Below are 228,501 nucleotides of genomic sequence, written 5' to 3'. Positions count from 1 at the left end.
TGCGCATCGCGCGGGACCTGCACGACGTCCTCGGTCACCACCTCGCGGTCGTCGCGCTGCACGCGAACGTCGCGGGCGAGGCGGTGGGGAGGGACGACGACGCGGCACGGTCCGCGCTCGGCCAGGTCGGGGACGCGGCGTCGGCGGCGTTGCGCGAGCTGCGCACGACCGTCAAGGTCCTGCGCGGTCCGCTGCCCGACGCCGTCCCGCGCGGCTCCACGTCGCTCGCGGGGCTCGACGTGCTCGTCCGGCCCGCGCGCGCCACGGGCCTCGACGTGGAGCTCGACGTCGACGTCCCGGCCGGCGCGCTCGACGGCGCGATCGACGCCGCGGCGTTCCGGATCGTCCAGGAGTCCCTGACGAACGTCCTGCGGCACGCCGACGCGCGACGTGCGGCGGTGAGCGCGCACGTCGTCGACGGGCGCCTGCTCCTGCGCGTCGCCGACGACGGCGTCGGGCACCGCGTCCGCGGTGACGACCGGACCCGTGCCGCCGGGCCGACGGAGACGGGGAGGGTGCCCGCAGCGACCGACGTCGGTGCGGGTCAGGGCATCGCGGGGATGGTCGAGCGTGCCGCACTCCTGGGGGGCCGGCTCGAGGCGGGGCACGGCGCGCGGGGCGGGTTCGTGGTGAGCGCCGACCTCCCGGCGAGGCTGGCGCCGTGATCCGCGTCGTGATCGTCGACGACCAGGAGCTCGTGCGCGCAGGGCTGCGGGCGCTCGCCGTGCACGACGGCGACGTCGAGGTCGTCGCCGAGGCCGGCACGGGTCGCGAGGGCGTGGCGAGGGTCCGCGAGCACCGTCCCGACGTGGTGCTCATGGACATCCGCATGCCCGGGACGGACGGCCTCGAGGCGACGCGGGCGATCGTCGCCGACCCTGCGCTCGACGCGGTGCGGGTGCTCGTCCTCACGACGTTCGACGAGGACGAGCACGTCGTCGAGGCGATCCGGTCGGGCGCCGTCGGGTACCTGCTCAAGGACGTCTCGCCGGGGGACCTGCGGTCGGCGATCCGCGTCGTCGCCGACGGCGGCTCGCTCCTGTCCCCGGCGATCACGGCGTCGGTCATGCGCGCCGCGGTCGAGGGCACCCCGCGCGCTCTCGACGCCGGGCGCCTGGAGTCCCTCACGGCACGCGAGCGCGAGGTGCTGGAGCACGTCGGCCGAGGTCTGACCAACGACGAGATCGCCCGTGCCCTGTTCCTCAGTCCCGCGACCGCGCGGACCTACGTGAGCCGCCTCCTCACCAAGCTCGACGCGCGCGACCGCGCCGCGCTCGTCGTCCTCGCCTACGAGACGGGCCTCGTGCGCCCGGGGGACTGACGCCTCCCGCGACCGACGCCCCGGGCGCACGGTGGGGTCGGATCACGTCCAGCGGAAGAAGCGGGCCGCGACGAGCGAGCACACGACGACCGTCCCCCCGAGGGCGACGAGGTGCGACGCCTCCACCGGCTGTCCGGCCCACGCGTCGCCGAGCGCCTGGACCGACGCCCCGAACGGGAGCGCCTCCCCGACGCGGGCCACGGGCTCGGGCAGGTTGGACACCTCGCCGAACATGCCGCCCGTCGCGCCGAAGGCGAAGAACACGACGAGGCCGATCGCGAGCGCCGCGTTGGGCGTCGGCGAGACCGCGGCGACGAGCATCCCGACGGCGTACATCGCCGTCGCGCACAGCGCGAGGACGCCCAGCGCGGCCGTGGGTGAGGCCGGCATCGTGGCGTCGAACGCCGCCGTCGCGACGACGAGCGCCAGCGCGACGCCGAGCGCGGTCTGGGCGGCGCTCACCACGACCTGCGCGACGAGCACCATCGCGGGGGACGCCGGGGTCACGGACAGGCGCTTGAGGACCCCGGTGCGACGGTAGGAGGCGAGGAAGCTCGGCATGTTGATCACGCCGATGATCCCGACGACGATCGCGAGCACGACCGGCACGACGAAGACGTCGAACGCGGTGCGTCCGCCGGAGTCCGGGACGACGATCCGCGTCGCGTCGCTGATCCCGTACATGACGAGGATGAGGACGGGCATGCCGAAGGGCATGACGAGGCCGGCCGTGTCGCGGACGACCATCTTGGCCTCCGCCACGACGAGCGCGGCCCACGCGCGCGGGCCGGGCCGGGCCGTGGGACGCCCGCGCATCCCCGTGGTCGCGGTGGCCGTCGTGGTGCGGACGGTGGTCATCAGGCAGCCTCCTCGATCGCGACGGCGGTGGGGTCGGCGTCCAGCGGGCGACCGGTGAGCGCGAGGAACGCGTCGTCGAGCGTCGCGCGCTCGAGCCGCGTCTCCGTCGCGACGACGCCGGCGCGCACGAGCGCGGTGCTCACCTCCTGGAGCAGCTCGCCGCGCCCGGTCACGACGACCTGCTCGCCGCGCACCTCCACGCCGTCGACCCCGGGCACGGCGTCCAGGAGCCCGGATGGGAGCGGTGCGGTGACGCGGAAGCGCACACGCTGGTCCAGCCCGGCGCCCGCGACGAGACCGGCGGGCGTGTCGTGCGCGACGACGCGGCCGGCGTCGAGCAGGGTCACCCGGTCGCACAGGCGCTCGACCTCCTCCATGAGGTGGGAGACCAGGAGGACCGTGACCCCGTCGTCACGCAGTCGCTCGACGACGCCCCACACCTGGCGGCGTGCCTGCGGGTCCAGGCCCGTGGTCAGCTCGTCGAGGATCACGACGCGCGGGTCGCCGACGAGCGCGAGGACGATCGCGACCCGCTGCTGCTGGCCGCCCGAGAGCTTCTCGTAGCGCACGTCGCGCTGCTCGCCGAGGCCGAGGGTCTCGACCAGCCTGTCCGGGTCGCGCCCCGACCCGTAGAACGAGCGGTACAGGTGCGCGAGCTCGCGCACCGTGAGCGCCCCGTGCAGGTAGCCGGACTGGAGCTGGACGCCCAGCACCTGCCGCACCGCCGCGCGGTCGGTGAAGGGGTCGAGGCCGGCGACGCGCACCGAGCCGCCGTCGGGTCGGCGGACCCCGGCGACCATCTCGACGGTCGTGGTCTTTCCCGCTCCGTTGGGCCCCAGGATCCCGAGGACCTCGCCCTCCGCGGCGACGAGGCTCACGCGGTCGACCGCCACCGTCGTCCCGTGCTTGCGGCGGTAGCGTTTCGTCAGGTCTCGTGCGTCGACGGCGCTCATCGCTGCCCACGTCCTTCCCGTCGGTGGTCCGTCCGTTCTCCCGCGGCCGGTCCGCGAGCGGTTCCTCGACGCTACGGAGCGCGAGGGGCGTCGCGCGCGTGCCGGTCGTCACGGCCGTCGACCATGACTTCCGGCACGTGGCGGCACGCCGCTCGGTCCGTAGGGTGAGGGGATGCGACGCATCGACCCGGAGGTGTGGGCCGGCATCGCGATGCTCGTCGTGGTGCTCGGGATCGGCGCCCTCGTCCCCATCGCCGCACCCGGGGCGGTGCTGGTGCCCGTCGGCGCCTGGCTCGCGGTGTTCGCGGCGTTCGTGGTCGTCACCGGGTGGCTCGTGCTCGGCGCGGGGTTCGGCACGGTGCGCGCCTACCTGCTGCTCGCCACACAGGTCGTGCTCGTCGGCGCGCTCGTCCTCGGCGCACCGGGCGCCGGGTGGTTGCCGATCCTCCTCGTCGCCGTCGCGGCCGTGAGCGTGTACGTCGTCCCGATGCACGTGACGGCCGTCGTCGTGGTCGTGAACGTGGTGGTCGTGGCCGTCGCCGTCGGGGTGCGCGGGTCGTTCACCGACGCCGTGCTCAGCGGGATCATCTACCTGCTCATCCAGGTCGCCAGCGTCGGGTCGACGTTCGCGCTCCAGCGCGAGAGGCGGATGCGCGAGCAGCTCGCCGCCGCGCACGTCGAGCTGCGTGCGGCCGCCGTCCTGCGCGACGTGTCGACCCGGTCCGACGAGCGCCTGCGCATCGCGCGCGAGCTGCACGACGTGCTGGGCCACCAGCTCACGGTGCTCGCGCTCGAGCTCGAGACGGCGAGCCACCAGGAGGGCGAGCGTGCGCGGGAGCACGTGCTGCGCGCCAAGACGGTCGCGCGCGAGCTCCTGGGCGACGTGCGCGCCACCGTGGGCGAGCTGCGGCGTCGCGCACCGAGCCTGCAGGACGCGATCGAGTCGCTGGTCGAGCGCGTGCTCGCGCCGCGCGTGCGCGTGCTCGTGGCCGACGACGTCGTGGTCGACGAGGAGCAGACCGTCGTGCTCGTGCGTGCCGCGCAGGAGATCGTGACGAACACGATCCGTCACGCTGAGGCGACCGCGCTCACCATCGAGGTCGTCGACGACGACGGTCGGGTCCGTCTCGTCGCCCAGGACGACGGCCGCGGTGCCCGGCGCGTCGAGCCGGGGAACGGCCTGCGGGGGATCACCGAGCGCGTCGAGGCCCTCGGCGGGACCGTGCGCGTCGACGGCGCGTCGGGCTTCCGCGTCGAGGTCACGCTCGCCGGGGCCCGCGAGGGCGTGCTTCCGCGCGAGGCCGTGCGGTGATCCGCGTCCTGCTCGTCGACGACCAGACGCTCGTGCGCCAGGGCATCCGCAGCCTCCTGGAGATCGCTCCCGACGTGGAGGTCGTCGCGGAGGCCGAGGACGGCATGACGGCGCTCGCGGCGGTGCGCGAGCACGCCCCCGACGTCGTGCTGCTCGACCTGCGCATGCCGCGCCACGACGGGATCTGGGCGCTCGAGGCGATGCGCGAGAGCGGGATCGACACCCCGGCGCTCGTGCTCACGACGTTCGACGACGACGACCTCGTGCTGCGCGCCCTGCGCGCCGGCGCTCGCGGCTACCTCCTCAAGGACGTCACGCTCGAGCAGCTCACGGGAGCGGTCCGCACGCTCGCCGACGGCGGCACCCTCGTCCAGCCGTCGATCACCGACCAGCTCCTGCGCGCCGTGCGGTCGGGCGCCGCGGAACCGGAGGAGGACGACCGCGTGCCCGTCCAGGACCTCACCGAGCGCGAGCTCGAGGTCCTGCGGCTCGTGGCGGCCGGGTACTCCAACCGCGAGATCGCCCACGGCATGTTCCTCGCCGAGGGGACGGTGAAGAACCACGTGTCGACCGTGCTGCTCAAGCTCGGGACCCGGGACCGCACGCGCGCCGTGCTGCGAGCGCTCCACCTCGGCATCCTCGGCTGAGAACGTTCAGAGGAGGGTCTCGACGCCGATCCGGACGACGTCGCCCACGTCCACCTGCTCCGCGCGGCGCACGGCGGCCTTGACCGGCAGCACGTAGGTCTTGCGTCCCGCGTCCGGGAAGACGGACGTCGACCACCGGGAACTGCCGATCGTCACCTCGACCTTGACCGAACCGAAGCCGGCGGGCGGGAGGGGCAGCTCGGCGATCTCGTCGCTCACGTCCTCCGGCAGCGCTGCGAAGACCCAGCTGTCCGTGCGCGCCTCCCAGCGCCACAGCTCGGCCTCGAACTCGAAGCGGGTCCCGCCGCCGGCGCCTGTCCCAGCCATCTGTCGTCCCCCGGTCGTCGTCGCCACCGTTCCATCCTTCCGCGGGCCACCCACACGCGGCCCGGGCGCGGCGCACGAGGGAAGCGTGGTCTCGCGAGACAGAACCTGCGGTCGCGAGATAGAGCCCCCGGAGCCCTGTCTCGCGACCGCACGTTCTATCTCGCGGGCCGCAGGTGCCGGGTCGCGTCGCACCGGACGTCCACGACGGGCAAGCCCCGAGGGGTCGCGTCCGGGCGCGTCGCACGCCACCATGGACGGATGAGGGCCATCTGGAAGGGCGCCATCACGTTCGGACTCGTCAACGTCCCCGTCAAGGTGTACTCCGCGACGGAGGACCACGACGTGCCGCTGCACCAGGTGCACGACAAGGACGGCGGTCGGATCCGCTATCGGCGGGTGTGCGAGATCGACGGCGAGGTCGTGCCCTACGAGAACATCGCGAAGGCGTACACCGACGGCGAGCAGACCGTCGTGCTCACGGGCGACGACCTCGACGCCCTGCCCGCCGAGCGCAGCCGCGAGATCGAGGTCGTCGAGTTCGTCCCGAGCGACCAGATCGACCCGCTGCTGCTCGACCGCAGCTACTACCTCGAGCCCGACTCGAAGTCCAACAAGGCGTACGTGCTCATGCGGCGGACCCTCGAGGAGACCGACCGGACCGCGATCGTGAAGTTCGCGCTGCGCCAGCGCACGCGCCTCGCCGCGCTGCGCGTGCGCGACGACGTGCTCGTCATCCAGACGCTCCTGTGGGCCGACGAGGTGCGCGACGCCGCCTTCCCCTCGCTCGACGACGAGGCGAAGGTCACCGAGAAGGAGCTCGCGATGTCGTCGCAGCTCGTCGCGAGCTTCGAGGCCGACTTCGCCCCCGAGGAGTACGAGGACGACTACCAGGTCCAGCTCCGCCAGCTCATCGACGCGAAGCTCGAGAAGGGTGACGCGCTCGACGCCGCCGAGACGTTCGGGGAGCAGGCGGAGGAGGGAGAGGGTGCCGAGGTCATCGACCTCATGGAGGCGCTCCGCAAGTCCGTCGCGTCGTCGAAGAGCAGCAAGGGCTCGTCGGGCTCGTCCGGGTCGTCGTCCCGGTCGTCCGGTGGATCGGGCACGACGGCGAAGGGCGGCTCCTCCGGGAAGGGCACGTCCCGCTCGGCGTCGTCCTCGTCCACGTCCTCGTCGTCGAGGAAGAGCGCGTCGTCCGGGTCGAAGACGACGGCGAAGTCGGGCACGAAGAGCGCGTCGGGCACCAAGAGCGCGTCCGGGACGAAGAACTCGGGCTCGACGACCAAGAAGGCGTCCACCAGCACGCGCAAGAAGGCCTCCGCCTGATCAGGTCGTGCTGCTCCGCGCCACGCGGAGCGCTGCGGACCGTTCGGCGATGAGTTCGAGAGCCGGGCGTGGTCCTACCTCGTGACGGCCCGGGCGGGTCGTGCCCGACACGAGGAGGCACCATGCGAGCGATCGTCCCGAGCCTGTGGTTCGACATGAACCTCGAGGAAGCCGTGGAGTTCTACACGAGCACGTTTCCTGACGCGAAGGTGGGCGAGATGTTCCGGCAACCCGACGGGACGGTCGTGTCGGCGGACTTCGAGCTCGCCGGGCACCGGTTCAGCGCCATCAACGGCGGTCCGCAGTTCCGCTTCACCGAGGCGGTGTCGTTCGTCGTCGAGTGCGACTCCCAGGACGAGGTCGACCGGTACTGGGACGTGCTCACCGCGAACGGCGGGCAGGAGTCCCAGTGCGGGTGGCTCAAGGACAGGTTCGGGCTCTCCTGGCAGATCGTGCCCGTCGAGTTCCTGGAGATGCTGCAGGACCCGGACGGCGCGAAGGTCCAGCGCGTCGTCGACGTCATGATGACGCAGGCCAAGCTCGACCTCGGGCCGCTGCGCGCCGCGTACGCGGGCTGACCTCGCCGGGCGGTCGGTGAACACCGGTCTGGGTCGCGGAACCTGGACCGGTGCGAGGTATGTCCAGAGCGTCCGGTGTCTGGTTGAATGCGCGGGTCAGTCCCACGACGGCCCGCGCCGTCCTCTCGCGAAGGACCACGAACCGAGTGAAGAAGCTCATCGCCAGCACCGTCGGGACGGTGCTGGCCCTCGCGGGGCTGGGCGTCGCCACCGCGGCCCCCGCCTCCGCAGCCACGCAGGAGATCCAGATCTCCTGCTCCACCGTCTACGTCAGTTTTCAGGAGTACCCGGCCGGCACCACTGTGTCGATCGTGATCGACGGGACCACCGTCGAAGACGCGACCATCGAGGACGGGTGGTTCTCTTCCTGGTACGAGGTCGACTGGTCGACGCCGCACGAATGGAGCGTCGTCGTCGATGCGCCCGACGGCGCCGACGGGGACTTCTCGGACGGCGGCACGACGACGCCGTGCGACACCGACCCGTACCGGTACGCCGACGCCTCGGCGACATGCGGGGAGATCTCCGCGAACGTGTCGTCCTACCCCGAGGGATCGCGGGTCCTGGTCTCGGTCGACGGGGAGACCGTCGCGGACGACCCGGTCGACGGCAACTACTGGAACGTCTGGCCGCTCGACTGGACGGTCGCGCACACCTGGTCCGTCACGCTGGACGCTTCGGACGACGCGCTGGACCTCTCCTGGGAGGGGGTGACCGAGCCCTGCGACGTCGATCCGAACCTGCGGGTGGAGGTGAACGCGTACTGCGACCAGCTCTCGGTGAACGTGAGCGGCTACCCGGCCGGTACGGCGGTCGTGGTGACCGTCGCCGGTGAGACCGTGGGGAGGGGAGCGCCGACGAGTGGGGCTACTTCTGGGGTTCGTGGCCGCTCGACGACAGCACCACGCACGACTGGACGGTGACGCTCGACGCCGCCGACGACGCGTTCGACCGCGTCGAGTCCGGGACCTCTCTCGAGTGCTGGACGGAGCCCGGCACGGTGGTGCCCGAGACACCGGCGACGCTCACCGCGTGCGACGCGACGCCCGACGACGTGCTCCTGCCTGCGGACACGGAGGCGATCTCGTACACGCGCACGCCCGAGGGGATCGTGGCGACCGCCGCGCCCGACCATGTCTTCCCGTCCTGGGCAGAGCTCGAGCAGTGGAGACCCGTCCTCGACGGGGGCCCTGTGCGCGAGGACCAGGTCCGGCTGGACTGGTTCGTGGTCGTCCGTCCGGAGTGCGAACTGGAAGTCCTGACCGTCGAGCCGGTCTGCGACGACGGTGTGCCGTCCGTCGACATCTCCGTGACACCGCCCGCCGGGGCGACCGAGAGAAACTCGACCTTCTACATCGAGTGGCAGGGTCCTGGTGGAGGATACGACGTCGTCCACGGAGACCCCGGGTTCGGGCACCCGTGGACGACCCGCGAGCGGTGGCCCGGGTTCGTGCACCACGACGACGGCACGATCTCCCCGACCCACGACCCGGAATGGCGTCTCACGGACGTCGACCTCGTCCTCTACGCCAGCGTGGCGAGCAACGACAACAGGTACTCGCGCGTCTACCGCGCCCACGTCGAGGATGCGCCCACCGCAGACCCGTGCGCCGACGACCCGGGCCCGCACTTCAGCGTCGAAACCCGCGAGCGCTGGCTCGCCGGCAACCCGTACGTCGCGGTCCGGGTGCTCAACGAGGACGACACCGCTGCCGACATCACGGTGACGACGCCGTTCGGCGGCCGCACGTTCCAGGACGTCGCCCCTGGGGCGAGCGCTTACCAGTCGTTTGCCGTCCGGTTGTCAGAGTTCCAGGGCGTTCCGGTCGCGGTCAGCTTCGCCACCGAGGTGGATGGCCAGGTCGTGACGAGGGAGCGCGTCGTCACCGCGTGGGTCGGGGGCTGAGGGGTCGAAGACCACCGAGCTCCGGCGCGCTCCCACGGTGGGGCGCGCCGGGGGTGTCAGCGACGCATCGCGACGATCTGGGTGACGAGCGCGAGCAGGTCGTCCACGTCGTCGCCCCGGCGCGGCGCGCGGAAGGCGAGTCCGTCCGCGTCGCCGCCGCCCGACGTCGGGGGGCCCGGTGCTGACCCGCCCGGTACCGGGACGTCCGGTGCCGGGCTGCCCGGCGAGGGGTCGTCGTCGGGCGCGCCGGGGTCCAGGACGGCGCCGTCGAAGGCCGCGTGGGCGTAGAGCCCGTCGCTGATGAGCACGATCGCGCGCGCGACGACGGGGTCGCCGACCTCGTCGAGGACGGCGCGCGTCCAGGCGTCGTGGGCGCCGTCCAGCGCTTCGCGGGCGCGCGGGTAGGCGCCCTGCGCGAGCCGTGAGACGGCGAGGTACACGAGCTCGAACTCCCCGTCGACGACGGTCGACGTGCGCAGCAGGTAGTCGACCGGTCCGGCGGGTGCAGCGCGCATCACCGCGACGTCGGCGGCCGTGAGCTCGCGCAGGTGGTCGACCAGACCGTCGACGAGCGCGTCCTTCGACCCGAAGTGGTAGAGCAGGCCGCCCTTGGAGACCCCGGCGCGCTCGGCCACGGCCTCGAGCGTCGCGGCGCGCTCGCCGTGCTCGACGAGGAGTGCGGCGAACGCTCGCAGGACCTTGGGGCGGGCGGCGGGAGGCGGCGGCATGTCGTCGAGGGTAGTCGCGGCCGGACGCCGGCAGCGTTGCCGAGCGTGGGCGTCGCCGAGCGTGTGGCGTCGCCGAGCCTGTGGCGTCACGGAGCGCGTGGTGCGGAGCGTCACAGCGCGTACGGGATGACCGGCTCGGTCCGTTCGCGTTACTGTACCGTCTGGACGGTTCGGAAGTTCGGCGCCACCGCGTCGCCCCGGCCGTCCGCTGTCGTGGAAGGACCTCGTCGTGACGGCGACCCAGCTCAACCGCCCCGCGATCCGCCCGGACGCCCCCGCCGCCCCGCGCCCGGCGCGGCACGCCGGTGGCTCGCGCTCGCGGTGCTCATGCTCCCCGTGCTGCTCGTGTCGATCGACAACACGGTGCTCAGCTTCGCGCTGCCCCAGATCTCCGAGGCGCTGCGCCCCACGGGGACGCAGCTGCTGTGGATCATCGACATCTACCCGCTCGTGCTTGCCGGTCTGCTCGTGCCGATGGGCTCGTTCGCCGACCGCATCGGTCGACGTCGTCTCCTGCTCGCCGGTGCGGTGGGCTTCGCCGCGGTGTCCGTCGTCGCGGCCTATGCGCCGAGCGCGGAGGCGCTCGTCGCGACACGTGCCGGGCTCGGGTTCTTCGGCGCGATGCTCATGCCGTCGACGCTCTCGCTCCTGCGCAACGTCTTCACCGACCGTGAGGAGCGCCGCCTCGCCATCGCGATCTGGGCGGCGGGCTTCGCCGCGGGCTCGGCGCTGGGCCCGATCGTCGGCGGGTTCCTCCTCGAGCACTTCTGGTGGGGCTCGGTCTTCCTCCTGGCCGTCCCGGTGCTCGTCCTGCTGCTCGTCCTCGCGCCGCTCTTCGTGCCCGAGTCGCGCGACCCCGCGCCGGGCCGCGTGGACGTGTGGTCGATCCTCCTCGTCATGACGACGATGACCCCGGTCGTCTACGGGATCAAGACCCTCGCGAAGTCCGGGGTGAGCACGCTCGCCCTGGCGAGCGTCGCCGTCGGGCTCGTGGCCGGCGCGCTGTTCGTGCGACGCCAGCTGCGCCGCCCCGACCCGATGCTCGACGTCCGGCTCTTCACGCGGGCGGCCTTCAGCGGTGCGGTGCTGGTCAACCTGCTCTCCGTGTTCTCGCTCGTCGGGTTCCTGTTCTTCGTGTCGCAGGACGTGCAGCTCGTCCTCGGGCTGTCGCCCATGCAGGCGGGGATCGCGCTCCTGCCGGGGCTCGTGCTCATGGTCGTCGCCGGGCTCGGCGTGGTGAAGGTCGTGCGGCGCGTGCGCCCGGCCCGGGTCGTCGCCGTCGCGCTGCTGTTCTCCGCGGCGGGCTACGCGATCGTCGCGGCGGGGGCGGGGGAGAGCACGCTCGCGGTGCTCGTCGTCGCCTTCGTCGTGCTGTCCTTCGGCGTCGGCGCGGCCGAGACCGTGTCCAACGACCTCATCGTGTCCTCGGTGCCCGCCGAGAAGGCGGGCGCGGCGTCCGCGATCTCCGAGACGGCCTACGAGGTCGGGGCCGTGCTGGGCACGGCGGTGCTCGGCAGCATCCTCACCGCGTCGTACCACGCGAACGTCGTCGTCCCCGCGGGAGTGCCCGCGGCGGACGCCACCGCGGCGGCGGAGACGCTCGGAGGAGCGACCCAGGTCGCCGGGACGCTGCCCGCCGCGCAGGCGCAGGCGCTGCTCGACTCGGCGCACGCCGCGTTCGGCAGCGGCGTCGGCGTGACGTCGCTCATCGGGGTCGTGCTCATGCTCGTCGCGTCCGGCGTGGCGCTCGTCACGTTGCGCGGCGCGCGCGCCTGATCCGGCAGGACGCGTTGGCGAGGCGGCGCCGGATCCGGGAGGCTGGGCGGTGATGAGCACCCCGCACCGCACCCCGCCCCGCTGGGTCCGCTGGACCCTGGGCATCCTCGCCGCCCTCGTGCCGTGCGTCGTGTGGGGGGTCACGACGGCGACCGCCGAGCGCAGCCTCGGCCCCCACGAGGCGACGTACGAGGTCACGACCGACGGCCTCGTCGTCGTCGACCTCGGGCCGCTGGGGACGCTGCAGATCGAGTCGCCGCTGCCGCTCGGCCTCGGCGCCGACGTGACGGTCCAGGAGATCCCGGCGGACCTCACCGCCGTCGGGCAGGCCGACACGCTCGAAGGGCTGTCGCAGGACCTCGAGGACTACCTGCGGTTCTTCGGCGGGCCCCAGGAGACGATCGGCTCGGTCGCGCGTGCGCTCGTCGTGGACGCCCTGCGCCGCACCGGCTTCGCGATCCTCGTCGTGGCCGCGGGCGGCGCGGGACTGTACGCGCTGCTCGGCGCGGCGCGGCGTCGGGAGCTCACGGCGGTCACCGCGCCGCGCACGTTCGAGATCACGGCGAGCGTCGTGCTCGTGGGGCTCGTCGCGGCGTCCCTCTCGTCGAGCGACCCCGCGTCGTCGCGCCGAGAGGGTCAACCCGCCTCCGCCGTGTTCGCGGGCACGCCGCTCGAGGGCGCGCGCATCACCGGTCGCCTCGCCGGCGTGGTCGACACCTACGGCTCGCTCGTCCTCGACTTCTACCGCGAGAACGAGGACTTCTACGCCGAGGCGAACGACAACCTCGTCACCGCCTGGGACCGGCGCCAGTCCATCCAGCGGCTCAACGCCGCCGCGGCCGAGCGCAGCGCGCGGGCGGACGACGAGAGGGCCGCCTCGACGCTCGCGCCGGACGACGAGCCAACCGACGGAGAGCCGACCGACGGCGGGACCGGCGCGACGTCCGACCCGGACGGCGAGGAGGGTGCGTCGTCCGACGCCGGGTCGTCCGGGCCGGCCGACGACGCCGCGCCCGACGACGCCGCGCCCGACGACGCCCCGGCCGAGGACGCCACTGCCGACGACGCGCCGTCGGAGGGGACGACGACGTCGCCGGAGCCGGCGGCCGAGGAGGACCTCGTCACCCTCGTCGTCATCGCCGACCTGCACTGCAACGTCGGGATGGCGCCGCTGATCCGCACGGTCGTCGAGGGCTCGGGTGCGAGCGTCGTGCTCAACGCCGGGGACACGACGATGAACGGGACCGCGGTGGAGTCGTTCTGCGTCGACGCCTTCGCGGGCGCGATCCCGGACGGCGTGACGACGGTCGTCGCGGACGGCAACCACGACAGCGTCGAGACGTCCGCGCAGGAGCGCGGCCACGGTCAGGTCGTGCTCGACGGCGAGGTCGTCGAGGTCGAGGGCATCCGCATCCTCGGGGACCGCGACCCGCTCGAGACCCGGCTCGCCGCCGCGGCGCAGCCCGCGCGCGAGGAGACGCCCGAGGAGTACGCGGCACGGCTCGCGGAGACGGCGTGCGCCGAGCAGGAGGACGGCGACGGCATCGACCTGCTCATGATCCACACGCCGCGCATGGGCAACGACGCGATCGAGTCGGGCTGCGTGCCGAACCAGGTCTCCGGGCACATGCACACGCGGTCCGGGCCGGAGCGGATGGGCGGCGGGGTGCGGTACGTGAGCGGGAGCACCGCCGGTGCGGTGAAGGACCAGCTGCGCGTCGGGCCGCTCAAGGGCACCGCGGAGATGACGGTGCTCCGGTTCGACCCGCAGCAGCGCCGGATCCTCGACTGGCAGCTCGTGCAGGTCGGCACGGACGCGTCGGCGACGGTCTGGCCTCGCCTCGCGTGGCCCGCCCCCGCGGACCCGGCCACGACCGAGGAGGAGTGAGACCGGACGTGCGCGTCGCTGGCGTCGGGCCCGTGCGAGGCGCGGCAGGATGGGGCTCATGAGCAGGTCCACGCGCTGGGTCGTCGTCGGTGTCGTCCTCGCGCTCGTCGTGCTCCTGCTCGCCCCGTTCGTCTACAGCGAGCTCACCGAGGGCCGCACGCCGCCGCCGCTCGGCCTCCAGACGCCGGGGGAGACCTCGCCCGCCGTCGAGTCGCCCGCCCCGGGGCCGTTCGACGTCGACGGGCGCTGGGTAGTGGGCCCTGGCTCGGCGGCCGGGTTCCGTGCGGAGCGTCTCGGCGTCCCGCGGGACGAGGCGACGGTCGTGGGCAGCACGCAGGACGTGACGGGGTCGGTGGAGGTCCTGTCGGGCGAGGCGACGACGTCGCGCGTCGAGGTCGCGACCGCGACGATCACGACCGGGGACATGGTCGAGGACGCGCTCCTGCGGCGCGTGCTCGAGGTCGACGTCTACCCGACGTCGGTGTTCGCCCTCACGACGCCCCTCGACGTCGCCGCGGTGGAGGACGCGACCGGGCCCGTGCTCCTCGAGGCGAGCGGCACCCTGACCCTGCGGGACGTCACCGAGCCGGTGACGGTGGCTCTCGAGGTCCAGCGCTCGGGCGAGGGACTGCAGGTCGACGGCGCGATCGCCGTCCGGTTCTCCGACTACGGGATCGGTGCACCGCAGCTCGCGCCGGTCGAGGTGCGCGACGAGGGCACCGTCGAGGTCCGGCTCCTCCTGTCCCGCACGCCGGGCTGACCGCTGCCGGTCGCCGTGGCCTAGGGTGGTCGCGTGGACCGCCCCGACGACCTCACGCCCGTGGCCCAGGACTACCTCAAGGTCGTCTGGTCCGCGCAGGAGTGGTCGGACGAGCGCGTGACCACCAAGCTGCTCGCCGAGCGCATGGGCGTCGGGGCGTCGACCGTCTCGGAGACCGTGCGACGGCTCAGCGCCCAGGGGCTGCTCGAGCACGCGCCCTACGGGGCGATCGCGCTCACCGAGCGTGGCCGCCTGCTGGCCCTCGCGATGGTGCGTCGGCACCGGCTCCTCGAGACGTATCTCGTCTCCGAGCTCGGGTACGGGTGGGACGAGGTCCACGACGAGGCCGAGGTGCTCGAGCACGCCGTCTCGGACCTCCTGGTCGAGCGCATCGACGCCCGCCTCGGCCGGCCCACGCGAGACCCGCACGGCGACCCGATCCCCAGCGCCGACGGCGTGGTCGTGCGCCCGCCCGCCGTCCCGCTCGCGGAGCTGGTCGTGGGCGACGAGGGCGTCGTGGTGCGGATCTCCGACGCCGACCCGGACGTGCTGCGCTACCTCGCCGAGCTGGGCGTCGGGCTGGACACGCGCGTCGCCGTCACCGAGCGGCGCGAGTACGCGGGGACCCTGACGGTCGCCTGGTCGGGCGCCGGGAACGGGACGACGGCCCCGTCCCAGCTCGGTCTGCGCGCGGCCGAGCACGTGTGGGTCGTGCACGACGCAGCGGTCTCCGCCTAGACTGACGCCCACACCCTCCTTCTCGTCGCCGACGTCGCCGACCGAGGTCGAATCGATTCGACCGCACCGTGACCACCTCGACGACCCCAGGAGAACCATGACCGCACCGCGGACCGGGCCCGCGCTCCTCGCGCTCGCCCTCGGCGGCTTCACCATCGGCACCACCGAGTTCGCCACGATGGGCCTGCTCTCGGACATCGCGACCGACCTCGACGTGTCGATCCCCACGGCCGGGCACGCGATCACGGCCTACGCCGTCGGCGTCGTCGTCGGGGCACCCGTCCTCACGGTCCTGGCGGCCCGCATGCCCCGCAAGACCCTGCTCCTGGCGCTCATGGGCTTCTACGCGGTCGCCAACGTGCTCTCGGCGACGGCGGGGAGCATCGAGACGCTCGTCGCCGGACGGTTCCTCGCCGGGCTGCCGCACGGCGCGTTCTTCGGCGTGGGTGCGGCCGTCGGCGCGGCGGTCGTGGGTCCGGGCCGACGCGGCCACGCGGTGGCGATGATGATGACGGGACTCACGGTCGCGAACGTCGTCGGCGTGCCGCTGTCGACGTACGTCGGCCAGCAGCTCGGGTGGCGCGCCGCGTTCGTGCTGGTCGGGGCGCTGGGCCTGGCCACGCTCGTCGCCCTCTGGCGGCTCGTCCCCGCCGGCGCGGGTCACGAGGCGTCGAGCGCGCGCCGTGAGCTCGCGGCGTTGCGCAACGGGCCGTTGTGGATCGGCTTCGTCGCCGCGTCGATCGGGTTCGGCGGCATGTTCGCCGTCTACTCGTACGTCGAGCCGACGATCACCCGGGTGACGGGTCTCGCGACGGGCGCGGTCCCGATCGTCCTCGCGGTCTTCGGCGTCGGGATGACGGTCGGGACGCTGCTCGGCGGCCGCCTCGCCGACCGTTCGGTGATGCGCACGGTGTACCTCGGGTTCGTGTCGACGGCGGCGGCGCTCGTGCTCTTCGCGCTCACCGGCGAGCACCCCGTCCCCGCCGTCCTCGCGCTCTTCCTGCTGGGCATCACCTCCCAGGTGCTCGGGCTCTCGCTCCAGACGCGGCTCATGGACCTCTCGCCGTCCGCCCCGTCGCTCGGCGCGGCGCTGTGCCACTCGGCGCTCAACGTCGGCAACGCCAACGGCGCGTTCCTCGGCGGCCTCGTCATCGCGGCGGGCTGGGGCTACCTCGCCCCCGCGTGGACGGGCGTGGCGCTCACGCTCGCCGGTCTCGCGATCATCCTGCTCGTCGGGAGGCGCCCCGCCGGCGTCGTCGTCGCCACCCTGCCCGACGCCGTCCGCGCGCCCGAGGCCACCGCCTCGCCGAGGTAGTACCCGGTCGCCGAGGTAGTACCCGGGTACACCGAGGTAGTACCTGGGTGGCCGAGGTGGTACCCGGTCGGCCGGCCGTTCCGGCCGGACCGGACGGCGACGTCGTCGCACCGCTCACAGCCGCGTCCCAGCGAGTCGCGATAGGTTGTGCCCCACCGCGCCGTCGGCGCGACCACGACGGTCCGGCGCGAGCCGGCGACCCACGAGGAGAGTCCCCGTGAGCAAGAGCGCCCCTGTCGACGCGACGGACGAGTCCGGTCCCGACGAGCTCGACCAGCCGCTCCCCGGCGGACCGCGCCCGATGAGCGCGCGGACGCTGGGCTGGTTGCTCGTCGTCCTCGGCGCGATCGGCCTCCTCGCGTCGGCCGATCTGACCGTCGAGCGCTACCTGACGCTGGTCGACCCCGACCACGCCCTGTCGTGCACGCTCAGCGTGTTCGTCGACTGCGGTCCGGCGATGGGGTCGTGGCAGGGGTCGTTGCTCGGCTTCCCGAACCCGTTGCTCGGCATCGCGGGCTTCTCGGTCGTCGTCACGACGGGCGTCGTCGTCCTCACGGGGGCACGGCTCCCGCGCTGGTACTGGCTGTCGCTGCTCGGTGCCACGACGCTCGCCCTCGCGCTCGTCGTCTTCCTCGTCTGGACGAGCCTGTACGCGCTCGTGCGCCTGTGCCCGTGGTGCATGGTCGTCTGGGCCGTGGTCCTGCCGCTGTTCTGGTACCAGGTGGTCCACGCGGTGCAGGAGGGCTTCCTGCCCGCGAGCGACGGCGTGCGGCGGACCGTCGTGGGCAACCGGCACCTGTTCCTCGCGATCGGCTACGTCGCGCTGATCGCGTGGGTCTTCCTGGTCATGGGCCAGTACATCCTCACGAGCTTCTGAGCCGTCAGGCGCGCGGCCGGACGGCGGGCGGTCGTGCCCGACGCCGGACCGTGGGTCGTCAGCGCCAGGCCGGCTGGTCCGGGGCGCTGTCCTGCGGCCCGCCCTGGCTGCCGTACGCGGGGGCCGGCGCGGTCGACGCCTGGTGGGCGGACTGCGACGTCGCGCCAGGCTGGCCCGCCGGGATCGGCGAGACGACGACGGCGGTCCCGTACGCGCACACCTCGGAGAACGACTGGGCGATCTCGCCCGTGTCGAACCGCATCCCGACGACGGCGTTCGCGCCCCGCCGCTGCGCCTCCTGGACCATGCGGTGCATGACCTCCTGGCGCGACTCGTACACGAGCTGCGTGTACTCCTTGACCTCCCCGCCGCCGATGGCGCGGAACCCCGCGACGAAGTTGGCGCCGATGTTGGCGCTGCGCACGGTCATGCCCATCACCTCGCCGAGGACGGCGTCGATGCGGTACCCGGGGACCTCGTTGGTCGTCACCACGATCACGCGCACATCCTGCCACGGTGCAGCCGGCCGGGGGGCCGCCGTCGGGCCTGCGGACGGTCGGTAGAATCGGCCGCGTGACCACCCCTGACACCACCGAGATCACGCACGCCTCCGGCCAGCCCGCCTTCCGGTACACCCCGGCGCTCGCGGAGCAGATCGAGCTCAAGTGGCAGGAGCTGTGGGAGCAGCGCGGGACGTTCTTCGCCGCGAACCCGACGGGTGGGCTCACCGACGGCGAGGGGGACGGGCCCGACGGCGCGAGCCCGTACTTCATCATGGACATGTTCCCGTACCCGTCGGGCGCGGGCCTGCACGTCGGGCACCCGCTCGGGTACATCGCGACCGACGTCGTCGGGCGCTTCCGACGCATGTGCGGCGACAACGTGCTGCACGCGCTGGGCTACGACGCGTTCGGCCTGCCCGCGGAGCAGTACGCCGTGCAGACGGGTCAGCACCCCCGCACGACGACCGAGGCGAACATCGTCAACATGCGCCGCCAGCTGCGGCGCCTGGGCCTCGCGCACGACTCGCGCCGCTCGTTCGCGACGATCGACCCCGAGTACGTGCGCTGGACGCAGTGGATCTTCCTGCAGATCTTCGACTCCTGGTACGACCCCGAGGCGAAGCGTCCTGACGGAGGTCGTGGGCGCGCGCGTCGCATCGCCGAGCTGGAGGCGCAGTACGCCGACGGGTCGCGGCGCGTGCCCGGCGGGATCGACGGCGTCGAGGAGGGGGCGGACTGGTCGGCGCTGTCGGACGTGCAGCGCCGCGCGGTGATCGACCCGCAGCGCCTCGCGTACGTCGACGAGTCGCCCGTGAACTGGGCGCCGGGCCTCGGGACCGTCCTCGCGAACGAGGAGGTCACGGCCGACGGGCGTTCGGAGCGCGGCAACTTCCCGGTCTTCCAGCGCAGCCTGCGCCAGTGGAAGATGCGCATCACCGCGTACGCGGACCGCCTGGCCGACGACCTCGACCTCATCGACTGGCCCGAGAAGGTCACGGCGATGCAGCGCAACTGGATCGGCCGCAGCGAGGGCGCGCTGGTGCGCTTCACCGTGCTCGGCAGCGCGGACGGCGCCAACGACGCCGCGGCGGAGTCGGGCTCGCAGGTCGAGGTCTTCACGACCCGCCCGGACACCCTGTTCGGGGCGACGTTCATGGTCGTCTCGCCCGAGCACCCGCTGCTCGACGAGGTGCCCGCGCACTGGCCCGACGGGACGTCGTCGGCGTGGACGGGCGGGCACCGCTCGCCGGTCGAGGCCGTCGCCGCGTACCGGCGCGAGGCCGCCGCGAAGACCGCGGTCGAGCGTCAGGCCGACGCCGGGAAGAAGACCGGCGTGTTCACCGGTCACCTCGCGGTCAACCCGGTGAACGGTGCGACGATCCCCGTCTTCACCGCGGACTACGTCCTCATGGGCTACGGCACCGGGGCGATCATGGCGGTCCCCGGCGGCGACGAGCGGGACTTCGCGTTCGCGGAGGCGTTCGGGCTCCCGGTCGTGCACACGGTCCGGCCCGCCGGTGGGTTCCCCGAGGGCTTCACGGGCGCGTGGACGGGCGACGGCGAGATCGTCGCGTCGTCGAACGACGAGGTGTCGCTCGACGGGCTCGACGTGCCCACCGCCAAGCGGACGATCACCGGGTGGCTCGTCGCCAAGGGGCTCGGCGAGGGCACCACGACCTACCGCCTGCGCGACTGGCTGTTCAGCCGCCAGCGGTACTGGGGCGAGCCGTTCCCGATCGTGTGGGACGCCAACGACCAGCCGGTCGCGATCCCGGACGCGATGCTGCCCGTCGACCTGCCCGACGTGCCGGACTACGCGCCGCGCACGTTCGAGCCGGACGACGCGGACTCCTCGCCCGAGGCACCGCTCGGCCGCAACGACGACTGGGTGAACGTCACGCTCGACCTCGGGGACGGGCCGCAGCAGTACCGTCGCGACACCAACACGATGCCCAACTGGGCGGGTTCGTGCTGGTACTACCTGCGCTACCTCGACCCGTCGTGGTCGGGGTCGCGCGACGAGCCGTCGGGCGCGCCGGGCGGCGACGTGACGGTGGTCGACCCCGAGCTCGAGCGCTACTGGATGGGGCCCGAGCACAACGCGTCCGCGGGTCGTGCGGGCGGCGTCGACCTGTACGTCGGCGGCGTCGAGCACGCCGTGCTGCACCTGCTCTACGCGCGCTTCTGGCACAAGGTCCTCTACGACCTGGGGCACGTGTCGAGCGTCGAGCCGTTCCACCAGCTCTTCAACCAGGGCTACGTGCAGGCGTACGCGTTCACCGACGCGCGCGGCCAGTACGTCCCGGCGGGCGAGGTCGTCGAGGAGCCCGCGGCGGACGGCTCGGGCGAGGTCGTGTACCGCTGGAACGGCGAGGTCGTGCAGCGCGAGTACGGCAAGATGGGCAAGTCGCTCAAGAACGTCGTCACGCCCGACGACATGTACGCCGAGTACGGCGCCGACACGTTCCGCGTCTACGAGATGTCGATGGGTCCACTCGACCTGTCGCGCCCGTGGGAGACGCGCGCCGTCGTCGGGTCGCAGCGCTTCCTGCAGCGGTTGTGGCGCAACGTCGTGTCCGAGGAGACGGGCGAGGTGACGGTGACTGACGAACCTGCCGAGCCCGCCACTCTGCGCGCGGTGCACCGCGCGATCGCGGACGTGCGCGTCGAGATGGAGCACATGCGCCCCAACACGGCGATCGCGAAGCTCATCACGCTCAACAACCACCTCACGTCGCTCGACCGCGTGCCACGCAAGGCCGTCGAGCCGCTCGTGCTCATGACGGCGCCCGTCGCGCCGCACCTCGCGGAGGAGCTCTGGGAGCGCCTCGGCCACGACAGCTCGCTCGCGCACGCGCCGTTCCCGACGGCCGACCCTCAGTACCTCGTCGAGGACACCGTCACGTGCGTCGTGCAGGTCAAGGGCAAGGTCCGCGGCCGGCTCGAGGTCCCGCCGTCGATCTCCGACGAGGACCTGCAGGCCGCCGCGCTCGCCGAGCCGAACGTCGTGCGCGCGATCGACGGCGCCGAGGTCCGCAAGGTCATCGTCCGCGCCCCGAAGCTGGTCAACATCGTCGTCTGACGCTGAGTGCTGGGTATGTGTCGTCAGAAGGCGACCGGAACGACACATGCCCAGCACTCAGGGGTGCGGCGCGTCAGCGACGGCGGGTCCCGAAGATGGTCCGGGTGAGCTCGCGACCGAGCTGGGTTCCGGCGGACCGCAGGAAGGAGTCGAGCGGGCTCGTCGACCGCGAGCCGCCCGCGCGAGACCGTGTCGTCGTCCCTCCCGTGCGGGCCTTCTCGGCGTCGCGCTCGAGCTCCGCGCGCATCTTCTCGAGCTCCGCCTGCTCCTTCCGCGCGGTGCGCTCGGCCTCCTTGGCCGCCTGCTTCGCGGCCCTCTCCTGCGTCGCAGCCTCCGCCTCGGCGGCCTCCGCGGCGGCGCGCGCAGCCGCCTGCTCCTGGACGCGCACCTGCAGCAGCTCGAACGCGGACTCGGCGTCGACCGACGTCCCGTAGCGCGCCTGCGCCGGCGACGCGGCGACGATCGCCTCGAGCACGTCCGGCGGTGCCGGGTCCATCGACGACTGCGGCGCCCGGACGCGGGTCCATGCGACCGGCGTCGGCGCGCCGTCCTCGCTGAGCACCGTGACCACGGCCTCGCCGGTGCCGAGCGACTGCAGGAGGCGCTCGAGGTCGTACGGCGAGCGGGGGAAGGTCCGCGCGGCGGCGCGCAGGGCGGAGGCGTCGTCGGGCGTGAACGCGCGCAGCGCGTGCTGCACGCGGTTGCCGAGCTGTGCGAGCACGTCGGCGGGCACGTCCTTCGGGCTCTGCGTCACGAAGAACACGCCGACGCCCTTGGACCGGATCAGCCGGACGGTCTGCACGACCTGCTGGAGGAACTCCTTCGACGCACCCGTGAACAGCAGGTGGGCCTCGTCGAAGAAGAACACGAGCCGCGGCCTGTCGACGTCGCCGACCTCCGGCAGCTCCTGGAACAGGTCGGCGAGGAGCCACATGAGGAACGTCGAGAACAGCGTCGGCCGGTCCTGCACGGCGGGGAGCTCGAGCGCCGAGACCACGCCCCGACCGTCGGGTGCGGTGCGCAGCAGGTCCGACGTCGCGAACGCCGGCTCGCCGAAGAACACGTCGGCGCCCTGCGCCTGGAGCGCGACGATCTCCCGCAGGATCACCCCGGCGGTCGCGGCGGAGACGCCGCCGATGCCCTTGAGCTCGGCCTTGCCCTCGTCCGACGTGAGGTACGCGATGGTGGACTGCAGGTCCTTGAGGTCGAGCAGCGCGAGCCCTTGCTGGTCGGCCCAGTGGAACACGAGCCCGAGGCTGGACTCCTGGGTCTCGTTGAGCCCGAGGACCTTCGACAGCAGGAGCGGCCCGAAGTCCGTGACCGTCGTGCGGATCGGCACTCCCGTCCCCAGCCCGCCGAGCGTGTACAGCTCGACGGGGAACGCGGTGGGCGACCAGTCCTGCCCGATCGAGCGTGACCGCTCGACGATCTTCTCGTTCGACGCCCCGGGCTGCGTGAGGCCAGACAGGTCGCCCTTGACGTCAGCGAGGAACACCGGGACGCCCGCCGCGGAGAGCCCTTCGGCCATCCCCTGGAGGGTCTTCGTCTTGCCGGTGCCGGTCGCGCCCGCGACGAGCCCGTGCCGGTTGAGCATCCCGAGCGCGAACCCGACCTGGACGTCCGCGCGCGGCACCGGGTCGCCGCCGGGCTCGCCGTCGAGCAGCGCCCCGAGCGGCAGCGTGCCGCCCTCGTAGGCGTACCCCGCGGCCACCTCTGCGGCGTAGCCGCCGAGCGTGCTCGGGCCCGACGTCGCGGCCTCCTCGTTCCCGGTCGTCGCCGACGCACGTCCTTGCGTCCCGGTGCTCGTGGTCGGCGACGCCGGTGTCTGCGCGTCGCCGGTCGTCGGGACCCCGGGACCGGCCGTCCGGCCGGCAGCGGCCTCGGCCGCCTCCAGCGCGGCCTGGGCCGCGGCGGCGCGCGCCTCGGCGGCCTCGGCGGCAGCCTGTGCGGCGGCCGCGCGCAGGGCGGCGAGCTCCTGGTCGGTCCTGGCGGCGTCGTCGGGCATGCTCGGATCGTAGGTTCGGCAGCGGCGTGCCGCAGCCGGGCCGAGGATGCGTGGGCCCCGCCCGACGCCGTAGGGTGGCGCGGCCATGACCCACGACCACCACGTCCACGTCGTCACCGACTCGACGGCGTCCCTGCCGAGCGACGGCTCGCCGCGCCTGCACTCGGTGCCGCTGCACGTCGTGGTCGACGACGAGTCGTCCCTCGAAGGCGTGGACATCACCGCCGACGACGTCGCCGCCCACCTCGCCGCGGGACGCCGGGTCACGACGTCGCAGCCCTCGCCGCGCGCGTTCGCCGACGCCTACGCGGCGGCGGTCGACGCCGGCGCACGCGCGATCGTGTCCGTCCACCTGTCGGGCGAGCTGTCGGGGACCGTCCACGCCGCGGCGATCGCGGCAGCCGACGCACCGGTCCCCGTGCGGGTCGTCGACTCGCGCACGGTGGCGATGGGGCTCGGCTTCGCCGCGACGGCGGCGTCGGAGGTGGCGCTCGAGGGCGCAGACGTGGACACCGTCGCCCGCCGGGCCCTCGCGGTCGCGGACACGAGTCGCGCCGTCTTCCTCGTCGACTCGCTCGACCACCTGCGGCGCGGGGGCCGGCTGAGCGCGGCGTCGGCGGCGCTCGGCACGGTGCTCGGGGTCCGACCGCTGCTCGCCGTGCGGGACGGACGGATCGAGGTCGTCCAGAAGGTCCGGACGAAGGCGGCAGCCGTCGAACGTCTGACGACCGTCGCCGTGGAGTCGGCGGGCCGTCGGCACGCGCCGGTGCTCGCCGTGCACCACGTGGGCGACGACGACGGCGCGCGGCGCCTCGCGTCCGAGCTCACGGCGCGGACGGGCCTCGACGTCACGGTGACGCCGGTGAGCGCGGTCCTCGGCGCCCACGTGGGCCCGGGCGTCCTGGCGGTCGTCGTCGCGGACCTGGCGCGGTAGATCCCGGCCGGGCGTCCTGGCCGTGCACAGGCCCGACGACGCGCGGTCCCGTCCACAGCCGTGCCCCGACGAGCCGCGCGGTCCGGAGGAAGACTCCTAGCGTGCGGCCATGACGTCGCCTCGCCACGCTCCGCAGCCTCCCCCGTCCCGGTCGCCGGTCGCCCGGGCGCCGCGCCGCAGCGACGTGGTCGTGCGACAGCGGCTGCGTGCGGTGGCCGGCGGAGCCCGGCCGGCGCTCGCCTGGCACCCGGCCACCGAGGCCGTCGAGATGGTCCGGGGAGAGGAGCCGGAGCGACCCCGTGTCGCGACCGAGCCGGGGCCGAACGGGTGGCTCCCGGCTCGGCCTGATGCTCTGGCCGGGACCGGGACCGGGACCGGGGACGGGGCCGCGAGCCGGGCCGAGAGGCAGGACGACCCGCTGCCCGACCTCGCCAGGGAGGGCGATGACCGATCTGCGGCCGACGCGCTCGGGCTGCGGGCCCGGAGGCGGGCCGCGACGACCGTCGCGCACGCGTACGCCGCGGCGCACGGACACCCGACGACGCACTCGGGGTTCGCCGCGCTCGACACGTCCGACGAGGCCGTGGAGCCCGGCGCCCGACGGCTGCGCACCGGTGTCGCGGTACGTGTCGCCGTCGCCGGCTCCCTGCTCGTCCTCGTGCTCGGCGGGGTGACGGCAGCGCTCACCCTGCGACCCGAGCCGGTGGCGGCGCTCGCCCAGGTCGATGAGGGTCCGACGCCGGAGGTCGATGAGCACTCGGGCGAGGCGGGCACCGGGTCGACGACGGACGCCGCGGTCGGCGCGCACGGCAACATCGCGGGGGCCGCGCACGGCGGCACCACGGACGCGGGACCGGGTACGTCGTCGGCCGCGGACCCGTCGTCCGCGAGCGCGGCGGCCGTCGTCGTGCACGTCGTCGGTCAGGTCGCGGCACCCGGCCTCGTGAGCGTGCCTGTGGGCGCACGCGTCGCGGATGCGCTCACGGCGGCGGGCGGGGCGTCGCCGGACGCCGACCTCACCGCGCTCAACCTCGCACGGACCGTCGTCGACGGCGAGCAGATCGTCGTGCCGCGCCCGGGCGAGGCGGTCGCCGTCGCGCCGCCCGCCCCGGGGACGGCGGCCGGGACGACGGCGCCAGGGTCGGCCACCGGGACGGCGGCAGGACCCGTCGACCTCAACACCGCCGATGCGGCGACCCTCGACGGACTTCCGGGTATCGGTCCGGTGCTCGCGGAGCGCATCGTGGCATGGCGCGACGCCAACGGCCGCTTCACGTCGGTCGACGAGCTCGGGGAGGTCAGCGGGATCGGGCCCGCGACCCTCACCGACCTGCGCGACCTCGTCCGCGTGTGACGGACCTGCGGCTCGCCCCGGCGGCGCTCGCGGCGTGGACGGCGGCCGTGGTCGGCGTCGGAGGCGCGCCGGGTGCCGTCCTGGGCGCGGCGGTCCTCGGTGCGGCGGCCCTCGGTCTGACGTGCCTCGCCGTCGTCGGCCGCGCCGTCGTCACCCGGAGGACGACGTCGCCGTCGGACGGCACGCACTGTGTCGGCACCGCGACCGAGCGACGATCGACGAGACCGGGCGGGCGCACGTGCGGACCGGTGCGTCGCGCCGGGGTCGTGGGGCAGGTGGTGCTCGTCCTCGCCTGCGTGACGGCGGTGCTGCTCTCGTGCGGTGCCCAGCTGGTCGAGCGGGCCGGTTCGGGCCTCGCCGACCTCGCGCAGGACGGAGCCACGGCGCGCGTCACGGCGACCGTGCGCTCGGCGGTCGTCCCGCGGACGAACCCGTGGACGGGGGAGGAGGACCGCCGCGAGGTCCGGGTCGAGGCGGTCCGGCTCACGGCACGAGGCGTCACGACCCCCGCGTCGGGCCCTCTCGTGGTCGCGGGAGGCGGCAGCTCGTGGGACGACCTCGCCTACGGGGCCACGGTCGAGGCCGTCGGCACGCTGTCCGTCGACGGCGACCGCACGTTCCTCCGCGTCGACGAGGCCCCGCACGTGCTGGAACCGGCCTCGGCGCCGCTGCGTGCGGTGCACTCGATGCGGCAGGGCCTTCTCGACGCCACCGCCGGGCTCTCCCCGCAGGCACGCGGTCTGGTTCCCGGCGTCGCGGTCGGCGACACGTCGCGCCTCGACCCGGAGCTCGACGAGGCGATGCGCACGACGTCCCTCACGCACGTCACCGCGGTGTCGGGCGGCCACTTCGCGATCATCGTCGCGTGCGTCGCCGCGCTCTGCGTCGCGCTGCGTGTCTCGCGCACGGTGCGCGTCCTCGTGACGGGCGCCGCCATGGCCGGGTTCGTCGTGCTCGTCCACCCGGAGCCGAGCGTGCTGCGCGCGGCCGGCATGGGTGTCGTCGGCCTGACCGGCGTCCTGCTGGGTCGCCCGTCGCGGGCGGTCGCGGCGCTCGGGGCCGCCGTCGTGGTGCTGCTCGTGCTCGACCCGTGGCTCGCGCGGTCCTACGGCTTCGTGCTCTCGGTGGCGGCGACCGCCGGCCTCGCGCTCGGTACGACGCCCCTCGCTCGCACGATCGCGCCGTGGTGCGGGCGCACGGCGGCGCACGTCGTCGCCGTCCCGGTCGCGGCCCAGGTCGCGTGCGCCCCGATCCTCGTGCTGCTGGAGCCGTCGGTGAGCGTGTACTCCGTGCCGGCGAACCTCGTCGCCGCGCCGGCGCTCGGTCCGGCGACGGTGCTCGGTGTCGTCGCGACGCTCCTGGCACCGGTCTGGCCGGCGGCGGCGACCGCCGTCGCCGCCCTCGCGGGGATCTTCACCGGCTGGATCGCGGGCGTGGCGGAGGTCTTCGCCGGGCTCCCGGGGGCACGCCTGCCGTGGCCCGGCGGTGTCGGCGGGCTGCTGCTCCTCGCCGCCCTCACGGCGATCGGCCTCGCGGCGGTCCTGCGTTCCCGCGCCCTGCGACGGCTCGGTGAGCGGCGCGAGCTGCTCCGCGCCCGCCGCCGACCGTGGCGCAGCCGGCTGCGCGGACACCTGCGTGCCGTGCGCAGGGCTTCTCGCCCGGTCCTGATCACGGCGCTGGGAGGGATCGCCGCGGTGGTCCTCGTCGTCGTCCTCGTGGGGCGTCAGCTCGCGGTCGTCGACGACGGGGTCCCGGACGACTGGGTCGTCGTGGCCTGCGACGTCGGCCAGGGCGACGCGCTCGTGCTGCGCTCCGGACCGTCGTCGGCGGTGGTCGTCGACGTCGGCCCGGCCGGCGCCGCAGCCGACCGGTGCCTCGACGGCCTCAGGGTCGACCGCGTCGACCTGCTCGTCCTCAGTCACTTCCACGCGGACCACGTCGGTGGGCTCGACGCGGTCCTCCGAGGCCGGGTGGTCGAGCGTGCCCTCGTCACGGGGACGCGCGACCCCGTCGCCCAGGCGGACAGCGCTCTGGGAGCGCTCGAGGACGCGGGCGTGCCCGTCGAGGTCGCGCACCCGGGGGACACCGCTCGCGCGGGCGGGCAGGACGGGGTGCGGTGGGAGGTGCTCCAGGCCGGTGCGGGGACCGGCGGTGAAGGCGTGGGTGGCGAGACCTCGGTCGGCGCGTCGGACGGCGGGGCGAGCGGTGCCGAGGAGGCGGGCGTGGAGGCGGAGGGGGGTGCGAACGATGCGAGCGTCGTCCTCCTCGCCGAGGTGCACGGGGTGGAGGTCATCGCGCTGGGCGACCTGGAGGACGCGGGCCAGGAGTCGCTCGCGAGAGTGCTCGAGCACCGGGACGACGCCGCGGTCGACGTCGTGAAGATGGCCCACCACGGCTCGCGGACGCAGTCGGAGCGGCTCGCCGCGCGACTCTCCCCGGCGGTCGCGCTCGTCAGCTCGGGGGAGAACACCTACGGGCACCCGACCGACCGTGCGCTGGACCTCTACCGCGGCACCGGGGCAGCAGTCCTGCGCACCGACACGTGCGGCACGTTCGCCCTCGTCGTGCGCGACGGCGTGCTCGGTGCGGCGGGCTGCGGCTGAGCCGGTCTCGGTGCCGGTCGGGTGCCGGGTGGGTGGGTCGTGGCAGGCTTGGCGCATGCCCGCGCCGTCCCGGTCCTCCGCCCGCCCGTCCGCCGCGACCGTGGGGGACGACGTGCGGCTCGCGCCGGTCGTGCTGGTGCAGGGGCCGGAGTCGTTGCTCGCGGAGCGGGCCGTGGACGCGGTGCTCGACCTCGCGCGCGAGCGCGACCCCGAGGTGGAGAAGGTCGAGCTCGAGGCGGCGACGTACCAGCCGGGGATGCTCACGGTCGCGGCGAGCCCGTCGCTGTTCGGCGAGGCGAAGGTCGTCGTCGTGCGCGGGGCGGAGGGCGCGACCGACGCGCTGGTCACCGACGTCGTCGCGTACGTCCCGGTCGCCGACCCGGCGACGACGGTCGTCGTCGTGCACGGTGGTGGTGTGCGCGGCAAGCGCATGCTCGACGCGATCCGCGCGAGCGGCGCTCCCGTCGTCGTCGTCGAGGCGATCAAGAAGGACGCGGACAAGGCCGCGTTCGTCACCGCGGAGTTCCGTCGTGCTCGTCGTCGCATCGACGGCACGGGGGTCCGTGCCCTGGTCGAGGCGCTCGGCAACGACCTGCGCGAGCTCGCGGCGGCGTGCGCCCAGCTCGTCACCGACACCGACGGCACCGTCACGGAGCAGGTCGTCGACCGCTACTACGGCGGGCGCGTCGAGGCGACGGGCTTCCGCGTGGCCGACGCCGCCGTCGCCGGCAACGCGGGAGAGGCCGTCGCGCTGCTCCGGCACGCGCTCGCGACGGGCGCGGACCCGGTGCCGCTCGTGGCCGCGCTCGCGATGAAGCTCCGCGCGCTCGCGAAGGTCGGCGCGATGCGGGGCCGGGGCGGCGCGTCCGCGAAGGACCTGGGCATGGCGCCCTGGCAGGTCGACCGCGCGAAGCGCGAGCTCACCGGGTGGTCTCCGGAAGGGCTCGCGACGGCGATCAGCGCCGTCGCGCAGGCCGATGCCGAGGTCAAGGGCGCGGGACGGGACCCGGTGTTCGCGGTCGAGCGCGCGGTCCTGACGATCGCCGGGTCACGCGGGCGCTGAGCCGTCGACCGGGCATGCGCGAGGGGCGCCGACCCGGACGGGTCGGCGCCCCTCGCGGAGAGCCGGTGGTCGCCTCAGGGGCGACGCGTCGTTCAGAGCGCGTTGACCGACTTCGCGATGGCCGACTTGCGGTTCGCGGCCTGGTTCGCGTGGATGACGCCCTTCGAGACGGCCTTGTCGAGCTTGCGCGAGGCAGCCTGGAGCGCGGTGCTCGCCGCGTCCTTGTCGCCGGCGGCGACGGCCTCGCGCACGCGGCGCACGTACGTCTTGAGCTCGGACTTGACCGCCTTGTTGCGCAGGCGAGCCTTCTCGTTCGTGCGGATGCGCTTGATCTGGGACTTGATGTTGGCCACGTGTGAGCTTTCTGGTGTGTTCGCCGAAGCGAGCGGATAGGTCGTAGAGGGCGGCTCCAGCTCCGGGACTGGGGTGGGGAACCCGTGGAGAGGTGCTGGAGCGGTGCCCGCCGACCTGGGCGGACACGCGACCAACGAGACTACCAGTCCGGACCCCTCTCGATCCAGTCGGCCCGTGGCGTCGGGGTGGCCGGTCAGCGATGTGCCGCGACGCCCGCGACGACGCGGTCGAAGACGGCACGTCCGACGACCGCGCCCTCGCGGCGGACCGCACCCGGGTCGACGCGCAGCACGCGGTCGAGCCGCACCTCGCTGTCACGCCCCTTCGCGTCCCAGGGCCCGGAGCCGATGTCGAGCCAGTGCCGGCCCCACCGTGCCTCGTCGCGCGCGTCGCGCGAGTGGTCCTTGCTCGTGAGCATCACGCCGAGCAGCCACGGTCCGTCGGTTCCCACGAGCAGCACCGGGCGGTCCTTGCCCTGGGCGTGGTCCTCCTCGAACGGGACCCAGGTCCACACGATCTCGCCGGGGTCCGGCGCGCCGTCGAGCCGGGGCGCGTACCGCGCGCGGACGGCTCCCGCGTAGTCGCCGGGGTAGGCGCCGCCCGGACGGGACGACGGACCGGAGGCGCCCCGCGGCGTCGGGCCCGCCGAGCGCGGGGGTGCCGGACGAGGCCCGCGGGTCCTCGGGGGAGCGGACCGTCCCGTGGTGCCCGACCTCCCGGACGGACGCGAGATCCCGCGCACGACGGCGCGCGCCGCGTCGCCGAGCAGTCCCAGCCATCGGTTGCGTGCCACGCGCGGCACCCTACACGCGCGGACGGGCCGAACCGGGCGACCTCCCGCAACACCCGTCCGGGCGCCGTTACCCCGCCGACACGTGCGCGTGACGTGCCGGCATCCTGGCGCGCCTACCGTGCGGGCATGGCGGACCTGTTCGACGACTACCCGGTGTCGCGGGCCTGGGACGAGATGCTCGACCACGACGGCGCGCTGCGCCCTCGCTACGAGCGCGTGCACGCGACGATGACGCGGCTCACCGCCGGCGAGGTGGCGTCGCGCGCCGACTCGCTCGCCCGTGCGTACCTCGCCCAGGGCGTGACGTTCGACTTCGCGGGAGAGGAGCGGCCCTTCCCGCTCGACGTCGTGCCGCGGGTCGTCGAGCCGGACGAGTGGGACGTCGTGACGCGGGGCGTCGCGCAGCGCGTGCGGGCGCTCGAGGCGTTCCTCGCGGACGTCTACGGCCCGCAGCGCGCCGTGGCCGACGGCGTCGTGCCGCAGCGGCTCATCCTGTCGTCGTCGGAGTTCCACCGGCAGGCGTGGGGCATCGAGCCGCCGAACGGCGTGCGCGTGCACGTGGCGGGCGTCGACCTCATCAGGGACGAGGCCGGCGGGTTCCGCGTCCTCGAGGACAACGTGCGCGTGCCCAGCGGCGTGAGCTACGTCATCTCGAACCGGCGCGCGATGGTCCGGACGTTCCCCGAGCTGTTCTCGAGCCTGCGGGTGCGGCCCGTCGTCGACTACCCGCAGCGCCTCCTCACGGCGCTCCTCGCGGCGGCGCCCGACGGCGTCCCCGACCCGACGGTCGTCGTGCTCACGCCGGGCGTGTACAACTCGGCGTACTTCGAGCACTCGCTCCTCGCCCGACTGATGGGCGTCGAGCTCGTCGAGGGGCGCGACCTGTTCTGCGCCGGGGGCCGCGTGTACATGCGCACGACGGAGGGCCGGCGGCGCGTCGACGTCGTGTACCGGCGCGTGGACGACGAGTTCCTCGACCCCGTGCAGTTCCGCGCCGACTCGGTGCTCGGCGTGCCGGGACTGCTCGCGTGCGCCCGGCTCGGCACCGTCACGATCGCCAACGCGGTCGGCAACGGGGTCGCCGACGACAAGCTGGTCTACACGTACGTCCCGGACCTCGTGCGGTACTACCTCGGCGAGGAGCCCGTCCTGCCCAACGTCGACACGTGGCGGCTGCAGGAGCCCGCAGCCCTCGCCGAGGTGCTCGACCGGCTCGACGAGCTCGTGGTCAAGCCCGTCGACGGCTCGGGCGGGAAGGGCATCGTCGTGGGCCCGGCGGCGAGCCGCGCCGAGCTCGACGTGCTGCGGTCGCGCCTGCAGGCCGACCCGCGAGGATGGATCGCCCAGCCGGTGGTGCAGCTCTCGACGGTGCCCACCTTCGTCGACGGGGCCTTCCGTCCGCGGCACGTCGACCTGAGGCCGTTCGCCGTGCACGACGGCCGCGACGTGTGGGTCCTGCCGGGCGGCCTGACCCGTGTCGCGCTGCCCGAGGGGCAGCTCGTCGTCAACAGCTCGCAGGGCGGGGGCTCGAAGGACACGTGGGTGCTCGCGCGCGAGGAGCGCCGGCCGGAGGCTCCCGCCGGTCCGGCCGACCCCGCGGACGTGCGGACCGTGCGGACCGTGCCGGCCGGTCCCGCGGCCGACGGGGACGCCCCGACGGCGCCCGGCGTCCCGCTCGTGACCAACCCGGCGGACGACCCGGGCCGTGCCGGCCGGACCGCCCAGCAGCAACAGCAGCAGCAACAGCAACAGCAGCAACAGCAACAGCAACAGCAGCAACCGGTGCGACCGCACCGGGTGGAGCAGCAGTCGCGGGACGGCCTGCCGTCGTCCGCGCCCGAGGAGGTGGGCACGTGCTGAGCCGGATCGCGGAGTCCTTGTTCTGGATCGGGCGGTACGTCGAGCGCGCGGACGACACGGCTCGCCTGCTCGACGTCCATGTGCAGCTCCTCTCCGAGGACCCGTGGGCGGAGGAGGACCTCGCGTGCCGCGCGCTCCTCGCGGTGATGGACCACCCGGTGCCGGACGACGGCACGCTGGTCGACCGGGAGCACGTGCTGCGCCTCCTGGCGCACGACCAGATCGACCCGTCGTCGGTCGCGGGCTCGCTCGTCGCGGCGCGCGAGAACGCGCGCCGGGCGCGCGAGATCGTCTCGACCGAGCTCTGGGAGTGCCTCAACACGACGCGCAACCAGGTCTTCGGGGCGATCCGGACCGCGCCGCCGCACGAGTACTTCTCGTGGGCCCGCGAGCGCGCCGCGATCGTCGCCGGTCTCATGGACTCGGCGACGAGCCGCGACGCGACGTGGCACTTCATGATCCTGGGCCGGTCGATCGAGCGCGCCGACATGACGGCGCGGCTCGTGACGACGCAGGCCCGGCTCGGCCCGGCGGGCCCGGGCTGGACGACGCTCCTGCGTTCGTGCGGCGCGCACGAGTCCTACCTGCGGGCGAACCGCGGTCTGGCGTCGGACGAGCGCGCGGCGGGGTTCCTCCTCCTCGACCGGCTCTTCCCGCGCTCGATCGTGCACGCGCTCGAGACCGCGGAGAGCTGCCTGCGCGAGCTCGGTCCGCTGGAGGGCCGGCACGGCGTCGCCGACGAGGCGCGCCGGGAGCTCGGGATCGTGCGCACGAGCCTCGAGTACGCGCGCCTGTCGGACCTGCTCGCGTCACTGCCCGACGCCATGGAACGGGTGCAGCGCGCGTGCTCGCGGGCCTCCGACGCGGTGCGGGCGCGCTACTTCCCGTCCGGAGCGGTGACGACCTGGGTGGGTGAGGCCCTGTGAGCAGCGTCCTGCGGGTCGTGCACACGACCGCGTTCGAGTACGCCGAACCGATCACGGCGTCCTACAACGAGGCGCGCATGACGCCCGTGTCCGGCGGGCTCCAGGTGGTCGAGCAGGCGAGCGTCCGGGTGCACCCCACGACGTGGTCGCACGACTACACCGACTACTGGGGGACGACCGTCACGGTGTTCGAGGTGCTCGAGCCGCACGTGCGGCTCGTCCTGCGGGCCCACAGCACGGTCGAGGTGCGGGAGCAGGCGGCGCCCGCCGCGCCGCCGTCGTGGACGGACCTCGGCGACGAGCGCACCCTGGACGCGCACGCGGCGTTCCTCGCGGACACCCCGACGACCGCGGTGCCCGACGACGTCGCCGCCCTCGCGCTCGACGTCTCCGCGGGTCTCGAGCCGCACGCCGCCGCCGAGGCGGTGTGCCTCGCGGTGCGCGACCACCTCGACTACGTCCCCGGCGTCACGACGGCGCACACCCCGGCGCGCGAGGCGTGGGACGCGCGTCAGGGGGTCTGCCAGGACATGGCGCACCTGTGCGCGGGCGCGCTGCGCAGCGTCGGCATCCCCACGCGCTACGTCTCGGGCTACCTGCACCCGCGCCCGGACGCGGCCTTCGGCGAGCCCGTGGCGGGGGAGTCCCACGCGTGGGTCGAGTGGTGGGCGGGTGGCTGGTACGGGTTCGACCCGACGAACCGCCGACCCGTCGGGCACGACCACGTGGTCCTCGGGCGTGGGCGCGAGTACCGCGACGTCGCGCCGCTCACCGGGGTCTACGCGGGCGCCGGTGCGAGCGAGCTGGACGTCACCGTGGAGATCACGCGCCTGCGCTGAGCCGTGCGTCGCGAGCGGCGCTCACGGCGTGATGCGCTCGGCGAGCGCGGCGTCGAGCGCGGTCCGGTCGCCGTCGAGCGTCAGGCCGGCGGCGACCGCGGGGTCGGGCGGGACGCGCCGCCACAGGACGAGGGCGAGCTCCCGTGCGGGCGCCGCGAGGCGCACCTCGGCCGGCGTGCCGTCGGCGGCGCCGAGCACCCAGGTGCGAGGCGTGTCGGTGGCGGCCAGCGTCACGGGCCGCTCGAGCGGGGCCATGCGCCCCAGGCGGACCTGGCGCGGCTGCACGACGGTCACGACCTCGTCGACCGTGTCGGCCCACACGTCCGGCGCGACGTCGTCCACGACCCGGCCCGTCGCGGCGCGCAGGTCGTGAAGGTGGACGAGCGTCTCGTGGACCTGACGACGGTGCCAGAAACGTACGGTCGAGCCGGGGTCGTCGGTCTCGAGGAGCGTCCAGGCGCGGGCGTCGGGGTCGAGCGACGCGAGCGTCTCGCGCAGCTCGGCGGCCTGCTCGGCGTAGAACGGCGCGAGGTCGAACGGCCCCCTGCCGAGCGGCGTCTCCTGCCGGCGACGGGCCTGCGCCGCGGCCCAGTGGTGGATGCGCCCGACGTGCTCGACGAGGTTCCGCACGCGCCACCGTCCGCATGCCGGCACGGGCGCCCGCGGGTCGGCGCCAGGCACGTCCGTGAGGAACGCGTCCTGCAGCCGACCGAGGAGAGCGAGCCGGTCGTCCATGGAGGGAGTATGCACCGCGCCACGGACACGGCGACGGGCGCGGCCCGCGCCGTCAGGCCGCGAGCACCGCGTCCACCTCGCGCAGGAACGCGTCGAGGTCGTCGGGGTTGCGGGAGGTCACGAGCGTGTAGCCGCCCTCGTCGTCGCGCACGACCTCGCGGTCCACCCACGCCCCGCCCGCGTTGAGGACGTCGGTCTCGAGCGAGGGGTAGCTCGTCAGGGTTTTGCCCTCGACGGCCGCCGTCTCGACGAGGGCCCACGGGCCGTGGCAGATCGCCGCGACGGGCTTGCCGCCCGTGGTGAAGGTCCGCACGATCTCCATCGCGGCGTCGTCGAGGCGCAAGGAGTCGGCGTTGAGCGTCCCGCCGGGGACCAGCAGGAGGTCGTAGGAGGCGGCGTCGACGTCCCCGAAGGTGAGCTCCGGCGTCACGGCGCGGCCGGGGTCCTTGTCGCCCACGAGCGTCTGGACGTCGTCCGTGGAGACGGCGGCGACGTCCACGCGGACGCCCTCGCCGCGCAGGTGGTCGAGCGGGACGACGAGCTCGTCCTGCTCGACGCCGTAGTTGGTGACGATCGCCAGCACGCGGCGGCCGGTCAGGTCCGTTGCGGGCACGGTGGTCTCCTCTCGTGGGGGGTTCCCTCTCCACGCTAGGTCGGCACCCGCGGCTTCGCAGGACGAGGCGGCCCGTCCCGGGGGCCGGGGGGCGCGTGGGACAATGGACGTCCGTGTCGGCTCGCCGGACCACCGGCGTGACCGCCGACCGAGATTCGGGCCCACATCTGCCCGAGCCCACGCCATCGCCGACGTCACAGGAGCGCACCCGCGTTGTCCCCGATCCCCAGCGCCGAGCTGAGCACCCGGATCCAGCCGGCGGCCACGCCGCCCGAGCTGATCCGCAACTTCTGCATCATCGCGCACATCGACCACGGCAAGTCGACGCTCGCCGACCGCATGCTGCAGCTCACGGGCGTCGTCGAGCCGCGCGCCATGCGCGCGCAGTACCTCGACCGCATGGACATCGAGCGCGAGCGCGGCATCACGATCAAGTCGCAGGCGGTGCGCATGCCGTGGGGGCGGCCCGACCCGTCGGGAGCCGACCAGGCCTACGCGCTCAACATGATCGACACGCCGGGCCACGTCGACTTCACGTACGAGGTCTCGCGGTCGCTCGCGGCGTGCGAGGGCGCGGTGCTGCTCGTCGACGCGGCGCAGGGCATCGAGGCGCAGACGCTCGCGAACCTCTACCTCGCGATGGAGAACGAGCTCGAGATCATCCCGGTCCTCAACAAGATCGACCTCCCGGCGGCGCAGCCGGAGAAGTACGCGGAGGAGATCGCCGGGCTCGTCGGGGGCGACCCGGACGACGTGCTGCGGGTCTCCGGCAAGACCGGCGCGGGCGTGGAGGTCCTGCTCGACCGGATCGTCGAGCGCGTCCCGGCCCCGGTCGGCGACGCGGACGCCCCGGCACGCGCGATGATCTTCGACTCGGTGTACGACACCTACCGCGGCGTCGTGACGTACGTGCGCGTCATCGACGGCAACCTCAACCCGCGCGAGCGCATCGTCATGATGTCGACGCGCGCGACGCACGAGCTCCTGGAGATCGGCGTCATCTCGCCCGAGCCGATCATCACGAAGGGTCTCGGCGTCGGGGAGGTCGGCTACCTCATCACGGGCGTGAAGGACGTGCGCCAGTCGAAGGTCGGCGACACGGTGACGAACGCGGCGAAGCCGGCGAGCGAGGCCCTCGGCGGGTACTCGGACCCGAAGCCGATGGTCTTCTCCGGGCTCTACCCGGTCGACGGCTCCGACTACCCGACGCTGCGCGACGCCCTGGACAAGCTCAAGCTCAACGACGCCGCGCTGAACTACGAGCCCGAGACGTCCGTCGCGCTCGGCTTCGGCTTCCGCGTCGGGTTCCTCGGCCTGCTGCACCTGGAGATCGTGCGCGAGCGCCTCGAGCGCGAGTTCGACCTCGACCTCATCTCGACCGCGCCCAACGTCGTCTACGACGTCACGCTCGAGGACGGCACGGTCGTCAAGGTGACCAACCCGTCGGAGTTCCCGGGCGGCAAGATCAAGGAGGTCGTCGAGCCGGTCGTGCGCGCGACCATCCTCGCGCCGAGCGAGTTCGTCGGCACGGTCATGGGGCTGTGCAACGACCGTCGTGGGCAGATGCTCGGCATGGACTACCTGTCGGAGGACCGGGTCGAGCTGCGCTTCACGCTGCCGCTCGCCGAGATCGTCTTCGACTTCTTCGACCACCTCAAGTCCCGCACGCGCGGCTACGCGTCGCTCGACTACGAGCCCTCGGGCGACCAGGCCGCCGACCTCGTCAAGGTCGACATCCTGCTCCAGGGCGACCAGGTGGACGCGTTCAGCGCGATCGTGCACAAGGACAAGGCGTACGACTACGGCGTGATGATGACCGCCAAGCTCAAGGAGATCATCCCGCGCCAGCAGTTCGAGGTGCCGATCCAGGCGGCCGTCGGCGCCCGGGTCATCGCGCGCGAGACGGTGCGGGCCATGCGCAAGGACGTCCTCGCCAAGTGCTACGGCGGAGACATCAGCCGCAAGCGCAAGCTGCTCGAGAAGCAGAAGGAGGGCAAGAAGCGCATGAAGAACATCGGGTCCGTCGAGGTCCCGAAGGACGCCTTCATCGCCGCGCTCTCCTCGGACGGCGCGGGCGGCAAGGAGACGAAGGACAAGTCCAAGAAGTGAGCCCGGTGTGAGTCCGTCGTTGCCGGACGGCGAGCCCGTGCCCGACGACGGTGCCCTCCCCGCGTGGGTCGGTCGCCCCGGTCCCGGCGACCCGGCGCCCGCCGAGGACGTTGCGTCGGGGCGAGCGTTCGGCGTCTACCTGCACGTCCCGTTCTGCTCGGTGCGCTGCGGGTACTGCGACTTCAACACCTACACCGCGTCCGAGCTGGGCGGCGGCGCGAGCCAGTCGTCCTACGCGACGACGGCGCTGCGCGAGATCGACCTCGCGGCGCGCGTCCTGCGCGACGCGCGCCTTCCCGAGCGGCAGGTCTCGACGGTCTTCGTCGGCGGCGGGACCCCGACCCTGCTCCCGGCGGGCGACCTCGGTCGTCTCGTCGCGGGCGTGCGCGACGCGTGGGGGCTGGCGCCCGGTGCCGAGGTCACGACCGAGGCGAACCCGGACTCGGTCACGCCCGCGTCGCTCGCCGAGCTCGCCGCCGCGGGGTTCACGCGCGTGTCGTTCGGCATGCAGTCCGCCGTGCCGCACGTGCTCGCGACCCTCGAGCGCACGCACGACCCGCGGCGCATCCCCGACGTCGTGCGGTGGGCGACCGAGGCGGGGCTCAAGGTCTCGCTCGACCTCATCTACGGCACGCCGGGGGAGAGCGTCGACGACTGGCGGACGAGCCTGGCGACGGCGCTCGCGACCGGCGTGGACCACGTGTCGGCGTACGCGCTCGTCGTCGAACCCGGCACGAAGATGGCCGCCCAGGTCCGGCGCGGGGAGCTCACGCTCCCGAGCGAGGACGACCAGGCGACGAAGTACGAGCTCGCGGACGAGCTGCTCACGGCTGCCGGCCTCGGGTGGTACGAGGTGAGCAACTGGGCACGCACGGACGATGACCGCTGCCGGCACAACCTGGCCTACTGGCGCGGCGACGACTGGTGGGGGATCGGCCCCGGCGCGCACTCGTACATCGCGGCTGCCCCGTCCGGTACGACGACGCACCCGGCGGGCGCGCCGCCGCGGGACGGCCGGACCGGCGTGCGATGGTGGAACGTGAAGCACCCGCGTCGGTACGCGGCGCTGCTCGAGGCGGGGTCCAGCCCTGCGGCGGGGCGCGAGCTCCTGACGCGCGGCGAGGCGCACCTCGAGCGGGTCATGCTGCAGGTGCGGCTGCGCGAGGGACTGGACCTGTCGGTGCTCTCGACGGCGGGACGTCACGCCGTCGCCGGGCTCGTCGCGAACGGGCTCCTCGACGGTCGGGCCGCGGTCGCGGGCCGAGGGGTGCTCACCCTGCGGGGACGGTTGCTGGCGGACACGGTGGTGCGGGAGATCTCGGACGAGTGACGACGACCCAGGACGCGACGCGCACGTCTCCGCGTGCGCCCGCGTCCGGGTCCACGCCCGAGCCGCGCCGCGTCGTCGGGCACGTGCGGTCGCCGGTCGCTTCCCGCCGACCGGGACGCCCGACGGTCCGCTACCGCCGCATGGCCGGCCTGGACGGCCTGCGCGCGCTCGCGGTCGCCGCCGTCGTCGCGTTCCACCTGGCACCCGGCGCGGTGCCCGGCGGGTTCCTCGGCGTCGACGTCTTCCTGGTCCTCTCCGGCTTCCTCATCACGACCCTCCTCGTGCGCGACCAGCGCGACCGCCGTCGGATCGGGCTGCGCTCCTTCTGGGCTCGCCGCGCCCGCAGGCTGCTCCCCGCCCTCGTCCTCGTGGTGGTCGTCTGCACGGCGGCCGCCGCGGTCGTCGGGGGCGACGTGCTCGTCGGGATCGGCCCGCAGCTCGTGGGCGCGGCGACCTTCACGAGCAACTGGGTCGACGTCGCGAACGGGGCCACGTACTCGGGTGCGCTCCTGCCGCAGCTCTTCGGCAACCTGTGGTCGCTCGCGGTCGAGGAGCAGTTCTACCTCCTGTGGCCCGTGCTCGTGGTCGTGCTCTGCTCGGTCCGCCCGCTGCGCCGCGCGACGCCGTGGGTCGCGGGCGCGATGGCGCTCGCCTCGGCCGCGCTCATGGTGGTGCTGTACGAGCCGGGGACGGACCCGACGCGCGTCTACGTCGGCACCGACACCCACCTGTTCGCGCTCATGACGGGGGCGGCGCTGGCGTTCTGGCACGTGCGACCCGTCGACCGGAGCGCCTCGGCGGGCACCGACGGGGGCGCTCCGCCCGTCGTGGCCGGGACACGCACCTCCCTCCTCCCGGGCGGGCCGCGCGTACGCACCGACCGGGGGCGGCTCGGGGTCCTCCTCGGCGGGGTCGCCGGCCTGGCCGTCCTCGTGGTCGCGGTCGCGACGCTCCGCTGGGACGCGGAGCTCACCTACCGCGGCGGTCTGGTCGTGTGCGCGGTGGCGGCCGCCGCGCTGCTCAACGCGATCGTCTGCCTGCCAGGGCTGGGAGCGCTGCTCGACAAGGGTCCCCTCGGCTGGGTCGGACGACGGTCGTACGGGCTGTACCTGTGGCACTGGCCGGTGCTGGTCCTCGTCGGCGCGGTGGCCGGTCCCCGCCCGCCCGGCGACGTCGACCCCGTGGTGGTCGCAGTCACCCTCACGGTGACCGTGGTGGCGGCCGCAGCCTCGTACCGGTACGTGGAACGCCCCGTGCTCACCTCCGGCCTGCGCGGCGCGGCGCACCGCCTCGCCCGCACGGCGCGTCCCCGCGCGGGCGAGCAGGGCGCGCTCTCGAGCGCGGGCTGGGCGCTGGCCGCGGCCTGCACCGTCGTCCTCGGGCTGGCCGTCACGGGGGTCGTCGTGGCGCCCGCGACGTCGAGCGTCGAGCAGCAGATCGCCGCAGGGGAGCGGGCCGCGCGCGAGACCCGCGAGGCCGGCTCCGCCGCGTCGGCACCGCAGTCCCTCGCTCCCGTGGCCCCCGCGACCGGGGCCCCGGCAGCCGAGGACTCCGTGCCCGAGGACCCTGCCGGTCAGGACACCGCTGCTCCGGGGCCGCCGGACCCGAGCGTCCCCACGGAGGCAGGCGCTCCCGAGGACCAGGCGCCCCCCGTGCCGCCCGCGGGCGACCAGGTGTCCGTGGTCGGGGACTCCGTGACGCTCGCGAGCACCCCCGCGCTGTCCGCCGCGCTGCCGGGCGTCTACGTCGACGGCGCGGTCTCCCGGCAGATCCAGGACGCCCCGGCGATCCTGGCGGCGCTGCGGGACGCCGGCACCCTGCGTCCCTTCGTCGTCGTCGCGCTCGGGACCAACAGCACCGCGAGCGCCGCGACCCTCGATGCGGTCCTCGCCGCCGTGGGTCCGGAGCCCCGCGTCGTCCTCGTGACGGGCTACGCGGACCGGCCATGGGTGGCACCGACCAACGGCCAGATGGTCGCCGCGGCGAGCAGGCACCCCGGGGTCGTGGTCGCCGACTGGTCGGCGACGGCCACGGCCGACCCCTCCCTCCTCGGCCCGGACGGGGTGCACCCGACGCAGGCAGGGTCGGGTGCCTACGCCTCGGTCGTCCTCGACGGTCTGACGCGGGCCGCCGCCCTCGGGTGACCGTGACGGCGCGGGTGAACCGGGGCCCGGGTCGGCGTTTCGTCTAGCGCCCGCCGGTGTTTGCCGACATCGTGTACCCGACCGCGAAATGTGCGAATGGCACGAGTCCTCCACACCGGGGGACGTCGGTGCGCGCCGGCGGTCGTCGTACCGAACGAGGAGACGCGATGAGCGACACGAGCGCCGGCGGCCCGCCGCGCGACGAGAACGACCCGAGCGTGCCGCAGGAGCCGGGGGCACCCGACCTGCCCGGTGCGGCGCAGCCCGAGCCCGCAGCGCAGCCCGAGCCCGCAGCGCGGCCCGAGCCGGCTGCACCGCTGGACCCGTACACGACCGCCGGCGCGCCCCCGGCCGAGCCGACCTCGTCGGCTCCCGGCGAGCCGACACCGTCGGCGGCTCCTGCCGAGCCCCCGGTCTCGCCCTACGGCGGACCGGACCCTGCCCCGTCTCCCGGGAGCGAGCCGCCCGCCCAGCCCTACGGGTCGCCGCCCGCGGGGCAGCCCTCGTACGGGCAGGGGCCGCCGCCGGGACAGCCCTACGGCCAGCAGCCGGCACCCGGTCAGCCGTACGGCCAGCCCGGCTACCCGCCGCCGGGTCAGCCGTTCGGCCAGCCGGGCTACCCGCCGCCGGGTCAGCCGTTCGGCCAGCCGGGCTACCCGCCGCCGGGTCAGCCGTACGGCCAGCCCGGCTACCCGCCGCCGGGGACGCCCTACGGCCAGGTCGGCCAGCCGGTGCAGATCGGCGAGGCGTTCACGTACGGCTGGAACAAGTTCACGCAGAACGCGGGCGTGATCATCGGCGGCGTGCTCACGTACGTCGCCGCCCTGGCCGTGCTGAGCATCGTGTTCTACGCCCTGCTGATCGGTACCGCCGCGACCAGCATCGACCCCGTGACGAACGAGATCAGCACCTCGGGCGGCCTCGTCTTCGGGTTCGGCCTCTTCGCGTTCATCGCCGTCATGGCCGTGCTCGGGTTCCTCGTGCAGGGCGTGGTCGTCAACGTCTCGCTGCTGGTCACGCGCGGCAAGAAGCTCGAGTACGCCGACTTCTTCCGCCTGCCGAACGTCGGCAACGTCATCCTCACCGCGCTGCTCATGGGGCTGGCGATCGGCATCCTGAGCATCACGATCGTCGGGGGCATCGTCTTCGCGTTCTTCGCCCTCTTCACGATCTTCTACGTCATCGACAAGAACCTCGGGGTGTTCGACGCGTTCAAGGCGAGCTTCACGGTCGTGAGCAGGAACCTCGCGACCGTCCTGCTGCTGTTCCTCGCGGTCTACGCCGCGCAGATCGTCGGCTCGCTGCTCTGCTACGTCGGCCTGCTGGTCGCGCTGCCCGTCGCCCAGATCGCCACCGCGTACGTCTACCGACGCCTCAACCAGGAGCAGCCCGTCTGACGGTCCTGCGCACGACGAGAGGGAGGTGCCGCCCGGCGACTCCCTCTTCTCGTGCCGGCCGGTCTCTCGAGGCCGCTCGGCGCGCCGGCGAGCGGTGGCCGGCAGGAGCGGTCATCGTAGGAGCCAGGACGCCGTCCCGAGAAGGAGCGAGGTGGACCCATGACGCAGGATCCCGCCAACCCCGGCGACGAACCACGCCGCGACAGCCCCGAGGGGGCCGGAGGCGCCGACCAGGACGCGTCGCAGGCCTCGTCGCCGGCTGGGCCTCCGCCGGCAGAGCCCCCGCCGGCAGAGCCCGCGCCGGCAGAGCCCGCGCCGGCAGAGCCCGCGCCGGCGGAGCCGTCGCCGGAGGAAGGCCCGCCCTCGTACGGGACCTCGGGGGACACGGGAACGCCACCGGACGTCGGCTACCCGCCGCCCGTCGCGGGTGCGCAGGCCGGATACCCGCCACCAGGCGCCGGATACCCCCCGCCGACGTCCGGCCCGGGAGGCGGCTACCCGCCGGGCGCCACGCCCGGATACCCGCCGCCCGCGGCACCGGCGAGCGGGTACACGGGTCCCGCCTTCGCCGTGGGAGAGGCGATCTCGTACGCCTGGCGCAAGGTCACGTCGAACCTCGGTCCGTGGATCCTGGTCGCGCTGATCCTCATCGCCGTGAACGTCGCGTGGAACCTCATCACGGGCAGCTTCGACCGGTTCACGGACTCCTACGACTTCGGCGACACGAACTTCGCGGCAGTCAGCGGGATCACGGTCACGAGCGTCCTGCTCTCGGTCCTCGGCGCGATCATCAGCTATCTCATCACGGCGTTCCTCACGCGGGGTGCGCTCGACGAGTCGGCGGGGCGGCGGCCGGACGTCGCAGCCTTCTTCCGGATCGGGAACGTCGTCAACGTCGTCCTGGCCGCCTTCCTCGTCACGATCCTCACCACGATCGGCCTGTTCCTGTGCGTCCTGCCGGGCATCGCCGTCGTGATCTTCTCCGCGTTCGTCTACTACTTCACGCTCGACCAGGGCCAGGACGCGATCAGCGCGATCCGGTCGAGCTGGTCGGTCGTCGCGAAGAACTTCGGGTCGGTCTTCCTGCTCCTGCTCGCGCTGCTCGGCATCAACATCCTCGGCGCGATCCCGTGCGGGCTCGGTCTGTTCGTGACGATCCCGCTGAGCTACGTCGCCGTCGCGTTCGCCTACCGCCGCCTCGTCGGCCAGGTGCCCGCCTGACCGTCGTCCACCGAACCGGCCGGCGCCCTGCGGGGTGCCGGCCGGTCGAGTGCGGCGCCGTCACCGAGGGTCAGGGCGCCGTCACGAAGTCGATGAGCTCCTCGACCCGCCCGAGCAGCGACGGCTCGAGGTCCGCGTAGTTCCGGACCGTGCCGAGGATGCGCTGCCACGCGCGCGCGACGTCGGCCTGGGACGACGCCGGCCAGCCGAGCTCGCGCAGGATGCCGCGCTTCCACTCCGTGCCGCGCTCGATCACCGGCCACCGCTCGAGGCCGACCCGCCCCGGCTTCACGGCCTGCCAGACGTCGACGTACGGGTGGCCCAGCACGAGGACCGTCCCCCGCGGGACCGTGCGCAGGGCCGCGTCGGCGAGGCGCTGCTCCTTGCTGCCCGGCACGAGGTGGTCGACGAGCACCCCGACCCGCTGCTGCGGCGTCGGGCCGAAGTCCGCGAGCGCGTCGGCGAGGTTGTCGACGCCGTCGAGCAGCTCGACGACGACCCCCTCGACGCGCAGGTCGTCGCCCCAGACCTTCTCGACGAGCTCGGCGTCGTGCTTGCCCTCGACCCAGATGCGGCTGCCGCGCGCGACGCGGGCCCGCTGACCGGCGACCGCCCGCGACCCGGACGCGGTCCGTGCGGGTGCGGCGGGCGCCCGCGAGGTCACGGGCGCCGTCAGCTCGACGGGCGCGCCGTCGACCCAGAACCCCGGGCCGAGCGGGAACGTCCGCGTGCGGCCCGCACGGTCCTCGAGGACGACGACGTGCATGCCACCGGACTTCTCGACCCGCACGACCGCCCCCACCCAGCCCGTCTGCACCTCCTCGACGACGAGGCCGCGCTCGGCCGCCTGGGGGCGCGAGACGCGGCGCGCGCGGTGGTGGGGCGTCGCGGGGCCCCCGAGGACGTCGGATCCGTAGCGGTCTGCAGGCACGCAGCCACCCTAGGTTCGGGTGTCGCGCCGCGCGGCGCTGCGACACGCCCCGCACGTCTCGCCGCACCGTCCCTCCGGACGGGCGGACCGGCGTGCCGGGTGGTACGACGGTGCGGTGACCGAGACCCCGGAGCGCGACCGGCAGCGCTGGCGCGTCCTGGCCGTGTGCCTCTCCGTCGGGTTCGTCACGACGCTCGACGTGTCGATCGTCAACGTCGCCCTGCCCTCCATCGAGGAGTCGCTCGACGCCGGCCCGAGCCAGCTGCAGCTCATCGTCGCCGGGTACACGCTCGCGTTCGGCCTGGCGCTCGTGCCCGCGGGCAGGCTCGGGGACGCGGGCGGGCGCCGTCGCCTGTTCATCGCCGGGCTGGTCGGGTTCGCGGTGTTCAGCCTCGCGTCCGGGCTCGCCCCGACCGACGACCTGCTCGGCGTCGCGCGCCTGCTCCAGGGTGTGAGCGCCGGACTGCTGAACCCCCAGGTGGTGGGCCTGATCCAGCAGCTCTTCGCCGGTGCGGAGCGCGGGCGGGCGTTCGGCCTGTTCGGGGCCACCATCGGCGTCTCGACGGCGATCGGCCCGCTGCTGGGCGGCGTCATCCTCGCGGTCGCCGGCTCCGCCGACGGCTGGCGGTGGATCTTCCTCGTCAACATCCCCGTGATCGCCGTGCTGCTGCCCTTCGCGTGGCGGCTCGTCCCCGCGCCCGCACCCGCGCGGGGGCGCGGGCCGCGCCGGCTCGACCTCGTCGGGCTCGCCCTGCTCGCCGCGGTGACGGTCGCCGTCATGCTGCCGTTCGTCACGACGACGGGTCGTGACGACGACCCGTCGCGCTGGTGGTGGCTCGCCCTGGGTCTCGCGGTGGGGGTCGTGGCGGTGGCCTGGGAGCGTCGCTACCAGCGGCGGACCGGGGCCGCCGTGCTCGACCCGCAGGTCCTCGGGCTCTCGTCGTTCCGCAACGGTGCGCTGCTCGGCATGGCGTACTTCGCCGGCTTCACGGGGATCTTCCTCGTCGTCACGCTCTACCTGCAGGACGAGGTCGGCTACACGCCGCTCCAGTCGGGGCTCGTCGGGATGCCGTTCGCGGCGGCCTCCGGGGTCTCCGCCTGGCTGGCCGGTCGCGCCGTCGCGCGGCTCGGTCGCCGCCTGGTCGTCGCCGGTCTGGTGCTCGTGCTGGCGGGGATGGTGACCGCGGACGTGGTCGTCCGGACGCTCGGGGACGAGCCCGCCGTCGTCGGGTGGGCGCTCGCGGCGGCGCTGCTGGTCGCCGGGTCGGGCAGCGGCATGGTCATCGCGCCCAACCAGACGCTCGCCCTCGCCGAGGTGCCCGTCGCCAGCGGCGGGGTGGCCGGGAGCATGATCCAGGTGGGTCAGCGCATCGGGTCCGCGGTGGGCATCTCGGTGATCCTCTCGGTGTACTACGGGGGCCTCGCCGCCGGGGTCGACGGCGCGCGGGCGACGGGACGCGCGATGCTCGTGACCATCGGCCTCGTGGCCGTCGCGCTGGTCGTCGGTCTGGTCGACCTGCGTTCGCGCGGAGCGGAGGCAGCCTCGACCCGGGCACCGGCCGCGTAGAGTTGGCACTCGACGGGCGAGAGTGCCGATGCCCCGGGTGCGTGCAGCGCCGGGTGGCGGCACGCGGTACGCGGGTACGCAGGAGGTGGACGTGAGCGAGGAACGCCGGCTGGAGGTCTTGCGGGCGATCGTCGAGGACTACGTCCTCACGCGCGAGCCCGTGGGGTCGCGCGTGCTCACGGAGCGCCACGGCCTCGGCGTCTCGCCGGCCACGATCCGCAACGACATGGCCGCGCTCGAGGACGCCGGGTACATCGCGCAGCCCCACACGTCGGCGGGCCGCATCCCGACGGACAAGGGCTACCGGCTCTTCGTCGACCGGCTCTCGGGCGTGAAGCCGCTCTCCGCGCCGGAGAAGCGCGCGATCGAGACGTTCCTGTCCGAGGGCGTCGACCTCGACGACGTCATCGCGCGCGCCGGACGGCTGCTCGCGCAGCTCACCGGCCAGGTCGCCGTCGTGCAGTACCCGTCGTTGCGCCGCTCGGGGCTGCGCCACCTCGAGCTCGTCCCCGTCGGGCAGGAGCGCCTCCTCGTCGTCATCATCACCGACACGGGGCGCGTCGAGCAGCGCACGCTCGAGGTCGCCAGCGTCCCGGACGAGGGCACGCTCGCCGAGGCCCGCGCCCGGCTCAACGCCGCCGCCGCAGGCAAGCGGCTCGCGGACCTCACCCCGGGGCTCGCCGAGGTCGCGGAGACGTTCCACCCCGACGACGCCCCGCTCGTGCGGGCGGTCGGCGAGCTCGTCGCGCAGACGCTCGCGGAGGAGAGCGAGGAACGCCTCGTGCTCGCCGGGACGGCGAACCTCGCGCGTGCCGGCATGCGCTTCGAGCACGCGCTGCGCCCCGTCCTCGAGGCGCTCGAGGAGCAGGTCGTGCTCCTCGGACTCCTCACGGAGATGGCCGCCGAGTCCGGCGTCAACATCCGGATCGGTCACGAGAACCGGCTCGAAGGGCTCGTGGAGACGTCCGTCGTCACGACGGGCTACGGTAACGACGGGGACACGGTCGCCCTGGTCGGCTCCATCGGCCCCACGCGCATGGACTACCCCGGGACGATCGCCGCCGTCCGCGCGGTCGCCCGCTACCTGTCGCGGGCGCTCGGCACGTGACCGGCCGCGCAGCGACGACCACCGACGACCGATCGACGACCATCGACCCCGTCGGGCCCGATCCCCGGCGCCCGGCACCAGCAGAGAGTGACGTGTGAGCGACTACTACGAGATCCTCGGCGTGGCCCGCGACGCCAGCCCGGACCAGATCAAGAAGGCCTACCGCAAGCTCGCCCGCGAGCTGCACCCCGACGTCGCGGGGGAGGAGTCGGGCGACCGGTTCAAGGACGTCGCGCGCGCCTACGAGGTGCTGTCCAACCCGGAGAAGCGTCAGCAGTACGACCTCGGCGTGGACCCGACCGCCCCGGGCGGCGGGGCCGGCGGCCCGATGGGCGGCGGCTTCGGCTTCCAGGACATCTTCGAGACCTTCTTCGGTGGCGGCCAGGCGCAGCAGGGCCCGATCCCGCGGGCGCGCCGCGGCCAGGACGCCCTCGTGCGCCTCGACATCGACCTCGCGGAGGCGACGTTCGGCGCCAAGCGCGAGCTCCAGGTCGACACCGCGGTCGTGTGCGGCACGTGCGGCGGCTCGTGCTGCCGCCCCGGGACCTCGCCGCGCACGTGCGAGGTGTGCCACGGCCGCGGCACGGTCCAGCGCGTCGCGCGCTCGTTCCTCGGTCAGGTCATGACGAGCGCCCCGTGCGCCGCGTGCCAGGGCTTCGGCACCGTCATCCCGGAGCCGTGCGCGGAGTGCTCGGGCGAGGGCCGGGTCCGCAGCCGTCGCACGATCAGCATCAACGTGCCCGCGGGCGTCGACACCGGGACGCGCATCAAGCTCACGTCGCAGGGCGAGGTCGGCCCGGCCGGCGGTCCGGCCGGCGACCTGTACGTCGAGATCCGTGAGCGCAACCACGACACGTTCGTGCGCCGCGGCGACGACCTGCACTGCACGCTCCAGGTGCCCATGACGGCGGCCGCGCTCGGCACCGTCCTCGAGCTCGAGACCCTCGACGGCGCGCAGGAGATCGACCTGCGCCCCGGCACGCAGCCGGGCCAGATCGTCACGCTGAAGAACCTGGGAGTCGGGCACCTCCACGGCGCGGGTCGCGGCGACCTCAACGTGCACATCGAGGTCCAGGTCCCCACGGCGCTCGACGAGGAGCAGGAGCAGCTCCTGCGCTCGCTCGCGACGCTGCGGGGCGAGGAGCGTCCCGACCCGCGTCTGTCCGCCGCGCACCCGGGCGTGTTCTCGCGCCTGCGCGACAAGCTCTCCGGACGCTGAGGGATGCCCGTGAGCGAGCCGCGCCCGTGAGCGCCCCCGTCTTCCTGGCCGAGACCGGCATCGACCGCGTCGCCCCCGGCGACCGGTACGTCCTCGACGGGGCCGAGGGGCGCCACGCGGGGGTCGTGCAGCGCAAGGCGCGCGGCGAGCGGGTCGACGTCGTCGACGGCGACGGCGTGCGCCTGCGCTGCGTCGTCGAGGACGCCGACGCGGGCACGGTGACGCTGCTCGTCCAGGAGGTCGACCGCGAGCCGGCGCCGGACGTCGTCGTGACGCTCGTGCAGGCGCTCGCGAAGGGCGACCGCGACGAGATGGCCATCGAGGCGGCGACCGAGGTCGGCGTCGACGCCGTCGTCCCGTGGCAGGCGGAGCGCTCCGTCGTGGTGTGGCGCGGCGAGCGTGCGGCGAGGTCGCGGGCCCGCTGGCTCGCGACCGTGCGCACCGCGACGAAGCAGGCGCGGCGGGCGCGACTCCCGCTCGTCGCCGAGCCCGTCGACTCGCGCGGTCTCGCGGTGCGCGCGGCGGAGGCGCTCGCCGCGGGAGGCCTCGTGCTCGTCCTCCACGAGGAGGCGACGACGGCGCTCGCCGACGTCCCGCTGCCCGCGCCCGCGGCGGACGGCGCCCCGGCCCCGGAGGTGCTCGTCGTCGTCGGGCCGGAGGGCGGGATCTCCGAGCGCGAGCTCGAGACGCTGACCGCCGCGGGGGCGGTCGCCGCCCGGCTGGGGCCGCACGTCCTGCGGACGTCCACGGCGGGACCCGTGGCCATCGCGCTCCTCGCGCAGCGGCTCGGGCGCTGGGGCGTCGACCGCGCCTGACGACGGGCGGCCGACCGGGTGCCGGCCCGGGCGGGGACCGGGGTCGTGGACTAGCCTCGGCCGCATGACGAGCACCGAGACCGACTGCCTCTTCTGCCGGATCGTCGCGGGCGAGGTCCCTGCGGACGTCGTCGCGACGAGCGAGCGCTCGATCGCGTTCCGGGACATCGACCCGCAGGCGCCCGTGCACGTCCTCGTCGTCCCGCGCGACCACCACGGGGACATCGCGCAGCTCGCCGCGGCCGACCCGGAGCTGCTGAGCGACGTCGTCGCGCTCGCGGACGAGGTGGCGGGCGACCTCGCGGACGGGCAGTTCCGCCTGATCTTCAACTCCGGGCCTCGCGCCGGGCAGAGCGTGTTCCACGTGCACGGGCACGTCGTCGCCGGGGCCGAGCTGGGCTGGTCGCCCGCCTGACCGGCGCCCGACGAAAGGGCGTGTGCGCCCACCGCGTGCTCGGTACGATGGAGGCGTGCCCCAGGGCACGTGTCCCACCCGTCCCACCCGTAGCACGTGTCCCACCCGTACCACTGCCCGAACGAAGGAGCGAAGCGGCGCAAGCCGGCTCATGACATCCCTGCCACGAGACACCGCACCCGGCTCGCCGGACGGAGGACCCTCCGAGCACCGGGTCGAGCACCGCATCGTCATCCCGGGCCACGTCCCGATGGTCGCGCTCCTCGGCAGCGGCGACTCCGTGCTCCGCGCGGTCGAGGACGGTTTCCCCGCCGTGGACGTGCACGTGCGCGGCAACGAGATCGCCGTCACCGGCCAGGCAGGGGACGTCGCGCTCGCGTCCCGCCTGCTCGACGAGCTCGTCGAGGTCGTCGAGGCGGGCACCCAGCTCACCGCCGACGTCGTCCGGCGGTCGATCCGCATGCTCACCGCGGCGACGGCGTCGCGACCTGCCGAGGTGCTCACGTTCAACATCCTGTCCAGCCGCGGGCGCACGATCCGCCCGAAGACCGTCGGCCAGAAGCGGTACGTCGACGCGATCGACGCGAACACCATCACCTTCGGCATCGGTCCTGCGGGCACGGGCAAGACGTACCTCGCCATGGCCAAGGCCGTGCAGGCGCTGCAGTCGAAGCAGGTCAACCGGATCATCCTCACGCGACCCGCCGTCGAGGCGGGCGAGCGCCTGGGCTTCCTCCCCGGCTCGCTCACGGAGAAGATCGATCCGTACCTGCGACCGCTCTACGACGCGCTCCACGACATGATGGACCCGGACGCGATCCCCAAGCTCATCGACGCCGGCACGATCGAGGTCGCGCCGCTCGCGTTCATGCGGGGCAGGAGCCTGAACGACTCGTTCATCATCCTCGACGAGGCCCAGAACACGACCTCCGAGCAGATGAAGATGTTCCTCACGCGCCTCGGGTTCGGCTCGCGCATGGTCATCACGGGGGACGCGACGCAGGTCGACCTCCCGGGCGGCACGGCATCGGGCCTGCGGGTGATCGAGGACGTCCTCACCGGCGTGGACGACGTCGAGTTCTGCCGGCTGACGTCGTCCGACGTCGTGCGCCACCGGCTCGTGAGCGACATCATCGACGCTTACGCCCGCTGGGACGTCGCGACGGCGCCGGCACGGGACCGCGAGGCACCGCGGGGTGGCCGACGGGCGGACCACCAGCGGAACGACGGACGGGCAGGCGGACGATGAGCATCGAGGTCAACAACGAGACCGAGGCGCAGGTCGACGAGGCGGAGTTCGCCGCGCTCGCGCGGTACGTGCTCGACGCGATGCGCGTGCACCCGCAGAGCGAGCTGTCGATCCTCTTCGTCGACACCGACGTCATGACCGAGCTGCACGTGCGGTGGATGGACGAGCCGGGGCCCACGGACGTCCTGTCGTTCCCCATGGACGAGCTGCGGCCCGGTCGCGACGGCGAGGTCTCGGGCCCGGGGCAGCTCGGCGACGTCGTGCTGTGCCCCGAGGTCGCGGCCCAGCAGGCGCGCGCGGCCGGGCACTCGACCGCGGAGGAGATGCTCCTCCTCACCACGCACGGCATCCTCCACCTGCTCGGCTACGACCACGTGGAGCCCGAGGAGGAGAAGGAGATGTTCGCGCTGCAGCGCAAGCTCCTCCTGACGTTCCTCGCGGGCCGGTGAGCGGAGAACCCGTCGCGCTCCTCGCGACGCTGACCGTCGTCGCGGTCCTGCTCGCCGCCGCGCTGAGCGCGGCCGAGGCCGCGGTCCCACGGGTGACGCGCGCCGCGGTCGCGGACGGGGGCGAGCCCGGCGCCGCGTCCCCGCGAGCCCGTCGTGCGCTCGCGCTGCTCGCCGACCCGGCCGCGACGGCCCGGTCCGTCGGGTTCGCGCGCGTCGTCGTCGAGATGGTCGCCGTCACGTGCCTCACCCTCCTCGTCGCGGCGTGGCTCGAGCCGTGGTGGCAGGTCCTGCTCGTCGCGCTCGCGGCGAGCGTCGTCGTCGGCCTCGTCGTGGTGCGGGTGAGCCCGCGCTCGCTCGGGCGGCGTCACGCCGTGCGGGTGCTGGTCGCGCTGTCGGGGCTGCTGACGGCGGTCACGGCCGCGACCCGCTGGCTCACCCGGCTCGCGCCGGCCCCGGACGCGGGGGCGCACGAGCGTGAGCTACAGGACATGGTGGACCGTGTCAACGAGTCCGAGGTGATCGAGGACGAGGAGCGCGAGCTCATCCGGTCCGTCTTCGAGCTCGGCAGCACGCTCACGCGCGAGGTCATGGTGCCGCGCACGGACATGGTCACGACGTCCCGCGACACCCCCCTGCGCAAGGCGCTGTCGCTCTTCCTGCGCTCGGGCTTCTCGCGCGTCCCGGTCACGGGGACGTCGGCCGACGACCTCGTGGGCGTCGCCTACTTCAAGGACGTCGTGCGCGTCCTGGAGACCTCACCGGGCGACGCCTCGCGACCGGTCGGAGAGGTCGCGCGCCCCGCGATCTTCGTCCCCGAGTCCAAGCCTGCGGACGACCTCCTGCGCGAGATGCAGGCCTCGTCGTCGCACATGGCGATGGTCGTCGACGAGTACGGCGGCATCGCCGGTCTCGTGACGATCGAGGACGCGCTCGAGGAGATCGTCGGCGAGCTCACGGACGAGCACGACCGCCCCGAGCCCGAGGTCGAGGACCTCGGCGAGGGTCGGCTCCGTGTGCCGGCGCGTCTCGGCGTCGAGGAGCTCGGCGAGCTGTTCGACCTCGACCTCGACGACGACGACGTCGACACCGCGGGCGGTCTGCTCGCCAAGGCGCTCGGCAAGGTCCCGCTGCCCGGTTCCTCCGCCGACGTGCACGGCCTGCACCTCGAGGCGGACCGGGTGCAGGGCCGCCGCAAGCAGCTCGCGACGCTCGTCGCCTCCCGCTCCGACTCCCACGTCGCCTCCCGCTCCGACTCCCACGCTGGCTCCCGTGCCGCCTCTCTCGACCACGCACCCCCCACCGCGAAGGACACCCCATGAGCACCCCCCTGCCCGAGCACCGTTCCGGGTTCGCCTGCCTCGTGGGTCGCCCCAACGCCGGCAAGTCGACGCTGACGAACGCGCTCGTCGGCCAGAAGGTCGCCATCACCTCCGGTCGGCCGCAGACGACGCGGCACACGATCCGTGGGATCGTGCACCGCCCCGACGCCCAGCTCGTCCTCGTCGACACCCCGGGGCTGCACCGGCCGCGCACCCTGCTGGGCGAGCGGCTCAACGACCTGGTGCGCGGCACGCTCACCGAGGTCGACGTCATCGCGTTCTGCCTGCCCGCCGACCAGAAGATCGGCCCCGGCGACCGGTTCATCGCGAACGAGCTCGCCGAGGTGCGGCGCGGTCGCCACCGCACGCCGGTGGTCGCCGTCGTGACGAAGGCCGACCTGGTGGACCGGGGGACGCTCGCCGCGCACCTGCTCGCGGTCGACCGCCTCGGTGAGCAGGCGGGCGGCTGGGTCGACATCGTCCCGGTCTCCGCGCAGGACGGGTACCAGGTCGACGTCCTCACGGACGTGCTCGTCACCCACCTGCCCGAGGGCCCCGAGCTCTACCCGGGGGGCGAGCTCACCGACGAGCCCGAGGCCGTCATGGTCGCCGAGCTCGTGCGCGAGGCGGCGCTCGAGGGCGTGCGCGACGAGCTCCCGCACTCGCTCGCCGTCCAGGTCGAGGAGATCGTGCCCCGCGAGGGTTCGGGCGACGAGGCGTCGGGCAAGCCGCCGCTGCTCGACGTGCGCGTCAACCTCTTCGTCGAGCGCGACAGCCAGAAGGCGATCGTCATCGGCCGCGGCGGCTCGCGCCTGCGCGACGTCGGCACCCGTGCGCGTCACGGCATCGAGGCGCTGCTGGGCACGCGCGTCTACCTCGACCTGCACGTCAAGGTCGCGAAGGACTGGCAGCGCGACCCCAAGCAGCTGCACCGGCTGGGCTTCTGACGGCGTGCCGTCCACGCAGGGGCGGGGGACTGCCCCCGCTCGACCGAGGGGCCGGCACCAGGGATCCGGGCGTACGCCGCGGCGTACGATCCTTCGGTGATCTTCCGGACCGCGGCGACGACAGCCGCCCTCGCGATCGTGCTCGCGGTCCTCGGCGCGGTCACCGGGCCGCAGTGGGACCCGGTGCCGGTGTCCGAGCACCTCGAGCCGGAGACGTCGGACACGACGATCGGCGGCCAGCCCCCGGGCGGCGCCGACGCGGTCGGCACGTACGACGTGCGTGAGACCGACGTGACGGTGCGCCTCGACGGCACCTCGGTCGGTGGCGTCCTGCGCGAGCCCGTCGACGCGCCGGGGGACCGGTCGGGCGTCGTGTTCGTCCACGGCGCGGGCACCGGTCTCGCCACCGAGGCGTTCGTCGACGTCGCCACCGACCTCGCGAGCGCCGGTGTGGTGACGCTCGTGCCGGACAAGCGTCTCGACACCTACACGACGCGCCACCGTGACTACGAGGCCATGGCGCGCGACTACGCGCACTCCGTCGACCTCCTGCGTGCGCGGCCCGGCGTGGACCCCGACGCCGTCGGGCTGTACGGCGAGTCCGAGGGCACGTGGATCGTGCCCGTCATGGCCGCGGACGACCCCGGTGTCGCCTTCTCGGTGCTCGTCTCGGCCCCCGTCGTCCCGCCGCGGCAGCAGGCCGCGTTCGCGGTCGACAGCTACCTGCGCAACACCGACGTCCCGCACGGCGTCTTCCGGGCCATCCCCCGCGCCGTCGGCATGGCGATCCCCGGCGGTGGGTTCGAGTACGCGGACTTCGACGTCGAGCCCTTCCTCGAACGTCTGACGCAGCCCGTGCTCGTCGTCTACGGGACCGCCGACCCGTCGATGCCCGTCGAGCAGGGTGCGCAGCAGATCCTCGACGCGACCGCGGACCAGCCCGGGGCCGGCACGACGGTCCGCTTCTACGACGGCGCGAACCACGGGATCAAGGTCGGCGACGTCCTGGTGCCCGACTTCCCGCGTGACGTCGCCGCCTGGGCCGAGTCCCTGCCGGGCAGCGCCGACGCGCCGCCCCAGGTCGCCGGTGCCCGGCCGAACCAGCAGTACCTCGCCGGGCCCGTCCCCACGCCGCGCTGGTTCGGCAACGGCGACCTGTTCGTCGCGCTCGTCCTCGTGGCCGTCGGCCTGATCGTCGTCGGGCCCGTGATCCGGCTCGTCACGAGCCTCGTCTCCCGGCTCCGGCGGGTCGTCGGGCGCCGCCCGCGTCCGTCGGGGCTCGCCCCGGGCTTCCGCGGTCCGCTGACCGGGCTCGGTGTCGGCGCGCTCGCGACGATCGTCGGGCTCGTCGTCTACCTCGTGGCGGTCGCACGGCTCGCGCTCGACTACGAGAAGGACGCGTGGGTCGTGCAGGGCGGCTGGGTCGTGGTGCGGCTCGCGGGGCTCGCCACCCTCGTGGCGGCCGCCCTGCTGATCAACCGGTGGGCCGAGGTGCGTTCCGCGCGCGAGGGCTTCGCCGGCAGCCTGCCCGCCGAGGGGCCGCGCGAGCGCGGCGCCGCGGTGCGCGTCGCGGAGGGCGTCACGACGCACCTGATGCTGTGGAGCGTGCTCACCGGGGCGACGATCCTCCTCGTCGTCCTCGCGTACTGGGGCGTGTACCAGCTCGGGATCTGAGCGGGCGTCCGAGCAAACATCTGAGCAAGCATCTGGGCGGGCGTCCGAGCGGCACCTGAGCGGCGGCGTCGGGCCGGCGAGCCTACCGTGGACGGGTGAGGCCTCGTCGGCGTGGCCACGACGGAGCGGGGCACGTCCGAGGGCGGGCGGGCAGTCCGCCGGACGTCGCTGCGGCCGACGAGCACGCGCCGCTGCGGTTCGAGCTCGTCGCGGACGACGACGACCCTGCGGACGACGATCTCCCCGAGCCGCGCGCGCCCGCCGTCGTCCCGGCGCCGGGTGGGGGCTCCCCGGGCCCGCGGCGGCGCTGGTACGCGCACCCCGTCCCGTGGGTCGCGGCGGTGACCGCCCTCGCGCTCGGCGGGTCGTTCCTGGCGACGCGCGTCATCGAGGCGGCGCAGCGCGTCGAGGTCGCGGCGCTCGACGGCGGCCTGCGGCCCATCGAGGCACCCCTGGAGGTGAGCTGGTCGGTGCCGCTCGACCCCGGAGGGGCGGTGATCGCCGGGCCGGGCGTCGTCGTCACGCACGGTGACGGGCTGACGGCGTACGCGGTGGACGACGGCACGCCCGTGTGGCGCTCCGAGGCGGTGGGGGAGCTCGCGACGTGCGTCCCCCGTGCGGACCGGTCCCCGACCGAGGTCGTCGTGTGCCTGACGCCCCGGGACGGCCCGGGGGTCCTGCTCACCGTCGTCCAGGCCGCGTCGGGCCGGACCCTCGGCGAGCGCGTCGTGGAGGTGGTGGGGCAAGCGGTCGTGCCCGTGGGCGACGCCGACGTCGTCCGCGCGCGGTGGGACGAGGGCGACGTCGTCCTCGTGCGGGAGGAGGCCGCCACGGGCGTCGTGCGGTGGGAGCGGCGCGTCGAGCGCGAACGGTCGGGCAGCATGCAGCTCGCGGTGCGCTCGGCGGGGAGCGGGATCGTGCTGGACGTCGACCGCGGGGTCGTGACGCTCATGGCCCCGGGCGTCGTCGCGACCTTCACCGAGGACGGGACGGTGCTGAAGGAGGGCGACGTCTGGACCGTCGTGCGCCTGCCCGACGGGCGGTACGTCGGCAACGAGTACGGGAGCGGCACGACGACCGTGTTCACCGCGGCCGGCGAACCCCGCGTCGAGGTCCGGGGGAGAGCGGTCGAGGCCCCGCTCAGCGACGGGTCCGTCCCGGGTGTCCTCCTCATGAACACGTTCCGTGGGGTCGCCGGCGTCGACGCCGTCACCGGCGCCCCGCTCTGGACGCTCGCGACCACCGGCTCCCGTCCCGTCGTGCGCGTCGACGGCCTGGTCGTGCTGCGGACGGAGACGACCCTGCACGGGGTGGACGTGGCGTCGGGTGCGCTGCGGTGGGAGTCGTCCCTCACGGACGGGGCGACGTGGCCGGCGCTCACCGACGGTCGCTCGCTGCTCGTGGCCGAGGGGGAGGGCGGGCGACGCCAGCACCTGGTCTCGATCGCGCTCGCGGACGGTACCGTCGAGTGGCGGTGGCCGATCCCGGAACGCACGTACCACGCCTTCACGTCCGAGGGACGGCTCTTCCTGCTCGGCACCGACCGACTGTCGGCGGTGTCCTGACCGGCGCCGCGTGGCAGGTTGAGCGTGGCGTGAGGAAACGGTAGAAACGGTCGGGGCCCTTCCGGGCCCCGGCGGGGTGCGACCTGCACCGCGCGACAGCGTAGGGAGCCACGATGACCAACGAGAGCCCAGCGGTCGGCGAGCCGCAGACCGACGAGCCGGGGCCCGTGACCGGGGAGACGCCGGGGACGTCCCGCGACGAGGCGGCGACCGCCGAGCCCCGTGCTGGGGACGTCGGTGCGGGCGAGCAGGCCGCCGAGGCGTCGGGGACCGGGGGGCTCTCGCCCTTCGCCGGCATCCCGGTGAGCGACTTCGTGCGCGACGGCGTGGCCGCGGTCCTGCTGCTCGTGTCCTTCGCGCTGCCGTGGGACGTCTCCCACCGCGCCTCGGACAAGGTCGAGGTCGTCCTGCTGACGATCCTGTCCCTGCTGTCGCTCGCCCTGCCCTACCTCGCTCGCACGGGCGTGCTCCCGGCGAGCTGGACGGTCCACACGACCCGTCAGGTGCGGCTGCTCGCGAACGCGCCGTACGTGCTGCTGGTCGCGGTCTACCTCGTCGTGGACGTCGTGGGCGGGGGTGACCTGTCCGACGGGTGGGGCGGCGTCGGGTCGGCCGCCGCGCTCGGTCTCGCGGGAGCGCTGCTCGCGGCGCAGCCGCGCCAGAGCGAGCTCGGTCCGGAGGACCTCGACCGCGCCGTGACCGACCAGTGGCTGCGCGTCCTGCTCGTCCTGTCCGCGGTCCTGGGTGTCTCGGCCGTGCTGACCGTGATCCTCACGATCGTCGGCGCGACGGGGATCGGCGCCATCGGCGTGCTGGTCGTCCTGCTCAACGCGGTGTTCGTCGTCGCCCTCGCCGGGCTCCCGGCCCTCGGTACCTGGCGTCGCTCCGAGGCCGCCCGCCTCACGCTCGTCGGCCTCGGCGTCATCCTCGCGTCGGCGTTCGTCCTCGGCTCGGGCGACAACGGCATCCTCACGATCGAGGGCACGCACCTCGGCCGCTTCGGCCTCGTCCTGGTGCCGGCGCTCGCGGCGGTGGCGTCGTCCCCGGCGGTGCGCCGCGCCATGGCTCCGGTCCCCGAAGCCCGGGCCTGGGTGGGCGTCGCGCTCCGCGGGCTCGACCTCGTGGTGGTCGTCGGCGCATACCTCGCCGTCCGCGGCGTCCTCGAGCTGGCCGACGGCAGGCGCGGCGTGCCCGTCGTCCTCGGGGTCGTCATCGGGCTGCTCGTCGCGGGCGTCGCGCTCGTCGCGCGCCGCTCGCTGGCCCGCGACGCGGCGACGGGCCGTCCGCTCGCGCTCGGCGGCGCGGGCGTCGTGGCGCTGCTCGGCATCGTGCTGCTCGTCGTCACGGCGAACCGCGTGGCGAACGGCGGCGGTGTCGAGCACCTGCTCCTCGCGTTCGGCCTCCCGCTCCTCGTCGTGTACGCGCTGACGGTCCCCCAGGAGGTCCGGGCCTACTTCGCCGAGCACCGGCCCGACCCGGCCGCGGCCGGTTCCGCCGCGACCGCCGCCTACGTGTGGCAGCCCGCTGCGCCCAGGCCGCCGCGCCCGGCGAAGGCAGCTCCCGCGCCCGTCGCCGGGCCTCCGGCGACCGCGGGCCACCAGGGACAGACCGCGTGGTCGGGCGCGGCGGACGGGACCGAGGTCCTGCCGGTCCAGACGGTGCAGCCCGAGCGCAGCGGGTACGCCGCACGCCCGGGCCTCACGCCGGTGGACTCCCAGACGACCGCGGTGATGCCGGCGGTCACCGACGGCTCGCGCGACGTCCCGGGCCAGACGGCGCAGCAGGGCTACGCGACGTCTCAGCAGGGCGGTGACCCGCAGCACCAGGCTGCGCCCGGGCAGACGGCGCAGCAGGGCTACGGCCAGCAGGCCCAGCCGGGCTACGCCCAGCAGCAGGGGTACGGCCAGCAGACGCCGCAGGGCTACGCCCAGCAGGGCTACGGCCAGCAGGGCCAGCAGGCGTTCGCGCCCCAACCGGGCTTCACGCCCCAGCAGGCGCTCGACCCGTCGACCCCGCTCGAGGTGCTCGCCCAGATCGTGCAGGACGCCCCCCATCTGCGTCCGCAGGTCGCGGCGAACCCGTCGACCTACCCCGCCCTGCTCGAGTGGCTCGGCAACCTCGGCGACCCCGCGGTGGACGCCGCGCTCCGCTCGCGCCGGGGCTGACCGCTCCGGCCTGCCCCCGCGACGCGTGCGGGTGGCCGGGACCGGACGTCCCGGCCGCCCGCACGCGCTCGGGGTACAGTGACAGCGTGCACCTGATGCGGCGGCTCCTCCTTCGTTGCCGCGGCGAGGCCCTCTAGCCGGTCCCTCGTCGCGGTGGTTGGTGTGCCGGCTGACACCGATCAGGACGACCCGAAGGACCCATGATGAACGCCTCAGCCCACACCTCCAGCACCTCCACCGACGCCGGCGCCGGCGCGCAGGCCAACCCGCAGCAGCCGTCGGGCATGCCGATCCACAAGTACCTGCCGTTCCACCGCCAGTTCGACGTCACGGTCCCGGACCGGACGTGGCCCGACCGGCGGATCACGCAGGCGCCCCGCTGGTGCGCCGTCGACCTGCGGGACGGCAACCAGGCCCTCATCGAGCCGATGAACCCCGAGCGCAAGCTGCGCATGTTCGAGCTGCTCGTCGAGATGGGCTACAAGGAGATCGAGGTCGGCTTCCCCTCGGCCTCGCAGACCGACTTCGACTTCGTGCGGATGCTCATCGAGGAGGACCGCATCCCGGACGACGTCGTCATCCAGGTGCTCACCCAGTCCCGCGAGCACCTCATCGCGCGGACCTACGACGCGATCAGGGGTGCGAAGCAGGCGATCGTGCACCTGTACAACTCGACCTCGGTCCTGCAGCGCGAGGTGGTGTTCCGCTCCGACCCCGACGGCATCGTGGGCATCGCCGTGGACGGCGCGAAGCTGTGCAGGAAGTTCGAGGAGACCGTCCCGGGGACGACCGTCTACTACGAGTACTCGCCCGAGTCCTACACGGGCACCGAGCTCGAGTTCGCCGCCCGCATCTGCAACGAGGTGCTCGAGGTCTTCGAGCCCACGCCCGACCGCAAGGTCATCATCAACCTCCCGGCGACGGTCGAGATGGCGACGCCGAACGTCTACGCCGACTCCATCGAGTGGATGAACCGGCACCTGAACCACCGCGAGAACGTCGTGCTGTCGCTGCACCCGCACAACGACCGCGGCACGGCGGTGGCCGCCGCCGAGCTGGGCTACCAGGCCGGCGCCGACCGCATCGAGGGCTGCCTGTTCGGCAACGGCGAGCGCACGGGCAACGTCTGCCTGGTCACGCTCGGGATGAACCTGTTCAGCCAGGGCATCGACCCGCAGATCGACTTCTCCGACATCGACCACGTGCGCCGCACCGTCGAGCACTGCAACCAGCTCGGCGTCCCCGAGCGTCACCCGTACGCGGGCGACCTCGTCTTCACGGCGTTCTCCGGCTCGCACCAGGACGCGATCAAGAAGGGCTTCGACGCCATGGCGGTCCACGCCGAGGCGGAGGGCACGACCGTCGACGACCTCGTGTGGGCGGTGCCGTACCTGCCGATCGACCCGAAGGACGTCGGTCGCTCGTACGAGGCCGTGATCCGGGTGAACTCGCAGTCGGGCAAGGGCGGCATCGCGTACCTGCTGAAGACCGAGCGCCACCTCGACCTGCCCCGCCGGCTGCAGATCGAGTTCTCGAAGTCGGTCCAGACGCACACCGACGAGCACGGCTCGGAGGTCACGGGCGAGGACATCTGGCGGATCTTCTCCGACGAGTACCTGCCCGTCGAGCCGGGCTCCGGGCTGGAGCCGTGGGGACGCCTCAAGCTGCGTGCGACGCGTGCGTCCTCGAGCGAGACCGGCCCGGACACGCTGAGCGTCGACGTCGTCGACCGGGGCGAGGAGCTGACGCTCGAGGGCACCGGCAACGGGCCGGTGGCCGCGTTCGTCGACGCGGTCGCGCAGGTCGGCGTCGACGTGCGCGTCCTGGACTACGCGGAGCACGCGCTGTCCGAGGGCGGCGACGCGACGGCGGCGGCCTACGTCGAGTGCCAGGTGGGCGACGACGTCCTGTGGGGCGTCGGCATCGACCCCTCGATCACGACCGCGTCGCTCAAGGCGATCGTGTCGGCGGTCAACCGCGCGGAGCGCACCGCGGGCTGAGCGTCCGGACGGTCCAGGACCTCGGGGCCGCGGTGCTCACACCCCGGTGGGTGCCGCGGCCCGGTCGTGCGCCGTCACGCGTTCGAGCAGGACCTGCAGCTGCGCGAGGTCCTCGTCGTCGAGGCGTTCCAGGGGCGACTCGGCGCTCAGCCGGTCGAGCATCGCCCGGCGGACCTCCTGCCCCCGTGGCGTGAGCGCGACGAGCTTGGAGCGACGGTCGGTCGGGTGCGGGCGCCGCTCGGCGTAGCCGAGCGACACGAGCCGGGAGACGACGAACGTCACGTTGGACGGCTCGCACTCGAGGAGCACGGCGAGCTGGCTGGGCGGGAGCGGGTCGACCAGGTCACGGACGGCGCACGCCTGCGTGCACGTGAGCCCGTAGGGCTCGTACATCCCCCTGATCGCCCGCTCCGACTGTTCCGCTACCGCATCGAGCAGGATGCGTACATCCCTCGTGCGGTCGTCGCGGTCATGGGAACGGACCATGACGGCATGGTAGTCCCACGACCTGCGAGCGCGTGTGGGTGAAAGGTGGTCAGTTCGTGCAGTGGCAGCGCTAGACTGCGAGACCTGACGTGCCGACCGGCACGACGCCCGCCCGGAGGAGCCGCATGAGCACCGCTGCGTCGATCGACGACCTGCTGGGTCCGGCCTCGGCGCGATTCTTCGGGTCCGGGTACCGCGCGGTGCGTCACGAGGTCCGCGACCTCGTGCACGAGAGCGGCCAGACGGGCTCGTCCCAGGTGCACGGTTCCGCCTCTCTCAGCTACCCGCCGTCCTGGTCCAGGAAGGGTGGGCGCGCGCTCGTCCCGCACGTCTCCTCGATCGACGCGTTCGTCCTCGCCGCCCAGCTCGCCGAGGTCCTGCTCGCCCTGTCGCTCGGTCTCCGCGACGAGGAGCGCACGCGCGCGTGGGTCCGCTCGGTGGACCTGCGGTCGGGCACGCAGCCGCAGGAGGACCTGGAGGCCATCCCGCTGAGCGCTCGGGTCGTCGCCACGTCGACCGGTCCCCACGGGCCGGCCTCGACGGTCGAGGCGAGGGTGGGCACGCTCACGACCGTCCTGGTCGTGGCGCACCCGCCCGGCGTCCGCGGCCGCCCGGTGCACGGACCGGTGGTCCTCGACGACCTCCTCGGGCCGGCGCGGGAGAGGTACCACGCGGGCGGGTACACCGCGTCGTCGCAGGAGATCGTCGACGTCGAGCTGGACGACGCGCGCGGCGTCCGGGCCGCCGTCGTCCCGTCGGCTGACCGCACCGCACGGCCCTGGCGCGACCTCGGCGGGTCGTACCGGCCGAGCGTGACGTTCATCGACGCGATCGTCGGTCTCGCCCAGGTCTCCGAGGTGCTGCTGTACGCGCTCGACGCGGTCGACCGCGCCCGCTCCCACACGATGTGGATGCGCAGGGTCCGGCTCGAGACTCCGGTCCCCGACGTGCCGCGCGAGCCGTTCCGCACGCGTGCCGACCTCCGGACCGCGCGTCTCGTCCCCCTGCACGGTGCCACGTGGCGTGCGGTGGAGATGTCGGCCACCTACCACGCCTACTCCGCCCGCTACGCGCTCGCCCACGAGCTGCCGTCGGACGGCGACCGGACCGTCGTGCGCCCACCCGTCGCGCCGGGCGAGGCCGCCTGATGCGCATCGCGGTCTCGGGGACCTACTCCGCCGGGAAGACCACGACGTCGCTCGCCCTGAGCCACCTCACGGGACTGCCGCGCACGCACGCTCGCTCGATGCGCGAGATCCTGCCCGAGGTCCTGCCGGGGCGCCGGCTGGAGGAGTGCACCGCGGTCGAGCTGCTCGAGCTGGGGATCGTCCGCTACACGGAGCGCGCGGTGCACGAGAGCCACGCCGGGGACGCCTTCCTGTCGGACGGGTCGTCCCTGCACGAGTGGGTGTACGGGGCGGTCCGCGCGGAGACGGGCATCGTCCCGAGCGACCACCGGCAGGACGACGCACGGACCGCGGAGCGGGAGTTCCTCGCCTCCGCGATGGCCGCGTTCGGGGGAGTCGTCCGACGGCACGCGCTGCGGTCGTACGACCTCTTCGTCCACCTGCCGGTCGAGTTCCCGCTCGTCGCGGACGGGCACCGGCCGGTGTCGGAGCGGTTCCGCGAACGGTCCGACACCATGCTGCGCACGACGCTCGGCACGCTCGGCATCCCGTGCATCGTCGTCGGGGGGACCCTCGAGCACCGGCTCGAGCGGATCGTCGACGAGCTCGGCCTGCCCCGCACCACCTCGGTCGCCGCCGCGGCGGCGAGAGCGTACGCGGACATCGCCACGATGGACGTGCGCGTGGAGACGGCTCGCCTCTGAGCCGTCGGGTCGTGGGCGGTCGCGCAGGGGGAGGCCGCCCACGACCCCTGGTCCGCTGCTGCTGGTGGCGTCACGGCGGTGCACGACGTGCGGCGCGTGCGTCGTCCTCGTCCCCGACGTGGGCGGCGTGCGGGAGAATGGGCGCGTGGTCCTCTACCGAGACGACGCGATCGTCCTGCGCACCCAGAAGCTGGGCGAGGCGGACCGCATCGTCACCCTGCTGACGCGCGAGCACGGGAAGGTGCGCGCGGTCGGCAAGGGGGTGCGGCGCACGTCGTCGCGGTTCGGTGCACGCCTCGAGCCGTTCATGGTCGTCGACGTCCAGCTCCACGCCGGGCGGTCGCTCGACACCGTGACCCAGGCGGAGACGGTGGGACCGTACGCGCGCCGCATCTGCGAGGACTACGCCCTCTACACCGCCGGGACGGTCATGCTCGAGACCGCGGAGCGGCTCGTCGCGGACGAGCGGGAGCCGGCGGTGCAGCAGTACTGGCTGCTCGCCGGGGCCCTGCGCGCGCTCTCGGAGCGTGCCCACGCGCCGAACCTCGTGCTCGACTCCTACCTGCTGCGGGCGCTCGCGGTCGCCGGCTGGGCGCCGTCGTTCACGGACTGCGCCCGGTGCGGGGAGCCCGGGCCGCACCACGCGTTCGCCGTCGCCCAGGGCGGGGCGGTGTGCGGGCGGTGCCGCCCCCCGGGTTCGACGTCGCCCGCCCCCGAGACCTTCGCCCTCCTCGCCGCGCTGCTCGCGGGGGAGTGGGAGACCGCCGACGCCTCCACGGCGCGGCACCGCAAGGAGGCGAGCGGCCTCGTCGCCGCCTACGGCCAATATCACCTGGAGAGAACGTTGCGATCACTGCGCATGGTGGAGCGGGACGCCTGATGGCGCGCCGCACGCGTCCCGTCGTCCCGCCGTTCGCCCACCCCTCGGGCGCACGCCCCCCGGCGATCCCGCAGCAGTTCGTGCCGAACCACGTCGCCGTCGTCATGGACGGCAACGGCCGGTGGGCGAACGCGCGCGGTCTGCCGCGCACCGCGGGCCACGAGGCAGGAGAGGCGGCGCTGCTCGACGTCGTCGCGGGCGCCGTCGAGATCGGCGTGAAGCACGTCTCCGCGTACGCGTTCTCCACCGAGAACTGGAAGCGCTCGCCCGACGAGGTGCGCTTCCTCATGGGCTTCAACCGCGACGTCATCCGACGCCGTCGCGACGAGATGGACTCGTGGGGCGTGCGCGTGCGCTGGGCGGGGCGCCGACCACGGTTGTGGGGCTCGGTCATCAAGGAGCTCGAGGTCGCGGAGGAGCAGACGCGGGACAACGACGTCTGCACGCTCACGATGTGCGTCAACTACGGCGGGCGCGCCGAGATCGCGGACGCCGCCGCGGCGATCGCCCGCGAGGCGGCGGCCGGGCGGCTCGACCCGTCGAAGGTCACGGAGCGCACCGTGCAGAAGTACCTCGACGAGCCCGACCTGCCCGACGTGGACCTGTTCCTGCGCAGCTCCGGCGAGCAGCGCACGTCGAACTTCATGCTGTGGCAGGCCGCGTACGCGGAGCTCGTGTTCCTCCCGGAGCCGTGGCCGGACGTCGACCGGCGCCACCTGTGGCGGGCGGTCGAGGAGTACGCGCGACGCGACCGCCGGTACGGGGGAGCGGTCGACGCGGTCGGCACGGCCTGACGGCACGCTCGGCTCAGGCGGTGTCCGCCCGGGCGGCGAGCTCCTCCAGCCGGTCCGCCAGCTCCGCCGGACGGCTCAGGGCGACGAGGTGACCACCGGGCATCTCCTCGACGTCGAGCCCGAGCCGGCCCCGGGCCACCTCGCGCTGGAACGTGAGCGGGAAGAGGCGGTCGTCGCGCCCCTGCAGGACGACGGTCGGCACGTCGGGCCAGGAGGATGCCGGCCACGGCTCCGCGAACGACCGTGACGAGGGTGCGCGGTCCTCGCCGGCCAGGACGCGGGCGGTGACGTCGGCGGGGACGTCGTGGAAGAAGTCCTCGACCTCGTCGAAGGGGCCGAGCCCGGCCACGGCGCGTGCCGCCTCGTACCCGGTCGCCGCCCACCAGTCGCCCGCCGTCTCCCCGGGGTCCGGGATCATCGGGTTGAGCAGGACGAGCAGGCCGACGGGGACGCGGTGCGCGACGAGTCCTCCGACGTAGGCGCCCATCGACTGCGCGACGACGACGAGCGCGTCGCCGGACCGTGCGTCGCTCGGCGGCGCTTCGCCGTGAGGAGAGGCGTGGAGCGCCGCGAGCGCCACGTCCGTGAGAGCTTCCCAGCCGTAGTCCTCGTCGTGCTGGGGGAGGTCGACGGGGACGGCTCGGTGGCCGCGCGCGCCGAGCTCGGGAACCAGCCGCTGCCAGTACCCCGGGTGGCCGCCGGCGCCGGGCAGGAGGAGGAAGGTGGTCATGGGGGGAGGACCGCCGGCCGGTCCGGGACTCATCGGGCTCAGCGGTTCATCCGGCTCAGCGGTTCATCCGGCTCAGCGCTGCGGGCTCGTCGCGTCTCCGACCGCGGCGTGCGGCACGTGGGCGGTCGACCGGGCCGCGCGCCGTCGGACCGTGACGACGACCACGGCGACCGCGCCCGCCACGAGGAGGAGCAGCGCGGCGGCACCCCAGGGCGACCCCGCGGCGAGCGCGACGGCGGCGGACCACGCGGCCCAGCCGACGGTCGCGTAGATCGTCGCGTGCAGGGCGCAGCCCAGCAGCATGGCGGGGAGGTAGCGGCCGAACGGCATGCGGACGACGCCGGCTGCCGCGTTGACCACCGTCTTGGTCCCCGTCGCGAGGAACGACGCCGGGACGGCGACGAGTCCCCAGCGGCGCAGGACCTCGACGCCGCGCGCGGTCGAGCTCCCCGACAGCCAGGCATGGACCCGCGCGACCCAGGGACGCACGGGCCGCGTCCGGTCGAGCGTCCAGACGGTGACGAGCCGCGCGACCCAGTACGTCGCCTGCGTGCGCACGAGGACGACGGCGAAGAAGAAGGCGAACAGCGCGGCGAACGGTGCTCCGTCCAGCGCCTCCGGCACGGCTCAGCCCTGCTCGGACCCGCGGGCCGCGCAGCTCTCGCACGTGCCGAAGAGCTCGATCGTGTGCTGGATCTCGCTGAAGCCGTGCGTCGCGCCGACCTGCGTCGCCCAGGCCTCGACGGTGGGGCCGTCGATCTCGACCGTCCGGCCGCAGCCGCGGCACACGAGGTGGTGGTGGTGCTCGCGCCGCTCGCACCGGCGGTAGAGGTTCTCGCCCTCCTCGGTGCGCAGGACGTCGACCTCGCCGCCGCCGGCGAGGCTCTGCAGCGTGCGGTAGACGGTCGCGAGCCCGACGGAGTCGCCGCGCGAGCGCAGGATCTCGTGGAGCTGCTGGGCGCTGCGGAAGTCCTCGACGTCCTCGAGCGCGTCGGACACCGCGGCCCGCTGGCGGGTCATGCGCTGCACGTGTCACCTCCGGTAGCGGGATGGTCGTCGCCGGCTGAGCCGCGACCGCCGGCGGGGACGAGGCGGGCCTCGGGGAGGTCGACGTCGTCCGGGATGTCGGGGTGCGGGTCGCGGGCGACGCGCGGCCGACGGTGCGCCCACAGGGGGCGCAGCAGGGCCACGACGAGGTAGGTCGCGATCGCCAGGACGACGATGGTCGCACCCGGCGACAGGAAGTTCCAGTACGTGATCGACAGCCCGACGACGCACACGACGACGCCGACGACGCACGCGACGAGCATCGTCCGGCGGAAGGACCGCGTGACGAGCTGGGCGACCGCGACGGGCACGATCATGAGCGCGCTGACGAGCAGCAGCCCGACGACGCGCATCGACACCGTGACCGTGAGGGCGGCGACGACGGCGACCGCGATGTTGAGCGCGCGCACGGGCAGGCCGGAGGCGCGCGCGAACTCCTCGTCGTGGCTCACGGAGAACAGCGCGGCGCGCAGCCCGAGCCCGACGAGCAGGATCACGGCGCTCAGGACGACCGTGAGGACGAGGTCGGACGACGTCACGGTGGAGATCGAGCCGAACAGGTACTGCATGAGGCTGCCCGCGGAGCCCCCCGCCAGGCCGATGAGGAGCACCCCGCCGGCGATGCCGCCGTAGAAGAGCAGGGCGAGCGCGAGGTCGCCGCTCGTGCGGCCGCGCTCTCGCACGAGCTCGATGGCGACGGACCCGATCACCGCGGCCACCACGGCCCCGGGGATCGCGAGGGCGTCGTTCGGGACGAGACCCATCGCGGACCCGACGAGCCAGCCGAGCGCGACGCCCGTGAGCGCGACGTGACCGATGCCGTCGCCGAGGAGCGAGAGCTTGCGCTGCACGAGGTACGTGCCGACGACGGGCGCGCTGAGGCCCACGAGGAGGGCAGCGACGAGGGCGCGCTGCATCAGCGGGTCGGTGAGCATCGCGGCGAGCTCGGAGGTGATCGACCCGGTCATGACGCCGTCCTCGGTGCGTGACCCGCGGCCGGGTCGGGGTACAGGGTGTCGACGAGCCCGGTCGTCGGACCGGCGGGTGCGCCGTCGGGCGCCGGCTCGTGGGGGTGCTGGTGCTGGTGCGTCGCGCCCGCGTGCAGGGAGGCAGGGCGGGGCGGGGCACCGTCGTGCACCACGCGCCCGTGCCGCAGGACGACCGCTCGGCGGACGAGCGGCGCCAGCGCGCCGAGCTCGTGCAGGACGACGAGCACTGTGAGGCCGTCGCCGACGAGCCGCGTCATCGTCGCGGCGAACGACTCCTGGCTGGACTTGTCGACGCCGGCGACCGGCTCGTCGAGGACCAGCAGGTCGGGTCGGCGGACGAGGGCGCGCGCGATGAGGACGCGCTGCTGCTGGCCGCCCGAGAGCTCGGCCGTCGAGTCCGCGGCACGGTCGGCGAGCCCCACCTGGTCGAGCGCGGCGACCGCGCGGGTGCGCCAGTCGCGCGGCAGCCACAGGCGCCCGCCGCCCAGGAGGCCGGAGGCGACGACCTCTGCCGCGGTCGACGGCATGCCCGACGGCGCGGCGACGCGCTGCGGGACGTAGCCGAGCCGCCGCCACGGGACGCGTGGGCCGAGCGGCGCACCGAACAGCTCGACGGTTCCCGCCGAGAGCGGGACGATGCCGACGAGGGACCGCACGAGCGTCGACTTCCCGGAGCCGTTGGCACCGAGGAGCGCGACGACGTCGCCCTGCGGGATCGCGAGGTCGATGCCGCGCAGGATCTCGCTGCCGCCGAGGCTCACGTGCACGCCGCGCGCGGCGACGAGCGGGGCGGGGGACGTCACGAGCAGACCAGCCCGGACGTCAGCGCCTCGAGGTTGGACTCCATGACCCCACGGTAGTCCGTGGCGTCGTCGCTCAGACCCTCGAGGGGGTCGAGCACCGCGGTCCCCACGCCGAGGTCGTCGGCGAGGGTCTCGGTCACCTTCGGGCTGGTGAGAGTTTCGAAGAAGAGGGTGGTCACGCCGTTGTCGCGCACGACCTCACCCACCTCGCGCAGCCGAGCGGGCGACGGCTCGGCCTCGGGGTCGATGCCCGAGATGCCGACCTGCACGAGGTCGTACCGCTCCGCGAGGTACCCGAACGCCTCGTGGGACGTGACGAGCGTCGCGCCGGCGCACGCGGCGAGGGCGTCGGCGTACTCGGCGTCGAGCGCGTCGAGGTCGGCGGTCAGCGCTGCGGCGTTGGCCTCGTACTCGTCGGCGTGCTCCGGGTCGATCGCCGACAGCTCGGTCGCGACCTGGTCGCCGACGGCCGCGAGGCGCGTCGGGTCGAGCCAGAAGTGCGGGTCGAGGGAGCCGTGGCCGTGCCCGTCGTCGGCGGCCTCGTCGGGGTCGTCGTCCGAATGCTCGGCGTGCTCCTCGGCGCTCTCGCCCGCGTGGGAGTCCGCCGACCCGGGGTGCTCCTCGAGGTGCGCCGCCTGCGTCGCGTCGACGACGTGCTCCGGGTCGCGCTGCTCGACGCCCTCGTCGACCGCGGCCTGGAAGCCCGACTGGTAGACGACGAGGTCCGCGTCGCCGATCGCGCGCACCTGCGCGGGCGCGAGCTCGAGGTCGTGCGGCTCGGCGGCCGGCGGCGTGAGGTTGGCGACCGACACGAGGTCCCCGCCGACCTGCTCGGCGACGTACTGGAGCGGGTAGAACGACGCGAGGACCTGGACGCGCCCGTCCTGCGACGCGCCGTCGACCCCGCCCGCGCCCGACGAGCAGGCGGCGACGAGCGCCGTGGCGGCGAGGGCTGCGGTGGCGGTGAGCGCGCGGCGGCGCAGGCGGGGGGAGGGGCGCATGCCTCCAGTGTCCTCCTTAGTGAAAATGGATGTCAAAACCGTTCACGGTGAGCCGGGTCACCCGGGGTACGCTGGTCGGTCGGCGCCCCGACGGGCGCCCGCCCACCCGTCCAGCCCCCACGAGCCACGTGCGGGGCCGATCCTCAGGAGTGATGACCGTGGCCGCTGCGCCCTCACCGACCGCCCGCCTCGACGCCGTCGTGTCCCTCGCCAAGCGGCGCGGGTTCGTCTTCCCGTCCGGTGAGATCTACGGAGGTACGCGCTCCGCGTGGGACTACGGGCCGCTCGGCACCGAGCTCAAGGAGAACATCAAGAAGCAGTGGTGGCGCTCCACGGTCACGAGCCGTGACGACGTCGTGGGGCTCGACTCGTCCGTCATCCTCCCGCGCCAGGTGTGGGTCGCCTCCGGTCACGTCGGCGTCTTCACCGACCCCCTGACCGAGTGCCTCTCGTGCCACAAGCGGTTCCGCGAGGACCAGATGATCGAGGAGTTCGAGGAGAAGAAGGGCCGCGCGCCCGAGGGGGGCCTCGCCGAGATCGCGTGCCCCAACTGCGGCACCCGCGGGCAGTGGACCGAGCCGCGCGACTTCAACATGATGCTCAAGACGTACCTCGGCCCGGTCGAGGACGAGTCCGGGCTGCACTACCTGCGCCCCGAGACGGCGCAGGGCATCTTCGTGAACTTCGCCAACGTCATGGGCGCCAGCCGCAAGAAGCCTCCGTTCGGCATCGGCCAGATCGGCAAGTCGTTCCGCAACGAGATCACGCCCGGCAACTTCATCTTCCGCACGCGCGAGTTCGAGCAGATGGAGATGGAGTTCTTCGTCGAGCCCGGGACGGACGCCGAGTGGCACCAGTACTGGATCGACGCGCGCACCGACTGGTACGTGGACCTCGGCATCTCGCGCGACAACCTGCGCCTGTACGAGCACCCGCAGGAGAAGCTGTCGCACTACTCGACGCGCACGGTCGACATCGAGTACCGCTTCGGCTTCTCCGGCTCGGAGTGGGGCGAGCTCGAGGGCATCGCGAACCGCACGGACTTCGACCTGAAGACCCACGCGGAGCACTCCGGGAAGGACCTGTCGTACTTCGACCAGACGAAGAACGAGCGCTGGGTCCCGTACGTCATCGAGCCCGCCGCGGGCCTGACGCGCTCGCTCATGGCGTTCCTCGTCGAGGCCTACACGGAGGACGAGGCGCCCAACGCGAAGGGCGGCGTCGACAAGCGCACCGTGCTCCGCCTGGACCACCGCCTGGCCCCGGTCAAGGCTGCCGTGCTCCCGCTGAGCCGCAACGAGCAGCTCTCGCCCAAGGCGAAGGACCTCGCGACGGAGCTGCGGAAGTACTGGAACGTCGACTTCGACGACGCCGGCGCGATCGGCCGTCGCTACCGCCGTCAGGACGAGATCGGCACGCCGTTCTGCATCACGGTCGACTTCGACACGCTCGACGACCAGGCCGTCACCATCCGCCACCGCGACTCGATGGCGCAGGAGCGCGTCGCGCTCGACAAGGTGACCGAGTACCTGGGCGGGCACCTGCTCGGCGCCTGACCCGGCGACAGCGACGACGGACGACGCACGACGACGGGGCGGGACCGCGAAGGTCCCGCCCCGTCGTCGTGCGCCTGGGCGGCGCACCCGCCCCCTGCCGTCGAGCTAGATCTTCTTCGCCGCGCCCTTGCCCCTGTTCAGCACCGCGAGCACCAGGCTCACGACGAGGATCGCGACACCGATCCAGAGCAGCACCTTCGCGGCCTCGATGGCGACGCCCAGGATGAGCAGCACGGCGCCGACGATGACGAGGATCAGCCAGAGAGGCATGGAGTTCCTTTCGTCCTGTTGTCGGCCGAAATGCCGACCTGGGAACCCTCCCACACCTCCGAAGTCCTCGCGCGGCGAGGGAGGCGACCGGAGCCGGTCCGAGCCCGGCCGCGCGCACCCGGGGGCACGCGGTCGCGGACGGGTGGGACAATGGAGCGCGTGAGTGCTCCGACCCTCGACACGACGAACACGGCCCGCGTGGCCGCACCCGTGCTGCCGCCGCTGCAGATCGGCCCGATCCGGGTGGACACGCCCGTCGTGCTCGCGCCCATGGCCGGCGTGACGAACAAGGCCTTCCGCACGCTCTGCCGCGAGGCGGGCGCGAGCGTCGGCGAGGACCCCGGCCTGTACGTGGCGGAGATGGTCACGAGCCGCGCCCTCGTGGAACGCAACACCGAGGCGCTGCGCATCGTGACCTTCGGCGCGGACGAGTCGCCGCGCTCGGCCCAGGTGTACGGCGTCGACCCGGCGACGGTGCGCGAGGCCGTGCGCATCATCGTCGCGGAGGACCGGGCCGACCACGTCGACCTCAACTTCGGCTGCCCCGTCCCCAAGGTGACGCGCAGGGGCGGCGGCGCCGCGCTGCCGTGGAAGCGCGACCTGTTCGCCGCGATCGTCCGCGGGGCCGTGGAGGCCGCGCGGCCGTACGGCGTGCCCGTGACCGTGAAGATGCGCAAGGGCATCGACGACGACCACCTGACCTACCTCGAGGCGGGGCGCATCGCGGAGGGCCTCGGCGTCGCGGCGGTCGCGCTGCACGCGCGCACGGCCGCCCAGCACTACTCGGGCACCGCGGACTGGTCCGCGATCGCGCGCCTGAAGGAGACCGTGACGCGCGTCCCCGTGCTCGGCAACGGCGACATCTGGTCCGCCGAGGACGCGCTGCGCATGGTGGAGGAGACGGGCTGCGACGGCGTCGTCGTCGGGCGCGGCTGCCAGGGTCGCCCCTGGCTCTTCGCCGACCTCGCCGCCGCGTTCGCCGGCCGTCCCGAGCGCGTGCGTCCCGGTCTGCGCGACGTCGCGGAGACGGTCTTCCGGCACGGCGAGCTGATGATCGACTACTTCGACGGTGACGAGGGCAAGGGCATGCGCGATCTGCGCAAGCACATGGCCTGGTACCTCAAGGGCTACGCGGTCGGCGGGGACTCGCGGCGCGCGCTCGCGATGGTCTCGACGCTCGACGAGCTGCGCACCCTGCTCGACGCGCTCGACCTCGACGCGCCGTACCCGGGTGAGGCGGCCGAGGGGCAGCGAGGACGCGCGGGGTCGCCCAAGACGCCGCACCTGCCGTACGGGTGGCTCGACTCGCGCGAGCTCGACGCGGAGCACTCCGAGCGGCTGCGCGAGGCCGAGCTGAGCGTCTCCGGCGGCTGACCTCCCGTGACCCCCGCGAGGGGGCGTCCCCGGGCTTCCCCGGGCACGACGACGGCCGGGCACCTCGCGGGAGGTGCCCGGCCGTCGTGGGTCGCGTCAGAGCGCGCGCAGCCAGACCGTCGTGTCGGACGGCACGCGCACCTGCGGGTCGGCCGAGCGGTCGGTGCGGACCGGGCCGGACGCGACGAGCACCTCGACGCCGCGCGGCAGGACCACGGGGTCGCTCCCGAGGTTGGTCAGCACGACGACGTCGCGGTTGCGCAGCGCGATGACGTCGTCGGAGCCGGCGTGCTCCTCGACCCACGCGAGCGTGCCCGTGCCGAGACGCTCGGCGCGACGGGTCGCGAGCGCGGCGCGGTACGTCTCGTACGTCGAGCCGGCGACGCCGCGCTGGACGTCGGCGGCGTAGCGCGCGTAGGACTCGGGCTGGGGGAGCCAGGTCCTGCCGGTCGGTCCGAACCCGTGCCCGGGGGCCTCGGCGTGCCACGGCAGCGGGACGCGGCAGCCGTCGCGGCCGGCCTCGGCGCCCTGCGTGCGGAAGAACGCGGGGTCCTCGCGGACGTCGTCGGGGAGCGCGGTGTGCTCGGGCAGGCCGAGCTCCTCGCCCTGGTAGAGGTACGACGACCCCGGCAGGCCGAGCATGAGCAGGGATGCCGCGCGGGCGCGGCGCAGGCCGAGCTCCTCGTCCGGCTGCGCCTCGTGGGCGAAGATCCCGTTCGGGCGCAGGCCCGGGTCGGCGAGGCCGAGGCGCGACGCGTGGCGCACGACGTCGTGGTTCGACAGGACCCACGTCGTGGGGGCGCCGACCTCGTCGTTCGCGCGCAGGGAGGCGGCGATCACGGTGCGCAGCGGGGCGGCGGACCACGGGGTCGTGAGGAACGAGAAGTTGAACGCCTGGTGCATCTCGTCGGGGCGCACGTACCGCGCGAGGCGGGACAGCGGCTCCACCCAGGCCTCGGCGACGAGAGCGCGGTCGCCGTCGTACTCGGCGAGGACCCGGTGCCAGGCGCGGTAGATCTCGTGCACGCCGTCCTGGTCGAACATCGGGCCGGAGTTGCCGGCTCCGGTCGAGCCGTCCTCCGGGGCGCCCGGGTCCACGACCTCGTCGGACGCGCCACCGCCCTCGGTGCCCTCGACCATCGAGACGGAGCCGTCCCAGTCGGGCAGGCCCGGGGCCTTGACCATGCCGTGCGCGACGTCGATGCGGAAGCCGTCCACGCCCTTGTCGAGCCAGAAGCGCAGGACGTCCTCGAACTCCGAGCGGACCTCGGGGTTCTCCCAGTCGAGGTCCGGCTGGGAGGAGTCGAAGAGGTGCAGGTACCACTGGCCCGGCACCTCGTCGGCGGCACCGGTCACGGGGCGAGCGCCCGCGCCCGCCGTCACGCGGGTCCACGCCGGGCCGCCGAAGATCGACTGCCAGTTGTTCGGCGGGAGCTCGCCGTGCTCGCCCTCGCCCTCGCGGAAGACGTACCGGCCGCGCTCGGCCGAGCCCTCGGGCGACGCGAGCGCCGCCTGGAACCACGCGTGCTGGTCGGACGTGTGGTTGGGCACGAGGTCGACGATCACGCGGATGCCGCGTGCGTGCGCCTGGGCGAGGAGCTCGTCGAAGTCGGCGAGGGTGCCGAACAGCGGGTCGACGTCGCGGTAGTCCGCGACGTCGTACCCGGCGTCCTTCTGGGGCGAGCGGTAGAACGGGCTCAGCCACACGGCGTCGACGCCCAGCTCGGCGAGGTGGTCGAGCTTCGACGTGATGCCCGGCAGGTCGCCGATCCCGTCGCCGTCGCCGTCGGCGAAGGAGCGCGGGTAGACCTGGTAGATCACCGCGTCGCGCCACCACTCGGGTGCCTCGCCGGCGCCCGCGTGCACGAGCGCGCCCGCGGCGAGCGGCTGCAGGGTGGCGGTGGTGGGCGGCGTCGTCGAATCGATACGAGTCATCGAGCTGTGGATCCTCACGTGAGTGGTCGTGCGTCGGGGTCGTGGTGCGTCGAGGGGGCGTGGAGGCGTGGTCGCGCCGACCCGCCATCGAGTGTAAGCGCTTGCGGTCCGGGCGCGCCGAGGTGCGACGGCGCGAGGCCGGGTCAGGCGGTCGGGTCCCCCGAGGGAGGTGCGCTGTCGGGGGCCGTGCGCGACGGTGCGGCGCCCGTGGAGTCGCGCACGATGAGCTCGGGCTGGAACAGCAGCTCCGAGCGGGGCGCCCGCTCGCCGGCGATCTCGGTGAGCAGCGCGCTGATCGCCGCGTGGGCCATGGCCGCGACGGGCTGGCGCACGGTCGTGAGCGGCGGGTCGGTGAACGCGATGAGCGGCGAGTCGTCGTACCCGACGACCGACACGTCGTCGGGCACGCGCAGGCCTCGTGACCGTGCCGCCCGGATCGCGCCGAGCGCCATGAGGTCGGAGCCGCACACGATCGCGGTGTGCCCGGCGTCGATGAGCTCGCCCGCGGCGGCCTGCCCGCCCTCGACCGTGTAGAGCGTCACCACGACGTGGGCCGGGACGTCGGACGGGTCGGCGACGAGCTCGTGCCGGACCAGGGCGTCCGTGAAGGCCGCGAGCTTGCGCTGCGCCGGGACGAAGCGGTCGGGCCCGATGGCGAGGCCGATGCTCCGGTGCCCGAGGGAGACGAGGTGGCGCACCGACAGGTCGACGCTCGAGACGTCGTCGGGCGAGACGAACGGTGCGTCGATGCCCTCCGCGTAGCCGTTGACGAGGACGATCGGGATGCCGCGGCTGCGCAGGCGCTCGTACCGCTCGTGGCTCGCCTGGGTGTCGGCGTGCAGCCCGGAGACGAAGACGATGCCGTCGACCGCGTGGTCCATGAGCATGTCGACGTAGTCGTCCTCCGTCGTGCCGCCCGGCGACTGGGTGCACAGCAGCGGCGTGTAGCCGTGCTCCGCGAGCAGCGACTCGATCGTCTGGGCGAACGCGGGGAAGACGGGGTTCGTCAGCTCGGGGACGACGAGACCGACGAGACCTGCCGAGCGGGTGCGCAGGGTCGACGGACGTTCGTAGCCCAGCACGTCGAGCGCGGCGAGCACGGACTGGCGCGTCTCGCTCGCGACACCGGCCTTCCCGTTGAGCACGCGCGAGACCGTCGCCGTGGAGACGCCGGCCTGGGCGGCGAGATCGCTGAGACGGGTGCGCACGTGGGGAAGCGTAGGGGACACCGGACCTCCTCGTCCTGGTCGTCCGGCCGGTGAGTCGCGAGCCGGTGGTTCGAGGCACGCGCAGATCGCCTGCCGGAGGAGGCGGGCGGGCGCCGTCCGGCGCCCTGAAAAGCGTTGCATGAAAGTTACCGCAACAACTTGCACAGGCGCCACCCGCCGATCTACGGTCTGTCGCATCAGGGTCCGGCACCGGCGCCAGCCGGGCGGGCCACCACCACACACGCTTGGAGTGCCCCTGATGCGACGGAGCATCCTTCTCGCCGCCGCGCTGACCACGACGCTCGCCCTCGCGGCCTGCTCGTCCGGCGAGAGCGGCGACGAGACCACCACGGAGCCCGAGGAGACCGCCTCCTCCACCGGCTCGCTCACCGTCTGGGTCGACGAGACCCGGCAGGACGCCGTCACCGCCGCCGCGACCTCCTTCGAGGAGGAGACCGGGACGAGCGTCGAGGTCGTCCTGAAGAACTTCGAGGACATCCGTGCGGACTTCCTCGCGCAGGTGCCGACGGGCGAGGGCCCGGACATCACGGTGGGTGCGCACGACTGGCTGGGCGAGCTCACGACGAACGGCGTCGTCGCCCCGCTCGAGCTCGGGGACAAGGCGTCGGAGTTCGAGACGGTCTCGCTCCAGGCCTTCACCCAGGACGGCCAGGTCTACGGCCTGCCCTACGCGATCGAGAACATCGCCCTCATCCGCAACACGCAGCTCGCGCCCGAGGCCCCCGCCACGTGGGACGACGCCGTCGCGGCGGGCCAGGCGGCCGGGACGACGTTCCCGATTCTCGTGCAGTCGGACAACGACAAGGGCGACCCCTACACGCACTACCCGTTCCAGACGTCGTTCGGCGCCCCGGTCTTCACGCAGAACGAGGACGGCAGCTACTCGTCCGAGCTCGCGATGGGCGGCCCCGAGGGCCAGGCCTACGCCACGTGGCTCGGTGAGCAGGGCGCCGCGGGCGTGCTCAGCCAGGACACGACCTACGACATCGCCGTCGAGGCGTTCAAGAACGGCGAGTCGCCGTTCATCGTCGGCGGGCCGTGGATGATCGAGTCCTTCGAGGGCATGGACCTGTCGATCGACCCGATCCCCGCCGCGGGCGACCAGGCCGCGCAGCCGTTCGTGGGCGTGCAGGGCTTCTACCTCAGCGCCGAGAGCGAGAACGCGATCGTGGCGAACGACTTCCTCGTGAACTTCCTCTCGACCGAGGAGGCGCAGCTCGCGCTGTACCAGGCGGGCAACCGTCCGCCGGCGCTCACCGCAGCGGCCGACTCCGCCGCGTCCTCCGACCCGATCGTCGCGGGCTTCCGTGCCGTCGGCGCCGAGGCCGTGCCGATGCCGTCCATCCCCGAGATGGCTTCCGTGTGGAGCTTCTGGGGCGTGACCGAGGCCGCGATCGTCAGCGGTGCGGACCCCGTCGCGACGTGGGACAAGATGATCGCCGACATCGAGGGCGCCATCGGTTCCTGACCGGACCCCGACCGGTACCGGCCGCCGTCGGGCCGTGGGAGACCACCTCCTGCGGCCCGGCGGCTGCCTGCCGGTCCGCCGCCCACCCCGGGGCGGCCCACGACCTGTGACGCGGTGCCGCCGCCGCGTCGGACCACCTCGGAGGCACCACGATGTCCGCCCCTCAGACCACGACCGACGAGCCCGTCGGCACCCCACCGGTCGACCCGCCGGCCCGCCGGCGTCCGACGCTCCGGCCGCGCGACGGCTCGCACGCGCGGGACTACGGGCCGGGCTTCTTCGTCAAGCTCGCGCTCATGGCCGTCGTCGACGCGCTCGGGGTCTACGTGGTGTGGTCGGCCTGGCAGGCCGGCTCGTACGGCGTCCTCGCCGCGAGCCTGGCGCTGCTCGTCGCCGCGAACTGGGTGTACTTCTCGCGGCGGGCCCTGCCGCTGAAGTACATCCTCCCGGGGCTCGCGTTCCTCCTGGTCTTCCAGATCTTCGTCGTGGCCTACACGGGCTACGTCGCGTTCACCAACTACGGCACCGGGCACAACGGGACGAAGGAGCAGGCGGTCTCCGCGCTCCTCGTGCAGAACGAGCGGCGCGTCGAGGGCTCGCCCTCCGTCCCGCTCACCGTGGTCGCCGACGGCGACGAGCTCGGCTTCGCGGTCCTCACCGAGGACGGCGACGTGGAGGTCGGCAGCGCCGACCAGCCGCTCGCCGTCGCTGACGGCGCGACCGTCGACGCCGACCGCGTGACCGAGGTCCCGGGCTGGACGGTGCTCCCTCGCGACCAGGTGCTGCAGCGCCAGGGCGAGGTCACCGAGCTGCGCGTCCCGGTCTCCGAGGACCCCGAGGACGGGTCGATCCGCACGACCGACGCCCGCACCGGCTACGTCTACACCTCGTCCCTCGAGTGGGACGAGGCGGCCGACACGATGACGGACACGACGACCGGGACCGTCTACACCCCGAACGACGAGGGGCAGTTCGAGGCCGCGGACGGCTCGACGCTCGCCGTCGGGTGGCGCGTCCCCGTCGGCCTCGACAACTTCGCCACGGCGTTCACCGACAGCCGGTACGCGGAGCCGTTCGTCAAGATCCTCGCGTGGACCTTCGTCTTCGCCATCGGCTCCGTCGCGACGACCTTCCTGCTCGGCCTGTTCCTCGCGATCACGTTCAACGACACGCGCATGCGCGGCCGCAAGCTCTACCGGACGCTCATGATCCTGCCGTACGCGATCCCGGGCTTCCTCGCCGCGCTCCTGTGGTCCGGCCTGCTCAACACCCGGTTCGGCTACATCAACACGGTGCTGCTCGGCGGGGCGGAGATCCCGTGGCTCACCGACCCGTGGCTCGCGAAGCTCGCGGTCCTCGGCGTCAACCTCTGGCTCGGCTTCCCCTACATGTTCCTCATCTGCACGGGCGCGCTCCAGTCGCTGCCGTCGGACGTCATGGAGGCCGCCAAGATCGACGGCGCCGGACGCTGGCGCACCTGGAAGTCGATCACCCTGCCGCTCCTCCTCATCGCGACGGCGCCGCTGCTCATCTCGTCGTTCGCCTTCAACTTCAACAACTTCACGCTCATCTACATGCTCACGGGCGGCGGTCCACGGTTCGCCGACGCGTCCGTCCCGCTCGGGCACACGGACATCCTCATCTCGATGGTCTACTCGATCTCGGGCGTCGACGGCTCCGCCGCGAAGGACTTCGGTCTCGCGAGCGCCCTGTCGATCGTCATCTTCCTGATCGTCGGGACCATCTCCGCCCTGGCGTTCCGGACCACGCGCAAGTTCGAGGAGCTCAGCTGACATGGCGACCACCCACGCCGCGCCCGTCGTCGACGGCGCCACCCAGCCCGCCCCGGAGCGCCGCATGAAGCCCGGTCGCTGGTTCACCGAGCTCGGCTGGCGCCACGTCGTCGGCGTCGTCGCGGTCGTCTACGCCGCGTTCCCGCTCGTGTACGTGCTCTCCGCGTCGCTCTCGGAGAACGGCACGCTGACCGGCTCGAACTCCCTGTTCTCCGACGTCAGCACGGCGAACTACGCCCAGCTCGGCACCACGATGTTCTGGACGTGGATGACGAACACGCTCGTCATCGCCGTCGTGACCTCGGTCGGCACCGTGCTCATGGGGGCCGCGGCCGCCTACGCCTTCTCGCGCTTCCGGTTCTCCGGGCGGCGCGTGGGGCTGACCTCGTTGCTCATCATCCAGATGTTCCCGCAGATGCTGGCGTTCGTGGCGATCTTCCTGCTGCTGCTCGGTCTCGGCGACGTGGTGCCGGCGCTCGGCCTCAACAGCAAGATCGCGCTCGTCGCGGTCTACCTCGGCGGCGCGCTCGGCGTGAACACGTTCCTCATGTACGGGTTCTTCAACACGGTCCCGCGCGAGCTCGACGAGGCGGCGAAGATCGACGGCGCCACGCACACGCAGATCTACTGGACGATCATCCTGCGCCTCGTCGCCCCGATCCTCGCGGTCGTCGCGCTGCTCTCCTTCATCAGCACGTTCGGCGAGTTCATCATCGCGCGCATCGTCCTGTCGTCGGAGAGCAACTGGACGCTCGCCGTCGGCCTCTACGGGTGGGTGTCCTCGCTCCGTGAGGCCAACTGGGGGCTGTTCACGGCCGGCGCCGTGATCTCGGCGCTGCCCGTGCTGGCGTTGTTCCTGTACCTGCAGAAGTACATCGTCGGCGGCCTGACCGCCGGCTCCGTGAAGGGCTGAGCCGCGTGGAGCCGTCCTCGTCCCGCAGCGTCGGCCCGGCGACCGCGCCGACCTCGGCACCGACCGCCCATCACGACGGCTCCGCGCTGTACGTCCCCGAGGGCACCCCGTCGCTCGGCGACACGGTCCCGGTCCGCGTGCGCGTACCGCGCGCGGCGGGCGTCCGGGACGTGTGGCTGCGCTCGGTCCGTGACGGCGAGCCGCGGCTGTCGCCTGCCCGCCTCGACCGCTCGGACGAGCACGAGGACTGGTACGTCGCCGACGTGCTCGTGCACAACCCGGAGACGGGGTACCGGTTCTTCCTCGACGCCCCCGGCGCCGACGGGAGCAGCGGCTACCGCTGGCTCAACGGGCGCGGCACGTGGGAGCGCGACGTGCCCGACGCCGCGGACTTCCGCCTCACGGTCCACGACCCGGCGCCGTCGTGGATGGCCGACGGCGTCGTGTACCAGGTCTTCCCCGACCGGTTCGCGCGGTCCTCGTCGGCGGCCGGCCAGGACCTCCCGGGCTGGGCCGTGCCCGCCGCGTGGGGCGACGAGCCCCACGGCTCGGGGCCCGACGTCGGGACGCAGTACTACGGGGGCGACCTCGCGGGGATCGAGGAGCGCCTCGACCACCTCGTCCGGCTCGGCGTCTCCACGCTCTACACGACGCCCGTGTTCCCGGGACGCTCGAACCACCGCTACGACGCGAGCACGTTCGACCACGTCGACCCGCTCCTCGGGGGCGACGAGGCCTACGTGTCGCTGGTCCGGGCCGCGCACGCGCGAGGGCTGCGCGTCATGGGCGACCTCACGACGAACCACACCGGCGTCGGTCACGAGTGGTTCTCGCGCGCGCTCGCCGACCCCGGGGCGCCCGAGCGGGACTTCTACTACTGGACCGAGGGCGACCCGGGCTACGTCGGCTGGCTCGAGCACGCGTCGCTGCCGAAGCTCTCCTACGGTTCGGCCGAGCTCGCGGCGCGCATGATCGACGGGCCGGGCTCCGTCGTCGGGCGCTACCTGCGCGAGCCGTTCGGCATCGACGGGTGGCGCATCGACGTCGCGAACATGACCGGTCGCTACGGCGCCGAGGACCGCACGCTCGACGTCGCGCGGACGCTGCGGGCCACGATGGCCGCGGTCAACCCCGACGCCGCGCTCGTCGCCGAGCACTTCCACGACGCCACGGGCGACCTCGCGGGCGACGGCTGGCACGCGAACATGAACTACTCGGCGTTCACGCGGCCGGTGTGGACGTGGCTGTCGCCGGCCGGGTCGTCGGTGCCGTACCTCGGCCTGCCGGTGCGCACGCCGCGGCGCGGCGGCCGGTCGGTCGTCGAGACGATGCGGGACTTCGACGCCGTGCACCCGTGGCGCGTGACCGCGTCGCAGTGGAACATGCTCGGCTCGCACGACACGCCGCGCCTGCGCTCGATCGTCGGCTCGCGCGAGCTCGTCGAGGTCGCGGCGACGCTCCTGCTCACCTACCCGGGCACGCCCGTGGTGTTCGCGGGCGACGAGGTCGGCCTCACGGGCCTCAACGGCGAGCACGCGCGCGCGACCATGCCGTGGGACGAGCCCGACCGCTGGGACGCCGCGACGTTCGAGCTCTACCGCTCCCTGATCGGGGTGCGCCGCGCGTCGCCCGCGCTGCGGTCCGGCGGGCTGCGGTGGGTCCACGTCGACGACGACGCGCTCGTCTACCTGCGCGAGACCCCGGACGAGCGCGTCCTGGTCGCCGTCGCGCGCGACGCGTGGCCGGGGGTGCGGCTGCACCCCGCGGTCGTGGGGACGGCGAGCGCGGCCGAACGGCTGCACGGCGGTCTCGACCTGCCCGCGCACGACGGCGCGTGGCGGCTCGCGGGCGACGGTCCGGCCGTGGGGGTCTGGCGGCTGCACTGAGGGTCTCCGGGACGTCGTCGCGCACCGTCCGGACGCGACGGCCTCACGCGAACAGGTGCGCGACCCGGTCCACGGCGTCGTCGTACTGCGCGCGGTCGAACGCGAAGGGCCCGAGCCGGCCGTAGTCCCAGCGCGGCTGGTGCGGCTGGGAGAAGCCGGACCACGTGACCGTGTGCTCCTCGACGGCGATCGTCGCCTCGAGCGGCCAGCAGCCTGCCTCGTGGCAGTCGCACGCCAGGATCCACGCGTGCCCCGGGGCGGGGACGCGCCCCCGCCCGTACCAGAGCTGCGCCGCCGGCCCGTACCGGAAGTGCTCGGGGACGAGCCCGCCGTACGCGCCGGCGGGGGAGTAGCCGGCGGCCGACTCGACGTCGCGTGCCATCTCGACGAGCGAGCGACCGTCGACGTAGGGCACGACCTCGACCACGCCGTCGACGGTGACGACCCGGAGCTCGAGCGCGTGCGCTGCACCCATACGGCCGAGGCTACCGCCCGCGCGCCGCCCAGTCCCTGTCGAGACCGGAGCGTCCGCCCCCGGCCTGCCCGGACCCGGGGCGGAAGGTCCCTTCTCGGCGCCATGACCTCCGTGGCAGGATCGCGGCGTGCCCGTCGAGCGAATCGCGATCCTCTCCGATGTCCACGGCAACCTGTCCGCGCTCGAGGCGGTGCTCGCCGACGCCGCGTCGCGCGGCGTGACGCGCATCGTCAACCTCGGCGACGACGTCGGCAAGGGCCCGCGCGGGAGCGCGGTGGAGGACCGGTGCCACGAGGTGTGCGAGGTCAACGTCCGCGGGAACTGGGACGACTTCCTGCCGCGCTGGGCCGACGAGTCGGCGCCCGAGATGGTGTGGTGGCGCGACGAGCTGCGCCCCGACCAGCGCGAGCGCCTCGCCGCCCGCCCCCTGTGCCACGACCTGCTGCTCAGCGGGCGGCGCGTGCGCCTGTTCCACGCGTCCGCGAGGAGCCTGTACACCAGGGTGCACTTCCACCACACGCCCGAGGAGTTCGCGAGCATGTTCGCCGCGACCGACCTCACCGGGCCGGGGCCGGAGCCCACGGTCGTCGGGTACGGCGACGTGCACGACGCCTACCTCGAGATCGACCGTGGCCGGACGCTCTTCAACACCGGCAGCGTCGGCAACCCGCTCGACGAGCCGACGCCGGTCTACGCGATCCTCGAGGGCGTCGTCGACTCGCCCGACCCCGCCCCGTTCGCGCTCCAGCACGTCCGCGTCCCCTACGACGTCGAAGCCGAGATCGCGGTCGCGTACGAGCTGGGGATGCCGCAGGCCGACCAGTGGGCTCGCGAGCTGCGTACCGCGGTCTACCGGGGGCTGCACGAGCAGTCGGACTGACCGGCCGCGCCCGGGCGGTCCGGCCGGTCGACACGCAGGGATCGCTACGCTGAGCCGGTGCAGACCTTCGAGCAGGGCGCGTTCGACCCCACGGTCGTCGGGTCCTTCCCCCGCCCGGCCTCCGGCGAGGAGGGGACGGCGTCGTACACGGACGCCGACACGGAGCGCTGGTCCGTCGAGTCGCCGAAGTCCCGGGCCCGCACCCCGTTCGAGCGGGACCGCGCGCGCATCGTCCACTCCTCGGCCCTGCGGCGTCTCGGCGCGAAGACGCAGGTGCTCGGCCCGGGCAGCGACGACTTCGTGCGCACCCGGCTCACCCACACGCTCGAGGTCGCGCAGGTGGGCCGCGAGATCGGCAAGGCGCTCGGCTGCGACCCCGACATCGTCGACACCGCGTGCCTCGCGCACGACCTCGGGCACCCGCCGTTCGGGCACAACGGCGAGCGGGCGCTCGCGGACCTGGCGGTCGACATCGGCGGGTTCGAGGGCAACGCCCAGACGCTGCGTCTCCTCACGCGCCTCGAGCCGAAGGCGGTCACCGACGACGGCCGGCCCGTCGGCCTCAACCTCACGCGCGCGAGCCTCGACGCGAGCGTCAAGTACCCGTGGGGAGCCGGCGAGGGGCCACCCCGGGCCGACGGGCGCGCGACCCACAAGTTCGGCGTGTACGAGGACGACCGCCCCGTGTTCGACTGGCTGCGCGCCGGTGCGCCGAGCCAGGTGAAGTGCCTCGAGGCGCAGGTCATGGACCTCGCCGACGACGTCTCCTACTCCGTGCACGACGTCGAGGACGCCGTCGTCGGGGGCCGCATCGAGCTCGCGGTGCTCGAGGACGCCGAGGAGCGCGACCGTGTCGTGCGCGCGGTGCACGCCTGGTACGGCACCGCGCAGGACGCGGCCGAGCTCGAGGCCGCGATCGGTCGCCTGCAGAAGACGGGGCACCTCGTCACCGGGTTCGACGGCTCGCGGCGTGCCCTCGCCGCGCTCAAGGACGCGACGAGCCAGCTCATCGGCCGGTTCACGGGCGCCGCCCAGGAGGCCACGCGCGCCGTCTTCGGCGACGGACCCCTGACGCGCTACGCGGCGCGACTCGTCGTGCCCGACGAGACCGTCGCCGAGATCCTCGTGCTCAAGGGGATCGCCGTCGCCTACGTCATGGCGCCCCGCGAGCAGGAGCCGCTCTACCAGCGGCAGCGCGAGGTGATCGCGGACCTCGTCGAGGTGCTCGCCGACCGGGCGCCGGTAGCGCTCGAGCCGTCGTTCGCCGCCGACTGGGCGGAGGCGGCCGACGACGCCGCGCGCCTGCGCGTCGTCGTCGACCAGGTCGCGTCGCTCACCGACGTGTCGGCGATGCAGCTGCACGCGCGGCTCGTGCGTCCGCACGGCTGACGCGCCCGACGCACCGCCTCAGTCGTCGCCGCGCTGGGTGATCCACGCGTCGCTCGCACGCTGCACGTCCTCCGCGGTCACCGACTCCGCGACGGTGACGAAGTACCAGCGGTGTCCGAACGGGTCCCGCACCGCGGCCTGCCGGAACCCCTCGAACCAGTCCGCCGGCTCGGCGAGGCTCGACGCCCCCGCCGCGACGGCGCGGGCGTGCGCCGCGTCGGTGTCCTCGACCGGCACGGAGAAGGACGCGTGCGTCGGCGCGCCCGGCTCCGGCGCGGCCGAGTCGGGCGGGAACTCCTCCGCGACCGTGAAGGTCGAGACGCCCGCCGCCGACCGGAGCCGCAGGTCCGAGTGGATCACCGCGTCGCCGGCCGTGACCACGTCGACCACCTCGGCGCCGAGCGCCGCCTCGTAGAACGCGATGGCCTCCCGCGCGCCGCTCACCGTCACGTTCGGGTGCAGTGCCGACATCTCCATGGTGTCCTCCTCCGACAGTCGCCCCGTGCGGGGCGCGTCCGTGCTCTCGCGTGCTCGTCCCGTGCTTGTCCCGAGCTCGTCCCGGGACCACCATGCTCCTGTCGGTCCGTCGTGCCAGTCTTGGAGGAATGCGACAGGTGTTCGAACGCGAGCCTCCCGTCGGGGCACGTCCTCCGACGACGTCCCTGCGCGGGATCGTCGACCCCGCTGCCGCACGCCGCGGCTTCGAGCTCGTGCGGATCGACCCGGCGCCCGACGTCGCCGACCTCGTCGAGCGGCACTGGGTCGTGCGCTGGGACCTGCCACCGGGGGAGTCGTTCACGCAGGTCGTCGTGCCGCACCCCGTCGCCAACGTCGTCGCGGAGGAGTCCGGCTACGCCGCGCACGGGATCCCGCCAGGCCTGTTCGAGCGCACCCTCGTGGGGAGCGGTGCGGTCGTGGGGACGAAGCTTCGACCGGGCGCCTTCCGTGTCCTGCTCGGGTCCGCCGACGCCGTGCGACCCGGCGCGCTCGTCCCCGCCGCGTCGTTCCTGGGCCCGACGGCGGACGCGGCCTCCCGCTCGGCCGTCACCCTGGCCGTCCGTGGTCGTCCCGAGGACGCGGTGGCCGAGGTCGAGCCGCTCGTGCGCGCTCGCGCGCGCGCCGTCCGCTCCGCCCGGACCGCGCGGGACCTCGAGCGGGTCCGGACCGTGATGGCCACGCTCGTGGCCGGCCGCCTCGGGCCGGGAGCCGGCGTGCACGACCTCGCGGACGTCGTCGGGACCACGCCGCGCACGCTGCAGCGCCTGTTCGCCCGGTATGTCGGCGTGAGCCCCAAGTGGGTGCTGCAGCGGCACCGCGTCCACGTCGCCGCCGACCTGCTCGCCGCCGACCCCGGGCAGGACCTCGCGACCCTTGCGACCGCCGTCGGCTACTACGACCAGGCGCACCTCGGGACCGACTTCGCCCGCGTGACCGGGACCACCCCGGCGGCGTACGCGCGCCGGTGCGCCGCGTCGCGGGCGGCGCTCGCGGAGGCCGTCGGCGCGGGACCCGGCACCGGCGCCGGAGCGGCCTCCACGGCCGCCCCGGACGCATAGACTCGGGTCGTGGCAGGCCTGATCCGACGCGAGGACGTGGACGCCGTCCGCGACCGCGCACGGATCGACGAGATCGTCTCCGCGCACGTCACGCTCAAGTCCGCCGGCGTCGGCTCGCTCAAGGGACTGTGCCCGTTCCACGACGAGCGCTCGCCGTCGTTCCACGTGCGGCCCGGGGTCGGGCGCTGGCACTGCTTCGGCTGCGGCGAGGGCGGCGACGTCATCTCGTTCGTGCAGAAGATCGACGGGCTGACGTTCACCGAGGCGGTGGAGTACCTCGCCGACCGCGTCGGGATCCAGCTCCGGTACGAGGAGAGCGGGCACGGCGGGGGAGCACTCCGCCCGCGCGAGGAGCCCGGCAGGCGCCAGCGCCTGCTCGAGGCCCACCGCGTCGCGGCGCAGTACTTCACGGAGCAGCTCGTCGGCCCGGGGGCGGGCGCCGCGCGCGCGTTCCTCGCCGAGCGCAGCTTCGACCGGTCCGACGCCGAGCACTTCGGGGTCGGCTACGCACCGACCGGCTGGGACAGCCTGCAGCGGCATCTCCAGGGTCGTGGGTTCACCCAGGCCGAGCTGGTCGCGTCGGGTCTCATGAGCCAGGGTCAGCGCGGGATCTACGACCGCTTCCGCGGCCGGCTCGTGTGGCCGATCCGCGACGTCACCGGCGAGATCGTCGGGTTCGGCGCGCGCCGCCTGTACGACGAGGACCAGGGCCCCAAGTACCTCAACACCCCCGAGACGTCGCTCTACAAGAAGTCGAACGTGCTGTACGGCATCGACCTGGCGAAGCGCGAGATCGCGAAGCAGAAGCGCGTCGTCGTGGTCGAGGGCTACACCGACGTCATGGCCGCGCACCTGTCCGGCGTGACCACCGCCGTCGCGACGTGCGGCACCGCGTTCGGCACCGAGCACGCGCGCATCGTGCGCCGCCTCCTGGGCGACACGACGGCGGGCGGCGGCATGCAGCTCGCGTCCGGGACGTCCGTCGGCGGCGAGGTGATCTTCACGTTCGACGGCGACGCCGCCGGGCAGAAGGCCGCCGTCAGAGCGTTCGGCGAGGACCAGCGGTTCTACGCGCAGACGTTCGTCTCCGTCGAGCGCAGCGGCATGGACCCGTGCGAGCTCCGGATGGCGCGCGGACCGGACGCGGTGCGTGCGCTCGTCGACGGGCGTCAGCCGCTGTTCGAGTTCGTCATCCGCACGACGCTCGCCGGGTTCGACCTCGACACCGCCGAGGGACGCGTCGGCGCGCTGCGCGCCGCGGCACCGATCGTCGCGGGCATCCGCGACGCCGCGCTGCGTCCCGAGTACGCGCGCCTGCTCGCGGGGTGGATCGGCATGGACGCGGACCGCGTGCGGCGCGAGGTCGCGTCGGCGAGCCGTCGGACCACGCCCGGCCCCGTGCGCACGTCGCGTCCCGACGACGCCCGCCAGGGCGCGGCCGACGACGCCCCGGTCGTGCCCGCGATGCCCGCACCGGACCCCCGCGACCCCGTCGCGCGTCGCGAGCGGCTCGCCCTCGTCGCGGTGCTGCAGTACCCGCAGCACGTGCCGCCCGTGTTCGACACCCTCGACGAGGACGCCTTCTCGGTCCCGGCCTGGCGTGCGGTGCACGCCGCGGTCCGTGCCGCCGGCGGTGCCCGCGAGGGCGCGGTGCTCGGCGCGGGCCGCTGGGTGGAGGCCGTCGTCGAGCAGGCCGCGGAGCCGGTCCGGGGCCTCGTCACCGAGCTCGCCGTCGCCCCGCTCCCGGAGGACCGCGAGAGCGTCGTCGGGGGGTATGTGGCTGGCGTCGTGCGCGGGCTCGTGGACCTCGGCCTCACCCGCCGGATCGCCGACGCGAAGAGCAGGCTCCAGCGCCTCGACCCGTCGGCCGACGTCGCCGCGTACCAGGAGGCCTTCGCCCGGCTCCTCGCGGTCGAGGCCGAACGGCGCACGCTGCGCGAGGGCGAGATCGCCTGACGGTCTGCGCGGCGCATCGCGCCGGAGGCACGACGAGTGCGAGCGAGCCGCGGCCGCTGTCCGAGAGACGTGCGTCGGGACGAGAAAGGGGCGCCGACCTGTGTCGACGCCCCTTCCGAAGGCTCCCGCGGTAGGACTTGAACCTACGACCGTCCGATTAACAGTCGGATGCTCTGCCAGCTGAGCTACGCGGGATCGGCCACGGCTTCACCGTGGTGACCGGGGAAAACTCTAGCAGGCTCAGAGGGGTAGTCCGGACGCCGACCGGACGCGGGACTCGGCGGCGTCGACCCGTGCGGCGACCTCCGGGTCGTCGAGATCGACCCCCGGTTCCGTGACGACCTGGGAGAACAGGCCGCCGTCGGGATGGCGGCGTACCGCGACCCGCGCGGTGCGTCCTGCGGCGAACGTCACGGTCTCGGACAGGACGACGGACGACTGGACCCGTTCGCGCAGCGTCTGGACGAGGGCGGTGCGTCGCGGGTCGGCGAGGCGGAGGTCCGCCGGAGGGCTCCCGTCGACCCAGGAGACGGAGATGGTCGACGACTCGGGCGAGTACGACGCGCGGTCGACGTCGGACCAGGGGCGCCTCGACGCCACCGCGCCGGACGCGTCGCTCGTCACGAGCGTGCTGCGCGTCGCGACGGCCCACGCGCCGTCCACGAGCTCCGCCGACGCGAGCACGCGGTCCCCGGCGGGGATGTCGAGGGCGCGGCGGACCGGGTCGGGGAGCGAGTGGCGGCGGAACCAGGACACGGACCTACGGTAACCGCTGAGCGATGGGGGAGGACGACGTCGCGAACGGCAGGGATGCTCCGGCCGACGGCCGGGCGTCGCGGTGATGACTGGTGCCCCGTGCAGGACTTGAACCCGCGACCGAGAGATTATGAGTCTCCTGCTCTGACCAGCTGAGCTAACGGGGCGCGCGGCGATCTTAGCGCTCACCGGGTGCGCCCCGGTCGCTGCGACGGTCTCATGGAGTCATGACCATCCGGGTGCGGCGCGTCCACGACGAGCCGTCCGACGACGACGGGTTTCGCGTCCTCGTCGACCGGCTGTGGCCCCGTGGGGTCAGCAAGGAACAGGGAGCACAACCAGGCGGTCGTCCTGCGCGACTACCTGGAGGCCGGGACGCCCGCCGCCTCGACCTGAGCGGCCGGTGAGCGAGTCTCCGGGCGCGCCTCCTGCGGCCCGCTCTCGCGCCGCAGGTCCCGGTCGAGCGCCCTCCTCAGTCGGGGCCCGAACGGTCGTTCGACGAGCCGGTGGATGGCCAGCGCGAGGAGAAGGCACGTCGCGGTGGCGAGCGCGAGGGTGGCCCAGCCGGGCAGGGCCGGGTGCGCCGTCTCGATGACCCACCGGCCCCACGAGGAGTGGACGAGGTAGAGCGGGTACGTCAGGGCACCGAGCGTCGTCGGCCACCTCCAGGAGAGCCGCGTGAGCGGCGTCATGGTCGCGGCGGCGACGACCACGAAGCACAGGACGATCGCGGTCCAGTACGTCGCCGGGCCGAGGACGAGGTCGGTGCTGTTCTCGATCCGTACCGCCTGGATGCGCCCCGAGTGCGCGGCCGCGAGCGCGACGTCGAGCCCCAGCGCGAGCCACAGGACCGGTGAGCGAGGCTCGCGCGTGAGCAGGAACAGCACCATGCCGCCGGCGAACAGCGGGGCGTCGGCCGCGACCAGGACGGTCGCCAGGAGGTCGGAACCGGTCTGCGTCGCGATCGCCCCGGCGACCGGCCAGAGCGTGACGAACGCGATCAGCCGACCGCGCGTCAGGCCGAGCGCCAGGAGGACCCCGACGAGCACGTAGAACCGCAGCTCGGACCAGAGCGTCCAGTAGACGGCCTCGACGTCCTCGATGCCGAACGCCCGCTGCACCATCGTGAGGTTCACCACGGCCTGCGGCAGGTCCACGTCTCGCCGTCCCGGGGCGACGAGCACGAGCAGCACGAGCGTCACGAGGACCGATGCCCAGTACGCGGGGAACAGTCGCCCCGCGCGTGACGCGACGAAGCCGCGGACGTCGCGCCCCCAGGCGGTCATGAGGATGACGAAACCGCTGATGACGAAGAAGAGCTGCACCCCGAACGAGCCGAACGCCGCGACCTGCTGGACCCCGGGCATCACCTCGCTCGTGCGGTCGCCCCAGGCGTGGTGGTTGACGGCGACGAAGTGGTACGCCAGGACGGCCGCTGCGGCGGCGAATCGGAGCCCGTCGAGCGCGACGAGACGAGGGGGCGTCGTGGACATCCGAGGCACGTTACCAAACCGTGATGTGTGGCTGCCGGGCTCCGACGTCCGAAATGCGTGGAAGGGCTCGGGCTGCCAGAGTGTCGGGGCCGGAGATCCCGGCGGCGCGAGGGGCGGCGTCCTGACGTGAAGGAGAATCCGTGGCACCGAGCATGAGCTCAGGAGGGAAGTCGGCCGCTCGCAGCGCTCAGGGGAGCAAGACGCTGGAGCTGCTGGCCCGCGCGGGGTACGCGATGAGCGGGGTGCTCCACCTCGTCATCGGGGTGCTGGCCGTCCAGGTCGCGACGGGCGGGGCGTCGAGCGAGGAGGCGAGCCAGACCGGTGCGCTCGCCGCGGTCGCCGAGACACCGGGCGGCACGGGGCTCCTCTGGTTCGCCGTGGTGGCGTTCGCCGCCCTCGGCCTGTGGCAGGTGACGGTCGCCCTGAGCGGGGCGCTCGAGACGTCCGACCGGCTCAAGGCCGCCGGTAAGGCGGTCGTCTACGTCGCGCTCGGCGTGCTGGCCGTGCAGGTCGTGTCGGGGGCGTCGAGCGGCTCGGGGCAGGAGGAGAGCTTCACGGCGCGACTCATGCAGAGCCCGGGCGGCGCGCTGCTGGTCGGTGCCGTCGGGGTCGGGATCGTCGTGGTCGGCGTCTACCACGTGGTCAAGGGCTGGAAGAAGAAGTTCCTCGAGGACCTGCGGGGCGGCACGAGCGGCCACGTCGGCCGCGCGGTCGTCCGGCTCGGGCAGGTGGGCTACATCGCGAAGGGCATCGCCCTCGGCGTCCTCGGCGGGCTCTTCGTCGTGGCCGCGGTGCAGAACGACCCGGAGCAGGCCGGCGGTCTCGACGCCGCGTTCGCGACGATCGTGGCGCAGCCCTTCGGCGTGGTGCTCCTCGTGGCCATCGGCCTCGGGTTCGCCGCGTACGGCCTGTACTCGTTCGCCCGGGCGCGCTACGCCCGGATGTGACCTGCGTCCCGGGCGGGCGTCACACGGGGAGACCGCCCGCCCGGGAGGCCGTTGCGCGACGTCCTCGTGGAAGAATGCGGGCATGGCGATGAGAGAGATCCGCACCATCCCCGACCCCGTGCTCCGCACCCCGTGCGACGAGATCACCACGATCGACGACCGCGTGCGGTCCCTGGTCGCCGACCTCGTCGAGACCGTGGACCACGACGGCCGGGCGGGTCTCGCCGCGAACCAGATCGGCGTCAACCTCCGCGCGTTCTCCTGGAACATCGACGACGAGATCGGCTACGTCCTCAACCCCCGGATCGTCGAGCTCTCCGACGACTTCCAGGACGGCGACGAGGGGTGCCTCTCCGTCCCGGAGCTCTGGTTCCCCACCCGGCGCGCCTGGTACGCGCGCGTCGTCGGCACGGACCTCGACGGCAACGAGGTCGTCGTGGAGGGCACGGAGCTCATGGCCCGCTGCCTGCAGCACGAGTGCGACCACCTCGACGGCATGCTCTACCTCGACCGGCTCGACCGCTCGGTCCGCAAGAAGGCGATGCGGGAGCTGCGCGCCCAGCTCTGAGGGCAGCGCGGCGCTCGCGGTGTCGGGGGCGCAGTCAGGGCGCGCCCCGCGAATCTCTCGCGCATCCGTGCGCCGTCGTGCAAGATAGGCACGAGACACGCCGTGACGGTTGTGCGACGTGCCGTGGATCCACCCTGGTGAGGACGTTGGGGAAGACGAAACCTCGACCTAGGGAGGCAGACATGGCCGGTGCCATCACCCGCGGTGTTCTTTACGTGCACTCAGCACCCCGTGCTCTGTGCCCGCACATGGAGTGGGCCGCCGGGAACGTCCTCGGCGTGCGCGTCTCCCTGGACTGGACCGAGCAGCCCGCGGCGCGCGGGCTGTATCGCGGCGAGTACTCCTGGCAGGGCACGCAGGGCACGGGGGCGAAGCTCGCGTCCGCGCTGCGCGGCTGGTCCCACCTGCGGTACGAGGTGACCGAGGAGCCCAGCCACGGGGTCGACGGTGGGCGCTGGTCCCACACGCCCGACCTGGGGATCTTCTACGCCGCGACCGACGTGCACGGCAACATCGTGGTGCCCGAGGACCGCGTGCGCGCCGCGCTCGAGCAGGCCAACGATCCCTGGGCCATGCGCGAGGCGCTGCACCTCGCGCTCGGCAAGGCCTGGGACGACGAGCTCGAGCCGTTCCGCTACGCCGGGGCGGGCGCCCCCGTGCGCTGGCTGCACCGCGTGGGCTGACCGTGGGCTGACGGGACGCCTGCACGGCGGGACACCGTCACGACGACGCGAGGCCGCCTCCCGGCCGGGAGGCGGCCTCGCGTGCGTGGCGGTCCGTCAGGCGCTCGTCACCGCGAGCGCGACGTTGTGGCCGCCGAAGCCGAACGAGTTGTTGAGCGCCACGACGTCGCCCGCGGGCAGCGCCGACGGCGTGTCGCGGACGAGCGGCACCTGGAGCTCCGGGTCGGGGTTCGCGACGTTGATCGTCGGAGGCGCGAGGCGCTCCGCGACGGCCTTGATCGTGAAGATCGACTCGAGCGCGCCGGCACCCCCGAGGAGGTGCCCCGTCATCGACTTGGTCGCGGAGAGCTGGACGTGGTCCGCGTCCCCGCCGAGCAGCGTGCGGATCGAGCGGGTCTCGGTGAGGTCGCCGACCTTGGTCGACGTCGCGTGCGCGTTGACGTGCACGACGTCGCGGCCGGTGACCCCGGCCTCCTCGAGCGCCCGGCGCATCGCGGCGACCTGACCGCGGCCCTCGGGGTCGGGGGACGTGATGTGGTAGGCGTCGGACGACAGGCCGACGCCCGCGAGCCGGGCGTACACGCGCGCGCCGCGCGCTGCGGCGTGCTCGGCGCTCTCCAGCACGACGACGCCCGCGCCCTCGCCGATGACGAACCCGTCGCGGTCGACGTCGTAGGGGCGGGAGGCGCCCTGCGGGTCGTCGTTGCGGAGCGAGAGCGTTCGCGACGCCGCGAAGGCGGCGATCGGCATGGGGTGGATGGTGGCCTCGGTCCCGCCCGCGACGACGACGTCCGCGCGGCCCGCGCGGATCATGTCGACGCCGTAGCCGATGGCCTCGGCGCCGGACGCGCACGCGGAGACGAGCGCGTGGGCGCCGGCGCGGGCGCCGAGCTCGAGCGAGACGTACGCGGTGGGGGAGTTCGGCATGAGCATCGGGACGGTCATGGGCAGCATGCGGCGGGTGCCGCGCTCGCGCAGCGTGTCCCAGCCGTCGAGCGTGGTCCAGATGCCGCCGATGCCGGACGACACGACGGTGCCGAGCCGGTCTCCGTCGACGTCGGGGCTGCCCGCGTCGGCCCAGGCCTCGCGCGCCGCGACGATCGCGTACTGCGTGGAGGGGTCCATGCGCTTCATCTCGGGGCGCGCGAGGACCTCCTCGGGCTTGACCTTGATCGTCGCTGCGAACGTGACGGGGATCTCGTAGCGCTCGGACCAGTCGTTGTCGAGCGTTCGCGCCCCGGACTCGCCGGCGAGCGCGGCCGCCCAGGTCGTGGGCACGTCCCCGCCGAGCGGCGTGGTGGCGCCGAGGCCGGTGACGACGACTTCACGGACGGCAGACATGGGAGCTCCTCGAGGGTGTTCGGTCGACGGGTGGGCGGACGGGCCGGCGGGGTGGTGCCGGCCCGTCCGCACGGCCTGCCGGGCAGGCCGGGTGCTCAGGCGGCCTGGGCGCCCGTGATGTACGAGACGGCGTCGCCGACCGTGGTGAGGTTCTTGACCTCCTCGTCGGGGATGCGGACCCCGAACTTGTCCTCGGCGTGCGTGACGATCGTCATCATCGAGAGGGAGTCGATGTCGAGGTCGTCGGTGAAGGACTTCTCGAGCGCGACGGCGTCCGTCGGCAGACCCGTCTCCTCGGCGACGATCTCCGCGAGGCCGGCGAGGACTTCCTGCTCGGTGTAAGCCATGGTTTCTCCTTGTCGTGGGTCCGGTGGACCGGTCCCGGTGGCGGTGCTCGGGCTGGCCCGAACGGTGGTGCGGTACTTGGTTGCGGCGTGGTCCGTCGGTCGACGACGAACCGCCCAGGGTGATTCTTCCCTACGGGAGGACGACGACCTGCGCTGCGTAGACGAGCCCGGCCCCGAAGCCGATCTGGAGGGCGAGATCGCCGGAGCGGACCTGCCCATCGGCGAGGAGCCGCTCGGTCGCGAGCGGGATCGACGCGGCCGACGTGTTGCCGGTCTCCACGATGTCCCGCGCGACCGCCACGGTGTCGGGCAGGCCGAGCTGCTTGACGAGCTGGTCCGTGATCCGCAGGTTGGCCTGGTGCGGGATGAAGGCCCGGATGTCGTGGGGGCCGACGCCGGCCTCGGCCATCGCCTTCGCGGCGACGGGGGCCATCTGGAAGCTCGCCCACTTGAAGACGGTCTGCCCGTCCTGGCGCATCGTCGCGAAGCCGGGCTCGGGCTCCGAGCGCAGGTCGGTCCAGGCGTGCGTCTGCCGGATCGCGCTCGCCCGGCTCCCGTCCGAGCCCCAGACGGTGGGACCGATGCCGGGCACGTCGGACGGACCGACGACCGCGGCGCCCGCACCGTCGCCCAGCAGGAACGAGATGGTGCGGTCCGTCGGGTCCACGAAGTCGCTGAGCTTCTCGGCCCCGACGACGAGGACGTGCCGCGCGGTCCCGGACCGGACCAGGGCGTCCGCCTGCGCGATGCCGTAGGCGTACCCGGCGCAGGCCGCGGACACGTCGAAGGCCGCGGCGGGGGTCGCGCTCAGCCGGTCGGCGAGCACGGCGGCCGCGGACGGCGTCTGGCGGAACCAGGTGATGGTGGCGACGATCACGGCGTCGACGTCGGTGCCGGTCAGGCCCGCGGCGTCGAGCGCGCGTCGTGCTGCGGCCTCCGCGAGGTCGACGACGTCGACGTCGGACCCGGCGCGGCGCCGGGTGGCGATGCCCGTGCGCTGGCGGATCCACTCGTCGGACGACTCGATGGGGCCGGCGAGGTCGTCGTTCGTCACGACGTCCTCACCCCGCGCGGCACCGATCGCGAGGATCCGCGAGTGGGCGGGCCCGGTGGCCTGCCGCAGCGTCGGGCTGGTCACGCCCCCGCCCCCGCGGCGACGGAGTGCCGTGCGACGAGGTCGCGCGCCGCCGAGACGTCGGCGGGCGACTTCACCGCGACGGTCTCGACGCCGCGCAGCGTGCGTCGGGCGAGCCCGGTGAGCACGCCGCCCGGGGCGAGCTCGAGGATCGCGGTGACGCCGAGCTCGGCGAGCGTCTCCTGGCACAGGTCCCACCGGACGGGCGCGGCGATCTGCGCGGTGAGGCGACGGACGACGTCGCGGGCCTTGCCGTGGCTGCTGCCCTCGAGGTCGATGCGGCCGTAGGGCTCGCCGTCCGCGTTCGACAGGAACGGCAGGCGCGGGTCGCTCACGTCCCAGGCCGCGGCCACGGGCTCGAAGGCCTCCCGCGCCGACTGCATGAACGGCGTGTGGAACGCCCCGGCGACCTGGAGGGGGATGACGCGCGCCTTGGCCGGCGGCTTCTCGGCGAGCGTGAGCAGGTGCTCGAGCGCGCCGGCGGCGACGACCTGGCCGCCCCCGTTGACGTTGGCGGGCCACAGCCCCGCCGCCTCGATCGCCGTGAGGACCTCCTCCGGGTCCCCGCCGACGACGGCGCTCATCCCGCTCGGGTTCGCGGCCGCGGCCTCGGCCATGAACCGCGCGCGGTGCGAGACGAGCCCGACGGCACCCGCGTCGTCGAGCACGCCCGCCACGGCCGCAGCGGCGAGCTCGCCGACGGAGTGGCCGGCCGTGACGTCGACGACGTCGGCGGCGTCACGGCCGTCGAGGATCTCGCGCAGCGCGACGAGCGACGACGCGACGATCAGCGGCTGCGCGACGGCGGTGTCCCGGATCGTCTCCGCGTCCGACGTCGTGCCGTGGGCGACGAGGTCGGTCTCGGCGGCCTCGCCGAACGCGGAGAGGCGGTCGGCGACGCCGGGCAGCTCGAGCCAGGGCGCGAGCATTCCGGGGGACTGGGAGCCCTGTCCAGGGCACAAGACGGCGAGCACCTGTCAACTGTGCCAACGCGGTGTCGACGGACCACGTCACGACCCGCACCAACCTTGGCGGAGGCGTTTGTGCGGAACCTCCAAGGACGGCGCGAGGGCCTCAGCGCGGGACCGCCGCGAGCTGGCCGAGCGCGAGCGCGACCTGGAGCACGAACGACTCGCGGGCGTCGAGCGGGTCCCACCCGGTGATCTCCGAGACCTTGCGCAGGCGGTACCGCACGGTGTTGGGGTGCACGTACAGCGTGCGCGCGGCGGCCTCGAGCGAGCGACCCGTCCCGAGGTACGCCGAGAGCGTCTCGAGCACGGAGCCCGTCGCCTCGGCGAGCGGGCGGTACGCCTGCGTCACGAGCGTCCGCCGGGCGGTCGTGTCTCCCGTCAGGACGCGCTCGGGCAGCAGGTCGTCGGCGAGGACCGGTCGCGGTGCCTGGGGCCAGGCGGGCGCGGCGCGCAGGCCTGCGAGGGCGGCCTGCGCGGAGCGACCGGCCTCCTCGAGACCGGCGACGGTGGGTCCGATGACGACGGGACCGGGGCCGAAGCGTGGGAGCAGGGAGGCCGCGGCGGCCTGGAGGTCGCCCTCGCCGCCGAGGACGAGGACCAGCCGGTCGCCGTGGATGCCGACGAGCGCGTCGCCCGCGGCGCGGCGCGTGGCCCGCCGGAGCTCGGCCGTGCGCACCTCGTCGAGCGACGCGGTCGTCGTGCCCGCGATGACCAGGGTCGAGCCGCGCCCGCCCCAGCCCAGCGCGGACACGCGCGAGCGCAGCGAGTCGTCGCCGTCGCCGCGCACGAGCGCGTCGACGACGAGCGCCTCGAGGCGAGCGTCCCAGGCGCCGCGGACCTCGGCCGCGCGGGCGTAGACCTCGGCGGCCGAGAAGGCGACCTCGCGCGAGTAGCGCAGCACCGCCTCGCGCAGGTCGCGCTCGCCGCCGGGGGCCGCGAGCTGGTCCGAGTGCGCCTCGACCACCTCGACGACGATCCGCACGAGCTGGAGCGTGTTCTGCAGCGAGATCGAGCGCGTGAGCTCGGGCGGCGCCGCGGCGAAGATCTCGCTCACGCCGTGCGGCGGGGCCAGGGGGTCCGCGTACCAGGTGACGAAGGCGGTGATGCCCGACTGGGCGACGAGCCCGACGTACGACCGGTCCTCGGCGGGCAGCTCGCGGTACCAGGGCACCTCCTCGTCGAGGCGCCGCAGCGCGGCCGCCATGAGCAGCCCGCTCCCGTCGCGCAGTCCCTGGAGGTTGTCCGCGTTGCCGGCGGCTCCGGTGGCGCGGGAACGGCCGGAGGCTGTCGGGGAGGTGGCCGTCACGCGCCGAGCATACGGGCCGGTGTTGTGGACAGTCCACAAACCGTCGGTCGCGAGGACCCGCGGGAGGTCTGGTGCCGGGGCGGTCGGGTGAGCGTCCGGGGGAGCCGCTAGGGTCGTGGGCATGGCCCTGATGCCCCGCCTGCGCCAGCTCATGCGACGCCCGACGTCCGCGTCGACGGTCGGCGCGCGCCGACCCCGGTCGGGCGAGAAGCGCGGCGACACCGTCCACGAGGACGCCCTGCGCGCGATGCTGGGCGACGACCCGAACGACGAGCGCGCGTTCCGTGCCCTCGCCGAGCTCGTGCGACGGCGTGCTGCCGAGGGGACCCACGTGGACGACCCGCTGGCCGCGCCGGCCGACGAGTCCGAGAAGCAGCGCGCCGCCGACCTGGCGGTGTGGGCGCTCGCCGAGGAGCTCGCGGGCCACCCCAAGGGATGGTTCCCCCTCATCGAGCTCGGCCGCCTCTCGCTCGACGACGACCAGGAGTCCGCGCTGCGCCGCTTCGCCACCGCGGCCGAGCGCGACCACACCGGGCGCGCCCTCGCCCAGTCGATGGAGGTGCTCCGCGACGCCGGTCTCCCCGGCGAGGCGCTCGGGCTCGGCGTGGGCCACTGGCGCGCTCGCGAGCACGACCCCGAGGTCGGGCGACAGCTCGTCCTCGCCGCGATCGAGGCGGACCGAGCGGTCGAGGCGCGGCACCACCTCGAGTCGCTCACGTCCTACGGCGACCCGGAGGCGGTCGCCCGCGTGCGCACCGAGCTCGAGCGCGCCGTCGCGCAGGCCGAGCAGCACCGCGCGGGCACGTAGGAGACCACGGCCGCGCCGCACGACGAGCGCTGCACGAGCGGCTGCACGACGACGGCCGGTCACCTCCCAGCTGGGAGGTGACCGGCCGTCGTCGTGCAGCGGTCAGAGCGTGCGGACCGTCAGGAGTCGCCGCCGGCGTTGCCGGACGTCCCGGCGGTGACGTCCATGAGGCGGTACTTCTCGATCGCCTTCGCCGACGCGTCGGCGGGCACCTTGCCCTGCTTGGCGAGCGCCTGCAGGGTGCGCACCACGACGGACGGACCGTCGATCTTGAAGTGGCGGCGGGCCGCGGCGCGCGTGTCGGAGAAGCCGAAGCCGTCCGCACCGAGCACCTCGTAGTCGCCGGGGACCCACTTGCGGATCTGGTCGGGGACCAGGTGGTCGTAGTCGCTCGTCGCGACGAACGGACCCTCGGCACCCGCGAGCTTCGCGGTGACGTACGGCGTGCGGACCTCGGCGGCAGGGTCGAGGAACGCGGCCTGGTCCGCGGCGAGGCCGTCGCGGCGCAGCTCGTTCCAGCTCGTCACGCTCCACACGTCGGCCGACACGCCCCAGTCCTCCTTGAGGAGCTGCTGCGCCTCGAGCGCCCACGGCACGCCGACGCCGGAGGCGAGGAGCTGGGCCTTCGGACCCTCGGACTCGGAGACCGAGACGCGGTGGATGCCGCGCAGGATGCCCTCGACGTCGACGTCCTCCGGCTCTGCCGGCTGGACCATCGGCTCGTTGTACACCGTGAGGTAGTACATGACGTTCTGGTCGCGGCCGTCGGAGCCGTCCCCGAACATGCGCTCGATGCCGTCGCGCACGATGTGCCGGATCTCGTAGCCGTACACCGGGTCGTACTGGACCATCGCGGTGTTCGTGCCCGCGAGGAGCGGGGAGTGCCCGTCGGCGTGCTGGAGGCCCTCGCCCGTGAGCGTCGTGCGGCCCGCGGTGGCGCCGACGATGAAGCCGCGCGTGAGCTGGTCGCCCGCCGCCCAGAACTGGTCGCCGGTGCGCTGGAAGCCGAACATCGAGTAGAAGATGTAGACCGGCACCATGATCTCGCCCTGCGTGGCGTAGGACGTGCCGACGGCCTGGAACGCGGCGGCGGAACCGGCCTCGTTGATGCCGGTGTGCATGATCTGCCCGGCCTCGGACTCCTTGTAGCTCAGCATGAGCTCGCGGTCCACGGCGAGGTAGTGCTGGCCCTGGGTGTTGAAGATCTTCGCCGACGGGAAGATCGAGTCCAGGCCGAACGTGCGTGCCTCGTCCGGGATGATCGGCACGATGCGCTTGCCGATCTCCTTGTCCTTGATGAGGTCCTTGAGCAGGCGCACGAAGGCCATGGTGGAGGCGATCTCCTGCTGGCCCGAGCCCTTCTTGAGGATCTCGTACGTCTTCTCGCCCGGGAGCGTGACCGGCGTCGGCTTCGAGCGGCGCTCCGGCACGAACCCGCCGAGCTGGCGGCGGCGGTCCAGCAGGTACTGGATCTCCGGCGCGTCGCCACCCGGGTGGTAGTAGGGCGGCTCGTACGGGTTGGCGTCGAGCTCCTCGTCGGTGATCGGGATCCGCAGCGAGTCGCGCAGGGTCTTGAGGTCGGCGAGGTTGACCTTCTTCATCTGGTGCGTCGAGTTGCGGCCGGCGAAGGTCGACCCGAGGCCGTAGCCCTTGACGGTGTGCGCGAGGATCACGGTCGGCTGGCCCGTGTGGGCGCGGGCCGCCGCGTAGGCCGCGTAGAGCTTGCGGTAGTCGTGCCCGCCGCGCTTGAGGTTCCAGATGTCGTCGTCGGTCATGTTCTCGACGAGCTGCTTGGTGCGCGGGTCGCGCCCGAAGAAGTGCTCGCGGATGAACGCGCCGTTCTCCGCCCGGTACGTCTGGTAGTCGCCGTCGGGCGTGGCGTTCATGAGGTTGACCAGCGCGCGGTCCTTGTCCGCGTTGAGCAGGACGTCCCACTCGCGGCCCCAGATCACCTTGATGACGTTCCAGCCCGCGCCCCGGAACTGCGCCTCGAGCTCCTGGATGATCTTGCCGTTGCCGCGCACGGGGCCGTCGAGACGCTGCAGGTTGCAGTTCACGACGAACGTCAGGTTGTCGAGCTGCTGCTGCGCCGCGAGCTGGAGCATGCCGCGCGACTCGGGCTCGTCCATCTCGCCGTCGCCGAGGAACGCCCAGACGTCCTGCTGGCTCGTGTCCTTGATCCCGCGGTTGTGCAGGTAGCGGTCGGTCCACGCCTGGTAGATGGCGCTCGCCGGGCCGAGGCCCATGGAGACCGTCGGGTACTCCCAGAAGTCCGGCATGAGCCGCGGGTGCGGGTACGACGGCAGACCGCCGCCCGCGTGCGACTTCTCCTGGCGGAACCCGTCGAGCTGGTCCGCGGACAGGCGGCCCTCGAGGAACGCCCGCGCGTATACGCCGGGGGAGGCGTGGCCCTGGAAGTAGACCTGGTCGCCACCGCCCGGGTGGTCCTTGCCGCGGAAGAAGTGGTTCAGGCCCACCTCGTACAGCGTCGCGACGGACGCGTAGGAGGAGATGTGCCCGCCGACACCGATGCCCGGGCGCTGCGCGCGCGTCACCATGACGGCGGCGTTCCAGCGGATCCAGGACCGGTAGCGGCGCTCGAGCGCCTCGTCGCCGGGGAAGTAGGGCTCCTCGTGCACGCCGATCGTGTTCACGTAGGGCGTGGCGAAGGAGGACGGGATGGCGACGTTGCGCTCCCGTGCCCTCTTGAGCAGGTTCAGCAGGACGTAGCGGGCGCGCGGGCCCCCGCGGTCGTCGATCAGGCCGTCGAGGGACTCGACCCACTCGCCGGTCTCGGCGGGGTCGATGTCCGGTACCTGGCTGAGCAGACCATTGATCAGCGGTCCGGTCTCGTCGTACGAAGCCACCAGCAACCTCATATCTCGTCGGATGCCGGACGCCGGTCGCGCGGTACACGCCCGGTCGTCCGTCTCGGAGCCACACCGGGCGTGCGGCCGCGGCCGCTGGTGGCGACCGCGCCTCTTCACGAGACCAGGGTGGTCTCCCCATTGTGTTCTCATCCGGGCCCGAAGTCACACCAACGGGTGGTCAAGGAGCAGTGATTTCCGTGACACGCGCGCGAGGCGGGATGCTCGCGGACGACGCGCCGAGGGGCCGTGTCCACGGGGTACGCCTTGCCAAGCAGGGCACCGTACGGTGGGCTACCTTTGCCAGACACGGCACACGGTGGTCCGCCACCGGCCGTCCGGACCCGCGGGTGCGGGTCGGCGCAGGCCGGTGAGGACAGAGACGGACGAGGAAAGGAACGGCACGACTGTGACGGACACCGCAGGATCCGGCGGTATCGACCGCCTGGGGTTCGCGCCCGGGAACGTGGTCCAGGAGTTCGGGTGGTCGGAGGACGTCGACGACGACCTGCGCGCCGACCTCGAGGAGCTCGTCGGTGGAGAGCTGGTCGACGAGGACTACGACGACGTCACCGACGGTGTGATCGTGTGGTGGCGCGAGGGCGACGGGGACCTCACGGACATGCTCGTGGACGTCCAGACCGTCCTCGACGACGGGGGCCTCATCTGGATCCTCACGCTCAAGCCGGGCCGGCCCGGCCACGTGGGCCACAACGACATCCAGGAGGCCGCCACCACCGCGGGCCTGCACGCGACGAGCACGTTCTCGATCGCCCAGGACTGGTCCGCGACGCGCCTCGGGACGCGGGGTCGTGGTCGCTGAGCCGACGACGCCGTCGGGCATCGCCAGCGTCCTGAGCGTCGCGCCGCCCGGGCCGGGCGACCCGGCACCGGACTTCACGCTGCCCGACACGCACGGCACGCCGGTCCACCTCGCCGACCTGCGCGGCGGTCCGGTGCTGCTGGTGTTCTACCCGTTCGCGTTCTCCGGGATCTGCACGGGCGAGCTGTGCGAGCTGCGGGACCACCTCGACGAGTTCGAGACGTCCGGCGTGACGCTGCTCGGGATCTCGTGCGACTCGGTCTTCGCGCAGAAGGCGTGGGCGGAGCAGGAGGGGTTCGAGTTCGACCTCCTCGCGGACTTCTGGCCCCACGGAGAGGTCGCCCGGGCCTACGGCGTGCTCGACGAGGAGAACGGGCTCGCGCTGCGCGGGTCGTTCCTCGTCGACGCCGACGGGATCGTCCGCTGGTCCGTCGTGAACCCGCGCGGGCAGCGCCGCGACCTCGACGGCTACCGGCGCGCACTCGAGCAGCTCTGACACCGGGACGGACCGCACGGCACCGGACGGCGCAGGCGAACCGGTAGGCTGTGCACCGCTCGTTCCGGGGCCTGTAGCTCAGCTGGTCAGAGCGCCACGCTTACACCGTGGATGTCGGGGGTTCGAGTCCCTCCGGGCCCACCACGACGTCCGTCGACGTCGCACCCTCGCACTCGCGCCGTCCCCGAGAGGGGCGTCGCGCCGACCACGCCGTCCGAGGGAGACGCACGTGCTCGTCCTGGTGGCGTCCCTCGCACTCGTCGTCGCGGTGCTCGCCCGTCGCGTGCCCGCCGTGCGCGCGACGACGTCGACCGCCACGTCGACGGTCCTGGTCCTCGTGGGTGCCGGTACCGCCGTCGGCCTCGGGACCGTCCTCCTCGACCCCTCCATGACGCGGACCGTGGTGGTGACGGCTGCGACCGCCGTCCTCGGCCCGGCCGCCGTCGCGGTCGGGAGCTGGACGTCCGGGCACGTGGTCCGGCCCGCCCTGGCCCGCCGTGCGGCCCGGGCCGCGACCTCGCCCGGCCTGCGGGACCGGCTCCTGGCGCGAGCGGCTCGCACGCCGCTGCGGGTGCGCGGGGTGCCCGCGGCGGAGGTCGCGCTCCGCGCCGCGTACCGCTCGGCCGACGTCCGCGTGACGGGCCTCGCCGCGGAGATGTCGTACTACGGGCTCATCTCCCTCGTCCCGCTCACGACGGCGCTCGGCGCGAGCCTCGGGTTCCTGCGCCCGCTCCTCGGGGACACCCGCGTCGACCAGATCCGCACCACGGTCGTCGACGGGTTCGCGGACGTGTTCGCGGAGCAGGTCGCGAGCGACGTCCTCGCCCCGCTCGTCGACGGTCTCCTCGCGGAAGGGCGCGCCGGGTTCGCGCTGGGCGCGTTCGTCGTGGCCCTCTGGCTCGCGAGCCGCGTCTTCCGCGCCGCGGTGCGCGCGCTCGACGACGCCTACCAGGTGGAGAACCGTCGCAGTCTCGTCGGCCAGTACGTGCTGGGCCTCTCGCTCGCGCTGGGCGCGGTCGCGACCGTCGTCGCCGTGCTGGGCATGGTCGTCGTCGGGCCGCTCCTGGGCGACGGCGCGGCGCTCGCGGACCGGTTCGGTCTCGGGGACGAGTTCCAGGTCGCGTGGGACGTCCTGCGCTGGCCGCTCGTCGTCGCGGTGAGCGCCGCGTACCTCACGCTGCTCTACCGGTACGCCCCGAACGTCGACACGGTGTGGACCCGGTGCGTGCCCGGCGCGGTGGTCGGGACGCTGGGAGTGCTGGTGGTCTCGTCGGGGTTCGGGCTCTACCTCGCCCTCGCCGTGCCGTCCACGCCCGGCGTGGACGGCACGGCGATCGCCCTGGTGCGGGTGGCCGGGCAGATGCTCGGTCTCGTGCTCGCGGGCGTGCTGTGGCTGTGGCTCACGAGCATCGCCGTGCTCGCGGGCGGTGTGCTCACGGCCGAGCTCGAGCTCGAGCGCACCGGCGGGGTGGCGCCGGAGCCCGCGCCGCCACCGCCGGACGTCGGCGACGTCCCGGCGTCGCACGGCTGACGGCCTGGCCCTCCGGTCGGAGCCGCGGCAGCAGCCGTGCCGGTGTGGGTGCCGGGAGGCACACTGCGTCCGTGTACCTGGCCCTGACGCGTCGTGCCGGCGCCGGCCGAGGCGCCGTCGTCGAGGTTCGGCGTGCCGACGCCTCCGGTCGTCCCACGGGAGGCCCGGTGAGCGAGTCGGGGGCCGATGTCGCGGCAGCCGTCGCCGCGGGGGAGCGCGCCGTGTGGGACGACACGAACCGCTGGTACTCCGCGCTGCTCGCTGCGGGCGCCCGGGTGGAGCGGTCGCACGACCTGCGGCTCGCGCGCGCGATCCTGCGCCGGTCCGCGCTCACCGCGGGGACTCCGTACGCCCGGAGGGAGCCCGGGCCCTGGGACGCCCTGACCGCCGCACCCGCCGGGCCCGACCCCACGCTCCCGCTCCGCCCCGACTCGCTCTTCGACCTGGGGGCCGACGCGCCGGGGACCCCCGCTGCGCCGTCGGGCCTGGACCCGCTGCCCGAGCTCGCCGACCAGCTCGCCACGGTCGCGGCCGCGGACGGCCCGGACGCACCGGGCCGGCTGCGCCTCCTCCTCGCGGGCGAGTCGGCCGGGGCGCTCGTCGCCGCGGAGATGCACCACGCGGGGCTGCCGTGGCGCGCCGACGTGCACGACGAGATCCTCGAGGGGGTCCTCGGACCGCGACCGCGTCCGGGCGAGCGGCCGGCGCGCATGGAGGAGCTCGCCCGCACGATCCGCGACGCGCTCGACGCCCCGCCGACGCTCAACCCCGACTCGCACCCGGACCTGCTCAAGGCGCTCCAGTACGCGGGCGTCGGCGCCCGGTCGCTGCGCAAGTGGGAGCTCGAGAAGATCGAGCACCCCGTGATCGAGCCGCTGCTGGAGTACAAGACGCTGCAGCGGCTGCTCACGGCGAACGGGTGGACGTGGCTCGACACGTGGGTGCGCGACGGCCGGTTCCGGACCGAGTACGTGGTCGGAGGAGTCGTCACGGGGCGGTGGTCGTCGAGCGGCGGGGGTGCGCTCCAGCTCCCGCGCCAGGTGCGGCGGGCGGTGGTCGCGGACCCGGGCTGGCGGCTCGTCGTCGCCGACGCGGCCCAGCTCGAGCCGCGCGTGCTCGCGGGGCTCGCGCACGACGAGCGCATGGCGGACGCCGGCCGGGGCGTCGACCTCTACGCCGGGATCGTCGCGTCGGGGGCGGTGGCGAGCCGCGAGCACGCGAAGGTCGGCATGCTCGGGGCGATGTACGGCGGGACGACGGGGGACAGCGCCCTGGTCCTGCCGCGGCTCGCGAAGGCGTTCCCCGACGCGATCGACCTCGTCGAGCGTGCGGCCCGCGCGGGGGAGCGGGGCGAGGTCGTCACGACGCGGCTCGGGCGCAGCTCCCCGGCGCCCGGCGCCGCCTGGCAGGAGGCGCAGTCCGGCGCGTACGCGGCCGACGACGCGGCCGACGGCCCGGGGGGAGGAGCGGGCGGCGGTGCGGACGCCCAGTCGCGAGCACGCTCGCAGACGCGGGCCTGGGGTCGCTTCACGCGCAACTTCGTCGTCCAGGGCACGGCCGCGGAGTGGGCGCTGTGCTGGCTCGCGTCGATCCGACGCCGACTGTGGGCCCTGCCCGTCAGCGAGAGCCCGGGTGCGGTCCGCGCACCGTTCCAGGGCCGGGCGCACCTCGTGTTCTTCCTCCACGACGAGGTGGTCGTCCACGCGCCCGCGGAGCTCGTCGAGGTGGTGGAGCGTGAGGTCCGGGAGGCCGCCGTCGAGGCGGGGCGACTGCTGTTCGGCGACTTCCCGGTCGACTTCCCGCTGACGGTCGCCGCCGTCGAGCACTACGCGCAGGCGAAGTAACGACCGCGTCCGGCGCGGTCGGGCGGGATAGCCTGCCGCCATGACCCTCGACGCCGCCGCGGAGCACGCCGACGAGCCCGGTGCAGGGCTCGCGCCCCCGACCCTCGGCCAGGTCGTGCGCACGCTCGACGAGCTCTACCCGCCGGCCACGGCGGAGGACTGGGACGCCGTCGGACTGGTCGCCGGCGACCCGGGCGCGCCCGTCCGCAAGGTGCTGCTCGCCGTCGACCCGGTCGAGGAGGTCGCGGACGAGGCGCTGGACTGGGGCGCGGAGCTCCTCGTCACGCACCACCCCTTGTTCCTGCGCCCCGTGCACTCGGTTGCCGCGACGACGTTCAAGGGCTCGCTCGTGCACCGGCTCATCCGGGGAGGGTGCGGCCTGTACGTCGCGCACACGAACGCGGACGCCGCCGAGCGTGGCGTCGCGGACGCGCTGGCGGACGCGCTCGACCTGCTCCACCGGGTGCCGCTCGTGCCGCACGCGGCCGGTCGCAGCGACGCGCCGGCCACGCACGGGACCGTCACCACCGGCACGGGACGGGTCGGGCGGCTGGCCGGGCCGACGACGCTGCGGGCGTTCGCGGAGCGCGTCGCCGAGGTCCTGCCCGCGACGGTCCAGGGCGTCCGCGTCGCGGGCGACCTGGACGCGACGGTCGAGTCCGTCGCGGTCGTCGGCGGCTCGGGCGACTCGCTGTTCGACGCGGTGCGCACGAGCGGTGCCGACGTCTACCTGACGTCCGACCTGCGCCACCACCCGGTGTCCGAGCTGCGCGAGCGGGCGCAGTTCGAGGGCGGGCCGTCGGCGACGCCGTTCCTCGTCGACGTCCCGCACTTCGCGTCGGAGTGGCCGTGGCTCCGCTACGCTGCCGAGGACCTCGCGCGAGCGCTCGCCGCGCGCGGCGAGCAGGTGGAGACGCGGGTCAGCACGACCGTCACCGACCCCTGGACGGCCCGCATCCCGTCCGCGTCGGCGCCCGGGGCGCAGGGCTGACCCCTGTGACGCCGTCGCCCGCGCGCGACCTACCGCGACCCACCGCGGCGCACCGCGACCCTCACCCGCCCGACCCGACCGCGTCCCACGACCCGACCGGTCCCACGAAAGGAAGCACCACGTGGCCACCGCCCCGCCCGCAGACCAGCTCCGGCTCCTCGACGTCCAGGAGCTCGACACGCGTCTCCAGCAGCTCGCCCACCAGCGCAAGAACCTGCCCGAGCTGGCCCGCATCGCCGAGCTCGACGCGCAGGTGCAGGACCTGGCGACGTCGCTCGTCGAGTCCCGCACGGCGGCGTCCGACCTGCGGCGCGAGCTGAAGAAGGCGGAGGCCGACGTCGAGCAGGTGCGCACGCGCGCCGCGCGCGACCGGTCGCGCCTCGACTCCGGCCAGGTCGGGGCGAAGGACGCGCAGGCGCTCGTCGGCGAGCTCGAGTCGCTCGCCCGCCGGCAGGGCGTGCTCGAGGAGGTCGAGCTCGACGTCATGGAGCGGCTTGAGGCGCACGAGGAGGCGCTCGGTCGTCTCGAGTCCGCGAACGCCGAGCTCGAGGCCGCCCGCGCCGAGGTCGTCGCCACGCGCGACGCCCGCTTCGCCGAGCTCGACGACGACGCCGCGCAGGTCGCCGAGCGCCGCCGTGCGGCCGCCGACGGGATCGACGCGACGCTGCTCGCGCTCTACGAGCGCGTGCGCGACCAGAACGGCGGGCGCGGCGTCGTCGCGATGCGCGGGCGCCGGCTCGAGGGGCTCAACGTGGACCTGAGCCCGGCCGAGCTCGCGGCCGTGACGTCCGCGGCGCCTGACCAGGTCGTCCGGCTCGAGGACTACGGCCACATCGTCGTGCGTCCGGAGGCCGCGGGCGCGTGAGCGCGGACGCACGCCCCGACGCCCCCCCGACCGGCCCGGACGGCTCCTCGGGTCGACGCCACCTCGTGGTCGAGGCCGACGGCGGCTCCCGCGGGAACCCCGGGCCGGCCGGCTTCGGCGCCCTCGTGCGCGACGGCGCGAGCGGCCGCGTCCTCGCAGAGCGTGCCGCGTTCCTCGGCACGACGACCAACAACGTCGCCGAGTACTCCGGTCTCGTCGCCGGTCTGCGGGCGGCGGCCGCGATCGACCCGGACGCACGGGTGACGGTCCGGATGGACTCGCGCCTCGTCGTCGAGCAGATGTCGGGGCGCTGGCAGATCAAGCACGCCGACATGCGTCGGCTGGCCGCGGAGGCCGCGACCGTCCTTCCCGCGGGCCAGGTGACCTACGAGTGGATCCCGCGCGCGCAGAACGCGGATGCCGACCGGCTCGCCAACGAGGCGATGGACACCGGCGGCACGATCGCGCGGGACTACGGCACGGGTGCCACGGCAGCCGCTGACGACGCTGCCGCCGGCCCCGCTCCCGCCGATACGGCAGCCGCCGCTGACGGCCGGGACGGGGCTCCGCTCGAGCAGGCACCCGGGGAGGGGCGGGCCGAGGCGGGCACGTCGGCCGGTCCGGCCCCGCGGCCGTCCGGGGCCACGATCCGCTTCGACGACGCCCCGGCGCTGACGGTCGTCCTCGTGCGCCACGGGCAGACACCGCTCACGGTCGCGGGCGCGTTCAGCGGCTCGTCGGTCCCCGGGCCGTCGCTCACGCCGCACGGGCGCACGCAGGCGGCGCGCGCGGCCGACCTCGTGTTCCGCGTCGGCCGGTCGGCCTGGACCGACCTGCCGCGGCCGTCCGTGATCGTCGCCTCCCCGATGGTGCGCACCCTGGAGACGGCCCGCGCGGTGGGCCGACGCCTCGGCCTGCCCGTGACGACCGACGCGCGCTTCGCCGAGGTGGACTTCGGCGCCTGGGAAGGGCTCACCGCCGACCGGATCGACGAGCGGTGGCCCGGGCTGCGCCGGGACTGGTACGCCACGGGCACCGTCGCCGCGCCGGGCGGCGAGTCCGTCGCCGACGTCGGGGTGCGCGTGCGCGCGGGGCTCCGCGAGCTCGTCGCCACGCAGCTCCAGGACGCGCCCGCGGCGGGGCGCACGGTCGTCGTGGTGGGCCACGCGGTGCAGGTGCGCGCCGCGATCGGCGTCGCGGTCCAGGCGCCCCCCGACCAGTGGTCGAGGTTCCGTGTGCCGCCCGCGTCCGTGAGCATCCTCAGGCTGTGGGCCGACGGGACGAGCGAGCTCGTCGCGCAGGGCGTCCCGAGCGACCTCTGACTCAGGCCACGACGAGCTCGAGCGTGAACCGCCCGCGGCCGTCGTCGCGGAGGCTCGCGTCGAGCAGGTCGATGCCGACGAGCTCGTCGGCGGCCTTCGCGAGGTCGTCCGCGGACGCGACGACGCCTGCCCGGCGCACGAGGTGGGCCGTGAGCACGCCGCGCGTGTGCTTGGCGTTGTGCGACACGACCGAGCGCTTCCCGTCCGCGTCGCGCAGCACCCGCACGGCCACCCACTGGGCGGCATCGGCGCCGGTCGTGCGGGGCCGCCACGCCGCGGCGTACGTCGCCGACCGGCAGTCCACGACGACGTCCCCCGCCGCGCGGTCGTCGAGCGCCGCGCCCAGGTGGGGTCGCCAGGCCGTCGCGAGCCGCCCGAGACCGGGGAGAGCGACGCCCATCGACAGGCGGTACGCCGGGACGCGGTCGGCGGGGGACAGGACGCCCCAGAGCCCGGACACGATGCGGACGTCCTCGGTGGCGCGTCGCGCGGCCTCCTCGCCACCAGCGAGCGCGCCACCCAGGTCCGCCGCGCCGTAGAGGACGCCCGTGTAGACGTGCGCGGCGGGCGCCGCCGGCGCCGTGCGCAGCCCCGTGTTGCGGCGCACCTCGTCCGCCAGGCCGGGGCTCGCGCCGAGCACCTCGACGGCGTCGTCGCGGGCGCTCGCGGACACGAGCGCGTCGAGCACGCGCTCGCGCCGGGCGGTCAGGACGGGAGAGGTGAGCGTCGCGAGGTCGACCGGAGGGGCGCCGTCGGGCGCGGGGGTCTTGCCCTCGGACGGGGGGAGGAGCACGAGCACCCGGCCACTCTACGGTCGCGTCCGAGGCGTGCCCCGCGCGGGCGGGCGGACCGGGCGCGTGGGGTGCGTCACGCCGTCGTGCCCGGGCGCTACGCTGCCGGCGTGGCCCAGGTGAAGATCTACGGACGGCGCAGCGTGTGGGGCGAGCGGCGGGCGGAGGTGTCCGACGCGCTGCACTCCGCGCTCGTGCGCGCGTGGCAGCTGCCCGAGGACAAGCGGTTCCACCGCTTCCTGCTCCTGGACGACGACGACCTCGTCGCCCCGCGCTCGGACGCGTACCTCGTGGTCGAGATCGTGTGCTTCACGGGGCGCACGCGCGAGGCGAAGCGAGCCCTCGTGGCGGCCCTGTACGACGACGTCGCGCCCGCCCTCGGGCTCGGCCCGGACGACGTCGAGCTCGTGATCCTCGAGGCGCCGCGCGAGAGCTGGGGGATCCGGGGCGTGAGCGGCGACGAGCTCGCGCTGTCGTACCGCGTCGACGTCTGACCTGGTCGACCGGGTGCTCGTCCGAGCAGCGCTCGCCGGGCAGTATCCTTGCGGGTGCGGACGAGTCGGTCGGACGGTCGCGTCGGGGCAGGTCGCAAGGCCTCCCCGCCGAGGAACGTCCGGGCTCCGAAGGGCAAGGTGGTGGGTAACGCCCACCCGGGGTGACCCGCGGGACAGTGCCACAGAGAACAGACCGCCGTGCTGGTCGAGGTTTCGGCCCCGATCGTCGCGGTAAGGGTGAAACGGTGGTGTAAGAGACCACCAGCGGGCCGGGTGACCGGTCCGGCTCGGTAAACCCCACCTGGAGCAAGGTCAGACAGACTGTGTTTGAGGGCGGCCCGCCCGATTCTCTGGTGAGAAGCGCAGTCGGGTAGACCGCTGGAGGCGTATGGCAACGTGCGTCGTAGATGGATGACCGTCGCCCGCGCGGGGGCAACCGCGCGCGGGAACAGAACCCGGCGTACAGACCGGCTCGTCCGCACCGCCCCGCCTGACCTGGGAAAACGCTCAGATTCGGCGGGTTTGCAGTCACAGTTCGGTCACAGCACGATTCGGCTGTGACGGAACTGAGGCTCCTGACCAAGGGGCGGCAGCGCTCGTGGCGGGGCAGCCCGTCACGAGTCGGGCTGCTGGGTCGTCGCGGCGGCCTCCGCCGCGCGCTGCTTCGCGCGCTCCGCACGAGCGGCCCCGAGCACGGCCGTCACCGCCTTGCGCGTCAGTTCGTCATCGTTCGGCCAGAGGTGCGAGTAGGTGTTGATCGTCTCCATCGCGTTCTCGTGCCCCAGCCGCTCTTGGACCTGCTTGTACGAGGCGTTCTGGGAGATCAGCATCGAGGCGTAGAAGTGCCGGAAGTCGTGCATGGTCCATGCCTTCGCCAGCCCCGCGCGGTCACGAGCTGTGCCGAGGATCTCGGAGAACCGGTTGCGTCTCAGCGGCCCGTTCTCCCGGGCGTGAAACACCAGCCCGTTCCTGCCGTCACCGAACTCCTCCTGATGGCGGAGCAGTGCCTCCAGAGTGTCGTCTGCAAAGGGGACGTCGCGATAGGACGCATCGGTCTCCGGCGGCCCGAACTTGGGGCGGTTTCCCGTGACAGAGACCAGTTGCCTGTTCACCGTTACGATCTGCTTCTTGAAGTCGATGCGGTCCCAGGTGAGTCCGAACACCTCGCCCTGGCGCAGGCCTGTCCCAGTTGCGAACGGAACGAGCGCGGAGAGGTAATCCGGCATGGCCTCTTCCAGCGCGAGCACTGATGCGACCGGCATGGGCTCCACGCGAGACTTCTCCGCCTCGGCAGCGCGATGCGCTTGGCCGGTGTCTCCGCGATCAGGCGGTCGTTGACGGCGGCGTTGAGTACGGCCGTCAGGAACCGGTAGACGACCTGGATCGTGCTCGGGGCGAGCGGCTTCTTTTGCAGGATGCGGACCAACGTCTGGATGTCGGTCCGTCGGATGTCGGCCAGCGCGGTGTGGCCGATGATGTCGTAGACGTGCCGACGGAGATGGGACTCCACCAGCGCCTCGGTGCCTTCGCGGTGCACCTGCACCAGGCGCCACTTCTCCGCGTACTCCTTGAAGCTCATCTGACCGCCGCGCGGGTCCACCCAGCGGCCGGAGACCGCCGCCCCGAGCTGCTCCTGCAGCAGTACGGAACGGGGCCTGACCATGCGTTGCACCTCGTGCCGTAAGAAGGCTGACCCCGCGCTGAGCGTCCAGCGGTTCGGCGGCGGCTCGTACAAGCGCCCTGGACGGTTCTACCCGACGACCATCTGCGAGACGTGCGCCATCAGGGCGATCGCGTTCGTCGAGAGCGTCATCGCCGATGACCGCAAGCCGCCCAGCAAGGTGGACGGCGTCTCCGTCTTCTCGATCCGCCAGGCGATGTCCCGTCTGGCGAACAGCAGGCAGAATGCTGTTGCCGGACCCACTGAGGGGGCATGACCACCGTGACGGACACCTTCCCGCTCATCTCCTGGGGCCGGGCGCAGGGCTCAAGCCTGTCCGCGCTCGTCGTGTCCACCCGCGCGCACCGGTTCGACCCCACCGACGAGACGCGCACCCTGTGCGGTGTGAAAATCCCGTACGTCGCCCGCCACAGCACCCGGGGAGTCGGCCACGTCACCGCCTTGCAGCGCGTCTACGGCGACGACGACCGGGAGACCGCCCGCCAGCCGCTGTGCCAGCGCTGCGACGCCGCGGCCACGAGAAGGAGCGCAGCCTCATGACCGCCGAGTACCAGGAACTGCCGCTGCAGCTGCTCGCTGTCGGCCTCCCGCGCGGCACAGTCCTGCACCTGGTCGACCTCGACGGGCCCAAGACACGCACGCTGTGCGACCACAAGATCCGGATCAACCCACGCCTCATCTACGTCGGGACCGGGGCGCCCGGGATCGTCACCTCCGACCGTGCCGACTGCCCCGTGTGCCTGCGCATCGCCCGCGCGATGAAGGACTGAGCCGTGCCCAGCAAGTACGACGAGGTCAACGAGCGCATGCGCCGGCGCCACCAGGGCACTGGTGACGAGTTCGGTCACTGGGGCTGCTCGTGCGGAGCGTCCGGCGGCGGCAAAGGCGTCGTGTCCCCGAACTGGAAGCGCGGGTTCGACATGCACCTGCGCGCCGAGTACAAGAAGACGCTCGCCGAGGTCGAGGCGGAGCAAGCGGCGCCGCCCGAGGACTGACCCCTCGACCGGGCCCGTGTGCGGCCCGCACTTCACCCGGAGACGATTCCGCGCCGACGTGTCCGTTCTGCCAGGATTCGCGCGTGAAGACTTCCCGGTTCCGCCGACCAGCCCTCGCGGCCGCGGCCGCTGTCGCGCTCCTGCTCGCAGTCGGTGGTGGCGTCGCCTGGGCACAGGCCCTATCCCGCCAAAGCACAGACGTTCTGCTCGACCTGGCCGAGGCCGGTGAGGCGAGCTTGGACGCCTCGGAAGCGGAGATGGCCGAGGCCGTTGCGGAGTCTCGCGGCTTGTCCGATCAGACCGCCGCGGCGACGCGCTTGGTCAACCGGGTCGCCGCGAGCTCGGCTTCGACGTTGGCCGACATCTTGGTCGTACAGCACGACCTCGATGCGATGCAGCTCGACGAGGGCTCGGAGCTCGATGCGGCCCGCGACGCGTACCTCGCTCACCTCGACGCCTGGGGTGTGCAGTTGAGGTCGTTGGACCAGCTCGTGCCCGGGCACGTGGAGGACATCGACTTCAACAACGCCGAGATCAACGCCACCTGGACGATCACCGAGCGCGAGTTCGAGAAGTTGGACCTCACCGCCGGTCAGCGCGAGCGAGTCGAGGCGATCCTCACCGTGGAGTGAGCCCGGCGGCCCGCCCGGATGCGCGACGTCAGGGCTTGGTCCACTGCGCGGCGACCGTGGTCGCGTACGCCGACTCCTCTACGTCGGCGACCTCAGCCCAGCCGTACCCACCCGAGCGCGAGTCGAGGAACGCGCGGTCGGTGCGGTTCTTCGGCTCGCGGGTGAAGCGTCGCGTCATCGTGCCCGGCACCTGGACGTCGTGCCCCACACCCCACGCGCGGTCCATGAGCAGGATCCGCGGGGACTGGAACGTGAGCTCGCCGAGCCTGCGCCCAGCGCCGTCCCGGCCCCCGAAGCGGCGCCCGCCGAGGGGCCGAAGTGGTGCACCGACGAGACCCCGCACGGACCGCACGAGCGCCGCAACGACTTCGGCGGCAAGGACTCGTGCACTGGCTTCGCCGCCGAGGCCGCCCGGCGTGCTCGCACACAGGAAGCCGAGGCAGGCCGCGCCGGTCACTGACCGCGAGCGCCGGAGCCCGTCAACAGGCGGACATGGCGACGAGCAGGTTCGACGAGAGCGCACACCCTCGGCGCGGCGACGGGAAGTTCGCCACCAAGGCCGCCGCCGAGGCTGTCGGCGGCCTGGACGCTCTGGCGCGAGAGCGCGTGCAGGTCCCGCGCCTGGACCCCGAGACCTCCACCGTCCGTGCCCGGGCGAAGCTCGCCGTGCAGTGGGCGGCGATCGGTGTCGAGCGCGCCGGTCGCAAGGTGTCCTCGAACTGGGCCGCCAGCGACGGGCAGCGCAAGGCGGCGGGGGAGTCGTTGGCGCTGCTTGCCGATCCCGGACTCCTGCGGGCGAGCGACCCCGATGCCGTCCCTCGGTTGGCGATGGCGCGGGAAAGGGCGCTGACCCGGCACGGTCAGGGCGACACGTTCCTGCGGACCTCGGGTCGGCTCGTCACCGACGAGGACCACGAGCGCCTGGTCAACCACCTGTGCGCCCGGGTCGCCGAACGTGCCCAGGCCGAGGGTGATGTCGAGCGCGACCGGGCCGCGGCGGGGAGTTCGCACCGGTCCTGGCCGCTCTGACTGCCTGTGAGGGAGGCGACGTCGCCGAGCGGGGCGAGGACCTGGCCGCGTACGCCGAGGCGGGGGGGACGCGGACATACTGTACGCCGCCGCCTGCTACCGGGACTGAGCGCGCGGTCTGGTGCCATCCGCTCGGGCGCGAGTGTCGCCCGAAACTAGTCGAACTCGATGTTGAGGTCGATCCCGCTGTCGGCTTCGAGGTCGAGGTCGAGGGCTCGCTGCAGCGCTTCGAGCAGCTCCACCACCGACTCCACCGTCGCGACCGACCGCACCGTGCTGATCGGGAGTGTCTCGACGGTGTCCTTTTCCGCGGTGAGGAAGACGTAGTCGTCACCTCTTCGGATGCGGGAAGGCGCTTTGATGACGGAGATCTCCACGGTCTGCGATGAGTCCGTCAATGGCTGCCTGACCACCATCTGCCAGTGGGCGGGCAGCGTCGGCTTGCCGTGCCACTCGATGGGTGCGGGCAGGAACATCCTGTCACCTCCGTCTAAGAAGCCTGGGGGAGTCGCCAGGTTCGGCCGGTCGACTTGTCTCTTCCACGATTCGGGGATGGCCAATGGCTTGGGTTGTGGCTGGGGGAGGTCGTCGAAGCGGCCGTCGCGTGTCATGTCGTCGCCTTACCCGGTGTACTGCCGAAGGTGGGTGGATTGCCCGGGCTTCCCGCCGCGGGTGTATCTGACTCGGTGGCGGGTGCCTCCGGTTCGGGGTCGGAGATCGTCGCCTGGGTGTTCGCGAAGTACGTCTCGAACGACTTGTCCAGAGCCTCCTGCGCAGCTTGTATCTCAATGATCGCGTTCTCCTGGTTCTTGAAGTACGCGAACTTGGCCCAGAACGTGGTCACCATCGCGAGGACCCAGGCGGACTGCGGCCCGGCGCTCGACATTGCTCGTAGCGGGTTGGTGACGAACACGGTGATGAAGCTGACTGCGGAGAGTCCGGCGAACGCTGCCGTGGTCGCGGCATCAGCTGCACTCTCGGCGCTGAACCCCTTCACCAGAGCCGCAGCGACCGCCACGATGCCGACGAGGAAGACGACGACCAGCATGAGCAGATAGACGGAGAAGGTCGACGCCAGGCGTTTGGGCATGGTCTGGGCGGCCCTGCCGACGATCTTCAGGACCTCCTTGGAGATGTTGTTGGCGATATCCTCCATCGACTCGGGGACGTCGCCCCCAACCTTCTTCTGAGCCACGACGGGCTTCTGAGGGCCCACCTCGAACAGGAACGTGTCGCTGGCGATCGGCCAGGACGAGAGCTCGTCTTGCCGTTCCGCGTCGCGAAAAGCCTTCACCTCATCGGGCCCTACCGTGAGAACTCTGGTGCCGCGGGGTAACCGCTCGGGCACGTAGCGCAGCGCATGCCCGGCCTGTGCCAGGACGGCCGATTGGCCTGGTGGCTCTGGTGCGGACGTTTCGGCGTCCTGGACTTCTTCGCGGACGTCGCCGGCCTCGTCGTCTGTCGCGAGAGGAGCGGTTCCTTTTGCGTCCATGTCAACCTCGCTGAGCGGTCGTCCGGCTTCCTTGCCTGTGCACCTTGCCGCGGCGGACCTGGGCGTCGCGCGTGCGCGGCGGGTCTCGCCTTGCCAGGAGAGAGAGCGAATGAACGACTTCCGGACATCCTCCAGCGACCTGGTAGCGCGTGCCGGTGGCCGGACGCGACGGGCCCCGTCAACAAGCGGGCATGACCATCAACGGGTTCGATGAGACGGCACACCCGCGCGAGCGCACGGGCAGGTTCGCCGAGAAGCCGGTGAGCGAGCCGGCCGGTGAGCTCGGCGCGGGTGTAGATGCCCTCCTCGTTGACCGCGGCCTTGCCGTTGCCGTCGGCGTCGAAGACCGTCACCCAACCAGTCTCGGGGTCGGTCGTCTCGACGTGGTCCTCCAGCTGGGCGGCGAGCTCGGCGTCACCTTCTCCGCAGCGGCGGCGAGGGTCTGCTCGGCGAGCGTGGCGGTGGCGGTCATGGCGGGCACTCCTACAGGGGTCGTGGTGACGTTCAACCCGCTGGTGGGGCCGGCGTCGGGGAAAGTCCCCGCGTCAGCCCGCGAGACGGTGGTCGAGGAGCGTGCGGCACGTCCCGCAGTCGTCGGGCGAGGCCGGGGCGTCGGCTTCGGCGTCGTAGCGGACGACGAGCAGTAGCGCGTGACGTCCGCACAGGGCCTTGTTGTCGGGACCGAAGTAGTGCGCGGTCGTCGACGACCTGGGCCAGACCCAACCCTCGGTCTGCTGCTTGCGCTCGGAAGTGACGGTCATGTCGGGCCCTTCGGTGGTGCGGGTGGTCTGCGACACCTGCCCCTATGCGGCGAACTCGGCGAGGCCGAGGCCACGTCCAGGGGCGTAGCTGAGCTCTCCTTCGGGCCACACGACCCGGGCGACCCCGGCGCCGGCGAGGAACCGCTGGCAGTTGGGCATGGCTCGTCCGTGACGTAGATGGTCGCGCCCGACCGGGCCTGCGGGCTCAGGTGCAGCACGCAGTTCTCCTCGGCGTGCAGCGCGTGGCACGTCCCGCTGCCGGAGGTGTACGCCGTGGACGCTACGACCTGGTCGTAACCGAGGTGCCCGCGCGGGCACGCGCCGTCCGACAGGCAGCCCGGCGCCCCCGCGGGGTAGCCGTTGTACCCCGTCCCGAGCACGCGGTGGTCCGGGCCGAGGGCGATCGCGCCGACCTTGCGGCGTGTGCAGTCCGCGTGCTCTGCGACGGCGAACGCGATGCCCAGCGCCCACTCGTCCCAGGAGGGGCGGGGCGCGGGGACACCGACGACCTTGGGGCTTATGCGCCTGTTCCCTCGTCGTCGACGATGCGCGCGACGTGCACGAGACCGGCGGTGTTGACACCGATCCGGTAGTGGTCGAGGTCGTGGTTCATCCACCGGACCAGGTGCTCGCGGCGGTTGCGTCGTCGGGGCAGCTGCGCGAGCTGGGACTCCCAGACCTCGCAGCTGGAGCGGGCCAGCAGGACGGTCGTCGAACACGCCTGCGCGAGGCGGGTGTCGGTCAGGTCGCCGGTCAGGCTCTGGGTCGCGTAGACCACCTGCACGCTGGCGTCCGGGCCGTTGTCGGCGAGCCAGGGCAGGACGGTGGCCATCCGGGCGCGGGCCAGGCCGTCCTGCGCCGACCGCTCACCGGGGTCCGATCGGGTCAGCGCCCAGCCTTCGTCGATGACGACCGTGATCGCCTTGGCGCGGCCGTCCCTGAGGCGGTGGGCGTCCAGGCGTGCAGCGACCTCGCGGGCGACCTGGTCGAGCATCTCGTCCGACGAGACGACCCCCGCGGGACCTGGGCGGCCGTCCTGCGGGCAGCTGGGCACGGATCCGCGGCGATTCGAGAGGGGCCCGCTGAAGTACGGTGTGATCGGCGACGGATCGGTGCAGCGACCGTCGCTGCACCGATCGAACAGCCCGGCCGGGCCCCTGACCCGTCACAATCTGTCACAGCACTCCGAGAGTACGAGGTAGATGCCGTGGTGTGTGTCGGACCGGGGATCGTCCGGGAACGTTGGTATCTCGCCAATTTTGAAAGACCTGATGACATCCTGCTAGACCCCGTGAAACGAGCCGGGAACGGTAGCCGGCGTACAGACCGGCTCGTCCGCACCTTCGCGCCCTCGCACGGCGGGCGCGGAGCGACCCGACCCACCGTGCCGCACGACGCCGAGGAGTCCCCGATGAGCCAGCAGACCCAGCAGCCCCCCGTCGCCTATGTCATCGCCGGCTCGGAGGCGACCGGCGGGGCCGGCATCCAGGCCGACCTCAAGACGTTCCAGCAGCTCGGCGCGTACGGCGTGGGGACGCTCACGTGCATCGTGTCGTTCGACCCGAAGAACGACTGGGGGCACCGCTTCGTCCCGGTGGACGCGCAGGTCATCGCCGACCAGTTCGAGGCCGCGGTCGCCACGCACGCGCCGTCGGTCGTGAAGGTCGGCATGCTCGGCACGCCCGCGACGATCGACGTCGTCGCGGCGTCGCTGCGCTCGCGGTCGTGGGAGCACGTCGTGCTCGACCCCGTCCTCATCTGCAAGGGCCAGGAGCCGGGCGCCGCGCTCGACACCGACACCGCGCTGCGCGAGCAGGTGCTGCCGCTCGCGACCGTCGTGACGCCCAACCTCTTCGAGACGCGCACGCTCGCGGGCGTCGAGTCGATCGGGACCGTCGACGAGCTCGTCGACGCCGCGCGCCGCATCCGCGACCTGGGCCCGGACGTCGTCGTCGCGAAGGGCGGCGTGGAGCTCGCAGGTCCCGACGCCGTGGACGTCCTCGTGGACGGCGACGGCGTCGTCGTGCTGTCGCGGCCCAAGGTCGGCGAGGAGCGCGTCTCGGGTGCGGGCTGCACGTTCGCCGCGGCGATCACGGCCGAGCTCGCGAAGGGCTCCGACGTCCGCGCGGCCGTCGAGGTCGCGAAGGAGGTCGTCACGCAGGGCATCGCCGCGCGCGTCCCGGCGGCGACGCCGTTCGACACGGTCTGGCAGGGCGCGTACCGCCCCTGAGCACCGTCCGGTGACCCCGGTCCGCCGGCCCACCTCACGCCCCGTCAGGGATCACCCACCGGACGCGTGCGCGTCGGGCGTCGGTCAAGGAATACCCTCGTCCCCGTGAACGACCTCTCCCCACCGGAACTGACCCCCGGCAGCGGCGACCCCGCCCGGCTCGGCACCGCCGTCCCCGGGGCCGCGGACGAGAAGGACCGCGGCCTCGCGCGCCACGACGTCCCCGCCCCGCTGCGCGACGACGTCCGCCTCCTCGGCGGGCTGCTCGGCACCGTGCTGCGCGAGACGGGCGGGCAGGGCCTGCTCGACGACGTCGAGCGCCTGCGCGAGCTCGCGATCGCCGCCTACGACGACACGACGGGCGCGGTGCTCGCCGACGCCGAGGCGCTCGTCGAGGGCCTGACGATCGAGCGCGCGGAGCAGGTCGCCCGCGCCTTCACGTGCTACTTCCACCTCGCGAACCTCGCCGAGGAGTACCACCGCGTGCGCGTCCTGCGCGAGCGCGAGGCCGAGTTCGCGACCCGTGCGGTCACGCACGACGACTCGCTGCCCGAGGCGTTCGAGCAGCTCGTCGCCGAGGTGGGCCGCGAGGAGGCGCTGCGCCGGCTGCGCCGTCTCGAGTTCCGCCCCGTCCTCACGGCCCACCCCACGGAGGCGCGCCGCCGCGCCGTCTCGGGCGCGGTGCGCCGCATCGCGACGCTTCTCGACGAGCGCGACGCCCAGCCCCTCGGCGGGACGTCGCTCGCGGAGAACGAGCGGCGCCTGCTCGCCGAGATCGACACCATGTGGCGCACCGCGCCGATCCGTGAGCACAAGCCGTCCGTGCTCGACGAGGTGAAGACGGCGCTCGGCGTGTTCGACGCGACGATGTTCGACACGTTCCCGACGGTCTACCGGCGCCTCGACGACTGGCTGCTCGGCGACGAGGCGGGCCGCGAGGAGCCGCTCGTGCGCCCCTTCGTCAGCCTCGGCACGTGGATCGGCGGGGACCGCGACGGCAACCCCAACGTCACCGCGGAGGTCACAAGGCAGGCGGCGGCGATCGCCTCCGAGCACGCGCTCGTCGCGCTCGAGGAGCAGACGCGGCGCGTCGGCCGCAAGCTCACCCTCGACGAGGACGGCACGCCGCCGTCGGACGGGCTGCGTGCCCTGTGGCAGCGTCAGCGCCAGCTCTCGGAGGCCGTCACGGCCGCCGCCGCGGCAGCGTCTCCCCGCGAGCCGCACCGCGCGGTGCTGCTCGTCGTGGCCGAACGGGTCGCGGCGACGCGCGCGCGCAACGCCGACCTCGCCTACGCCGACCCCGAGCAGCTCGAGTCGGACCTGCGGGTCGTGCAGGAGTCCCTCGTCGCCGCCGGGGCGCCTCGCGCCGCGTACGGCGACCTGCAGCAGCTCGTGTGGCAGGTCGAGACCTTCGGGTTCCACCTCGCCGAGCTCGAGGTGCGCCAGCACTCGCAGGTGCACGCCGCGGCGCTCGCGGAGATCGCCGAGAAGGGCGTGCACGGCGACCTGTCCGACCGCACGCGCGAGGTCCTCGACACGTTCCGCGCGCTCGGTTCTGTCCAGCAGCGCTACGGCCTGCGCGCTGCGCGGCGCTACATCGTCTCGTTCACGCAGGCGCCCGAGCACCTCGCGGCCGTCTACGAGCTGGCCGAGCACGCGTTCGCCGGTGCCGACGACAAGCCGGTCGTGGACGCGATCCCTCTGTTCGAGACGTTCGCGGACCTCGAGGCGAGCGTCGACATCCTCGAGTCGATGCTCACGCTGCCGCAGGTGCAGAAGCGGCTCGCCGAGAACGGCCGCCGCGTCGAGGTCATGCTCGGCTACTCGGACTCGTCGAAGGACGTCGGGCCCGTCTCGGCGACCCTCGCGCTGCACGACGCGCAGCGCCGCATCGCGCTGTGGGCCGAGCGGCACGACATCACGCTGACGCTGTTCCACGGTCGCGGCGGTGCGCTCGGCCGCGGGGGCGGCCCTGCCAACCGGGCCGTGCTCGCCCAGCCGCCGGGCTCGGTGGACGGTCGCTTCAAGCTCACCGAGCAGGGCGAGGTCATCCTCGCCCGGTACGGCGACCCGACGATCGCGTCGCGCCACATCGAGCAGGTGGCGGCCGCGACCCTGCTCGCGTCCGCGCCGTCGACGGAGAAGCGCAACGCCGAGGCGACCGACCGCTACCGGGAGCTGGCCGTGGCGCTCGACGCCTCGTCGCGTCGCCGCTTCCACGAGCTCGTGCGCGCGGACGGCTTCCCGCAGTGGTTCGCGCAGGTCACGCCGCTCGAGGAGGTCGGCCTGCTGCCGATCGGTTCTCGGCCCGCGCGACGCGGGCTGTCCGTGTCCTCGCTCGACGACCTGCGGGCGATCCCGTGGGTGTTCTCCTGGTCGCAGGCCCGCATCAACCTCGCGGGCTGGTACGGCCTCGGCACGGCGCTCGCGGAGTTCGGCGACCTGGAGCTCCTGCGCGAGGCGCACCGCGAGTGGCCGCTCTTCGCGACGCTGCTCGACAACGTCGAGATGTCGCTCGCGAAGACCGACGCGCGCATCGCCGAGCGCTACCTCGCGCTGGGGGACCGCGACGACCTCGCGGGCGCCGTGCTCGAAGAGCTCCGCCTGACGCGCGAGCGCGTCCTCGCGGTGACGGGCAACGCGTGGCCGCTCTCGGGCCGTCGCGTCCTCGGACGGGCGGTCCAGCTGCGCAGCCCGTACGTCGACGCGCTGTCCCTGCTGCAGGTCCGCGCGCTGCGTGGGCTGCGGGCGGGCGCGGAGGGTCCGGCGAAGGACGAGCTGCAGCACCTCCTGCTCCTCACGGTCAACGGCGTGGCCGCCGGTCTGCAGAACACCGGCTGACCGGGCTGCCGATCGCACGGCCGTCCCCGGAGCCGACGCTCCAGGGGCGGCCGTCGCCGTTGGACACCCGTCCAACTGGTGAATGAATCGTCAACTATCTCGCCCTGACAACGCTGTCTCGGCCAGCCAGGTAAAGTTCTTGCCAGAGGGCTCCCATTCCGTGGCATTTTTGGGCTACCCTGGCCACGATCGACCGTGCATCCCAGCCGCGCCCGACGACGTGCAGAGCGGGGCCGGACGGTCGGTGGGCGTCAAGCAGGTGGCGCCGACCCGTCGGGGCGGGCGGGGCAGGCAGCAGGAAGGCGGGGCGATGACGGTGCAGCAGGCAGAGACGAAGGGCGCGGCGGTCGAGACGGGCGGGATCCGCCTGCTCGAGGAGCCGGGCGCCAGCGTGGTCGCCATGTGGGGGGAGATCGACGTCGCGCTGCGCAGCGAGGCGAGCGCCGCGCTCGCGAACGCGCTCGAGCGGGACGTCCCGGTCGTCATCGACACGTCCCGGGTGACGTTCATGGACTCGACCGGGATCGCGTTCCTCGTGCAGTTCTACACGATCGGGTCCGAGGAAGGGCTCTCGGTGACCCTGCGCAACCCGCCGAGCGTCGTGACCGACGTCCTCGAGATGCTCGGCGTCATCGAGATCTTCGGGAGCGAGCGGCACGACGTCACGACGTCCTGAGGCCGCCGGCCGGCCCGATCGTCGGCCGGAGGCCAGGTCCCGCCGGTCGGCGGGCGCCGGACCGAGGCGTCAGGCAGACCGTGCGGTACGACGCGCGTCCTCGGCGGCGAGCGACGCGGCACCCACGATCCCGGCCGCGTTGCGCAGCTGGGCCGGCACGATCGGGGCGCGCAGGTGCAGGTGCGGCAGGAAGTGCTCGTGCTTCTTGCTCACCCCGCCGCCGACGACGATGAGGTCGGGCGAGAACAGGTCCTCGACCACGCCGAAGTAGCGCTGGAGCCGCTCGGCCCACTGCTCCCAGCTCAGGTCCTCACGGTCGCGGGCCGCGTCCGACGCCTTCGTCTCGGCGTCGTGCCCGTCGATCTCGAGGTGGCCCAGCTCGGTGTTGGGCAGCAGGTGGCCCTCGACGACGATCGCGCTGCCGATCCCGGTGCCCAGCGTGGCGACGAGCACCACGCCGTCGGCGTCGCGCGCCGCGCCGTACCGCACCTCGCCGATGCCGGCGGCGTCGGCGTCGTTGACCGCGACGACGTGGCGCCCCGTCTCGCGGTGCAGCAGCGCGGGCAGGTCCACGCCCGTCCACGACTTGTCGAGGTTGGCGATGAAGCGGACGATCCCGTGCTGCAGCGGCGCGGGGAACGCGACACCGACGGGGACCTCGGCCGGGAGGTCGTACTCGTCGACGAGCCGGGCGATCACCTCGGCGACGGCCTGCGGCGTGGAGGGCTGCGGCGTCGGGATGCGGTGGCGCTCCTGGGCGAACTCGCCCGTGGCGAGGTCGACGGGCGCGCCCTTGATGCCGCTGCCGCCGACGTCGATGCCGAAGGCGAGCCCGGTCGGGCCGGAGGGGTGGGAGGACGTGTGCGCGTTCATGGGAGTGTCAGGATCTCCGCTCCGTCGTCGGTCACCAGCAGCGTGTGCTCGAACTGAGCCGTGCGCGAGGTGTCTGCGGTGACTACCGTCCACCCGTCGTCCCACATCCGCCACTCGGACGTGCCGAGCGTGAGCATCGGCTCGACGGTGAACACCATCCCGGGTTCGATCACGGTGTCGTGCAGGGGAGCGGCGTCGTAGTGGGGGATCACGAGGCCCGAGTGGAACGCGCGACCCACGCCGTGACCCGTGTACTCGCGCACGACCCCGTACCCGAACCGGGCCGCGTACCGCTCGATGACACGGCCGACCACGTTGACCGCGCGACCGGGGGCGACGGCCTTGATCCCGCGCGCGAGCGCCTCGCGCGTGCGCTCGACGAGCAGCGTGGACTCCTCGTCGACCGTCCCGACGCCGAACGTCGCGTTCGTGTCTCCGTGCACGCCGCCGAGGAACGCCGTGACGTCGACGTTGACGATGTCGCCGTCGACGAGCTCGGTCGAGTCGGGGATGCCGTGGCACACGACCTCGTTGACCGACGTGCACAGCGACTTCGGGAAGCCGCGATAGCCGAGCGTCGACGGGTAGGCCCCGTGGTCGAGGAGGAACTCGTGCCCCACGCGGTCGAGCTCGTCCGTCGTGATGCCGGGCGCGACGTGGCGCCCCACCTCGGCCAGTGCCTGCGCCGCGACGCGCGACGCGACCCGGATGCGCTCGATCGTCTCCGGGTCGTTGACCTCGCTGCCGGTGAAGGGCTGCGGGCCGGGGCGGCCGACGTACTCGGGGCGCGGGATCGAGGTCGGGACGGCGCGTCGTGCACCGATCCTCCCGGGGGCCAGGGGACCGCGCCGCACGGGCGCCGCGACCTGTGGTGCGGTGCCCGCGTCGGAGGAGGGTGTGGTCGAGGGCATGACCGCAGTCTACGAAGTCGGCGGGCGGGTGCGCCGCGCCCCGGACCTGGGGGAGGATCGGGGGATGAGCACCGGACCTGTCGCCGACGACGGCGAGACCCCCACGACCGAGGACCAGTACTACTACGACACCGGGACCGGCGAGGTCCAGCGGGGCCGCGGCAGCTCGTGGTCGCACCGCATGGGCCCGTACCCGACGCGTGAGGCGGCGCAGAAGGCTCTGGAGACCGCACGGCAGCGGTCGGAGGCCTGGGACGAGGAAGACCGCCGCGAGCACGGCGAGTGACGCACGCCCCTCCGCCGGGACCGTGGCGCGTCCGGTGGGGCAGCCTCGGCCTGCTCCTCGCGGGCCTGGCCGTCGGGGCGCTGACGCTTCTCGTCGCGCTGCAGGTCCGTGCCGGTCCTGGGGGCGGTCCGACGACGCTCGCGCCCTCGGGCGCCGCGCTCGCCGCCTCGCCGTCCCCGGACGCGACGACCGCGACCCCGGAGCCGACGGTCACGGCCGAGACCGCGCCTCCGCCGCCGCTCGCCGGGCTCACGGTCGCCGTCGACCCCGGGCACAACGGCGGGAACGGTGCGAACCCGCTGACGGTCAACGCGCCCGTCGACGACGGACGCGGCGGCACCAAGGCGTGCAACACCGTCGGCGCGTCGACCGACGCCGGCTACCCCGAGCACGCGTTCACGTGGGACGTGAGCGGCCGCCTCGCGGCGCGCCTCACCGAGCTCGGCGCGGTCGTGGTCCTCACCCGCTCGGACGACGCGGGGGTCGGGCCGTGCGTCGACGCCCGCGGGCGGTTCCCGCAGGAGCACGACGCCGACGTGCTCGTGTCGGTGCACGCCAACGGCACGGAGGACCGCAGCGCGCACGGGTTCTTCGCGATCGTGGCGGACCCTCCGGTGCACGACGCGCAGGGTGCACCGAGCGTCGCGCTCGCGCGCGAGCTGGTGGCGGCGCTCGGGGCGGCCGGGTTCGCGCCGTCGTCGTCGGTCGCGGGCGACGACGGCCCGATCCAGCGGCGCGACGACCTCGCGACCCTCAACCACGCCGAGCGTCCCGCGGTGATGCTGGAGCTCGGCGAGATGCGCAACGCGGAGGAGGCCGCCGTGATGGCCTCGGAGGGCGGTCGCCAGCGCTACGCCGACGCCCTCGCGACGGGGCTCGAGGCGTGGGCGGCGGACCGCACGGCCGACGACGGGTAGGAGGCCTCCCGGCTCGCGACGGCCGCCCGGCCGACGTCAGGGCGGGCGGGCGGCGGCGAACGGGCGTCAGCGGGCGAAGCTGTGGGCGTCGTCGGGGAACGTCCCGCCGCGCACGTCGGCGGCGTAGTCGGCGGCGGCCTGGCCGAGCGCCGCGCCGATCTCCGCGTACCGCTTCGCGAACCGCGGCGACCAGTCGGTCATGCCCGCCATGTCCGTCCACACGAGGACCTGGCCGTCGCACGCGGCGCCGGCGCCGATGCCGATCGTCGGGATGCGCAGGATCTCGGTGATGCGCGCGGCGACCTCGACGGGGACCATCTCGAGCACGATCGCGACCGCCCCGGCCTCGGCGACGGCGAGCGCGTCCTCGCTGAGCCGCTCGGCGGCGTCGTCCCCGCGACCCTGCACCCGCGGCCCGCCGAGCAGGTTCTCCGACTGGGGCGTGTAGCCGAGATGGCCCACGACGGGCATCCCCGCGTCGGTGAGCGCACGGATCTGGGCCGCGATGCGGCGTCCGCCCTCGAGCTTGACCGCGCTCACGCCTGCCTCCTTGAAGAAGCGCACACCCGTCGCGAGCGCCTGCTCCGGGCCGGCCTCGTACGACCCGAACGGCAGGTCGACGACGGTGAACGCGCGCCTCGCGGCGCCCGCGACGGCGCGCGCGGGCGGGATCAGGTCGTCGACGGTGACGGGCAGCGTCGTGGCGTGCCCGTGCATCGTGTTGCCGATCGAGTCGCCGACGAGCAGCACGTCGATCCCGGCGTCGTCGAAGATCCGCCCTGTCACGGCGTCGTACGCGGTGAGCATCGTGATCCTCTCGCCGCGCGACTTCGCCTCGGCGAGGTGGTGCACGCGGACGCGACGCGGCCCCGTCCCGCCGGTCGCGGCGGGCTCGGGGGTGGTGTGAGCGGACATGGACGACCTTCCTCAGACGGGTTCTGGCAGGCGACCGGCGGGGTGCCGCGACGGTCAGTCGAGAGGCTCGCGCCAGCGGTTGGTGATGGGCAGACGGCGGTCGCGACCGAACGCGAGAGCCGTCACCTTCGGGCCCGGCGGGTACTGCCGACGCTTCCACTCGGCGCGGTCGACGAGCGTGACGACCTTGTCGACGACCTCCGGGTCGAAGCCGCGCGCGAGCAGCTCGGCACGGCCCTCGGCGTGCTCGATGTACGCGTCGAGCACCTCGTCGAGCAGGTCGTACGGCGGCAGGGAGTCCTGGTCGGTCTGCCCGGGCCGCAGCTCGGCCGAGGGCGGCTTGGTGATCGACGACTCGGGGATGGGCGGGATCTCGCCCGCGTCGAGCGCGGCGTCGTTCCGCCAGCGCGCGAGCCGCCACACGCGCGACTTGTCGACGTCCTTGAGGGGCGCGAAGCCGCCGATGCTGCCCGCGTCGTAGATCGTCGCGTAGCCGGTCGCGAGCTCGGACTTGTTGCCGGGCGCGATGACGAGGTGCCCCTCGCGGTTGGAGATCGCCATGAGGACCACCCCGCGCACGCGGGCCTGGAGGTTCTCCTCGGCGACGCCCTCGAGCTCGAGCTCGCCCTGGAACGCCTCGACCATGGGCGCGATGGGCTGGACGCGGTAGTCGGCGCCGAGCCGCTTGGCGAGGTCGGCGGCGTCGTCCTTGCTGTGCTCGGACGAGTAGCGCGACGGCAGGGACACCCCGACGACGTTCTCCCCGCCGATCGCGTCCGCCGCGATCGTCGCCGTGAGCGCGGAGTCGATGCCGCCCGAGACGCCGAGGACCACGGACCGGAAGCCGTTCTTGCGCACGTAGCCCGCGAGGCCCGTGACGCAGGCGCGGTAGACCTCCTCGTCGGGGTGCAGCTCCGGGGCGCTCGGTCCTCGGGGGGCGCTGCCGTCGTCGGGCAGGTCCCACACGAGCAGGTCCTCGACGAACTGCGGCGAGCGCGCGACGACGGCACCCGTCGAGTCGGTGACGAACGACCCGCCGTCGAACACGAGGTCGTCCTGCCCGCCGACGAGGTTGACGTAGGCGACCGGCGCGGTCACCTCGCGCGCGCGGCGCGCGGCGAGGTCGGTGCGCACGTGACCCTTGCCCTCCTCGAACGGGGAGCCGTTGAGCACGAGGAGGAGGTCGAGGCCGTTCCCCGCCTCGTCGAGAGCCGCCATCTCGGCGACCGGGCCGCCGTCCTGCCAGATGTCCTCGCAGATCGCGACGCCCACGCGGCGGCCCTCGACCTCGACGACCGTCGTGGTGCGGCCCGGGGCGAAGATGCGGAACTCGTCGAACACGCCGTAGTTCGGGAGGTGGTGCTTGTCGTACGCGGCCTGCACGACGCCGTCGCGCAGCACGACGGCGCGGTTGGTCGGCAGGTCCGCGGGGCTGCCCGACGCCTCGCGCTCGGCGGCGCCGGCACCCCGGGGGCTGCCCGAGGTGCCCACGGTCCCCAGGACGACCGTGGTCGCGCCGAGCCCCTCGGCGGCGAGCCGTGCCGCGATGTCGGCCGCGGCCTCCCAGGCCGCGCGCCGGAACGACGCGCGCAGCGCGAGGTCCTCGATCGGGTAGCCGGTGAGGGTCATCTCGGGGAACGCCACGAGGGCGGCGCCGGCGGCCGCGGCCTCGCGGGTGCGCTCGAGGACCAGGGCGGCGTTGCCGTCGAGGTCCCCCACGCACGTGTCGACCTGTGCCAGCGCGACGCGCAGATCAGCCATGCGGCCAGCGTAGACGAGCGCGGCGCGCGCCTCGTCCGCGGCTGCCGGACGGCGTGCGGGGCACGCCACAGGTCCGCCACGCGGTCGTGTCACCCGTTCGTCACACGGATCAGGCAGGATGTACCGCATGGACAGGCAGCAGGAGTTCGTGCTCCGCACGGTCGAGGAGCGCGACATCCGCTTCATCCGGCTCTGGTTCACCGACGTGCTCGGCATGCTCAAGTCGGTGGCGGTGGCCCCGGCCGAGCTCGAGTCCGCGTTCGCCGAGGGCATCGGGTTCGACGGCAGCTCGATCGAGGGCCTCACGCGCGTGTACGAGGCCGACATGATCGCCAGGCCGGACCCGACGACGTTCCAGGTCCTCCCGTGGCGCGGCGAGCGGCACGGGACGGCGCGCATGTTCTGCGACATCCTCACGCCCGACGGCGAGCCGTCCCTCGCGGACAGCCGGAACGTCCTCAAGCGGGCGCTCGCCAGGGCGAGCGACAAGGGCTTCACGTTCTACACGCACCCCGAGGTCGAGTTCTACCTCTTCAACCAGCCGGCCGACGCCGAGTCGCCGCTCGTCCCGGTCGACCAGGGCGGCTACTTCGACCACCTCGCGCGGGGGTCGACGCACGACTTCCGCCGCGCGGCGATCACGATGCTCGAGTCCATGGGCATCTCGGTGGAGTTCTCCCACCACGAGGCCGGCCCCGGCCAGAACGAGATCGACCTGCGCTACGCCGACGCCCTGACCACCGCGGACAACCTCATGACGTTCCGCACGGTCGTCAAGGAGGTGGCGCTCGAGCAGGGCGTGTTCGCGTCGTTCATGCCCAAGCCGATGGCCGATCAGCCCGGGTCGGGCATGCACACGCACCTGTCGCTCTTCGAGGGCGACCGCAACGCGTTCCACGAGCCCGGCGCCCAGTTCGAGCTGTCCAAGACGGCGCGCCAGTTCATCGCGGGCCTGCTCGTGCACGCCGCGGAGATCACCGCCATCACCAACCAGTACGTCAACTCGTACAAGCGCCTGTGGGGCGGTGCCGAGGCGCCGAGCTACGTGTGCTGGGGCCACAACAACCGGTCCGCGCTCGTGCGCGTCCCCATGTACAAGCCCGGCAAGGGCAACTCGAGCCGCGTGGAGTACCGCGCGCTCGACTCGGCCACGAACCCGTACCTCGCGTTCGCCGTCATGCTCGCCGCCGGGCTCAAGGGCATCGAGGAGGGCTACGACCTGCCCGAGGCCACCGAGGACGACGTGTGGGAGCTCACGGACGCCGAGCGTCGCGCGCTCGGCATCAAGCCGCTGCCGCAGTCGCTCGACGCCGCGATCCAGATCATGGAGAGCTCCGAGCTGGTCGCCGAGACCCTGGGCGAGCACGTCTTCGACTTCGTGCTGCGCAACAAGCGCCAGGAGTGGGACGCGTACCGCGCGCAGGTCACGCCGTTCGAGCTGAAGCGGTTCCTCCAGGTCCTGTGAGCAGCCCCACGACGGGGTCGGGCGGGTCGCGCCGGCCGACGCTCACCGGTCGCCTGGCTCGCGTCGGGTTCGCCGACATCACGCGGTCGGCGAGCCTGCTCGCCGACCCGGACCTCGCGCTCCTGCTCGACGGCGGCGTGCGGCACGACGGCGACGCCTCGCCGTCGGGCGCCGGACGCGTCGACGGAGCGGGTGACGGACCGGGTGACGACGTCCTCGCCGCGTTCGGGGAGTCCGCCGACCCGGATCTCGCGCTGCTGCAGGTCGTACGGCTCGCCGGGGCGCTGGGCCCCGAGGTCGAGCGGAGAGGTCCGCTCGCGGACCTCGCGCGTCGCTGTCTCGAACCCGGCGAGGCGCGGGACCGCCTGCTCGCCGTGCTCGGCGCGTCGGTCGCGCTCGGGGACGACGTCGTGCGTCGTCCCGCGCTGCTCGAGGTCGTCGCGGACCCGACCCCCGGGACGGGGGTCGACGCGCGGGAGGTGCGCGCGGAGCTCCTGCGCGCCGTCGGCGCGGACCCGGACGCCGCGGTACCCGTCGCCGACGAGCGCGGGCCGACGCGTGTCGACGCGCTGCGCCGTGCGTACCGCGCGCGGCTCCTGCGGATCGCGGCGACGGACCTGACCGTGCCCGACCCGCTCACCCGCATGCCCGCCGTCGGCGCGGCGCTCGCGGACCTCGCGGCCGCGGCGCTCGACGGCGCGCTCGCGATCGCCCGCGCGGAGCTCGACGACCGCGGCGCCGGCGTACGCCTCGCGGTGATCGGCATGGGCAAGTGCGGCGCGCGCGAGCTCAACTACATCTCCGACGTGGACGTGATCTACGTCGTCGAGCCCACCGACGGGCACGACGAGGCCTACGCCACGAGCGTCGGGGCGCGGCTCGCGACGGGCCTGGCACGCGTGTGCTGGGGGACGTCCGGCGAGCCGCCCCTGTGGCAGGTCGACGCCGCGCTGCGCCCCGAGGGTAAGCAGGGGCCGCTCGTGCGCACCCTCGCGAGCCACGTCGCGTACTACGAGCGCTGGGCGAAGACCTGGGAGTTCCAGGCGCTCCTCAAGGCCCGCACGGTCGCGGGGGACCGGGACCTGGGCGGTGCGTACGAGGAGGCGATCTCGCCGTTCGTGTGGTCGGCCGCGGGTCGCGAGAACTTCGTCGAGGACTCCCAGGCGATGCGCCGCCGCGTCGAGGACCACGTGCCCGCGGCGGAGGCCGACCGCCAGCTCAAGCTCGGCAAGGGCGGCCTGCGCGACGTCGAGTTCACCGTCCAGCTCCTCCAGCTCGTGCACGGGCGCGCCGACGAGGCGATCCACAGCCGGTCGACGCTCACCGCTCTCGCCGAGCTCGCCGCGGGCGGGTACGTGGGTCGCGACCACGCGGCCCGGCTCGGCGTCTGCTACCGGTTTCTGCGCGCCCTCGAGCACCGCATCCAGCTGTTCCGGCTCAAGCGGACGCACCTCGTCCCGACGTCGGCCGACGAGCTGCGCCGGCTCGCGCGCTCGCTCGGCCTGCGCGGAGAGGGCGCCGACGGGCTCACGGAGCGCTGGCGCTCGACGCGCCGCGAGGTGCGCTCCCTGCACGAGGAGCTCTTCTACCGCCCGCTGCTGCCCGCGACCGCGCAGCTCTCGCCGGACGAGGTGAGCCTCGCCCCGGAGGCTGCCAAGGCCCGCTTCGCGGCGATCGGCTACCGCGACCCCGTCGGCGCGATGCGCCACGTGCTCGCGCTCACCGAGGGCGTGAGCCGGCGCGCGGCGATCCAGCGCCAGCTGCTGCCCGTCATGCTCGGCTGGTTCGCCGAGGGCGCCGACCCGGACGCCGGTCTGCTCGCGTTCCGGACCCTCTCGGAGACGCTCGGCACGACCCACTGGTACCTCAAGCTCCTGCGCGACTCCGGCTCGGCGGCCCGACGGCTCGCCCACCTGCTCTCCAGCTCGCGGTACCTGGCCGACGCGCTCGCCCGCTCGCCCGAGTCGGTGCGCTGGCTCGCCGCCGACGCCGACCTCACCCCGCGGGGCGCCGGACGGCTCGCCGCGGAGACCGACGCGATCCTCACGCGCGCGGACGAGGTCGAGCCGGCGACGGTGAGCCTGCGGGCCGTGCGTCGGCGCGAGCTCTCGCGCACCGGGGCGGCGGAGCTGCTCGGCCTCGTGGACCCCGTGCACGCGGCGCGGAGCATCTCGGACGCTGCCGACGTCGTGCTGGTCGGGGCGCTGCGGGTCGCGGAGTTCGTCGCGCGCGACGAGCTCGGCCACGACGCCCAGGACCCGGGTTCGGCCCCCGCCCGCGTGCTCGTCGTGGCGATGGGTCGCCTGGGCGGTCGTGAGATGGGCTACGGCTCGGACGCGGACGTCATGTTCGTGCACGACCCGGTGCCGGGCGCCGAGGAGCGCGACGCCCAGGCGTACGCGCTCGCCGTGGCGACGCGACTGCGCCAGCTCCTGTCCGCCGTCGGGCCGGAACCGGCCCTGCCCGTCGACGCGGACCTGCGCCCCGAGGGGCGCAACGGCCCGCTCGTGCGCTCTCTCGCGTCGTACGCGGAGTACTACGAGCGGTGGTCGAGCGTGTGGGAGGCGCAGGCGCTCCTGCGCGCGCGACCCGTCGCGGGCGACGTCGCCGGGCTCGGCGCGGAGTTCGTGGGCGTCGTGGACCGCCGTCGCTACCCGGCGGGCGGTCTCGACCCGGCCGAGGTGCGCGAGGTCCGGCGGATCAAGGCGCGCGTCGAGTCGGAACGGCTGCCGCGCGGGGTCGAGGCGTCACGCCACCTCAAGCTCGGGCGCGGGGGAGTGGCCGACGTCGAGTGGACCGTCCAGCTCCTGCAGCTCCAGCACGCGCACGACGTCCCCGGCCTGCGGACGACGTCGACCGTCGACGCGCTCGACGCGGCCGTGGAGGCCGGGCTCGTCGACGCCGACGACGCCGCCGTGCTCGGCGAGGCGTGGCACCTCGCGTCGCGCCTGCGCAGCGCGCTCGTGCTGTGGTCCGGCCGCACGACCGGGACGACCGTCGACGTGCTGCCGCACGACCGCTTCGCCCTCACCGGCCTCGCGCGCGTGCTCGACCTCCCGGACGTCGGCACCGGCGCGGAGCTCGAGGAGCACTACCTGCGCACCGCACGGCGCGCGCGGTCGGTCATGGAACGCGTCTTCTACGGCGAGGACTGACCGTGGCCCGGGGCGACGAGCCGCCCGTCCCGGGTCTGCTCGACCGGCGCGAGCCCCGGGTGCTCGGCGATTCTTGCGACCGCCGCGCGGCGCCCGAGCGCGGCCGCCGGCCGGCTGGGTCGTTCTACGGCTCGCGCCTGCGCTGGGCAGGGTGGATCGCATGGGCGCTCGCAGCGTTCGCGGTCGTGCTGACCGTCGCGTGGCAGCGCCCCGAGCCCCTCGCCGCCGCGGTGCTGTGGGGCCTGTGCGGCGTCGGCTGCCGACGGTCAGCGCGCCTTGTGGAGGGTCCGCTCGGACCGGCCCGCGCGTTCGCGCTCCTCGGCCTCGTGGTCGCGCTCCTCGTGCTGCTGATCGTGGGCGCGGGCCTCGTCGCCCGGGGCGAGCGCGTGTGAGGCACCCGCCCCGGGACGGGCACGTCAGAGGGTGCGGGGCGCGCGGTCGAGGTTCGCGCGCAGCTCGTCGGCGTCCTGGCGTGCGACGTACGCCGGACGGTCGCGCTCGACGCGCCACGACTCCACGAGCGGGCTCGTGTCGACGGCATCGAACCCCAGCTCGTCGTAGAACCGCACGACCCAGGCGGCGGCTTCGGGGAAGTCGCTCGCGGTCGCCAGCGCGCGGCGTCCCGGGGTGCCCGCGGGGGTCCCGTCGGTCGTGATGTCCGTCGACCGGATGTGGTTGAACGCCTTGGCCACCTTCGACCCGGCCAGGTGCTCCTGGAGCAGGCCCGACGACGTGGCCTCACCCCGGTCGAGGGCCTCGACGTGCCCGTCGCGCTCCCAGTAGTAGTTGTTCGTGTCGAGGACGATCTTGCCGTCGAGCGGCTCGGCGGGGACGTCGCGGTACGCCCCGAAGGGCACCGCTACGACGGCGACGTCCGCGGCGCGCGCCGCCTCCTCGGCGGTCGCCGCCCGTGCTCGCGGACCCAGCTCCGCGACGAGGCCGTCGAGCGTCCGGGGGTCCCGCGAGTTCGCGACGACCACGTCGTAGCCGTGGGCGATCGCCGCCCGGGCGACCTGTGAGCCGATGTTGCCTGCGCCGATGATGCCGAGAGTCGTCATGGTCATCGACAACGCACCGGCGCGCCCGCTATTCCGGCGACCTCCCGGGCGGGGCGCCGTGTGGCATCCTGGCGTCCCAGGGGGGTGCCCATGATCGATCCGCTGGTCGCGACGTTCGTCATCCTGGCGCTCGCGGTCGTGGGCTTCATGACCAACCGGTTGCCGCTCGTGGTCGTCGCGCTCTTCGTTCCGGTGGCGCTCTGGGCGACGGGGGTGCTCCCGCTCGACGAGGCGCTGGGAGGCTTCAGCGACCCGATCGTGCTGTTCATCGCGACGCTGTTCGTGCTCAGCGAGGCGCTGGACGCCACGGGGATCACCGCGTGGATCGGGCAGTGGCTCGAACGGCGCGCGTCCCTCGGCCGTGCCGGGCTGCTCGCGCTGATGGTCGGGGTCGCCGCGCTCCTCGCCGCGGTCATCAGCATCAACGGCGCGGTCGCGGCACTCCTCCCGGTCGCGGTCGTCGCGGCGGCGCGGGCCGGCATCGTCCCGTCGCGCATGCTCGTCCCGCTCGCGTTCGCCGCCGGCGCGGGATCGTTGCTGACGCTGACCGGCACGCCCGTGAACATCATCGTCTCCGAGGCGGCGGCCGAGGCGGGCGGCCGGGAGTTCGGCTACTTCGAGTTCGCCCTGGTGGGGATCCCTCTCGTGCTCGCCACGGCCGTGCTCGTCGTGACGCTCGGAGACCGGCTGCTCCCCGAGCGCGTCCCCGAGCACCTCGCCGACACGGCGACCGACCCGCGTGAGCGGGTGCGCTCGTGGCGGGAGAGCTACACCGCCGACCTGGAGACGGGGCGGCTGTTCACCGGCGGCACGGGGGTCGTCGAGGTGCTCATCGCGCCGCGCTCGACCCTGGTCGGGCGGACCGTCAGCCCCGGCATGACGACGCGGGACGAAGGCCTCGTCGTCGTCGCGCTCCGCCGCGGCGAGGGCCGGTCGACGGGCCCGGACACCGACACCCCCTCGGGAGCCATGACCCTCGAGCCCGGCGACGCCGTGCTCGTCCGCGGTCCCTGGGACGCGCTCCACCGCTACACGCAGTCGCCCGACGTCATCGCCGTCGACTCGTCCCGCAGCCTGCAGCGGGGAGTCCCTCTGGGTCGCGGCTGGCGCCGCTGCCTCGCGGTGCTCGTCGTGACGATCGTGCTGCTGGCGACCGGCGTCGTCCCGCCGGTGATCGCCGGCCTGCTCGCGGCGATGGCCCTCGTGCTCACCAAGGTCGTCACCGTCCCTCAAGGATTTCGCGCGATCTCGTGGGACACCGTCGTCCTGATCGCGGCGCTCATCCCGCTGTCGGCGGCCTTCGTCTCCTCGGGGGCGGCCGATGCGATCGCCGGGCTCGTGCTCGGACTCCTCGGAGACGGCTCCCCGCGCCTCGCGCTCCTCGTGGTGTGCGTCCTCACGATCGTGCTCGGTCAGTTCATCTCGAACGTCGCGACGGTGCTCGTGATGGCCCCTGTCGCGGTGTCGTTCGCGCAGACGCTCGGCGTGAGCCCGCAGCCGTTCATGATGGCGCTCACCGTCGCCGGGGCGGCGGCGTTCCTCACCCCGATCGCCACGCCGGTCAACCTCATGGTCCTGCAACCGGGTGGCTACCGGTTCGGCGACTACTGGCGTCTCGGCCTGCCCCTCGCGCTGGTGTTCCTCGCCGCCGCGGTCCTGTACGTCCCGCTCGTCTGGCCGTTCTGACCGCGGCAGTCGCCGGGGAGGGTGGATTCACCCTGGCACGGCGACCGCGCACGTGGGACGGTGTACCGCGTCGCCCGTGCTCCCGCCCGCGGCGCCCTGCCAGACCGGACACGGGGAGTCGTTCATGCAGACCACGGGCGGTGACGGCGAGACGTACGACGTCCTCGTGATCGGGGCGGGCTACTCGGGGCTGGCGATGCTCCACCACCTGCGGGAGATCGGGTTCTCGGTCCTCGTGGTGGACGGCGCCGAAGGGATCGGCGGCACGTGGTGGGCGAACCGCTACCCGGGCGTGCGCACCGACTCGGAGTACGACTCCTACGCGTTCTCGTTCTCCACCGCGGTGCGCGACGAGTGGGAGTGGACCGAGCGGTACCCGCGGGGAGAGGAGATCCGCGCCTACCTCGAGTTCGTCGCCGACCGGCTCGACCTGCGCCGGGACGTCCGGCTGAGCACCTGGGTCGAGCGTGCCGAGCACTCCGACACGACCAACCTGTGGACGCTGACGCTCGCGGACGGCTCCCGGCTGCGGGCGACCTACCTCGTGTCGGCGACCGGCCTCCTCTCGCGCCCGGTGCTCCCGGCCGTCCCCGGGCTGGAGACGTTCGCCGGGCCGGCGCACCACACCGCTCGCTGGCCGCACGACGGCGTGGACCTGAACGGCAAGCGCGTGGGGATGATCGGCGTCGGGGCGTCCGGCATCCAGATGCTGCCGGAGCTCGCCGCACAGGTCGCGCACGTCACGGTCTTCCAGCGCACCCCCAACTACGTCCTCGAGTCGACGAGCCCCGCTGTCACGCCGGAAGAGCTCACCTGGCTGCGCGAGAACTACGACACGGTCTTCGAGCGTGCTGCCCGGCACCCGTTCGGGGTGCCGATGGACTTCCCGCCGCACTCCGCGCTGGAGGTGGACGACGACGAGCGGCGGCGTGTGTTCGAGTCCAAGTGGCAGGCGGGGGGCTTCCACTTCGCGATGGAGTGCTTCACGGACCTCATGACGAGCCCGGAGGCCAGCGCGCTCGCGTCCGAGTTCCTCCGCGGCAAGATCCGGGAGATCGTCAGCGACCCGCGCACGGCGGCGATGCTGAGTCCCACGACGTACACCTTCATGGGCAAGCGACCGCCCACGGGCCACGGCTACTACGACGCGTACAACCGCGAGAACGTCGAGCTCGTCGACGTGCTCGCGTCGCCGATCACGCAGATCACGCCGCGCGGCGTGGTCGTCGACGGTGTGGAGCACGAGGTCGACGTGCTCGTGCTCGCGACCGGTTTCGACGCCATGACCGGGGCGCTGACGGCGATCGACGTCGTCGGGCGCGAGGGGATCACGCTGCGGGAGCGGTGGGACCGCGACGGGCTGCGGACCTACCTCGGGATCGCCGTCCACGGGTTCCCGAACTTCTTCATGTCGGTCGGCCCGCAGACCCCCCTGTCCAACCTGCCGGTCCCGGTCCAGCTCGGGGCGCAGTGGCTGCAGCGAGCGCTGTCGTTCGCGCGGGAGAACGGGGTGGACCGGCTCGAGGCGACGCGCGCGGCAGAGGACTGGTGGCGCGCGGAGACCGAGCGCGCCGGGCACGCGACGGTGATGTACGCGGAGGGCCGCAAGGCGGGCGCGTGGTTCCTCGGGGGCAACGTGCCCGGCAAGCGTGAGGAGATGGCCGTGTACCTCGGCGGTGGGCAGGTCTACCAGGACCTGTGCGCCGAGGTCGAGGCGGAGGGCTACGCAGGCCTGCGCCCGGGTGCGTGCCTGCCCTCGGCCCACACGCCGGCCGGTGAGTCGCCGCAGGTCGCCTGACGCGAGCTGCACCTCCCTGACCGCCCGGTGTCCAGGCTGCGACGGCGCCCCGACGCGGGAGAGCCCCGGAGTCCGAGGGACTCCGGGGCTCTCGCGACGAACCACGACGACTCAGATGTCGTAGTAGAGCTCGAACTCGTGCGGGTGCGGGCGCAGACGGATCGGGTCGATCTCGTTGGTGCGCTTGTAGTCGATCCACGTCTGGATGAGGTCCGGCGTGAACACGTCGCCCTGCGTGAGGAACTCGTGGTCGGCCTCGAGGTTGTCCAGCGCCTCGGCGAGCGAGCCGGGGACCTGCGCGATCTGCGCGTGCTCCTCGGGCGGCAGCTCGTAGAGGTCCTTGTCGATCGGCTCCGGCGGCTCGATGCGGTTCTTGATGCCGTCGATGCCGGCGAGCAGCTGGGCGGCGAACGCGAGGTACGGGTTGGCCGACGGGTCCGGCACGCGGAACTCGACGCGCTTCGCGCCGGCCGACGAGCCGGTGACCGGGATGCGGATGCACGCGGAGCGGTTGCGGGCCGAGTAGACCAGGTTGACCGGCGCCTCGTAGCCCGGGACCAGGCGGTGGTAGGAGTTCACCGACGGGTTCGTGAACGCGAGGAGCGACGGCGCGTGCTTGAGCAGGCCGCCGATGTACCAGCGCGCGATGTCCGACAGACCGCCGTAGCCCTTCTCGTCGAAGAACAGCGGCTTGCCGTCCTTCCAGAGGGACTGGTGCGAGTGCATGCCCGAGCCGTTGTCGCCGAAGATCGGCTTCGGCATGAAGGTGACGGACTTGCCGGCCTCGAAGCCCACGTTGCGGATGACGTACTTGAACTTCATCAGGTCGTCAGCCGCGTGGAGCAGCGTGTTGAAGCGGTAGTTGATCTCCTGCTGGCCGGCGGTGCCCACCTCGTGGTGCGCGCGCTCGACCTCGAGGCCCACGCCCTCCAGCGAGGCGACCATGTCGTCGCGCAGGTCGGCGAAGCGGTCCGACGGGGAGACGGGGAAGTAGCCGCCCTTGTAGCGCGTCTTGTACGCGAGGTTGCCACCCTCCTCTTCGCGGCCCGTGTTCCACGCCGCCTCGATCGAGTCGAGGTAGTAGAAGCTCGAGTGCTGGTTCGTCGCGAAGCGGGCCTCGTCGAAGACGTAGAACTCGGCCTCGGGGGCGAAGAACGCGGTGTCGGCGATGCCGGTGGAGCGCAGGTACGCCTCCGCCTTCGCCGCGATGTTGCGCGGGTCGCGGGAGTACGGCTCACCCGTGAACGGGTCGACGATGGAGAAGTTCACGACGAGCGTCTTGCGCTTGCGGAACGGGTCCACGAACGCGGTCTTGACGTCCGGCACGAGCTTCATGTCCGACTCGTGGATCGCCTGGAAGCCGCGGATCGAGGATCCGTCGAACATCAGGCCGTCCTCGAACGCCGCCTCGTCGAACTGCGAGACGGGGATGTTGAAGTGCTGCATGATGCCGGGCAGGTCGCAGAACCGGACGTCGACGAACTCGACGCCCTCGTTCCGCGTGAAGGCGATTGCCTCCTCCGCGTTGTTGAACATCCGTTGCTCCTTGATCGGTGGTGCCGTCGGGCCGCGCGGCAGAGCCGCTGACGTGGCGCCCACGAACCTAGGCCGCGGCGGTTTCCCCGCCGTGTACCCATTGTTTCGGGCGTGTTACGTCCTGCGTCCCTGTGTGACGGTCGTGCTACACGAGGGCGCGAACGACCCGTGCGGGTCGCGCGCCGTGACGCACAGTACCGTCGTGCGCCGGGCGGGTGTCGTGGGTGTCCACGACCGGGCACGTACCCTGGACCCGTGGTTTCACGCGAGGACATGGGTTCGTGGCTCGAGGGCACCCCCGGGGGCCGGCAAGAAGGGCGTGGTGCCCGGCTAGGGCTCCCTCCCGAGGGCCCGGGCTCGCTCGCGACGGTCGGACGGCGCGTCGTCGCGCTCGTGATCGACTGGACGCTCGCGACCCTCGTCGCCTACCTGTTCTTCCGGCCGACAGCGCCCGGGTTCCTCGAGGGGATCTCCGCCCTGCCCGTGTGGTCGCAGCCGCTCGTGTTCGCCATCGAGAACGTGCTGCTCGTCAGCACGCTCGGCTTCACCGTCGGTCACCGGCTCCTCGGCATGCGCGTGCACCGGCTCGCGGCCCCCACGCGCATGGTCGGCGTCGGGCGCGCGCTCCTGCGCACCGCGCTCCTGCTGCTCGTCATCCCCGCGGTCGTCTGGGACTCCGACGGGCGGGGTCTGCACGACCGTGCCGCCGGCACGGTGCTCGTCCGCACCTGAGGACCGGGGTACTACCTCGCGCGACCGGGGTACTACCTCGCGTGACCGGGGTACTGCCTCACCGGCCGGGCGGGACGACGACGCCCGGCCGGTGAGGAGGTGCTCCTCGCCTGCCGGGCGTCGTCGTGCACTGTGGAGGGACGGGTCAGCGGCCCTTCATGCCCTTGCGGTCGGGCCGGGCCCGCGTCGGGTCGATGCCCTTCGGGATCGGCAGCCTGGCGGCGCCGAGGGCACGCAGGCGCTTGGAGACCTGCGCCGTCTCGGGCTTGGTGAGGGTCGGCTTGAGCTTCTGCACGGTGCGGGGGAGCTTCTGCAGAGCGACCTGGCCCTCGTCGTCGCCGACCTGGATCGTCGTCACCGGGACGTTCGGCAGGACGCGCGCCACGCGCTTGCGCTCGCTCTCGAGGAGCCGGGTCGCGCGGTGCGCCGGACCCTCGCTGACGAGCACGACGCCCGCGCGCCCGACGCCGCGGAACACGAGGTCCTGCGTGCGGGGGTCGATCGCGACGGGCTCCTCGTCGAAGGTCCAGCCGCGGCGGATCGTGCCCAGCGCGGCGCGCGCGGCGCCCGGCTGGCCCTCGATCTGGCTGTAGGCGGCGCGCTCCGCGCGCCGGGTGAGCACGAACATCGCCCCGAGCAGCCCGAACGGGATGCCGACGATGAGCGTGTAGACCCACTGGCCCCACCACAGGCCGATGCCGACGGCGACCGCCAGGACGCCGACGAACACGCCGAGCATGATCCACGTGACCGCGGGGTCCTGCTTGCGCGTCATCTGGTACGCGGCCCACACCTGGTGGTACCAGCGCTGCTTCTTGGGCTTCTTCTGCTTGCCGACCTGCTCGCCGGCCGCGGGCGCGCCGGTGGCGTCGGAGTTCTTGCGGGCCATGGTCCCTCAGTCTAGTGCTGTGCGCGGGCGAGGAGGCTCGCGGCCTCCTGGCGCGACGTGGTGGGCTCGGCGAGGTGCGCGAGCGCCGTCGGGATCTCCATGCCGCGCCGCGTCATGGCCTGCCCCCACAGGCGCCCCGCACGGTACGACGAGCGCACGAGCGGCCCCGACATGACGCCGAGGAACCCGATCTCCTCGGCCGCGTCGGAGAGCTCGACGAACTCTTCCGGCTTGACCCACCGGTCGACCGGGTGGTGGCGCAGCGACGGGCGCAGGTACTGCGTGATGGTGACGAGGTCGCACCCCGCGTCGTGCAGGTCCTGCAGGGCGTCCTTCGCCTCGTCGATCGTCTCGCCCATGCCGAGGATGATGTTGGACTTCGTCACGAGACCGGCCTCGCGCGCTCGTGTCAGCACCGAGAGCGACCGCTCGTACCGGAAGCCGGGCCGGATCTGCTTGAAGATGCGCGGCACGGTCTCGAGGTTGTGGGCCAGCACCTCGGGACGGGAGCCGTTGACCTCGTCGAGCAGCTCGGGGATCGCGTTGAAGTCCGGGATGAGGAGCTCGACGCCCGTGCCCGGGTTGAGGGCGTGGATCTGGCGGACGGTCTCCGCGTAGAGCCAGGCGCCGCCGTCGGGCAGGTCGTCGCGCGCCACACCCGTGATGGTGGAGTAGCGCAGGCCCATCGCCTGCACGGACTCCGCGACGCGGCGCGGCTCGTCGGCGTCGAAGTCCGCGGGCTTGCCCGTGTCGATCTGGCAGAAGTCGCAGCGTCGCGTGCACTGGTCGCCACCGATGAGGAACGTCGCCTCGCGGTCCTCCCAGCACTCGAAGATGTTGGGACAGCCCGCCTCCTCGCAGACCGTGTGCAGCCCTTCGCGCTTGACCAGTCCCTTGAGCTCGGAGTACTCGGGGCCCATCGTCGCGCGGGTCTTGATCCACTCGGGCTTCTTCTCGATCGGCGTCGCGGCGTTGCGGGCCTCGACCCGCAGCATGCGCCGGCCTTCTGGTGCGATCGTCACGGGTGTCTCCCGGTCGTCGTGGCGGGTGAGCGCCGGCGTCCGACCGCGAGCGGTCAGGAGGGCGCCTCGCCGGTGGGCGCGACGCCCGGTACGACGCCGGACTCAGGTCAGCGTACGGCAGCCGCCCTGCCCGCTCCCGCCCGGCGACCAGCACGTGGACGTGACGTCAACGACATCCCGGACGCGAGCAGGAGCGTCGCCGCGGCGACGGGGACGGCGAACGCCGCGGTCGTCGACGCCTGCTCCGCCAGCAGGCCCGCGCTCGTCGCTCCGACGGCCACCCCGACGACGTTCGCGCTCGCGACGAGCGTCATCGCCGCCGCGGTCCGGCCGGCGGGCGCACGCTGCCCGGCGACCGTGAAGACCGTGACCATGACGGGGCCGACGAACAGGCCGGCGACCGCGACCGCCGCGACGACGAGGGGGAGCGAGCCCGTGGACGCCGCCCCGAGGAGGGCGACGGCGCTGACCAGGAGCCCGCCCGAGAACGCCGTCCACCGCCCGGCCTGCGACCACCGGTCGGGGAGCGCGACGACCGAGAGCGCCGTGACGGCGGACCCGACGCCCAGCACCGCGTAGACGAGCCCGGCGAGGTCCGGCGAGCCCACGTCGCGCGTGAGGGCCGTGAGCGCCGCCTGCGTGCCGCCGAACACCAGCCCCATCGCGACCATGCCGACGACGACGACCGCCTCGCGCCGCACGAGGCTCAGCGCGGCACGGGGCCCGGTCGGGCTCGAGCGGTTGTCCCTCGGTCGGTCGGCCTCGAGCGGGTCTGCGCTCGGTGCGTCCGGCGGGGCGACGGCCGTGCGGCCGTGCGCCCCGGAGCCGGCCCGCGCCGTCGGGTGCAGCGCGAACGCCGTGCCGGCGGCGACGACGAGCGCGGCGGCGGCGAGCATCGCCGTCTGCGGCGAGCCGAGCGCCGCGAGCACGCCGACGAGCGCGGGGCCGAGCACGAAGCTCACCTCGTCGGCGGTGCTCTCGTAGCTCATCGCCGCCGACAGGGTGCGGGGCTCGTCGGGTGCCAGGGCGATCCAGCGCACGCGGGCGAGAGGGCCGACCTGCGGTACCGACGCCCCGACGAGCGCCGCGGCGGCGAGGACGATCCCCACCGAGCCGGACGACCCGGCGCTCGCGGTGAGCAGGCCGAGCACGGCGAGGCCCGCGAGGGGCGCGCAGACCAGGACGACGCGGCGTTGCCCGACGCGGTCGGCGAGCGCGCCCTGGGTGGGCCCGCCGACGGCGGTGCCGAGCGCCGTCGCGGCCGACGCGAGGCCGCCCTGGCCGACGGAGCCGGTGGTCTGCGTGACGAGCAGCAGCGTGCCGATCGTCAGCATGGAGAACGGCAGGCGCGCGAGGAAGGCGACGGGGAGGAACCAGGGTCCCGCGAGGCGCGGCAGGCGGGCGTAGGCGCCGGCCCGCGCGCGGGCGGAAGGCTGCTCGTCAGGCAGCGACGGCGCGGCTGCCGGAACGTGGGTGGGAGGGACGGGGGGCGCGGAGCGTGACATGCGGTGTCCAGGGTCGACGTGTTGCGCACCGACCCACCCGAACTCCGGAGCGCAAGACTTCCCTGAGCGTCCAGGATAGCGCGGGGGCGAGCGCTACCCGCGGGTGAGCGCAGCGGCCCGCGTCGTGGTCGCGGCCGCGACCGGACCGGCGGCACCGGCCATGGCAGCGCGCAGCGGGGCGAGCGCGGTCTCGAGCGCGAGGACGAGCGCGGGTGCGACGTCGGCGAGGGTGACGGTCCGGCCGAGCTCCGTGGAGAGCGAGGTCACGTCGGCGTCCTCGATGCCGCACGGCACGATCCGGTCGAAGCGTGCCAGGTCCGGGTCGCAGTTGAGCGCGAGGCCGTGCATCGTGACGCCGCGCGCGACCCGCACGCCGATCGCGCAGACCTTGCGCTCGCGCCGGGACGTGTCGGCGGCGAACCACACCCCGCTGCGGCCCTCGACGCGCAGGGTGGTGAGCCCCAGGTCCGTGCACACGGCCATGACGGCGTCCTCGAGCGCGCGGACGTACGCGACGACGTCGACCGGCTCGGCGAGCCGGACGACCGGGTAGACGACCTGCTGCCCGGGGCCGTGCCACGTGATCTTCCCGCCCCGGTCGACGTCCACGACGGGCGTCCCGTCGTCGGGCCGGTCGGTGCGGTTCGTGCGGCGACCGGCCGTGTACACGTCCGGGTGCTCCACGAGGATCAGGGTGTCCGCGCGCGCACCGGACGCCACGGCGTCGTGCACGGAACGCTGGAGCTCCCACGCCTCGTGGTAGTCCGTCCGGCCGGGCAGGGTGAGCACGTCCATCGGGCCAGGCTAGCCCTCGTCGCGCGGTGCGCGGGGAGCTGTGGGCAAGGTCTCCAGCATCGTCAGCAGCAGCTCCCGCAGCGCGGCGACCTGGTCGTCGTCGAGGCCGCGGGTCGCGAGGTCCTCGGCGGGGCGCCGACGCGCGGCCGTGAGGCCGGCGGCGCGACCGGTGTCCGTGATCGCGACGGCCCGACGGCGTCGGTCCTCCGGGTCGCCGGTCCGCGTGACGTAGCCCGAGCGTTCGAGGCGCGCGACGATGCGGCTCATCGTCTGCTCCGTCACGCCGGAGTCGGCGGCGAGCTCCCGCTGCGAGCGCGGGCCGCCCAGCAGGTGCATGAGCACGGGGAATCCGGCGTGGTTGAGGCCCCACTGCCCGAGGTGGGCGTTCCACGACCGCTCGATGCGTCGGGCCACGGCGAACAGGATCCGTCCCGTGGGCCAACCGGTCGGGTCGGAGGAGGCGGGATCGGCCTCGGCACCGGCGAACGAGGCGTCGGCGGACGTGGGGTCGACGAAGGCCGGATCGGCGTCCGACCCGTCGGCACGGCGCACGGCCGGTCTCTCCACGTGCATTCCTCCCTCCGCCATGGCACCATTCCTCAGCATGCTGAGCAACAGGACGAGCGGGATCCTCCGCGGGCTGATCATTGTCGCAGTCATCGGTGTGTGGATGGTGATCGGCGCGCTCGGTGGACAGGCGCAGGGACAGCTCAGCACCGTCCAGACGAACGACGCCGCCGCGTTCCTCCCCGCGAGCGCGGAGTCCACGCAGGCCGCGGAGCTCGCGGACGACTTCGTGGACACGGAGTCGCTCCCCGCCCTCGTCGTCGCCTCGACGGGGGACGGGTCGGCCCTGGACGGCGACGACCTCGCCGCGCTCGAGGCGTACGCCGCGGCGGTGCCCGACGCCGAGCTGGAGGGCACCACGGGCGACGAGCCGCGCACCGTCGCCGACGTGTCCACGGCGGACCCGGTCGTCGTCCCGTCCGAGGACGGCGAGGCCGCGCTCGTCGTGGTCTCCCTCGACGCCGCCGTCGCGTCCGACCGCGTCGGCGCGGACGAGGACAGCGTGAGCGAGCTCGCCGTCGGAGCGCTGCGCGACCTCGCCGCCGCCGACGCCGCGGAGGGTGGTCTCGCCGGCACCGACCTCGACGTCTACGTCACCGGACCGGCCGGGTTCGTGGCCGACCTCGTGACCGCGTTCGGCGGTATCGACACGGTCCTGCTGCTCGTCGCGCTCGGTGCCGTCCTGATCATCCTGGCGATCGTCTACCGCTCGCCCGTCCTGCCGTTCCTCGTGATCCTCACCGCGGTCCTCGCGCTGACGCTCGCGGGCCTCGTCGTCTACCACCTCGCCGCAGCCGACGTCCTCACGCTCAACGGGCAGTCCCAGGGGATCCTCTCGATCCTCGTCGTCGGCGCCGCGGTCGACTACTCGCTGCTCGTCGTGGCGCGGTACCGCGAGGAGCTGCGGCACGTGCGCTCGACCGTCACGGCGCTGCGCCGCGCGGTGCGCGCGTCGGTCGAGCCGATCGCCGCGAGCGCCGGCACCGTGATCGCCGGCCTGCTGTGCCTCCTGCTCTCCGACCTCGCCTCCAACCGCAGCCTCGGGCCCGTCGCGGCCATCGGCATCGCGGCGGCGTTCGTCGCCGCGCTCACCCTGCTGCCCGCGCTCCTCCTCGTCGCGGGCCAGCGCTCGCGCGCGCTGTTCTGGCCCCGCATGCCCCGCTTCGCCGGGGAGCACGCCCTGCCCGACGCCGGCGTCCCCGGGTCGGGCGAGGACGGCGCCCCGGCCGCGACGTCGTCCGAGGACGCCGTGAGCGTCGAGGGCCACGGCGTGTGGTCGCGCGTCGCGAGCTTCGTCGGGCGTCACGACCGGCCGGTCTGGATCGTGACCGCGCTCGTCCTCGCTGCGTGCGCCGCGTTCGTCCCCACGCTCGACGCGAGCGGGACCGGCGACTCCGAGGTGTTCCTCACGCAGGTGGACTCGGTCGACGGCGAGGAGGTGCTCACCGACCACTTCGAGGGGGTCTCCGCGCAGCCCGCGATCGTCGTCGCCCCCGAGGGCGACGTGCAGGCGGTCGTGGACGCCGCCGAGGCGACCGACGGCGTCGCCTCGGCGACCCCCGTGACCGACCAGCCCGCGCCCGCGCCGGGCGCGCCCGCCCAGGGCGACCCGCTCGTCGTCGACGGGCAGGTCCGGGTCGACGTGACGACGGATGCGCCGTCGGACAGCCAGGAGGCCGTCGAGACGGTGTCCGCGCTGCGTGACGCGGTGCACGACGTCTCGCCCGACGCCCTCGTCGGGGGAGCAGCGGCGGAGCGGCTCGACACGCAGCTCGCCGGGCAGCGCGACCTGCGCATCATCGTCCCCGTCGTGCTCGTCGTGATCCTGCTCATCCTCATCCTGCTCCTGCGCTCGGTCCTCGCTCCCGTGCTGCTCATGGCGGCGAACGTGCTGTCGTTCGGCGCCGCGCTCGGCGTCGCGGCCCTCGTGTTCAACCACGTCCTCGACTTCCCCGGGGCCGACCCGGCCGTGCCGCTCTACGCGTTCTGCTTCCTCGTGGCCCTCGGCGTGGACTACTCGATCTTCCTCATGACGCGCGTGCGCGAGGAGAGCCTCCGGGTCGGGACCCGGCGCGGAGTGCTGCGCGCGCTGGCGGTCACGGGGTCCGTCATCACCTCGGCCGGTGTGGTGCTCGCGACCACCTTCGCGGCGCTCGGGATCATCCCGCTGCTGTTCCTCGCCCAGCTCGCCTTCATCGTGGCGTTCGGCGTGCTCGTGGACACGCTGATCGTGCGCAGCCTGCTGGTGCCGGCGCTCGTGCACGACGTGGGGCGTCGCTCGTGGTGGCCGAGCGCGCTCGGACGGACCGACGGTGGCCCGCGCACGCCGGACGAGCCGGCCTCGTCGGTGGCGCCGACGGGGAGCGCCGCGGGCTGAGAGCGGGGCCGGCTAGCCCGCGGGGACGGGCTCGGCGGGGCAGTCCGCGAGGACGCGCTCCATCGCCTCGGCCTCGGACGGCGTGACGGACAGCCCGTACTCCGCCTTCACGGCGATCTGCCGCGCCACGTACGGGCAGCGGAACGCGTGGTTCGGGGGGAGCCACGCGGAGGCGTCGCGTGCACCCTTCGACTGGTTCGACGGTCCGTCCGCGGCCAGGAGGTTGAGCGGGTCGTTCGCGAACCGCGTGCGCGTCTGTGCGTCCCAGGAGCGCGCGCCCTTGCGCCACGCGTCGAGCAGCGGCACGACGTGGTCGATCTGGACGGCCGCGCTCGTCGCGTTGCCGCGCCGGAAGTCGATCGCCTCCCCGGTGTACGGGTCGAGGAACGTGCCCGTGCGGACCTCGCACGGCTCGCCCCGGGTGGAGAACGTGAGGTCCGTGAGGTCGCGCGCGAGGACGTCGTTGCGCGTGTCGCACCCGTTGTCGTCGACGTCGACCCACGCGCTGCCGAACTCCGACCGCTCGTAGCCGGTGTCGGGCCCCGGGCCCTTGACCTCGAGGCGGGCGAGCACGGCGAGCGCCGTGCCGTCCGCCGGCACGGGCTCCGGCCCGTCGACCGCGGCCGACCGCTCGCCGAGCACGTTCGCGAGGACGATGAGGAGGGCGAGCGCGACGAGCACGTAGCGCAGGGCGGTGCGTCGAGGAACCCGACGGCTCGTGGTGCTCACAGGACGACCTTCCCGAATCCGATCCTCGACCCGTGTGCGCAGGAGCCGCACGCAGTACACCAATCCGGACCAACGCGCACATTCTGCCAGGTCCGGACGGATGCTCCGACCCCGTCCCGATGCACAGGGGCCGCCGGTTAGATTGGTGCGCATGGTCAGCGCAGCGCGTCCGCTCAGGGTCGGGATCGTCGGGTACGGGGGAGCGGGACGGGGGATCCACGCGCGGCTCGTGCGCGAGGCCGGCCACGCCGTCACCGCGGTGGTCGTCCGCTCGCCCGAGCGGCGCGCGGCCGCGACCGAGGACTGGCCCGGCGTGCACCTGCACGACGACCTCGACGCCCTCGTGGCCGACCGTGACGCCTACGACGTGGTCGTCGTGGCGAGCCCGACGTCGCTGCACGCCCAGCACGCGACGGCGCTCGCGCGAGCCGGCGTCCCGGTGGTCGTCGACAAGCCGCTGGCCCTCGACACCGCGTCGGCGCGCGGCGTCGTCGAGGCGGCGGAGGCCGCCGGCACGCCCCTGACCGTGTTCCAGAACCGGCGCTGGGACCCCGAGCAGCTCACGCTGCGGCACGTGCTCGAACGGGGCGACCTCGGGGTCGTGCACACGTTCGAGCGGCGCTGGGAGCGGTGGCGGCCCGTGCCCCAGCAGCGCTGGAAGGAGAACGACCCCGTCGGCGGCGGCCTCCTGCTCGACCTCGGGCCTCACCTCGTCGACTCGGCGACGCAGCTCTTCGGGCCCGTGACGTCGGTGTGGGCCGAGCTCCGGTCCCTCACGACGCCCACCGAGGACGACGTCTTCCTCGTGCTCCACCACGCGCCCGACGCAGCGGGCGACGCGGTCGTCAGCCGGCTCTGGGCCGGTTCCGTCGTCGGCGCGCCCGGTCCGCGCACGCGCGTCCTCGGGTCGGCGGGGGCGTACGTCGTGACGACGTTCGAGAACGACGCGTCGCCGTTCGAGGTCTTCGACGACGCGGCGCCGGCCGGCTCGGAGGGCTGGCTCACCCACGGTCGCGAGCGCGCCGCCGTGGAGCGTGCCCCGGGCGGCCACGCGGACTTCTACCGCGCCGTGGCGGCGTGGCTGCTCGACGGAGGCCCCGTCCCCGTCGACCCGCGCGACGCCGTCCGCACCGCCGAGGTGCTCGACGCCGCCCGGCGCAGCGCCGCCGACGGGCGCCGGATCGACGTCTGACCGGACGGCACGAGCCGATCGCGGGTCGTTCGGCCTGTGGAGAACCCGTTCCTGCGACGCCCGGCACGGTGAGATGGGCCCATGCCTGTCTCGCCGTCGCACGCCACCGACCGTCCGGCCGTCGGCGAGCAGACCGTCGAGGCGCTCACCGCGGCGGGCTGGGAGGTGCGGCCGCGCCCCGGCGCACCCGGGGGCCTCGTCGCGCGGGACGCGGGCGGCGACGACTGCACGATCGAGGTCGTCGCCGTGCCCGACGACCCGGGCGCCCGTGCCGCGCTCGTCGAGCACCTGCACGGGCTGCGCGGTGGTGACGAGCATCTCGTCGCGGTGCGCGCCGCCGTCGAGACGGGTGACGGCCGCCTCGCCGTCCTGAGCCAGCACGTGGAGGGTCTGCGCCTCGACGAGCTCACCGCGGCCCGCGGCCCGTTCACGGCGGGCGAGGCCGTGACCGTGGCCGTCCCCGTCGCGCAGGCGCTCGCGGCGCTCCACCGCGCCGGCCGGCTGCACGGGGCGCTCGACGCCCGCGCGGTCGTGCTGTCCTCGGACGGCAGGGCCGTCGTCCGGCCGCCGCTCACCCCGAGCGCCGGTTCCGCGGCGGACGACGTGCGCGACCTGGCGCGCCTCCTCCTCGGGCTCGTCCCGCCACCGGCGTCGAGCCATCCTGCGGCCGGCGGGACGCCGGCGGACCCGGACGAGGCGCGGGACCTGGCGGCCCTGCACGGCGAGCTCGTCAGGGCGTTGCGCGAGGACCCGGAGGCCCGTCCGGCGGCGGGGACGTTCGCCGCACGCTGCTACGACGCGGTCGAGCCCAGCCCCGTGGTCATGCCCGACCCGGCGCGGCTCGTCGCCGCCGCCCTCGGTGGGCGGCGCGAGACGGCCGCCGTCGTCGCCGGCACGACCGCCGAGGCGGGTCCGGCACCCACCCGGGCGGCGTCCCGCGCAGGTCGGGACGCCCTCCGCGCACGTCCGGTCCGCTCGGCCCGCGCGCGGACGCCCGGGGCTCCGGGGCGCGGTGGCGTCGCGCGGGGGGTGCTCACGGCCGTCGGGATCCTCGTGGGGTGCGTCGCGCTCGTCGCCGTCCTGCTCCAGCTCGGCGGGACGCCGGAGGACGCCGGGATGCCCGAGGACGCAAGGGTGGCGGGGCCCGGTGCGGCCACGGGCCCCGGGACGGGCTCGACGTCGGACCTGACGACGGACCGGGACGACCCGCTCGGCGCCGCCCGCGAGCTCACGGTCCGGCACCTGGCGCTCGTCACGGGCGGCGACGGCGACCTCGCGGCGGTGGTCGTCCCCGGGTCGCCCGCGGCGACGAGCGAGCAGGCGCTCCTGGCGGAGCTCGAGGGCACGGAGGTGCTCGACGCGCAGGTGGAGGTCTTCGACGCCCGACAGGCGTCCGGGTCACCGTCACCGACGCCTGCCACCGCGTCCGAGCCCTCCTCCGAGCCCTCGTCCGAGCCCTCGTCCGAGCCCTCGTCCGCACCCGCGGACGAGGCGCACGTCGAGGTCGACTACGCCGTGAGCGCCCACCGCCAGCGAACCGCTGACGGCGAGGTCCAGGTCCCCGCGACCCCGCGCACGACCGTCGCCCTGGTCCTGCGCTGGACAGACGCGGGATGGCGCGTCGCAGAGGTGCGGCTCTGAGGCCGCCCGGGACGTCTCAGCCGTCGACGACCGACCGCGCGGCGGCGTCGAGCTCGGGGTCGGTGAACCGGAAGCCGCTCGCCTCCAGCACCGTCGGCAGCGCCCGCTGGGAACCGAGGATGTCGGACGCGAGCTCACCGAGCGCGATCTTCAGCGCGAACGACGGCACCGCGACGACCGCGGGGCGGTGCAGCGCGCGGGCGAGCGCGGCCGTGACCTCGGCGTTGGTCGCGGGCAGCGGGGCGCAGAGGTTCACCGGGCCGTGCACCGGCGTGGTGAGGAGGTGGCGCAGGGCGGCGACCTCGTCGCGCAGGGTGATCCAGCTCCAGTACTGCCGGCCCGACCCGAGGCGGCCGCCGACCCCCAGCCGCAGGAGCGGCAGGAGGCGGCCCAGCGCCCCGCCGTCGGACGACAGGACGATCCCCGTGCGCGCGTGCACGACGCGCACCCCGGCGTCCTGCGCGGGTGCGGTCGCCGCCTCCCACTCCCGCACGAGGCGCGCGAGGAACCCGTCGCCCGACGCGGACGTCTCGGTGAGGACCTGCGCGCCGCGGTCGCCGTAGTAGCCGATCGCCGACCCCTGGACCCACACCGGGACCGGGCGGTCGAGACCGGCGAGCGTCCGTGCGAGGAGACCGGTCGTCCGCGTGCGGGACGTGACGAGCGTCCGCTTGTACTCCGTCGTCCAGCGGTGGTCCCCGACCCCTGCGCCCGCGAGGTTGACGACGGCGTCCGCGCCCTCGAGCGCCGCGGGATCGAGGATGCCGGCGTCCGGGTCCCACTCGTGCTCGTCGCTCGTCTGCGGCGGTCGTCGCACGAGCCGACGCACGTGGTGACCGTCCTCGCGCAGCCGTTCGAGCAGCTCGCCGCCGATGAGTCCGTGCGAACCGGCCACCACGATGTCCATGGGTCCACCGTACGGGGGCGGAGCGGGTCGCGTGCACCGGCGCCGCGGACGCGCCGAGGGCCCCCGACCGGTGCGGTCGGAGGCCCTCGGTGGTCCGCGGTGTCAGCGCACGAGCGTGCCGGTCAGAGACCGACCTCGGACTCGAACGCGCCCTCCTCGATCCGGTTCTTGATCGAGGTGAGGAAGCGCGCGGCGTCGGCGCCGTCGACCAGGCGGTGGTCGTAGGACAGGAAGATGAAGCACGTCGAGCGGATGCCGATCGTGTCGTTCCCGTCGGCGTCCGTCACCACGGCCGGGCGCTTCGTGATCGTGCCCGTGCCGAGGATCGCGACCTGGCCGACCGGGACGATCGGCGTGTCGAAGACCGCACCGCCCGAGCCGGTGTTGGTGATGGTGAAGGTCCCGCCCGCGAGCTCGTCCGGCCCGACCTTGTTGGCCCGGGTGCGCGAGCCGAGGTCGGCGATCTTGCGCGCGATGCCGGCGAGGTTGAGGTCGCCCGCGTCCTTGATCACCGGGACGACGAGACCACGCTCGGTGTCGACCGCGATGCCGACGTTCTCCTGGCCGTGGTACGTGATCTCGTCCTCGGCGAAGGTCGCGTTGATCTTCGGGTAGGCCTTGAGCGCCTCGACCGCGGCGAGCGTGAAGAACGGCAGGAACGTGAGGTTCGCACCCTCGCGCGCCTTGAAGTCCGCCTTCGCGCGGTTGCGGAGAGCGGCGACGCGCGTGACGTCGACCTCGACCGCCGTCGTGAGCTGGGCCTGCGTGCTGAGCGCCTCGACCATGCGGCTCGCGACGAGCTTGCGCAGCCGGCTCGTCTTCTCCGTGGTGCCGCGCAGCGGCGACACGGCGGGGACGGACGGCTTCTTCGGCGCGGCGGGAGCCGACGCCGCGGCAGCGGGGGCCGCAGCGGACGCCTTGGCCTCCTCGGCCTTGCGCGCCGCCTCGAGGACGTCCTCCTTGCGGACACGGCCACCGACACCCGTGCCCGTCAGGGTCGACAGGTCCACGCCCTTGTCGGCCGCGAGCTTGCGCACGAGCGGCGTGAGGTACGTGCCACCGGCCTTCGCGGCGGGCGCCGGGGTCGCCCCCGGTGCCGAGGGAGCCTCCTGCGCGGGCTCGGACGGCTGCGCGGGAGCGCTCGTCGCGGGCGCCTCCTCCTGGGCCGCCTGCGCCGGGACGTCCGCCTCGCTGGCCGGGGTCCGCGCCTCGGTCGGCGCCGACGGCGCCTCCTGCTCGGGCGTCTCCTGCGGCTGCGCCGCCTCGGGGGCCTCCTGCTTCGGAGCCTCCTGCGCCGCGGCCGGGGCAGCGTCCGAGCCGACGATCGCGAGGACCGCGCCGACCTCGACCGTCTCGTCCTCCTGGACGAGGATCTGCTGGACGGTGCCCGCGACGGGCGACGGGACCTCGGTGTCGACCTTGTCGGTCGAGACCTCGAGCAGCGGCTCGTCGACCTCGACGCTGTCGCCGACGGCCTTGAGCCAGCGCGTGACGGTGCCCTCGGTGACGGACTCGCCGAGCGCGGGGAGCTTGATCTCCTCGCCACCCGAACCGCCAGCGGGCTGCTCGGACTGCGCGGGGGCCTCCTGCGCGGGAGCCTCCTGGGCAGCGGGCGCGGGGTCCTCGGCCTGCGGGGCCGGCTCCTCGGCCGGCTTCTCCTCGGCCGCGGGCTCCTCGGCCTGCGCGGGAGCGGCGGAGCCGCCGCCCTCGCCGGACCCGATGACGGCCAGGTTCGCGCCGACCTCGACGGTCTCGTCCTCCTGGACGAGGATCTGCTCGAGGACGCCCGCGACGGGGGAGGGGATCTCGGTGTCGACCTTGTCGGTGGACACCTCGAGCAAGGGCTCGTCGACCTCGACGGTGTCGCCGACGGACTTGAGCCAACGGGTGACGGTGCCCTCGGTGACGGACTCGCCGAGTGCCGGCATCTGCACGTTCTCAGACATGACCTGCCTGGTCTCCTTCGATCGTTGGGGGTCAGTTGTGGGCGTGCAGAGGCTTGCCGGCGAGTGCCAGGTGCGCCTCTCCGAGTGCCTCGTTCTGGGTGGGATGGGCGTGGACCAGGGCGGCGACGTCTTCCGGGTACGCCTCCCAGCCCACGATGAGCTGGCCCTCGCCCACGAGCTCGCCGACGCGCGCACCGATCATGTGCACGCCGACGACGGGCCCGTCCTTGCGGCGGACGAGCTTCACGAAGCCGCTCGTCCCGAGGATCTTGCTCTTGCCGTTGCCCGCGAGGTTGTACTCGAGGGTCTCGACGGCGTCGTCCCCGAAGGTCGTCCTGGCGTCGGCCTCGGTGAGCCCGACGGACGCGACCTCGGGCTCGCAGTAGGTCACGCGGGGGATCGACGACTCGACGAGCGGCGTCGGCTCGAGGCCGGCGATCTGCTCGGCGAGGAAGATGCCCTGCGCGAAGCCGCGGTGCGCGAGCTGCAGGCCGGGGACGATGTCGCCCGCGGCCCAGATGTTGCCGACGCCGGTGTGGAGGCGCTCGTCGACCACGACGAAACCGCGGTCGAGCGTGACGCCCTGCTCCTCGTACCCGAGGTCGGCCGTGCGGGGCCCGCGACCGACGGCGACGAGCAGCAGCTCCGCGTCGAAGGTCGTGCCGGACTCGAGCGTGACCGTGACCCCGGAGTCGGTCTCCTTGACGCCCGCGAACCGGTCGCCGAGCGAGAACTGGATGCCGCGCTTGCGGAACGCGCGCTCGAGCGACTTCGACAGCGACACGTCCTCGTTCGGGACCAGGTGCGGCAGGGCCTCGACGATCTGGACGTCGGCGCCGAAGGACCTCCACACGCTCGCGAACTCGACGCCGATGACGCCGCCGCCGAGCACGACCACCGAGGAGGGGACCCGGTCGAGGCCGAGCGCCTGGTCGGACGTGACGACGCGGCCGCCGATCTCGAGACCGGGCAGCGTCCGGGAGTACGAGCCGGTGGCAAGGACGACGTGGCGGCCGGTGTACCGGGTGCCGTCGACCTCGACGGTGTCCGGCCCGACGAGGCGGCCGTGCCCCTCGACGTAGGTGATGCCGCGCGACGCGACGAGTCCCTGCAGGCCCTTGTAGAGCCCTGCGACCACGCCGTCCTTGTAGCTGTTCACCCCGGCCATGTCGACGCCGTCGAAGGTGCTGCGGACACCGAACCGGGCGCCCTCTCGCGCGCCGTCGGCGAGCTCGGCCGCGTGCAGCAGGGCCTTCGTCGGGATGCACCCGTTGTGCAGGCACGTCCCGCCCAGCTTGCCCGACTCGACGAGCACGACGTCGAGGCCGAGCTGCGCGGCCCGCAGCGCCGTCGCGTAGCCGGCGCTGCCTCCGCCCAGGACGACGACGTCCGACGGGGTGCCGGATGGTGTGGCGGGTTCGGCCACGTGCGACTCCTTCAGGGAGGGGAGAGCGGTGTCGGACGTCCACGGCACGACGACGGGCCGACGGGACCGGTGGGTCCCGGCCCACGGTACGTGAACGTTCTCCGGAGCCATCTTGGCACCTCGGGCACCGCCTCCCCAATCGAGGACGGCCCTGACGGCTGTGACGATGGAGACAGGGACGTGGCAGGGGACCGGGCGGACCGGCACGCCGATGTGGCCGCGCGCCCCGCCCGGGAACCGTCCAGCACCGCGCTGTACCCTGCCGGTGTGTCCCGGCTCTCACGACTGTTCTCCCGTCGTCCGACCACGAGCTCGGCCGCGGCCTCGTCCCCGGCAGCCTCGTCGGACGCCCGCAGGGCGACCCTCGCGCACCTGCAGGACTTCGTCCGCACGCGCGTGGGCGTCGAGGCGTACGTCGAGCCGCCGACGCCTGACACGGGAGCGACGCTCCTGCTCATCGCGACCACCGGTGAGTGGACGCGACGGCGCGTGCCGGACGAGCGGACGGCGTTCGACGTCGCGGGCTCGCTCGGCATCCCCGTCTACAACGTGCGGTTCACGGGGTACCCGCAGCGCATGCGGGACTGGAACTCGCGCCAGCGTCGGCACTGACGCCGGCGCGAGTCCTCCGCGCTCAGCGTCCGGCGCGTCCCTCGACGAGCGAGAGCAGCGTGCGCACGGCGACGCCGGTACCTCCCACGGGCGTGTACCCGTGCGCCGACCCCTCGTTGAACGCGGGGCCCGCGATGTCGAGGTGCGCCCACGGCGTCGACCCGACGAACTCCTGGAGGAACAGCCCGGCGACGAGCATGCCGCCGAACCGGTCCCCGATGTTGGCGAGGTCCGCGACCTTCGACTTCAGCGACGCGCCGAGCTCCTCGGGCAGGGGCATCGGCCAGAACTGCTCGCCCGCGGACTGCGCCGACGCGACGACCTCGGCCCGCACGTCGTCGGCGCCCATGACCGCCGACACCCGGTTGCCCAGCGCGACCATCTGCGCGCCGGTGAGCGTCGCGACGTCGAGCACGACGTCCGGCTTCTCCTCGACCGCCGCGACGAGCCCGTCGGCCATCACGAGGCGGCCCTCGGCGTCCGTGTTGAGCACCTCGACCGTCTTGCCGCCGCGGATCGTGATGACGTCCGACGGGCGCTGGGCGGTGCCCGACGGCATGTTCTCCGCGAGGCACAGCCAGCCGGTGACGGCGACGGGCAGGCCCAGGCGGGCGGCCGCCACGACCGTGCTCAGGACGGCCGCGGCGCCGGCCATGTCGGACTTCATGGCCTCCATGCCCTTCGCGGGCTTGATGGAGATGCCGCCCGAGTCGAACGTGATGCCCTTGCCGACGAGCGCGACCTTGGCGGCCGGGCGCGAGGGGGAGTAGGCCACCTTGACGAGGCGCGGCCCGCGCGTCGAGCCCTGGCCCACCCCGACGAGGCCGCCGTAGCCGCCCGCGACGAGCGCCTTGTCGTCGAGGACGGTGACCTTGATGCCCTTGGCCCCGGAGTCCTTCACGGCCTGCTTCGCCGCGTCGGCGAACGCGGCGGGGAAGAGGTCGTTCGGCGCCGCGTTGACGAGGTCGCGCGTCGCGTTGACGGCGTCCGCGACGACGCGCGCACGCTCGACGGCGGTCTTCACGGCCGCGCTGCGGGCGTTCCCCGCGAGCACCTCGACCGTCGCCACCGGCTGCGCCGACGCGGCGCGCGCGGCCTCGCCCGTGCGGTACCGCGTGAAGGTGTACGCGCCGAGCAGCGCGCCCTCGGCGACGGCGGCGACGTCGGCGGCGTCCTCGACGGGCAGCGCCACCGCGACGGAGGCCGTGCCCGCGAGCGCTCGCACCGCGGCGCCCGCGGCACGGCGCAGCGCCTCGGTGCCGAACGTGCCGTCGGCACGGCGGGCGCCCAGCCCGACCAGCACGAGCACGTCGGCCGCGAGGTCGGCGCCCGCGGGGACCTTGCGCACCTCGTCGGCGGCACCGGTGATGCCGAGCGCGGGGGCGAGGTCCTCGAGGCCGGCGACGACCGCGCGGGGCAGGTCGCCCCCGACGATCGCCACGCCGTCCGACGACGTGTGGGTGCCGACGACGAGCACGTCGACCTTGGCACCGGCGGGATTCTTGCTGGAGACGGTCAGTTCAGCCACACCGGCGATGCTAACCCCGCGGCCGGGCGGATTCCGCCCGGGCGCGCGACCGCCGGTACGCTCGGCGGCGTGGTCCTTCCCCTCGTGCTCGCCGTCGTCGCGGCGTGCGTGGCGCTCGCAGGCTGGGCGGTGGTCTTCGTGGTCCGGGACCGGGCGGTGGTCCTGCGCCAGCTCTGGGGCGCCGCCGTCGTCGAGGGCCTGATCCTCGTCCAGTGCGTCGTCCTCGGGATCCTCGGTGCGACCGGGACGGCCCCGACCGACCCCGTGCTCCTGTGGGGCTACCTCGTGACCGCGCTGTTCGTCCTGCCCGTCGCCGCGCTGTGGGCGTTCGCCGAGCGCACGCGCTGGAGCTCGGTGGTGCTCGCCGTCGCCGCGCTCACCGTGGCCTTCCTCGAGTGGCGGGTCTGGCAGATCTGGAACACGTGACCCGGAGGTCTCGATGAGCGCACCCCGCTCGACCGGCAGCGGGTTCGGCCGCGTCCTGGTCGTCGTCTACGGCATCTTCGCCGTCGCCGCCACGGCGCGTGCCGGCGTGCAGCTGCTGCGCGACTGGCACGAGGCGCCGCTCGCGTACGGCCTGTCGGCGTTCGCGGCGGTCGTCTACGTCGTCGCGACCGTCGCGCTGGCCCGTGGCGGCCCGGTGGCCCGGCGGGTCGCCTGGTGCGCGGTGGGTGTCGAGCTCGTCGGCGTGCTGGCCGTCGGGACGCTCTCGCTCGTCGACGCCGCGGCCTTCCCGCGCGCGACCGTGTGGTCCGGCTTCGGTCAGGGCTACGGCTACGTGCCGCTCGTCCTGCCGTTCGTCGGCCTGTGGTGGCTGTGGCGCACGCGCGCCCGCCCCGACGAGCGTCCCGACGGCCCGTCGAGCAGCATGCCCGACGACGCGACCCCCTCGAGCGGGACCGCCCGCCCGTCCGCCCACGACACCCCGGAGGACGTCGCATGAGCCGCCGCCCCGTCCTGTACTCGCTGCTGTTCGACACCGTCTTCACGCGCATGGACCCCGAGCGGGCCCACGAGGTCGCGTTCACCCTCATCTCCGCCGCCGGACGGGTGCCCGTGCTGCGCGACGTCGTGCAGGGCGCGCTCGCGCCCTACCTCGGCCGCGGGGCCGGGGGGCGCGGCAGCGTCGAGGTGCTCGGGCGCGTGTTCCCGGCACCCTTCGGCCTCGCGGGCGGGTTCGACAAGAACGCCCGCGCGATCCGTGGTCTGACGATGCTGGGCTTCGCGTTCGTCGAGATCGGGACCGTGACGGCGCACGCCCAGCCGGGCAACGAGAAGCCGCGCCTGTGGCGCGAGCTCGACGTGCGCGGCGTGCGCAACCGCATGGGGTTCAACAACGAGGGCGCGGCGGCGGCGGCCCGGCGGCTCGAGGCGCTGCGCGCCACGCCCGCCGGCCGCGCGGTGATCGTCGGGGCGAACATCGGGAAGACGAAGGTCACGCCCGCAGCAGAGGCACCGGGCGACTACGCGACGAGCGCGAGCCTGCTCGCGCCGTTCGCGGACTACCTGGTGGTCAACGTGTCGTCGCCCAACACGCCCGGTCTGCGCGACCTGCAGGAGGTGGAGTCGCTGCGCCCGATCCTCGTGGCCGTGCGCGAGGCCGCGGACGCCTCGACCGCGGCCGCGGGCGTTAGCCGCGTCCCGCTCCTCGTGAAGATCGCGCCCGACCTGGCCGACGACGACGTCGACGCGGTCGCGGACCTCGTCGACGAGCTGGACCTCGACGGGGTGGTGGCCGTGAACACGACGATCGGCCACGACCGGGGCCCGGGCGGGCTGTCCGGCCCGCCGGTGCTCGCCCGCGGGCGAGCGGTCGTCGCGCGGCTGCGCGAGCGGCTCGGCGACGGGCGCGCGATCATCGGCGTGGGCGGCATCACGACCCCCCACGACGCGCGGGACTACCTGCACGCGGGCGCCGACCTCGTCCAGGGGTACACCGGTTTCCTCTACCAGGGCCCCCTGTGGGCTGCCCGCATCAACCGTTCGCTCGTGCGCCACCCGGAGCCGGGCGCGAACGTCCGGGGCACGGGCACGGGGGCGGGCACCGCCACGACGGACGGCGCGACGAGCAGCACGGACACGGAGGAGGCACGATGATCCGGCCGCAGTGGGTCTGGGAGCTCGACGACGCCGACGGGCGCCCGATCGGCTCGCCGGTGAGCCCGGTCTTCACGACGCAGTTCGACGCCGAGCAGTGGCTCGGGGAGTCGTGGCGCTCGCTCGCGGCAGGGGGCGCGGTCGTCGCGCGGCTCCTGCACGACGGCGCCCAGGCGACGGCACCCGTGGAGCTCCGGGCGGGCTGAGTCCCGCGCACGCGTCGTCGCACGCGGACGCGACCCGGCGATCGCGCGTCGGCTCAGGCCCGGACGCGGTCCCACGCGGCCACGAGGCGCGGAACCGCCCGTCGGAGGTCCTCGGCCGGGCGCGAGAACGTCAGGCGCAGCCGGTCGGTCGAGCTGCCGTCCGGGGTGAACGTCGGTCCGGCGTTGACGAGCACGCCCTCGGCGGCGGCCGCCGCCGCGAACGCGTGCGCGAGCGGCGCACCCACCTCCGCCCACAGGGACAGCCCGCCGGGGGGCACCGGGACGTGCCACTCCGGCAGGGCTTCGGCGAGCAGCCCGCAGACGAGGTCGCGCTGCTCGCGCAGCACGACGCGGCGCTCGGCGAGGAGCGCCGTCCGGTCCTCGAGGAGCTCGACGACCGCGAGCTGCTCGAGCACCGCGGTCGCGATGTCCGCCGACTGGCGCGTGCGGGCGAGCCGAGCGACGAGGTCGGGGTGCGCGCGCACCCATCCCACGCGCAGGCCGCCCCAGAAGGACTTCGACGCCGAGCCGACCGTCACGACGTACGGCGACGTGCCGTCCCCGGCGAGAGGCGGCGCGACGTCGCCCTCGTCGTCGGGGTCCGTGTCCAGGGACAGGTCCGTGAGGGTCTCGTCGCCCACGACGGTGACGCGGTGGCGCGCCGCCGCCTCGCGGACGCCCGCGCGCTCGTCGGGCGTGAGCGTGTAGCCCGTCGGGTTGTGGAAGTCGGGCACCAGGTAGACGAGCCTCGGCGACACCTGCCGCAGGGTGGACTCGAAGAGGCCGACGTCGAAGCCGGGCGCCCCTCCCGGTCCACCGCGGCCGACGGGGAGCGCGACGAGACGTGCCCCGGCCCGGCGCAGCGCCTCCATCGCGTGGTAGTACGTCGGCGACTGGACGACGGCCCGGTCGCCGCTGCCGAGGAGCGTCCCCGCGAGCGTCGTGATGGCGTGCTGGGCGCCCGTGGTGACGAGGATCTGGTCGGGGTCGGTCGGCGTGCCGCGCGCCGTGAAGCGCGCCGCGACCGCCTCGCGCAGCGACGCGACGCCGTACGGCTCGTACCCGCCTCCGGCCAGGTGCTCGGGCAGCCGCTCGAGCGCGCGGCCGTAGGCGGCGTGCAGCCCCGACGGGGCCGCGGACGTCGCCTGCGACAGGTCGGCGAGATCGACGGCGGACCCGGTGCCCGGCAGGCCGGCGGGTGCCGGGGCGTCGCCGCCGGCGGGTCGCGCCGCGGACCGGCGTCCGCCGCCGTGCGGGAGCACGACGACGGTGCCGGCGCCCGTGCGCGACCGCGCGAAGCCGAGCTCGCGCAGCCGCCGGAAGGCGGCGGCCGTCGTCGTGCGGGAGACGCCGAGCGCCGTCGCGAGGTCGCGTTCCGAGGGCAGCCTCGTGTGCGGCGCGAGGGTGCCGGCGAGCACGGCGGCGCGCAGGGCGTCCGCGAGCACGACGTAGGCGGGCCCGCCCGCGTGCCAGCGTCCGAGGAGCCGGACGGTCGCCGCGGGGGAGAGGTGGCGGTGCACGTCGAGCCCGGCGCTCGCGGCGGCCGGCCGGCTGGCCGGCCGCACCTCGTCACGAGTCGTTCGCGCGACGCTCATCAGGCCACTTCCTCTGCATTGGCTATAGAAGGTGATGCCAATGAGACCACAGGATGGTGGCCATGTCACCGTTCCGTCGCACCGTCCAGCTCCTCCTCGGCCTCCTCGGCTATGCGCTGTCCATGGCGATGCTCCTGCACGCCGGCCAGGGCGGGATGCCGTGGGACGTGCTCCACCAGGGCATCGTGGAGCGGACCGGGCTCCCGTTCGGCGTCGTCGTCGTGGCCCTGAGCGCGCTCGCGCTCCTGGCGTGGATCCCCCTGCGGCAGCGGCCGGGGATCGGGACGCTCGCGAACGTCGTGGTCATCGGCGTGAGCATCGACCCGGCGATCGCCCTCGTCGAGCGGGTCGTGCCGTCGCCGGGCACCGGCGCGGGCATCGCCCTCGCGCTCGGCGGGGTCGTGCTCAACGGCGTGGCGACGTCGGCCTACCTCGGCGTGCGTCTCGGGCCCGGGCCGCGCGACGGCCTCATGACCGGTCTCGTCGCCCGGACGGGCCGGTCCGTGCGGCTCGTGCGCACGCTCATCGAGGTGGTCGTGGTCTCGCTCGGCTGGGCGCTGGGCGGGACGCTCGGCTGGGCGACGCTGGCCTACGCCGTCGGGGTCGGGCCGATCGTCCAGACCACGTCGCGCTGGTTCGCGCCGCGCGGCCTGGCGGCTGCGGGTCGTCCGCGCCGGGCGACGGTGGACGGGACGACGGGGGACGAGGCGACGGGGGACGAGGCGACGACCCATGGGGCGCCGTCGTGCGACGTGCCGGCGGACGGGGTGCCGGTCCCGCGTGCGGAGGCGACCGCGCCGGCGCGGTGAGACTCCCGGTCCGGGCGGGGGAGGCATGCCCGACGCCCGGGCCGGTGGGACGACGACGCGCGGGGCACCCGGTCGGGCGCCCCGCGCGTCGTGCGGTACGTCGTGCGGTCCTGCGTCAGGACGGACGCTTCTGCGGAGCACCCTCCGTCGTCTTGCCCGGGTCGCGCTCGACGACGTCGCCGAGCACCTCGTCGATGCGCGCCATGAGCTCGGCCGGGATCGTGACACCGGCGGCCTTGACGTTCTCCGCGACCTGCTCGGGGCGCGAGGCGCCGACGAGTGCCGCCGCGACGTTGTCGTTCTGCAGGACCCACGCGACGGCGAGCTGAGCCATGGAGAGGTCGAGCTCGTCCGCGACCGGCTTGAGGCCCTGCACGCGGGACAGGACGTCGTCGGTCATGAAGCGCTGGATCATCCGCGCGCCGCCCTTGTCGTCCGTGGCCCGCGAGCCCTCGGGCAGCGGCTGGCCGGGGACGTACTTGCCGGACAGCACACCCTGGGCCATCGGGGACCAGACGATCTGCGACACGCCGAGCTCGCGCGAGGTCGGCACGACCTCGTCCTCGATGACGCGCCACAGCATCGAGTACTGGGGCTGCGACGAGATGAGCTGGAAGCCGAGGTCCTTCGCGAGGGCGTGGCCCGCGCGGATCTGGTCGGCGGTCCACTCCGAGACGCCGATGTACAGCGCCTTGCCCTGACGGACGATGTCGGCGAACGCCTGCATCGTCTCCTCGAGCGGGGTCTCGGTGTCGAACCGGTGCGCCTGGTAGAGGTCGACGTAGTCCGTACCGAGCCGCGTCAGCGAGCCGTTGATCGACTCCATGACGTGCTTGCGCGACAGGCCGGAGTCGTTGGGGCCGGCGGGGCCGGTCGGCCAGTAGACCTTGGTGAAGATCTCGAGCGACTCGCGGCGCTGGCCCTTGAGGGCGTCGCCGAGGACCTGCTCGGCCTTCGTGTTCGCGTAGACGTCCGCGGTGTCGAACGACGTGATGCCGGCGTCGAGCGCGGCGTGGACGCACGCGGTGGCGGTGTCGTTCTCGACCTGCGAGCCGTGGGTGAGCCAGTTGCCGTAGGTGATCTCGGAGATCTTGAGACCCGAGTTGCCGAGGTAGCGGTAGTTGGGCATGGCCCTAACCTATCGGCCGAGACGGTTGCCCGAGGAACCGGCGGACGGCCGCCCGACGGTTCCGGCCGTCACTCCGGGTAGACGCCGTGCTTCTTGTGCACCGGCTTCGGCAGGCGCGCCCGGCGCAGCTGGAACGCGCGCATCACGGCGTACATGACGGTGCCCTTCGGCACCTCGCCGAACTTCCGGACCAGCCGCTTGCGCAGCCCGCGCCACATGATGAACGCGTCGACGATCGTCAGCAGCACGATGACGTAGAGCGCCATGACCGTGACGAACGCGAGGCCCTGGTTCTGGGCCGTGAGCAGCGACATGACGATGAAGACGAGGGCGATCGGCAGGAAGAACTCGCCGAGGTTCCAGCGGGCGTCCACGTGGTCGCGCACGTAACGGCGGACGGGTCCCTTGTCGCGCGGCGGGAGGTAGCGCTCGTCGCCGGTCTGCATCGCCTGGTACTGGCGGTCGCGCATCTCGCGCTGCTTCTCGCGGGCCGACTTCGCCGCCGCGCGGCGGTCGTTCGGCACGAGGGGCCGCTTGTTCGCGGCCTCGGAGACCTTGCGCTTGGGCGTCGGGCGGCCCTTGCTGGCTGCCGTGGGGCCACCGGCCCGCTCGATCTCCGCCGCCGCGTCGACGGGGTCGGGGGCAGGCGGCGTGGCGCCGGACTTGTTGCGGGAGAACACGGGTCCAGCGTAGTCGAGAGCGAGCACCCTCCTCACCCGCCTCCGGCGTGCTGCCCGGGGAACCGGACCGGACGGCGCAGAGCCTGCCGGCGCTCGGGCGCGTGACGTACGGTGCTCGTCGTGACGAACTCACCCGACTCCACCGACCCGGCCCTCGCGACCATGCTGCGCGAGACGGTCGCCGGCCTGTTCCCCGCCCTGCGTGCGGACCTCGAGGCGCTCGTGCGCATCCCGAGCGTCTCGAACGCCGCGTTCGACCCCGCCCACGTCGCGGCGAGCGCCGACGCCGTCGCCACGCTGCTGCGCGACGCCGGGCTCCCGGAGGTCCAGGTGCTGCGCGCGACCACCGAGGACGGGCGCGAGGGCGCACCCGCCGTCGTCGCGCGCCGTCCCGCGCCCGACGGCGCGCCGACCGTCCTGCTCTACGCCCACCACGACGTGCAGCCCCCCGGTGACGACGCCGCGTGGGACACCGCGCCGTTCGTCCCGACCGAGCGCGACGGCCGTCTGTACGGGCGCGGCGCGGCCGACGACAAGGCGGGCGTCGTCGCCCATCTCGGCGCGCTGCGCACCCTCGCGACGCTCGGGGACCTCCCGGTGGGCGTCACCGTGTTCGTCGAGGGCGAGGAGGAGGTCGGCTCCCCGACGTTCCTGCCGTTCCTCACGCAGCACCGCGACCTGCTCGCGGCCGACGTCATCGTCGTGGCCGACTCGGCGAACTGGAGGATCGGCGTCCCCGCCCTGACCACCTCGCTGCGCGGGCTCGTCGACTGCGAGGTCGAGGTCGCCGTCCTCGACCACGCCGTGCACTCGGGCATGTTCGGCGGTCCGGTGCTCGACGCCGTCACGCTGCTCGCCCGCCTGATCGCCACGCTGCACGACGACGCGGGCGACGTCGCGGTGGACGGGCTCGTCGTCGGGGCCGAGCCCACGGTCGACTACGCGGAGGCCGACTTCCGCGAGGACTCGTCGCTCCTCGACGGCACGGTCCTCGCGGGCCGGGGGAGCATCGCCGGGCGCCTGTGGACCAAGCCGGCGATCGCCGTCATCGGCCTCGACGCGCCGAGCGTCGCGCACGCCTCGAACACGCTGACGCCGCGCGCCACCGCGAAGCTGTCCGTGCGCCTCGCGCCGGGACAGGACCCGGCGGCCGCGATGGCGGCGCTGCGGGCGCACCTCGAGGCGAACGCGCCGTTCGGCGCGCGCGTCTCCGTGCGCGACGGCGAGCAGGGCAAGCCCTTCCTCGCGCCCGCCGACTCCGCGGCGATGCAGGCCGCGCGCTGGGCGTTCGCCACCTCGTGGGGCACCGACCCGGTCGACATCGGCATCGGCGGCTCGATCCCCTTCATCGCGGACCTGCTCGACGTCTTCCCCGACGCCGCGATCCTCGTCACGGGCGTCGAGGACCCCGACTCGCGCGCCCACGGCGCGAACGAGTCGGTGCACCTGGGCGAGCTCGAGAAGGTCGTGCTCGCCGAGGCGCTGCTCCTCGCGCGGCTCGGCGGCGCCGCCGGCTGACGGGTCGTCGGAGGGCCCGGGCTCAGGCCTCGAGGCTCGCGCGGAGCTCGGCGGCGTCCTCGAGCTCCGTGCCGACGGCCTGGCGGTCGGCCTCGTCGAGCGTCGGGACGAGCGCCGCGAGGGCGTGCAGGTGCTCCCGGGCCGCGTCGGGGTCGTCCGTGCGCACGGCGAGCTCCGCGAGGTAGGCGAGCGCGCGCACGTGGTCGACGGGGTCGGTGTCGTCGCCCGCACGCCGCAGCGCGCCCGCGAGGATCCGGCGGCCCTGCACGGCGTCGCCGTGGGAGTCGGCCTGCACGACGGCGTCGTCGATCGCCCGCGCGACCCTGCCCGCGGGCCGTTCGGCGTAGGCCTTGCGGGCAGAGTCGTCCTCGGTGCCGGCCCGCTGGCCGGGCTGGCCGGGCTGGCCCTGCCGGTCCTCGGGGACGCCGTCCCCTTCGGGGCTGCCGGCGCCGGCGGGTGCACCACGCATGACGCGTACCCAGTTGCCTGCCGGGTCGACGACGCTGAACCCCGCCGTGCCGCCCACGTTGGCGCGGCGGCGCGGGCGCGTGATGCGCGGGACGCCGGTCAGGGGCAGGCGACCGTACCGGGCGCGCAGACCGGCGGCGAAGGTCTCGAACACCGGCGCGGTGTCGTCGACGAGCGCGATGCACGTGCTGTACGAGTCCTCGGGGGCGACGCCGTCGAGCCCGAAGTAGTGGATCTCGAACCCCCCGCGCCGCACCACGAGGTACGGGTTCGGGCGGAGCTGGCGGTAGGTGACGACGAGCCCGAGATCCACCCAGAAGTCGCGCACCGCGTCGATGTCGGGGCAGGGGAGCGCGGGCACCATCGTGGCGTCGAACGGATCGGTTCCCATCCGCCCATCGAACCACCAGCGGGGGGCTCCGGGCTCAGACGTTGCGGTGGGCGACGTCGAGCGCGCGGGCCCAGGCCGCGACGTCGTCGGGGAGCTCGGGCGAGACCACGTCACCGCCGAGCAGCCCGACGACGTCGGGTGCCGGCACTCGGTCCCCGGAGCCGCGGGCGAGGAACCGGCCCGCGACGAGGCCTCGCGCGCACGGGTCGCCGCGGCGCGTGAACACCTGCTCGAGGTAGACGACGCGCTCGTCCCAGCCGACCACGCGCGTCGTGATCTCGAACCGGTCCCACAGCTGCAGCGAGCGGCGGTACTTCACCGTCGACGCCGCGACCACCGGGTACCACCCCTTGCCCTTGAGGAGCGAGAAGCCGCCGAGGTCGGCGATGTAGTTGCTGCGCGCGACGTCCATCATCTGCAGGTACACGCCGTTGTTCACGTGCAGGTAGAAGTCGAGGTCGCCGGGGTGGACACGGAGGCGCGTCACCGACGGGTCGAGAGGGTCCCGGCCGGGGACGGCTCTGCGGGGCATCGTGCTGGCGACGAGGAGCTGGAGCTGGCGGGTCACGGTCGCAGGCTACTATCCCGGACCACCGGTATCAGGTACCGACGGGAGTGTGCGAGGATGCGCGGCGTGACGACGACGAGCACCGCACCTCGCCCCACCGCCACCCCCGACCCGGCACGGCACCCGTGGGTCGTGCGCGCGTTCCGCGCCGTCGCGATCGCCGAGGCGTTCTCCTGGGCGGGCCTGCTCGTCGGGATGTACCTCAAGTGGGTCGCCGGGACGACCGAGCGAGGGGTCGAGATCTTCGGGCCGGTCCACGGCGGGCTCGTGCTGGTCTACGTCGCGCTCGCCGCAGCGGTCGCGGTGCGCGTGCGCTGGTCGCTCTGGACCACGTTCCTCGCGCTCGCGGCGACCGTCCCGCCGTTCTGCACGGTGGCGTTCGACGTCTGGGCGCACCGCTCCGGCCGCTACCGCTCGCGACGCTCCGCGTCCTCCACCGCGGGCTGAGCCCTCGTCGGCTCGCTGCTAGACCGGCGGGGACGGGTCGTACTGGATCGCGCGCCGCACGGCGCGGGCCACGTCCGGGCTCTCGAGCCGGGCCACGAGGTGCAGCGCCATGTCGATGCCCGCCGAGACGCCCGCCGACGTCACGACGTCGCCGTCGTCGACGTAGCGCGCCTCGGTGTCGAGCACGACGCTCGGGTCGATCTCGGCGAGGTCGTCGTAGTGGGCCCAGTGCGTCGTCGCCGGACGCCCCGCGAGCAGGCCGGCGGCCGCGAGCACGAGCGAGCCCGTGCACACGCTCGCGATGAGGGGCGTCTGCGCGCGCATCGCGTGCAGCCACTCGAGGTGCGCGCCGTCGGCGAGGAGCGTGCGCGTTCCCCAGCCGCCGGGGTGCACGAGCACGTGCAGCGGCCCGACGTCGTCGGCCGACCGGTCCGGGACGAGCCGCAGACCCTTCGCGAGGCGTACGCCGCCACCGTCCCAGGAGAACGTCGAGACGTGCGGCTTGATGGCGGAGTGCTGCGCCCACGCGGTGAGGACCTCGAACGGGCCCGCGACGTCGAGCTCCTCCGCCTCGTCGAACACGAAGATGCCGACGTTCATCCCGTTGCCGGTGCTCATGCACCCACCTCCGCGTGCCGCCGGTGTCTCGACGGCCTCGTCGCGCCGGGCCGCTAGATCCCCGGCAGGGCCAGCATCTGGTCGAGCGCGACGCGCGCCCAGTGCGCGTCGTCGGCGTCCACGACGATCCGGTTGACCACGCGGCCCGCGGCGAGCGACTCCATCGCCCACACGAGGTGCGGCAGGTCGATCCGGTTCATCGTCGAGCAGAAGCACACCGTCGAGTCGAGGTAGTGCACCTGCTTGTCCGGGTGGGCGCGGGCGACGCGCCGCACGAGGTTGAGCTCCGTCCCGATCGCCCAGGACGACCCCGGCTCCGCGGCGTCGAGCGTCTGGATGATGAACTCGGTCGAGCCCACCAGGTCCGCCGCGGTGACCACCTCGTTCTTGCACTCCGGGTGCACGAGCACGTTGACGTCGGGCACCGCGGCCCGGATGTCGCTCACGTTCTTCGCGGAGAACCGTCCGTGCACCGAGCAGTGACCGCGCCACAGGATCATGCGCGCGTCGCGCAGCTCGGCGTCGGTCAGGCCGCCGTTCGGCTTGCGCGGGTCGAACACGACGCAGTCGTCGAGCGACATCGCGAGCTTGAGCACCGCCGTGTTGCGTCCCAGGTGCTGGTCGGGCAGGAAGAGCACCTTGCCCGTGCCGTCGACGCCACCCACCTGCTCGAACGCCCAGCGCAGCGCGACCTCCGCGTTGGACGACGTGCACACCGTGCCGCCGTGGCGACCCGTGAACGCCTTGATCGCCGCGGACGAGTTCATGTACGTCACGGGGATCGTCGAGTCGGCGATCCCCGCCTCCTCCAGCACGTCCCACGCGTCCTCGACCTGGTCGATCGCCGCCATGTCGGCCATCGAGCAGCCCGCGGCGAGGTCCGGCAGGACGACCTGCTGCGCGTCGGACGTGAGGATGTCCGCGCTCTCCGCCATGAAGTGCACGCCGCAGAAGAGGATGAACTCCGCCTCGGGCCGTGCGGCGGCCTCTCGCGCGAGCTTGAACGAGTCGCCCGTGACGTCGGCGAAGTCGATCACCTCGTCGCGCTGGTAGTGGTGGCCGAGGACGAACGCGCGCTCGCCCAGCGCCGCGCGCGCCGCGCGCGCACGCTCCACGAGGTCCGGGTCGCTCGGCGCGGGCAGGTCGCCGACGCACTCGACGCCGCGCTCGGACGCGAGGTCGCGGCCCTGCCCGAGCAGCAGGAGGGCGGAGGGAGCGGGCTCGGCGAAGCCGGAGCCGTTCCCGCGAGAAGCCGCGTCGGGACCGGTCAGGCCGGAGTCCAGCAAGGTGCTACCAGTGCTCACGGGACCATCGTCGCACAGCGCGTCGTCGTCATGTCCTCGCCCGGCCCGGGCCGTCGTGCGGCCTTCTCGTCCGCCCGCGGGCTGGCACAATCCCCGCATGCGCGTCCTCGTCACCGGGTCGACCGGTCCCTCCGTGCCCGACGGCGCGTGGCCGGACGAGGCGGGCGACCCGGCGCCCGCGTGGCCGGGCGGGGACGGCGAGCCGGCGTCCGCGCGGTCGGTGCCGGCTCCTCGCGACGTCGCGCGCTGGTGGGCGGAGACGGCAGAGGCCACCCCCGGACGCCCTCAGGACGGGGTGCGGGTCCACCACGTCGGGCTCGCGACCTCAGGACCGGCCTTCCTCGACGCCGTCGCCCTCGTCGCGCCCGAGCTGCTCGCCGGCGTGGTCCCCGGCCCGGGCGGCCGGGACGTGCCGGTCGCGGTCCGCCGGGACGTCCGCACCGGCACGGTCTATGCGGACGCCTCCCAGGTACCCGCCGCCGACGACCTCGGGACCCACGACGACACGTCCCACCGCCGCCCGCCCGGCGGTCTCGCGCGCAGCCTTGCCGCCTCGACGGCCCCTCGGGCGTCCGACGCCCTCGGCCACCTGCTCGCGCTCTGCGCGGACGCCGCGCGGACCGTCGACGGGCGCCCTGGACGCGTCGTGCTCGGGACCGGGGGAGCCCGCAGCCACGACGCCGGTGCCGGACTGCTCCGCGCGCTGGCCGGCACGGTGGACGCCCCGGTGGCAGACCAGCTGCGCACGGCCCGGGACGCCCTGCGTGGAGCCCATCTCGTCGCGGCGGTCGCCACGGACGCGCCGCTCCTCGGGCTGCACGGGGCCAGCGCGGCGCTCGCGGCACGAGGGGTCGACGACGCGGTCGCGCAGGACCTGGAGCGCGCGCTCGGTGCGTTCGCGCACGACGTGGCCGCCGCCGTCGAGGTGCTCGACCGGGACGGCGGCGGGCCGCTCGGGCGCGACCTGCTCGCCGCGTCGGGCCCGCGTCGGCTCGCCGGCGTCCCGGGTGCGGGCAGCGGCGGCGGTGCGGCCTTCGCCGTCGCGGCGCTCGGGGGTCGGCTCGTGCCGGCGCTGCGTGTCGTCGCCGGAGCCGTCGGCCTCGACGAGCGCCTCGCCGACGCCGACCTCGTGGTCGTCGTCGCGGACGAGCTCGGGGCGCACGAGCTGGGCGACGGCGCCGTCCACGAGGTCGCGCACCGTGCGGCGCGGCACGCCGTGCCGGTGGTGGTCGTCGCCCGGTCGGTCGTCGCCGGGCGGCGTGAGCAGGCCGCCGCCGGCCTCAGCGGCGTCTACGCGTGGGGCGAGGACCCGCCGCGCTCCCTCGTCGAGCGCGTCGCACGCACCTGGTCGCGCACCTGACACCGTGCCTGACACCGTGCCCGGCGCCGTGCCTCTACCGTGCGCCGGGAAGGCGTCACCTGCCCGCGACCGCGTCAGCCGAGGTCGACGCTCCCGTCGGGAAGCACCCGCCACGCCGGGTTGTGGGCGATCTCCCAGACGAGACCGTTCGGGTCGGCGACGTGCGCGTGGAAGACGCCGCCGAACTCACCCTGCTGGGGCGCCTTGCGGAGCTCGGCGCCCGCGGCGAGCATGCGCTCGACGAGCGCGACGACCTCGGCGGGCGAGCCGACGTTGTGGGAGAGCGTGAGACCGGTCACCGCCGGCGTCCCCTCCACCACGCCCTGGTCGCGCACGAACTTCGACTCCTCGAAGAAGCCGAGGAGCTGGCCGCCGGCGGAGCGGTAGAACACGATCTCGCCGGGGACGTCGAGCTGCGCGCTCCAGCCCAGGGCGCCGTAGAAACGGCGTGTCGCATCGAGGTCACGCGTCGCGATCGTCAGGAGGTGCAGCGCCTGGTCCATGGCCGTCTCGGTCCTCGGGGGTCGTGGGAGGTGGTGCGGGTCCTCGCGCGTCGGCGGGACCGCCGTTCGACCGTACGCCTCGGACGCGTCGTAGACTCGGGAACACGACCGGCACGTGTGGTGTTGTGGACCTGACGGGATCTCTCGGGGGACCAGCTCGAGAGGCCACGGATAGCCGGCCACCACCGGGGCACCACGTGCCCCCGACAGCGCGGAGACGAGATGAGCGAGACCACCGAGATTGCCACCCACGGCGTCGACCTGACCGATGTGGCCGCGGACAAGGTCCGCACCCTCCTCGAGCAGGAGGGCCGCGACGACCTGCGTCTGCGCGTCGCGGTGCAGCCCGGCGGCTGTTCCGGCCTGATCTACCAGCTCTACTTCGACGAGCGTCTTCTCGAGGGCGATGCCCTGCGCGACTACGACGGCGTCGAGGTCGTGGTCGACAAGATGAGCGTCCCGTACCTCGAGGGGGCGACGATCGACTTCGCCGACACGATCGAGAAGCAGGGCTTCACCATCGACAACCCCAACGCGGGCAGCGCCTGCGCGTGCGGCGGCTCCTTCAGCTGACGCGCCGCTCCGGCGGACTCCACGAGAGCCCGGTCCCCTCGGGGGCCGGGCTCTCGTCGTCCCCTCAGGGACCGAGCTCGACCGTGATCGCCCACGCCGCCGGTGCGCCGGCCAGCTCGCGCTCCACGACGACGCGGTGGCCGCGCATGCGTGCCCAGGCCGGCACGTCGAGACGGGCGGCCGGGTCCGTCGACCACACGGTGAGCAGGTCGCCGGTCTCGTGGCCGCGCGCCGCCGCGGCGAGGCGGATCACGGGGAGCGGGCAGCGCAGCCCGCGGGCGTCCACCACGTCCGGCCCCGGTGCCCCGCCCGCTGCGGCGGGCACGTCGTCGGTGCTCACAGGCCCTCGACCCCGAGTGCGGCGCGCACGCGGGCGACGGCGCCCGGCAGCACCCCGAGGAGGCGCTCGACGTCCTCCTCGGTCGTCGAGCGGTCGATCGCGATCCGGACGTTCCCGTGGGTGAGGACGCCCATCGCCGCGAGCACGTGGGACGGCTCGAGCGCGCTGGACGTGCACGCCGAGCCCGAGCCGACCGCGATCCCCTCCCGGTCGAGCTCGGTGAGCAGCGCCTCCCCGTCGACGTAGAGGAACGAGAACGTCACGACGTGGGGGAGCCGGTCGACGGCGTCGCCCACCACCTCGACGTCGGGGATCGCGGCGACGCGCGTGCGGACGCGGTCGACGAGCGCGCGTCGGCGCTCGTCCTGGGCCTCGCGGTCCGCGAGGACGGTCTGGAGGCCCACGGCGGCCGAGAACGCCGCGGGGACGCTGACGCCGCCGGGCGCGAAGGGGTCCGGGTCCTCCGGGAACGGGCTGCGCCGTCGGACGCGCGAGCGCAGGGCGAGCACCGCCACGCCGGGCGCAGCACCCCAGTCGCCCGGGTCCGCGGCGAGCGCGTCCCACGACTCCTCGACGAAGGCGTGCCCGAGGCTGGCGCCCGCGTCGACGAGCACGGGGACGCCTGCCGCGCGCGCCGCCTCGTGGACCTCCGCGAGCGGCTGGAGGGTCCCCACCTCGCCGTTGGCGTGCTGCAGCGCGGCGAGGGCGGTCCCCGGCCGGGCCACGGCGTCGCACATCTCGCCGGACCGCACGCGTCCGGAGCCGTCCACGGGGACGACGACCCGGTCGAGCCCGCCGTGCTCGGCGGCGTGCAGCACCGCGGCACGCTCGACCGCGCCCACGACGACGCGCGAGCCGACGCGTCGTCGTCCCGCGGCGAGCGCCGCGACGGCCGTGTGGAGCGACGCGGTGTGCGACGGCGTGAAGACGACCTCCTCGGTCCTCGCCCCGAGCGCGGAGGCCACGGCCTCCCGCGCGCCGTCGAGCAGCGCCGCGGCACGGCGACCTTCCGCGTGGAGGCGGCGCGGGTCCGCCCAGCCGTCGTCCAGCGCCTGCTCGAAGGCCTCGCGCGCGAGCGGGTGCCAGGGCGCTCGCCCTCCGTTGTCGAGGCGGACGCGGGCTGCGCGGGTGGTGTGCGTCACAAGGTCTCCAGCATCGCGTGGGGCGCGGTCGGCCGGGGGGCCGCACGTGCCGGCCCGGGTCGCCGACCGCGGGCGACCCGGCAGGATCGTTGCGCTCGCGCGGTCTCCCAGGGTCTCGTGCGCGAGACACGAGCACGGTACCGCCGAACGTCCCCGCGGCGGTGCGGGCGAGGGATCTGACAGAGTCGCCCGGCGTGTTCCGAACCAGGCCTGACCGGCCCGGACGTGTCGGGGATCTCCCCTCCGTGCACGGCGTTCCGGGGCACGAGCGGCGGAATCCCGCGCTAGGCTTCGTGTGTCGAGGACGAAGGTCCTGTGCTGGGCTCGTGGAGACGGGTTCGGGCAGGACGTGACGTGAAAGGCCCCCCTTGCACTCGCAACCCCCTAGCCGCACACGGCGCACCATCCTGCGGGCGACGGCACTCGCCGTCGCCGTCGCGGCGGTGGCGTCCGGCTGTGCCAGCGACACGGTCCAGCGTGGGTTCCTGCCCGGATACGACGACGGGGAGGTGACCAACCAGACCGCACGGATCACCTCGTTGTGGAACGGCTCCTGGATCGCCGCCCTCATCGTCGGCATCATCACGTGGGGCCTGATGCTGTGGTGCGTCGCCGCCTACCGCAAGCGCAAGGACGACCACGTCCTGCCGGTCCAGACGCGCTACCACCTGCCGCTCGAGATCATGTACACGGCTGTGCCGATCCTCATGGTCCTCGTCCTGTTCTTCTACACGGACCGCGACATGAGCGCGATCCAGGACAAGGACGTCGAGTCCGACATGACCGTCCAGGTCATCGGCAAGCAGTGGAGCTGGGACTTCAACTACGTCGACGAGGACGTCTACGAGACCGGTCAGCACCTGGCCAACGTCGGTGAGACGCTGACCGAGGACGCCGCGATCGACGGCGCGCCCGGCACGGGAGAGGTGCTGCCGACGCTGTACCTGCCCGCCGGCGAGAGCATCCGGTTCGTGCTCGACTCGCGCGACGTCATCCACTCGTTCTGGATCCCCGCGTTCCTCTACAAGCAGGACATGATCCCGCACCGCACGAACGAGTTCGTCGTGACCCCGGAGCGCGAGGGCGTCTACGCCGGGAAGTGCGCCGAGCTCTGCGGCGAGCACCACTCGGGCATGCTGTTCAACGTCGAGGTCGTCGACCGCGCCGAGTTCGACGCGCAGATGGAGGCGCTCCGCGACAAGGGCCAGGAGGGCCAGATCCCCGTCGACGGCTTCAGCCGCCTCCAGGACCCGAACCCCGTCGCCGCTACCACGGAGGGTGAGCACTGATGGTCGCGCAGGCCGAAGTCATCCCCGGTCTCGCGCCCCGGCGCCAGACCTTGGGACGGACCGTGATCAAGTGGGTCACGTCCACCGACCACAAGACGATCGGGTACCTGTACCTGATCTCGTCGTTCATCTTCTTCTGCATCGGTGGCCTCATGGCCCTCGTGATCCGGGCGGAGCTCTTCGAGCCCGGGATCCAGCTCGTGCAGAGCAAGGAGCAGTACAACCAGCTCTTCACGATGCACGGCACGATCATGCTGCTGCTGTTCGCCACCCCGCTCTTCGCGGGCTTCGCGAACGTCATCATGCCGCTGCAGATCGGTGCCCCGGACGTCGCGTTCCCGCGGCTGAACATGTTCGCGTACTGGCTCTACCTCTTCGGGGGCCTCATCGCGTCGGCGGGCTTCTTCACGCCCCAGGGTGCCGCGTCGTTCGGGTGGTTCGCCTACGCGCCGCTGTCGAACACCACGTTCAGTCCAGGGCTCGGGGGAGACCTCTGGGTGTTCGGGCTCGCGCTCGCCGGCTTCGGCACGATCCTCGGCGCCGTCAACTTCATCACCACGATCATCACGATGCGCGCGCCCGGCATGACGATGTTCCGGATGCCGATCTTCACCTGGAACACCCTCGTCACGAGCCTGCTCGTGCTCATGGCGTTCCCGCCCCTGGCCTCCGCGCTCTTCGCGCTCGGTGCGGACCGCCGGCTCGGGGCCCAGATCTTCAACCCCGAGAACGGGGGCGCGATCCTCTGGCAGCACCTGTTCTGGTTCTTCGGGCACCCCGAGGTCTACATCATCGCGCTGCCGTTCTTCGGCATCGTCACCGAGATCCTGCCGGTGTTCAGCCGCAAGCCGATCTTCGGCTACAAGGGTCTGGTGTACGCGACCATCGCGATCGCGGCGCTCTCGGTGACGGTCTGGGCGCACCACATGTACGTGACCGGTGCGGTCCTGCTGCCCTTCTTCGCCTTCATGACGATGCTCATCGCCGTCCCGACCGGCGTGAAGTTCTTCAACTGGATCGGCACGATGTGGCGCGGCAAGCTCACGTTCGAGACGCCGATGCTCTGGTCGATCGGCTTCCTCGTCACGTTCCTCTTCGGCGGGCTCACGGGCATCATCCTCTCGAGCCCGGCGCTGGACTTCTCCCTCTCCGACTCGTACTTCGTCGTGGCGCACTTCCACTACGTCGTGTTCGGGACCGTCGTCTTCGCGATGTTCGCCGGCTTCTACTTCTGGTGGCCCAAGTTCACGGGCCGGATGCTCAACGAGCGCCTCGGCAAGATCCACTTCTGGCTGCTGTTCATCGGCTTCCACACCACGTTCCTCATCCAGCACTGGCTGGGTGTCGAGGGCATGCCCCGCCGGTACGCGGACTACGCTCCGTCGGACGGCTTCACCTGGGAGAACCAGGTGTCGACCGTGGGTGCGTTCATCCTCGCGGCGTCGACGCTGCCCTTCCTCTGGAACGTCTACACGACCTGGCGCAACGCGCCCAAGGTGCAGGTGGACGACCCGTGGGGCTACGGCCGCTCGCTCGAGTGGGCCACGTCCTGCCCGCCGCCGCGGCACAACTTCACGTCGCTGCCGCGCATCCGTTCCGAGTCGCCGGCCTTCGACCTGCACCACCCCGAGGTCGCGGCGATGGACCACGCCGAGCCGAACCCGAACATCCTCGAGCAGGTGTACGGCGAGGCCGACCGTCGCGGCGAGAAGAGCGTGGCGCTCGACCGCCTGAGCGGCAGCGACGAGGCGAGCAGGTCCTCGACGACGACGATCATCGACGAGCCCGGCACCACGGGCACCACGGACGAGGAGACGGGCAAGTGAGGGTCGAGTACAAGCTGTTCCTCTACGGGACGCCGTTCTTCGTGCTGGCAGGAGTCGTGTACGGGTTCATGAGCGGCTGGGAGCCGGTCGGGTCCGTGGCCATCCTCCTCACGGCGGGCCTCGTCGCGATGATCGGCGCCTACCTGTGGCTGACGGGCAAGCGGATCGACGACCGCCCCGAGGACGACCCGGACGGGCTCGTCGAGCAGGGCGCCGGCGACCAGGGCGTGTACGCGCCGTGGAGCTGGTGGCCCCTCGCGATCGCCTCCGCCGGTGCCATCACGTTCCTCGGCCTCGCCGTCGGCTGGTGGCTGGTCTACGTCGGCGTCGCGGTCGGCGCGATCGCGCTGGTGGGCTGGGTCTTCGAGTTCTCGCGCGGGCAGCACGCCCACTGATACACCCTTCCCGCCATGTGGCGGACGACGAACGTCGGGCCCGGCCCTCCTCGCGGAGGCCCGGGCCCGACGTCGTGGAGAGCTGAGTCGTGGAGAGCTGACTGCGGTGTCGCGAGCACGGTGACGCGCCGAACCACGGCAGGGCACGGTGCCGAGAACGTCTTGGGGGCCGTTATCCGATGGATAACGGCCCCCAGGACGTTCTCGGCGTTGTCGGGCGGTGGAGCCCGGCAGAGTTCGTGAGGCGGTGTCGTCAGGCGGTGTCGCCTGGCGGTGTTGTCAGGCGGGGACGATGAGTCCGGCGGTCTGGGTCTTGGCGCGCTGGAGGCGGGCTTCGGCGTCGGACCAGTTGACGAGGTTCCACCAGGCGGTGACGTAGTCGGCGCGCACGTTCTGGTAGTCGAGGTAGTAGGCGTGCTCCCAGACGTCGAGCAGGACGATGGGGGTCAGGCCGAGGGCGATGTTGCCCTGCTGGTCGTAGAGCTGGACGGTGATGAGCTTCTGGCCGATGGAGTCCCAGGCGAGGATGGCCCAGCCGGAGCCCTGGACGCCCGCGGCGACGGCGGCGAACTGCTTCTTGAAGGCGTCGAAGGAGCCGAAGTTCTCGTCGATCGCGGCGCCGATCTCGCCGGTGGGCTCGCCGCCGCCCTCGGGGGAGAGGTTGGTCCAGAAGGCGGAGTGGTTGACGTGGCCGCCGAGGTTGAACGCGAGGTTCTTCTCGTGGAGGTTGATCGCGGCGAAGTCGCCGGACTCGCGGGCGTCGGCGAGCTTCTCCAGGGCGGTGTTGGCGCCGGTGACGTAGGCCTGGTGGTGCTTGGAGTGGTGCAGCTCCATGATCCGCCCGGAGATGTGCGGCTCCAGCGCACCGTAGTCGTAGGACAGCTCGGGCAGCGTGTAGACAGGCATCCGGAATTCCTCCTGGTTCGGGCCACGCAGGCCTGGTGCCGGCACGGCGGCTGGTCGACGGGCGATCGGGGGAGCGGCGACGGAGTGGAGCGGTCACCGGCTCCCGGAGACGCCGATGACCCGCGACCGGCCCTCGGAAGTCCGAGGGGTCGTGTCGCGGGTCATCGTCCTACTGTGCAGGAACGTCAGGGTCGACGCTCGTCGGCACCGCCCTCGGGCTCGACGAGGTCGCGGCCACCACCGACGGCGGCACCGGTCTCGAGCTCGGCGTGGGAGCCGCCCTCGATCGCGTCGTGCTCCCCGTGCGAGTGCGCAGCGGCGAGCTCGACGGGCGTCACCGGCTCCACACGGTCCTCGTAGAAGAACCGGGAGAGGCGCTGCATGCGCTTGTCGCTCTTGTAGCCCTTGCGCCGGACGCCGCGCGAGTCGGTCGCCGGCTCGATCTCGAGCGGGGCGTGCGCCTGGTAGTTCACGCGGAGCCAACGCTCCTGCTCGTCCAGCGGGCGGTGGACCTCGATGTACTCGCCGTGCGCGAAGCGGACGATGCGTCCGGTCTCGTGCCCGTGGAGCACGAGCTCGCGGTCCTTGCGCTGGAGACCCAGGCAGATGCGCTTCGTGATCCAGTACGCGAACCACGGACCGACGAAGAACAGGATCCGGAACACCCAGGTGATCGTGTTGATCGACATCGAGAAGTGCGTCGCGATGAGGTCGTTCGACCCGGCGAGCGCCAGGATGATGAACGCCGTGAGGAACGCGACGCCCAGCCCGGTGCGGACGGGCACGTTGCGGGGACGGTCGAGGACGTGGTGCTCGCGCTTGTCCTTCGTCACGGCCGCCTCGAGGAACGGGTAGACGAAGAGGAACGTGAACAGCAGGCCGGGGATCACCACGGCGGGGATGAGGACGTTGAGCGACAGCGTGTAGCCGCCGATGACGAACTCCGTCTGCCCCGGCATGAGTCGTAGCGACCCTTCGAGGAACAGCATATACCAGTCGGGTTGAGCTCCCGCGGAGACGGGCGACGGGTCGTACGGTCCGTAGTTCCACACGTTGTTGATCGCCATCGTGCCGCCCATGAGGGCGAGGATGCCGAACACCACGAAGAAGAAGCCACCGGCCTTGGCGACGTACACCGGGAACAGCGGGAAGCCGACCACGTTCTTATCGGTGCGGCCGCCGCCCGGGTACTGCGTGTGCTTGTGCAGCACGACGAAGAACAGGTGCAGGGCGACGAGCGCCAGGATCAGCCCGGGCACGAGCAGGATGTGCACGGTGAACAGTCTCGGGATGATGTGCTCGCCGGGGAACTCGCCGCCGAAGATGAAGTACGACAGGTACGAGCCGATGAGCGGGATCGCCTTGACGACGCCGTCGGTGATGCGCAGGCCGTTGCCGGACAGGACGTCGTCGGGCAGCGAGTAGCCGGAGAAGCCGGCGGCGAGCCCCATGATCATGAGGAGCATGCCGACGATCCAGTTGACCTCGCGCGGCTTGCGGAACGCGCCGGTGAAGAAGACGCGCATCATGTGCGTCACGATCGCGGCCATGAAGATCAGCGCGGCCCAGTGGTGGATCTGCCGCATGAGCAGACCGCCGCGCACCTCGAACGACATGGTGAGCGTCGACGCGAACGCGTCCGACATGAGCTGGCCGTCCATGGTCGCCGGCTCGCCGTGGTAGGTGACGAGCGACATGCTCGGCACGAAGAACATCGTCAGGAAGACGCCCGTGATGATGAGCACGATGAACGAGTAGAGCGCGATCTCGCCGAGCAGGAACGACCAGTGGTCGGGGAAGACCTTGCGCGCGAACTCGCGGACCGCGCCGCCGATGCTCGTGCGCTGGTCGAGGTAGTCCGCAGCCTTGCCCGCGCGAGACGTGGGTGCGGCACCGCCGGCGCGGGCGGTCGGTGCGGCGTTGCCGGTGCTGGTGGTCACTTCAGACGCTCCCAGAAGCTCGGACCGATGGGCTCGTGGAAGTCGCTCTGCGCGACCAGGTAGCCCTCGTCATCAACGGTGATCGGCAGCTGCGGCAACGGCCGCTTGGCGGGGCCGAAGACCACCTTCGCGCCGTCGGCCACGTCGAACGTCGACTGGTGGCAGGGGCACAGCAGGTGGTGCGTCTGCTGCTCGTAGAGCGCAACGGGGCAGCCGACGTGCGTGCAGATCTTGGAGAACGCGACGATCCCGTCGTAGGACCAGGTCTCACCCTCGGGTGACTGGTCGGCGTGCAGGTCGCGCGGGTCGAGACGGACCAGGAGGACGACGGCCTTGGCCTTCTCCGTGATCCACTCGTGGGACTGACGCTCCTCCTCGGAGACGTCCGGGATGATGTGCACGACGGAGCCGATGGTCACGTCCGCCGCCTTGATGGGGCGGCCCGACGGGTCGATCGCGAGCCGCGTCCCCTGCTTCCACATCGTGTGCTTGAGCTTGGAGACGTTCCAGTCGCCGCCGACGCTGCTCACGAGCGGCACGGCGATGGTCAGCGGGAAGAGCGCGAGGGCCGAGATCACGGCGCCCTTGAGGACACCGCGGCGGGCGATGCCCGAGTCCTTCACGCCGGCCTCGAGCTCGGCGATCGCCGCGACGCGGGTCTCCTCGTCGCTCGCGATCGCGTGGCGCTCGTCGACCTTCTCGTGGTCGGACATCAGGGTCTTGGCCCAGTGCACGGCACCGAGGCCGATGCCGAGCAGCGCGAACGCGATCGCCACGCCGAGCGAGAGCGTCGAGAGACGGACGCCGGCCGTGGTGCCGTCCGGCGGCAGCGCGAAGTAGACGACCATCGAGGCGATGGTGCCGATGACGGAGATGCCGAACAGCGTCGCGGTCTGACGTTCTGCACGCTTCGCGGCCCGCGGGTCGCGGTCGGCCTGACGGCTCTTGTGCTCCGGCAGACCGGGGTCCGGGAACGTCTCGAGGGTGCCGTGCTCGTCGCGGTGCCCGACCTCGCGGTGCGAGGACTCGGGCGAGCGCGGGTTCTGGTAGTCGCTCACGAGGACTTCGCTCCGATCCACACTGCGGCCCCGATGAGGAGACCCATGCCCACGATCCAGGCCCAGACGCCCTCGCTGACAGGACCGAGCGAGCCGAGGCTCAGGCCGCCGGCCGAGCCCTCGCGCTGGTCGACGAGGAAGGCGATGACGTCGCGCTTCTCCTCGGGCGTCACGGTCGCGTCGTTGAACACGGGCATCGACTGCGGCCCGGTGAGCATCGCCTGGTAGATGTTGCGCTCGGAGACGTCCCACAGCGGGGGCGCGAACTTGCCCTCCGACAGCGCGCCACCGGCGCCGACCGCGTTGTGGCACATGGCGCAGTTCGTCCTGAAGATCGCGGCGCCGTTGGCGATGTTGCCGAGCTCGGCGTCGACCTGCTCGTCCGTCGGGATCGCGGGACCGGCTCCGAGCGACGCGACGTAGGCGGCGAGCTGCGCCGTCTGCTCCTCGTCGAACTGGCGGGGCTTCTGGAGCGCCTGCGGTCCGTCCATCTGCATGGGCATGCGGCCGGTGGACACCTGGAAGTCGACCGATGCCGCGCCGACGCCGACGAGCGACGGAGCGGACTCGGTGCCCTCCGCGTTCGGCCCGTGGCACGTGGCGCAGTTGGCCTGGAACAGCTTCTGGCCGGTCTCGATGTCCTCGGTGCTGGCGGTCTCGGCGTTCGCCGGGGTCGGTGCAAGGGCGGCGTAGACGCCACCGGTGACCAGCAGCGCCAGCAGCAGCAGCACGACCGGCGCGAAGCGGTGGTGTCTGCGGGCGGCGAGTGCCTTCACGAAATGATCCTCGTCTCGCAGGTGGGGGAGCAGGGGGCGGGAGATGCTGAGGGAGAGGGCCGGGCGGCCCCGGACCCCGTCAGCGCAGGATGTAGATCACGAAGAACAGCGCGATCCACACGACGTCGACGAAGTGCCAGTAGTAGGACGTCACGATGCCCGTCGTGGCCTCGTGGTGCCCGAAGTTCTTGGCCGAGAACGAGCGGCCCAGAAGGAAGAGGAAGGCGATGAGTCCGCCCACCACGTGCAGGCCGTGGAAGCCCGTCGTGATGTAGAAGACCGAGCCGTACGGCGTCGACGAGATCGAGACGCCGTGCTCGACGAGCTCCGCGTACTCGAAGACCTGGCCGCCGATGAAGAAGGCGCCCATGAGGAACGTCAGCGTGATCCACTCGTTCATGCCCCAGCGGTTGACCTGCCAGATCGAGCCGGTGCGCACGGGCTGGAACCGCTCCGCGGCCCAGACGCCCATCTGGCACGTCACCGACGACAGCACCAGCACGGTGGTGTTGATCGCCGCGAAGGTGAGGTTGAGCTTGTCCGCCTCGGCGGCCCACTCCTCGGCAGGCATCACCGAGCGGACGGTGAAGTACATGGCGAACAGGCCGGCGAAGAACATGAGCTCGCTGGCCAGCCACACGATCGTCCCGACCGACACGGGGTTCGGTCGGTTGACGCTCACGTGCTGATGGGCGTGGGGGGCAGCCGTTGCGGTCGACACACCAGCCATTATGGCCGACGTCGGGGTGCTTCGCGGCACCGGGCCTGCCACCCGGAGGCGGTGAATCTCACAAAGTCTCCAGATCTCCCCACGCAGTCCTGCACTTGGTGACGGATCATCGTGAAGTGCCATGAAATCGGTGGTGGGTCGGCGTTCGGTCCGTAGGGCGGTTCACCCCTCGCGGACAGGCCCTGCGGGGTGCTGCCGGGCCTCCGGACGTGCCAAGATGCCAGCGTGAGCCGGGCTCCATCGCCCGCCCGCTCCGACTGCCGAGGACGAAGGTGACGGTGACGACGATGACGACGACCGTGACGACCACGCACGGGGACGCCGCGGCGCCCCAGGCGCGTGCGCCGCGCATCCTGCTGTACAGCGACGACGTGAGCGTGCGCGAGCAGGTGCGTCTCGCCGTCGGGCGCAGGCTGCGCGCAGGCAGCCCTGACATCGAGTGGCACGAGGTCGCGACCGCCGACGCCGTCGTCACCGCAGCCGACACCCAGGGCTGGGACCTCCTCGTCCTCGACGGGGAGGCCGACAAGGCCGGCGGCATGGGGCTGTGCCGCCAGCTGAAGAACGAGATCTACCGCTGCCCGCCGGTCCTGGTCCTCACCGGCAGGCCGCAGGACGGTTGGCTAGCATCGTGGTCGCTCGCCGACGACGCGGTGCCGCGCCCGTTCGACGCGGTGGAGCTGCAGCGCGCCGTCGCCGACCTGCTGGGTGCCGCCGGCGCCCCGTGACCGACCAGCCGAAGGGCAGGACCTCGTGACCGCCACCTCCCACCCCGCCAGCACGACACCGGGTACGACGGGAGCGACGCGGTCCTGGCCGGCCCTGCTCGCCGACCTCGTCGCCGGGCGGGACCTGACGGTCGACGACGCAGCGTGGGCGATGGACCAGGTGATGTCCGGCGAGGTGTCCCCGGTACGCCTCGCGAGCTTCCTCGTGGCGCTGCGGGCCAAGGGGGAGACTGTCGCCGAGCTGACCGGTCTCGCCGACGCGATGCTCGAGCACGCCAGCAGGTTCACCGTCGAAGGACCCTCGGTGGACATCGTCGGCACGGGCGGCGACCAGGCGCACACCGTCAACGTGTCGACCATGGCGTCGCTCGTCGTCGCCGGTGCCGGGCCGCGCGTGGTCAAGCACGGCAACCGGGCCGCGACGTCCTCCTCAGGTGCGGCGGACGTGCTCGAGGCTCTCGGGATCCGGCTCGACCACGGTCCGGAGAGGGTCGCGCGGATCGCGGACGAGGCGGGCATCACCTTCTGCTTCGCGATGGTCTTCCACCCCTCCATGCGTCACGCCGGTGTCGCCCGCAAGGAGCTGGGCATCCCCACCGCGTTCAACGTGCTCGGCCCGCTGACCAACCCTGCGCAGCCGCCCGCCGCGGCGATCGGCGTCGCCGACCGGCGCATGGCGCCGCTCATCGCCGGGGTGCTCGCCGCCCGCGGGACGTCGGCGCTCGTCTTCCGCGGCGACGACGGCCTGGACGAGCTCGCCGCGACCGGGACGGCGACGGTCTGGGAGGTGCGCGACGGCGCCGTCGTCGAGCACGGGCTCGACCCCGTCGCCGACCTGGGGCTCGAGCCGATCACGATCGGGGACCTGCGGGGCGGGGACGCCGCTCACAACGCGGAGGTCGCGCGACGGTTCCTGGACGGCGAGCCCGGGCCCGTGCGCGAGACCGTGCTCCTCAACGCGGCGGCTGCGCTCGTCGCGGACGCCACCCTTCCGGGCACCACGGACGGATCGCTCGTCGACAGGCTGCGTGCCGCCTATGCCCTCGCCGCCGCGAGCGTCGACTCGGGCGCGGCGCGCGACGTGCTCGCGCGCTGGGCCGAGGCGGCCGCCCGGGACTGACCGTCAGTCGTCGAGCCCCAGGGCGAACGCCTGCTCGAGGTCGACGTTCGAGTACGCGCGGAACGCGATGAAGGTCTCGGTGCGGACCACGCCTGCCACCTTGCTGATGCGGTCCGCGATGACATCGGCGAGCTGGTCGTGCTCCTGCACACGGACCATCGCCACGAGGTCCGCCTTGCCGGTGACCGAGTAGACCTCGCTGACGCCCTTGAGGTCGGCGACCTCCGAGGCGACCTCCGGGATGCGCGCGGGGTCGGTGTCGATCAGGACGATGGCGGTGAGCATGGTTCCTCCGGGGACGGGTCGTCGTCGTGCGCCCACTCTACGGCCGGGCCTGCGGCGTCCGCGGGCACGCCGTGCCGGGCCACCTCGCGGGCCGTGACGGCGGGATCGGCGTGGGACCGGGCGGAACGCACCGGGCAGGTCCACGTGCCGGTCACGTCCACGAGGCGGACCCCGGGCTGCTCGAGCCACGCGAGCACGATCTCGGCCTCGTGCGGGTGGCACGCCGGGGCGGGCGGCACCGGCGCGGGGACGGCCTCCGCCGTCGCGACGAGGGCCCGCACGAGCGGCCAGGGGTCCTCTCCCGGAGGGCTCACGCCGGTCGCGGCGAGGCGGGCGTGGCGGACGACGACGATCTCCCACCCCCCGTCGTCCGTCTCGCGCGCGGCGACGAGCTGCTCGCACGAGGACAGCGGGGCGAGCCGCTGCGCCCTTCCCGCGCCGGCCAGGAACGCCCGCAGCCGGTGCGTGACCTCTCCCGCCTGCTCGTACCGCTCGTCGTGGGCGAGCGCCGAGATGCGCCGGCCGAGCTCGGCGACGACCGGCGACGGGTCCCCCTCGAGCGCACCCCGGACCGCCTCGGCGACCGCGGCGTAGCCCGTGTCCGGCGTCGTCGCGGTGCAGGGCGCCGAGCAGCGTCCCATCTCGGCGAGGACGCACGCGCTCGCGCCGGCGCTCGCGACGAGGGGCAGGCGCCGGGTGCACTGCCGGATCGGGAAGGCGTCGTGGAGCGCGTCGACCGCGGCCTGGGCCTGCTTGCCCGACGAGAAGGGGCCGATGTGCGCGGCGGGCGCCCGCACGTCGCGCACGACCGACAGGCGCGGGTAGGCCTCGTGGGTCAGTCGCACCCACGCCATGCGCTCGGGGTGGCGCGAGCGCCGGTTGTACCGCGGCGAGTGCTCGGCGATGAGGCGCAGCTCGCGCACCTGGGCCTCGAGCGGCGTCGCGCACACGACCGGGGTGACGGCGTGCGCGATGCGGACCATCTCGGTGATGCGCCCACGCTTCTCGGAGCGGGTGAAGTACGAGCGCACGCGGCGTCGGATGGAGGTCGACGTCCCGACGTACAGGACCTCGTCGCCCGGACCGCGGAAGAGGTACACGCCCGGCGCGTCCGGCAGACCGTCCGCGAGGTGGCGCTTGCGCCGGACGTCCTGAGGCACGGGGTCGGTCGCGGTGGCGAGGTCCTCGAGGTGGGTCACGCCGAGCGGGCCGAGGCGGCCGAGCAGGGCGTGCAGCACGTCCACCGTGGCGCGCGCGTCGGCGAGCGCGCGGTGCTCGGGCGTGACGGTCGCCCGGAAGAGCGCGGCGAGCGTCGAGAGCTTGTGGTTCGGCGCCTCGTCCCGCGTGACGACGCGTCGCGCGAGCGGCACGGTGTCGAGCACCTGGTTGCCGGGCCACTCGTACCCGGCCGCGGCGCACGCGGCCTTGAGGAACGACACGTCGAACGGCGCGTTGTGGGCCACGAGGACCGCGTCGCGCGCGAACTCGAGGAAGCTCGGCAGGACCGCCTCGATCCGCGGCGCGGTGGCCACCATCGCTGACGTGATCCCCGTCAGCCGCGCCACGAAGGCCGGGACCGGTCTCCCCGGGTCGACGAGCGTCTGGAACTCGCCCAGCACCTCGCCGCCGCGGACCTTGACGGCCCCGATCTCCGTGATGCCCTCGGCCGCAGGTGACCCGCCCGTCGTCTCGAGGTCGACGACGACGAACGTCACGTCGCTCAGCGGCGTCCCCAGGTCCTCGAACGACGCCTGGACCGCCGCGCCGGTCGTCGCCGCTGCCACCGCCGTACCGGTCCGGGGAGGTGACAGCAGCGGGCTCGGCGACATGGCGGGAAGGCTAGCGACGACGTCCGACAACGACGCCTCCGACGACGACGGCCCTCCCGGGTCGTGCCGGGAGGGCCGTCGTCAGGTGTCGGGACGAGTCAGCGCACGGGGGCCGTGCCGTCGGCGTAGATCGCGTCGACGTCGGCGGCGAAGGCCTTGAGCACCTCGGACCGCTTCACCTTGAGGGACGGCGTGAGGTAGCCGTTCTCGACCGTGAAGTCCGTGGTCAGGACGGTGAACTTGCGGATGGACTCGGCCCGCGAGACGGCCTGGTTCGCGCGCGTCACGGCCGCGTCGAGCGCTGCGAGGACGTCGGCGTCCTTCGCCGCCTCCTCGACGGTCAGCTCGCCCTTGCCGTGCATGGCGGCCCAGCCGGGCAGGCCCTCCGGGTCGAGGGTGACGAGCGCCCCGATGAACGGCTTCTGGTCGCCGACCACGACGCACTGCGACACGAGCGCGTGCGCCCGGATCCGGTCCTCGAGCATCGCGGGCGCCACGTTCTTCCCGCCCGCCGTGACGATGATCTCCTTCTTGCGGCCCGTGATCCGCAGGAACCCGTCCTCGTCGAGCGAGCCGAGGTCCCCGGTGCGGAACCAGCCGTCGACGAACGCGTCCTGCGTCGCCTGCTCGTTGCCGTGGTAGCCGCGGAACACGTGGTGCCCCTTGAGGAGGATCTCGCCGTCCTCCGCGATGCGCGCGGCGCACCCGGGGAGCTGGGTGCCGACCGTCCCGATCCGGGTGGCCGACGGGCGGTTGACCGCCGTGGGCGCCGTCGTCTCCGTGAGGCCGTAGCCCTCGAGGATGCGGACCCCGATGCCGCGGTAGAAGTGGCCGAGCCGCTCGCCGAGCGGCGCTCCGCCGGAGACGGCGTACTTCGCGTGCCCGCCCAGCGCGTGGCGGAGCTTCTTGAACACGAGCGCGTCGGCGACCTTGTGCTGGACCGTGAGGCCGATGCCCGGGCCCTTGGGGTCGTCGAGCGCGCGCGAGTAGGCGATCGCCGTGGCCGCGGCCCAGTGGAAGATCTTCAGCTTGCCGCCTGCGGCCGCCTTCTGCTCCGAGGAGTTGTAGACCTTCTCGAACACGCGCGGCACCGACAGGATGTAGGTCGGCTTGAACGTGGCGAGGTCCGCGAGCAGCGTCTTCGTGTCCGGGGTGTGGCCGAGCACCGTCCCGCCCGCCACGACCAGGACGCCGATGAAGCGCGCGAACACGTGCGCGAGCGGCATGAACAGCAGGGTGCGCGCGCCGGGCTGCTTGAAGACCTCGGGCACGGCCTCGACCGCGTTGACGGTGAGCGAGTAGAAGTTCTCGTGGGTCAGCTCCGCGCCCTTCGGGCGGCCCGTCGTCCCGGACGTGTAGATGATGGTGGCGACGTCGGCGAGGTCGGCGAGGCCACGACGTCGCACGATCTCCGCGTCGTCGACGTCCGCGCCGTCCGCGACGAGGGTCGCGACCGCCCCGCTGTCGATCGCGAGGACGTCACCGAGCGACGGGGTGCTCTGCCGGACCTCCTCGACGGTCGCGGCATGGGCCTCCGTCTCGACGACGAGGAGCCGCACGTCCGCGTCGGACAGGATCCACTGCACCTGCTCCGGGCTCGAGGTCTCGTACAGCGGCACGGGGACGGCACCCGCCGCCCAGGTCGCCCAGTCGAGGAGCGTCCACTCGTACCGCGTCCGCGACATGATGCCCACGTGGTCGCCGGGCTGGACGCCCCGCGCCACGAACCCCTTCGCGACGGCGACGACCTCGGCGTCGAACTCGCGCGCGCTGAGCGCCTCCCACGACCCGCCCGGCCCCGTCGGGCGCTCCACCATGGGCGCCGTCGGGTCGGCCGCGACACGGCTCGCGAGGAGGTCGTTGAGGTTCTTCGACGGATCGACTTCGACGATCCGTGGGGCGCTGATCTCGTCCATGCTGGCTCCAGTGGCAGTAGTCGACGGTGGGAGAACCCTACCCAGTGGCGGTGCGTGCCGGGGACCACCGGAAGTCGGTAGGCTTCAGTCGCTGTGCGCTGCTTGCGCAACGTTTCGCGCGTGCGTGGAGTTCCGGCCCGACGCGTCCTCGCGTGCCCGGCCGCGGGCGCCCGGCATCGGCTCGGTCAGCGACTTCTAGCGAGTGAGGACGGGACATGCACGCCATCGGTGTGGACATCGGCGGGACGAAGATCGCGGCCGGCGTCGTCGACGAGAAGGGTGAGATCCTCGCCCAGACGCGTCGCGACACCGAGCCCGACGACGTCGCGAGCATCGATCGCGCGATCGCCGAGGTGTACGCCGAGCTGACCACCGACCACGAGGTCGGCGCCGTCGGGCTCGCGGCCGCCGGGTTCGTCAGCCCCGACCGCACCTCGGTGCTCTTCGCACCCAACATCGCCTGGCGCGAGTACCCCCTGGCGCGCAACGTGCGCGACCTGATCGGGGACGACGACGTGAGCATCGTCGTCGAGAACGACGCGAACGCGGCAGGCTGGGCCGAGTTCCAGTTCGGCGTCGCTCGCGACGCGAGCGACATGCTCATGCTGACCGTCGGCACGGGGCTCGGCGGCGCGATCGTCGTCGACCGCCGGCTCGTGCGCGGGAAGTGGGGGGTGGCGGCCGAGGTGGGTCACATGCGCGTCGTGCCCGGTGGTCACTACTGCGGGTGCGGGCACGAGGGCTGCTGGGAGCAGTACGCGTCCGGCACGGCGCTCGTGCGCGACGGCCAGGGCGCGCTCATCGCGCAGCCCGACCGCGCGCGCCGCCTCCTCGAGCTGTGCGGCGGGGACGCCGACAAGCTCACGGGCCCCCAGATCACGCAGGCCGCGCAGGAGGGCGACGACCTCGCCGTCGAGCTCCTCGCGAACCTGGGCCGGTGGATCGGCGAGGGCGCGGCGTCCGTGACCGCGCTGCTCGACCCGGAGCTCATCGTCATCGGCGGCGGCGTCGGCGCTGCGGGGGACCTGCTCCTGCAGCCGGTCCGCCGCGCGTTCGCCGACCAGCTCTCCGCCCGCGGTCACCGGCCCGAGGCGAAGATCGAGCTCGCCGAGCACGGCAACGAGGCCGGCATCGTCGGCGCGGCCGATCTCGCGCGTCGCTGACGTGCCCGCGGGCGGGGCGGTCGTCGGACCGTCCCGCCCGCGGCACGCTCAGACGACGGCGCCCGGCCCAGGGTCGTCGTCGTCGCGCCGGTGGGGCATGCGCCAGAGCAGCACGGCCAGGCCCGCGAGGAAGGCGAGCCCGCCGACCTGCGCCACGACGACCGGGAACGGCCGCGCGACGACGAGCAGCACGAGCAGGACCACGGGCACGCCGACGACGAGCGACCACGCCATCGTCAGCAGCGGGTCGCGACCGAGGACGAGCGGCGGGTCCGGAGGCACGAAGTGGCTCTCGGCCTCCTCGAGCGCCTCCACCTCGGGCGTCGCGGGCCAGTCCCGCGGCCCCGGGGGCTGGACCCAGGGGGCGACCGGTACGGACCCGATCACGTCGCGCCCGCGCGGAGCCTCACCGGTGCCCGGCGCCGTCCCGCGGCCGGGCGCCTCGGCATCGCCCGGAGCGGGGCGCACCGGGCCGGGGTCGAGGTCGGACAGGTCACCGAGCTCGGCGACGATGCCGGCCCAGCGCGCGTCCACGTCGAGCCGCGCCTCGGGGTCCGCGTCCGCGGCCCGCGCGTCGTCGCGACCGGGCCCGGCGGCGTCGGGTTCGGTGTCCGCGGGCGCGGCGCCGTCGGGGTCGGTGTCCTCGGTATCGGGTCGATCGGCGCCGGAGGGTTCGGGCGTCCCGCTCGGAGAGGGCTCGGGGACGTCGTCGGGGGGTCCGGCGTCCGGCTGGGCATTCGGTGCGGCCATGACAATCACTCTAGAGTCGGATGCACGTCCCGCGCCGGGACCCCGCGAGGAGGAACGTTGTTCTACTGGTTCATGAAGCAGGTGATGGTCGGGCCGCTGCTCCGGGTGCTCTACCGTCCCTGGACGCGGGGCGTGGAGAACGTGCCGGACTCCGGCGGGGCGATCCTCGCGAGCAACCACCTCGCCGTCATCGACTCGTTCATCCTCCCGCTGGTCCTGGGCCGCAAGGTGCAGTTCCTCGGGAAGTCCGACTACTTCACGGGGACCGGGGTCAAGGGTCGCCTGACGGCGGGCTTCATGCGCGGTGTCGGCACCATCCCGGTCGACCGCGCGGGAGGCAAGGCGAGCGAGGCAGCGCTCAACACCGGTCTGCGCGTCCTGCGCGACGGCGACCTCTTCGGCATCTACCCGGAGGGCACGCGCAGCCCCGACGGCAGGCTGTACCGCGGCAAGACCGGCGTCGCGCGCCTCGCGCTCGAGTCCGGCGCGCCCGTGGTCCCCGTCGCGATGATCGGGACGAACATCGCCCAGCCCATCGGCAAGGTCATCCCGAAGCCCATGCGCATCGGCATCGTGGTCGGCGAGCCGCTCGACTTCTCGCGCTACCGCGGCATGGAGAACGACCGCTTCATCCTGCGCTCCGTGGCCGACGAGATCATGTACGCGATCATGCGCCTGTCCGGGCAGGAGTACGTCGACATCTACGCCGCGACCGCCAAGGCCCGGATCGCCGCCGGTCACCAGGAGGTCGAGCACGGCGGGGGCGCCCCCGGAGGGCGTCCCGTCCCCGACGTCCAGGTGCCGGAACCGCCGTCGGACCCCGGCCCCGCATCAGTAGACTGAGCCGGGCGGACGGGACCGTGACCACCGGTCCGTCGCCGGCCCTCAGGGCGCCCACCTCCGCCGTCGGCCGCACGAGCACGACGGACCGGGCGCCCGCAGATCCCGTCCCACGGATCCCGTCCCACGAGAGGTTCTGAGTTCACATGTCGGTTCGTCGCGTCGCCCTCCTCACCGCGGGCGGCTTCGCCCCGTGCCTGTCCTCCGCCGTCGGCGGGCTCATCGAGCGGTACACGGAGCTCGACCCGGAGATCGAGATCATCGCCTACCAGTACGGCTACCACGGCCTGCTCACGGGCACGAAGATCGTCGTGGACGACGAGGGCCGCAAGCAGGCCGGCCTCCTGCACCGCTTCGGCGGCTCGCCGATCGGCAACTCGCGCGTCAAGCTGACGAACGCGAAGGACTGCGTCAAGCGCGGGCTCGTCCAGGAGGGCGAGGACCCGCTGCAGGTCGCGGCCGAGCAGCTCAAGACGGACGGCGTGGACGTGCTCCACACCATCGGCGGCGACGACACCAACACGACCGCGGCCGACCTCGCGGCCTACCTGCACGACAACGGGTACGAGCTCACGGTCGTGGGCCTGCCCAAGACGATCGACAACGACGTGATCCCGATCCGTCAGTCGCTCGGCGCGTGGACCGCGGCCGAGGAGGCTGCCGGCTTCGCCGCGAACGTCATCGGCGAGCACCGCTCGGGCCCGCGCATGCTCATCGTGCACGAGGTCATGGGTCGGCACTGCGGGTGGCTCACCGCGGCGTCGGCGGCCGAGTACCGCAAGTGGCTCGACGCCCAGGAGTGGGCCCCGGCGCTCGGCCTGACGCGTGAGCGCTGGGACGTGCACGCGGTCTTCCTGCCCGAGCTCGCGCTCGACATCGATGCCGAGGCGGAGCGCCTCAAGGGCATCATGGACTCTCAGGGCAACGTCAACATCTTCCTGTCCGAGGGTGCGGGCATGCACGAGATCGTCGCGCAGCTCGAGGCCGCGGGGGAGACCGTCGAGCGCGACCCGTTCGGCCACGTCAAGCTCGACACGGTCAACCCGGGGCAGTGGTTCGCGAAGCAGTTCGCCGAGAAGCTGGGCGCCGAGAAGGTCATGGTCCAGAAGTCCGGCTACTTCTCGCGCGCCGCGGCCGCGAACGCCGAGGACCTGCGCCTCATCAAGTCGATGACCGACCTCGCGGTCGAGTGCGCGCTGCGCGGCGAGTCCGGCGTCATCGGCCACGACGAGGAGCAGGGCGACCGCCTGCGCGCGATCGAGTTCCCCCGCATCGCGGGCGGCAAGGCGTTCGACGTCACGCAGGCGTGGTTCGGCGAGCTCCTCGACGGCATCGGTCAGCCGCTCGTCGCGGCCGCCCCGGCCGCGCACTGACGCCGGCGGCACCACGATGACCACCACGAGCGAGCCGGAGGTCGGCACGGACCTCGACCACTTCCGTTCCCTCGTCGCGCTCCAGCAGCCGACGTGGCCGGACGAGGCGGCGCTCGCCGACGTGCGCGGGCGCCTGTCGGCCTCCGCGCCGCTCGTGGTGCCCGCCGCCGCGGACACCCTGCGCTCCCGGCTCGCCGCGGCGAGCCGGGGCGAGGCGTTCCTCCTGCAGGGCGGTGACTGCGCCGAGACGTTCGCCGAGGCGAACGCCGACCGCATCCGCAACAAGATCCGGACCATCCTCCAGATGGCCGTGATCCTCACGCACGGCGCGAGCACGCCCGTCGTGAAGATGGGGCGCATGGCCGGGCAGTACGCCAAGCCGCGCAGCTCCGACAGCGAGACGCGCGACGGCGTCACGCTCCCCGCGTACCGCGGCGACATGATCAACGGCCACGCGTTCACCGAGGCCTCGCGCGTCCCCGACCCCGAGCGTCTCGTCGAGGCCTACCAGATCTCGAGCGCGACGTGGAACGTCGTGCGGGCGTTCACCTCGGGCGGGTTCGCGGACCTGCGCCAGGTCCACGAGTGGAACCGCGGCTTCATGCGCAACCCCGCGTACGCGCGCTACGAGCAGACGGCGTCGGAGATCGACCGCGCGATCCGCTTCATGGACGCGTGCGGCGCGGACTTCGACGCGCTGCGCACGGTCGAGTTCTTCGTCAGCCACGAGGCCCTCGTGCTCGACTACGAGCGCGCGCTCACGCGGTTCGACGCGCGGACGGGCGACGCGTACGACACGTCGGCGCACTTCCTGTGGATCGGGGAGCGCACGCGCCAGCTCGACGGCGCGCACGTCGAGTTCCTGTCGCGCGTGGCCAACCCGATCGGCGTGAAGCTCGGCCCCACGACCTCGCCCGACGACGCGCTCGCGCTCGCCGAGAAGCTCAACCCGGGTCGCGTCCCCGGACGGCTGACGTTCATCTCGCGCATGGGAGCGGGCCGGGTCCGGGAGGCGCTGCCCCCGCTCGTCGAGGCCGTCGCCCGCGAGGAGGTCCCCGTCACCTGGGTGACCGACCCGATGCACGGCAACACCATCACGTCCGCGAGCGGGTACAAGACGCGGCGGTTCGACGACGTGCTCGACGAGGTGCGCGGTTTCTTCGAGGTGCACCGCGCCGCGGGGACGGTCCCCGGCGGCCTGCACGTCGAGCTCACCGGCGACGACGTCACCGAGGTGCTCGGCGGGTCCGAGGAGATCGACGACGCCGGTCTGGCCCTGCGGTACGAGACGCTCGTCGACCCGCGGCTCAACCACCAGCAGTCGCTCGAGATGGCGTTCCAGGTCGCGGAGATGCTGCGGCGCTGAGGGCCGTCTCGGCTCCCCGGTCGCGGGGCGCCTCGAGCGACGGCCTCAGAAGACGTTGAGGACGATCGTCGAGCCCTTCGGGGCCGTCCTGCCGTCGCCGCCCGGCGGGTCCTGGGCGTAGACGATGTTGAGCGGGTGGATGCCCTGCGGGTAGCGGATCTCGACCTCGAAGCCGGCGTCCGTCAGGAGCTTCTCGGCGTCGGCGACGTTGCGGGTGTTGGTGTTCGGCACCTCGACGAGCGGCGGGCCGAGCGAGACGACGATCGACACCGTGTCGGTGCGGACGGCGTCGGTGCCCTGCTCCGGTGACTGCCGCACGACGAGACCGGCGGCCACCGACTCCGAGTACTCCTCGGTGACGTCGACGACGAGACCTGCGTCCTCCAGGGTGCGCACCGCGGTGTCCCTCTCGGACCCCGTGACCTGCGGGACGACGACCGGCGCCGGTCCGGCGGAGACGGTGAGGACGACGGGGACGTCGTGCCGGATCGTGGCTCCCTCCTCGATCGCCGCGCCGTCGGGGTCGGTCACGGCCATGACCTGACCGGCCGGGACCTCGTCGTGGTGCTGCGACACCGGCTCGCCGAGGGTCAGGTCGGCGCCCTCCACGGCCGCCGAGGCCTCGACCTGCGTCGAGCCGACCAGACCGGTCGGCACCGTGAGCATCCGCACGCCCTGGGACACCACGAGCTGGACGCTGCCGTCCTTGCGCACCGCGTCGCCCGACGGCGGGTCGGTCGAGACGATCGCGCCCGCGGGCACGGTGTCGTCGTAGCGCTCGTCGACGGTCGCGCCGAGACCAGCGTCGTCGAGGACGGCGCTCGCCTCCGCCTGGGAGACTCCGGTGAGACCGTCCGGCACGGTCGTGTACGCGCCGGGCCCGGACGTGAACCACCAGGCCGCCCCGCCGCCACCGAGGGCGACGACGAGGAGGACGACGAGCGTCCAGACGAGGGCTCGAGCGGCCCGCCCGCGTCTCGGACCGCCCGACCTCGGCGGGTTCGGCGGGCCGGGCTGCGTCGTCGGGACCATGAGGTGCCCGACGGCGAGCGGTTCCGTGAGGCCCGCGGCCTCGCGGTCGTGGAGGCTGAGCGTGGCGAGCGACGCGGTGGGGGCGTGCCCGGCGTCGCCGGCCTCGTCGGGGGCGCCGAGGGGGACGGGCCCGGTCGCGGGCGCCGGGGCCGGGACCGCGCCGTCGGACGCGACGGGCGGGTCCACGCGCCGTCCCAGGTCTGCGGGGTCGAGCGCCGCGCGGACGGAACGGACGAGGGCGAGCGCCGCGCCGGCGTCGGCGGGCCGGTCCGCCGGGTCGCGCGCGGCGAGCGCGCACAGGAGGTCGTCCAGCTCCGGCGGGAGCCAGGGGGCGGTGTCCGACGGCGGCGGGACGTCGTTGTTGACGTGCTGGAACGCGACCTGGATGGGTGTGGACCCGACGTAGGGAACCGTGCCGAGGATCATCTCGTACGCGAGGATCCCGACGGCGTACACGTCCGTCCGGGCGTCGCACGCGCCGGTCGCGATGAGCTCGGGGGAGAGGTACGCGATCGTGCCGAGGATCGTGCCCGTCGTGGTGGAGGTGACCTCGTTGACGGCGCGCGCGAGCCCGAAGTCCGTCACCTTGAGACGGCCGTCCGCGTCGAGCAGGACGTTCTCCGGCTTGATGTCGCGGTGCACGAGGCCCGCGCGGTGCGCGGTGGCGAGAGCGTCCAGGATCTCGCCGAGCACGTCCAGCGCGCGGCCCAGGGTGAGGGTTCCCTCGGAGAGCATCACGCGGCGGAGGTTGGTCCCCGCGACGTACTCCATGGTCAGGTAGCTCGTGTCCCCGTCGAGGCCCTGGTCGTAGACCGCGACGAGACCGGGGTGCGTGAGCCGGGCGGCGGCGCGCGCCTCGCGGCGGAAGCGTGAGACGAAGTCGGCGCCGGTCGCGCCCTCGGCGAGGTGCGGGTGCATGACCTTGAGCGCGACGTCGCGGTCGAGCCGGCGGTCGACCGCGAGGTACACCGTGGCCATGCCGCCGCGGGCGATGCGCGACACGACCTCGTAGCGCCCGTCGACCAGGCGGCCTACGAGGGGATCGGTCGTCACGGTGGCCACGGTGGCAGTCTAGGTGGCGACCGGCCCCGTTCCGGTGAGCCCGGGCGGTCGGGTCGTGGGCGTCGTGTGCAGGCGCCGTAGGCTTGCCCCGTGACCGATCACGACGCGACCGCCGAACCTTCCACCGATCCCTCCGCGGAGATCGACGCCCTCGTGGGGGAGTGGCTCACCCTGCCGGACCTCGCCGAGGCCCTCGGGACGGACGTCGGCAAGGCACGACGCATCCTCCAGGACCGCCGCGTCGTCGGCATGCGTCGCGGCGAGCGCGCCACGTTCCAGGTACCCGCCCGCTTCCTGGTCCCGCTGCACCTCATCGAGCCCGCGAACGCCAGGCAGCCGTCCGGAGACGGGCGGCTCGGGGTCCTCATGAGCCTGCAGGGCACGATCGCGGTCCTGACCGACGCCGGGTTCCGCGACGACGAGATCATCGGCTGGCTGTTCCGCCCCGACGAGGAGCTGGGGGAGTCGCCGATCGACGCGCTCGCCGCGGGGCGCAAGTCGCACGTGCGACGCATCGCCCAGTCGCTGGCCTGAGCGTCCGTCGTCAGGCCGAGCGCTCGACGGCGGCGCGCGACAGCGCGGCGAGCATCTCCGCCCCCGGTTCGCGGAGGTCGACGGCGCCGAGCGCCGCGAACGCCTGGTCGGTGAGCTCGTCGATGAGCGCCTCGACGGATGCCAGGGCCCCGGTGGCGACGAGCACGTCCCGCAGGCGCCCGACCGACCGGGCGTCGAGCTCGGGGTCCCCGAGGCGACCGAGCAGCAGGTCCCGCTGCGCGGGCGAGGCCGCGGCGAGGGCGCGGATCACGAGGACGGTCCGCTTGCCCTCGCGCAGGTCGTCCCCGGCGGGCTTGCCCGTCACGCGGGCGTCGCCGAACACGCCGAGCACGTCGTCGCGGAGCTGGAACGCCTCGCCCACCGGCAGCCCGAACGCGCTGGTCGCCGCGACCCGGGCGTCGTCGGCGCCCGCGAGCGCGGCCCCGAGCGCGATCGGGTGCTCGACGGAGTAGCGCGCCGACTTCGACCGGACGACGGCGCGGGCGCGCTCCTCGTCCGCGGCCGGGTCCTCGCCCCAGGGCAGGACCTGCGCGTGGATGTCCAGGTACTGGCCGACCGTCACCTCGGTCTGCATGCGCCCGAACACGCCGCGGCTGCGCGCGGCGACGTCGCCCGGGAGGGTCGCCAGCGCGTCGCCCAGCTCGCGGTGGCTGCCGATGAGCGCCAGGTCGCCGAGCAGGATCGCCGTGCTCTCGCCGTACCGGTCCCCGTCCCCGTGCCATCCGGAGGCCCGGTGGAGCGCGGCGAACGCCCGGTGCGCCGTCGGCCGGCCGCGTCGCGTGTCGGACGCGTCCATGACGTCGTCGTGGAAGAGCGCCGCGGCCTGGAACAGCTCGAGCGCCGCGCCGGCGCGCAGCACGACGTCGCGCCGCGGGTCCTCGGGGTCGCCCCCGTGCGCGCGCCACGACCAGTAGCAGAACGCCGCCCGGAGCCGCTTGCCGCCCGCGAGGAGCTCCTCGGTGGCGCGCACGAGCGGTGCGGCGTCGGGATGCGTCGTGGCGAGCTCGTCGGCGAGCCCGGCGCACGCCCTGCTCAGCGCCGCGTCGACGCCGGCGCGCACGCCCTCGCGGTCGACGAGGCTCGTCGGGGTGGCCAGCTCGTCCTCGGACGGACCGGCGTGAGGGGCGGAGGCGCTGGGGGTCCCGTTCGGCACGGGGGCAGCCTATGCGACGGCGGTCAGCCGCCGACCACCTGCCCGCTGATCGTCACGAGGCGCTCGGCCTCGTCGTCGAAGATCCCCACCGCCACCGACTCCGCGGGTGCGTCCGCCGCCGGGGCGCGCACGAACGTGGTGAGCGACGTGAGAGCGCTCGGCACGCCCGAGGGCGAGACCGTGAAGCCGGCGGCCCCCAGCGTCTCCGCGTAGTAGGCGGTGAGCGCGTCGACGGTGTCCTCCGAGCGCAGGTTGAGCGTGATCACGGTGAGGGACCCGTCGTCGGACGGGCGGGCCGAGCTCGCGAGGACCTGCGAGCCGGGGGCCACGGGCACGAGCTCGGCGGGAAACCCCTGGACGAGGTCGCCGACCGCCGAGGCGACGTCGTACTCGGGCAGCGGGGTGCCCGGCGCCGCGGCGGGTGCGTCGCCGGAGGGGTCCGCCTCCGCAGGGTCGTCCGCGGGCTGCCCGCGCCCGGTGGCCTCGGCGTCGGGCTCGTCGCCGCTGCCTGCCGGGCCGCACGCGGTGAGCCCGACGACGAGGAGAGCGGCGAGGACGAGGGCCGGGACCGCGCGGACGTCGGAGGCGCGAGGCGGTCGAAGGGGCACGCGCACACCGTAGTCATCGCGGCGTGAACGGGCCAGCAGCTGGGAGGACGGTCGCCCACAACCTCCCGGCGCGTCCACAGCCCGTCGGCGTGCCCTCGCTCGGCGGTCCCGGACGGGTGGGATGTTCCCATGTCGACCCTGATCCGGGCCCGCGGCCCGCGCGAGCTGCTCGCCTACGTCCCCTACCGCCTCGGCTACCGGCCGCACGAGAGCGTCGTGCTCGTGGGGCTGCGCGGCCCGCGCGGCCGCGTCGGCCTCGTCGCGCGCGTCGACATCGCCGACGTCGCGGACCTCGAGCACGGACCGCAGGTCGCGCGCACGGTGCTCGCGCACCTCGCCGCCGACGGCGCGTCCCGAGCCGCCGTGGTCGTGTACACCGACGCTCCGCTGCGCGCCGGCGGCCCGGAGGCCGCCCGTGAGCGGGCCGCCGTCGAGCACTGCCGCGAGACGGTCGAGGCCAGGTTCGGACCGACCGACGTGTGGGTCGTCACGACGACGGGCTGGGGCTGCCTCGACTGCGACGACCCGGCCTGCTGCCCAGCCGGCGGGCGTCCTCCGAGCGAGCTCGAGTCGAGCGAGGTCGGCGCTCACATGGTGCTGTCGGGCGCGAGCGTCGCCGACTCGCGCGAGGACGCGTTCCGGATCCAGCCGGCGGCCCCCGACGCCCGTCGGAGCGCCGCACGGGCGTCGCGCCGTGCGAGGGAGAGGTCGTCCGAGCGGTCGACGTCGGACGCGGTCGACCGGAGACCGGAGGGGCTCGTCGCCTGGCGGCGCGCGGTGGCGCTCGCCGCGGGTGCACCGACCGGGAGGTCCCCTGACCTCCCGCCCGCACTGCTCGGCCGTGTCGAGGCGGCCCTCGACGCCGTCCCCGTACGGGACGCCGTGCTCTTGTCGCTCGTCCCGGGCGTCGGCGACCTGCCGGAGCGGACGGCGCGCGGCGGGGGCGACGTCGACGCAGGGACGGGCGAGGCGATCGGGAGGATCGTCGACCCGGCCGTCGCGGTCGCCCCGGTCCCGGAGGAGACCGAGCCCGCGCGCGTCGTGCTCGAGGCCGTCGTGGCTCATGCCGCCCGGCGGCGCGCGGCCCCGGCGCTGACCCTGCTCGCCCTGATCGCCTGGTGGCACGGCGACGGCGGCCGAGCGTCCGAGCGCGTGCGCGAGGCACTGGCCCAGGACGGGTCGTACCGTCTCGCGCTCCTGCTCTCGAGCGCCCTCGACGCCGGTGTGCCGCCGGGGTGGGTCCGCGCCCAGGGGTGAGGGCGCCGGTCGTCCGGGCACGGCCGGCTTCGGGTACGGTCGGCACGGTGGCGCCGCCACCGCCCGTTCCGACGAGCCGCCCCGCGGAGGACACATGACCGTCGTCGTCGCCCACCTGAGCACACCCGAGGGCCGTGAGGCGCTCGACACCGCCGCGACGGAGGCGGTCCGCCGCGGGACGGAGCTCGTCGTCGTGGTCGGCGAGTCCGCGGTGTCCCCGGAGGCCGGCACGGTGCGCGGAGACGACCTGCGTCGGGTCGAGGAGCGCCTCGAGGGCGCGGGCGCGACGCTGCGCGTCGAGACCGGCAAGGCCGACCTCGCGGAGGACCTCGTGGCGGTCGCGGAGCGGACGTCCGCGGACCTGATCGTCATCGGGCTGCGACGACGCAGCCCGGTCGGCAAGCTCATCCTCGGCTCCAACGCGCAGCGCATCCTCCTCGACGCGCCGTGCCCGGTGCTCGCGGTCAAGCCGGAGCGTGCCCCGGCCCGTTGAGCCCCTCGCGGGTCGGGAATCTTCGGGGCGCCGCGGTCGTTGGACCCCACAAGGCCCCGGCGCGCAAGCGCCCTGCGACACAGCACTGAGCACGAGAAGCCGCCGACGACGAGCGCGTGCAGCCACGTGTCGCGACGCTCCGCGCGCGGATCGCCGGTACAATAGAGATGTCCACCCGAGCCCGACGACTCGCCGTGAGAGTCAGTGTGAGCCCGTGAGAGTTCCCGAGTCAGCACCCTGATCACGGTCCATGTCCCCCGCTCTGGTGGCCCTACCGCCCCCCAAGTGATGCCGAAAGGTCGGTTTGTGGCGCCCTCCACACAGATCCCCGCACTCCCGCGCGAGTTCGAGCACCCCGCACTGCAGGAGCTCCTGCGCCGTGGGAGTGCCAACGGTCGCGTCGACGCCGAGAGCTTTCGCACCGCGTGCGAGCAGGCGGCAGTCAACGACGCCAAGCGGCTAAAGGCGGTGTTCCGCGCGCTCGCGGGTGCAGGCGTCGAGGTCGAGATCCCGACCGCGACCGCGGTCGCGGCCGCGGCGAGCCCGCGCAGCACGACGACGGCCCGCGCCCCGAAGACCACGGCGAAGGCCCCGACGTCGCGCACCACGAAGGCCGCGACGGACGCGTCGGCCGACGAGACCGACGCTGCGCCGTCGGCCACGCCGGCGCGCACGACGAAGACGGCCGCGACGAAGAGCGCCGGCGCCAAGACGACGCGTGCGCCGCGGTCCACCGCCACGAAGTCGACGGCCGCGGCCAAGGCGGGCGCCGCGAAGGATGCCGGCACGGACGACGCGGTCGACGTCGAGGACCTCGAGATCGACGTGACGGACGATGCCGTGGAAGGCGACGCGGCGGCGACCGCCGGCGCGAAGACCGGCGCAGCCTCCACCGAGGGTGCCGAGGAGGCGCGTGGCTTCGTCGTGTCCGACGCGGACGAGGACGACGCCCCCGTGCAGCAGGTCGTCACCGCGGGTGCGACCGCCGACCCGGTGAAGGACTACCTCAAGCAGATCGGCAAGGTCGCGCTGCTGAACGCCGAGCAGGAGGTCGAGCTCGCCAAGCGCATCGAGGCCGGCCTGTTCGCGGAGGAGAAGCTCGCGGCCGAGGGCGACGACGTCGAGCGCAAGCTCAAGCGCGAGCTGCAGTGGATCGCGCACGACGGCAAGCGCGCGAAGAACCACCTGCTCGAGGCGAACCTGCGCCTGGTCGTGTCGCTGGCCAAGCGGTACACGGGCCGCGGGATGCTGTTCCTGGACCTGATCCAGGAGGGCAACCTCGGTCTGATCCGTGCGGTCGAGAAGTTCGACTACACCAAGGGCTACAAGTTCTCGACGTACGCGACGTGGTGGATCCGCCAGGCGATCACGCGCGCGATGGCGGACCAGGCGCGCACCATCCGCATCCCGGTGCACATGGTCGAGGTCATCAACAAGCTGGCCCGCGTGCAGCGGCAGATGCTCCAGGACCTGGGCCGCGAGCCCACGCCCGAGGAGCTCGCCAAGGAGCTCGACATGACCCCGGAGAAGGTCGTCGAGGTCCAGAAGTACGGTCGCGAGCCCATCTCGCTGCACACGCCCCTCGGCGAGGACGGCGACTCCGAGTTCGGCGACCTCATCGAGGACTCCGAGGCCATCGTCCCGGCGGACGCGGTGAGCTTCACGCTCCTGCAGGAGCAGCTGCACCAGGTGCTCGACACGCTCTCGGAGCGCGAGGCCGGCGTCGTGTCGATGCGTTTCGGCCTGTCCGACGGGCAGCCCAAGACGCTCGACGAGATCGGCAAGGTCTACGGCGTGACGCGCGAGCGCATCCGTCAGATCGAGTCCAAGACGATGTCGAAGCTGCGCCACCCGAGCCGGTCGCAGGTCCTGCGCGACTACCTCGACTGACGGGTCGCGCCACGCGGCACGAAGGGCCCGGGAGGACGACCGTCCTCCCGGGCCCTTCGTCGTCTCCCCGGGACCTCGCCGACGTCCGACGGACGTCGCTCGTACCCCACGTCTACCGCACGTCGCCGGTCCGGGTACGACGACGCCCCTCCCGGTGGGTGGTCACCGGAAGGGGCGTCGCAGGGGTAGGGGTGGACTCAGCGCATCGCGCCGGCGCCGTGCTCGGCGTGCAGGCGGTCCGTCTCGTCCTGGATCTGGGTCGCGACGCCCGAGTAGGCCTCGGCGTGCGCCCGCGCGTGGTGGCCGCAGAACAGCAGCTCGCCGCTCGGCAGGACCACGCGGACGTACGCCTGGGCCCCGCAACGGTCGCAGCGGTCGGCCGCGGTCAGGGGTTCGGTGGTGGTCGTCGTAGCAGTCACACGACCATGAAACCACCTTCTGCCCACCCGACCGTGCTCCCGGCGCCCTGGTTCGCTACCCGCGTAGCCCTCGCCCGACGGGAATACGGCGGCACGGCGGTCGAACGGCATGGCAGCCCCGGAGCGTGGGACGCCTCGACTACGCTGTCCGCCGTGACGACCACCTCCGCTGAGTCCAGCTACACCGCTCGGCACCTGTCCGTGCTCGAGGGCCTCGAGGCCGTGCGCAAGCGGCCGGGCATGTACATCGGCTCGACCGACTCCCGCGGCCTCATGCACTGCCTGTGGGAGATCATCGACAACTCCGTCGACGAGGCGCTCGCGGGCAACTGCACGAAGATCCGCATCGTCCTGCACGCCGACACGTCGGTCACCGTCGAGGACGACGGGCGCGGCATCCCCGTCGACATCGAGCCGAAGACCGGGCTGTCGGGCGTCGAGGTCGTCTTCACCAAGCTCCACGCCGGCGGCAAGTTCGGCGGCGGCTCGTACACCGCGTCCGGCGGTCTCCACGGCGTCGGCGCGTCCGTCGTCAACGCCCTGTCGGCCCGTCTCGACGTCGAGGTCGACCGTGGCGGCAAGACGCACCGCATGACGTTCCACCGCGGCGAGCCGGGGACCTTCGCGGACCCGAAGGCGGGACCTACGCCGGACGCGCCGTTCGAGCCGTTCGTGAGCCGGTCCGAGCTCGCCGTGGTCGGCAAGACCCGCCGGGGCGTCACGGGCACGCGCGTCCGCTACTGGGCGGACCGCCAGGTCTTCCCGAAGAATGCCGTGTTCTCCTACGACGAGCTCGTCACGCGCGTGCGCCAGACGACGTTCCTCGTGCCGGGTCTCGAGGTGACGGTCCGCGACGAGCGCGGCCTGCCCGGCACGCCCGCCCAGGACGGGCCGCACGAGGAGACGTTCGTCCACCACGGCGGCTCGGTGGACTTCGTCGAGTTCCTCGCGCCCGACTCGCCCGTCACCGCGACGTGGCACCTCACCGGCAGCGGCACGTTCACCGAGACCGTCCCGGTCCTCGACGACCGCGGGCACATGTCGCCGCAGGCGGTCACGCGCGAGTGCGAGGTCGACGTCGCCCTGCGCTGGGGCACGGGGTACGAGACCGAGGTGCGCAGCTTCGTCAACATCATCGCCACGCCCAAGGGCGGTTCCCACCTCGGCGGGTTCGAGGCCGGGCTGCTCAAGGTGCTGCGCAAGGCCGTCGAGACGAACGCGCGCCGCCTCAAGGTGTCGACGCGGGACGCGTCGGAGCGCATCGAGAAGGACGACGTCCTCGCCGGCCTCACCGCGGTCGTCACCGTGCGCCTCGCCGAGCCGCAGTTCGAGGGCCAGACGAAGGAGGTCCTCGGCACCGCGCCGGTGCGCGCGATCGTCACCCGCGTCGTCGAGAAGGAGCTCAACGCCCTGCTCACGTCGACCAAGCGCGACGAGAAGACGCAGGCTGCGCTGCTGCTCGACAAGGTCGTCGCGGAGATGCGCGCGCGCATCACCGCGCGCAAGCAGAAGGAGATCTCGCGGCGCAAGAACGCGCTCGAGACCTCCTCGCTGCCGGCCAAGCTGGTCGACTGCCGCAGCGACGACGTCGGGCGCAGCGAGCTGTTCATCGTCGAGGGCGACAGCGCGCTCGGCACGGCGCGCCTCGCCCGCAGCTCGGACTTCCAGGCGCTCCTGCCGATCCGCGGCAAGATCCTCAACGTGCAGAAGGCGTCCGTGAGCGACATGCTCCGCAACGCCGAGTGCACCGCGATCATCCAGGTCATCGGTGCGGGATCGGGCCGGTCGTTCGACCTCGAGGCGGCACGCTACGGGAAGATCGTGCTCATGACGGACGCCGACGTCGACGGCGCACACATCCGCACCCTGCTCCTCACGCTCTTCTACCGGTACATGAAGCCCATGGTCGAGGCGGGCCGCGTGTTCGCCGCGGTGCCCCCGCTGCACCGGATCGAGGTCATCGGCTCGGGGCGTCGCAAGAACGAGTACATCTACACGTACTCCGAGGCGGAGCTCACGGCGACGCTCAAGAAGCTCGACAAGGCCGGACGCCGCTACAAGGACGACATCCAGCGATACAAGGGCCTCGGGGAGATGGACGCCGACCAGCTCGCCGAGACGACGATGGACCCGCGCCACCGCACCCTGCGCCGTGTCACGGCCGAGCACGCGGAGGCTGCGGAGCGCGTGTTCGAGCTGCTCATGGGCAGCGACGTCGCGCCGCGCAAGGACTTCATCGTCGCCGGCGCGGCCGAGCTCGACCGGGCCCGCATCGACGTATGACGCCGTGCACACCGCGGAACGCCTCCGTCGCTCGCGGGACCGACACCCGTCCGCCAGTCGGGCGGCGGGGTATGACCGGGTCGATGCTGCGTAGGCTGTGCGCGTGACCCTCCGGAACCTTCGCGAGACGCCCGCGCGCTCGCTGACCGCCCTCACCTCCCTCCTGCTCGCCGCAGGCCTCCTCGCCGGCTGCTCGTCGGCGGACGACTCCGGTGGCGCGGCCGAGACCACCACGCCGACCGCGACCGAGAGCAGCGCGACCGAGGAGTCGAGCGACCCGGCCGAGGAGTCGTCCGAGGATGCGCCCGAGTTCTCGTACGAGGGCGAGGAGGGCAGCATGGCGCTCGACCTGCTCCTCGAGGCGGACCCGTCCGCGCAGGTGACCGGAGAGGGCGAGAACGCGTTCGTCACCGCGATCGACGGCATCACGGCCGACCCGGACAGCGAGTTCTGGGCTCTCTACGTCAACGGTGAGATGGCTACGGTGGGGGCGGGGACCCTCGAGACGAAGGACGGTGACGAGATCACGTGGAAGCTCGAGACGTTCACCTCCTGACGCGCTGGTGGCGCCCGGCGCTCGTCGTCGCGCTCGCGGCGCTCGCCGTCGTGTGGCGCCTCGTCCGGGCCGAGCTCGGCGCGCCGCCGAACCTCGAGCTCGTCACCGCTGCCACGTTCGCCGCGACGATCCTGCTGCGCTCGCGGTGGGCCTTCGTCGTGCCGCTGGCCGTGACGGTCGTCTCCGACGTCGTGCTCGGCAACACGTCCATCGCGCTGTTCACGTGGAGCGCGTGGCTCGTCGTGGGCCTCGGGTCGCTGCTCGCGCGCAACACGACGGGATGGCGGCGTATCGGCGCCGGTGCGGCGTTCGGCGTCGCCGGCTCGCTCTGGTTCTTCCTCTGGACGAACTTCGGCGTGTGGCTCCAGGGCCGCGGCACGTGGTACCCGGCGGGCGTCGACGGGCTCGTCGCGAGCTACGTCGCGGGCCTGCCCTTCCTGCGCACGATGCTGCTGGGCAACCTCGTGCTCGTCCCGCTCGTCGCGGCCGGCACGTTGCTGGTCGACCGGCTGGAGACGTCGCACGGTCTGGCCGCCGCCGTCGCGCGCCCGGCCTGACCGCCGCGCGAGACACGACCCGACGGCGCGGAGGGCGGGTCGACCGCCAGTAGGGTCGACGGCATGCAGATCTCGGCGGAGCGCGGGGACATCACCCGCGTGGCGACGGACGTCGTCGTCAACGCGGCGAACTCGAACCTCCTGGGCGGGGGAGGGGTCGACGGCGCGATCCACGCGGCCGCCGGGCCGCGCCTCCTCGAGGCGTGCCGGCGACTGCGCAAGACCACCCACCGCGACGGCCTGCCCGTGGGTGACGCCGTCGCCACCGACGCGTTCGACCTGCCCGCGCGGTGGGTCGTCCACACGGTCGGGCCGAACCGGCACCGCGGCCAGACCGACCCCGCGCTGCTCGCGTCGTGCTTCACGCGCTCGCTCGACGTCGCCGCGGACCTGGGCGCGCGATCCGTGGCGTTCCCTGCCGTGAGCGCCGGGGTCTACGGGTGGGACCCGGACGTCGTCGCGACCGTCGCGGTCGACGCCGTGCGGGGCTGGCGGCCGCAGGATCAGGGCAGCGTGGAGGAGGTGCGGTTCGTGCTGTTCAGCGACACCCTGCTCGACGCCTTCCGGACGGCGCTCGCCGGGCGGTGAGTGGGTTCACCCGACCTGCTCGGCGAGCGCGACGATGATGCCGCTCGGCCCGCGCAGGTAGCAGAGCCGGTACGCGTCGTACCGCACGATCTCGCCGAGGAGCTCGGCACCGTGGCCGCGCAGTCGCTGCACCGTGCCGTCGATGTCGTCGACGGCGAACATCACCCGGTGCAGGCCGAGCGTGTTCGGCGGTGCGTCGCGCAGACCCCGGTCCACCAGCACCGGTGAGTGGTAGGTGGTGAGCTCGAGGCGACCGGCGCCGTCGGGCACGCGCATCATCGCGATCTCGGAGCGCATCCCGTCGAGCCCGACGACGCGCTCCGCGCGCCGGTCCTCGATCGGCATCCTGCCCTCGAGCTCCATCCCGAGCTCGGTGAAGAACTCGACCGCCGCGTCGAGGTCGTCGACGACGACGGCGACGTTGTCCAACCTCTGGATCGTCATCCTGCGAGCCTAGGATCCGTACGGCCGCGCGGCGACCGGCCGGCTCTCAGGTCCCAGGACGAGCACCGAACGGTCCGTGGTCGATCCGGTCCTGGACGAACCGGTCGAGGTCGACCATGCGCGACGTCGAGGGTGCGAGACTGTCACGAGGGCGGCCGCGCGGGCGGCACGGCACCGCGCAGCCCCACGCACGAGCACGGAGGAACACCGATGGCGCACCCGCGCATCTTCGCGATGAGCTTTGCCAGTATCTACCCGCTCTACGTGACCAAGGTGGAACGCAAGGGAAGGTCCAGGGACGAGCTGGACCAGGTCATCACGTGGCTCACGGGCTACGACGAGGCGGGCCTGCAGAAGGTGATCGCCGACGAGATCGACCTCGAGACGTTCTTCGAGCAGGCACCCGCGATGAACCCGAACGCGCCGCTCATCACCGGCGTGATCTGCGGCTACCGCGTCGAGGACATCGAGGACCCGCTCATGCAGAAGATCCGCTGGATGGACAAGCTCGTCGACGAGGTCGCGCGCGGCAAGAAGATGACGTCGATCCTCCGAGGCGAGCCGGCCCCGGCACCGTAGGGCAGGCCGTGCGGCGGTCGGGACCGTCGGTCCCGTTCCCGGCGGTCCGCTCGACGGCTCAGACGCCGCGGCCGGGCTTGCTCATGTCGCCCGTCCCGGGCGTCCCGTCGGCGAGCCCGTACCGCATGAGCACCGTGCCCGTCGGGCTGGACGCCGCGGGCTCGAGGAGCGTGAGGTTCGTGGGGACGGCTCCGCCGTCGAACACGGTCTTCCCGACGCCGAGGACGATCGGGTGCACCCACAGGTCGAGGCGGTCGAACAGCTTCTCGCGCAGGAGGGACTGCACCAGGTTCAGGCTGCCGACGACCTTGACGTGCTCGTGCCGGTCGCGGACCTCGCGCACCGCCGTCGCCAGGTCGGGTCCGAGCTGCGTCGACCCGGCCCAGGGCAGGTCGGGCGTTCCGCGCGAGGCGACGTACTTGGGGATGCGGTTGAAGAGCGTCGCGAAGCCGCCGTCCGGGCCGTCCTCCTGGTGCGGCCAGTAGGACGCGAAGATGTCGTACGTCCGCCGGCCGAGCAGCAGCGCGTCCGTGCCCTCGTACGCGGCGTCGATCTGCGCACCGGCGACGTCGTCGAGCAGCGGCGCCTGCCAGCCGCCGAAGGGGAACGCGTTCTCGGGGTCCTCCTCCGGCCCGCCGGGCGCCTGCCCGACGAGGTCGAGGGTCGTGAACAGCTCGATCTCGATGAGTCCCATGGTCGTCTCCAGGTCGCTCGCCGTCTCGGTCCCCGGGGTAGACCGCGCGGCGCCGGGGAAGTCATCGATCACGAGGAGCGGGCCACGCCCCTCTGCGAGCCGCCGTGCCGACGTGGCGCATCCCACAGCGCCCGGTTGGAACGGCGGGAAACCGCCGAGCGTCCTACGCTCGGGGACGCGGGAGTGGACGGCACCAGCCGTCGGCCCCCGCCCGGCGCGGTCGCGCTGCCGCACCGGCGGTCAGGCGCCCCCCGGTCGTCTCGTCGCTGAGCCGGGCGCTCGTGCGTCCGGCCGTCTGGAGCTCGTGTGTCAGGTAACGCCACCGCCAGGTTCACCAACGTCGCGCTGCTGTCCGTCACCAGCCGGCTTCCCGCCGGCGTGCGGACGTCCGCCGAGGTGCAGGAGCGTCTCGCCCCCGCGCTGCGGCGGCTGCGTCTGCCGTCCACGCTGCTGCAACGCGTGGCGGGCGTGCGCGAGCGGCGCACCTGGACCGCCGAGGAGGACGTCGACGACGCGACGGTCGCCGCGGGGCAGGAGGCGCTCCGCGCCGCCGGGGTGGACCCGAGCGACGTCGGGCTCCTGATCAACACGTCGGTCACGCGCAAGCATCTCGAGCCGTCGGTCGCGGTGCGGCTGCACCACGGGCTCGACCTGCCGTCGTCCGCCACCAACTTCGACGTCGCCAACGCGTGCCTCGGCTTCATCAACGGCATGAGCCTCGCCGCGGGCATGATCGAGTCCGGGCAGATCCGCTACGCGGTCGTCGTGGACGGCGAGGACGCGGACGTCATCCACGACCGCACGATCGAGCGGCTGCTGCGCGAGGACCGCGACCGCGACGACTTCATGCAGGAGTTCGCCTCGCTCACGCTCGGATCCGGCTCGGCCGCCGCCGTGCTGGGCCGCGCGGACGAGCACCCGCGTGCCCACCGCGTGCGCGGCGGCGTCACCCGCGCGGCCACCCGGTTCCACGACCTGTGCGTGGGCAGCACCGACGGCATGTTCACCGATGCCCAGGCGCTGCTCGAGGGCGGCCTCGAGCTCGTCGTGGACGCCTGGAAGGACGCCGTCGCCGACTGGGACTGGTCCTCCATGGACCGGTACATCACGCACCAGGTCTCGCGCGTGCACACCGACGCGATCGTCGAGGCGGTGGGCCTGGACCGCTCCCGCGTGCCCACCACCTACGAGCGGCTCGGCAACGTGGGGCCGGCGTCCGTGCCGATCACGCTCGCCGAGGAGCAGGGCACGCTCAGCGCCGGCGACCGCGTGCTGCTCATGGGCGTGGGCTCCGGCATCAACACGGCGATGCTGGAGCTGGCCTGGTGACAGGGCCCGCCTCCACGCCCGCGGCCGACCCCCTTCTCCGCCCCGCTCGCACCGTCCCGCCCGGGCTGCCCGGCCTGGACCCGCGGTACAGCCACGTGCTGCGCGACGCCCGGGGCGCGACCTGGCACTACCTCGACACGGGCCCCGAGCTCGAGCGGAGCGGTCTCGCGCCCGTCGGCACGGTGCTCGCCGTGCACGGCAACCCCACGTGGTCCTACCTGTGGCGGCGGCTCGTGACCGGCTCCGTCGCCGCCGCCCGGGGCGGCGGTGCAGCGTGGCGCGTCGTCGCCGTCGACCAGCTCGAGATGGGGTTCTCCGCCCGCACCGGCGAGCACCGCCCGCTCGCCCGGCGCGTCGCCGACCTGGGTGCCTTCACGGACGCCCTCGGCCTCGCCGGGCCCGTCGTCACCCTCGGCCACGACTGGGGCGGCGTCGTCTCCCTCGGCTGGGCCGTCGACCACCCCGACCTCCTCGCCGGCGTCGCGCTGCTCAACACGGCCGTGCACCAGCCCGACGGCGCGGCGCTGCCCGCGCCGCTGCGCCTCGCGCTCGCCGGGCCCGTGCACCGGCTCGGCACCCGCACGACGACCGCCTTCCTCGACACGACGCTCGCCCTGGCGCGCCCGCCCCTGCCTGCCGACGTCGCGGGCGCCTACCGGCTGCCCTACCGCGCCGCGCACGACCGCGACGGGATCGAGGGCTTCGTCGCCGACATCCCCGTGGACGCCGCGCACCCCAGCGCGCCCGAGCTCGACCGCGTCGCCGCCGGCGTCGCGAGGCTCCGCGTGCCCGCCGTGCTGCTGTGGGGACCGCACGACCCGGTGTTCTCCGACCGCTACCTCGACGACCTCGTGCGCCGGCTGCCGCACGCGCACGTGCACCGGTTCGCGGACGCCGGCCATCTCGTCGCCGAGGACGCGGACTGGACGCCTGCTGTTCTCGGGTGGCTCGGGGGCGAGGTGCTGTCCGAGGCCGCTGCCGGGACCACCGGCGCCGACGGGGGAGCAGCCTCGCCGTTCGTGCCGCTGTGGGCGGGGCTGGACGCGAGGGCGGGGGACGACGCGCCCGCGGTGCTGGACATGGCGGTGACCGATGCCGGCGGGTCCGCCCGGGCCGTGAGCTGGCGGGCGCTGCACCGGCAGGTGCAGCGGGTGGCCGCGGGGCTGCACGCGATCGGGGTGCGCCAGGGCGACCGGGTGTCGCTGCTGGTGGAACCGGGGCCCACGCTGACCGCGCTGGTCTACGCGTGCTTGCGGATCGGGGCGGTCGTGGTGGTCGCCGACGCCGGTCTGGGCGTCCGCGGGCTCACGCGCGCCCAGCGCGGGGCGTGGCCGCGGTTCGTCGTCGCGCAGACCAAGGGTCTGGCCGCGGCGCGCGCGCTCGGCTGGCCCGGCGTGCGGATCTCGGCCGACCCGCTCGCGCCCGCGGTCCGGCGGGCGCTGGGCGTGGCGCACGAGCTCGTCGACGTCGCGCGCGCCGGGGAGGGCATCGCGCTGCCGTCCGAGCCCCGCCCCGACGACGAGGCCGCCGTGCTGTTCACGTCCGGGTCCACGGGCCCGGCCAAGGGCGTCGTGTACTCGCACGCCCGCCTCTCCGCGTTGCGGGACACGCTCGCCGAGCACTTCGACGTCGGCCCGGACACCGGGCTCGTCACGGGCTTCGCCCCGTTCGCGCTGCTCGGGCCGGCGCTCGGCACCCGGTCGGTGACGCCGCGCATGGACGTCTCCTCGCCGCGCACGCTCACCGCCCGGGCCGTCGCCGACGCCGTGCGCGCGTCGGACGCGCGCATCGTGTTCCTCTCGCCCGCCGCGATCCTCAACGTGGTCGCGACCGCCGACGCGCTCGACACCGCCGACCGCGCCGCCCTCGTGCGCGTGCGCACGTTCCTCTCCACGGGCGCGCCGATCTCGGCCGAGCTGCTCGGCTCGGCCGCCGGGCTCATGCCCGCGGCCACCGCGCACACCCCGTACGGGATGACGGAGTGCCTGCTGGTCACGGACGTCACGCTCGACGGCATCCGTGACGCTGCCGCGGCCCCCGACGCGGGCGTGTGCGTCGGCCTCCCCTTGCCCGGGGCGGAGGTGCTCGTCAGCGCGCTCGACGACGACGGCGCCGCGACCGGCGCGCCGTCGGCGGCACCCGGCGTGCTCGGCGAGGTCCTCGTGCGGGCCGGGCACCTCAAGGAGCGCTACGACCGGCTGTGGCTCACCGACCTGGCCGCCGAGCGCGACACCCCGCGCGGGCGCTGGCACCGCACGGGCGACGTCGGACACCTCGACGCGCAGGGCCGCCTGTGGATCGAGGGGCGGCTCGGGCACGTGCTCCGCACCTCCGACGGCCCGCTGGCGCCCGTGGGGCCGGAGCAGCACGTCGAGCGGGTGGCGCAGGTGCGGCGGGCCGCCGTCGTCGGCGTCGGGCCCGCGGGCCTGCAGCAGGCGGTCGCCGTGGTCGAGACCGTGCCCGGCGCCCGGCGCCCCGGGCTGGCGCCCGGGGCGCTGACCGCCGCCGTGCGCGCCGTGTCGCCCGTGCCGCTCGCGGCCGTGCTCGTGGTGCCGCGCATGCCCACCGACGTGCGGCACAACTCCAAGATCGACCGGACGCGCCTCGCCGCCTGGGCGGACCGCGTCCTCGCCGGCGGGCGGGTGGGGCGCCCGTGACCGTGCTCGTGACCGGGGCGTCGGGGCTTCTCGGAGGCGCCGTCGCCCGCGCGCTCGTGGCCCGCGGCGACGAGGTCCGTACGCTCCAGCGCCGCTCCTCCGGTGTGCCGGGCGTCCAGGACGTCCAGGGGTCCGTGACCGACCCGGCGGCAGTCGCGCGCGCCGTCGAGGGCGCCGACGCGGTCGTGCACCTCGCGGCCAAGGTGTCGCTCGCAGGCGATCCCGCGGAGTTCCACGCCGTGAACGTCGAGGGCACCCGCGCGCTCCTCGACGCGGCCGAGCGCGCCGGGGTCGAGCGGTTCGTGCAGGTGTCCTCGCCGTCCGTGGCCCACCTGGGCTCGTCCCTGGTCGGGGCGGGCACGACGCCGGCCGACCCCCGGCACGCGCGTGGCGAGTACGCGCGCACCAAGGCGGCGGCCGAGGTGCTCGCCCTGGGCCGCGACCGCCGTCGGCAGCCGGACGGGTCGGGCGGGACCGGGCCGAGCGTCGTCGCCGTGCGCCCGCACATCGTGTGGGGGCCGGGCGACACCCAGCTGGTCGAGCGGGTGCTCGAGCGGGCGGCGGGCGGGCGCCTGCCGCTGCTGGGTCACGGCGCGGCGCTCATCGACACGCTCTACGTGGACAACGCCGCGGACGGCATCCTCGCGGCGCTCGACCGCGCCCACGACGTGCACGGGCGCGCATACGTGCTGACCAACGGCGAGCCGCGCACCGTCGCCGACCTGCTCGCGGGCATCTGCCGCGCGGGTGGCGTCGAGCCACCGCGGTGGCGCGTGCCGGCCGGGGTCGCGCGGGCCGCGGGCAGCCTCGTCGAGGCCGTCTGGCGCGTGCGCCCGGGCACCGACGAGCCGCCGATGACGCGCTTCCTCGCCGAGCAGCTGTCGACCGCGCACTGGTTCGACCAGCGCGCCACGCGCCGCGACCTGCGCTGGCGCCCCGCCGTGGGCGTCGACGAAGGGCTGCGGCGCCTGGCCGCGCACTACGGCGGCACGACCTCCTGACGCCGGTCCGTGGTGCCCGTCGCCCGGTTGCTCACACGGAGTAGTACTTGGCCTCGGGGTGGTGCAGGACGAAAGCGTCGGTGGACTGCTCGGGGTGGAGCTGGAGCTCCGCCGACAGCTCGACGCCGACGCGCTCGGGGCGCAGAAGCTCGACGACCTTCGTGCGGTCCTCCATGTCCGGGCACGCGGGGTACCCGAGCGAGAAGCGCGCGCCGCGGTACTCGAGCTTGAACATGTCCTCGACCGCGCTCGGGTCCTCGTCGGCGAAGCCCAGCTCCGACCGCACCCGCGCGTGCCACATCTCGGCGAGCGCCTCGGTGAGCTGCACCGACAGCCCGTGCAGCTCCATGTACTCGCGGTAGTGGTTGCCGGCGAAGAGCGTGGCGGAGTGCTGGTCGACCGACGCGCCCATCGTCACGAGCTGCACGGGCAGCACGTCGTACCGGCCGGTCTCCTCGACCCACGACCGCGGCTTGACGAAGTCGGCGAGGCACAGGTGCCGGTCGCGCCGCTGCCGGGGGAACGTGAAGCGCAGGCGCTCGGTCCCCGGCTCGCCGCCTGACCCGCCGTCCGGCGCGCCGATCCCCGCGAGCCCGGCGCCGTGGTGCGCCACGACGACGTCGTCGCCCTCCGACCACACGGGGAAGTACCCGTAGACGACCGCCGGGTCGACCATGCCCTCGGTGCGGATCCGGTCGAGCCACGCGTTGAGCCGCGGCCGGCCCTCGGTCTCGACGAGCTCCTCGTACGACGCGCCGTCGTCCCCACGACCGGGCTTGAGGCCCCACTGGCCCATGAACGTCGCGCGCTCGTCGAGGAACGCCGCGTAGTCCGCGAGGCGCACGCCCTTGACCAGGCGCGTGCCCCAGAAGGGAGGGGTCGGGACCGGGTTGTCCGCCGCGACGTCGGACCGCGCGGGCAGGTCCTCGGGCGCGGTCTCGGTCACGGTGACCACGGCGTGCCGGCGCTTCTTCAGCGCGGGCAGGCCCACGGTGTCGGGCGACTCGCCGCGCGCGACGCGCACGAGCGGCTCCATGAGCCGCAGCCCCTCGAACGCGTCGCGCGCGTACCGCACGACGCCGGGGAACTGGCCCGCGAGGTCGTCCTCGACGTACGTCCGCGTGAGTGCCGCGCCGCCGAGCAGCACCGGCCACCGCTCCGCGAGCCCGCGCGACGCGAGCTCCGCGAGGTTCTCCTTCATGACGACCGTCGACTTCACGAGGAGCCCCGACATGCCGATGACGTCGGCGTCGTGCTGCTCGGCCGCCTCGATCATCGCCGAGATCGGCTGCTTGATGCCGATGTTGACGACCGTGTAGCCGTTGTTCGTGAGGATGATGTCGACGAGGTTCTTGCCGATGTCGTGCACGTCGCCGCGCACGGTCGCGAGCACGATCGTGCCCTTGCTCCCCGTGTCGCCCTCGACGCGCTCCATGTGCGGCTCGAGGTGCGCGACGGCCGTCTTCATCACCTCGGCCGACTGCAGCACGAACGGGAGCTGCATCTCGCCGCGCCCGAACAGGTCGCCGACGACCTTCATGCCCTCGAGCAGGTGGTCGTTGACGATCTCGAGCGCCTTCATGCCGTCGGCCAGGGCGGTGTCGAGGTCGTCCTCGAGGCCCTTGCGCGCGCCGTCGACGATGCGCCGCTCGAGGCGCTCGCCGACGGGCAGCGCGGCGAGCTCGGCCGCACGCTGGTCCTTGAGCGCGGCCGAGTCCACGCCCTCGAAGAGGTCGAGCAGCACGGCCAGCGGGTCGTGCACGAGGTTGCCCTCGTCGTCGTACCGGCGCCGGTCCCACACGAGGTCGAGTGCGGCCTCGCGCTGCTCGTCAGGGATCTGCGCGAGCGGGAGGATCTTCGCCGCGTGCACGATCGCGGAGTCCAGGCCCGCCTCGACGGCCTCGTGGAGGAACACCGAGTTGAGCACGGTGCGCGCGGCCGGGTTGAGCCCGAACGACACGTTCGACACCCCGAGCGTCGTGTGGATGCCGGGGAAGCGGCGCGTGATCTCCCGGATCGCCTCGATCGTCTCGATCGCGTCGCGTCGTGTCTCCTCCTGCCCGGTCGCGATGGGGAACGTCAGGGCGTCGACGATGATGTCGTCGACGCGCAGGCCCCAGTCGCGCGTGAGCGTCTCCACGAGGCGCGTCGCGATCGCGACCTTCGTCTCGGTGGTCCGCGCCTGGCCCTCCTCGTCGATCGTCAGCGCGACGACCGCCGCGCCGTGCTCCACGACGTGCGGCATGACCCGCGCGAACCGCGACGTCGGGCCGTCGCCGTCCTCGAAGTTCACCGAGTTCACGACGGCGCGCCCGCCGACGAGCTCGAGTCCGGCCGCGATGACCTCCGGCTCGGTCGAGTCGACGACGAGCGGCAGCGTCGACGCGCTCGCGAGGCGCGAGACCACCTCGCGCACGTCCGCGACGCCGTCACGGCCCACGTAGTCGATGCACACGTCGAGCAGGTGGGCGCCGTCACGCGTCTGCGCGCGCGCGATCTCGACGCACTCCTCCCAGTTCTCCGCGAGCATCGCCTCGCGGAACGCCTTGGAGCCGTTCGCGTTCGTCCGCTCGCCGATCGCGAGGAACGACGCGTCCTGGTGCAGGTCCGTGTGCGAGTACAGGCTCGCGACGCCGTTCTCGCGCTGCGGGTGCCGCTCGGCCACCGGTCGCGCCCGCACGGCCTCGACCACGCGGCGCAGGTGCTCGGGCGTCGTCCCGCAGCAGCCGCCGACGAGCCCGAGCCCGAACTCCTGCACGAACTGCGTGTGCGCGGCGGCGAGCTCGTCGGGCGTCAGCGGGTACGACGCGCCGTCGGGCCCGAGCACCGGAAGGCCCGCGTTGGGCATGCACGTGACGGGGATCTCCGCGTGGCGCGACAGGTGGCGCAGGTGCTCGCTCATCTCCGCGGGACCGGTGGCGCAGTTGAGCCCGATCGCGTCGACCTTCAGGGCCTGCAGCGTGGTGAGCGCCGCGCCGATCTCCGAGCCCATGAGCATGGTGCCCGTGGTCTCCACCGTCACCTGGGCGATGACCGGGACCGATCGCCCCACGTCGCGCATTGCGGCCCGCGACCCGTTCACGGCGGCCTTGGTCTGCAGCAGGTCCTGGCTCGTCTCGACCAAGATGGCATCCGCGCCACCCTCCAGCAGCCCCGCGGCCTGCTCCGCGAACGTGTCGCGCAGGTGCGCGTACGTGGTGTGGCCGAGGCTGGGGAGCTTGGTCCCGGGGCCCATCGAGCCGAGCACCCAGCGCGGGTGGTCGGGGGTCGTGAAGGCGTCGGCGCGCTCGCGCGCGATGCGCGCACCCGCGGCCGCGAGCTCGCGGATGCGGTGGTCGATGTCGTAGTCCGAGAGGTTGGACCAGTTCGCGCCGAACGTGTTGGTCTCGATCGCGTCGACGCCGACCTCGAGGTACGCGTCGTGCACGGAGCCGATGATGTCGGGTCGCGACACGTTGAGGATCTCGTTGCAGCCCTCGAGCCCCTCGTAGTCCTCGAGGCTCGGGTCCTGCGCCTGGATCATCGTGCCCATCGCGCCGTCGGCGACGACGACGCGTGTGCGCAGCGCCTCGGCAAAGGCCTGGGAGCGGGCGTCGGCGATCTCCTGGACGGCTGCAGTCGGCATGGGGGAAGCCTAGACGCCGGTGGCGACGGCCCGGAGGGACGTCTCACTCGTGATGCTCGGCGGCGCGGACGCCCGAGAAATACGCGTGCCCGACGGCGACCGCTCGCATAGCGTGGTCCGCATGCCCTCCAGCCCGGTCACGACCGCGACGACCGCCGCGCCGCTCGCTCCCATCGCGCAGCGCGCCGCGGCGCCCGAGACCCTCCCGCCCGTGACCGCGGGCGACCTGACGTGGCGCCCCGCCGTCGCGGCCGACGCCCCCGCCCTGCTCACGCTGAAGAACGAGATCGCCGCGACCGACGCCGAGCCGTTCCGCGAGACGCTCGCCGAGGTCGAGGAGCTGTTCACCGCGCCGTGGCGCGCGTTCGAGACGGACTCGCTCGTCGGTGTCGACGCCGACGGCACGCTGCGCGCGTACGCCCTCGTCGACACCCACCCCGGCGACACGAACACCCTGCGTGCCTTCCTGTGGGGCGGCGTCCACGCGTCCCACCGGGGCCGCGGCGTCGGGCGTGAGGTGCTCGCCTGGTCGGTCGCGCGAGCGCGTCAGGTGCTCGCGGCGAGCGGCAAGGAGATCCCGGCCCGCCTCGCGCTCTACGGGGAGGACACCGACCCGCCGTCGAAGGCGCGTCTCTACGAGCGGTTCGGCTTCGAGGCCCGCCGCTTCTACTCGGACCTGCGCCGTGATCTCGTCGCACCGGTCCCGGGGGTCCCTCTCGACGGCGCGCTGCGCGTCGTGCCCTGGTCCGAGGAGCTCGACGAGGCGACGCGCCTCGCGCACAACGACGCCTTCCGCGACCACTGGGGGAGCGAGCCGCGCACGCCCGAGGCCTGGACGCACGGCCGCAGCGAGTTCGCGCCGCAGTGGTCCTTCCTCGTGGTCGACGACGCCCCGGACGTCGACGCTCTCCTGGCCGACCCGCACACGGACCCGGAGACCGCGGCGACGCTGCGGGCCGGCGAGCCGCTCGTCGTCGGCTACGAGATGGCCGGGCGCTACGACGAGGACTTCCCGGTCCGCGGCTACACGTTCGGCTACACCGAGCTCCTCGGGGTGCGCCGCGCGTACCGCGGGCGCAAGGTCGCCGTCGCGGCGCTCGCGGCCGCGATGCGGGCGATGGCGGCGGACGGGATGCAGTACGCGAGCCTCGACGTCGACACCGAGAACCCGTCCGGCGCCCACGGGCTGTACGCGAGCCTCGGCTACGAGAAGGTCAGCGGCTCGCGGATGTACTCGATCGAGCTCTGATCTCGCTGCGGAGCGTCAGAGCGACGGGGCGTCGAGCGCGTTGCAGTCCTGGAGCGTGCCGCCGTCGTAGCCGATCGTGAACCAGCGCTGGCGCTGCTCGCTCGACCCGTGCGTCCACGCCTCCGGGTTCACCTGGCCGGTCGCGGACTCCTGGATGCGGTCGTCGCCGACGGCGGACGCGGCGGACAGCGCGTCGCGCAGCTGCTGCTCCGTGACGGGCTCGAGGAACGTCACGCCGGTGTCCGGGTCGACCGTCGTCGCGGCGTGCCCGGCCCACATGCCCGCGAGGCAGTCGGCCATGAGCTCGATCCGCACCGCGTCGGACTCCGGGCCGGTGCCGCTGCGGTCGGCCGCCTCCATCGCCCCGATCTGCTGCTCGATGTGGTGCCCGAACTCGTGGGCGACGACGTACATGCGCGCGAGGCCGCCGTCGTTCGCGCCGAAGCGCGACGTGAGGTCGTCGTAGAAGCCCACGTCGATGTACACCGTGCGGTCGCTCGGGCAGTAGAACGGCCCGACGGCGCTCGTCGCGGCGCCGCAGCCGGTCGACACCTGGCCGGTGAAGCTCACGACCTCGGGGAGCTCGTACCGGACGCCGGACTGGGCGGGGAGCGCCTCGTCCCAGTACGCGTCGAGCGCCTGCGCGGTCGCGCTGAGCTCGCACTCGAGGTCGGTGTTGGCCTGCTCGGCGGTGCAGTCGCCGACGGCCTGCGCCTGCCCCTCGCCGAGCGCGTCCGACCCGCTGCCGTCCTCGCCGGTCAAGCCGCTGAGGTCGATGCCCGTCTGGCCGCTGAAGAACGCGACGGCGAGCGCGACGAGCACGGCACCGATCCCGCCGCCCGCGATCATCGGTCCGCGACCCCGGCCACCGCCCTTGCGCACGCGGCCACCCTCGAACGAGCCACCCTCCTGGAACGTCACGAGCACAAGGTACCTCCGAGCCGGTCACCAGGCCCCCGGGCGGGCGGTCCGGTGAACGGGCCGTCCGGCCCGTAGAATCGACCCGGCCCTCCGCGGGCCGGTCCCGCCTGCGACGGCCCTGCGACAGCCCTGGGCCCGTCCGAGGCCGAGGCGACCGGCCGCCGTCGGGCACCACGAACCACCCGAGAGGACCCTCCCGTGATCACCGCCCACGGCGTCGAGCTGCGTGTCGGCGCCCGTGTCCTGCTGCACGAGGCCACGTTCCAGATCGCCTCCGGCGACCGGATCGGCCTCGTCGGTCGCAACGGCGCCGGCAAGACCACCCTGACCAAGACCCTCGCGGGAGAGACCCAGCCGACGGCGGGGAAGATCACGCGCGGCGGCGACATCGGCTACCTCCCGCAGGACCCGCGCACGGGCGACCTCGCCGTCGTCGCGCTGGACCGCGTGCTCTCGGCCCGCAACCTCGACTCGATCGTCCGTCAGATGCGCGAGACGGAGGGCGCCATGGCGAGCGCCGACGTCGAGACGCACGAGGCGGCGATGGAGCGCTACCCGCGGCTCGAGGCGCGCTTCCAGGCCGCGGGCGGTTACGCCGCGGAGAGCGAGGCGCACCGGATCACGAGCAACCTCGGTCTCGACGACCGCGTGCTCGCCCAGCCGCTCAACACGCTCTCGGGTGGCCAGCGCCGCCGCATCGAGCTCGCGCGCATCCTGTTCTCCGGGGTCGAGACCCTGCTCCTCGACGAGCCGACGAACCACCTCGACGCCGACTCGATCATCTGGCTGCGCGACTACCTCAAGGGGTACTCCGGCGGCTTCGTCGTGATCTCCCACGACACCGAGCTGCTGCGTGCGACCGTGAACAAGGTGTTCCACCTGGACGCCAACCGCGGCGAGCTCGACCAGTACAACCTCGGCTGGGACGCGTACCTCGCGCAGCGCGAGTCGGACGAGCGCCGCCGTCGCCGGGAGCGGCAGAACGCCGAGAAGAAGGCTGGGGTGCTGCAGGCCCAGGGCGAGAAGATGCGCGCCAAGGCGAGCAAGGCCGTCGCGGCGCAGAACATGATGCGGCGGGCGGAGAAGCTGCTGGCCGGCATCGAGGGCGAGCGCCAGTCGGACAAGGTCGCGAAGCTCCGCTTCCCGAAGCCGGCCCCGTGCGGGCGCACGCCCCTCACCGCGTCCGGCCTGTCCAAGGCGTACGGGTCGCAGGAGGTCTTCGCGGGCGTCGACCTCGCGATCGACCGGGGCAGCCGCGTCGTCGTGCTCGGGCTCAACGGCGCCGGCAAGACGACGCTCCTGCGGATCCTCGGCGGCGTCGAGAAGCCGGACACGGGGGAGGTGCACCCCGGCCACGGCCTGAAGATCGGCTACTACGCCCAGGAGCACGACACGCTCGACATGGACGTGACCGTCGTGGAGAACCTTCGCCATGCCGCGCCGGACCTCTCCGACACCGAGGTGCGCTCGACGCTCGGGTCGTTCCTGTTCTCGGGCGACGACGCGGACAAGCCGACCAACGTGCTCTCCGGCGGCGAGAAGACGCGCCTCGCGCTCGCGACGCTCGTCGTGTCCTCGGCGAACGTCCTGCTGCTCGACGAGCCGACGAACAACCTCGACCCCGCGTCGCGCGCCGAGATCCTCGGCGCCCTGAAGACCTACGAGGGCGCGGTCGTCATGGTGACGCACGACGACGGCGCGGTCGAGGCCCTCGAGCCCGAGCGCGTGCTCCTGCTGCCCGACGGCGACGAGGACCTCTGGAACGACGGCTACGCGGAGCTGGTCTCGCTCGCCTGACGCGCGGCGTCGAGCTGTGCGTCGACGAGCGCGTCCTCCTCGTCCTCCGCGGTGGGGCGTCGGGTGCGGGCGTCGCGGCGGGCGCGCGCGGCGCCGGGGTCGTCGGCGGCGAGGAGGTCGCCCGCGGTGAGCGTGGTGTCCTCGCCGCGCGCGTCGCGCCGGTCCCGGCGCACGAGCAGCCAGAACCCGGCGACGGCACCGAGCGCGAACACGGCCCACTGGAACGCGTAGGACAGGTGCGACCCGGGGTCGGTGTCGGGCTTCGGCAGGGTCTCGAGCGGGTCGGCGGCCGCCGGTTCCTCGGACCGCAGCTGCCCGTAGGCGCCGACGGTCCGGCCGTCGGCCCACGCGGCGCCGTCCGGTCCGGCGGCGAGCACCTGGTCGGTGGAGATCGCCTGCACCTGGGCGTCGGGCGCGTCCCGGCCCGACGGCGGCTCGTCGGCCCGCAGCGTGACGGTCGCCTCGACCTCGCCCTCCGGCGGGGCGGGCAGGTCGCCGGGGGTCACGGCGTCGGTGCCGAGCGGCACGAAGCCGCGGTCCACGACGACGACGAGCCCGTCGGGCGCGCCCGGGCCCGGCGCGGTGACGAACGGCACGAGGACGTGGAAGCCCGGGCTCCCGCCGACGGGGCGGTTGCGCAGGAGCACGGTCGCGTCGGCCTCGTACCGGCCCTCGAGCGTCACGGGCCGCCACACGTCGGCGCCGTCGAGCACGGCACCCGGCGACGGCAGGACGTCGGCCACGGGGACGGGGTCCGAGACGTAGTTCGCCTCGATCTGCTGGATCTCTGCGTCGCGCGCGACGTACCGGTTCCACTGCCAGCGCCCTGCGACGAGGCACAGCGCGACGAGCACGACCACACCGACGGCGAGGGTCACCCACTGACGCGGCGTGCGGGGCTGGTGCGCGTTCGCGGTGGCGCGCTGCGGCGTCGGGCCCAGGGCGGTCGAGGGAGCGCCCGGCCCGGGAGGTGCTGCCGTCACGGTGCCGACCGGCGCTCGAGGTCGTCGACGGGCACGGTCGACCGCCAGAACGAGCGCGCGCCGAGGAACGTCTCGAGGTGCTCACGGTGGGCGTCGCACGCGAGCCAGACCTTGCGCCGCTCGGGCGTGTGGATCTTGGGGTTGTTCCACAGGAGGCCCCACGCAGCGCCCTCGCGGCAGCCCTTCGCGCTGCACACCAGCTCCTCGTCGCCGACCGGGTCGGCGAGGCCCAGGACGTCCGTCATCGAGGGCCTCCGGACGTCGGTCCGGGGCCGAGGCCGTGACCGCCGGGCACGTCGCCGGGCGGCAGGGCGCGGTGCTCCATCGGGGAGGTGTCGTAGTGCACCTGGTCGCGCCCAGCGTTCGCACCGAGAACCGCCACGTACGGCAGCACGACGGCCGCGACCGCGAGGATCAGGGTGAGCCACGGCAGCGTGTTCCACACGGCGATCGCCGCGACGAAGCACACGATGCGGATCCCCATCTGCACGAGGTACCGGCGCGTGCGGCGCGCCTGGTCCTCGGCCAGCGGCTGAGGGGCGGCCGTGATGCTGGGGACGGGCTCCGAGGGCCGCCCGCCCGCACGTCGTGTGCTCACCCCACCAGTCTACGTTTGTGCGGACCCCACAAAGCGCGCGGCGGCGACGTATGACGGTCCGCGCGCGCACCCGCTCCGGCTCACGGGGTAGGTTCGGTGCGGTGCCGAGCGCCTGCCGACGCGGGCGCGCACCTCCCCGCCGTCGCCACCGAGGAGACCCACGTGTCCGAAGTCACCAACCCCGCCCCGCGCACCGTCGTCGTCACCGGCGCCGCGCGCGGGATCGGCCGTGCCATCGCCGAGCGGTTCGTGGCCGACGGCGACCGGGTCGCCACCGTGTACCGCGGCGGGGACCTGCCGGAGGGCGTCTTCGGCGCGGTCGCCGACATCACCGACACGGCCGCGGTCGACGCCGCCTTCACCGAGATCGAGAACGAGCTCGGGCCCGTCGAGGTGCTCGTCGCCAACGCCGGCGTGACGCGCGACCAGCTCCTGCTGCGCATGACGGACGAGGACTTCGAGTCCGTCGTCGACGTCAACCTCACCGGGACCTTCCGCTGCGTGCGGCGCGTGACGAAGGGCATGATCAGGCAGCGCCGCGGGCGCATCGTCCTCGTGTCGTCCGTCATCGGGCTCTACGGCGGCGCGGGCCAGGTCAACTACGCGGCGTCGAAGTCTGCGCTCGTCGGCATGGCGCGCTCCATCACGCGCGAGCTCGGGTCGCGCGGCATCACGGCGAACGTCGTCGCGCCGGGCTTCATCGACACCGCGATGACCGCCGAGCTGCCGGAGGAGCGCCAGGCCGCCTACAAGGCGGCGATCCCGGCAGGCCGGTTCGCGCAGCCCGAGGAGGTCGCGGGCGTCGTCCGGTTCCTCGCGTCCGCCGACGCCGCGTACGTCTCCGGGGCCGTGATCCCCGTGGACGGCGGCCTTGGCATGGGCCACTGACGCCTCGCACCTCCGCACCCCCGGGCGTCCCACGCCGCCCGGATCCCGCTCTCTTTCAGTACGCTCGCCCCAGCGCGCCCGTCCACCGGGCGCACGACGGAAGGAAACCGATGGGTCTGCTCGACGGCAAGAAGCTCCTGGTGACGGGGGTCCTCACGGACTCCTCGATCGCGTTCCACGCGGCGCGGCTCGCCCAGGAGGAGGGAGCAGAGGTCGTGCTCTCCTCGTTCGGCCGCCAGATGAAGCTCACGCAGGCGTTCGCCAAGCGGCTCCCCGCCGAGGCACCCGTCGTCCAGCTCGACGTCACCGACCAGTCCGACCTCGACGGCCTCGCCGACGCGGTCCGCGAGCACGTGGAGGTGCTCGACGGCGTCGTGCACTCGATCGGCTTCGCCCCCCAGTCCGTCATGGGCGGCAACTTCCTCTCGGCCTCCTGGGAGGACGTCGCGACCGCGCTGCAGGTCTCCACGTTCTCCTACAAGTCGCTCGCGACGGCTGCCAAGCCGCTCATGACGAACGGCGGGGCGCTCGTCGGCCTCACGTTCGACGCGCAGTTCGCCTGGCCGGTCTACGACTGGATGGGCGTCGCGAAGGCCGGGCTGGAGTCCGCCAACCGCTACCTCGCGCGCGACCTCGGCCCCGACGGCATCCGCGCGAACCTCGTGTCCGCGGGCCCGATCCGCACGACGGCCGCCAAGTCGATCCCCGGCTTCGCGACGATGGAGGACGCCTGGCCGACGCGTGCCCCTCTCGGCTGGGACCAGACCACCGCCGAGCCGGCTGCGCGTGCCGTCGTCGCCCTCCTCTCCGACTGGTTCCCGGCGACGACCGGTGAGATCGTGCACGTCGACGGCGGCGTGCACGCCATGGGTCAGTGAGGCAGGTGGCGCAGGTGGCCGAGGAGATCGGGACGGGCGGCGCACGGCGCCTCGTCCTCCTGCGCCACGCGAAGGCCGAGCGGGCAGGAGCCGTCGACGACGTCCTGCGACCGCTCCGGCTCGACGGTCGCCGTCAGGCGGGACGGGTCGGCGTCGCCCTGCGCGAGAGCGACCTCGTGCCCGACCGCGTCCTGTGCTCGTCGGCGCTCCGCACGCGCCAGACGTGGGACCTCCTCGCGTCGCACCTCGGCGACGTCGAGCCGGACGTGACGATCACCGACACGCTGTACGCGGCAGACGTCGCGGACGTCCTCGACCTCCTCGGGCAGACCGACGCGCGCGTGCGGACGCTGCTCGTCGTCGGCCACGAACCGACGATGGCCGCCACGGCCACGCACCTCGCGGATCCTGCGTCGGACGGCGGAGCGCTCGCCCAGGTGCGCGTCGGCGTGCCGACCGCGACCTACAGCGTCCTCGAGTCCGACGCCGCGTGGGAGGACTGGGGACCGCGCGGGGCGCTCCTCACCTACGTGGGTCGACCCACGGCCTGAACGTCGCGGCGGGCCGGTACCGGGACCCGGTGCCGGCCCGCCGCCGTTCCTGCGCGACCTGCGCGACGGCTCAGCGGCGTCCGGCCGCCGCGTCCGCGCGGTCGACGACGTCCAGCACGGCGTCGAGCCGGGGTCCGTCCACGCTGAAGGGCGCCTGCTCGCGCACGACGGGCTTGGCCGCGAACGCGATCCCGACACCGGCCGCCGCGATCATGTCCAGGTCGTTCGCGCCGTCCCCGACGGCGATCGTGTCCGCGACCGGGACGCCGGTGCGCGCCGCGAGGTCGAGCAGCGTCGCGGCCTTCGCGGCCCGGTCGATGACGGGCCCCACCGTGCGGCCGGTCAGCCGGCCGTCCGCGACCTCGAGCCGGTTGGCGCGGAACAGCGTGATGCCGAGCTCCGCGGCGAGGTGCGCCACGATCTCCTCGAACCCGCCGGACACCAGCCCGACCTCCCACCCGCGGCGGCGTGCCTCGGCCACCAGCTCCGCGGCGCCCGGCGTGAGGGTGGCGCGTCCCCGCACGTCCGCGAACGCCTCGACAGGGACGCCCTCGAGCGTCGCGACGCGCTCGCGCAGCGAGGCGGCGAAGTCGATCTCGCCGCGCATGGCGCGCTCGGTGACTGCCGCGACCTGCTCCCGGGTCCCGGCGTGGTCCGCGAGGAGCTCGATGACCTCCTGCTCGATGAGCGTCGAGTCGACGTCCATCACGAGCAGCCGGGCGGGGCGGGTGCTCGTCACGGCGCGTCCGTCCTGGTGCTGGGGCTGATCCAGTGCGGTAGGTGCGGTCACTCGACGACCGTCCCCTTGGGGACCACGGTGATGCCGGACTCCGTGACCGTGAAGCCGCGCGCGCGGTCCTGCTCCGGGTCGAGCCCGATGCGTGCCTGCTCCTGGATCACGACGTTCTTGTCGATGATGGCGCGGTGCACCTGCGCGTGACGGTGCACCTGGACGCCGTCCATGAGGACCGAGTCCGAGACCGACGACCACGAGTGCAGGTACGTGCCGGGCGACAGGACCGAGCCGACCGCCGTCGCGCCCGAGATGATGACACCGGGGGAGACGAGCGAGTCCGCCGCGTGGCCGAGGCGACCCCGACCGGCGTGCACGAACTTCGCGGGCGGCAGGCCGACGTAGCCCGTGTGCAGGGGCCACTCCTCGTTGTACAGGTTGAAGACCGGTGTGACCGCGATGAGGTCCTTGTTCGCGTCGTAGTACGAGTCGATGGTCCCCACGTCGCGCCAGTAGTCGCGGTCCCGGTCGGTCGAGCCGGGGACGTCGTTGCGGATGAAGTCGTAGACCGCCGCCGTCCCCTTCTCCACGAACGCCGGGACGATGTCGCCGCCCATGTCGTGCCGCGAGCCTGCGTTCGCGGCGTCGGACGTCACCGACTCGACGAGCGCGTCCGTGTCGATGACGTAGTTGCCCATCGACGCGAGGATCTCCTGGGGGGAGTCCGGCAGCCCGACCGGGTCCGTCGGCTTCTCCCGGAAGGCCGCGATCTTCGTCGGGTCCTTCGCGTCCGTCTCGATGACGCCGAACTGGTCGGCCATGCCGATCGGCTGCCGGATGCCGGCGACCGTGAGCTGGGCGCCCGAGGCGACGTGCGCGTCGACCATCTGGGAGAAGTCCATGCGGTAGACGTGGTCGGCGCCGACCACGACCACGATGTCGGGGCGCTCGTCGTCGATGATGTTGAGGCACTGGTAGATCGCGTCCGCGCTGCCGAGGTACCAGTGCTTGCCGACACGCTGCTGCGCGGGGACCGGGGCCACGTAGTTGCCCAGCAGGGCCGACATGCGCCACGTCTTCGTGATGTGCCGGTCCAGGCTGTGCGACTTGTACTGCGTGAGCACGACGATCTTCAGGTAGTGCGAGTTCACGAGGTTCGACAGGGCGAAGTCCACCAGCCGGTAGATGCCGCCGAACGGCACGGCAGGCTTGGCCCGGGACTCCGTGAGGGGCATGAGGCGCTTGCCCTCGCCCCCGGCGAGGACGATGGCGAGAACTCGGGGTGCGGCGGCCATGCCCAGACCGTAGTCCCTCGGGACGGGGCCTCGCAGCCGGGAGCCGGATCCTGGTCCCGGTCCGGCCGTGGGCGTCCCGTGGCGCCCGCGGCGTCGTGCACTAGCGTGTGGCGCGTGAGAGTCGACCTGCTGACCCGCGAGTACCCGCCGCACGTGTACGGCGGTGCCGGCGTGCACGTCGCCGAGCTGTCCGCCGTCCTGCGCCGCCACGTCGACGTGCGCGTGCGCTGCTTCGACGGGCCGCGCTCCGAGGAGGACGTCACGGGCTACTCCGTGCCGGGCGTCCTGTCCGGGGCCAACCCGGCGCTCGGCACGTTCGGCGTCGACCTCGCGATGGCGGGTGACGTCGCCGGCGCCGACCTCGTGCACTCGCACACCTGGTACGCCAACCTCGCCGGGCACCTCGCGGGGCTCCTGCACGGCGTGCCGCACGTGCTGTCCGCGCACTCGCTCGAACCGCTGCGCCCGTGGAAGGCCGAGCAGCTCGGCGGCGGGTACGCGCTGTCGTCGTGGGCGGAGCGCACGGCCTACGAGGGCGCCGCCGGGGTGATCGCGGTCTCGGCCGGCATGCGGGACGACATCCTGCGGGTGTACCCGCAGGTCGATCCCGCGAAGGTCCACGTCGTCCACAACGGCATCGACCTCGAGGGGTGGCGCCGGCCCGAGGGCGACGCCGCCCGCGTGGTCGCGGACCGCGTCGTGCGGGACCTGGGCATCGACCCGGACCGGCCTGCCGTCGTCTTCGTCGGGCGGATCACGCGGCAGAAGGGCTTGCCGTACCTGCTCCGCGCGGCGCGCGAGCTGCCCCCCGAGGTCCAGCTCGTGCTGTGCGCGGGCGCCCCCGACACCCCGGAGATCGCCGCCGAGGTCAGCGGCGCCGTCGAGGTGCTGCAGGCCGAGCGCACGGGCGTCGTGTGGATCGAGCAGATGCTGCCGCGCGCAGAGCTCGTCGCCGTCCTCGCCGCGTCGACGGTCTTCGTCTGCCCGTCGGTCTACGAGCCCCTGGGCATCGTCAACCTCGAGGCGATGGCGGTCGGCCTCCCTGTGGTGGGGACGGCGACCGGCGGCATCCCCGAGGTCGTCGACGACGGCGTGACGGGCCTCCTCGTCCCGATCGACCAGTCGGACGACGGTACCGGCACCCCGCTCGACCCCGACCGCTTCGTCGCCGACCTCGCCGACGCCCTCACGCAGCTCGCCACCGGCCCCGCGCGCGCCGCCGAGATGGGCCGCGCCGCGCGCACGCGCGTCGAGGAGCACTTCGCGTGGGACGCGATCGGCGAGCGCACGCTCGAGGTCTACCGGACGGTGCTGGGTCAGTCCTGACGCGCGCGTCTCCCGCGGGTGCGTGGGGCGGGGTCGGGCTGGGTGGCCGGGGCGGGTCACGTGCTCGGGCTGCCGCGCCGTCACCTCGGCCCGTCGGCTCGCCTTCTGGGAGCGCGGCTCTGACGCCCTTCGCACGTCACCCGCCCCGGCCGCCGTGGTCTCGCCTCGGCCGGTTCTCGCCAGAGTCGCGCGCATCGGCGTGCCGAACCGGCTGACGCGCCGACAAGCGGCCACGTCCTCGCCTGGGCGGACCGCGACGGGACGGTGACGGTCAGGACGAGCGGTGGGGTGGGACCGTGTGCGAAGGGCGTAGAAGCGCGCGCGAGAACGTGACCTCGCAGGTCGAGGTGACGGCGCGCCAGCCCGAGCGCACGGTCTCACCCCACCGCGGCCGTGACCGCCACGTGACCAGCCGGACGCGCCGCGCCGAGACCGGACGGGCTCAGGGGTGGGGCTGGCCGGTCGTGTCGTCGCCGACCCAGAGCGTCGCGGCGCCGATCGCGCGGCGGGACGCGCGGTCGACCTCACGGAGCGCCGTCGAGCGCTGGTCCGCCTGCCAGAGGTTGACCGCGCCGCCGTCGTCGGCCGCCGCGAGGTCGACGATCGCGCGCAGCCGCACGGCCTGCTCGAGGACGCGTACCGCGCGAGCGTCGAGGGCTGCCGGGAGCTGCCACGAGGGGGCGCCGCCGGAGCGCAGGCCGGCGATGGCGTCGGCCGCGTCCTCGCGCCAGCGCGCGACGTCGAGCGCGTCGAGCGCCTGCGTCGCGACGAGGAGGGCCGTCCGCAGCTCGTGCTCGGCCTCGCCCAGCGTCCCGGTGGCGCCGAGCACGCGGGTGGTCCACGGCGCGACGGCCGTCACCTGCCACGTCACGAGGTGGCCGGGTTCGAGGTCGCTGCCGAACTCGCTGACCTCCGGCGCGAGCGCCCACGACCCCGCGGACGTCGTGACGAGGACGCACTCGCCGGCGTCGGTGGCCGCGGCGGCGACCTCGGGCGGGACGCCCGTCACGTCCCCCGGGACGGGCGCGAGCGCGACGACGGCGCTCGCGCCGCCCGACCACGCGCCGACGAGGTCGGCCAGCCGGACGTCGCCCAGCGCGCCGGAGGCGACGTGCGGCTCGTCGTCCCGCTCGACGGCGTGCACGGCGCGCGCGAGGGCCTCGTCGTCGGCGGGAGCGCGGTGCGCGGCCCGCAGCCACAGCGCGAGCAGTGCGCTGCGGGGCAGCGCGCCGGGCGCGGACGCCGAGGCCGCCCCGGGCCTGCTGGACGAATGGGAATCCACGTCGGCCAACCTATAGGGTCGGTGACCATGAGCGCGGTTCTCGACCTGCAGGGCGTCACGGTCCGACGTGGCACCACGACCATCCTCGACGCGGTGGACTGGCAGGTGAACGAGGGCGAGCGCTGGGTGATCCTGGGCCGCAACGGCGCCGGCAAGACGACCATGCTGCAGATCGCCTCGGCGCGCATGCACCCCACGTCGGGGTCGGCGGAGGTGCTGGGGGAGCGCCTGGGGCGCGTGGACGTGTTCGAGCTGCGTCCGCGCATCGGGCTGGCCTCGGCGGCGCTCGCCGAGCGCATCCCCGGCGACGAGACGGTGCGCGACGTCGTGCTCACCGCCGCGTACGGAGTGACCGGGCGGTGGCGCGAGAGCTACGAGGACTTCGACACCGAGCGCGCG

The 228,501-nt window shown here is 73.7% G+C and carries 211 protein-coding genes, 3 tRNA genes, 1 other RNA gene and 2 pseudogenes (2 of these 217 cut by a window edge); 128 read left to right on the top strand and 89 right to left on the bottom strand.

From position 1 onward, the window contains the following. Window positions 1–665: the 3' portion of a sensor histidine kinase gene (locus NFS20_RS10045; RefSeq protein ID WP_251151627.1), read on the top strand. The gene continues 601 nt to the left of window position 1, outside the view; only the last 665 of its 1,266 coding nucleotides appear in the window; its start codon lies off the left edge, out of view; the stop codon is at window positions 663–665. Further along, entirely contained in the window at window positions 662–1,321 is a 660-nt protein-coding gene (locus NFS20_RS10040) for a response regulator (RefSeq protein WP_251151626.1), read from the top strand. The genes NFS20_RS10045 and NFS20_RS10040 overlap by 4 nt, the downstream gene beginning before the upstream one ends. A gap of 42 nt (window positions 1,322–1,363) precedes the next feature. Here the strand turns inward: NFS20_RS10040 and NFS20_RS10035 are convergent, their stop codons facing one another. Both NFS20_RS10035 and NFS20_RS10030 read right to left on the bottom strand, forming a co-directional pair. Next, the gene (locus tag NFS20_RS10035; RefSeq protein ID WP_251151625.1) at window positions 1,364–2,179 is read right to left on the bottom strand and encodes an ABC transporter permease; all 816 of its coding nucleotides are present in this window, start codon (window positions 2,177–2,179) and stop codon (window positions 1,364–1,366) included. Then, window positions 2,179–3,132, bottom strand: coding sequence for an ABC transporter ATP-binding protein (locus tag NFS20_RS10030; protein WP_251151624.1), 954 nt, complete (start codon window positions 3,130–3,132; stop codon window positions 2,179–2,181). Before NFS20_RS10030 ends, NFS20_RS10035 begins: the two co-directional genes overlap by 1 nt. A gap of 172 nt (window positions 3,133–3,304) precedes the next feature. Between NFS20_RS10030 and NFS20_RS10025 the strand changes: the two genes are divergently transcribed. Both NFS20_RS10025 and NFS20_RS10020 read left to right on the top strand, forming a co-directional pair. Next, window positions 3,305–4,444, top strand: coding sequence for a sensor histidine kinase (locus NFS20_RS10025; protein ID WP_251151623.1), 1,140 nt, complete (start codon window positions 3,305–3,307; stop codon window positions 4,442–4,444). Next, on the top strand, window positions 4,441–5,091 hold the full coding sequence (locus NFS20_RS10020; protein ID WP_251151622.1) for a response regulator: 651 nt from the start codon (window positions 4,441–4,443) through the stop codon (window positions 5,089–5,091). Before NFS20_RS10025 ends, NFS20_RS10020 begins: the two co-directional genes overlap by 4 nt. Window positions 5,092–5,097: 6 nt before the next feature. Here NFS20_RS10020 and NFS20_RS10015 read toward each other — a convergent pair whose 3' ends face one another. Beyond that, window positions 5,098–5,418: a DUF1905 domain-containing protein gene (locus NFS20_RS10015; protein ID WP_251151621.1), complete on the bottom strand. Its 321-nt coding sequence runs from the start codon at window positions 5,416–5,418 to the stop codon at window positions 5,098–5,100. Between the two features lie 258 nt (window positions 5,419–5,676). Between NFS20_RS10015 and ku the strand changes: the two genes are divergently transcribed. The 4 genes from ku (at window position 5,677) to NFS20_RS09995 (ending at window position 9,225) form a co-directional block, all read left to right on the top strand. Continuing rightward, on the top strand, window positions 5,677–6,741 hold the full coding sequence (ku, locus tag NFS20_RS10010; protein WP_251151620.1) for a non-homologous end joining protein Ku: 1,065 nt from the start codon (window positions 5,677–5,679) through the stop codon (window positions 6,739–6,741). 122 nt (window positions 6,742–6,863) lie between these two features. Beyond that, window positions 6,864–7,319 (top strand): VOC family protein, encoded by a 456-nt coding sequence (locus NFS20_RS10005; protein WP_251151619.1) that lies wholly within the window; start codon window positions 6,864–6,866, stop codon window positions 7,317–7,319. Between the two features lie 146 nt (window positions 7,320–7,465). Continuing rightward, a complete protein-coding gene (locus tag NFS20_RS10000; RefSeq protein ID WP_251151618.1) occupies window positions 7,466–8,242 on the top strand; it encodes a hypothetical protein in 777 nt (258 codons plus the stop codon). Then, a complete protein-coding gene (locus NFS20_RS09995) occupies window positions 8,239–9,225 on the top strand; it encodes a hypothetical protein (protein ID WP_251151617.1) in 987 nt (328 codons plus the stop codon). The genes NFS20_RS10000 and NFS20_RS09995 overlap by 4 nt, the downstream gene beginning before the upstream one ends. Window positions 9,226–9,281: 56 nt before the next feature. Here NFS20_RS09995 and NFS20_RS09990 read toward each other — a convergent pair whose 3' ends face one another. Further along, window positions 9,282–9,953, bottom strand: a complete 672-nt coding sequence (locus NFS20_RS09990) for a TetR/AcrR family transcriptional regulator (protein ID WP_251151616.1) — start codon at window positions 9,951–9,953, stop codon at window positions 9,282–9,284. A gap of 327 nt (window positions 9,954–10,280) precedes the next feature. Between NFS20_RS09990 and NFS20_RS09985 the strand changes: the two genes are divergently transcribed. The 6 genes from NFS20_RS09985 (at window position 10,281) to NFS20_RS09955 (ending at window position 17,307) form a co-directional block, all read left to right on the top strand. Then, entirely contained in the window at window positions 10,281–11,729 is a 1,449-nt protein-coding gene (locus NFS20_RS09985) for an MFS transporter (protein WP_251151615.1), read from the top strand. Window positions 11,730–11,781: 52 nt separating this feature from the next. After that, on the top strand, window positions 11,782–13,617 hold the full coding sequence (locus NFS20_RS09980) for a metallophosphoesterase family protein (protein WP_251151614.1): 1,836 nt from the start codon (window positions 11,782–11,784) through the stop codon (window positions 13,615–13,617). 58 nt (window positions 13,618–13,675) lie between these two features. Next, window positions 13,676–14,377, top strand: a complete 702-nt coding sequence (locus tag NFS20_RS09975; protein ID WP_251151613.1) for a YceI family protein — start codon at window positions 13,676–13,678, stop codon at window positions 14,375–14,377. A gap of 33 nt (window positions 14,378–14,410) precedes the next feature. Further along, window positions 14,411–15,115: a metal-dependent transcriptional regulator gene (locus NFS20_RS09965; protein WP_285821120.1), complete on the top strand. Its 705-nt coding sequence runs from the start codon at window positions 14,411–14,413 to the stop codon at window positions 15,113–15,115. A 97-nt stretch (window positions 15,116–15,212) separates the two neighbouring features. Next, window positions 15,213–16,430 carry an MFS transporter gene (locus NFS20_RS09960; protein ID WP_251151612.1) on the top strand — a complete coding sequence of 406 codons (1,218 nt, stop codon included), beginning with the start codon at window positions 15,213–15,215 and terminating at the stop codon, window positions 16,428–16,430. A gap of 217 nt (window positions 16,431–16,647) precedes the next feature. Then, entirely contained in the window at window positions 16,648–17,307 is a 660-nt protein-coding gene (locus NFS20_RS09955; protein ID WP_251151611.1) for a vitamin K epoxide reductase family protein, read from the top strand. A gap of 58 nt (window positions 17,308–17,365) precedes the next feature. Here the strand turns inward: NFS20_RS09955 and NFS20_RS09950 are convergent, their stop codons facing one another. Next, on the bottom strand, window positions 17,366–17,806 hold the full coding sequence (locus NFS20_RS09950; protein WP_251151610.1) for a YbjQ family protein: 441 nt from the start codon (window positions 17,804–17,806) through the stop codon (window positions 17,366–17,368). A gap of 74 nt (window positions 17,807–17,880) precedes the next feature. Here NFS20_RS09950 and leuS point away from each other — a divergent pair, with 74 nt between their 5' ends. Then, on the top strand, window positions 17,881–20,892 hold the full coding sequence (gene leuS / locus NFS20_RS09945; RefSeq protein WP_251151609.1) for a leucine--tRNA ligase: 3,012 nt from the start codon (window positions 17,881–17,883) through the stop codon (window positions 20,890–20,892). 73 nt (window positions 20,893–20,965) lie between these two features. Here the strand turns inward: leuS and NFS20_RS09940 are convergent, their stop codons facing one another. Further along, a complete protein-coding gene (locus tag NFS20_RS09940; protein WP_251151608.1) occupies window positions 20,966–22,897 on the bottom strand; it encodes a helicase HerA-like domain-containing protein in 1,932 nt (643 codons plus the stop codon). Window positions 22,898–22,982: 85 nt separating this feature from the next. Here NFS20_RS09940 and NFS20_RS09935 point away from each other — a divergent pair, with 85 nt between their 5' ends. The 4 genes from NFS20_RS09935 to holA all read left to right on the top strand — a co-directional run bounded on the left by NFS20_RS09935 (window position 22,983) and on the right by holA (window position 28,851). Continuing rightward, complete coding sequence (locus NFS20_RS09935; RefSeq protein ID WP_251151607.1) at window positions 22,983–23,831, top strand: DegV family protein; 849 nt, start codon at window positions 22,983–22,985, stop codon at window positions 23,829–23,831. Window positions 23,832–23,940: 109 nt separating this feature from the next. Further along, on the top strand, window positions 23,941–25,185 hold the full coding sequence (locus tag NFS20_RS09930; protein WP_251151606.1) for a ComEA family DNA-binding protein: 1,245 nt from the start codon (window positions 23,941–23,943) through the stop codon (window positions 25,183–25,185). After that, window positions 25,182–27,788 (top strand): ComEC/Rec2 family competence protein, encoded by a 2,607-nt coding sequence (locus NFS20_RS09925; RefSeq protein WP_251151605.1) that lies wholly within the window; start codon window positions 25,182–25,184, stop codon window positions 27,786–27,788. The genes NFS20_RS09930 and NFS20_RS09925 overlap by 4 nt, the downstream gene beginning before the upstream one ends. A 55-nt stretch (window positions 27,789–27,843) precedes the next feature. Continuing rightward, complete coding sequence (holA, locus tag NFS20_RS09920; protein ID WP_251151604.1) at window positions 27,844–28,851, top strand: DNA polymerase III subunit delta; 1,008 nt, start codon at window positions 27,844–27,846, stop codon at window positions 28,849–28,851. Between the two features lie 92 nt (window positions 28,852–28,943). Here the strand turns inward: holA and rpsT are convergent, their stop codons facing one another. Together rpsT and NFS20_RS09910 are read right to left on the bottom strand one after the other, a co-directional pair. Next, window positions 28,944–29,204, bottom strand: a complete 261-nt coding sequence (rpsT, locus tag NFS20_RS09915) for a 30S ribosomal protein S20 (protein ID WP_251151603.1) — start codon at window positions 29,202–29,204, stop codon at window positions 28,944–28,946. Window positions 29,205–29,398: 194 nt separating this feature from the next. After that, window positions 29,399–29,998, bottom strand: coding sequence for a type II toxin-antitoxin system PemK/MazF family toxin (locus tag NFS20_RS09910; RefSeq protein ID WP_251151602.1), 600 nt, complete (start codon window positions 29,996–29,998; stop codon window positions 29,399–29,401). Between the two features lie 126 nt (window positions 29,999–30,124). On the opposite strand from NFS20_RS09910, the gene NFS20_RS09905 reads away from it, so the two are divergent. From NFS20_RS09905 to NFS20_RS09895, 3 genes are read left to right on the top strand one after another with little or no spacing between them, the layout of a single operon-like run. Beyond that, complete coding sequence (locus tag NFS20_RS09905) at window positions 30,125–31,858, top strand: circularly permuted type 2 ATP-grasp protein (RefSeq protein WP_251151601.1); 1,734 nt, start codon at window positions 30,125–30,127, stop codon at window positions 31,856–31,858. Continuing rightward, a complete protein-coding gene (locus NFS20_RS09900; RefSeq protein WP_251151600.1) occupies window positions 31,852–32,784 on the top strand; it encodes an alpha-E domain-containing protein in 933 nt (310 codons plus the stop codon). Before NFS20_RS09905 ends, NFS20_RS09900 begins: the two co-directional genes overlap by 7 nt. Then, window positions 32,781–33,623, top strand: coding sequence for a transglutaminase family protein (locus NFS20_RS09895; protein ID WP_251151599.1), 843 nt, complete (start codon window positions 32,781–32,783; stop codon window positions 33,621–33,623). Before NFS20_RS09900 ends, NFS20_RS09895 begins: the two co-directional genes overlap by 4 nt. Window positions 33,624–33,644: 21 nt before the next feature. Here NFS20_RS09895 and NFS20_RS09890 read toward each other — a convergent pair whose 3' ends face one another. Further along, a complete protein-coding gene (locus tag NFS20_RS09890) occupies window positions 33,645–34,358 on the bottom strand; it encodes a maleylpyruvate isomerase N-terminal domain-containing protein (protein WP_251151598.1) in 714 nt (237 codons plus the stop codon). Between the two features lie 52 nt (window positions 34,359–34,410). Further along, window positions 34,411–34,971 (bottom strand): type 1 glutamine amidotransferase domain-containing protein, encoded by a 561-nt coding sequence (locus NFS20_RS09885; RefSeq protein WP_251151597.1) that lies wholly within the window; start codon window positions 34,969–34,971, stop codon window positions 34,411–34,413. Window positions 34,972–35,184: 213 nt separating this feature from the next. Here NFS20_RS09885 and lepA point away from each other — a divergent pair, with 213 nt between their 5' ends. The 5 genes from lepA (at window position 35,185) to NFS20_RS09860 (ending at window position 43,172) form a co-directional block, all read left to right on the top strand. Next, entirely contained in the window at window positions 35,185–37,080 is a 1,896-nt protein-coding gene (gene lepA / locus NFS20_RS09880) for a translation elongation factor 4 (RefSeq protein WP_285821119.1), read from the top strand. Window positions 37,081–37,087: 7 nt separating this feature from the next. Continuing rightward, window positions 37,088–38,410: a radical SAM family heme chaperone HemW gene (hemW, locus tag NFS20_RS09875; protein ID WP_251151596.1), complete on the top strand. Its 1,323-nt coding sequence runs from the start codon at window positions 37,088–37,090 to the stop codon at window positions 38,408–38,410. Further along, window positions 38,407–40,554 carry an acyltransferase family protein gene (locus NFS20_RS09870; RefSeq protein WP_251151595.1) on the top strand — a complete coding sequence of 716 codons (2,148 nt, stop codon included), beginning with the start codon at window positions 38,407–38,409 and terminating at the stop codon, window positions 40,552–40,554. The genes hemW and NFS20_RS09870 overlap by 4 nt, the downstream gene beginning before the upstream one ends. 167 nt (window positions 40,555–40,721) lie before the next feature. Continuing rightward, a complete protein-coding gene (locus NFS20_RS09865; RefSeq protein ID WP_251151594.1) occupies window positions 40,722–41,951 on the top strand; it encodes a DUF2189 domain-containing protein in 1,230 nt (409 codons plus the stop codon). A 159-nt stretch (window positions 41,952–42,110) separates the two neighbouring features. Continuing rightward, a complete protein-coding gene (locus NFS20_RS09860; protein WP_251151593.1) occupies window positions 42,111–43,172 on the top strand; it encodes a DUF2189 domain-containing protein in 1,062 nt (353 codons plus the stop codon). A 70-nt stretch (window positions 43,173–43,242) separates the two neighbouring features. On the opposite strand, the gene NFS20_RS09855 is transcribed toward NFS20_RS09860, so the two are convergent. Continuing rightward, the gene (locus NFS20_RS09855) at window positions 43,243–44,103 is read right to left on the bottom strand and encodes a DUF3097 domain-containing protein (RefSeq protein WP_251151592.1); all 861 of its coding nucleotides are present in this window, start codon (window positions 44,101–44,103) and stop codon (window positions 43,243–43,245) included. 115 nt (window positions 44,104–44,218) lie between these two features. Here NFS20_RS09855 and NFS20_RS09850 point away from each other — a divergent pair, with 115 nt between their 5' ends. From NFS20_RS09850 to leuA, 13 genes are all read left to right on the top strand, one after another. Continuing rightward, window positions 44,219–45,670 (top strand): MFS transporter, encoded by a 1,452-nt coding sequence (locus tag NFS20_RS09850; RefSeq protein ID WP_251151591.1) that lies wholly within the window; start codon window positions 44,219–44,221, stop codon window positions 45,668–45,670. Window positions 45,671–45,761: 91 nt separating this feature from the next. Continuing rightward, the gene (gene hrcA / locus NFS20_RS09845; RefSeq protein ID WP_251151590.1) at window positions 45,762–46,778 is read left to right on the top strand and encodes a heat-inducible transcriptional repressor HrcA; all 1,017 of its coding nucleotides are present in this window, start codon (window positions 45,762–45,764) and stop codon (window positions 46,776–46,778) included. 94 nt (window positions 46,779–46,872) lie between these two features. Then, window positions 46,873–47,997, top strand: coding sequence for a molecular chaperone DnaJ (gene dnaJ / locus NFS20_RS09840; protein ID WP_251151589.1), 1,125 nt, complete (start codon window positions 46,873–46,875; stop codon window positions 47,995–47,997). Window positions 47,998–48,023: 26 nt separating this feature from the next. Further along, window positions 48,024–48,812, top strand: coding sequence for a 16S rRNA (uracil(1498)-N(3))-methyltransferase (locus NFS20_RS09835; RefSeq protein WP_251151588.1), 789 nt, complete (start codon window positions 48,024–48,026; stop codon window positions 48,810–48,812). A 64-nt stretch (window positions 48,813–48,876) separates the two neighbouring features. Further along, a complete protein-coding gene (locus tag NFS20_RS09830; protein WP_251151587.1) occupies window positions 48,877–49,227 on the top strand; it encodes an HIT domain-containing protein in 351 nt (116 codons plus the stop codon). A gap of 151 nt (window positions 49,228–49,378) precedes the next feature. Next, window positions 49,379–50,476 (top strand): PhoH family protein, encoded by a 1,098-nt coding sequence (locus tag NFS20_RS09825; protein ID WP_251151586.1) that lies wholly within the window; start codon window positions 49,379–49,381, stop codon window positions 50,474–50,476. After that, a complete protein-coding gene (gene ybeY, locus NFS20_RS09820) occupies window positions 50,473–50,925 on the top strand; it encodes an rRNA maturation RNase YbeY (protein WP_251151585.1) in 453 nt (150 codons plus the stop codon). Before NFS20_RS09825 ends, ybeY begins: the two co-directional genes overlap by 4 nt. Then, window positions 50,922–52,244 (top strand): hemolysin family protein, encoded by a 1,323-nt coding sequence (locus NFS20_RS09815; protein WP_251151584.1) that lies wholly within the window; start codon window positions 50,922–50,924, stop codon window positions 52,242–52,244. The genes ybeY and NFS20_RS09815 overlap by 4 nt, the downstream gene beginning before the upstream one ends. After that, window positions 52,241–53,191, top strand: coding sequence for a GTPase Era (era, locus tag NFS20_RS09810; protein WP_251151583.1), 951 nt, complete (start codon window positions 52,241–52,243; stop codon window positions 53,189–53,191). The genes NFS20_RS09815 and era overlap by 4 nt, the downstream gene beginning before the upstream one ends. A gap of 96 nt (window positions 53,192–53,287) precedes the next feature. Further along, a complete protein-coding gene (locus tag NFS20_RS09805) occupies window positions 53,288–54,865 on the top strand; it encodes an alpha/beta hydrolase family protein (RefSeq protein ID WP_251151582.1) in 1,578 nt (525 codons plus the stop codon). Between the two features lie 95 nt (window positions 54,866–54,960). Continuing rightward, window positions 54,961–56,430, top strand: coding sequence for an outer membrane protein assembly factor BamB family protein (locus NFS20_RS09800; protein WP_251151581.1), 1,470 nt, complete (start codon window positions 54,961–54,963; stop codon window positions 56,428–56,430). A 113-nt stretch (window positions 56,431–56,543) separates the two neighbouring features. Continuing rightward, window positions 56,544–58,595: a DUF7937 domain-containing protein gene (locus NFS20_RS09795; protein WP_251151580.1), complete on the top strand. Its 2,052-nt coding sequence runs from the start codon at window positions 56,544–56,546 to the stop codon at window positions 58,593–58,595. Window positions 58,596–58,798: 203 nt separating this feature from the next. Next, complete coding sequence (gene leuA / locus NFS20_RS09790; protein ID WP_251151579.1) at window positions 58,799–60,595, top strand: 2-isopropylmalate synthase; 1,797 nt, start codon at window positions 58,799–58,801, stop codon at window positions 60,593–60,595. Window positions 60,596–60,631: 36 nt separating this feature from the next. On the opposite strand, the gene NFS20_RS09785 is transcribed toward leuA, so the two are convergent. Further along, window positions 60,632–61,081, bottom strand: coding sequence for a MarR family winged helix-turn-helix transcriptional regulator (locus tag NFS20_RS09785; protein WP_251151578.1), 450 nt, complete (start codon window positions 61,079–61,081; stop codon window positions 60,632–60,634). A 125-nt stretch (window positions 61,082–61,206) separates the two neighbouring features. On the opposite strand from NFS20_RS09785, the gene NFS20_RS09780 reads away from it, so the two are divergent. The 4 genes from NFS20_RS09780 (at window position 61,207) to NFS20_RS09765 (ending at window position 64,586) form a co-directional block, all read left to right on the top strand. After that, window positions 61,207–62,229 (top strand): AvrD family protein, encoded by a 1,023-nt coding sequence (locus NFS20_RS09780; protein ID WP_251151577.1) that lies wholly within the window; start codon window positions 61,207–61,209, stop codon window positions 62,227–62,229. Beyond that, a complete protein-coding gene (locus NFS20_RS09775) occupies window positions 62,229–62,912 on the top strand; it encodes an ATP/GTP-binding protein (protein WP_251151576.1) in 684 nt (227 codons plus the stop codon). Before NFS20_RS09780 ends, NFS20_RS09775 begins: the two co-directional genes overlap by 1 nt. A gap of 145 nt (window positions 62,913–63,057) precedes the next feature. Continuing rightward, a complete protein-coding gene (gene recO / locus NFS20_RS09770; protein WP_251151575.1) occupies window positions 63,058–63,792 on the top strand; it encodes a DNA repair protein RecO in 735 nt (244 codons plus the stop codon). Continuing rightward, window positions 63,792–64,586: an isoprenyl transferase gene (locus NFS20_RS09765; protein ID WP_251151574.1), complete on the top strand. Its 795-nt coding sequence runs from the start codon at window positions 63,792–63,794 to the stop codon at window positions 64,584–64,586. The genes recO and NFS20_RS09765 overlap by 1 nt, the downstream gene beginning before the upstream one ends. A gap of 13 nt (window positions 64,587–64,599) precedes the next feature. On the opposite strand, the gene NFS20_RS09760 is transcribed toward NFS20_RS09765, so the two are convergent. The 6 genes from NFS20_RS09760 to NFS20_RS09735 all read right to left on the bottom strand — a co-directional run bounded on the left by NFS20_RS09760 (window position 64,600) and on the right by NFS20_RS09735 (window position 69,156). Further along, entirely contained in the window at window positions 64,600–65,316 is a 717-nt protein-coding gene (locus NFS20_RS09760; RefSeq protein ID WP_251151573.1) for an alpha/beta fold hydrolase, read from the bottom strand. A gap of 72 nt (window positions 65,317–65,388) precedes the next feature. Continuing rightward, on the bottom strand, window positions 65,389–65,940 hold the full coding sequence (locus NFS20_RS09755; RefSeq protein ID WP_251151572.1) for a DedA family protein: 552 nt from the start codon (window positions 65,938–65,940) through the stop codon (window positions 65,389–65,391). Between the two features lie 3 nt (window positions 65,941–65,943). Continuing rightward, window positions 65,944–66,336, bottom strand: coding sequence for a Fur family transcriptional regulator (locus NFS20_RS09750; RefSeq protein WP_251151571.1), 393 nt, complete (start codon window positions 66,334–66,336; stop codon window positions 65,944–65,946). Next, entirely contained in the window at window positions 66,333–67,331 is a 999-nt protein-coding gene (locus NFS20_RS09745) for a metal ABC transporter permease (protein WP_251151570.1), read from the bottom strand. The genes NFS20_RS09750 and NFS20_RS09745 overlap by 4 nt, the downstream gene beginning before the upstream one ends. After that, a complete protein-coding gene (locus tag NFS20_RS09740; protein WP_251151569.1) occupies window positions 67,328–68,155 on the bottom strand; it encodes a metal ABC transporter ATP-binding protein in 828 nt (275 codons plus the stop codon). Before NFS20_RS09740 ends, NFS20_RS09745 begins: the two co-directional genes overlap by 4 nt. Further along, complete coding sequence (locus NFS20_RS09735; protein ID WP_251151568.1) at window positions 68,152–69,156, bottom strand: metal ABC transporter substrate-binding protein; 1,005 nt, start codon at window positions 69,154–69,156, stop codon at window positions 68,152–68,154. Before NFS20_RS09735 ends, NFS20_RS09740 begins: the two co-directional genes overlap by 4 nt. 152 nt (window positions 69,157–69,308) lie before the next feature. Here NFS20_RS09735 and NFS20_RS09730 point away from each other — a divergent pair, with 152 nt between their 5' ends. Continuing rightward, window positions 69,309–70,712, top strand: coding sequence for a glycine--tRNA ligase (locus NFS20_RS09730; protein WP_502800804.1), 1,404 nt, complete (start codon window positions 69,309–69,311; stop codon window positions 70,710–70,712). Between the two features lie 105 nt (window positions 70,713–70,817). Here NFS20_RS09730 and NFS20_RS09725 read toward each other — a convergent pair whose 3' ends face one another. Further along, the gene (locus NFS20_RS09725; RefSeq protein ID WP_251151566.1) at window positions 70,818–70,982 is read right to left on the bottom strand and encodes a hypothetical protein; all 165 of its coding nucleotides are present in this window, start codon (window positions 70,980–70,982) and stop codon (window positions 70,818–70,820) included. 150 nt (window positions 70,983–71,132) lie between these two features. Between NFS20_RS09725 and dusB the strand changes: the two genes are divergently transcribed. Next, a complete protein-coding gene (gene dusB, locus NFS20_RS09720; protein ID WP_251151565.1) occupies window positions 71,133–72,356 on the top strand; it encodes a tRNA dihydrouridine synthase DusB in 1,224 nt (407 codons plus the stop codon). A gap of 96 nt (window positions 72,357–72,452) precedes the next feature. On the opposite strand, the gene NFS20_RS09715 is transcribed toward dusB, so the two are convergent. Together NFS20_RS09715 and NFS20_RS09710 are read right to left on the bottom strand one after the other, a co-directional pair. Next, window positions 72,453–74,291, bottom strand: coding sequence for a glycoside hydrolase family 13 protein (locus tag NFS20_RS09715; protein ID WP_251151564.1), 1,839 nt, complete (start codon window positions 74,289–74,291; stop codon window positions 72,453–72,455). 143 nt (window positions 74,292–74,434) lie between these two features. Beyond that, window positions 74,435–75,499: a LacI family DNA-binding transcriptional regulator gene (locus NFS20_RS09710; RefSeq protein ID WP_251151563.1), complete on the bottom strand. Its 1,065-nt coding sequence runs from the start codon at window positions 75,497–75,499 to the stop codon at window positions 74,435–74,437. Between the two features lie 259 nt (window positions 75,500–75,758). Between NFS20_RS09710 and NFS20_RS09705 the strand changes: the two genes are divergently transcribed. The 4 genes from NFS20_RS09705 (at window position 75,759) to NFS20_RS09690 (ending at window position 81,580) form a co-directional block, all read left to right on the top strand. After that, the gene (locus tag NFS20_RS09705; RefSeq protein ID WP_251151562.1) at window positions 75,759–76,988 is read left to right on the top strand and encodes a sugar ABC transporter substrate-binding protein; all 1,230 of its coding nucleotides are present in this window, start codon (window positions 75,759–75,761) and stop codon (window positions 76,986–76,988) included. A gap of 152 nt (window positions 76,989–77,140) precedes the next feature. Then, a complete protein-coding gene (locus NFS20_RS09700; protein ID WP_251151561.1) occupies window positions 77,141–78,781 on the top strand; it encodes an ABC transporter permease subunit in 1,641 nt (546 codons plus the stop codon). 1 nt (window position 78,782) lies between these two features. Continuing rightward, a complete protein-coding gene (locus tag NFS20_RS09695; protein ID WP_502800803.1) occupies window positions 78,783–79,694 on the top strand; it encodes a sugar ABC transporter permease in 912 nt (303 codons plus the stop codon). 5 nt (window positions 79,695–79,699) lie between these two features. After that, window positions 79,700–81,580: a glycoside hydrolase family 13 protein gene (locus tag NFS20_RS09690; protein WP_251151560.1), complete on the top strand. Its 1,881-nt coding sequence runs from the start codon at window positions 79,700–79,702 to the stop codon at window positions 81,578–81,580. A gap of 43 nt (window positions 81,581–81,623) precedes the next feature. Here the strand turns inward: NFS20_RS09690 and NFS20_RS09685 are convergent, their stop codons facing one another. Further along, on the bottom strand, window positions 81,624–82,055 hold the full coding sequence (locus NFS20_RS09685; protein ID WP_251151559.1) for a hypothetical protein: 432 nt from the start codon (window positions 82,053–82,055) through the stop codon (window positions 81,624–81,626). A 127-nt stretch (window positions 82,056–82,182) separates the two neighbouring features. On the opposite strand from NFS20_RS09685, the gene NFS20_RS09680 reads away from it, so the two are divergent. After that, entirely contained in the window at window positions 82,183–82,935 is a 753-nt protein-coding gene (locus tag NFS20_RS09680) for a metallophosphoesterase family protein (RefSeq protein WP_251151558.1), read from the top strand. A gap of 57 nt (window positions 82,936–82,992) precedes the next feature. After that, on the top strand, window positions 82,993–84,324 hold the full coding sequence (locus NFS20_RS09675; RefSeq protein ID WP_251151557.1) for a deoxyguanosinetriphosphate triphosphohydrolase: 1,332 nt from the start codon (window positions 82,993–82,995) through the stop codon (window positions 84,322–84,324). An 18-nt stretch (window positions 84,325–84,342) separates the two neighbouring features. Here NFS20_RS09675 and NFS20_RS09670 read toward each other — a convergent pair whose 3' ends face one another. Then, the gene (locus tag NFS20_RS09670) at window positions 84,343–84,801 is read right to left on the bottom strand and encodes a VOC family protein (RefSeq protein WP_251151556.1); all 459 of its coding nucleotides are present in this window, start codon (window positions 84,799–84,801) and stop codon (window positions 84,343–84,345) included. 137 nt (window positions 84,802–84,938) lie between these two features. Here NFS20_RS09670 and NFS20_RS09665 point away from each other — a divergent pair, with 137 nt between their 5' ends. Both NFS20_RS09665 and dnaG read left to right on the top strand, forming a co-directional pair. Further along, the gene (locus NFS20_RS09665; protein WP_251151555.1) at window positions 84,939–85,880 is read left to right on the top strand and encodes an AraC family transcriptional regulator; all 942 of its coding nucleotides are present in this window, start codon (window positions 84,939–84,941) and stop codon (window positions 85,878–85,880) included. A 9-nt stretch (window positions 85,881–85,889) separates the two neighbouring features. Beyond that, window positions 85,890–87,836 (top strand): DNA primase, encoded by a 1,947-nt coding sequence (dnaG, locus tag NFS20_RS09660; RefSeq protein WP_251151554.1) that lies wholly within the window; start codon window positions 85,890–85,892, stop codon window positions 87,834–87,836. A gap of 122 nt (window positions 87,837–87,958) precedes the next feature. Here the strand turns inward: dnaG and NFS20_RS09655 are convergent. The 3 genes from NFS20_RS09655 to NFS20_RS09645 all read right to left on the bottom strand — a co-directional run bounded on the left by NFS20_RS09655 (window position 87,959) and on the right by NFS20_RS09645 (window position 88,759). After that, window positions 87,959–88,031, bottom strand: a tRNA-Asn gene (locus tag NFS20_RS09655). A gap of 45 nt (window positions 88,032–88,076) precedes the next feature. Continuing rightward, window positions 88,077–88,592, bottom strand: a complete 516-nt coding sequence (locus tag NFS20_RS09650; RefSeq protein ID WP_251151553.1) for a hypothetical protein — start codon at window positions 88,590–88,592, stop codon at window positions 88,077–88,079. A gap of 90 nt (window positions 88,593–88,682) precedes the next feature. After that, a tRNA-Ile gene (locus NFS20_RS09645) sits at window positions 88,683–88,759 on the bottom strand. Window positions 88,760–88,819: 60 nt separating this feature from the next. Here NFS20_RS09645 and NFS20_RS09640 point away from each other — a divergent pair. Continuing rightward, window positions 88,820–88,921 (top strand): annotated as a pseudogene (locus NFS20_RS09640) (DUF488 family protein, N3 subclade); the annotation flags it as partial. 30 nt (window positions 88,922–88,951) lie between these two features. Here NFS20_RS09640 and NFS20_RS09635 read toward each other — a convergent pair. After that, window positions 88,952–90,085, bottom strand: a complete 1,134-nt coding sequence (locus NFS20_RS09635) for an acyltransferase family protein (protein ID WP_251151552.1) — start codon at window positions 90,083–90,085, stop codon at window positions 88,952–88,954. A gap of 140 nt (window positions 90,086–90,225) precedes the next feature. Between NFS20_RS09635 and NFS20_RS09630 the strand changes: the two genes are divergently transcribed. The 3 genes from NFS20_RS09630 (at window position 90,226) to NFS20_RS09620 (ending at window position 92,283) form a co-directional block, all read left to right on the top strand. Beyond that, window positions 90,226–91,032 carry a DUF1206 domain-containing protein gene (locus NFS20_RS09630; RefSeq protein WP_251151551.1) on the top strand — a complete coding sequence of 269 codons (807 nt, stop codon included), beginning with the start codon at window positions 90,226–90,228 and terminating at the stop codon, window positions 91,030–91,032. Between the two features lie 82 nt (window positions 91,033–91,114). After that, window positions 91,115–91,600, top strand: a complete 486-nt coding sequence (def, locus tag NFS20_RS09625; RefSeq protein ID WP_251151550.1) for a peptide deformylase — start codon at window positions 91,115–91,117, stop codon at window positions 91,598–91,600. 182 nt (window positions 91,601–91,782) lie between these two features. Next, window positions 91,783–92,283, top strand: a complete 501-nt coding sequence (locus NFS20_RS09620; protein WP_251151549.1) for a DUF3145 domain-containing protein — start codon at window positions 91,783–91,785, stop codon at window positions 92,281–92,283. A 96-nt stretch (window positions 92,284–92,379) separates the two neighbouring features. Here the strand turns inward: NFS20_RS09620 and NFS20_RS09615 are convergent, their stop codons facing one another. The 5 genes from NFS20_RS09615 to NFS20_RS09595 all read right to left on the bottom strand — a co-directional run bounded on the left by NFS20_RS09615 (window position 92,380) and on the right by NFS20_RS09595 (window position 97,383). After that, the gene (locus NFS20_RS09615; protein ID WP_251151548.1) at window positions 92,380–93,624 is read right to left on the bottom strand and encodes a beta-ketoacyl-[acyl-carrier-protein] synthase family protein; all 1,245 of its coding nucleotides are present in this window, start codon (window positions 93,622–93,624) and stop codon (window positions 92,380–92,382) included. A 95-nt stretch (window positions 93,625–93,719) separates the two neighbouring features. Further along, window positions 93,720–93,971, bottom strand: coding sequence for an acyl carrier protein (locus NFS20_RS09610; RefSeq protein ID WP_251151547.1), 252 nt, complete (start codon window positions 93,969–93,971; stop codon window positions 93,720–93,722). A gap of 130 nt (window positions 93,972–94,101) precedes the next feature. Continuing rightward, entirely contained in the window at window positions 94,102–95,109 is a 1,008-nt protein-coding gene (locus tag NFS20_RS09605; RefSeq protein ID WP_251151546.1) for a beta-ketoacyl-ACP synthase III, read from the bottom strand. After that, complete coding sequence (locus NFS20_RS09600) at window positions 95,106–96,080, bottom strand: ACP S-malonyltransferase (RefSeq protein WP_251151545.1); 975 nt, start codon at window positions 96,078–96,080, stop codon at window positions 95,106–95,108. Before NFS20_RS09600 ends, NFS20_RS09605 begins: the two co-directional genes overlap by 4 nt. Before the next feature lie 100 nt (window positions 96,081–96,180). Beyond that, entirely contained in the window at window positions 96,181–97,383 is a 1,203-nt protein-coding gene (locus NFS20_RS09595) for a PucR family transcriptional regulator (RefSeq protein ID WP_463105227.1), read from the bottom strand. 121 nt (window positions 97,384–97,504) lie between these two features. Here NFS20_RS09595 and NFS20_RS09590 point away from each other — a divergent pair, with 121 nt between their 5' ends. Then, on the top strand, window positions 97,505–98,191 hold the full coding sequence (locus NFS20_RS09590; protein ID WP_251151544.1) for a hypothetical protein: 687 nt from the start codon (window positions 97,505–97,507) through the stop codon (window positions 98,189–98,191). A 119-nt stretch (window positions 98,192–98,310) separates the two neighbouring features. Here NFS20_RS09590 and aceE read toward each other — a convergent pair whose 3' ends face one another. Further along, complete coding sequence (gene aceE / locus NFS20_RS09585) at window positions 98,311–101,058, bottom strand: pyruvate dehydrogenase (acetyl-transferring), homodimeric type (protein WP_251151543.1); 2,748 nt, start codon at window positions 101,056–101,058, stop codon at window positions 98,311–98,313. 409 nt (window positions 101,059–101,467) lie between these two features. Between aceE and NFS20_RS09580 the strand changes: the two genes are divergently transcribed. From NFS20_RS09580 to NFS20_RS09545, 8 genes are all read left to right on the top strand, one after another. Beyond that, window positions 101,468–101,881: a DUF3052 domain-containing protein gene (locus NFS20_RS09580; protein WP_251151542.1), complete on the top strand. Its 414-nt coding sequence runs from the start codon at window positions 101,468–101,470 to the stop codon at window positions 101,879–101,881. Window positions 101,882–101,912: 31 nt separating this feature from the next. Next, window positions 101,913–102,377, top strand: coding sequence for a peroxiredoxin (locus NFS20_RS09575; protein WP_251151878.1), 465 nt, complete (start codon window positions 101,913–101,915; stop codon window positions 102,375–102,377). Window positions 102,378–102,444: 67 nt separating this feature from the next. Then, window positions 102,445–102,521 (top strand) — tRNA-Val (locus tag NFS20_RS09570). Window positions 102,522–102,606: 85 nt separating this feature from the next. Next, window positions 102,607–103,908 (top strand): YihY/virulence factor BrkB family protein, encoded by a 1,302-nt coding sequence (locus tag NFS20_RS09565; RefSeq protein WP_251151541.1) that lies wholly within the window; start codon window positions 102,607–102,609, stop codon window positions 103,906–103,908. A gap of 83 nt (window positions 103,909–103,991) precedes the next feature. After that, entirely contained in the window at window positions 103,992–105,752 is a 1,761-nt protein-coding gene (locus tag NFS20_RS09560; RefSeq protein ID WP_502800808.1) for a bifunctional 3'-5' exonuclease/DNA polymerase, read from the top strand. 40 nt (window positions 105,753–105,792) lie between these two features. Beyond that, a complete protein-coding gene (locus tag NFS20_RS09555; RefSeq protein ID WP_251151539.1) occupies window positions 105,793–106,743 on the top strand; it encodes a Nif3-like dinuclear metal center hexameric protein in 951 nt (316 codons plus the stop codon). Window positions 106,744–106,864: 121 nt separating this feature from the next. Continuing rightward, on the top strand, window positions 106,865–107,608 hold the full coding sequence (locus NFS20_RS09550; RefSeq protein WP_251151538.1) for a zinc ribbon domain-containing protein: 744 nt from the start codon (window positions 106,865–106,867) through the stop codon (window positions 107,606–107,608). Beyond that, a complete protein-coding gene (locus NFS20_RS09545; protein WP_251151537.1) occupies window positions 107,605–108,930 on the top strand; it encodes a bifunctional RNase H/acid phosphatase in 1,326 nt (441 codons plus the stop codon). Before NFS20_RS09550 ends, NFS20_RS09545 begins: the two co-directional genes overlap by 4 nt. Window position 108,931: 1 nt before the next feature. On the opposite strand, the gene NFS20_RS09540 is transcribed toward NFS20_RS09545, so the two are convergent. Further along, window positions 108,932–109,729 (bottom strand): YaaA family protein, encoded by a 798-nt coding sequence (locus NFS20_RS09540; RefSeq protein WP_251151536.1) that lies wholly within the window; start codon window positions 109,727–109,729, stop codon window positions 108,932–108,934. A 102-nt stretch (window positions 109,730–109,831) separates the two neighbouring features. Here NFS20_RS09540 and NFS20_RS09535 point away from each other — a divergent pair, with 102 nt between their 5' ends. Together NFS20_RS09535 and rnpB are read left to right on the top strand one after the other, a co-directional pair. Beyond that, the gene (locus tag NFS20_RS09535; RefSeq protein WP_251151535.1) at window positions 109,832–110,215 is read left to right on the top strand and encodes a tautomerase family protein; all 384 of its coding nucleotides are present in this window, start codon (window positions 109,832–109,834) and stop codon (window positions 110,213–110,215) included. 61 nt (window positions 110,216–110,276) lie between these two features. Then, window positions 110,277–110,694, top strand: an RNA gene (gene rnpB / locus NFS20_RS09530) — RNase P RNA component class A. Window positions 110,695–110,829: 135 nt separating this feature from the next. Here the strand turns inward: rnpB and NFS20_RS09525 are convergent. Continuing rightward, entirely contained in the window at window positions 110,830–111,477 is a 648-nt protein-coding gene (locus NFS20_RS09525) for a site-specific integrase (protein WP_251151877.1), read from the bottom strand. A gap of 399 nt (window positions 111,478–111,876) precedes the next feature. On the opposite strand from NFS20_RS09525, the gene NFS20_RS09520 reads away from it, so the two are divergent. The 5 genes from NFS20_RS09520 (at window position 111,877) to NFS20_RS09500 (ending at window position 113,523) form a co-directional block, all read left to right on the top strand. Next, window positions 111,877–112,152 (top strand): hypothetical protein, encoded by a 276-nt coding sequence (locus NFS20_RS09520; RefSeq protein WP_251151534.1) that lies wholly within the window; start codon window positions 111,877–111,879, stop codon window positions 112,150–112,152. After that, window positions 112,149–112,436: a hypothetical protein gene (locus NFS20_RS09515; protein WP_251151533.1), complete on the top strand. Its 288-nt coding sequence runs from the start codon at window positions 112,149–112,151 to the stop codon at window positions 112,434–112,436. Before NFS20_RS09520 ends, NFS20_RS09515 begins: the two co-directional genes overlap by 4 nt. After that, window positions 112,433–112,666, top strand: a complete 234-nt coding sequence (locus NFS20_RS09510; RefSeq protein ID WP_251151532.1) for a hypothetical protein — start codon at window positions 112,433–112,435, stop codon at window positions 112,664–112,666. The genes NFS20_RS09515 and NFS20_RS09510 overlap by 4 nt, the downstream gene beginning before the upstream one ends. A 3-nt stretch (window positions 112,667–112,669) precedes the next feature. Then, window positions 112,670–112,891 carry a hypothetical protein gene (locus tag NFS20_RS09505; protein ID WP_251151531.1) on the top strand — a complete coding sequence of 74 codons (222 nt, stop codon included), beginning with the start codon at window positions 112,670–112,672 and terminating at the stop codon, window positions 112,889–112,891. An 83-nt stretch (window positions 112,892–112,974) separates the two neighbouring features. Then, the gene (locus NFS20_RS09500; protein WP_251151530.1) at window positions 112,975–113,523 is read left to right on the top strand and encodes a hypothetical protein; all 549 of its coding nucleotides are present in this window, start codon (window positions 112,975–112,977) and stop codon (window positions 113,521–113,523) included. 28 nt (window positions 113,524–113,551) lie between these two features. Here NFS20_RS09500 and NFS20_RS09495 read toward each other — a convergent pair whose 3' ends face one another. Then, the gene (locus tag NFS20_RS09495) at window positions 113,552–113,866 is read right to left on the bottom strand and encodes a hypothetical protein (protein ID WP_251151529.1); all 315 of its coding nucleotides are present in this window, start codon (window positions 113,864–113,866) and stop codon (window positions 113,552–113,554) included. A gap of 149 nt (window positions 113,867–114,015) precedes the next feature. Between NFS20_RS09495 and NFS20_RS09490 the strand changes: the two genes are divergently transcribed. Further along, window positions 114,016–114,552, top strand: a complete 537-nt coding sequence (locus NFS20_RS09490; RefSeq protein ID WP_251151528.1) for a hypothetical protein — start codon at window positions 114,016–114,018, stop codon at window positions 114,550–114,552. Window positions 114,553–114,707: 155 nt separating this feature from the next. Here NFS20_RS09490 and NFS20_RS09485 read toward each other — a convergent pair whose 3' ends face one another. Together NFS20_RS09485 and NFS20_RS09480 are read right to left on the bottom strand one after the other, a co-directional pair. Next, window positions 114,708–115,028: a hypothetical protein gene (locus NFS20_RS09485; protein WP_251151527.1), complete on the bottom strand. Its 321-nt coding sequence runs from the start codon at window positions 115,026–115,028 to the stop codon at window positions 114,708–114,710. 131 nt (window positions 115,029–115,159) lie between these two features. Next, window positions 115,160–116,044 (bottom strand): hypothetical protein, encoded by an 885-nt coding sequence (locus NFS20_RS09480; protein ID WP_251151526.1) that lies wholly within the window; start codon window positions 116,042–116,044, stop codon window positions 115,160–115,162. A gap of 191 nt (window positions 116,045–116,235) precedes the next feature. Here NFS20_RS09480 and NFS20_RS09475 point away from each other — a divergent pair, with 191 nt between their 5' ends. Continuing rightward, complete coding sequence (locus NFS20_RS09475; protein ID WP_251151525.1) at window positions 116,236–116,691, top strand: hypothetical protein; 456 nt, start codon at window positions 116,236–116,238, stop codon at window positions 116,689–116,691. Between the two features lie 323 nt (window positions 116,692–117,014). Here NFS20_RS09475 and NFS20_RS09470 read toward each other — a convergent pair. Continuing rightward, window positions 117,015–117,422 (bottom strand): annotated as a pseudogene (locus tag NFS20_RS09470) (deoxycytidylate deaminase); the annotation flags it as partial. Then, entirely contained in the window at window positions 117,323–117,799 is a 477-nt protein-coding gene (locus NFS20_RS09465; RefSeq protein WP_251151524.1) for a hypothetical protein, read from the bottom strand. The pseudogene NFS20_RS09470 and the gene NFS20_RS09465, both read right to left, overlap by 100 nt. A 417-nt stretch (window positions 117,800–118,216) precedes the next feature. Between NFS20_RS09465 and NFS20_RS09460 the strand changes: the two genes are divergently transcribed. The 3 genes from NFS20_RS09460 (at window position 118,217) to NFS20_RS09450 (ending at window position 122,552) form a co-directional block, all read left to right on the top strand. Continuing rightward, complete coding sequence (locus tag NFS20_RS09460; protein WP_251151523.1) at window positions 118,217–119,035, top strand: hydroxymethylpyrimidine/phosphomethylpyrimidine kinase; 819 nt, start codon at window positions 118,217–118,219, stop codon at window positions 119,033–119,035. Window positions 119,036–119,266: 231 nt separating this feature from the next. Next, a complete protein-coding gene (locus NFS20_RS09455; protein WP_251151876.1) occupies window positions 119,267–121,876 on the top strand; it encodes a phosphoenolpyruvate carboxylase in 2,610 nt (869 codons plus the stop codon). 310 nt (window positions 121,877–122,186) lie between these two features. Then, window positions 122,187–122,552: an STAS domain-containing protein gene (locus tag NFS20_RS09450; RefSeq protein WP_251151522.1), complete on the top strand. Its 366-nt coding sequence runs from the start codon at window positions 122,187–122,189 to the stop codon at window positions 122,550–122,552. Window positions 122,553–122,621: 69 nt separating this feature from the next. On the opposite strand, the gene ppgK is transcribed toward NFS20_RS09450, so the two are convergent. After that, on the bottom strand, window positions 122,622–123,425 hold the full coding sequence (ppgK, locus tag NFS20_RS09445; protein WP_251151521.1) for a polyphosphate--glucose phosphotransferase: 804 nt from the start codon (window positions 123,423–123,425) through the stop codon (window positions 122,622–122,624). Beyond that, entirely contained in the window at window positions 123,422–124,336 is a 915-nt protein-coding gene (gene map, locus NFS20_RS09440) for a type I methionyl aminopeptidase (protein ID WP_251151520.1), read from the bottom strand. Before map ends, ppgK begins: the two co-directional genes overlap by 4 nt. 64 nt (window positions 124,337–124,400) lie before the next feature. Between map and NFS20_RS09435 the strand changes: the two genes are divergently transcribed. Together NFS20_RS09435 and NFS20_RS09430 are read left to right on the top strand one after the other, a co-directional pair. Beyond that, complete coding sequence (locus NFS20_RS09435) at window positions 124,401–124,622, top strand: SPOR domain-containing protein (protein ID WP_251151519.1); 222 nt, start codon at window positions 124,401–124,403, stop codon at window positions 124,620–124,622. Next, the gene (locus NFS20_RS09430; RefSeq protein WP_251151518.1) at window positions 124,619–125,539 is read left to right on the top strand and encodes an N-acetylmuramoyl-L-alanine amidase; all 921 of its coding nucleotides are present in this window, start codon (window positions 124,619–124,621) and stop codon (window positions 125,537–125,539) included. The genes NFS20_RS09435 and NFS20_RS09430 overlap by 4 nt, the downstream gene beginning before the upstream one ends. Window positions 125,540–125,605: 66 nt before the next feature. On the opposite strand, the gene panB is transcribed toward NFS20_RS09430, so the two are convergent. Continuing rightward, the gene (gene panB / locus NFS20_RS09425; protein ID WP_251151517.1) at window positions 125,606–126,454 is read right to left on the bottom strand and encodes a 3-methyl-2-oxobutanoate hydroxymethyltransferase; all 849 of its coding nucleotides are present in this window, start codon (window positions 126,452–126,454) and stop codon (window positions 125,606–125,608) included. A gap of 54 nt (window positions 126,455–126,508) precedes the next feature. Beyond that, window positions 126,509–128,215, bottom strand: a complete 1,707-nt coding sequence (locus NFS20_RS09420) for an NAD+ synthase (protein WP_251151516.1) — start codon at window positions 128,213–128,215, stop codon at window positions 126,509–126,511. A 127-nt stretch (window positions 128,216–128,342) separates the two neighbouring features. On the opposite strand from NFS20_RS09420, the gene NFS20_RS09415 reads away from it, so the two are divergent. From NFS20_RS09415 to NFS20_RS09405, 3 genes are read left to right on the top strand one after another with little or no spacing between them, the layout of a single operon-like run. Further along, window positions 128,343–129,680, top strand: a complete 1,338-nt coding sequence (locus NFS20_RS09415; RefSeq protein WP_251151515.1) for a glutamine synthetase family protein — start codon at window positions 128,343–128,345, stop codon at window positions 129,678–129,680. Beyond that, entirely contained in the window at window positions 129,677–132,835 is a 3,159-nt protein-coding gene (locus NFS20_RS09410; protein ID WP_251151514.1) for a bifunctional [glutamine synthetase] adenylyltransferase/[glutamine synthetase]-adenylyl-L-tyrosine phosphorylase, read from the top strand. The genes NFS20_RS09415 and NFS20_RS09410 overlap by 4 nt, the downstream gene beginning before the upstream one ends. A 2-nt stretch (window positions 132,836–132,837) precedes the next feature. After that, window positions 132,838–133,227 carry a hypothetical protein gene (locus tag NFS20_RS09405; RefSeq protein ID WP_251151513.1) on the top strand — a complete coding sequence of 130 codons (390 nt, stop codon included), beginning with the start codon at window positions 132,838–132,840 and terminating at the stop codon, window positions 133,225–133,227. 24 nt (window positions 133,228–133,251) lie between these two features. Here the strand turns inward: NFS20_RS09405 and NFS20_RS09400 are convergent, their stop codons facing one another. Then, entirely contained in the window at window positions 133,252–133,893 is a 642-nt protein-coding gene (locus tag NFS20_RS09400) for an NADPH-dependent F420 reductase (RefSeq protein WP_251151875.1), read from the bottom strand. 90 nt (window positions 133,894–133,983) lie between these two features. Here NFS20_RS09400 and NFS20_RS09395 point away from each other — a divergent pair, with 90 nt between their 5' ends. Both NFS20_RS09395 and NFS20_RS09390 read left to right on the top strand, forming a co-directional pair. Then, on the top strand, window positions 133,984–135,579 hold the full coding sequence (locus tag NFS20_RS09395) for an SLC13 family permease (RefSeq protein WP_251151512.1): 1,596 nt from the start codon (window positions 133,984–133,986) through the stop codon (window positions 135,577–135,579). Window positions 135,580–135,703: 124 nt separating this feature from the next. After that, complete coding sequence (locus NFS20_RS09390; RefSeq protein ID WP_251151511.1) at window positions 135,704–137,377, top strand: flavin-containing monooxygenase; 1,674 nt, start codon at window positions 135,704–135,706, stop codon at window positions 137,375–137,377. A gap of 111 nt (window positions 137,378–137,488) precedes the next feature. On the opposite strand, the gene glnA is transcribed toward NFS20_RS09390, so the two are convergent. Continuing rightward, window positions 137,489–138,913: a type I glutamate--ammonia ligase gene (gene glnA / locus NFS20_RS09385; RefSeq protein WP_251151510.1), complete on the bottom strand. Its 1,425-nt coding sequence runs from the start codon at window positions 138,911–138,913 to the stop codon at window positions 137,489–137,491. Window positions 138,914–139,168: 255 nt separating this feature from the next. On the opposite strand from glnA, the gene NFS20_RS09380 reads away from it, so the two are divergent. Next, on the top strand, window positions 139,169–139,645 hold the full coding sequence (locus NFS20_RS09380; RefSeq protein ID WP_251151509.1) for an RDD family protein: 477 nt from the start codon (window positions 139,169–139,171) through the stop codon (window positions 139,643–139,645). A gap of 145 nt (window positions 139,646–139,790) precedes the next feature. On the opposite strand, the gene NFS20_RS09375 is transcribed toward NFS20_RS09380, so the two are convergent. The 5 genes from NFS20_RS09375 to NFS20_RS09355 form a co-directional block, all read right to left on the bottom strand. Then, on the bottom strand, window positions 139,791–140,534 hold the full coding sequence (locus NFS20_RS09375) for a DUF4191 domain-containing protein (protein ID WP_251151508.1): 744 nt from the start codon (window positions 140,532–140,534) through the stop codon (window positions 139,791–139,793). An 11-nt stretch (window positions 140,535–140,545) separates the two neighbouring features. Further along, window positions 140,546–141,556, bottom strand: a complete 1,011-nt coding sequence (gene lipA, locus NFS20_RS09370; protein ID WP_251151507.1) for a lipoyl synthase — start codon at window positions 141,554–141,556, stop codon at window positions 140,546–140,548. A gap of 107 nt (window positions 141,557–141,663) precedes the next feature. After that, the gene (locus tag NFS20_RS09365) at window positions 141,664–143,061 is read right to left on the bottom strand and encodes an MFS transporter (protein ID WP_251151506.1); all 1,398 of its coding nucleotides are present in this window, start codon (window positions 143,059–143,061) and stop codon (window positions 141,664–141,666) included. Between the two features lie 93 nt (window positions 143,062–143,154). Beyond that, window positions 143,155–143,856: a lipoyl(octanoyl) transferase LipB gene (gene lipB, locus NFS20_RS09360; protein WP_251151505.1), complete on the bottom strand. Its 702-nt coding sequence runs from the start codon at window positions 143,854–143,856 to the stop codon at window positions 143,155–143,157. Between the two features lie 9 nt (window positions 143,857–143,865). Continuing rightward, complete coding sequence (locus NFS20_RS09355; RefSeq protein ID WP_251151504.1) at window positions 143,866–144,423, bottom strand: MarR family winged helix-turn-helix transcriptional regulator; 558 nt, start codon at window positions 144,421–144,423, stop codon at window positions 143,866–143,868. 37 nt (window positions 144,424–144,460) lie between these two features. Here NFS20_RS09355 and NFS20_RS09350 point away from each other — a divergent pair, with 37 nt between their 5' ends. After that, on the top strand, window positions 144,461–146,800 hold the full coding sequence (locus NFS20_RS09350) for an MMPL family transporter (RefSeq protein WP_251151503.1): 2,340 nt from the start codon (window positions 144,461–144,463) through the stop codon (window positions 146,798–146,800). A gap of 12 nt (window positions 146,801–146,812) precedes the next feature. On the opposite strand, the gene NFS20_RS09345 is transcribed toward NFS20_RS09350, so the two are convergent. Further along, window positions 146,813–147,529 carry an HNH endonuclease family protein gene (locus NFS20_RS09345; protein WP_251151502.1) on the bottom strand — a complete coding sequence of 239 codons (717 nt, stop codon included), beginning with the start codon at window positions 147,527–147,529 and terminating at the stop codon, window positions 146,813–146,815. A gap of 151 nt (window positions 147,530–147,680) precedes the next feature. Between NFS20_RS09345 and NFS20_RS09340 the strand changes: the two genes are divergently transcribed. Both NFS20_RS09340 and NFS20_RS09335 read left to right on the top strand, forming a co-directional pair. Continuing rightward, window positions 147,681–148,721, top strand: coding sequence for a Gfo/Idh/MocA family protein (locus tag NFS20_RS09340; protein ID WP_251151501.1), 1,041 nt, complete (start codon window positions 147,681–147,683; stop codon window positions 148,719–148,721). A gap of 81 nt (window positions 148,722–148,802) precedes the next feature. After that, window positions 148,803–150,362, top strand: coding sequence for a serine/threonine-protein kinase (locus tag NFS20_RS09335; protein ID WP_251151500.1), 1,560 nt, complete (start codon window positions 148,803–148,805; stop codon window positions 150,360–150,362). Window positions 150,363–150,378: 16 nt separating this feature from the next. Here NFS20_RS09335 and NFS20_RS09330 read toward each other — a convergent pair whose 3' ends face one another. The 3 genes from NFS20_RS09330 to lpdA all read right to left on the bottom strand — a co-directional run bounded on the left by NFS20_RS09330 (window position 150,379) and on the right by lpdA (window position 154,641). Beyond that, on the bottom strand, window positions 150,379–151,269 hold the full coding sequence (locus NFS20_RS09330; RefSeq protein ID WP_251151499.1) for a TIGR01777 family oxidoreductase: 891 nt from the start codon (window positions 151,267–151,269) through the stop codon (window positions 150,379–150,381). A 122-nt stretch (window positions 151,270–151,391) separates the two neighbouring features. Continuing rightward, complete coding sequence (sucB, locus tag NFS20_RS09325; protein WP_251151498.1) at window positions 151,392–153,215, bottom strand: 2-oxoglutarate dehydrogenase, E2 component, dihydrolipoamide succinyltransferase; 1,824 nt, start codon at window positions 153,213–153,215, stop codon at window positions 151,392–151,394. 31 nt (window positions 153,216–153,246) lie between these two features. After that, on the bottom strand, window positions 153,247–154,641 hold the full coding sequence (gene lpdA, locus NFS20_RS09320) for a dihydrolipoyl dehydrogenase (RefSeq protein ID WP_251151497.1): 1,395 nt from the start codon (window positions 154,639–154,641) through the stop codon (window positions 153,247–153,249). Window positions 154,642–154,908: 267 nt separating this feature from the next. Here lpdA and NFS20_RS09315 point away from each other — a divergent pair, with 267 nt between their 5' ends. Continuing rightward, window positions 154,909–155,253: an oxidoreductase gene (locus NFS20_RS09315; protein WP_502800802.1), complete on the top strand. Its 345-nt coding sequence runs from the start codon at window positions 154,909–154,911 to the stop codon at window positions 155,251–155,253. Window positions 155,254–155,275: 22 nt separating this feature from the next. Here NFS20_RS09315 and NFS20_RS09310 read toward each other — a convergent pair whose 3' ends face one another. Continuing rightward, entirely contained in the window at window positions 155,276–156,781 is a 1,506-nt protein-coding gene (locus NFS20_RS09310; protein ID WP_251151496.1) for a leucyl aminopeptidase, read from the bottom strand. Between the two features lie 69 nt (window positions 156,782–156,850). On the opposite strand from NFS20_RS09310, the gene NFS20_RS09305 reads away from it, so the two are divergent. From NFS20_RS09305 to NFS20_RS09290, 4 genes are read left to right on the top strand one after another with little or no spacing between them, the layout of a single operon-like run. Beyond that, the gene (locus tag NFS20_RS09305) at window positions 156,851–157,207 is read left to right on the top strand and encodes a hypothetical protein (protein WP_251151495.1); all 357 of its coding nucleotides are present in this window, start codon (window positions 156,851–156,853) and stop codon (window positions 157,205–157,207) included. Window positions 157,208–157,220: 13 nt separating this feature from the next. Beyond that, window positions 157,221–157,724 carry a hypothetical protein gene (locus NFS20_RS09300; RefSeq protein ID WP_251151494.1) on the top strand — a complete coding sequence of 168 codons (504 nt, stop codon included), beginning with the start codon at window positions 157,221–157,223 and terminating at the stop codon, window positions 157,722–157,724. Beyond that, window positions 157,721–158,878: a quinone-dependent dihydroorotate dehydrogenase gene (locus NFS20_RS09295; RefSeq protein WP_251151493.1), complete on the top strand. Its 1,158-nt coding sequence runs from the start codon at window positions 157,721–157,723 to the stop codon at window positions 158,876–158,878. The genes NFS20_RS09300 and NFS20_RS09295 overlap by 4 nt, the downstream gene beginning before the upstream one ends. Continuing rightward, entirely contained in the window at window positions 158,875–159,084 is a 210-nt protein-coding gene (locus tag NFS20_RS09290) for a hypothetical protein (RefSeq protein ID WP_251151492.1), read from the top strand. Before NFS20_RS09295 ends, NFS20_RS09290 begins: the two co-directional genes overlap by 4 nt. Window positions 159,085–159,137: 53 nt before the next feature. Here NFS20_RS09290 and yczR read toward each other — a convergent pair whose 3' ends face one another. Continuing rightward, window positions 159,138–160,679, bottom strand: coding sequence for a MocR-like transcription factor YczR (gene yczR, locus NFS20_RS09285; RefSeq protein WP_251151491.1), 1,542 nt, complete (start codon window positions 160,677–160,679; stop codon window positions 159,138–159,140). Between the two features lie 62 nt (window positions 160,680–160,741). On the opposite strand from yczR, the gene yczE reads away from it, so the two are divergent. After that, on the top strand, window positions 160,742–161,488 hold the full coding sequence (gene yczE / locus NFS20_RS09280; RefSeq protein ID WP_251151490.1) for a membrane protein YczE: 747 nt from the start codon (window positions 160,742–160,744) through the stop codon (window positions 161,486–161,488). Window positions 161,489–161,603: 115 nt separating this feature from the next. Here the strand turns inward: yczE and NFS20_RS09275 are convergent, their stop codons facing one another. Together NFS20_RS09275 and NFS20_RS09270 are read right to left on the bottom strand one after the other, a co-directional pair. Continuing rightward, window positions 161,604–162,617 (bottom strand): aldo/keto reductase family protein, encoded by a 1,014-nt coding sequence (locus NFS20_RS09275; RefSeq protein WP_251151489.1) that lies wholly within the window; start codon window positions 162,615–162,617, stop codon window positions 161,604–161,606. A gap of 68 nt (window positions 162,618–162,685) precedes the next feature. Beyond that, window positions 162,686–163,297, bottom strand: coding sequence for a DUF3043 domain-containing protein (locus tag NFS20_RS09270; RefSeq protein WP_251151488.1), 612 nt, complete (start codon window positions 163,295–163,297; stop codon window positions 162,686–162,688). A gap of 162 nt (window positions 163,298–163,459) precedes the next feature. On the opposite strand from NFS20_RS09270, the gene NFS20_RS09265 reads away from it, so the two are divergent. Continuing rightward, a complete protein-coding gene (locus NFS20_RS09265) occupies window positions 163,460–164,815 on the top strand; it encodes a dipeptidase (protein WP_251151873.1) in 1,356 nt (451 codons plus the stop codon). A 22-nt stretch (window positions 164,816–164,837) separates the two neighbouring features. Here NFS20_RS09265 and NFS20_RS09260 read toward each other — a convergent pair whose 3' ends face one another. Beyond that, entirely contained in the window at window positions 164,838–165,674 is an 837-nt protein-coding gene (locus NFS20_RS09260; RefSeq protein WP_251151487.1) for a DUF8817 family protein, read from the bottom strand. 34 nt (window positions 165,675–165,708) lie between these two features. Beyond that, entirely contained in the window at window positions 165,709–166,242 is a 534-nt protein-coding gene (locus tag NFS20_RS09255) for an acyl-CoA thioesterase (RefSeq protein ID WP_251151486.1), read from the bottom strand. Window positions 166,243–166,308: 66 nt separating this feature from the next. Between NFS20_RS09255 and NFS20_RS09250 the strand changes: the two genes are divergently transcribed. Beyond that, a complete protein-coding gene (locus tag NFS20_RS09250) occupies window positions 166,309–166,689 on the top strand; it encodes a DUF3817 domain-containing protein (protein WP_251151485.1) in 381 nt (126 codons plus the stop codon). A gap of 18 nt (window positions 166,690–166,707) precedes the next feature. On the opposite strand, the gene NFS20_RS09245 is transcribed toward NFS20_RS09250, so the two are convergent. Further along, window positions 166,708–167,307, bottom strand: a complete 600-nt coding sequence (locus tag NFS20_RS09245; RefSeq protein WP_251151484.1) for a DJ-1/PfpI family protein — start codon at window positions 167,305–167,307, stop codon at window positions 166,708–166,710. A 53-nt stretch (window positions 167,308–167,360) separates the two neighbouring features. Further along, the gene (gene nadA, locus NFS20_RS09240) at window positions 167,361–168,611 is read right to left on the bottom strand and encodes a quinolinate synthase NadA (RefSeq protein ID WP_502800801.1); all 1,251 of its coding nucleotides are present in this window, start codon (window positions 168,609–168,611) and stop codon (window positions 167,361–167,363) included. A gap of 97 nt (window positions 168,612–168,708) precedes the next feature. Here nadA and NFS20_RS09235 point away from each other — a divergent pair, with 97 nt between their 5' ends. Next, window positions 168,709–169,971: a glycerate kinase gene (locus NFS20_RS09235; protein WP_251151483.1), complete on the top strand. Its 1,263-nt coding sequence runs from the start codon at window positions 168,709–168,711 to the stop codon at window positions 169,969–169,971. A gap of 74 nt (window positions 169,972–170,045) precedes the next feature. On the opposite strand, the gene NFS20_RS09230 is transcribed toward NFS20_RS09235, so the two are convergent. Beyond that, on the bottom strand, window positions 170,046–170,474 hold the full coding sequence (locus NFS20_RS09230; RefSeq protein WP_251151482.1) for a VOC family protein: 429 nt from the start codon (window positions 170,472–170,474) through the stop codon (window positions 170,046–170,048). 222 nt (window positions 170,475–170,696) lie between these two features. Here NFS20_RS09230 and erpA point away from each other — a divergent pair, with 222 nt between their 5' ends. After that, the gene (gene erpA, locus NFS20_RS09225; protein WP_251151481.1) at window positions 170,697–171,047 is read left to right on the top strand and encodes an iron-sulfur cluster insertion protein ErpA; all 351 of its coding nucleotides are present in this window, start codon (window positions 170,697–170,699) and stop codon (window positions 171,045–171,047) included. A gap of 64 nt (window positions 171,048–171,111) precedes the next feature. Here erpA and NFS20_RS09220 read toward each other — a convergent pair whose 3' ends face one another. Next, window positions 171,112–171,387, bottom strand: coding sequence for a sulfurtransferase TusA family protein (locus tag NFS20_RS09220; protein WP_251151480.1), 276 nt, complete (start codon window positions 171,385–171,387; stop codon window positions 171,112–171,114). Next, window positions 171,384–172,529, bottom strand: a complete 1,146-nt coding sequence (locus NFS20_RS09215; RefSeq protein ID WP_251151479.1) for a cysteine desulfurase family protein — start codon at window positions 172,527–172,529, stop codon at window positions 171,384–171,386. Before NFS20_RS09215 ends, NFS20_RS09220 begins: the two co-directional genes overlap by 4 nt. 368 nt (window positions 172,530–172,897) lie before the next feature. On the opposite strand from NFS20_RS09215, the gene ctaC reads away from it, so the two are divergent. The 3 genes from ctaC to NFS20_RS09200 are packed head-to-tail and all read left to right on the top strand — an operon-like array spanning window position 172,898 to window position 176,039. Beyond that, on the top strand, window positions 172,898–173,818 hold the full coding sequence (gene ctaC, locus NFS20_RS09210) for an aa3-type cytochrome oxidase subunit II (RefSeq protein ID WP_251151478.1): 921 nt from the start codon (window positions 172,898–172,900) through the stop codon (window positions 173,816–173,818). Then, entirely contained in the window at window positions 173,818–175,644 is a 1,827-nt protein-coding gene (gene ctaD / locus NFS20_RS09205) for an aa3-type cytochrome oxidase subunit I (protein WP_251151477.1), read from the top strand. Before ctaC ends, ctaD begins: the two co-directional genes overlap by 1 nt. Next, window positions 175,641–176,039 carry a cytochrome c oxidase subunit 4 gene (locus NFS20_RS09200; protein WP_251151476.1) on the top strand — a complete coding sequence of 133 codons (399 nt, stop codon included), beginning with the start codon at window positions 175,641–175,643 and terminating at the stop codon, window positions 176,037–176,039. The genes ctaD and NFS20_RS09200 overlap by 4 nt, the downstream gene beginning before the upstream one ends. 279 nt (window positions 176,040–176,318) lie before the next feature. On the opposite strand, the gene NFS20_RS09195 is transcribed toward NFS20_RS09200, so the two are convergent. From NFS20_RS09195 to ctaE, 5 genes are all read right to left on the bottom strand, one after another. Then, window positions 176,319–176,945: a superoxide dismutase gene (locus tag NFS20_RS09195; RefSeq protein WP_251151475.1), complete on the bottom strand. Its 627-nt coding sequence runs from the start codon at window positions 176,943–176,945 to the stop codon at window positions 176,319–176,321. Window positions 176,946–177,130: 185 nt separating this feature from the next. Next, window positions 177,131–178,885: a cytochrome bc1 complex cytochrome b subunit gene (qcrB, locus tag NFS20_RS09190; protein ID WP_251151474.1), complete on the bottom strand. Its 1,755-nt coding sequence runs from the start codon at window positions 178,883–178,885 to the stop codon at window positions 177,131–177,133. Further along, window positions 178,882–179,943 carry a cytochrome bc1 complex Rieske iron-sulfur subunit gene (qcrA, locus tag NFS20_RS09185; RefSeq protein ID WP_463105268.1) on the bottom strand — a complete coding sequence of 354 codons (1,062 nt, stop codon included), beginning with the start codon at window positions 179,941–179,943 and terminating at the stop codon, window positions 178,882–178,884. The genes qcrB and qcrA overlap by 4 nt, the downstream gene beginning before the upstream one ends. Beyond that, window positions 179,940–180,719 carry a cytochrome bc1 complex diheme cytochrome c subunit gene (gene qcrC, locus NFS20_RS09180; RefSeq protein WP_251151473.1) on the bottom strand — a complete coding sequence of 260 codons (780 nt, stop codon included), beginning with the start codon at window positions 180,717–180,719 and terminating at the stop codon, window positions 179,940–179,942. The genes qcrA and qcrC overlap by 4 nt, the downstream gene beginning before the upstream one ends. Before the next feature lie 79 nt (window positions 180,720–180,798). Beyond that, window positions 180,799–181,449, bottom strand: a complete 651-nt coding sequence (gene ctaE / locus NFS20_RS09175; RefSeq protein WP_251151472.1) for an aa3-type cytochrome oxidase subunit III — start codon at window positions 181,447–181,449, stop codon at window positions 180,799–180,801. Window positions 181,450–181,736: 287 nt separating this feature from the next. Here ctaE and NFS20_RS09170 point away from each other — a divergent pair, with 287 nt between their 5' ends. Both NFS20_RS09170 and trpD read left to right on the top strand, forming a co-directional pair. Next, complete coding sequence (locus tag NFS20_RS09170; protein ID WP_251151471.1) at window positions 181,737–182,177, top strand: response regulator; 441 nt, start codon at window positions 181,737–181,739, stop codon at window positions 182,175–182,177. 25 nt (window positions 182,178–182,202) lie between these two features. Further along, entirely contained in the window at window positions 182,203–183,297 is a 1,095-nt protein-coding gene (trpD, locus tag NFS20_RS09165; protein WP_251151470.1) for an anthranilate phosphoribosyltransferase, read from the top strand. A gap of 3 nt (window positions 183,298–183,300) precedes the next feature. Here trpD and NFS20_RS09160 read toward each other — a convergent pair whose 3' ends face one another. From NFS20_RS09160 to NFS20_RS09150, 3 genes are all read right to left on the bottom strand, one after another. Continuing rightward, window positions 183,301–183,582, bottom strand: a complete 282-nt coding sequence (locus NFS20_RS09160) for an Lrp/AsnC family transcriptional regulator (RefSeq protein ID WP_251151469.1) — start codon at window positions 183,580–183,582, stop codon at window positions 183,301–183,303. Continuing rightward, on the bottom strand, window positions 183,561–185,411 hold the full coding sequence (locus tag NFS20_RS09155) for a DEDD exonuclease domain-containing protein (protein WP_251151468.1): 1,851 nt from the start codon (window positions 185,409–185,411) through the stop codon (window positions 183,561–183,563). The genes NFS20_RS09160 and NFS20_RS09155 overlap by 22 nt, the downstream gene beginning before the upstream one ends. Before the next feature lie 98 nt (window positions 185,412–185,509). After that, window positions 185,510–187,327, bottom strand: coding sequence for an AMP-dependent synthetase/ligase (locus tag NFS20_RS09150; RefSeq protein ID WP_251151467.1), 1,818 nt, complete (start codon window positions 187,325–187,327; stop codon window positions 185,510–185,512). A 215-nt stretch (window positions 187,328–187,542) separates the two neighbouring features. Between NFS20_RS09150 and NFS20_RS09145 the strand changes: the two genes are divergently transcribed. After that, window positions 187,543–188,490: an ROK family glucokinase gene (locus NFS20_RS09145; RefSeq protein WP_251151466.1), complete on the top strand. Its 948-nt coding sequence runs from the start codon at window positions 187,543–187,545 to the stop codon at window positions 188,488–188,490. A gap of 48 nt (window positions 188,491–188,538) precedes the next feature. On the opposite strand, the gene NFS20_RS09140 is transcribed toward NFS20_RS09145, so the two are convergent. Then, entirely contained in the window at window positions 188,539–189,240 is a 702-nt protein-coding gene (locus NFS20_RS09140; RefSeq protein ID WP_251151465.1) for a hypothetical protein, read from the bottom strand. 57 nt (window positions 189,241–189,297) lie between these two features. On the opposite strand from NFS20_RS09140, the gene NFS20_RS09135 reads away from it, so the two are divergent. The 3 genes from NFS20_RS09135 to NFS20_RS09125 all read left to right on the top strand — a co-directional run bounded on the left by NFS20_RS09135 (window position 189,298) and on the right by NFS20_RS09125 (window position 192,819). Further along, the gene (locus tag NFS20_RS09135; protein WP_251151464.1) at window positions 189,298–190,083 is read left to right on the top strand and encodes a lysophospholipid acyltransferase family protein; all 786 of its coding nucleotides are present in this window, start codon (window positions 189,298–189,300) and stop codon (window positions 190,081–190,083) included. A 143-nt stretch (window positions 190,084–190,226) separates the two neighbouring features. Beyond that, window positions 190,227–191,453, top strand: a complete 1,227-nt coding sequence (locus NFS20_RS09130; RefSeq protein WP_251151463.1) for a pyrophosphate--fructose-6-phosphate 1-phosphotransferase — start codon at window positions 190,227–190,229, stop codon at window positions 191,451–191,453. Window positions 191,454–191,469: 16 nt separating this feature from the next. Further along, a complete protein-coding gene (locus NFS20_RS09125; protein ID WP_251151462.1) occupies window positions 191,470–192,819 on the top strand; it encodes a class II 3-deoxy-7-phosphoheptulonate synthase in 1,350 nt (449 codons plus the stop codon). Between the two features lie 45 nt (window positions 192,820–192,864). On the opposite strand, the gene pknB is transcribed toward NFS20_RS09125, so the two are convergent. Beyond that, the gene (pknB, locus tag NFS20_RS09120; RefSeq protein WP_251151461.1) at window positions 192,865–194,913 is read right to left on the bottom strand and encodes a Stk1 family PASTA domain-containing Ser/Thr kinase; all 2,049 of its coding nucleotides are present in this window, start codon (window positions 194,911–194,913) and stop codon (window positions 192,865–192,867) included. A 90-nt stretch (window positions 194,914–195,003) separates the two neighbouring features. Between pknB and NFS20_RS09115 the strand changes: the two genes are divergently transcribed. Beyond that, window positions 195,004–195,447: an Rv2175c family DNA-binding protein gene (locus tag NFS20_RS09115; RefSeq protein ID WP_251151460.1), complete on the top strand. Its 444-nt coding sequence runs from the start codon at window positions 195,004–195,006 to the stop codon at window positions 195,445–195,447. 10 nt (window positions 195,448–195,457) lie between these two features. On the opposite strand, the gene NFS20_RS09110 is transcribed toward NFS20_RS09115, so the two are convergent. Together NFS20_RS09110 and NFS20_RS09105 are read right to left on the bottom strand one after the other, a co-directional pair. Beyond that, window positions 195,458–196,621 (bottom strand): polyprenyl synthetase family protein, encoded by a 1,164-nt coding sequence (locus NFS20_RS09110; RefSeq protein WP_353050440.1) that lies wholly within the window; start codon window positions 196,619–196,621, stop codon window positions 195,458–195,460. Window positions 196,622–196,644: 23 nt separating this feature from the next. After that, the gene (locus tag NFS20_RS09105; protein ID WP_251151459.1) at window positions 196,645–197,229 is read right to left on the bottom strand and encodes a hypothetical protein; all 585 of its coding nucleotides are present in this window, start codon (window positions 197,227–197,229) and stop codon (window positions 196,645–196,647) included. Window positions 197,230–197,358: 129 nt separating this feature from the next. Here NFS20_RS09105 and NFS20_RS09100 point away from each other — a divergent pair, with 129 nt between their 5' ends. The 3 genes from NFS20_RS09100 to NFS20_RS09090 all read left to right on the top strand — a co-directional run bounded on the left by NFS20_RS09100 (window position 197,359) and on the right by NFS20_RS09090 (window position 200,869). Next, the gene (locus NFS20_RS09100; RefSeq protein WP_251151458.1) at window positions 197,359–198,486 is read left to right on the top strand and encodes a DUF4192 domain-containing protein; all 1,128 of its coding nucleotides are present in this window, start codon (window positions 197,359–197,361) and stop codon (window positions 198,484–198,486) included. Window positions 198,487–198,580: 94 nt separating this feature from the next. Continuing rightward, window positions 198,581–198,979, top strand: coding sequence for a universal stress protein (locus tag NFS20_RS09095; RefSeq protein ID WP_251151457.1), 399 nt, complete (start codon window positions 198,581–198,583; stop codon window positions 198,977–198,979). A 306-nt stretch (window positions 198,980–199,285) separates the two neighbouring features. Then, window positions 199,286–200,869: an RNA polymerase sigma factor gene (locus tag NFS20_RS09090; RefSeq protein WP_502800800.1), complete on the top strand. Its 1,584-nt coding sequence runs from the start codon at window positions 199,286–199,288 to the stop codon at window positions 200,867–200,869. A gap of 197 nt (window positions 200,870–201,066) precedes the next feature. Here the strand turns inward: NFS20_RS09090 and NFS20_RS09085 are convergent, their stop codons facing one another. Continuing rightward, a complete protein-coding gene (locus NFS20_RS09085) occupies window positions 201,067–201,288 on the bottom strand; it encodes a DUF7455 domain-containing protein (protein ID WP_251151455.1) in 222 nt (73 codons plus the stop codon). Window positions 201,289–201,441: 153 nt separating this feature from the next. On the opposite strand from NFS20_RS09085, the gene NFS20_RS09080 reads away from it, so the two are divergent. From NFS20_RS09080 to NFS20_RS09065, 4 genes are all read left to right on the top strand, one after another. After that, window positions 201,442–203,571 (top strand): DNA gyrase/topoisomerase IV subunit B, encoded by a 2,130-nt coding sequence (locus tag NFS20_RS09080; protein ID WP_251151454.1) that lies wholly within the window; start codon window positions 201,442–201,444, stop codon window positions 203,569–203,571. Window positions 203,572–203,674: 103 nt separating this feature from the next. After that, window positions 203,675–204,127: a DUF4430 domain-containing protein gene (locus NFS20_RS09075; protein WP_251151453.1), complete on the top strand. Its 453-nt coding sequence runs from the start codon at window positions 203,675–203,677 to the stop codon at window positions 204,125–204,127. Further along, window positions 204,100–204,684, top strand: a complete 585-nt coding sequence (locus NFS20_RS09070; RefSeq protein ID WP_251151452.1) for a DUF6580 family putative transport protein — start codon at window positions 204,100–204,102, stop codon at window positions 204,682–204,684. The genes NFS20_RS09075 and NFS20_RS09070 overlap by 28 nt, the downstream gene beginning before the upstream one ends. 63 nt (window positions 204,685–204,747) lie before the next feature. Further along, a complete protein-coding gene (locus tag NFS20_RS09065; RefSeq protein ID WP_251151451.1) occupies window positions 204,748–205,272 on the top strand; it encodes an O-acetyl-ADP-ribose deacetylase in 525 nt (174 codons plus the stop codon). Between the two features lie 6 nt (window positions 205,273–205,278). Here NFS20_RS09065 and NFS20_RS09060 read toward each other — a convergent pair whose 3' ends face one another. Then, a complete protein-coding gene (locus tag NFS20_RS09060) occupies window positions 205,279–205,716 on the bottom strand; it encodes a VOC family protein (RefSeq protein ID WP_251151450.1) in 438 nt (145 codons plus the stop codon). Window positions 205,717–205,926: 210 nt separating this feature from the next. Here NFS20_RS09060 and NFS20_RS09055 point away from each other — a divergent pair, with 210 nt between their 5' ends. Continuing rightward, window positions 205,927–206,295, top strand: a complete 369-nt coding sequence (locus tag NFS20_RS09055) for a DUF2200 domain-containing protein (RefSeq protein WP_251151449.1) — start codon at window positions 205,927–205,929, stop codon at window positions 206,293–206,295. Between the two features lie 58 nt (window positions 206,296–206,353). On the opposite strand, the gene NFS20_RS09050 is transcribed toward NFS20_RS09055, so the two are convergent. After that, the gene (locus NFS20_RS09050; protein WP_251151448.1) at window positions 206,354–206,989 is read right to left on the bottom strand and encodes a dihydrofolate reductase family protein; all 636 of its coding nucleotides are present in this window, start codon (window positions 206,987–206,989) and stop codon (window positions 206,354–206,356) included. Between the two features lie 306 nt (window positions 206,990–207,295). On the opposite strand from NFS20_RS09050, the gene NFS20_RS09045 reads away from it, so the two are divergent. The 3 genes from NFS20_RS09045 to NFS20_RS09035 are packed head-to-tail and all read left to right on the top strand — an operon-like array spanning window position 207,296 to window position 211,976. Continuing rightward, entirely contained in the window at window positions 207,296–208,318 is a 1,023-nt protein-coding gene (locus tag NFS20_RS09045; protein ID WP_251151447.1) for a 3-oxoacyl-ACP synthase III, read from the top strand. Then, window positions 208,315–210,975: an alpha/beta fold hydrolase gene (locus NFS20_RS09040; RefSeq protein ID WP_251151446.1), complete on the top strand. Its 2,661-nt coding sequence runs from the start codon at window positions 208,315–208,317 to the stop codon at window positions 210,973–210,975. The genes NFS20_RS09045 and NFS20_RS09040 overlap by 4 nt, the downstream gene beginning before the upstream one ends. Further along, entirely contained in the window at window positions 210,972–211,976 is a 1,005-nt protein-coding gene (locus tag NFS20_RS09035) for an NAD-dependent epimerase/dehydratase family protein (RefSeq protein WP_251151445.1), read from the top strand. The genes NFS20_RS09040 and NFS20_RS09035 overlap by 4 nt, the downstream gene beginning before the upstream one ends. 31 nt (window positions 211,977–212,007) lie before the next feature. On the opposite strand, the gene metH is transcribed toward NFS20_RS09035, so the two are convergent. Next, window positions 212,008–215,601 carry a methionine synthase gene (gene metH / locus NFS20_RS09030; RefSeq protein ID WP_251151444.1) on the bottom strand — a complete coding sequence of 1,198 codons (3,594 nt, stop codon included), beginning with the start codon at window positions 215,599–215,601 and terminating at the stop codon, window positions 212,008–212,010. A 121-nt stretch (window positions 215,602–215,722) separates the two neighbouring features. On the opposite strand from metH, the gene NFS20_RS09025 reads away from it, so the two are divergent. Further along, the gene (locus tag NFS20_RS09025; protein WP_251151443.1) at window positions 215,723–216,850 is read left to right on the top strand and encodes a GNAT family N-acetyltransferase; all 1,128 of its coding nucleotides are present in this window, start codon (window positions 215,723–215,725) and stop codon (window positions 216,848–216,850) included. 15 nt (window positions 216,851–216,865) lie between these two features. Here NFS20_RS09025 and ypfJ read toward each other — a convergent pair whose 3' ends face one another. Continuing rightward, window positions 216,866–217,771, bottom strand: a complete 906-nt coding sequence (gene ypfJ / locus NFS20_RS09020) for a KPN_02809 family neutral zinc metallopeptidase (RefSeq protein ID WP_251151442.1) — start codon at window positions 217,769–217,771, stop codon at window positions 216,866–216,868. Between the two features lie 198 nt (window positions 217,772–217,969). Between ypfJ and NFS20_RS09015 the strand changes: the two genes are divergently transcribed. Then, window positions 217,970–219,568: an ABC-F family ATP-binding cassette domain-containing protein gene (locus NFS20_RS09015; RefSeq protein WP_251151441.1), complete on the top strand. Its 1,599-nt coding sequence runs from the start codon at window positions 217,970–217,972 to the stop codon at window positions 219,566–219,568. Here NFS20_RS09015 and NFS20_RS09010 read toward each other — a convergent pair. The 3 genes from NFS20_RS09010 to NFS20_RS09000 are packed head-to-tail and all read right to left on the bottom strand — an operon-like array spanning window position 219,541 to window position 221,149. Then, the gene (locus NFS20_RS09010; protein WP_251151440.1) at window positions 219,541–220,551 is read right to left on the bottom strand and encodes an SURF1 family cytochrome oxidase biogenesis protein; all 1,011 of its coding nucleotides are present in this window, start codon (window positions 220,549–220,551) and stop codon (window positions 219,541–219,543) included. The two genes, NFS20_RS09015 and NFS20_RS09010, sit on opposite strands and share 28 nt — an antisense overlap. Further along, the gene (locus NFS20_RS09005; protein ID WP_251151439.1) at window positions 220,548–220,796 is read right to left on the bottom strand and encodes a hypothetical protein; all 249 of its coding nucleotides are present in this window, start codon (window positions 220,794–220,796) and stop codon (window positions 220,548–220,550) included. Before NFS20_RS09005 ends, NFS20_RS09010 begins: the two co-directional genes overlap by 4 nt. Next, entirely contained in the window at window positions 220,793–221,149 is a 357-nt protein-coding gene (locus tag NFS20_RS09000; protein WP_251151438.1) for a DUF3099 domain-containing protein, read from the bottom strand. The genes NFS20_RS09005 and NFS20_RS09000 overlap by 4 nt, the downstream gene beginning before the upstream one ends. 162 nt (window positions 221,150–221,311) lie before the next feature. On the opposite strand from NFS20_RS09000, the gene fabG reads away from it, so the two are divergent. From fabG to NFS20_RS08985, 3 genes are all read left to right on the top strand, one after another. Beyond that, window positions 221,312–222,037, top strand: coding sequence for a 3-oxoacyl-ACP reductase FabG (gene fabG, locus NFS20_RS08995; protein ID WP_251151437.1), 726 nt, complete (start codon window positions 221,312–221,314; stop codon window positions 222,035–222,037). A 110-nt stretch (window positions 222,038–222,147) separates the two neighbouring features. After that, the gene (fabI, locus tag NFS20_RS08990; RefSeq protein WP_251151436.1) at window positions 222,148–222,915 is read left to right on the top strand and encodes an enoyl-ACP reductase FabI; all 768 of its coding nucleotides are present in this window, start codon (window positions 222,148–222,150) and stop codon (window positions 222,913–222,915) included. 14 nt (window positions 222,916–222,929) lie between these two features. Next, on the top strand, window positions 222,930–223,466 hold the full coding sequence (locus NFS20_RS08985) for a SixA phosphatase family protein (protein WP_251151435.1): 537 nt from the start codon (window positions 222,930–222,932) through the stop codon (window positions 223,464–223,466). 70 nt (window positions 223,467–223,536) lie between these two features. On the opposite strand, the gene serB is transcribed toward NFS20_RS08985, so the two are convergent. Continuing rightward, window positions 223,537–224,205 carry a phosphoserine phosphatase SerB gene (gene serB, locus NFS20_RS08980; RefSeq protein ID WP_285821118.1) on the bottom strand — a complete coding sequence of 223 codons (669 nt, stop codon included), beginning with the start codon at window positions 224,203–224,205 and terminating at the stop codon, window positions 223,537–223,539. Between the two features lie 47 nt (window positions 224,206–224,252). Continuing rightward, complete coding sequence (gene glgC / locus NFS20_RS08975) at window positions 224,253–225,494, bottom strand: glucose-1-phosphate adenylyltransferase (protein ID WP_251151434.1); 1,242 nt, start codon at window positions 225,492–225,494, stop codon at window positions 224,253–224,255. Window positions 225,495–225,608: 114 nt separating this feature from the next. On the opposite strand from glgC, the gene glgA reads away from it, so the two are divergent. After that, window positions 225,609–226,820, top strand: a complete 1,212-nt coding sequence (gene glgA / locus NFS20_RS08970; RefSeq protein WP_251151433.1) for a glycogen synthase — start codon at window positions 225,609–225,611, stop codon at window positions 226,818–226,820. A 442-nt stretch (window positions 226,821–227,262) separates the two neighbouring features. On the opposite strand, the gene NFS20_RS08965 is transcribed toward glgA, so the two are convergent. Then, entirely contained in the window at window positions 227,263–228,102 is an 840-nt protein-coding gene (locus tag NFS20_RS08965) for an Rv1486c family protein (protein ID WP_251151432.1), read from the bottom strand. Between the two features lie 27 nt (window positions 228,103–228,129). Between NFS20_RS08965 and NFS20_RS08960 the strand changes: the two genes are divergently transcribed. Further along, on the top strand, window positions 228,130–228,501 hold the beginning of the coding sequence (locus tag NFS20_RS08960; protein WP_251151431.1) for an ABC transporter ATP-binding protein. The gene runs 417 nt beyond the window's last position; the window shows 372 of its 789 coding nt (coding positions 1–372); its start codon is at window positions 228,130–228,132; its stop codon lies beyond the right edge, outside the window.

The organism is Cellulosimicrobium sp. Marseille-Q4280 (assembly GCF_943181405.1).
Classification (GTDB): domain Bacteria; phylum Actinomycetota; class Actinomycetes; order Actinomycetales; family Cellulomonadaceae; genus Cellulosimicrobium.
Note: the sequence above shows the minus strand (reverse complement) of the source record. Positions and strands in the feature narration are given on the sequence as shown.

Coding starts and splice junctions, on each gene's coding strand:
- NFS20_RS09775 (WP_251151576.1), top strand. CDS start 62,229: ATGCGCATCGCGGTCTCGGGGACCTACTCCGCCGGGAAGACCACGACG.
- NFS20_RS09450 (WP_251151522.1), top strand. CDS start 122,187: ATGACGGTGCAGCAGGCAGAGACGAAGGGCGCGGCGGTCGAGACGGGC.
- NFS20_RS09745 (WP_251151570.1), bottom strand. CDS start 67,331: ATGACCGGGTCGATCACCTCCGAGCTCGCCGCGATGCTCACCGACCCG.
- NFS20_RS09975 (WP_251151613.1), top strand. CDS start 13,676: ATGAGCAGGTCCACGCGCTGGGTCGTCGTCGGTGTCGTCCTCGCGCTC.
- NFS20_RS09785 (WP_251151578.1), bottom strand. CDS start 61,081: ATGGTCCGTTCCCATGACCGCGACGACCGCACGAGGGATGTACGCATC.
- NFS20_RS09865 (WP_251151594.1), top strand. CDS start 40,722: ATGAGCGACACGAGCGCCGGCGGCCCGCCGCGCGACGAGAACGACCCG.
- NFS20_RS09415 (WP_251151515.1), top strand. CDS start 128,343: ATGGACAGGCAGCAGGAGTTCGTGCTCCGCACGGTCGAGGAGCGCGAC.
- NFS20_RS09940 (WP_251151608.1), bottom strand. CDS start 22,897: ATGCCCGACGACGCCGCCAGGACCGACCAGGAGCTCGCCGCCCTGCGC.
- NFS20_RS09715 (WP_251151564.1), bottom strand. CDS start 74,291: ATGACTCGTATCGATTCGACGACGCCGCCCACCACCGCCACCCTGCAG.
- yczR (WP_251151491.1), bottom strand. CDS start 160,679: ATGAGCGTCGCGCGAACGACTCGTGACGAGGTGCGGCCGGCCAGCCGG.
- NFS20_RS09905 (WP_251151601.1), top strand. CDS start 30,125: ATGGCGGACCTGTTCGACGACTACCCGGTGTCGCGGGCCTGGGACGAG.
- NFS20_RS09960 (WP_251151612.1), top strand. CDS start 15,213: ATGACCGCACCGCGGACCGGGCCCGCGCTCCTCGCGCTCGCCCTCGGC.
- NFS20_RS09555 (WP_251151539.1), top strand. CDS start 105,793: ATGACCCTCGACGCCGCCGCGGAGCACGCCGACGAGCCCGGTGCAGGG.
- NFS20_RS09060 (WP_251151450.1), bottom strand. CDS start 205,716: ATGACGATCCAGAGGTTGGACAACGTCGCCGTCGTCGTCGACGACCTC.
- NFS20_RS09145 (WP_251151466.1), top strand. CDS start 187,543: ATGCACGCCATCGGTGTGGACATCGGCGGGACGAAGATCGCGGCCGGC.
- NFS20_RS09005 (WP_251151439.1), bottom strand. CDS start 220,796: ATGACGGACGTCCTGGGCCTCGCCGACCCGGTCGGCGACGAGGAGCTG.
- NFS20_RS09475 (WP_251151525.1), top strand. CDS start 116,236: ATGACCATCAACGGGTTCGATGAGACGGCACACCCGCGCGAGCGCACG.
- ctaD (WP_251151477.1), top strand. CDS start 173,818: ATGGTCGCGCAGGCCGAAGTCATCCCCGGTCTCGCGCCCCGGCGCCAG.
- fabI (WP_251151436.1), top strand. CDS start 222,148: ATGGGTCTGCTCGACGGCAAGAAGCTCCTGGTGACGGGGGTCCTCACG.
- ku (WP_251151620.1), top strand. CDS start 5,677: ATGAGGGCCATCTGGAAGGGCGCCATCACGTTCGGACTCGTCAACGTC.
- NFS20_RS09705 (WP_251151562.1), top strand. CDS start 75,759: ATGCGACGGAGCATCCTTCTCGCCGCCGCGCTGACCACGACGCTCGCC.
- NFS20_RS09245 (WP_251151484.1), bottom strand. CDS start 167,307: ATGAGCACCGGCAACGGGATGAACGTCGGCATCTTCGTGTTCGACGAG.
- NFS20_RS09935 (WP_251151607.1), top strand. CDS start 22,983: ATGACCCACGACCACCACGTCCACGTCGTCACCGACTCGACGGCGTCC.
- NFS20_RS09130 (WP_251151463.1), top strand. CDS start 190,227: ATGTCGGTTCGTCGCGTCGCCCTCCTCACCGCGGGCGGCTTCGCCCCG.
- NFS20_RS09435 (WP_251151519.1), top strand. CDS start 124,401: ATGAGCACCGGACCTGTCGCCGACGACGGCGAGACCCCCACGACCGAG.
- NFS20_RS09260 (WP_251151487.1), bottom strand. CDS start 165,674: ATGGGAACCGATCCGTTCGACGCCACGATGGTGCCCGCGCTCCCCTGC.
- glgC (WP_251151434.1), bottom strand. CDS start 225,494: ATGGCCGCCGCACCCCGAGTTCTCGCCATCGTCCTCGCCGGGGGCGAG.
- metH (WP_251151444.1), bottom strand. CDS start 215,601: ATGCCGACTGCAGCCGTCCAGGAGATCGCCGACGCCCGCTCCCAGGCC.
- NFS20_RS09490 (WP_251151528.1), top strand. CDS start 114,016: ATGGCGACGAGCAGGTTCGACGAGAGCGCACACCCTCGGCGCGGCGAC.
- NFS20_RS09290 (WP_251151492.1), top strand. CDS start 158,875: ATGATCCGGCCGCAGTGGGTCTGGGAGCTCGACGACGCCGACGGGCGC.
- leuA (WP_251151579.1), top strand. CDS start 58,799: ATGAACGCCTCAGCCCACACCTCCAGCACCTCCACCGACGCCGGCGCC.
- dusB (WP_251151565.1), top strand. CDS start 71,133: ATGGAGCGCGTGAGTGCTCCGACCCTCGACACGACGAACACGGCCCGC.
- yczE (WP_251151490.1), top strand. CDS start 160,742: ATGTCACCGTTCCGTCGCACCGTCCAGCTCCTCCTCGGCCTCCTCGGC.
- NFS20_RS10015 (WP_251151621.1), bottom strand. CDS start 5,418: ATGGCTGGGACAGGCGCCGGCGGCGGGACCCGCTTCGAGTTCGAGGCC.
- NFS20_RS09400 (WP_251151875.1), bottom strand. CDS start 133,893: ATGACGACTCTCGGCATCATCGGCGCAGGCAACATCGGCTCACAGGTC.
- NFS20_RS09335 (WP_251151500.1), top strand. CDS start 148,803: ATGCCTGTCTCGCCGTCGCACGCCACCGACCGTCCGGCCGTCGGCGAG.
- NFS20_RS09990 (WP_251151616.1), bottom strand. CDS start 9,953: ATGCCGCCGCCTCCCGCCGCCCGCCCCAAGGTCCTGCGAGCGTTCGCC.
- NFS20_RS09330 (WP_251151499.1), bottom strand. CDS start 151,269: ATGGACATCGTGGTGGCCGGTTCGCACGGACTCATCGGCGGCGAGCTG.
- NFS20_RS09100 (WP_251151458.1), top strand. CDS start 197,359: ATGTCGACCCTGATCCGGGCCCGCGGCCCGCGCGAGCTGCTCGCCTAC.
- NFS20_RS09480 (WP_251151526.1), bottom strand. CDS start 116,044: ATGGACGCAAAAGGAACCGCTCCTCTCGCGACAGACGACGAGGCCGGC.
- holA (WP_251151604.1), top strand. CDS start 27,844: ATGCCCGCGCCGTCCCGGTCCTCCGCCCGCCCGTCCGCCGCGACCGTG.
- NFS20_RS09795 (WP_251151580.1), top strand. CDS start 56,544: ATGACCAACGAGAGCCCAGCGGTCGGCGAGCCGCAGACCGACGAGCCG.
- NFS20_RS09150 (WP_251151467.1), bottom strand. CDS start 187,327: ATGGACGAGATCAGCGCCCCACGGATCGTCGAAGTCGATCCGTCGAAG.
- NFS20_RS09635 (WP_251151552.1), bottom strand. CDS start 90,085: ATGTCCACGACGCCCCCTCGTCTCGTCGCGCTCGACGGGCTCCGATTC.
- NFS20_RS09750 (WP_251151571.1), bottom strand. CDS start 66,336: ATGACCCGCCAGCGGGCCGCGGTGTCCGACGCGCTCGAGGACGTCGAG.
- NFS20_RS09125 (WP_251151462.1), top strand. CDS start 191,470: ATGACCACCACGAGCGAGCCGGAGGTCGGCACGGACCTCGACCACTTC.
- NFS20_RS09275 (WP_251151489.1), bottom strand. CDS start 162,617: ATGCCCAACTACCGCTACCTCGGCAACTCGGGTCTCAAGATCTCCGAG.
- NFS20_RS09765 (WP_251151574.1), top strand. CDS start 63,792: ATGGCGCGCCGCACGCGTCCCGTCGTCCCGCCGTTCGCCCACCCCTCG.
- NFS20_RS09025 (WP_251151443.1), top strand. CDS start 215,723: ATGCCCTCCAGCCCGGTCACGACCGCGACGACCGCCGCGCCGCTCGCT.
- NFS20_RS09700 (WP_251151561.1), top strand. CDS start 77,141: ATGTCCGCCCCTCAGACCACGACCGACGAGCCCGTCGGCACCCCACCG.
- NFS20_RS09685 (WP_251151559.1), bottom strand. CDS start 82,055: ATGGGTGCAGCGCACGCGCTCGAGCTCCGGGTCGTCACCGTCGACGGC.
- NFS20_RS09295 (WP_251151493.1), top strand. CDS start 157,721: ATGAGCCGCCGCCCCGTCCTGTACTCGCTGCTGTTCGACACCGTCTTC.
- NFS20_RS09055 (WP_251151449.1), top strand. CDS start 205,927: ATGGCGCACCCGCGCATCTTCGCGATGAGCTTTGCCAGTATCTACCCG.
- lipB (WP_251151505.1), bottom strand. CDS start 143,856: ATGGACGTGCTCACCCTGCCCGGCCGGACGGACTACCACGAGGCGTGG.
- era (WP_251151583.1), top strand. CDS start 52,241: ATGAGCACCCCCCTGCCCGAGCACCGTTCCGGGTTCGCCTGCCTCGTG.
- NFS20_RS09140 (WP_251151465.1), bottom strand. CDS start 189,240: ATGGCCGCACCGAATGCCCAGCCGGACGCCGGACCCCCCGACGACGTC.
- NFS20_RS09365 (WP_251151506.1), bottom strand. CDS start 143,061: ATGTCACGCTCCGCGCCCCCCGTCCCTCCCACCCACGTTCCGGCAGCC.
- erpA (WP_251151481.1), top strand. CDS start 170,697: ATGAGCGAGACCACCGAGATTGCCACCCACGGCGTCGACCTGACCGAT.
- NFS20_RS09985 (WP_251151615.1), top strand. CDS start 10,281: ATGCTCCCCGTGCTGCTCGTGTCGATCGACAACACGGTGCTCAGCTTC.
- ybeY (WP_251151585.1), top strand. CDS start 50,473: ATGAGCATCGAGGTCAACAACGAGACCGAGGCGCAGGTCGACGAGGCG.
- NFS20_RS09065 (WP_251151451.1), top strand. CDS start 204,748: ATGCAGATCTCGGCGGAGCGCGGGGACATCACCCGCGTGGCGACGGAC.
- sucB (WP_251151498.1), bottom strand. CDS start 153,215: ATGTCTGAGAACGTGCAGATGCCGGCACTCGGCGAGTCCGTCACCGAG.
- NFS20_RS09930 (WP_251151606.1), top strand. CDS start 23,941: ATGACGTCGCCTCGCCACGCTCCGCAGCCTCCCCCGTCCCGGTCGCCG.
- NFS20_RS09160 (WP_251151469.1), bottom strand. CDS start 183,582: ATGCTCACCGCCATCGTCCTGATCGACACCGACCCCGCGCGCATCCCG.
- NFS20_RS09670 (WP_251151556.1), bottom strand. CDS start 84,801: ATGGAGATGTCGGCACTGCACCCGAACGTGACGGTGAGCGGCGCGCGG.
- NFS20_RS09615 (WP_251151548.1), bottom strand. CDS start 93,624: ATGTCTGCCGTCCGTGAAGTCGTCGTCACCGGCCTCGGCGCCACCACG.
- NFS20_RS09620 (WP_251151549.1), top strand. CDS start 91,783: ATGGCCGGTGCCATCACCCGCGGTGTTCTTTACGTGCACTCAGCACCC.
- NFS20_RS09390 (WP_251151511.1), top strand. CDS start 135,704: ATGCAGACCACGGGCGGTGACGGCGAGACGTACGACGTCCTCGTGATC.
- panB (WP_251151517.1), bottom strand. CDS start 126,454: ATGTCCGCTCACACCACCCCCGAGCCCGCCGCGACCGGCGGGACGGGG.
- NFS20_RS09760 (WP_251151573.1), bottom strand. CDS start 65,316: ATGACCACCTTCCTCCTCCTGCCCGGCGCCGGCGGCCACCCGGGGTAC.
- NFS20_RS09725 (WP_251151566.1), bottom strand. CDS start 70,982: ATGCCTCTCTGGCTGATCCTCGTCATCGTCGGCGCCGTGCTGCTCATC.
- NFS20_RS09730 (WP_502800804.1), top strand. CDS start 69,309: ATGACCGTGGCCGCTGCGCCCTCACCGACCGCCCGCCTCGACGCCGTC.
- NFS20_RS09780 (WP_251151577.1), top strand. CDS start 61,207: ATGAGCACCGCTGCGTCGATCGACGACCTGCTGGGTCCGGCCTCGGCG.
- NFS20_RS09230 (WP_251151482.1), bottom strand. CDS start 170,474: ATGGACCAGGCGCTGCACCTCCTGACGATCGCGACGCGTGACCTCGAT.
- NFS20_RS09515 (WP_251151533.1), top strand. CDS start 112,149: ATGACCACCGTGACGGACACCTTCCCGCTCATCTCCTGGGGCCGGGCG.
- NFS20_RS09095 (WP_251151457.1), top strand. CDS start 198,581: ATGACCGTCGTCGTCGCCCACCTGAGCACACCCGAGGGCCGTGAGGCG.
- NFS20_RS09520 (WP_251151534.1), top strand. CDS start 111,877: ATGCGTTGCACCTCGTGCCGTAAGAAGGCTGACCCCGCGCTGAGCGTC.
- NFS20_RS09420 (WP_251151516.1), bottom strand. CDS start 128,215: ATGGCTGATCTGCGCGTCGCGCTGGCACAGGTCGACACGTGCGTGGGG.
- NFS20_RS09890 (WP_251151598.1), bottom strand. CDS start 34,358: ATGGACGACCGGCTCGCTCTCCTCGGTCGGCTGCAGGACGCGTTCCTC.
- NFS20_RS09375 (WP_251151508.1), bottom strand. CDS start 140,534: ATGGCCCGCAAGAACTCCGACGCCACCGGCGCGCCCGCGGCCGGCGAG.
- NFS20_RS09510 (WP_251151532.1), top strand. CDS start 112,433: ATGACCGCCGAGTACCAGGAACTGCCGCTGCAGCTGCTCGCTGTCGGC.
- NFS20_RS09395 (WP_251151512.1), top strand. CDS start 133,984: ATGATCGATCCGCTGGTCGCGACGTTCGTCATCCTGGCGCTCGCGGTC.
- NFS20_RS09590 (WP_251151544.1), top strand. CDS start 97,505: ATGGCCCTGATGCCCCGCCTGCGCCAGCTCATGCGACGCCCGACGTCC.
- def (WP_251151550.1), top strand. CDS start 91,115: ATGGCGATGAGAGAGATCCGCACCATCCCCGACCCCGTGCTCCGCACC.
- NFS20_RS09830 (WP_251151587.1), top strand. CDS start 48,877: ATGACGAGCACCGAGACCGACTGCCTCTTCTGCCGGATCGTCGCGGGC.
- NFS20_RS09695 (WP_502800803.1), top strand. CDS start 78,783: ATGGCGACCACCCACGCCGCGCCCGTCGTCGACGGCGCCACCCAGCCC.
- NFS20_RS09195 (WP_251151475.1), bottom strand. CDS start 176,945: ATGCCTGTCTACACGCTGCCCGAGCTGTCCTACGACTACGGTGCGCTG.
- NFS20_RS09465 (WP_251151524.1), bottom strand. CDS start 117,799: ATGCTCGACCAGGTCGCCCGCGAGGTCGCTGCACGCCTGGACGCCCAC.
- glnA (WP_251151510.1), bottom strand. CDS start 138,913: ATGTTCAACAACGCGGAGGAGGCAATCGCCTTCACGCGGAACGAGGGC.
- NFS20_RS09170 (WP_251151471.1), top strand. CDS start 181,737: ATGACGACGACCGTGACGACCACGCACGGGGACGCCGCGGCGCCCCAG.
- NFS20_RS09235 (WP_251151483.1), top strand. CDS start 168,709: ATGCGCGTCCTCGTCACCGGGTCGACCGGTCCCTCCGTGCCCGACGGC.
- NFS20_RS10025 (WP_251151623.1), top strand. CDS start 3,305: ATGCGACGCATCGACCCGGAGGTGTGGGCCGGCATCGCGATGCTCGTC.
- NFS20_RS09860 (WP_251151593.1), top strand. CDS start 42,111: ATGACGCAGGATCCCGCCAACCCCGGCGACGAACCACGCCGCGACAGC.
- NFS20_RS09050 (WP_251151448.1), bottom strand. CDS start 206,989: ATGGGACTCATCGAGATCGAGCTGTTCACGACCCTCGACCTCGTCGGG.
- map (WP_251151520.1), bottom strand. CDS start 124,336: ATGCCCTCGACCACACCCTCCTCCGACGCGGGCACCGCACCACAGGTC.
- NFS20_RS09265 (WP_251151873.1), top strand. CDS start 163,460: ATGCTGCGCGAGACGGTCGCCGGCCTGTTCCCCGCCCTGCGTGCGGAC.
- NFS20_RS10030 (WP_251151624.1), bottom strand. CDS start 3,132: ATGAGCGCCGTCGACGCACGAGACCTGACGAAACGCTACCGCCGCAAG.
- NFS20_RS09340 (WP_251151501.1), top strand. CDS start 147,681: ATGGTCAGCGCAGCGCGTCCGCTCAGGGTCGGGATCGTCGGGTACGGG.
- ppgK (WP_251151521.1), bottom strand. CDS start 123,425: ATGAACGCGCACACGTCCTCCCACCCCTCCGGCCCGACCGGGCTCGCC.
- NFS20_RS09485 (WP_251151527.1), bottom strand. CDS start 115,028: ATGTTCCTGCCCGCACCCATCGAGTGGCACGGCAAGCCGACGCTGCCC.
- NFS20_RS09300 (WP_251151494.1), top strand. CDS start 157,221: ATGAGCGCACCCCGCTCGACCGGCAGCGGGTTCGGCCGCGTCCTGGTC.
- NFS20_RS09525 (WP_251151877.1), bottom strand. CDS start 111,477: ATGCCGGTCGCATCAGTGCTCGCGCTGGAAGAGGCCATGCCGGATTAC.
- NFS20_RS09155 (WP_251151468.1), bottom strand. CDS start 185,411: ATGTCGCCGAGCCCGCTGCTGTCACCTCCCCGGACCGGTACGGCGGTG.
- NFS20_RS10005 (WP_251151619.1), top strand. CDS start 6,864: ATGCGAGCGATCGTCCCGAGCCTGTGGTTCGACATGAACCTCGAGGAA.
- NFS20_RS09735 (WP_251151568.1), bottom strand. CDS start 69,156: ATGCGCCCCTCCCCCCGCCTGCGCCGCCGCGCGCTCACCGCCACCGCA.
- NFS20_RS09350 (WP_251151503.1), top strand. CDS start 144,461: ATGCTGAGCAACAGGACGAGCGGGATCCTCCGCGGGCTGATCATTGTC.
- NFS20_RS09610 (WP_251151547.1), bottom strand. CDS start 93,971: ATGGCTTACACCGAGCAGGAAGTCCTCGCCGGCCTCGCGGAGATCGTC.
- ctaE (WP_251151472.1), bottom strand. CDS start 181,449: ATGGCTGGTGTGTCGACCGCAACGGCTGCCCCCCACGCCCATCAGCAC.
- NFS20_RS09460 (WP_251151523.1), top strand. CDS start 118,217: ATGAGCCAGCAGACCCAGCAGCCCCCCGTCGCCTATGTCATCGCCGGC.
- NFS20_RS10035 (WP_251151625.1), bottom strand. CDS start 2,179: ATGACCACCGTCCGCACCACGACGGCCACCGCGACCACGGGGATGCGC.
- NFS20_RS09825 (WP_251151586.1), top strand. CDS start 49,379: ATGACATCCCTGCCACGAGACACCGCACCCGGCTCGCCGGACGGAGGA.
- NFS20_RS09980 (WP_251151614.1), top strand. CDS start 11,782: ATGAGCACCCCGCACCGCACCCCGCCCCGCTGGGTCCGCTGGACCCTG.